Annotated in this window: 198 protein-coding genes, 1 tRNA gene, 1 other RNA gene, 2 pseudogenes and 1 riboswitch (2 of these 203 cut by a window edge); of the genes and pseudogenes, 117 read left to right on the forward strand and 85 right to left on the reverse strand. The window is 39.4% G+C overall.

The window, feature by feature from the left end:
• Positions 1 to 751 carry the 5' portion of an oxygen-dependent coproporphyrinogen oxidase gene (gene hemF / locus SanaruYs_RS00610; protein ID WP_127120575.1) on the reverse strand. 149 nt of this gene lie to the left of the window's left edge, so 751 of the gene's 900 nt are visible here — the first part of the coding sequence; its start codon is at positions 749 to 751; its stop codon lies beyond the left edge, outside the window.
• 118 nt (positions 752 to 869) lie between these two features.
• Between hemF and SanaruYs_RS00615 the strand changes: the two genes are divergently transcribed.
• From SanaruYs_RS00615 to SanaruYs_RS00630, 4 genes are all read left to right on the forward strand, one after another.
• The gene (locus SanaruYs_RS00615) at positions 870 to 2963 is read left to right on the forward strand and encodes an alpha-ketoacid dehydrogenase subunit alpha/beta (RefSeq protein ID WP_127120576.1); all 2094 of its coding nucleotides are present in this window, start codon (positions 870 to 872) and stop codon (positions 2961 to 2963) included.
• 330 nt (positions 2964 to 3293) lie between these two features.
• Positions 3294 to 4151: a UDP-2,3-diacylglucosamine diphosphatase gene (locus SanaruYs_RS00620; protein ID WP_127120577.1), complete on the forward strand. Its 858-nt coding sequence runs from the start codon at positions 3294 to 3296 to the stop codon at positions 4149 to 4151.
• Complete coding sequence (locus tag SanaruYs_RS00625; protein ID WP_127120578.1) at positions 4148 to 5140, forward strand: glycosyltransferase family protein; 993 nt, start codon at positions 4148 to 4150, stop codon at positions 5138 to 5140. Before SanaruYs_RS00620 ends, SanaruYs_RS00625 begins: the two co-directional genes overlap by 4 nt.
• 107 nt (positions 5141 to 5247) lie before the next feature.
• Positions 5248 to 5937 carry a response regulator transcription factor gene (locus tag SanaruYs_RS00630; RefSeq protein WP_127120579.1) on the forward strand — a complete coding sequence of 230 codons (690 nt, stop codon included), beginning with the start codon at positions 5248 to 5250 and terminating at the stop codon, positions 5935 to 5937.
• Between the two features lie 139 nt (positions 5938 to 6076).
• Here SanaruYs_RS00630 and SanaruYs_RS00635 read toward each other — a convergent pair whose 3' ends face one another.
• Genes SanaruYs_RS00635 through SanaruYs_RS00655 form a run of 5 tightly spaced genes read right to left on the reverse strand, consistent with a single transcriptional unit; the run spans position 6077 to position 10459 of the window.
• Positions 6077 to 7939, reverse strand: coding sequence for a M1 family metallopeptidase (locus SanaruYs_RS00635; RefSeq protein WP_127120580.1), 1863 nt, complete (start codon positions 7937 to 7939; stop codon positions 6077 to 6079).
• A 43-nt stretch (positions 7940 to 7982) separates the two neighbouring features.
• Positions 7983 to 8939 carry a hypothetical protein gene (locus tag SanaruYs_RS00640; protein WP_127120581.1) on the reverse strand — a complete coding sequence of 319 codons (957 nt, stop codon included), beginning with the start codon at positions 8937 to 8939 and terminating at the stop codon, positions 7983 to 7985.
• An 18-nt stretch (positions 8940 to 8957) separates the two neighbouring features.
• Entirely contained in the window at positions 8958 to 9455 is a 498-nt protein-coding gene (locus SanaruYs_RS00645; protein ID WP_127120582.1) for a hypothetical protein, read from the reverse strand.
• Between the two features lie 3 nt (positions 9456 to 9458).
• Complete coding sequence (locus tag SanaruYs_RS00650; protein WP_127120583.1) at positions 9459 to 9884, reverse strand: hypothetical protein; 426 nt, start codon at positions 9882 to 9884, stop codon at positions 9459 to 9461.
• Positions 9885 to 9922: 38 nt separating this feature from the next.
• Entirely contained in the window at positions 9923 to 10459 is a 537-nt protein-coding gene (locus SanaruYs_RS00655; protein WP_127120584.1) for an RNA polymerase sigma factor, read from the reverse strand.
• Positions 10460 to 10702: 243 nt separating this feature from the next.
• Between SanaruYs_RS00655 and SanaruYs_RS00660 the strand changes: the two genes are divergently transcribed.
• The 4 genes from SanaruYs_RS00660 to SanaruYs_RS20275 all read left to right on the forward strand — a co-directional run bounded on the left by SanaruYs_RS00660 (position 10703) and on the right by SanaruYs_RS20275 (position 15775).
• On the forward strand, positions 10703 to 11443 hold the full coding sequence (locus tag SanaruYs_RS00660) for a hypothetical protein (protein ID WP_127120585.1): 741 nt from the start codon (positions 10703 to 10705) through the stop codon (positions 11441 to 11443).
• 290 nt (positions 11444 to 11733) lie between these two features.
• Positions 11734 to 13596 (forward strand): T9SS type A sorting domain-containing protein, encoded by a 1863-nt coding sequence (locus SanaruYs_RS00665; protein WP_127120586.1) that lies wholly within the window; start codon positions 11734 to 11736, stop codon positions 13594 to 13596.
• Positions 13597 to 14073: 477 nt separating this feature from the next.
• Positions 14074 to 15210: a M50 family metallopeptidase gene (locus tag SanaruYs_RS00670; protein ID WP_127120587.1), complete on the forward strand. Its 1137-nt coding sequence runs from the start codon at positions 14074 to 14076 to the stop codon at positions 15208 to 15210.
• A 397-nt stretch (positions 15211 to 15607) separates the two neighbouring features.
• Complete coding sequence (locus SanaruYs_RS20275; RefSeq protein ID WP_246011803.1) at positions 15608 to 15775, forward strand: YdeI/OmpD-associated family protein; 168 nt, start codon at positions 15608 to 15610, stop codon at positions 15773 to 15775.
• Positions 15776 to 16187: 412 nt separating this feature from the next.
• Here the strand turns inward: SanaruYs_RS20275 and SanaruYs_RS00680 are convergent.
• The 6 genes from SanaruYs_RS00680 to SanaruYs_RS00705 form a co-directional block, all read right to left on the reverse strand.
• Positions 16188 to 16259 (reverse strand) — tRNA-Glu (locus SanaruYs_RS00680).
• A gap of 475 nt (positions 16260 to 16734) precedes the next feature.
• The gene (groL, locus tag SanaruYs_RS00685; RefSeq protein WP_127120588.1) at positions 16735 to 18372 is read right to left on the reverse strand and encodes a chaperonin GroEL; all 1638 of its coding nucleotides are present in this window, start codon (positions 18370 to 18372) and stop codon (positions 16735 to 16737) included.
• A 21-nt stretch (positions 18373 to 18393) separates the two neighbouring features.
• On the reverse strand, positions 18394 to 18672 hold the full coding sequence (locus tag SanaruYs_RS00690; RefSeq protein ID WP_127120589.1) for a co-chaperone GroES: 279 nt from the start codon (positions 18670 to 18672) through the stop codon (positions 18394 to 18396).
• A 191-nt stretch (positions 18673 to 18863) separates the two neighbouring features.
• Complete coding sequence (locus tag SanaruYs_RS00695; RefSeq protein WP_127120590.1) at positions 18864 to 20036, reverse strand: PepSY-associated TM helix domain-containing protein; 1173 nt, start codon at positions 20034 to 20036, stop codon at positions 18864 to 18866.
• A 172-nt stretch (positions 20037 to 20208) separates the two neighbouring features.
• On the reverse strand, positions 20209 to 22584 hold the full coding sequence (locus SanaruYs_RS00700) for a TonB-dependent receptor (RefSeq protein WP_127120591.1): 2376 nt from the start codon (positions 22582 to 22584) through the stop codon (positions 20209 to 20211).
• 119 nt (positions 22585 to 22703) lie between these two features.
• Positions 22704 to 23351: a response regulator transcription factor gene (locus SanaruYs_RS00705; RefSeq protein WP_127120592.1), complete on the reverse strand. Its 648-nt coding sequence runs from the start codon at positions 23349 to 23351 to the stop codon at positions 22704 to 22706.
• Positions 23352 to 23440: 89 nt separating this feature from the next.
• Between SanaruYs_RS00705 and SanaruYs_RS00710 the strand changes: the two genes are divergently transcribed.
• Positions 23441 to 24154, forward strand: coding sequence for a hypothetical protein (locus tag SanaruYs_RS00710; RefSeq protein ID WP_127120593.1), 714 nt, complete (start codon positions 23441 to 23443; stop codon positions 24152 to 24154).
• Positions 24155 to 24310: 156 nt separating this feature from the next.
• Here the strand turns inward: SanaruYs_RS00710 and SanaruYs_RS00715 are convergent, their stop codons facing one another.
• Positions 24311 to 25291 carry a pyruvate dehydrogenase complex E1 component subunit beta gene (locus SanaruYs_RS00715; protein WP_127120594.1) on the reverse strand — a complete coding sequence of 327 codons (981 nt, stop codon included), beginning with the start codon at positions 25289 to 25291 and terminating at the stop codon, positions 24311 to 24313.
• 126 nt (positions 25292 to 25417) lie between these two features.
• Complete coding sequence (locus tag SanaruYs_RS00720; protein ID WP_127120595.1) at positions 25418 to 27193, reverse strand: TPR end-of-group domain-containing protein; 1776 nt, start codon at positions 27191 to 27193, stop codon at positions 25418 to 25420.
• A 183-nt stretch (positions 27194 to 27376) separates the two neighbouring features.
• Between SanaruYs_RS00720 and SanaruYs_RS00725 the strand changes: the two genes are divergently transcribed.
• A complete protein-coding gene (locus SanaruYs_RS00725; protein ID WP_246011804.1) occupies positions 27377 to 27604 on the forward strand; it encodes a PspC domain-containing protein in 228 nt (75 codons plus the stop codon).
• Positions 27605 to 27783: 179 nt separating this feature from the next.
• Here SanaruYs_RS00725 and SanaruYs_RS00730 read toward each other — a convergent pair whose 3' ends face one another.
• From SanaruYs_RS00730 to hisS, 5 genes are all read right to left on the reverse strand, one after another.
• Positions 27784 to 28779, reverse strand: a complete 996-nt coding sequence (locus SanaruYs_RS00730) for a glycosyltransferase family 2 protein (RefSeq protein WP_127120596.1) — start codon at positions 28777 to 28779, stop codon at positions 27784 to 27786.
• A 55-nt stretch (positions 28780 to 28834) separates the two neighbouring features.
• Entirely contained in the window at positions 28835 to 29173 is a 339-nt protein-coding gene (locus SanaruYs_RS00735; protein ID WP_127120597.1) for a YbaB/EbfC family nucleoid-associated protein, read from the reverse strand.
• A gap of 191 nt (positions 29174 to 29364) precedes the next feature.
• Positions 29365 to 31290 carry a T9SS type B sorting domain-containing protein gene (locus tag SanaruYs_RS00740; protein ID WP_127120598.1) on the reverse strand — a complete coding sequence of 642 codons (1926 nt, stop codon included), beginning with the start codon at positions 31288 to 31290 and terminating at the stop codon, positions 29365 to 29367.
• Entirely contained in the window at positions 31287 to 32783 is a 1497-nt protein-coding gene (gene hutH, locus SanaruYs_RS00745) for a histidine ammonia-lyase (protein WP_127120599.1), read from the reverse strand. Before hutH ends, SanaruYs_RS00740 begins: the two co-directional genes overlap by 4 nt.
• 109 nt (positions 32784 to 32892) lie before the next feature.
• Positions 32893 to 34587: a histidine--tRNA ligase gene (gene hisS, locus SanaruYs_RS00750; protein WP_246011805.1), complete on the reverse strand. Its 1695-nt coding sequence runs from the start codon at positions 34585 to 34587 to the stop codon at positions 32893 to 32895.
• Positions 34588 to 34733: 146 nt separating this feature from the next.
• Here hisS and SanaruYs_RS20195 point away from each other — a divergent pair, with 146 nt between their 5' ends.
• The 4 genes from SanaruYs_RS20195 (at position 34734) to SanaruYs_RS00770 (ending at position 37930) form a co-directional block, all read left to right on the forward strand.
• Positions 34734 to 34883 (forward strand): hypothetical protein, encoded by a 150-nt coding sequence (locus SanaruYs_RS20195; protein WP_170177222.1) that lies wholly within the window; start codon positions 34734 to 34736, stop codon positions 34881 to 34883.
• 153 nt (positions 34884 to 35036) lie between these two features.
• Positions 35037 to 35615: a hypothetical protein gene (locus SanaruYs_RS00760; RefSeq protein ID WP_127120600.1), complete on the forward strand. Its 579-nt coding sequence runs from the start codon at positions 35037 to 35039 to the stop codon at positions 35613 to 35615.
• 6 nt (positions 35616 to 35621) lie between these two features.
• Positions 35622 to 37154, forward strand: a complete 1533-nt coding sequence (locus SanaruYs_RS00765; protein ID WP_127120601.1) for a flotillin family protein — start codon at positions 35622 to 35624, stop codon at positions 37152 to 37154.
• A gap of 2 nt (positions 37155 to 37156) precedes the next feature.
• Positions 37157 to 37930: an exodeoxyribonuclease III gene (locus SanaruYs_RS00770; protein WP_127120602.1), complete on the forward strand. Its 774-nt coding sequence runs from the start codon at positions 37157 to 37159 to the stop codon at positions 37928 to 37930.
• On the opposite strand, the gene SanaruYs_RS20280 is transcribed toward SanaruYs_RS00770, so the two are convergent.
• From SanaruYs_RS20280 to SanaruYs_RS00800, 6 genes are all read right to left on the reverse strand, one after another.
• Entirely contained in the window at positions 37897 to 38733 is an 837-nt protein-coding gene (locus SanaruYs_RS20280; protein WP_246011806.1) for a DUF2452 domain-containing protein, read from the reverse strand. The two genes, SanaruYs_RS00770 and SanaruYs_RS20280, sit on opposite strands and share 34 nt — an antisense overlap.
• A 51-nt stretch (positions 38734 to 38784) precedes the next feature.
• The gene (locus SanaruYs_RS00780; protein ID WP_127120603.1) at positions 38785 to 39852 is read right to left on the reverse strand and encodes an aminotransferase class V-fold PLP-dependent enzyme; all 1068 of its coding nucleotides are present in this window, start codon (positions 39850 to 39852) and stop codon (positions 38785 to 38787) included.
• On the reverse strand, positions 39849 to 40559 hold the full coding sequence (locus SanaruYs_RS00785; protein WP_127120604.1) for a cell division ATP-binding protein FtsE: 711 nt from the start codon (positions 40557 to 40559) through the stop codon (positions 39849 to 39851). Before SanaruYs_RS00785 ends, SanaruYs_RS00780 begins: the two co-directional genes overlap by 4 nt.
• Before the next feature lie 80 nt (positions 40560 to 40639).
• Positions 40640 to 41296 carry a fructose-6-phosphate aldolase gene (gene fsa / locus SanaruYs_RS00790; RefSeq protein ID WP_127120605.1) on the reverse strand — a complete coding sequence of 219 codons (657 nt, stop codon included), beginning with the start codon at positions 41294 to 41296 and terminating at the stop codon, positions 40640 to 40642.
• Positions 41297 to 41404: 108 nt separating this feature from the next.
• Positions 41405 to 41500, reverse strand: an RNA gene (gene ffs / locus SanaruYs_RS00795) — signal recognition particle sRNA small type.
• A gap of 118 nt (positions 41501 to 41618) precedes the next feature.
• Entirely contained in the window at positions 41619 to 41861 is a 243-nt protein-coding gene (locus tag SanaruYs_RS00800; RefSeq protein WP_127120606.1) for a hypothetical protein, read from the reverse strand.
• A gap of 13 nt (positions 41862 to 41874) precedes the next feature.
• Between SanaruYs_RS00800 and SanaruYs_RS00805 the strand changes: the two genes are divergently transcribed.
• Positions 41875 to 42423: a GNAT family N-acetyltransferase gene (locus SanaruYs_RS00805; protein WP_127120607.1), complete on the forward strand. Its 549-nt coding sequence runs from the start codon at positions 41875 to 41877 to the stop codon at positions 42421 to 42423.
• Here SanaruYs_RS00805 and SanaruYs_RS00810 read toward each other — a convergent pair.
• On the reverse strand, positions 42420 to 42887 hold the full coding sequence (locus SanaruYs_RS00810) for a hypothetical protein (RefSeq protein ID WP_127120608.1): 468 nt from the start codon (positions 42885 to 42887) through the stop codon (positions 42420 to 42422). The genes SanaruYs_RS00805 and SanaruYs_RS00810 overlap by 4 nt on opposite strands.
• Before the next feature lie 95 nt (positions 42888 to 42982).
• On the opposite strand from SanaruYs_RS00810, the gene SanaruYs_RS00815 reads away from it, so the two are divergent.
• The 11 genes from SanaruYs_RS00815 (at position 42983) to SanaruYs_RS00865 (ending at position 53232) form a co-directional block, all read left to right on the forward strand.
• Positions 42983 to 45040 (forward strand): M13 family metallopeptidase, encoded by a 2058-nt coding sequence (locus SanaruYs_RS00815; RefSeq protein WP_127120609.1) that lies wholly within the window; start codon positions 42983 to 42985, stop codon positions 45038 to 45040.
• A gap of 79 nt (positions 45041 to 45119) precedes the next feature.
• On the forward strand, positions 45120 to 45296 hold the full coding sequence (locus SanaruYs_RS00820; protein ID WP_127120610.1) for a 30S ribosomal protein THX: 177 nt from the start codon (positions 45120 to 45122) through the stop codon (positions 45294 to 45296).
• Positions 45297 to 45456: 160 nt separating this feature from the next.
• Complete coding sequence (locus SanaruYs_RS00825) at positions 45457 to 46866, forward strand: anthranilate synthase component I family protein (RefSeq protein WP_127120611.1); 1410 nt, start codon at positions 45457 to 45459, stop codon at positions 46864 to 46866.
• An 11-nt stretch (positions 46867 to 46877) separates the two neighbouring features.
• Complete coding sequence (locus tag SanaruYs_RS00830; protein WP_127120612.1) at positions 46878 to 47444, forward strand: anthranilate synthase component II; 567 nt, start codon at positions 46878 to 46880, stop codon at positions 47442 to 47444.
• 9 nt (positions 47445 to 47453) lie between these two features.
• A complete protein-coding gene (gene trpD, locus SanaruYs_RS00835) occupies positions 47454 to 48446 on the forward strand; it encodes an anthranilate phosphoribosyltransferase (RefSeq protein WP_127120613.1) in 993 nt (330 codons plus the stop codon).
• A 7-nt stretch (positions 48447 to 48453) separates the two neighbouring features.
• Complete coding sequence (trpC, locus tag SanaruYs_RS00840) at positions 48454 to 49236, forward strand: indole-3-glycerol phosphate synthase TrpC (RefSeq protein ID WP_127120614.1); 783 nt, start codon at positions 48454 to 48456, stop codon at positions 49234 to 49236.
• A gap of 1 nt (position 49237) precedes the next feature.
• Positions 49238 to 49858, forward strand: a complete 621-nt coding sequence (locus SanaruYs_RS00845) for a phosphoribosylanthranilate isomerase (protein WP_127120615.1) — start codon at positions 49238 to 49240, stop codon at positions 49856 to 49858.
• Positions 49859 to 49864: 6 nt separating this feature from the next.
• On the forward strand, positions 49865 to 51046 hold the full coding sequence (gene trpB / locus SanaruYs_RS00850; protein ID WP_127120616.1) for a tryptophan synthase subunit beta: 1182 nt from the start codon (positions 49865 to 49867) through the stop codon (positions 51044 to 51046).
• A 5-nt stretch (positions 51047 to 51051) separates the two neighbouring features.
• A complete protein-coding gene (gene trpA / locus SanaruYs_RS00855; RefSeq protein ID WP_127120617.1) occupies positions 51052 to 51834 on the forward strand; it encodes a tryptophan synthase subunit alpha in 783 nt (260 codons plus the stop codon).
• Between the two features lie 4 nt (positions 51835 to 51838).
• Complete coding sequence (locus SanaruYs_RS00860) at positions 51839 to 52849, forward strand: bifunctional 3-deoxy-7-phosphoheptulonate synthase/chorismate mutase (RefSeq protein WP_127120618.1); 1011 nt, start codon at positions 51839 to 51841, stop codon at positions 52847 to 52849.
• A gap of 26 nt (positions 52850 to 52875) precedes the next feature.
• Entirely contained in the window at positions 52876 to 53232 is a 357-nt protein-coding gene (locus SanaruYs_RS00865) for an ArsC family reductase (protein WP_127120619.1), read from the forward strand.
• 3 nt (positions 53233 to 53235) lie between these two features.
• Here SanaruYs_RS00865 and trpS read toward each other — a convergent pair whose 3' ends face one another.
• On the reverse strand, positions 53236 to 54207 hold the full coding sequence (gene trpS, locus SanaruYs_RS00870) for a tryptophan--tRNA ligase (RefSeq protein WP_127120620.1): 972 nt from the start codon (positions 54205 to 54207) through the stop codon (positions 53236 to 53238).
• A 102-nt stretch (positions 54208 to 54309) separates the two neighbouring features.
• Here trpS and SanaruYs_RS00875 point away from each other — a divergent pair, with 102 nt between their 5' ends.
• Positions 54310 to 55389, forward strand: a complete 1080-nt coding sequence (locus SanaruYs_RS00875; protein WP_127120621.1) for a DUF1573 domain-containing protein — start codon at positions 54310 to 54312, stop codon at positions 55387 to 55389.
• Between the two features lie 134 nt (positions 55390 to 55523).
• Here SanaruYs_RS00875 and SanaruYs_RS00880 read toward each other — a convergent pair whose 3' ends face one another.
• From SanaruYs_RS00880 to miaB, 7 genes are all read right to left on the reverse strand, one after another.
• On the reverse strand, positions 55524 to 56561 hold the full coding sequence (locus SanaruYs_RS00880; RefSeq protein ID WP_127120622.1) for a Rieske 2Fe-2S domain-containing protein: 1038 nt from the start codon (positions 56559 to 56561) through the stop codon (positions 55524 to 55526).
• A 66-nt stretch (positions 56562 to 56627) separates the two neighbouring features.
• The gene (locus SanaruYs_RS00885; RefSeq protein WP_127120623.1) at positions 56628 to 57653 is read right to left on the reverse strand and encodes an aldose epimerase family protein; all 1026 of its coding nucleotides are present in this window, start codon (positions 57651 to 57653) and stop codon (positions 56628 to 56630) included.
• Positions 57654 to 57669: 16 nt separating this feature from the next.
• The gene (gene secG / locus SanaruYs_RS00890) at positions 57670 to 58014 is read right to left on the reverse strand and encodes a preprotein translocase subunit SecG (protein ID WP_127120624.1); all 345 of its coding nucleotides are present in this window, start codon (positions 58012 to 58014) and stop codon (positions 57670 to 57672) included.
• Positions 58015 to 58016: 2 nt separating this feature from the next.
• A complete protein-coding gene (locus SanaruYs_RS00895) occupies positions 58017 to 59003 on the reverse strand; it encodes a DUF8458 domain-containing protein (protein ID WP_127120625.1) in 987 nt (328 codons plus the stop codon).
• A gap of 40 nt (positions 59004 to 59043) precedes the next feature.
• Positions 59044 to 59580: an LPS assembly lipoprotein LptE gene (gene lptE / locus SanaruYs_RS00900; RefSeq protein WP_127120626.1), complete on the reverse strand. Its 537-nt coding sequence runs from the start codon at positions 59578 to 59580 to the stop codon at positions 59044 to 59046.
• 16 nt (positions 59581 to 59596) lie between these two features.
• Positions 59597 to 60871, reverse strand: coding sequence for a sigma-54 interaction domain-containing protein (locus SanaruYs_RS00905; protein ID WP_127120627.1), 1275 nt, complete (start codon positions 60869 to 60871; stop codon positions 59597 to 59599).
• 14 nt (positions 60872 to 60885) lie between these two features.
• Positions 60886 to 62358 (reverse strand): tRNA (N6-isopentenyl adenosine(37)-C2)-methylthiotransferase MiaB, encoded by a 1473-nt coding sequence (gene miaB, locus SanaruYs_RS00910; protein ID WP_127120628.1) that lies wholly within the window; start codon positions 62356 to 62358, stop codon positions 60886 to 60888.
• A gap of 167 nt (positions 62359 to 62525) precedes the next feature.
• Here miaB and SanaruYs_RS00915 point away from each other — a divergent pair, with 167 nt between their 5' ends.
• Together SanaruYs_RS00915 and SanaruYs_RS00920 are read left to right on the forward strand one after the other, a co-directional pair.
• On the forward strand, positions 62526 to 63038 hold the full coding sequence (locus SanaruYs_RS00915; protein WP_127120629.1) for a gamma carbonic anhydrase family protein: 513 nt from the start codon (positions 62526 to 62528) through the stop codon (positions 63036 to 63038).
• A 79-nt stretch (positions 63039 to 63117) separates the two neighbouring features.
• A complete protein-coding gene (locus tag SanaruYs_RS00920) occupies positions 63118 to 63675 on the forward strand; it encodes a hypothetical protein (protein ID WP_127120630.1) in 558 nt (185 codons plus the stop codon).
• A gap of 217 nt (positions 63676 to 63892) precedes the next feature.
• On the opposite strand, the gene SanaruYs_RS00925 is transcribed toward SanaruYs_RS00920, so the two are convergent.
• The 4 genes from SanaruYs_RS00925 to SanaruYs_RS00940 form a co-directional block, all read right to left on the reverse strand.
• Positions 63893 to 64741, reverse strand: a complete 849-nt coding sequence (locus SanaruYs_RS00925) for a transketolase (RefSeq protein ID WP_127120631.1) — start codon at positions 64739 to 64741, stop codon at positions 63893 to 63895.
• A 121-nt stretch (positions 64742 to 64862) separates the two neighbouring features.
• Entirely contained in the window at positions 64863 to 65435 is a 573-nt protein-coding gene (gene bcp, locus SanaruYs_RS00930) for a thioredoxin-dependent thiol peroxidase (RefSeq protein WP_127120632.1), read from the reverse strand.
• Between the two features lie 2 nt (positions 65436 to 65437).
• Entirely contained in the window at positions 65438 to 67321 is a 1884-nt protein-coding gene (locus tag SanaruYs_RS00935) for a M23 family metallopeptidase (RefSeq protein WP_127120633.1), read from the reverse strand.
• A gap of 40 nt (positions 67322 to 67361) precedes the next feature.
• Positions 67362 to 67976 carry a fumarylacetoacetate hydrolase family protein gene (locus SanaruYs_RS00940; RefSeq protein WP_127120634.1) on the reverse strand — a complete coding sequence of 205 codons (615 nt, stop codon included), beginning with the start codon at positions 67974 to 67976 and terminating at the stop codon, positions 67362 to 67364.
• Positions 67977 to 68060: 84 nt separating this feature from the next.
• On the opposite strand from SanaruYs_RS00940, the gene SanaruYs_RS00945 reads away from it, so the two are divergent.
• Both SanaruYs_RS00945 and SanaruYs_RS00950 read left to right on the forward strand, forming a co-directional pair.
• The gene (locus tag SanaruYs_RS00945) at positions 68061 to 68861 is read left to right on the forward strand and encodes a M48 family metallopeptidase (protein ID WP_127120635.1); all 801 of its coding nucleotides are present in this window, start codon (positions 68061 to 68063) and stop codon (positions 68859 to 68861) included.
• A 111-nt stretch (positions 68862 to 68972) separates the two neighbouring features.
• On the forward strand, positions 68973 to 69317 hold the full coding sequence (locus tag SanaruYs_RS00950) for a hypothetical protein (RefSeq protein WP_127120636.1): 345 nt from the start codon (positions 68973 to 68975) through the stop codon (positions 69315 to 69317).
• A gap of 107 nt (positions 69318 to 69424) precedes the next feature.
• Here SanaruYs_RS00950 and SanaruYs_RS00955 read toward each other — a convergent pair whose 3' ends face one another.
• The 4 genes from SanaruYs_RS00955 to SanaruYs_RS00970 all read right to left on the reverse strand — a co-directional run bounded on the left by SanaruYs_RS00955 (position 69425) and on the right by SanaruYs_RS00970 (position 72677).
• The gene (locus tag SanaruYs_RS00955) at positions 69425 to 70141 is read right to left on the reverse strand and encodes a phosphoadenylyl-sulfate reductase (protein WP_127120637.1); all 717 of its coding nucleotides are present in this window, start codon (positions 70139 to 70141) and stop codon (positions 69425 to 69427) included.
• A gap of 2 nt (positions 70142 to 70143) precedes the next feature.
• On the reverse strand, positions 70144 to 70404 hold the full coding sequence (locus SanaruYs_RS00960) for a DUF2061 domain-containing protein (protein WP_127120638.1): 261 nt from the start codon (positions 70402 to 70404) through the stop codon (positions 70144 to 70146).
• Positions 70405 to 70489: 85 nt separating this feature from the next.
• Positions 70490 to 71293, reverse strand: coding sequence for a 3'-5' exonuclease (locus SanaruYs_RS00965; protein ID WP_127120639.1), 804 nt, complete (start codon positions 71291 to 71293; stop codon positions 70490 to 70492).
• Positions 71294 to 71309: 16 nt separating this feature from the next.
• Entirely contained in the window at positions 71310 to 72677 is a 1368-nt protein-coding gene (locus tag SanaruYs_RS00970) for a UDP-N-acetylmuramate--L-alanine ligase (protein WP_127120640.1), read from the reverse strand.
• Between the two features lie 332 nt (positions 72678 to 73009).
• Between SanaruYs_RS00970 and dnaB the strand changes: the two genes are divergently transcribed.
• Complete coding sequence (gene dnaB / locus SanaruYs_RS00975; RefSeq protein ID WP_127120641.1) at positions 73010 to 74527, forward strand: replicative DNA helicase; 1518 nt, start codon at positions 73010 to 73012, stop codon at positions 74525 to 74527.
• A 31-nt stretch (positions 74528 to 74558) separates the two neighbouring features.
• Here dnaB and SanaruYs_RS00980 read toward each other — a convergent pair whose 3' ends face one another.
• Positions 74559 to 74867 carry a tetratricopeptide repeat protein gene (locus tag SanaruYs_RS00980; RefSeq protein ID WP_127120642.1) on the reverse strand — a complete coding sequence of 103 codons (309 nt, stop codon included), beginning with the start codon at positions 74865 to 74867 and terminating at the stop codon, positions 74559 to 74561.
• Between the two features lie 94 nt (positions 74868 to 74961).
• Here SanaruYs_RS00980 and SanaruYs_RS00985 point away from each other — a divergent pair, with 94 nt between their 5' ends.
• The 12 genes from SanaruYs_RS00985 (at position 74962) to SanaruYs_RS01040 (ending at position 90466) form a co-directional block, all read left to right on the forward strand.
• Entirely contained in the window at positions 74962 to 75702 is a 741-nt protein-coding gene (locus SanaruYs_RS00985) for an electron transfer flavoprotein subunit beta/FixA family protein (protein ID WP_127120643.1), read from the forward strand.
• A gap of 40 nt (positions 75703 to 75742) precedes the next feature.
• On the forward strand, positions 75743 to 76696 hold the full coding sequence (locus tag SanaruYs_RS00990) for an electron transfer flavoprotein subunit alpha/FixB family protein (RefSeq protein ID WP_127120644.1): 954 nt from the start codon (positions 75743 to 75745) through the stop codon (positions 76694 to 76696).
• A 79-nt stretch (positions 76697 to 76775) separates the two neighbouring features.
• Positions 76776 to 77378 (forward strand): bifunctional nuclease family protein, encoded by a 603-nt coding sequence (locus tag SanaruYs_RS00995; RefSeq protein WP_127120645.1) that lies wholly within the window; start codon positions 76776 to 76778, stop codon positions 77376 to 77378.
• A 38-nt stretch (positions 77379 to 77416) separates the two neighbouring features.
• The gene (locus SanaruYs_RS01000; RefSeq protein WP_127120646.1) at positions 77417 to 78730 is read left to right on the forward strand and encodes a NupC/NupG family nucleoside CNT transporter; all 1314 of its coding nucleotides are present in this window, start codon (positions 77417 to 77419) and stop codon (positions 78728 to 78730) included.
• Between the two features lie 19 nt (positions 78731 to 78749).
• The gene (locus tag SanaruYs_RS01005; RefSeq protein ID WP_246011807.1) at positions 78750 to 79418 is read left to right on the forward strand and encodes a SanA/YdcF family protein; all 669 of its coding nucleotides are present in this window, start codon (positions 78750 to 78752) and stop codon (positions 79416 to 79418) included.
• A 32-nt stretch (positions 79419 to 79450) separates the two neighbouring features.
• Positions 79451 to 81982: a DUF5686 and carboxypeptidase-like regulatory domain-containing protein gene (locus SanaruYs_RS01010; RefSeq protein ID WP_160118555.1), complete on the forward strand. Its 2532-nt coding sequence runs from the start codon at positions 79451 to 79453 to the stop codon at positions 81980 to 81982.
• Positions 81983 to 82119: 137 nt separating this feature from the next.
• Positions 82120 to 84054, forward strand: coding sequence for a threonine--tRNA ligase (gene thrS, locus SanaruYs_RS01015; protein WP_127120648.1), 1935 nt, complete (start codon positions 82120 to 82122; stop codon positions 84052 to 84054).
• A 103-nt stretch (positions 84055 to 84157) separates the two neighbouring features.
• Complete coding sequence (infC, locus tag SanaruYs_RS01020; RefSeq protein ID WP_370684880.1) at positions 84158 to 84727, forward strand: translation initiation factor IF-3; 570 nt, start codon at positions 84158 to 84160, stop codon at positions 84725 to 84727.
• A gap of 23 nt (positions 84728 to 84750) precedes the next feature.
• Entirely contained in the window at positions 84751 to 84951 is a 201-nt protein-coding gene (rpmI, locus tag SanaruYs_RS01025) for a 50S ribosomal protein L35 (RefSeq protein ID WP_127120650.1), read from the forward strand.
• Between the two features lie 130 nt (positions 84952 to 85081).
• The gene (rplT, locus tag SanaruYs_RS01030) at positions 85082 to 85426 is read left to right on the forward strand and encodes a 50S ribosomal protein L20 (RefSeq protein ID WP_127120651.1); all 345 of its coding nucleotides are present in this window, start codon (positions 85082 to 85084) and stop codon (positions 85424 to 85426) included.
• Between the two features lie 121 nt (positions 85427 to 85547).
• Positions 85548 to 86984 (forward strand): hypothetical protein, encoded by a 1437-nt coding sequence (locus SanaruYs_RS01035; RefSeq protein WP_127120652.1) that lies wholly within the window; start codon positions 85548 to 85550, stop codon positions 86982 to 86984.
• Between the two features lie 215 nt (positions 86985 to 87199).
• A complete protein-coding gene (locus SanaruYs_RS01040; protein WP_127120653.1) occupies positions 87200 to 90466 on the forward strand; it encodes a caspase family protein in 3267 nt (1088 codons plus the stop codon).
• 35 nt (positions 90467 to 90501) lie between these two features.
• On the opposite strand, the gene SanaruYs_RS01045 is transcribed toward SanaruYs_RS01040, so the two are convergent.
• On the reverse strand, positions 90502 to 91401 hold the full coding sequence (locus SanaruYs_RS01045; protein WP_127120654.1) for a Ppx/GppA phosphatase family protein: 900 nt from the start codon (positions 91399 to 91401) through the stop codon (positions 90502 to 90504).
• A 61-nt stretch (positions 91402 to 91462) separates the two neighbouring features.
• Here SanaruYs_RS01045 and SanaruYs_RS01050 point away from each other — a divergent pair, with 61 nt between their 5' ends.
• From SanaruYs_RS01050 to metF, 6 genes and pseudogenes are all read left to right on the forward strand, one after another.
• Complete coding sequence (locus tag SanaruYs_RS01050; RefSeq protein ID WP_127120655.1) at positions 91463 to 92011, forward strand: hypothetical protein; 549 nt, start codon at positions 91463 to 91465, stop codon at positions 92009 to 92011.
• Complete coding sequence (locus tag SanaruYs_RS01055) at positions 91998 to 92744, forward strand: LVIVD repeat-containing protein (RefSeq protein WP_127120656.1); 747 nt, start codon at positions 91998 to 92000, stop codon at positions 92742 to 92744. Before SanaruYs_RS01050 ends, SanaruYs_RS01055 begins: the two co-directional genes overlap by 14 nt.
• A 3-nt stretch (positions 92745 to 92747) precedes the next feature.
• Positions 92748 to 93404 (forward strand): DUF3575 domain-containing protein, encoded by a 657-nt coding sequence (locus tag SanaruYs_RS01060; RefSeq protein ID WP_127120657.1) that lies wholly within the window; start codon positions 92748 to 92750, stop codon positions 93402 to 93404.
• Between the two features lie 36 nt (positions 93405 to 93440).
• Positions 93441 to 93557, forward strand: a riboswitch (SAM riboswitch).
• Positions 93558 to 93606: 49 nt separating this feature from the next.
• Positions 93607 to 97298: pseudogene (metH, locus tag SanaruYs_RS01070) on the forward strand (methionine synthase).
• A gap of 107 nt (positions 97299 to 97405) precedes the next feature.
• Positions 97406 to 97792: a four helix bundle protein gene (locus tag SanaruYs_RS01075; RefSeq protein ID WP_127120660.1), complete on the forward strand. Its 387-nt coding sequence runs from the start codon at positions 97406 to 97408 to the stop codon at positions 97790 to 97792.
• A 66-nt stretch (positions 97793 to 97858) separates the two neighbouring features.
• Positions 97859 to 98815, forward strand: coding sequence for a methylenetetrahydrofolate reductase [NAD(P)H] (gene metF, locus SanaruYs_RS01080; protein ID WP_127120661.1), 957 nt, complete (start codon positions 97859 to 97861; stop codon positions 98813 to 98815).
• Here metF and SanaruYs_RS01085 read toward each other — a convergent pair.
• Both SanaruYs_RS01085 and SanaruYs_RS01090 read right to left on the reverse strand, forming a co-directional pair.
• Positions 98812 to 99705, reverse strand: coding sequence for an ATP-binding protein (locus tag SanaruYs_RS01085; RefSeq protein WP_127120662.1), 894 nt, complete (start codon positions 99703 to 99705; stop codon positions 98812 to 98814). The genes metF and SanaruYs_RS01085 overlap by 4 nt on opposite strands.
• 65 nt (positions 99706 to 99770) lie before the next feature.
• Complete coding sequence (locus SanaruYs_RS01090; protein WP_127120663.1) at positions 99771 to 100661, reverse strand: 3-hydroxyacyl-CoA dehydrogenase family protein; 891 nt, start codon at positions 100659 to 100661, stop codon at positions 99771 to 99773.
• 47 nt (positions 100662 to 100708) lie between these two features.
• Here SanaruYs_RS01090 and SanaruYs_RS01095 point away from each other — a divergent pair, with 47 nt between their 5' ends.
• Positions 100709 to 101206, forward strand: coding sequence for a hypothetical protein (locus SanaruYs_RS01095; RefSeq protein ID WP_127120664.1), 498 nt, complete (start codon positions 100709 to 100711; stop codon positions 101204 to 101206).
• Here the strand turns inward: SanaruYs_RS01095 and SanaruYs_RS01100 are convergent.
• The 3 genes from SanaruYs_RS01100 to SanaruYs_RS01110 form a co-directional block, all read right to left on the reverse strand.
• Positions 101203 to 101613, reverse strand: coding sequence for an arsenate reductase family protein (locus tag SanaruYs_RS01100; protein WP_127120665.1), 411 nt, complete (start codon positions 101611 to 101613; stop codon positions 101203 to 101205). The two genes, SanaruYs_RS01095 and SanaruYs_RS01100, sit on opposite strands and share 4 nt — an antisense overlap.
• Before the next feature lie 69 nt (positions 101614 to 101682).
• The gene (locus tag SanaruYs_RS01105; RefSeq protein ID WP_127120666.1) at positions 101683 to 102045 is read right to left on the reverse strand and encodes a hypothetical protein; all 363 of its coding nucleotides are present in this window, start codon (positions 102043 to 102045) and stop codon (positions 101683 to 101685) included.
• The gene (locus SanaruYs_RS01110) at positions 102020 to 103252 is read right to left on the reverse strand and encodes a sterol desaturase family protein (protein WP_127120667.1); all 1233 of its coding nucleotides are present in this window, start codon (positions 103250 to 103252) and stop codon (positions 102020 to 102022) included. Before SanaruYs_RS01110 ends, SanaruYs_RS01105 begins: the two co-directional genes overlap by 26 nt.
• 76 nt (positions 103253 to 103328) lie before the next feature.
• Here SanaruYs_RS01110 and SanaruYs_RS01115 point away from each other — a divergent pair, with 76 nt between their 5' ends.
• The 6 genes from SanaruYs_RS01115 to glpK all read left to right on the forward strand — a co-directional run bounded on the left by SanaruYs_RS01115 (position 103329) and on the right by glpK (position 112851).
• The gene (locus tag SanaruYs_RS01115; RefSeq protein WP_127120668.1) at positions 103329 to 103763 is read left to right on the forward strand and encodes a hypothetical protein; all 435 of its coding nucleotides are present in this window, start codon (positions 103329 to 103331) and stop codon (positions 103761 to 103763) included.
• Between the two features lie 225 nt (positions 103764 to 103988).
• A complete protein-coding gene (locus SanaruYs_RS01120) occupies positions 103989 to 105878 on the forward strand; it encodes a DNA topoisomerase IV subunit B (protein ID WP_127120669.1) in 1890 nt (629 codons plus the stop codon).
• A 66-nt stretch (positions 105879 to 105944) separates the two neighbouring features.
• On the forward strand, positions 105945 to 108800 hold the full coding sequence (locus SanaruYs_RS01125) for a DNA gyrase/topoisomerase IV subunit A (RefSeq protein WP_127120670.1): 2856 nt from the start codon (positions 105945 to 105947) through the stop codon (positions 108798 to 108800).
• Positions 108801 to 108965: 165 nt separating this feature from the next.
• On the forward strand, positions 108966 to 109670 hold the full coding sequence (locus SanaruYs_RS01130; RefSeq protein ID WP_127120671.1) for an MIP/aquaporin family protein: 705 nt from the start codon (positions 108966 to 108968) through the stop codon (positions 109668 to 109670).
• 49 nt (positions 109671 to 109719) lie between these two features.
• A complete protein-coding gene (gene glpD, locus SanaruYs_RS01135; protein WP_127120672.1) occupies positions 109720 to 111363 on the forward strand; it encodes a glycerol-3-phosphate dehydrogenase in 1644 nt (547 codons plus the stop codon).
• A gap of 3 nt (positions 111364 to 111366) precedes the next feature.
• Entirely contained in the window at positions 111367 to 112851 is a 1485-nt protein-coding gene (gene glpK, locus SanaruYs_RS01140) for a glycerol kinase GlpK (RefSeq protein ID WP_127120673.1), read from the forward strand.
• Positions 112852 to 112894: 43 nt separating this feature from the next.
• Here the strand turns inward: glpK and SanaruYs_RS01145 are convergent, their stop codons facing one another.
• Both SanaruYs_RS01145 and SanaruYs_RS01150 read right to left on the reverse strand, forming a co-directional pair.
• Positions 112895 to 113368 carry a hypothetical protein gene (locus SanaruYs_RS01145; protein ID WP_127120674.1) on the reverse strand — a complete coding sequence of 158 codons (474 nt, stop codon included), beginning with the start codon at positions 113366 to 113368 and terminating at the stop codon, positions 112895 to 112897.
• A 96-nt stretch (positions 113369 to 113464) separates the two neighbouring features.
• A complete protein-coding gene (locus SanaruYs_RS01150) occupies positions 113465 to 114217 on the reverse strand; it encodes a M15 family metallopeptidase (RefSeq protein WP_127120675.1) in 753 nt (250 codons plus the stop codon).
• Positions 114218 to 114352: 135 nt separating this feature from the next.
• On the opposite strand from SanaruYs_RS01150, the gene SanaruYs_RS01155 reads away from it, so the two are divergent.
• The 4 genes from SanaruYs_RS01155 to SanaruYs_RS01170 all read left to right on the forward strand — a co-directional run bounded on the left by SanaruYs_RS01155 (position 114353) and on the right by SanaruYs_RS01170 (position 120933).
• Positions 114353 to 117121: a tetratricopeptide repeat protein gene (locus SanaruYs_RS01155; protein ID WP_127120676.1), complete on the forward strand. Its 2769-nt coding sequence runs from the start codon at positions 114353 to 114355 to the stop codon at positions 117119 to 117121.
• Between the two features lie 53 nt (positions 117122 to 117174).
• Positions 117175 to 119859, forward strand: coding sequence for an ATP-binding protein (locus SanaruYs_RS01160; RefSeq protein ID WP_127120677.1), 2685 nt, complete (start codon positions 117175 to 117177; stop codon positions 119857 to 119859).
• Between the two features lie 148 nt (positions 119860 to 120007).
• On the forward strand, positions 120008 to 120310 hold the full coding sequence (hpf, locus tag SanaruYs_RS01165) for a ribosome hibernation-promoting factor, HPF/YfiA family (RefSeq protein WP_127120678.1): 303 nt from the start codon (positions 120008 to 120010) through the stop codon (positions 120308 to 120310).
• Positions 120311 to 120315: 5 nt separating this feature from the next.
• Positions 120316 to 120933 (forward strand): hypothetical protein, encoded by a 618-nt coding sequence (locus SanaruYs_RS01170; RefSeq protein ID WP_127120679.1) that lies wholly within the window; start codon positions 120316 to 120318, stop codon positions 120931 to 120933.
• Positions 120934 to 120990: 57 nt separating this feature from the next.
• Here SanaruYs_RS01170 and SanaruYs_RS01175 read toward each other — a convergent pair whose 3' ends face one another.
• Positions 120991 to 122067 (reverse strand): AI-2E family transporter, encoded by a 1077-nt coding sequence (locus SanaruYs_RS01175; protein WP_127120680.1) that lies wholly within the window; start codon positions 122065 to 122067, stop codon positions 120991 to 120993.
• A 160-nt stretch (positions 122068 to 122227) separates the two neighbouring features.
• Here SanaruYs_RS01175 and SanaruYs_RS01180 point away from each other — a divergent pair, with 160 nt between their 5' ends.
• The 3 genes from SanaruYs_RS01180 to SanaruYs_RS01190 are packed head-to-tail and all read left to right on the forward strand — an operon-like array spanning position 122228 to position 124730.
• The gene (locus SanaruYs_RS01180; protein ID WP_127120681.1) at positions 122228 to 122992 is read left to right on the forward strand and encodes an MlaE family ABC transporter permease; all 765 of its coding nucleotides are present in this window, start codon (positions 122228 to 122230) and stop codon (positions 122990 to 122992) included.
• A gap of 5 nt (positions 122993 to 122997) precedes the next feature.
• Positions 122998 to 123738, forward strand: a complete 741-nt coding sequence (locus SanaruYs_RS01185) for an ABC transporter ATP-binding protein (RefSeq protein ID WP_127120682.1) — start codon at positions 122998 to 123000, stop codon at positions 123736 to 123738.
• A 17-nt stretch (positions 123739 to 123755) separates the two neighbouring features.
• Entirely contained in the window at positions 123756 to 124730 is a 975-nt protein-coding gene (locus SanaruYs_RS01190) for an MlaD family protein (protein ID WP_127120683.1), read from the forward strand.
• A 32-nt stretch (positions 124731 to 124762) separates the two neighbouring features.
• Here the strand turns inward: SanaruYs_RS01190 and SanaruYs_RS01195 are convergent, their stop codons facing one another.
• Together SanaruYs_RS01195 and SanaruYs_RS01200 are read right to left on the reverse strand one after the other, a co-directional pair.
• Positions 124763 to 126928, reverse strand: a complete 2166-nt coding sequence (locus SanaruYs_RS01195) for a glycoside hydrolase family 97 protein (RefSeq protein ID WP_127120684.1) — start codon at positions 126926 to 126928, stop codon at positions 124763 to 124765.
• A 100-nt stretch (positions 126929 to 127028) separates the two neighbouring features.
• Entirely contained in the window at positions 127029 to 128783 is a 1755-nt protein-coding gene (locus SanaruYs_RS01200; protein ID WP_127120685.1) for a discoidin domain-containing protein, read from the reverse strand.
• A 145-nt stretch (positions 128784 to 128928) separates the two neighbouring features.
• On the opposite strand from SanaruYs_RS01200, the gene SanaruYs_RS01205 reads away from it, so the two are divergent.
• The 7 genes from SanaruYs_RS01205 to bglX all read left to right on the forward strand — a co-directional run bounded on the left by SanaruYs_RS01205 (position 128929) and on the right by bglX (position 142089).
• The gene (locus tag SanaruYs_RS01205) at positions 128929 to 130302 is read left to right on the forward strand and encodes a glucoamylase family protein (protein ID WP_127120686.1); all 1374 of its coding nucleotides are present in this window, start codon (positions 128929 to 128931) and stop codon (positions 130300 to 130302) included.
• A gap of 51 nt (positions 130303 to 130353) precedes the next feature.
• Entirely contained in the window at positions 130354 to 132264 is a 1911-nt protein-coding gene (locus tag SanaruYs_RS01210; protein WP_127120687.1) for a 7TM diverse intracellular signaling domain-containing protein, read from the forward strand.
• A gap of 292 nt (positions 132265 to 132556) precedes the next feature.
• Positions 132557 to 135532 (forward strand): SusC/RagA family TonB-linked outer membrane protein, encoded by a 2976-nt coding sequence (locus SanaruYs_RS01215; RefSeq protein WP_246011808.1) that lies wholly within the window; start codon positions 132557 to 132559, stop codon positions 135530 to 135532.
• Positions 135533 to 135552: 20 nt separating this feature from the next.
• Positions 135553 to 137085 carry a RagB/SusD family nutrient uptake outer membrane protein gene (locus SanaruYs_RS01220; RefSeq protein ID WP_218022338.1) on the forward strand — a complete coding sequence of 511 codons (1533 nt, stop codon included), beginning with the start codon at positions 135553 to 135555 and terminating at the stop codon, positions 137083 to 137085.
• 97 nt (positions 137086 to 137182) lie between these two features.
• Positions 137183 to 138076: a LamG-like jellyroll fold domain-containing protein gene (locus SanaruYs_RS01225; protein ID WP_127120688.1), complete on the forward strand. Its 894-nt coding sequence runs from the start codon at positions 137183 to 137185 to the stop codon at positions 138074 to 138076.
• A gap of 55 nt (positions 138077 to 138131) precedes the next feature.
• Positions 138132 to 139772, forward strand: coding sequence for a glucoamylase family protein (locus SanaruYs_RS01230; protein ID WP_127120689.1), 1641 nt, complete (start codon positions 138132 to 138134; stop codon positions 139770 to 139772).
• Positions 139773 to 139782: 10 nt separating this feature from the next.
• Positions 139783 to 142089: a beta-glucosidase BglX gene (bglX, locus tag SanaruYs_RS01235; RefSeq protein ID WP_127120690.1), complete on the forward strand. Its 2307-nt coding sequence runs from the start codon at positions 139783 to 139785 to the stop codon at positions 142087 to 142089.
• On the opposite strand, the gene SanaruYs_RS01240 is transcribed toward bglX, so the two are convergent.
• The 8 genes from SanaruYs_RS01240 to SanaruYs_RS01275 form a co-directional block, all read right to left on the reverse strand.
• The gene (locus tag SanaruYs_RS01240; RefSeq protein WP_127120691.1) at positions 142086 to 143858 is read right to left on the reverse strand and encodes a hypothetical protein; all 1773 of its coding nucleotides are present in this window, start codon (positions 143856 to 143858) and stop codon (positions 142086 to 142088) included. The genes bglX and SanaruYs_RS01240 overlap by 4 nt on opposite strands.
• Positions 143851 to 146115 (reverse strand): hypothetical protein, encoded by a 2265-nt coding sequence (locus SanaruYs_RS01245; RefSeq protein ID WP_127120692.1) that lies wholly within the window; start codon positions 146113 to 146115, stop codon positions 143851 to 143853. Before SanaruYs_RS01245 ends, SanaruYs_RS01240 begins: the two co-directional genes overlap by 8 nt.
• Complete coding sequence (locus SanaruYs_RS01250) at positions 146112 to 147341, reverse strand: BatA domain-containing protein (protein ID WP_127120693.1); 1230 nt, start codon at positions 147339 to 147341, stop codon at positions 146112 to 146114. Before SanaruYs_RS01250 ends, SanaruYs_RS01245 begins: the two co-directional genes overlap by 4 nt.
• Positions 147338 to 148234 carry a DUF58 domain-containing protein gene (locus tag SanaruYs_RS01255; protein ID WP_127120694.1) on the reverse strand — a complete coding sequence of 299 codons (897 nt, stop codon included), beginning with the start codon at positions 148232 to 148234 and terminating at the stop codon, positions 147338 to 147340. The genes SanaruYs_RS01250 and SanaruYs_RS01255 overlap by 4 nt, the downstream gene beginning before the upstream one ends.
• 1 nt (position 148235) lies before the next feature.
• Entirely contained in the window at positions 148236 to 149240 is a 1005-nt protein-coding gene (locus SanaruYs_RS01260) for an AAA family ATPase (RefSeq protein ID WP_127120695.1), read from the reverse strand.
• A gap of 7 nt (positions 149241 to 149247) precedes the next feature.
• Complete coding sequence (locus SanaruYs_RS01265) at positions 149248 to 149871, reverse strand: DUF4159 domain-containing protein (protein ID WP_174842757.1); 624 nt, start codon at positions 149869 to 149871, stop codon at positions 149248 to 149250.
• Between the two features lie 150 nt (positions 149872 to 150021).
• Positions 150022 to 151341, reverse strand: a complete 1320-nt coding sequence (locus SanaruYs_RS01270; RefSeq protein ID WP_127120696.1) for a TldD/PmbA family protein — start codon at positions 151339 to 151341, stop codon at positions 150022 to 150024.
• 29 nt (positions 151342 to 151370) lie between these two features.
• Positions 151371 to 153020, reverse strand: a complete 1650-nt coding sequence (locus SanaruYs_RS01275) for a TldD/PmbA family protein (protein WP_127120697.1) — start codon at positions 153018 to 153020, stop codon at positions 151371 to 151373.
• 283 nt (positions 153021 to 153303) lie between these two features.
• Between SanaruYs_RS01275 and SanaruYs_RS01280 the strand changes: the two genes are divergently transcribed.
• The 3 genes from SanaruYs_RS01280 to SanaruYs_RS01290 all read left to right on the forward strand — a co-directional run bounded on the left by SanaruYs_RS01280 (position 153304) and on the right by SanaruYs_RS01290 (position 157244).
• Positions 153304 to 155739 (forward strand): ABC transporter permease, encoded by a 2436-nt coding sequence (locus SanaruYs_RS01280; RefSeq protein ID WP_127120698.1) that lies wholly within the window; start codon positions 153304 to 153306, stop codon positions 155737 to 155739.
• Positions 155740 to 155985: 246 nt separating this feature from the next.
• On the forward strand, positions 155986 to 156855 hold the full coding sequence (locus tag SanaruYs_RS01285; RefSeq protein ID WP_127120699.1) for an FKBP-type peptidyl-prolyl cis-trans isomerase: 870 nt from the start codon (positions 155986 to 155988) through the stop codon (positions 156853 to 156855).
• A gap of 8 nt (positions 156856 to 156863) precedes the next feature.
• Entirely contained in the window at positions 156864 to 157244 is a 381-nt protein-coding gene (locus SanaruYs_RS01290; protein ID WP_127120700.1) for an SRPBCC domain-containing protein, read from the forward strand.
• A gap of 381 nt (positions 157245 to 157625) precedes the next feature.
• On the opposite strand, the gene SanaruYs_RS01300 is transcribed toward SanaruYs_RS01290, so the two are convergent.
• Together SanaruYs_RS01300 and SanaruYs_RS01305 are read right to left on the reverse strand one after the other, a co-directional pair.
• Positions 157626 to 158072 carry a peptidylprolyl isomerase gene (locus SanaruYs_RS01300; protein ID WP_127120702.1) on the reverse strand — a complete coding sequence of 149 codons (447 nt, stop codon included), beginning with the start codon at positions 158070 to 158072 and terminating at the stop codon, positions 157626 to 157628.
• Between the two features lie 112 nt (positions 158073 to 158184).
• Complete coding sequence (locus SanaruYs_RS01305; protein WP_127120703.1) at positions 158185 to 159027, reverse strand: M57 family metalloprotease; 843 nt, start codon at positions 159025 to 159027, stop codon at positions 158185 to 158187.
• 244 nt (positions 159028 to 159271) lie between these two features.
• Here SanaruYs_RS01305 and SanaruYs_RS01310 point away from each other — a divergent pair, with 244 nt between their 5' ends.
• The 4 genes from SanaruYs_RS01310 (at position 159272) to SanaruYs_RS01325 (ending at position 163888) form a co-directional block, all read left to right on the forward strand.
• Positions 159272 to 162007: a S8 family peptidase gene (locus tag SanaruYs_RS01310; RefSeq protein WP_160118556.1), complete on the forward strand. Its 2736-nt coding sequence runs from the start codon at positions 159272 to 159274 to the stop codon at positions 162005 to 162007.
• A 276-nt stretch (positions 162008 to 162283) separates the two neighbouring features.
• The gene (locus SanaruYs_RS01315) at positions 162284 to 162862 is read left to right on the forward strand and encodes a Crp/Fnr family transcriptional regulator (protein ID WP_127120705.1); all 579 of its coding nucleotides are present in this window, start codon (positions 162284 to 162286) and stop codon (positions 162860 to 162862) included.
• 71 nt (positions 162863 to 162933) lie between these two features.
• A complete protein-coding gene (locus SanaruYs_RS01320; protein WP_127120706.1) occupies positions 162934 to 163350 on the forward strand; it encodes a DUF4345 domain-containing protein in 417 nt (138 codons plus the stop codon).
• Positions 163316 to 163888 (forward strand): DinB family protein, encoded by a 573-nt coding sequence (locus SanaruYs_RS01325; RefSeq protein ID WP_127120707.1) that lies wholly within the window; start codon positions 163316 to 163318, stop codon positions 163886 to 163888. The genes SanaruYs_RS01320 and SanaruYs_RS01325 overlap by 35 nt, the downstream gene beginning before the upstream one ends.
• Positions 163889 to 163895: 7 nt before the next feature.
• On the opposite strand, the gene SanaruYs_RS01330 is transcribed toward SanaruYs_RS01325, so the two are convergent.
• Positions 163896 to 164462: a hypothetical protein gene (locus tag SanaruYs_RS01330; RefSeq protein ID WP_127120708.1), complete on the reverse strand. Its 567-nt coding sequence runs from the start codon at positions 164460 to 164462 to the stop codon at positions 163896 to 163898.
• 151 nt (positions 164463 to 164613) lie between these two features.
• On the opposite strand from SanaruYs_RS01330, the gene SanaruYs_RS01335 reads away from it, so the two are divergent.
• Positions 164614 to 165051 (forward strand): Hsp20/alpha crystallin family protein, encoded by a 438-nt coding sequence (locus tag SanaruYs_RS01335; protein WP_127120709.1) that lies wholly within the window; start codon positions 164614 to 164616, stop codon positions 165049 to 165051.
• Positions 165052 to 165306: 255 nt separating this feature from the next.
• Here SanaruYs_RS01335 and SanaruYs_RS01340 read toward each other — a convergent pair whose 3' ends face one another.
• Together SanaruYs_RS01340 and SanaruYs_RS01345 are read right to left on the reverse strand one after the other, a co-directional pair.
• Positions 165307 to 166143 carry an oxidoreductase gene (locus SanaruYs_RS01340; protein WP_127120710.1) on the reverse strand — a complete coding sequence of 279 codons (837 nt, stop codon included), beginning with the start codon at positions 166141 to 166143 and terminating at the stop codon, positions 165307 to 165309.
• A 478-nt stretch (positions 166144 to 166621) separates the two neighbouring features.
• Complete coding sequence (locus SanaruYs_RS01345) at positions 166622 to 168262, reverse strand: ABC-F family ATP-binding cassette domain-containing protein (RefSeq protein ID WP_127120711.1); 1641 nt, start codon at positions 168260 to 168262, stop codon at positions 166622 to 166624.
• Positions 168263 to 168503: 241 nt separating this feature from the next.
• Between SanaruYs_RS01345 and SanaruYs_RS01350 the strand changes: the two genes are divergently transcribed.
• Genes SanaruYs_RS01350 through pgeF form a run of 3 tightly spaced genes read left to right on the forward strand, consistent with a single transcriptional unit; the run spans position 168504 to position 170916 of the window.
• Positions 168504 to 169571, forward strand: a complete 1068-nt coding sequence (locus tag SanaruYs_RS01350; protein WP_127120712.1) for a PAS domain-containing sensor histidine kinase — start codon at positions 168504 to 168506, stop codon at positions 169569 to 169571.
• 27 nt (positions 169572 to 169598) lie between these two features.
• Entirely contained in the window at positions 169599 to 170144 is a 546-nt protein-coding gene (locus tag SanaruYs_RS01355) for a hypothetical protein (RefSeq protein WP_127120713.1), read from the forward strand.
• Positions 170137 to 170916: a peptidoglycan editing factor PgeF gene (gene pgeF, locus SanaruYs_RS01360; RefSeq protein WP_127120714.1), complete on the forward strand. Its 780-nt coding sequence runs from the start codon at positions 170137 to 170139 to the stop codon at positions 170914 to 170916. Before SanaruYs_RS01355 ends, pgeF begins: the two co-directional genes overlap by 8 nt.
• Here the strand turns inward: pgeF and SanaruYs_RS01365 are convergent.
• Positions 170897 to 171961, reverse strand: coding sequence for an LLM class flavin-dependent oxidoreductase (locus tag SanaruYs_RS01365; protein WP_127120715.1), 1065 nt, complete (start codon positions 171959 to 171961; stop codon positions 170897 to 170899). The two genes, pgeF and SanaruYs_RS01365, sit on opposite strands and share 20 nt — an antisense overlap.
• A 177-nt stretch (positions 171962 to 172138) precedes the next feature.
• Here SanaruYs_RS01365 and SanaruYs_RS20530 point away from each other — a divergent pair.
• The 7 genes and pseudogenes from SanaruYs_RS20530 to SanaruYs_RS01400 form a co-directional block, all read left to right on the forward strand.
• A pseudogene (locus tag SanaruYs_RS20530) lies at positions 172139 to 172624 on the forward strand (ATP-binding cassette domain-containing protein); the annotation flags it as partial.
• A 620-nt stretch (positions 172625 to 173244) separates the two neighbouring features.
• Entirely contained in the window at positions 173245 to 174708 is a 1464-nt protein-coding gene (locus tag SanaruYs_RS01375) for a tagaturonate reductase (RefSeq protein WP_127120717.1), read from the forward strand.
• A 298-nt stretch (positions 174709 to 175006) separates the two neighbouring features.
• Positions 175007 to 176419 (forward strand): glucuronate isomerase, encoded by a 1413-nt coding sequence (gene uxaC / locus SanaruYs_RS01380; protein ID WP_127120718.1) that lies wholly within the window; start codon positions 175007 to 175009, stop codon positions 176417 to 176419.
• Positions 176419 to 177429: a sugar kinase gene (locus tag SanaruYs_RS01385; RefSeq protein ID WP_127120719.1), complete on the forward strand. Its 1011-nt coding sequence runs from the start codon at positions 176419 to 176421 to the stop codon at positions 177427 to 177429. The genes uxaC and SanaruYs_RS01385 overlap by 1 nt, the downstream gene beginning before the upstream one ends.
• A gap of 2 nt (positions 177430 to 177431) precedes the next feature.
• A complete protein-coding gene (locus SanaruYs_RS01390; RefSeq protein ID WP_127120720.1) occupies positions 177432 to 178097 on the forward strand; it encodes a beta/alpha barrel domain-containing protein in 666 nt (221 codons plus the stop codon).
• A 61-nt stretch (positions 178098 to 178158) separates the two neighbouring features.
• Positions 178159 to 179457, forward strand: coding sequence for an MFS transporter (locus SanaruYs_RS01395; RefSeq protein WP_127120721.1), 1299 nt, complete (start codon positions 178159 to 178161; stop codon positions 179455 to 179457).
• A gap of 17 nt (positions 179458 to 179474) precedes the next feature.
• The gene (locus SanaruYs_RS01400; protein ID WP_127120722.1) at positions 179475 to 181121 is read left to right on the forward strand and encodes a UxaA family hydrolase; all 1647 of its coding nucleotides are present in this window, start codon (positions 179475 to 179477) and stop codon (positions 181119 to 181121) included.
• Here the strand turns inward: SanaruYs_RS01400 and SanaruYs_RS01405 are convergent.
• The 3 genes from SanaruYs_RS01405 to kduI all read right to left on the reverse strand — a co-directional run bounded on the left by SanaruYs_RS01405 (position 181090) and on the right by kduI (position 183890).
• Positions 181090 to 182172: a LacI family DNA-binding transcriptional regulator gene (locus SanaruYs_RS01405; RefSeq protein ID WP_127120723.1), complete on the reverse strand. Its 1083-nt coding sequence runs from the start codon at positions 182170 to 182172 to the stop codon at positions 181090 to 181092. The genes SanaruYs_RS01400 and SanaruYs_RS01405 overlap by 32 nt on opposite strands.
• Before the next feature lie 102 nt (positions 182173 to 182274).
• A complete protein-coding gene (locus SanaruYs_RS01410; protein ID WP_127120724.1) occupies positions 182275 to 183060 on the reverse strand; it encodes a gluconate 5-dehydrogenase in 786 nt (261 codons plus the stop codon).
• Positions 183060 to 183890: a 5-dehydro-4-deoxy-D-glucuronate isomerase gene (gene kduI / locus SanaruYs_RS01415; RefSeq protein WP_127121297.1), complete on the reverse strand. Its 831-nt coding sequence runs from the start codon at positions 183888 to 183890 to the stop codon at positions 183060 to 183062. Before kduI ends, SanaruYs_RS01410 begins: the two co-directional genes overlap by 1 nt.
• A gap of 279 nt (positions 183891 to 184169) precedes the next feature.
• Here kduI and SanaruYs_RS01420 point away from each other — a divergent pair, with 279 nt between their 5' ends.
• The 12 genes from SanaruYs_RS01420 to SanaruYs_RS01475 all read left to right on the forward strand — a co-directional run bounded on the left by SanaruYs_RS01420 (position 184170) and on the right by SanaruYs_RS01475 (position 202615).
• Positions 184170 to 185819 carry a glycoside hydrolase family 28 protein gene (locus SanaruYs_RS01420; protein ID WP_246011809.1) on the forward strand — a complete coding sequence of 550 codons (1650 nt, stop codon included), beginning with the start codon at positions 184170 to 184172 and terminating at the stop codon, positions 185817 to 185819.
• Positions 185820 to 185823: 4 nt separating this feature from the next.
• Entirely contained in the window at positions 185824 to 187095 is a 1272-nt protein-coding gene (locus tag SanaruYs_RS01425; RefSeq protein WP_127120726.1) for a DUF4861 domain-containing protein, read from the forward strand.
• Position 187096: 1 nt separating this feature from the next.
• Entirely contained in the window at positions 187097 to 188674 is a 1578-nt protein-coding gene (locus SanaruYs_RS01430) for a glycoside hydrolase family 88/105 protein (protein ID WP_127120727.1), read from the forward strand.
• A 120-nt stretch (positions 188675 to 188794) separates the two neighbouring features.
• Positions 188795 to 192022, forward strand: coding sequence for a SusC/RagA family TonB-linked outer membrane protein (locus SanaruYs_RS01435; RefSeq protein WP_127120728.1), 3228 nt, complete (start codon positions 188795 to 188797; stop codon positions 192020 to 192022).
• A gap of 7 nt (positions 192023 to 192029) precedes the next feature.
• The gene (locus SanaruYs_RS01440; protein ID WP_246011810.1) at positions 192030 to 193814 is read left to right on the forward strand and encodes a RagB/SusD family nutrient uptake outer membrane protein; all 1785 of its coding nucleotides are present in this window, start codon (positions 192030 to 192032) and stop codon (positions 193812 to 193814) included.
• Positions 193815 to 193833: 19 nt separating this feature from the next.
• Positions 193834 to 195393, forward strand: coding sequence for a DUF5123 domain-containing protein (locus SanaruYs_RS01445; RefSeq protein ID WP_160118557.1), 1560 nt, complete (start codon positions 193834 to 193836; stop codon positions 195391 to 195393).
• 65 nt (positions 195394 to 195458) lie between these two features.
• Positions 195459 to 196919 carry a pectate lyase family protein gene (locus SanaruYs_RS01450; protein WP_127120730.1) on the forward strand — a complete coding sequence of 487 codons (1461 nt, stop codon included), beginning with the start codon at positions 195459 to 195461 and terminating at the stop codon, positions 196917 to 196919.
• 2 nt (positions 196920 to 196921) lie between these two features.
• Positions 196922 to 197686, forward strand: coding sequence for a rhamnogalacturonan acetylesterase (locus tag SanaruYs_RS01455; RefSeq protein ID WP_127120731.1), 765 nt, complete (start codon positions 196922 to 196924; stop codon positions 197684 to 197686).
• Positions 197683 to 198633: a pectinesterase family protein gene (locus tag SanaruYs_RS01460; protein ID WP_127120732.1), complete on the forward strand. Its 951-nt coding sequence runs from the start codon at positions 197683 to 197685 to the stop codon at positions 198631 to 198633. The genes SanaruYs_RS01455 and SanaruYs_RS01460 overlap by 4 nt, the downstream gene beginning before the upstream one ends.
• Before the next feature lie 60 nt (positions 198634 to 198693).
• On the forward strand, positions 198694 to 200298 hold the full coding sequence (locus SanaruYs_RS01465) for a glycoside hydrolase family 43 protein (protein ID WP_127120733.1): 1605 nt from the start codon (positions 198694 to 198696) through the stop codon (positions 200296 to 200298).
• 63 nt (positions 200299 to 200361) lie between these two features.
• Positions 200362 to 201663 carry a pectate lyase family protein gene (locus SanaruYs_RS01470; RefSeq protein ID WP_246011838.1) on the forward strand — a complete coding sequence of 434 codons (1302 nt, stop codon included), beginning with the start codon at positions 200362 to 200364 and terminating at the stop codon, positions 201661 to 201663.
• Position 201664: 1 nt separating this feature from the next.
• Positions 201665 to 202615, forward strand: a complete 951-nt coding sequence (locus tag SanaruYs_RS01475) for a pectinesterase family protein (protein ID WP_127120734.1) — start codon at positions 201665 to 201667, stop codon at positions 202613 to 202615.
• Positions 202616 to 202731: 116 nt separating this feature from the next.
• Here SanaruYs_RS01475 and SanaruYs_RS01480 read toward each other — a convergent pair whose 3' ends face one another.
• Positions 202732 to 204093, reverse strand: coding sequence for a M28 family peptidase (locus SanaruYs_RS01480; RefSeq protein WP_127120735.1), 1362 nt, complete (start codon positions 204091 to 204093; stop codon positions 202732 to 202734).
• Positions 204094 to 204476: 383 nt separating this feature from the next.
• Here SanaruYs_RS01480 and SanaruYs_RS01485 point away from each other — a divergent pair, with 383 nt between their 5' ends.
• Genes SanaruYs_RS01485 through SanaruYs_RS01495 form a run of 3 tightly spaced genes read left to right on the forward strand, consistent with a single transcriptional unit; the run spans position 204477 to position 207451 of the window.
• Complete coding sequence (locus tag SanaruYs_RS01485; protein ID WP_127120736.1) at positions 204477 to 204827, forward strand: hypothetical protein; 351 nt, start codon at positions 204477 to 204479, stop codon at positions 204825 to 204827.
• Positions 204828 to 204829: 2 nt separating this feature from the next.
• Positions 204830 to 205348 (forward strand): hypothetical protein, encoded by a 519-nt coding sequence (locus tag SanaruYs_RS01490; RefSeq protein ID WP_127120737.1) that lies wholly within the window; start codon positions 204830 to 204832, stop codon positions 205346 to 205348.
• A gap of 54 nt (positions 205349 to 205402) precedes the next feature.
• A complete protein-coding gene (locus tag SanaruYs_RS01495; protein ID WP_127120738.1) occupies positions 205403 to 207451 on the forward strand; it encodes a HelD family protein in 2049 nt (682 codons plus the stop codon).
• Here the strand turns inward: SanaruYs_RS01495 and SanaruYs_RS01500 are convergent.
• Together SanaruYs_RS01500 and SanaruYs_RS01505 are read right to left on the reverse strand one after the other, a co-directional pair.
• Positions 207448 to 208146, reverse strand: coding sequence for a LytR/AlgR family response regulator transcription factor (locus SanaruYs_RS01500; RefSeq protein ID WP_127120739.1), 699 nt, complete (start codon positions 208144 to 208146; stop codon positions 207448 to 207450). The genes SanaruYs_RS01495 and SanaruYs_RS01500 overlap by 4 nt on opposite strands.
• On the reverse strand, positions 208143 to 209198 hold the full coding sequence (locus tag SanaruYs_RS01505) for a sensor histidine kinase (RefSeq protein WP_127120740.1): 1056 nt from the start codon (positions 209196 to 209198) through the stop codon (positions 208143 to 208145). The genes SanaruYs_RS01500 and SanaruYs_RS01505 overlap by 4 nt, the downstream gene beginning before the upstream one ends.
• A 168-nt stretch (positions 209199 to 209366) precedes the next feature.
• On the opposite strand from SanaruYs_RS01505, the gene SanaruYs_RS01510 reads away from it, so the two are divergent.
• The 4 genes from SanaruYs_RS01510 (at position 209367) to SanaruYs_RS20490 (ending at position 211928) form a co-directional block, all read left to right on the forward strand.
• Positions 209367 to 209942: a hypothetical protein gene (locus SanaruYs_RS01510; RefSeq protein WP_127120741.1), complete on the forward strand. Its 576-nt coding sequence runs from the start codon at positions 209367 to 209369 to the stop codon at positions 209940 to 209942.
• Between the two features lie 7 nt (positions 209943 to 209949).
• Positions 209950 to 210639 (forward strand): SGNH/GDSL hydrolase family protein, encoded by a 690-nt coding sequence (locus tag SanaruYs_RS01515; protein WP_127120742.1) that lies wholly within the window; start codon positions 209950 to 209952, stop codon positions 210637 to 210639.
• A gap of 25 nt (positions 210640 to 210664) precedes the next feature.
• On the forward strand, positions 210665 to 211630 hold the full coding sequence (locus SanaruYs_RS01520; RefSeq protein ID WP_127120743.1) for a PD40 domain-containing protein: 966 nt from the start codon (positions 210665 to 210667) through the stop codon (positions 211628 to 211630).
• A gap of 121 nt (positions 211631 to 211751) precedes the next feature.
• Positions 211752 to 211928: a DUF1731 domain-containing protein gene (locus tag SanaruYs_RS20490; protein WP_370684878.1), complete on the forward strand. Its 177-nt coding sequence runs from the start codon at positions 211752 to 211754 to the stop codon at positions 211926 to 211928.
• An 80-nt stretch (positions 211929 to 212008) separates the two neighbouring features.
• Here the strand turns inward: SanaruYs_RS20490 and SanaruYs_RS01530 are convergent, their stop codons facing one another.
• Complete coding sequence (locus tag SanaruYs_RS01530) at positions 212009 to 213214, reverse strand: hypothetical protein (protein WP_127120744.1); 1206 nt, start codon at positions 213212 to 213214, stop codon at positions 212009 to 212011.
• A 349-nt stretch (positions 213215 to 213563) separates the two neighbouring features.
• Here SanaruYs_RS01530 and SanaruYs_RS01535 point away from each other — a divergent pair, with 349 nt between their 5' ends.
• Together SanaruYs_RS01535 and SanaruYs_RS01540 are read left to right on the forward strand one after the other, a co-directional pair.
• Complete coding sequence (locus tag SanaruYs_RS01535) at positions 213564 to 214379, forward strand: helix-turn-helix transcriptional regulator (protein WP_127120745.1); 816 nt, start codon at positions 213564 to 213566, stop codon at positions 214377 to 214379.
• A gap of 76 nt (positions 214380 to 214455) precedes the next feature.
• Positions 214456 to 214914: a DUF6265 family protein gene (locus tag SanaruYs_RS01540; protein WP_127120746.1), complete on the forward strand. Its 459-nt coding sequence runs from the start codon at positions 214456 to 214458 to the stop codon at positions 214912 to 214914.
• A gap of 66 nt (positions 214915 to 214980) precedes the next feature.
• Here SanaruYs_RS01540 and SanaruYs_RS01545 read toward each other — a convergent pair whose 3' ends face one another.
• On the reverse strand, positions 214981 to 217452 hold the full coding sequence (locus SanaruYs_RS01545; protein WP_127120747.1) for an ABC transporter permease: 2472 nt from the start codon (positions 217450 to 217452) through the stop codon (positions 214981 to 214983).
• A gap of 123 nt (positions 217453 to 217575) precedes the next feature.
• Positions 217576 to 218448, reverse strand: a complete 873-nt coding sequence (locus SanaruYs_RS01550; protein WP_127120748.1) for a hypothetical protein — start codon at positions 218446 to 218448, stop codon at positions 217576 to 217578.
• A 151-nt stretch (positions 218449 to 218599) separates the two neighbouring features.
• Here SanaruYs_RS01550 and SanaruYs_RS01555 point away from each other — a divergent pair, with 151 nt between their 5' ends.
• Positions 218600 to 218803, forward strand: coding sequence for a hypothetical protein (locus SanaruYs_RS01555; RefSeq protein WP_127120749.1), 204 nt, complete (start codon positions 218600 to 218602; stop codon positions 218801 to 218803).
• A 109-nt stretch (positions 218804 to 218912) separates the two neighbouring features.
• Positions 218913 to 219857, forward strand: coding sequence for a YeiH family protein (locus SanaruYs_RS01560; RefSeq protein ID WP_127120750.1), 945 nt, complete (start codon positions 218913 to 218915; stop codon positions 219855 to 219857).
• 98 nt (positions 219858 to 219955) lie between these two features.
• On the opposite strand, the gene SanaruYs_RS01565 is transcribed toward SanaruYs_RS01560, so the two are convergent.
• The 7 genes from SanaruYs_RS01565 to SanaruYs_RS01595 form a co-directional block, all read right to left on the reverse strand.
• Positions 219956 to 220999 carry a Gfo/Idh/MocA family oxidoreductase gene (locus SanaruYs_RS01565; protein WP_127120751.1) on the reverse strand — a complete coding sequence of 348 codons (1044 nt, stop codon included), beginning with the start codon at positions 220997 to 220999 and terminating at the stop codon, positions 219956 to 219958.
• A 180-nt stretch (positions 221000 to 221179) separates the two neighbouring features.
• On the reverse strand, positions 221180 to 221947 hold the full coding sequence (locus SanaruYs_RS01570) for an oxygenase MpaB family protein (RefSeq protein ID WP_127120752.1): 768 nt from the start codon (positions 221945 to 221947) through the stop codon (positions 221180 to 221182).
• Positions 221944 to 222324 (reverse strand): ribosomal maturation YjgA family protein, encoded by a 381-nt coding sequence (locus tag SanaruYs_RS01575; RefSeq protein WP_127120753.1) that lies wholly within the window; start codon positions 222322 to 222324, stop codon positions 221944 to 221946. The genes SanaruYs_RS01570 and SanaruYs_RS01575 overlap by 4 nt, the downstream gene beginning before the upstream one ends.
• An 18-nt stretch (positions 222325 to 222342) precedes the next feature.
• Positions 222343 to 223173: a DUF817 domain-containing protein gene (locus tag SanaruYs_RS01580; RefSeq protein WP_218022340.1), complete on the reverse strand. Its 831-nt coding sequence runs from the start codon at positions 223171 to 223173 to the stop codon at positions 222343 to 222345.
• Between the two features lie 64 nt (positions 223174 to 223237).
• Positions 223238 to 223570, reverse strand: a complete 333-nt coding sequence (locus SanaruYs_RS01585; RefSeq protein WP_127120754.1) for a potassium transporter KefB — start codon at positions 223568 to 223570, stop codon at positions 223238 to 223240.
• Between the two features lie 14 nt (positions 223571 to 223584).
• Positions 223585 to 224163, reverse strand: a complete 579-nt coding sequence (locus SanaruYs_RS01590; protein ID WP_127120755.1) for a hypothetical protein — start codon at positions 224161 to 224163, stop codon at positions 223585 to 223587.
• 52 nt (positions 224164 to 224215) lie between these two features.
• Positions 224216 to 224416: a hypothetical protein gene (locus SanaruYs_RS01595; RefSeq protein ID WP_127120756.1), complete on the reverse strand. Its 201-nt coding sequence runs from the start codon at positions 224414 to 224416 to the stop codon at positions 224216 to 224218.
• A 196-nt stretch (positions 224417 to 224612) separates the two neighbouring features.
• On the opposite strand from SanaruYs_RS01595, the gene SanaruYs_RS01600 reads away from it, so the two are divergent.
• From SanaruYs_RS01600 to SanaruYs_RS01610, 3 genes are all read left to right on the forward strand, one after another.
• Positions 224613 to 225407: a hypothetical protein gene (locus tag SanaruYs_RS01600; RefSeq protein ID WP_127120757.1), complete on the forward strand. Its 795-nt coding sequence runs from the start codon at positions 224613 to 224615 to the stop codon at positions 225405 to 225407.
• A 252-nt stretch (positions 225408 to 225659) separates the two neighbouring features.
• Positions 225660 to 226997, forward strand: a complete 1338-nt coding sequence (locus SanaruYs_RS01605; RefSeq protein ID WP_127121302.1) for an alpha-L-fucosidase — start codon at positions 225660 to 225662, stop codon at positions 226995 to 226997.
• Between the two features lie 114 nt (positions 226998 to 227111).
• Positions 227112 to 228899 carry a glycoside hydrolase family 35 protein gene (locus tag SanaruYs_RS01610; RefSeq protein WP_218022341.1) on the forward strand — a complete coding sequence of 596 codons (1788 nt, stop codon included), beginning with the start codon at positions 227112 to 227114 and terminating at the stop codon, positions 228897 to 228899.
• A gap of 248 nt (positions 228900 to 229147) precedes the next feature.
• On the opposite strand, the gene SanaruYs_RS01615 is transcribed toward SanaruYs_RS01610, so the two are convergent.
• Complete coding sequence (locus tag SanaruYs_RS01615; RefSeq protein ID WP_127120758.1) at positions 229148 to 229945, reverse strand: hypothetical protein; 798 nt, start codon at positions 229943 to 229945, stop codon at positions 229148 to 229150.
• A 344-nt stretch (positions 229946 to 230289) separates the two neighbouring features.
• Between SanaruYs_RS01615 and SanaruYs_RS20040 the strand changes: the two genes are divergently transcribed.
• Positions 230290 to 230442: a hypothetical protein gene (locus tag SanaruYs_RS20040; protein ID WP_160118559.1), complete on the forward strand. Its 153-nt coding sequence runs from the start codon at positions 230290 to 230292 to the stop codon at positions 230440 to 230442.
• 83 nt (positions 230443 to 230525) lie between these two features.
• Positions 230526 to 230686: the 5' end (the start) of a tetratricopeptide repeat-containing sensor histidine kinase gene (locus tag SanaruYs_RS01620; RefSeq protein ID WP_127120759.1), read on the forward strand. It continues 1720 nt past the right edge of the window; the window shows 161 of its 1881 coding nt (coding positions 1-161); the start codon lies at positions 230526 to 230528; the stop codon falls past the right edge of the window.

The raw sequence follows: 230686 nt of genomic DNA on the forward strand, positions 1-230686 counted from the left end.
TGGTACCCCTGTCCCATACTAAATTAAACTCAACATATCGTCCTCTTCTCAAATATTGCCACTGCTTCTCTTTCTCACCATAAGGCAACGCTTTATTCTTGGTCATAAAGTAAGTGTAAAGAGGGGCAAAGGCTGTTCCTACAGATTTTACAAAATCAAAACGATCTTGCTTTGTAAACTTCTCGTCCTCGGTTAGGTAATCAAAGAATATTCCGCCAACACCTCTCGTCTCTTGTCTGTGTTTAATGTAGAAGTAATCATCAGCCCACTTTTTAAAATCGGCATAGTACGATTCGTGATGTAGGTCGCAAGCCTGTTTTAATTGTGTATGAAAATAGCGTGCATCTTCCTCAACTACATAGTGAGGGGTTAGATCTATGCCACCACCGAACCAATATTGACCTGTACTCATTTCAAAATAGCGCACATTCATGTGAATGATGGGTACCAACGGGCTATGTGGATGAATAACAATTGAAACCCCCGTTGCAAAAAAGTCTGCCGAAGTCTCGTTTAGCTTAAGCATTTTTAACGTATGCTCAGGTGCTTTGCCCCATACGGCCGAAAAATTGACTCCACCTTTTTCAATAACAGCACCATTAGTAATGATGCGTGAAACGCCACCTCCACCACCTGGTCTATCCCATTTGTCACTAATAAATTTACCCTGACCATCTGCTTTTTCTAATTGGTCGCAAATAGATTGTTGTAAAGAAATGAACCAATCGTGTATCTCTTCTCTGCCTGGCATATTCTTAATTAAAACACTGCAAATTAGCACAACTTCCGTAACCTATTCCTGTAAAATTAAAAGGGTATTTTGATGTTTTACTTATCTTTAAGGTCTCAATAAAAGATAGGAAAGCGAGATGGAAATATCCCAGTCAAAAGCGAAAAGTCGAGTATTGAAATCCCCAATTGAGCGCAAAATTTTGCTCAAAGCTTATGAATTAATGCATACTGCTAAGCGTATGGCGGAGACCTACGATGAGAACCGTGAAGTTTGCAGTAAATATGTACACAGTACCTCTCGAGGTCATGAGGCCATACAATTAGCTGCAGGTCTGCAACTTAAGCCTTTCGATTATGCCTCGCTATACTACCGCGATGAATCTATGTTATTGGGCATGGGATTGCAGCCCTACGAGTTGATGTTACAACTCATGGCTAAGCGCGATGATCCTTTCTCAGGTGGCAGAACCTACTATGGGCATCCATCACTCAAACGAGAAGGGTTTCCACTAATTCCGCACCAAAGTTCAGCTACAGGCATGCAAGCCATTCCGGCTACGGGTATGGCGCATGGTATCGCCTACTTGGAATCACAAGATTTACTGAGAGCAGAAGAACCTCCAGTCACAATTTGTTCATTGGGTGATGGCTCAGTGACCGAGGGTGAGGTGGCAGAGGCTTTTCAGATGGCAGTACTAAAGAAGCTACCCATCATTTATCTTATTCAGGACAATGATTGGGGAATTTCAGCTACCGGTAAGGAAATGCGGGCCATGGATGCTTACGAATATGCAGAAGGATTTAAAGGCCTTGAAAGAATGGCTGTTGATGGCTCTGATTTCGAAGATTCGTACCTGGGTATAAAAAAAGCAATAGACTATGTACGTAAAAAACGTGCACCAATTCTAGTACATGCAAAATGCCCTTTGTTGGGGCATCATACTTCAGGGGTACGCAAAGAATGGTATCGTGAAGATTTGGAGCAACATCAAAAATTCGATCCGCTAGATAAGCTTCATGCTTACCTCCTCGAAAAGGGTGAGACTGAAGAACAACTTGATGAGATAAAACAAACTGCTGCCGATATAGTAGCCGGTGATTATTTAAAAGCAGTAGCCGCTGCAGATCCGGACGTTAATGATTTCGATTCGCATGAATTTGCAAACACACCTGTAACTGAAGAAAGTGGTAACCGAAGCCCGCAGGGAGGTGAGAAGGTGGTGATGGTGGATGCGGCATTGCATGCTGTTGATGAAATTTTAAAGAAGCATCCGGAGGCATTATTCTATGGTCAGGATGTAGGTAGAAGGCTAGGGGGAGTATTCAGAGAAGCCGCAACCCTGGCACAGAAGTACGGAGACGATCGTGTTTTCAACACACCCATTCAAGAGGCCTATATTGTTGGTTCAACAGCCGGTATGTCTGCCGTTGGTGCCAAGCCTATTGTAGAAATACAATTTGCCGATTATATATGGCCTGGTATAAACCAGTTGGTTGAGGAGCTCTCCAAAAGCTGTTACCTGTCGAAAGGTAAGTTCCCTATTCAATCAGTTATACGTGTACCTATTGGTGCTTATGGTGGCGGTGGTCCTTACCATAGCGGTAGCGTTGAAAGCACGTTGCTAACGATAAGAGGGATTAAAATAGTTTATCCTTCTAATGCAGCTGATATGAAAGGCTTGATGAAAGCATCTTTTTATGATCCTAATCCGGTAGTAATGCTGGAGCATAAAGGCTTGTATTGGTCTAAAGTACCAGGTACGCTCGAAGCAAAAACAATTGAACCTGACGCTGATTATATTATTCCGCTGGGTAAAGCAAGAGTAGTTGAGCATGCTAGTGAAGAGAAGATTGAAGCGGGTGAATCGTGTGTTGTGATTACATATGGTATGGGCGTGTATTGGGCGAAAGAAGCTGCGAAATCTTTTCCTGGACAGGTTGAAATTATTGACCTGAGAACATTAAACCCAATAGACTGGGAATGCATTGCTGATTCAGTAAAGAAACACAGTCGTGCTTTTGTACTTACAGAAGAACCACTGATGAATTCATTTGCTGAATCACTCGCAGGAAGAATCTCTAAGGAATTTTTTCAATATTTAGATGCACCTGTATGGACTTTGGGTGCAGTCAATTTACCAGCTATACCTTTAAATGTTGAGCTTGAAAAAATGATGCTGCCAAATGCAGATAAAGTAAAGGACGCTTTAGGACAATTATTGACTTACTAGGACTATCATTATTAGGTTGTATAATAGTTTACAACGAATATTGATAGGAGGATTACGAAAGTGGCGATAACAATGTGTTTGGTTTAAAACTGACCAACTTTGTAAAGTACCTTGCTACAGATTTAAGACTGCTCAATTAATTCGCTGAAATGTTTTTTTTAAAACCGCTGTATTGAAAAACTAAATGAAAGCCGTTCAGTTTATTGATAACAATTTCGTAATAAGTGGGCTATGCCCGGGTAATACTCGCACATTACTTTTGAGTATTACTTCTTCATAGGTTTAGGTTCCCCTGGGTTGAGAGGCCTTGGGGAATCCTTTTATAATGGCATGGCTAAAAGACAAAAAAAGCGCGAAGTAGAAATAGTGGTGTTATCTGATATACACCTAGGAACCTATGGCTGTCATGCAGAAGAGCTTCTTAAGTATCTTAAAACTATCAAACCTAAAAAACTTATTCTGAATGGTGACATAATTGATATGTGGCAGTTCAGTAAACGCTACTGGCCAAAATCCCACATGCAGGTGGTAAAACATATTACAGGTCTGTTAGCAAAGAATACCAAAATCATTTACCTAACTGGTAACCACGATGAAATGCTGCGCAAATTTGCGGGCTTTAAGCTTGGTTCTTTTGTAATAGATAACAAAGTAGTTTTAAAACTTAATCAGAAGCGCGCATGGGTTTTTCATGGTGATGTGTTTGACATTACCATGCAATACTCTAAGTGGCTGGCTAAACTCGGTGCAATAGGCTACGACACACTTATTGTTTTAAACACCTTTGTAAATTGGATATTAACCAGGGTTGGCAGGCAGAAAATTTCACTTTCTAAAAAAGTAAAAGACAGCGTGAAGAGTGCTGTTAAGTTTATCAATAATTTTGAAACTACTGCCGCAGATATAGCCATAGAGAATGGGTACGATTATGTGATTTGCGGTCACATTCATCAGCCTGAAATAAAGCATATACAAACAGAAAAGGGAGAAGTGCTCTACCTGAACTCGGGTGATTGGGTGGAGAACTTAACGGCACTTGAATTTGATGGTGTAGCGTGGCGCATTTACAGGTACTTTGAAGATGAACACGCCAAAACAATTAAGTTACCTAAAAGACTTCGGGATAAGTTGGATAATGATGAGATATTCCGCGATCTTGTTAATGAATTTTTAACGGTTCGAAAGTGAAAATACTCTACGCAATTCAGGGCACAGGCAATGGTCACCTGGCCAGGGCTGAAGACATTATTCCCGAACTGCAAAAGCATGGCAAACTTGATTTATTTGTTAGCGGGGCACAGGCAGATATTAAGTTAGATCATCCTGTAAAATATAAATCAAAAGGCTTAAGTTTTTATTTTGGTAAAGGTGGTGGAGTTGATTTGTTGAAGACATTTCGTAAGAATAGCTCCAAAGATGTTTACAGAGAAATTAAAGAATTTCCTGTAGAGAAGTATGATTTGGTAATCAATGATTTCGAGCCTATTTCTGCCTGGGCTTGCAGGCGAAAAAATATTCCTTGTGTCGCCTTAAGTCACCAGTCGGCCTTACTCTCTCCAAAAGTACCCTCGCCCAAACATTACGATCCAGTTGGTGACTGGATACTGAAAAACTATGCACCGGCACAAGCGCATGTCGGGTTTCATTTTGCACAGTTTGATAGTAATATTTACACACCCGTTATCCGGTCAGGTATAAGAAAAGCTATTAACACAATGCACGACCATTATACAGTGTATCTTCCTGCCTATGATGATCGTAAGTTGGTGCCACTCTTGGCAAAATTACCCTATGTGCGATGGCATATTTTTTCAAAGCATACAAAAAAGGCCTATCACATAGGGAAGCTTTCTGTTTACCCGGTTAATAAAGAAGAGTTTGAGGCGAGTATGACTTCGGCCAAAGGCGTATTGTGCGGAGCAGGGTTTGAAACACCCGCAGAAACATTATACCTGCACAAAAAACTAATGGTGGTACCGATGAAGAATCAATACGAGCAATACTATAATGCAGCAGCGCTTAAAGAATTGAATGTACCCGTTTTAAAGAACCTCAAGAAAAAAAGACTGGAGACCATTGCTGAATGGATTGAATCCGATATTATAGTAAATATTGATTATCCCGATATTACCGAACAGGCCGTAAATGATGCCGTTAGTATTGGCAAGTCCCTATAAGCAACATTATCGCACGTTTACGCACTTCATCATATCTTAATACCAGTATAAAGCATACATAATCAAGCGGTAAAGTTGATGCAGTATCTTTCTTAAAACTCTTTCTAATGGGTGATAAGCAAGCGTACAGGATATTAGTTGTGGATGATGATCAGGATATACTTGACTTGCTGGAGTACAATCTCGAGAAGGAAGGCTTTAAGGTAAAGACAGTATCCGACAGCGCTAAAGCAATTCGAGTAGCCAAGTCTTTTCAACCAGATTTAATTATTCTCGACATCATGATGCCTCATCCCAATGGCATTGAAATCTGCCGGTATTTACGAAACAGTAAAGGTTTTGAGGATACCTATATATTCTTTTTGACTGCCCGCTCGGAAAGTTATTTTGTGCAGGCAGCCTTGGATACAGGTGGTGATGACTTTATAGAAAAAATTGTTGGTTTAAGAGCCTTGACCTATAAAGTCAGCACGGTGTTGAAACAGCATTTTGTAATTCGCAAAAGTATTGTGAAGCTTACTGTTGGCTCACTTACCTTAAACCGCAAAAAGTTATCAGTTAAAATAGGCAAGCGTGAAATGATGTTGAGCAAACCGGAGTTTGAATTACTTTTCTTTTTTGCACAGAATCCGGGTAAACAAATTAGCATAGATAGTTTGCTGCAAACAATTTGGGGATCAGAAATTTATTTGGTTGAACAATCTATTGAGGCCTACATTAAAAACCTGAGAAAAAAGATCGGTCACCATATTCTTGAACAAACCATCGATAAGCATTTTTACCTTTCACTAACCTAAGGGATTGATTGGGAAGAATATTCTGGAAAACCATGGGTACTTAAAAACAAAAACCGCTTCAATTACGAAGCGGTTTTTGTTTGAAATTGACCGCTAACATCGAGTCTCTGACCTCGATCATCTATTTTCTAACCACGATCTATCTCGTAGGGTCTTCAAAAGACTTCAGCTTACTCACCTCAACTTTATTATTCTTTTTATCCACATCTGCCATTCTCATTGATGGATCAATCTCAATAGTATCAATCTCGCTTGCCTTTTTGCTAAGCTTGGCAGTATAAGTAGGGTAGACCCAAGGCCATGCTTCCAAATCCGTTCTGGCAATACCAGTGTTCTCATTTATCTTTTTACCCAATAATTCGTTCAATGGAATGTATAGCATTTCTTTGCTGCCATCTTTATAAGTAACCACTAAATCAATCGGCATAGGGAAATCACCCAATCTCTCTAAAGTGACCAAAGTGCTACCTTCTTTTTCAATTACACTTTTAATTCCATAGTCAATGCGTTTGGTTGTATTAACCCAGTAGTTCATGTACCAGCTTAAATGCAGACCACTTGTTTTTTCCATCACACGAATGAAATCATTTGGTTCAGGATGTTTAAACTTCCAGGTGTTGTAATATCTGCGCATAGCTTTATAGAAAACTTCTTCTCCCATTACATATTTTAATTGGTGAAGAAATACAGTGCCCATTGAATAAGCAGCTGTACCGTAGGCTCTATTGGTATTATAATGATCCGAATGTTGACTGATGGGTTCCTGTAAACCGCTGTTAACTAAAGCAAAATAACCCCTGTAACTACCATCATGCGCTTTGTTTTTATCTTGGTTAAACATAGCAGTCATTGATTCATTGGAAGAGAAGTCTGTGAAGCCTTCATCCATCCATGGGTATAATGCTTCATTAGAAGCCAACACACCCTGGTACCAACTGTGTGAAACTTCGTGCGCCATAACACCCACAAGACTACCAATACTTCTCTCACCAGTTATAAGTGTACACATAGGGTATTCCATACCACCATCGCCACCTTGAATAATGGAATACGTTTCGTAAGGGTACTTGCCAAACGTTTTATTCATGAACTCAAAGTGTTTAACACTATAGTTCTTTAGTTCCCTCCAATTGTTCGTTGTTTTTTCACCAGGCTGATAAAAGAAATGAAGCATTGGTCCGTTGGGTACTTGTGCAGTTTCGTGTACGTATTCAGGATCAGCAGCGAAGGCAAAGTCAATCACGTTTTTGGCAACAAAGTGCCAGGTTAAATCACCGGAAGGGCGACTTACTTTACTGCCAGCACTTTCATAACCATGTCCGATCTTATCAGCATTTTGTAATACACCAGTTCCACCAATTACAAATTTGGGGTCTATTGTAATCTTAACATCAAAATCTCCCCACACACCTTGAAATTCTCTGGCTACATATTGATAAGCGTGCCATCCTTTAAAATCATATTCAGCTAGTTTTGGGTACCACTGCGTCATAGAGTAAGCAATATCCTCTTTGCTGTTGCGCCCCGATCTTCTTATTTGAACCGGCACTTGTGCTTCAAACTTCATATCGAAAGTTGTTTTGCTGTTCGGCAACAAGGGTTTAGCGAGGGTTACTTCCATTACAGTACCTTCTATATTCCAGGTAATGTCCTTACCATCTTGCTTAAGCGATTCAATATGCTGATATCCAATCTCGCTTTCGCTTAGTTTGGATATTCTATCACCCACACGTGCATCCGGATCTGTAATATTTCTTGAGCGTACATCCATCATGCTACCCGGCTGAAAAGCATTGAAAAATAAATGATAATATACTTTTGTAAGGGTGTCTTTAGAATTATTGTTATACACTAGTTTTTGAGTGCCCTTCACTTTATGCGTAGATACATCGAGTTTTACATCCATGCTGTATTCAGCGCGTTGTTGCCATCGGTAGTCTTGGCCTTGTGCGGTAAATAGCACACCTAATAAGCAAAAGGTAATAATTGACTTGTAATACATGCTAATAACAGTTTATTAGCTGTAAGTATATTGAAAGAAAGGCTTATTGCCAAGGGCTTTTACGCGACTTAAACGCTGGCAACCAGCTAAAGGAGGCTGTAATGAAGCTGCTTTCTGAAAAAGTGAGTGTTTCGCTGGGTAAAGCTTTGGGTATGCTATAAACATACGTAAGCAGCAGATTGGTTTTTCCTATGGAGATGCTTACAGGAAGGGTAAAGGAGTAATTCATTAATCCGGACTCCCTGGTCTCTGTTACAATAGTGGGAAACACTTTACCATAAGTTCTAAAGTTGTATAAAGCCTCTTGTCTTGTTTGCGGAATTAATACTTCTGTGCTATAAAATATTTCATCCCCTAAAAGAAGATAGAAAGCAGGTAATATAGCAATGCGTTTGATCAGTGCTTTTTTCTTGATTTCGAATGTAGCGCCAATTGAGGGCATAATGCGTTGAACACTTTTATCACCAAAATAAAGTGAATACGTCAAACCGGTATTCAACCAACGATAATCAAAACTAGTGTTGAGTGAAGCCGCGTTTTTATAAGGTATGTATGCGTCTTCAGTGTTTGTATTGTAAAAATAGCGATCGTAAGTAGCCATCATACTAAACTTTTTGGAGATGATTGGTGAATAACCGACCGAAGCAATAGTGAGGTAGTAGGAGGGATCAAAGTCATTACTCCAGAAACCGGATACGTCTGCAAAAAGTCCGGATTTGTGATAGTAAGAAATGCCGGGTGTCAGTCCAAAATTCTGAATACCAAGTGTTCTTCCGGCTGCAATTACATTACTGTTATAACCTAATCTGAAAGCTAATTGTGAGTGAGGATTGGCATTCAAACTTAATAGGCTATCGATGAGCGAAAATACAGAAAGTGAATCACCGTTGATCAGAAAGTCAAGATCATCGCCAAGTAATAAAGAATCAACATCCTGTGCATTTACAGCAGAAGACGTTGATAATATGATGGTTAAAAGTAGAAGCCGAAGGCTTTTCATGCCATTGACAAAACGGTTTTAGTTATTGCGTTGTTGTTGCCTTTGCTGCATACGGTCACGTTGCAATTCTCTTCGCTGCTGCTGCATTTGTCGTTGTTGCACCTGGTGTAAAATAAGTTTACGAAAATCTTCCTCCGCCCTGCGCAGTCCCATAAGTTTTTCCGGAGAAATGGTTTGTCTTATCTTTCCTGAATATTCTTTTTCAAGATCAAGGTTTTGCTGTTTCAATTTGTATTCAAGATCAAGCAACTCATCGGCTGGTTTGCCTTCTTTTCTTGCCTGATTGAATTGGTGCTTGAGTGTGCGCTGCTTTTCAGTAAACTCCCTGTAAAGCGGCCAGAATTTCTCTGCTTCGGCTGGTGTTAGCGCCAACCTTTCTGTTATATAGGCAACACGGGCTGCATTAATTTTCTCCCTCGCGGCAGGATCTGGTGGTAATGCTTCCTCATCTTGCGCAAAGCTGCTGTAGCCTGCCAGAGAAAATAAAACAAAACTAAGAGCTAATATCTTTTTCATGCGTTACAAATTATTTATTTCAATTTCATCTAAAAGATCTTCCATCTCATCACCCGGAAATGATAAACCGTAAACTACATTTTCCAAACTGTCAGCTTCTGCAAGACTAGGGTTCATCTCATTTAAAAAATCTTCATAAGAGGTAGTTTCTGCATCGGCCAAAAATTCAATAAGAGCAGAAGTTTCTATGGTAGCGAATAAGTCATCCGTATTATTGGTATCGGCAGCGGGTTGCGAGAACCAGACCACACCTAAAACACAAAGAACTAGTACGGGTAAGGTATATTGTAGTGTATAACGGAAAACAGATCTTTCCATTAAAGCTGGTTTCTGCTCAATTCGGGCACTAATTCTACCCGGAAGTGTCTCAAAATAGCCCTCAGGAGCGCTAAAGTGATCTTTTTTGGGTATGTCTTCGAGTTTCTTCATCTTCAGGTGTTAGATAGGTTTGAGGAGTCAGGGTTTAATTAGATGATGATTAATTCTTCAATTTTTTTCACTGCATAGTGATAACTCGCTTTTAAAGCCCCTACACTTGTCTTTGTTATATCTGCAATTTGTTCATAAGTAAGGTCTTCGAAATATTTCATGTTAAAAACTAGCCGCTGTTTATCAGGCAATTGTAAGAGTGCTTTCTGTAGTTTAAGCTGAATTTCGTCACCGGAAAGTCCTGGGTTGGCATCCAGTTTGGCGCTCAGCTCGCCAGCCAGATCACCGATAGGTAGAAAGAAGCGTCTTTTTTTCTTTTGTAAAAAAGTCAGGCATTCGTTGGTTGCAATTCTGTAGATCCAGGTAAATAGTTGAGCATCTTCGCGAAAGCCATCAATATGCTTATGTATTTTAATGAAGATCTCTTGGGTAATGTCATCGGCATCATCATGGTCGATTACCATTTTACGCACGTGCGTATACACCCGCTGCTGGTAGGTGCGTACCAGCATATTAAAGCCATAGTTCCGGGTTTCGGGTTGCCGAATCTTAATGAGTAGTTCGCGGTCTTCCAAGACTTGTTTTGTTCTTTGGAATTTAGATAGATTTTTATTGTAAAGGTTTAAATCAGGTTGAAAAATATTTTTTTAAGTTTATAAGATAGTGCTTTTATAGGGGTTGAACTGTTTGGAACATATGTACAGAGTATATAGAACCTTCTCCTGGCCAAAGCCGCTAATTCTTTTCCACTATTTCTTTTGTATTGAATAGCAGGTAAAATGAAACATAAAGTAATAGCTATAATTCATTACCAAATAATGAAAAAAAACTTAATTAGATTGATACTTCCTGTTACACTCCTGATAGGAGCTTGTACTAATGAACCGACTTATTCTAAAAAAATAACAGCATGTCTTAATGAAGGCAGAGATAGATTTTTAAGCACTGGTAAGATTGCATTTTTTGAGAATCCTGTAAGCGATTGTCTGGATGAAAAATTGAAAAACGAATTTATTGGTGGTTTTACCTTTAAAGATAAAAATGGGAGCACCATTAATACTGATTCTATAACTAAGCCAATATACCTTCAAACATTTTCTAGAAAAATAGAACAATGTAAAAAAGAGTTGAAACACTTAAATGATTTAGTGGATCAATACAAAGATGACGTAGAGTTTATTCTAATTGTAAAGAACGATGACTTCAAAGATGTTAGTAAGCTGCTGCTTGATAAGGATCCCGAAACTTATGGCCCTTTAGAGATTAATCAAAACATAAGTGTGGTTTACTTTTCCGAAAAAGATATTGTTCCGCTAAAAGCGGGGTATGGAGAATTAATATTTGGTGTACGAAACACAGAATACCCAACAACTTACTACATCTCAAAAAACAAATCACTATTCAAATTGACGACTATTGAAGATATATTGATATCAACTAATATTATCTATACTGAGGATGAAAGTTTAAGCGATGAAATGTTAAGCGAAATGAGCTTCAAGCAGAGAGTTCCTGAAATTATGAAAGCATTTATTGAAGCAAACAAAAGTCTTAACTAAATGAAGAACTAGAGATTACACAGAAGAAGTACACCGCTGAGCCAGATCGATCCAGTGGCACACCATTAACACAAAACAACCTTTAATATGTTAAGCGGGTAATTTGTAAATTATGGATAGTCTTTTTAAGATTTTATTTGAACTTTTTAAAACGTTTTTTAGGGTCTACTCCTGATACTTTTATACAGAATTTCAGAGACAGTTTTTGCCCTCATAGTTCTGCAATTGCATCAAGAAGTCAATGCTGTTAACTTTTCAGGGCCTGTCAGATAAGCTGAATTCTGATAGTAATGATGTCAGTGATGTGCCCTTCTTCAACATGTAGCAGTCAACATTGCAACCTTTCCTTACTGATTGGTACGCTAATTTTTTCTTTTCTCAGTGCTTCTGCACAGCGGGGACCGGGTGGAGTCGGTAATAATGATGGAAGTTCAAATCTTATTTATTGGATAGATGCTAATCGGCAAACCGATGTGGTAGGAGTAAACCTTACACAGATTTCTGATCTGTCAGGAAATAATGTGCAACACGCTATACTGGGCAATCCAACAGTGGCTGAAAATTTTGTTAACCAGAGAACAGCCATAAGTTTTAATGGTATAGATCAACAAATACTAACGGACATCTTTATTAATGCCGCATCGTATCCTAACTTAACGGTATGTGCTGTGTATAGACCAAATATTGTATATGCTGGTAGTGTTTGGGGCGACTACCAATCAGGCTGGGAGGGTCGTTATATTACTGACAATGCTTTTAACCCGCCAAGAACTTCAAATTTTGTAGGGCCAGGGTTTGATCCTGTTGATGCAACACATCCTTCAACAGTAGTACCAGGTTTATTTTCAGTTGAGAATTGGGTAATAAGCTCAGTTGTATTTAGAGAAGATGTAATTAATGGTACGGAGGTGCGGGTAAACGGGCAACTTGAAAGAACCTTTACATCAAATCACAATCCGGGAGCATTTAATCTCTTTACTATTGGTGCAGGTGGTTCGCCTAATGCTGTATTTCCATTCTGGTTTAATGGATATATAGCTGAGATTATTGTATTCAATGAAGCACTTGATGAGTTAGACTTGCCCATCATTGAAAACTACCTTTCAGCTAAATATGATATAGCTTTAACAAGTAATGATTTGTATGCAGGAGACGTTAGTGGTTTTGACTACGATGTAGCGGGCATCGGCAGGATTGATGCATCTACAGTAAGATTAGTAACACAGGGCACAGGTATTGTAAGTATTGAAGCAACAAGTATTGATGTAAACGAATTTTTGTTTTGGGGGCATAATAACGATGGTTTAAGTGCAATGGAAACCAGTGATATTCCTGATGGTGTTGAAGCCAGATCTAGTCGAGTTTGGTTTACAAGCGAAGTTAATAGTGAAGGCGATGCCGTTGATATTGGAAACCTTAACATAGCTTTTCAGCTTTCAAATCTTGGTTCAATTACAGTCAGTGACTTAGTACTTTTAATTGACTCAGATCAGGATGGCTTATTTTCAGATGAGACACCTATTACAGGAGCTTACGATCTCAGCAATAACAATTATCAATTTCAAAACGTAACATCAATAAGTAATGGCAGCCATTTTACTTTCGGTTCCAGCAACATTAGTGAAACACCATTACCAGTATCACTATTGAATTTCAAGGTAAGTATAGTTAATGCTGACATATTGGAGTTTGCCTGGACTACTGCTAGCGAGTTAAATAACGATTACTTCGAAATCCTTGAATCAAAGGACGCGTTTAATTGGCAACCGATCATAGAAACAAGTGCTACAGGTACTTCAAATGAATTGAATACATATGTTGTACAATATGATGACAGACACCACAACGGACGAACCTATTATAAGTTAAGGCAAGTGGATTTTGATGATACTTCGACAGATCTTAAAATTGAGAAAGTGGACAGAGATAGATCAGATGAGGTTGCTTTGTTTCCCAATCCGGCCAGTAGTTTTATTACAATTCAAGGTGACGAATTTGATCATGTAGAAATTTATGATAGTCAGATGCGGTTGATTAAAACTACTACACAAGATATTGTGCAGGTTAATGATTTACTGGAGGGGATGTATCTGGTATATATTTATTTTGCTGACAAGATTTTGGTTAGAAAGATTTCAATTCAAAGTGATTGAACATGGACAAAAGTATATTTGAGTATAAACGTTAGTCGTATATCGAAAATGGTGAGTTATACTTTTGGATAACTATCATTAATGAGTGGAAAAGGAATCTCATTATTAAAGATTTTCGTAATGAGTTTGATTTTTTATTTAATAATATGTTGGTTCGTGAGGACACGAACCAAGGCGGAGGACAAGCATTAATAATATTGCAAAAAATTGCCTTGTGCTTTCGCACATCGCTCGTCAATAGTCTGGGGAGATTAGTTGGTAGTGATAGGGTTAAAATAATAACCATTATCCACAAGTCTTTTGATCAAGCATATCTTCCTTCAATAGAGATCAATTGAAAACATTTTGAAAAGATGTTGGTTTGTGTAGTTGTGAGCCAGAGGATGACATAAAACTGAAAAAGACTTGTATACAATTGCCTATCATATTTTGCATGCCATGTAATAACACGCTCCTTCTGTCGACTAAAGTAGTGTTATGAAATATAAAAAGTTTAAGCAAATTGCCTCAATTATCATCTTAGGATCTTTAGGTGGTTTGGCTGGTCTTTTTCTGGCACGGCTGGGCTTGAAGACTGCGCATAGCACACCTCTGCCTGTAGTGCTCGCCATGGCTATTCTCTTTGTCCCCGCCTTCTTTTTTGTGGTGGCTGTTCATGAGGCGGGTCATGCCTGGGCTGGTATTAAAATGAACTTTGACTTCCGCACTTATATTGTTGGTCCCCTCTTGTGGAACAAGGAACCTGATGGCTGGAAATTCAAGCGGAATAAAAACATAAATACTTCTGGAGGTCTGGTCATTTGTACGCCCAGGGGATCGCAAGAGCTAACCAAGCGCTTTTCTATATTCGCTGCCGGTGGCCCCATCGCAAGCCTGTTACTGGCGGTTGTAGCTTTTACTGCACATGCACTACTGAAAAGTGCAACTCCTCTGCCATTGGTACTTCACATTGTATCAAATCTATTATTGTTAATAGCCTATCTCTCTATCGCAATTTTTGTTATTACGGCCATTCCTTTGCATACCGGTGGCTTCTCTTCAGACGGAGCCCGTATACTTCGCCTGCAACGCGGTGGAGATACAGCACGCTTTGAAGTACTGCTTTTAAAAACCATCAGTGAAGGTATGGGAGGTACCCGCCCACTTCTTTTTAATGCAGATGAATTAGATGAAGCCAAACAACTTGCGGTAAAGCTGGAAGCACATATGGGACTTTATATTGATTATTTTCTTTACCAGCAGGCAGCAGATCAGGGTAATATTGAGAAAGCAGAAGCGCATTTGAAAGATTACCTAGCACAAGTAGACGCGATACCCGAAGGACTAAGGGCTAGCGTCTGGATTGATGCAGCGTTTTTCTATGCTTATTACAAAAAAGATTTAGCCAAGGCGGAATCGTATTTTCAGCAATACAAACCTTCTCCAATGACAGGGCTCATGTCCGTGCATGCAGTAAGTGCTGCCATGGCATTCCTGAAGGAAGACTGGGTGAACGTACGCACACATTTCAATCATGCACAGGACGAAATGCCTAAAATGATGGATCAGGGAATGGCGCTTGTACTCCAGGAGAAGCTTAACCAAATGTTTGCAGCAATTCCTTATAAAGAGTAATTAGCTGACCATTGAAATCAATTTTTTACTTTAACTTTTCTTCTTGTTCAGCTTAAACTACTAAGCAAAGTGGATGTTGAAGTAAAGAATAGATAAATTAATGCCTGCATTTAAAGCATCAATAGAAATAATAGGCATCAACCCATTTGTGTTTGTACCTGAAAAAAATCTGACATCAAATTTTTAAAGCTGCAGATAAAGACAAAGGGCATATTCCCATTTGTGGTATGATTAAAGGTAAGCTTTACAACCAGACTTTGGTGAAATATAGTGGTCATTGGCGATTGTACATAAACACCATCATGCTGAAAGATTCGCCCAAGCGCATTGATGAAATGATAAAAATAACCATTGAATTTAATAAAAGAATTGTACGATAAAGCCACATCCTAAACTGGTGCAAGCGCTGCGTTCAAATAAGCAGGGGAAGCAAGTATTTGACACACTATCCCCATCAAGGCAAAAAGAGATTGTACGTTATATCTCTTCCTTAAAATCTGAAGCAAGTGTTGAGCTTAATGTAGATCGCGCCATTGGGTTTTTATTAGGTAAGAACGGTTTGTAGGCAGTGATAAACCATAGCACTGGTATCCTTCTTCGTGATATGTATTAACATAAACCGCAGAGTTCGCTGAGATTCGCAAAGAAGAGTTCAGAGCTCTACGAACCTTTGTGATCTTCGCGGTTAGAAAGTTTTTTTCTTTTCAAGTATTGTCTCCCATTTCAGGGACGATGCGTACTGCAGTATCTTGATTAAACGGCAAAGCCGGCAGAGGTTAGCAAAGAAGAATGTATTGCTCTGCGACCTTCGCGCTCTTTGCGGTTAGGAAGAATTTTTCGTCTAATGCTGAAGTGTTTTAATCGCAGAGGTTGGAAAAGAAAAGTACAGAACCTTGCGAACCTTCGCGTCCTTTGTGGTTATAAAACAAAAAGCCCTTGCAATTCATTGAATTACAAGGGCTTCGCACTATGGCTTGTAGTCCGTACGGGAATCGAACCCGTGTTACCAGAATGAAAATCTGGTGTCCTAACCCCTAGACGAACGGACCGTGCTAAATGGGAGTGCAAAGATAGTTTTAGGCTTTTTATTTGCAAACGCCAATTCGAAATTCTCTCACTTTTTTGCAAAAAAGATTAAAAAATCAAGAAACTTCCTTCAAACATATGATCTATCCCCACAGTAGGTGTATCCAATATCATTTTAGACTTTAATATGAATCAAGTGTATTGCTCCCAGGCCGCATGGCCCCGCATACTCATTCAAGGCTGTATGCTATCCGCGCATGCCCCGCCAGCATAATGCCTTGCCTGAGCATGCTGGAAGAAAGCATAGGAACATCCTATTGGCGATGTAATCAACAAAACGTAAATCCAATGCTACCTGAGTAATTAGGTCAGTTATTGAATCAATGCCGTTAATTAAGCCCCCTTGTTCAAACTCTCTGCTCGAGAGGATTGAAGGTGAGGCAAAAAAAAAAAGACTTCCCCTTGCGGGGAAGCCTTTACTAGTTATAGGTCAACTGATTACATCATGCCGCCCATGCCACCGCCCTGAGGCATAGCTGGTGCAGGATTTTCTTCAGGAATTTCAGACACTACGGCTTCGGTTGTTAACAACAAGCCAGAGATAGAGGCTGCGTTTTCAAGCGCTAAGCGAGAAACCTTAGTAGGATCGATGATACCTGCTTCGAAGAAGTTTTCAAACTTGTTCTCACGAGCATTGTATCCGTAGTCTTTCTTACCTTCTTTTACTTTGTTCACAATCACTGAAGCTTCCTGACCAGCATTTTCAGCAATGGTTCTTAAAGGAGACTCAAGTGCAAGACGAACGATGTTTACACCTGTTGCTTGATCTTCGTTGTCAAGACCAAGTGTTGTAAGGTCTTTCAAAGATTCGATAGCACGGATGTAAGCTACACCACCACCAGCAACGATACCTTCTTGTACCGCAGCACGTGTTGCGTGCAATGCATCATCTACGCGATCTTTCTTCTCTTTCATTTCAACTTCAGTTGCAGCACCAATGTAAAGAATAGCCACACCACCAGAAAGTTTCGCTAAACGTTCTTGTAATTTTTCTTTATCGTAATCAGAGGTTGTAGTCTCGATTTGCGCTTTGATTTGACCTATACGACCTGTAATGTCTGCCTTTTTACCAGCACCATTTACGATGGTTGTATTGTCTTTATCAATATTTATTTTTTCAGCGCGACCAAGCATGTCAAGCGTTGTGTTGTCAAGTTTGAAACCACGCTCTTCGCTGATCACTTGTCCACCGGTTAAGATGGCGATGTCTTCTAACATAGCTTTTCTGCGATCGCCAAAGCCAGGAGCCTTAACGGCAGCTACACGGAGAGCACCACGGATTTTGTTTACCACTAAAGTAGCCAAAGCTTCACCTTCAACTTCTTCAGCAATGATAACAAGCGGCTTACCAGTCTGAGCAGTTTGCTCAAGTACAGGCAACAACTCCTTCATGCTGCTGATTTTTTTATCATAGATCAAAATGTAAGGACTTTCTAATTCAGCCTCCATTTTCTCAGCGTTGGTTACAAAGTAAGGAGATAGGTAACCGCGATCGAACTGCATACCTTCTACAGTTTTCACTTCAGTTTCTGTTCCTTTAGCTTCTTCAACAGTGATTACACCATCTTTACCAACTTTTTCCATTGCGTCAGCAATCATTTTACCGATTGTCTCATCGCTGTTAGCAGAGATAGTAGCTACTTGTTGTATTTCGCTTGAATCTTTAATCTTCTTGCTTTGCTTTCTTAAGTTGTCAACTACTGCATGAACAGCCTTGTCGATACCACGCTTAAGGTCCATTGGGTTAGCACCAGCAGCCACGTTCTTAATACCGTGAGCATAGATAGATTGTGCCAATACGGTTGCAGTTGTTGTTCCATCACCCGCTGCATCAGCAGTTTTAGAGGCAACTTCTTTAACCAATTGAGCACCCATATTTTCGATAGGGTCTTTCAATTCAATTTCCTTTGCTACAGACACACCATCTTTAGTAACCGTAGGAGCACCGAATTTTTTATCAAGGATAACGTTACGGCCTTTAGGACCTAATGTAACTTTAACTGCGTCTGCTAATTTGTCAACGCCTCTTTTTAGTCTGTCGCGAGCGGAAGTATCGAATGTAATTTCTTTAGCCATTGTAGTGATTGTTTGAGTGAATTAAATAGTACCGAAAATGTCAGAGTTACGCATGATCAGGTATTCTTTACCTTCAATGGTAATTTCTGTACCAGCATACTTCCCGTAAAGGATGTTGTCGCCAACTTTCACTGTTACTGGTTTGTCTTTTAAGCCATCGCCAACGGCTATAACTTTTCCTTTCTGGGGCTTCTCTTTAGCCGTGTCGGGAATGATAATGCCAGAAGAGGTTTTTTCTTCTGCAGGAGCTGCTTCTACAAGCACTCTGTCTTCGTTGGGTTTGAAGTTAATTTTTGACATATACGTACTGAATAATTAAGTTGAAATATTAATATTATGCTGGTGGCTTGTCAGATATTGTGCCACAGCCAGCATAAACAGGAAAAAAGGACAATTTTTCCATTTTAAGCCTTTTTTATCGCTTTTAAAGATAGAAACATGTCAGGCGACCTGCTGGCTAATGGCAAGATGGCAGTAATCTCTTTCTGAAATCAGGCCGGAATCACCTCTTTTTTGTCAGTAAACGACTTGAGATTAACTTCGGAAACTGCCTTTTCGACCTTTTTCTTGTTTCTGCGTCCCCACCAAATAAGCGTACCGGTAACGGGTAAAGAAGCCGCTATCAGGCTGGCAAAGAATGCCAACAGCTTACCTGCAAAACCCATAATAGCCCCAGTGTGAATATCGTAATTCATCCGAATCAGTTTGTCGGCACCACTGGCTTTAGCACGCTTGCCATAGATTTGATTAACTTCTATTTCTGCTAAAGTATACTGATTGAAGAAACGATAATCTGCTTTCCAATAGGTAAGCCGATCGGGATTGATGGTTGCTGCAATACTGCCTGTATCGCTTTCAGGAAAGTGTACTTCAAGAATTTCTGCTTTAGGGTTTTCCGCTTTAAGTTTTGCCCAGAGCACATCAACGGGTTGACTAACTGTAGGAGTAGTTTTGGCTGTTGATTGCTCTTCGTAGATCGCTGTTTTATCGCCACCCGCCAGTAGGTATACGCCAACGCCAAACCATTGAAAGCCCCAGACTAATCCGGTTATGGCAAGTATCAGGGTGATGAACAAAGAGTAAAAACCAAATACGTTGTGTAGGTCATAATTCTTTCTACGCCAGCGCGCGTTCCACTTAATAGTAAATCGTTGTTTGGCTTTGTTTTTTTTAGGCCACCACAGCACAATGCCGGTTATAAGCATAATCAAAAAAATTAGGCATGAAGTGGCCACCACAGGTTGTCCAATGGTCGGTGGTAACCATAAGTAATAATGGCCTTGCAGTACTTGGTAAAAAAAGTCATGCGACATATTTTTTACCTTCAGTACTTCGCCTGTATAAGGGTTAATGTACACGAGGTAGTAGTAAAAGGGATCCAACTCATAGAAGCTTACAAAAGCAGCTCTTGTTGTTCCTTCATACTGCACACCATGAATTTTCTTGCCTGGCAATTTTGCTTCAGCTATGTCTTTTAGCATAGAAGGGGGTAAGAATGCTGTATGTTGTTCAACTACATGCCTGTAATCTTGTGTGAGTTCCTGTAAGTCATATTGAAATGCATATATACATCCTGTAATAGAGACAATAAAAACCACTAGCCCGGACGTTAGTCCGAGCCAGAGGTGAAGTTTGCCAGCAATCTTTTTAAAACTAAACTGCATTATGTTTTATTAAATCAATTGTGTAAGTAAAATTTGGCACTTTAAGTAACCACCTGATTTTCTTGATTCTCCTATCTCTCTCTAAAGGAGAGAGATAGGAGTGAGGCCAATTAAAAATGCATCAAGAAAATCAAGTGGTTCATAATGGTTTTACTTTTTAGTCGAACACCATTTAAAACTTGTAGTTAAGACTTAGTGAAATGTTGCGCAGGTTTTGTGGTGTCACAGTTGACCAACCGGAGTAGTATTGCTTGTCAGTTAAATTATTTACTTTCAGAATGATGCCGTACTTATCGCCTGTATAGGAAAGTGCTGCATTAAGTACAGTATATTCGGGTAACACAAACGTTCCTGTATTCGCTCTGTTTAATGTCTTATGATCACTGGCATAATTACCACCCAATCCAAAGCCCAGACCTTTAACAGCAGTGTTGCTGAATGTATAATTCAACCAGAAGTTTGCCAATTGAGCAGGGCCAGCCTCTTCAGGGCGCAAGCCAATGTAACCGTCACCGGGATTGTCTTTAACTATCTCACTGTCGTTATTGCTAAAACCTGCAATTATGTTTAAACCTTCAATTGGATTGGCAATAAGACTTACTTCAAATCCTGTACTTTGTGCTTCACCACCTTGTATAGAATTGTTTTGGTTATTCGGATCAACCATTACTCTATTTTTCACAGCAATGTTGTAATACGAAGCAGTGGCAGATAGTTTCCCATTGAGTAGATTACTTTTTACACCAAATTCATATTGGTTGGCTTGTTCAGGATCAAAAGTGACCAGGCGTGGGTTGCTTCCGTCTATATCGGCAATTTGAGTAGGCCCTACGTTGGTAAATCCATTCAAGTAATTACCAAAAACTGATAATTTTTCAGGTAGTACCTGATAAACAATACCAAACTTCGGAGAGAAAGCACTTTGATCTTTCACATCATCCGTTGCATAGTACGATGTCTTGCCACCAAACTGATCAAAACGTATGCTGGCTAAAACTGACAGGGCAGGGGTGATGTTGATTACATCCGATACATAAGCACTTATTACTTCACTTTCGGCAGTAGATACACCTTCGCTTGAACCTGCCACCAGATTATCCACAGCTGCTTTGGTAAGAATACCGGTATCAACTCCATCGGCCAGGGTAACTGTACCTCCCAACAACCACCCGGTGCTAGCGTTGTGAATGGCTGAGCTGAAGTAGTCGAAGCCAATCAATACTTTGTTTTCAATATTGCCGATAGAAAAATTGCCAATGAAATTTTGCTGAATGTCAGTGGTATTGGTTTCACCGTTGCGTTTAGAAATGTAGCGACCAAAAGTATTGCCGTCACTGAAATCCCATAAGTAATGGTAATAACCATCTGTCTTGGCTGAGCTTCTGGATATTACGGTTTGAGATGTCCATGCATCAGAGAGTTTATACAACGCCTGTGCCTGCAGACCTACCGTTGGATTTTTGATGGACAAATCGTTGCTGGTGAAAGAACGTGAATAGTATTTTTCAAAGATGTCCAGCGAGGTGAAAGACAAGGCTGAATAGCGGCTTAGAAATAGCATAGCAGGGTTTGCTGCCTCTGCATTCATAAACTCTGTATTAATCAGGAAGGTTAGTTTTTCATTAGCCTTAAACTTGAAGGAAGGTGCTATGAAAATTGACTTTTTAAAACCGGCATCCTGAAAAGAGTTTTCGCTGTGGTATGCAGTGTTAATGCGTGCAAAAGCCTGTTCACTTAAAGGCAGATTGACATCCGCAGTGAAACGGTTTAGGGCATTGCTTCCACTGATGTAGGTGAGTTCTCCTCCCAGACTTTCATACGGTCTTTTTGTGGTAACGTTGATCAGACCACCATAGGAGATAAGGGGGCTTCCAAACAAAGTACCGGATGGACCTTTAATAACATCAATCGTTTCTATGTTTATTGGATCTAGTCCACCGTTGTTAACACTGGGCAAACCATTTACCATAGAAGGTTGTACAGCAAAGCCACGTAATGAAAAGAATTCGGCCCCATCACCACCACGTCCGGTAGATTCCCATAAGCGAGTAATACCTGTAGCATTTTTTAAGGCATCATTGAAGTTAGTTACTACCTGATCAGCCAATATCTCTTTTGAAATGGAATTGTACACCTGGGGGTTCTCCAAATCCTTTAAAGGTTGCTTGGCAACAATAGCATTGTCATTACGATAGTATTTGTTAATACGGGCATCGGTAACTGTTATTTCTGATAAAGCAGTTGCTGTTTCATCTAAAGTAAAATTCACAAGGCTTACTTCGTTGGCTTTTACTTCAATACTTTGCTCTTGCTTTGAGGCACCCACAAAAGAGGCAACCAATTGATAGGTGCCGGGTTTAAGGTTGCTGATTAGAAAATTACCTTCTTTATCAGTAACTGATCCCTTGGCACTTCCTTTTACAGATATATTTACAAACTCTGCAGGCTTGCTATCTGCCGTTTTGATATTTCCTTTAATACTGCCGTTTTGAGCCATAATGCCAGCTGAAAACAGTGAAAAAGCTATAAATAGTATATTTCTTAACATTTTGTTTAGATTAATTCTAAACAAAGGTAGGGTCTGCATAAGATCTCCGTCAATCGCTTGTTAGAGCTATTTTTCATCTACCCTCTAGAGGGTAGGTGTCTCAAGGTTGAATAATGTCATTAATTTTTGAGCAAGCCAAGATCCATGGCCCTTACTACGAACTCTGTGGGTGATTTAATACTCAGCTTTTTAATGATGCTTTTGCGGTGTGTGTGCACCGTATGTGGACTCAAGTAAAGTAATTCTGCAACGGCCTGGGTCTGTTTACCCTTAGCAAGTAGTGCCAGTACTTCCTTTTCCCTGGCCGTTAATAATCCGTTTTCGACAGGCTCAATTGGCTGAACAAAGTGTTTATCCATAATGAGGTTGAGCACACTTTGACAATAGAACTTCTCGCCCTTAAGGCTGGCTTCAATAGCACGATGAACCTCTTGTTCGCTACAATCTTTGGTCACGTAAACAGCAGCACCAGTTTGCAAAGCATGTAAAATGAGTGACTTATCCTTTTCTGAAGAAAGTAAGAAAATGGATGTTTCAGGTGAATCAGTTGACAATCTTGCCAAAGCCTTCAGGCAAGCCTCACCACCGATACTGTAGTCGATTAGAAGTATATCAGGTTTATGTTGGATAAGAGCCTGGTCAAGCGCCTCATAACGCGTTACAGTGCCAACTAGCATTGCATCAGCGTGCTGATTGAGCAGGGCAATTGTACCTGCAAGAGTCAGGGCCTGCTTATCGGCAATCAGTACACGTTTTTTGGTCAGCATGAGGCCGCAAATATAATTTATTTAGACTTATTATAAACAAGCTTATTCAATCGGCATTTTTATTATTTTAAGAGTCAAAATACAATCGTATGAACTTATCAAAAGACTGGATTACGCAGGGACTGATTGACTTTGAGTATAAGAAGTACATGTTGTTAGCTTACCTGCAAAACGTTCGACAATCTTTCAGTAGGGTAGAGTTGTATCCCTATTTAGGCGACTTGGTGTTTCACTTCAGAAATCTACAGGAGTTAAAACGAACGAAGATGGTTTTTAAAGATGCTTTTCCTAAAGAACTTTCTATAGAGGATTTACAAAAGCTTGAATTGAGTTATAAACAATTAGTGGAGGATGATGCAATAATGGAAGAGTTGGAAGCCATTATTGATTATGCCTTGCCTCAATTTAAAAATTCATTGGATGAAGGCTCGCTTATCTATGAACACGTAGAATCACAATGTGAATTGGCACCCATAGGAGTAACACCTTTATATGCCAATGAAGGTTATCTTTTTGTTAGTCAACCTCCAGAAAAAGAGACGGCCATTTATCGTTATCAGGTAAGCATTTTTGAAGATAGGCATGAACCCATGAGAAGCTTACAAACAATTTACCTCGAAACACAAATGAGGACGCTGGCAACAACATATGAGAATATGAAGTTGGATTTAGTTAAGCGCTTTAAAGACTTACCGAACCCTGCTACTTTTTTAGTAATTTCTAGGTCAAAGTTTCCCCAAAAAGAAACACTAATGCCCGTGGTGAAGCGCTTGTTTGTAAAGCACTTATCTAAAGTGGCGTAGTTGATGTGCTGATGAGTTGATTCGTTAATTCGTTGATGGGATAATTCGTTGATTGATTTGAAAATTTTGATTCTTTATAAAGCAGCACAAAAAAAAAGCCACTGATTTTGTCAGTGGCTTTTTTATAATTTCAAATTTCAAATTTCAAGTTTGAAATTAATCTCTATACATCACCGCTTTCACCGCCTTTACAGTCTTTTCTACATTGGGTAAAATAGCCTGAATTAAAGTAGGTGCATAGGGAAGTGGCACATCAAAACTGTTTACACGTTGAATAGGTGCATCCAGATAATCGAAGGCGTGCTTCTGTACGTGGTAGGTTATTTCTGTAGCAATGGAAGACAAAGGCCAAGCCTCTTCAACGATTACTAGTCGATTGGTTTTCTTAACAGACTCCACAATAGCCACGTAATCAATCGGACGAACTGAACGCAAATCGATAACTTCACAGGAGATACCATCTTTCTGCAATTCCTCTGCAGCAGCCAAAGCTACTTTCATGATTTTACCGAAGGAAACGATTGTTACATCAGTACCCTCACGCTTTGTATCAGCGACACCAATTGGTATCAGGTATTCTTCAGCGGGTACATGCATCTTTTCACCATACATCACCTCCGACTCCATAAAAATTACAGGGTCGTTGTCACGAATGGCAGTCTTCAACAAACCTTTTGCATCATATGGATTTGAAGGTACTACTACCTTTAATCCTGGCGTATTAGCATACCAGTTTTCAAAGTTCTGAGAGTGCTGTGCACCTAGTTGGCCTGCATTACCGGTAGGACCTCTGAACACGATAGGTACATTTATCTGGCCACCAGACATAGACAGCATTTTAGCAGCTGAGCTGATAATAGGGTCTATAGCAACCAAAGAGAAGTTAAAAGTCATGAACTCTATGATCGGACGCAGACCATTCATGGCAGCACCCACACCAATACCGGCAAAGCCGAGCTCAGCGATAGGAGTATCGATCACGCGGTCAGGACCAAACTCATCCAACATACCCTGGCTTACTTTGTAAGCACCATTATATTCTGCCACTTCTTCACCCATTAAAAATACGCTAGGGTCTCTGCGCATTTCTTCATTCATGGCTTCACGAAGGGCTTCTCTAAACTGAATTTCTCTCATAATTGTAAGAAAGTGCGTAAAAATAGTATGACCAGACCTAGTATAAAAGCCCGCCAGTCATTTTAAATAAATAAAAAACCCCTCTGCTTGCGCAGAAGGGTTTCTCATCCAATGATTGTGTTTTGCTTATTTCAAAGCATTGCGGAACGTTTCGGTAGCCGCAAACTTAGAGAATTCAAGATCAGATAGGGCAGCCTGCTTCAAAGAAGAATCGATGCGTACAGCAGCTGTTAAGCTTTCTACCACCTTATCAGCATTACCTAAACGAGCATGCGCTACAGCTGCACCGTAGTGAGCGATAGCCAGGTTGCTGTTTTTGCCAGTAGCTTCACCGAATGAAGTAACAGCATTTTGGTAATCCTTATTCAAGACCTGAGCAAGACCTTTGTTGAAAGCGTTGTCAGCATTGTCAGTAGCAGATGAAGTTGAACGAACAGCTTCAGCATATTGAGCCTTAACGATCTCAGTAGCGCCTTTAACGCCATTTACACCGCGGCTGTTATCAGAAGATAAGTTCTTGCCAAGGGCAGCAGTAGCATGGTTGTAAGCAGCGTAAGCATTGCCCATCATCATGTTTACAGAAGCCAGGTTAGCGTGAACTTCGCCTGTTGCATTAATCTTAGCAGCGATATCTAATTGAGCCTTAGCCTTGTTAGCAAGGTCAGTAGCATTTGCCGGGTTTTCGATAGCTTGAGCGATGTAAACAGCGCCTAAGTTATTGTGAGCATTCCAGTTGGTACCTTTTTTGGTAGCTGCTTCGTAGATAGCTGCTTTTTCTTCTAAAGAAGGAGTAAGCGTTGCAGCGTACATCATTTCTTCGAAAGAAAGTGCATCAGTAGAAACTGAACCACCAACTATTTGCTTAGCTAAAACAGAGATTTCAGCATCTGTCTTCTTATCTTTTACAGTTAAGATTTCAGTTTTAGCAGTACGTAAACCAGGATATACTTCTTTGAAAACTTTCTTGTAAGAAGCTAATTTCTTCAATTCCTTCTCTTGAGCTTCAAAATCAGAGCCATTGTTAACAATGTTCAAGAAAGCAGATTTCTCTTCAGAAGAGATGCCTTCGTAAGCAGACAAAGCCTTCTTAAACTCAGCCCAATCTTCAACTACAGGCTTAATGATAAACTTGATAGAATCAGCTTTGCCTTTGTAGTCATATTTTTTCATTTGAGCGCGATAGTATTTTTCAATAGCAGCCGCACGCTCTTCAGATAGTTTTTTGTTGATACGTTCAGCACCTTCAGGAGAGTGAGTACCTGTGATAGTTACTGTACGCGTTAAGTTTTTAGCTGCGATAAATGCATCTAGTTGCTTTCCTTTATCTGCTCTTGTTTCAGAAGTACGTAATACTGAACGGCCCTGTTCGAAAATAAAATCAGGGATAACAACAGGAACAATTTCTTCAGCGTTGTTGTAACCATGTGCTGCGAAAGCAGCGTGGTATACAGGCTTCACTAATTTAGAAGTAGTGATAAGTCCAGTAGCAACCTGCATGCGTGGAGTAGTCTTAGACTTACCTTTAGCTGAGGCTACACCTTCGATTTCCATAACACCAGTTTTCATGGCTGGTTGGTAAGGGAATGAGAAAGATTTAGTTGCTCTTGGCTGTTCTGTTCCTGAATTTGGATAGTCTTCAGCTTTAATTTCAATTGAGCTAATGGCTAATTCCTGGTCGTTATACTTGTAAAAAGGGTTAATCGTATAAGATGTTCCTTTCTTAAGCATTTTTACAGGGAGGTTGGCAGCCATATCGAAGGCTACGGTATCCTTGTGAACTTCTAGGGGGTTAGGAGTAACAGTCAATTGTTGCTCTTTTGCCTTCTTAATCATTTGGGGCAATGTACAGCCCGCCATGGTTAAGGTAGCCAAGATGAGTAGCGAGTAAACTAATTTTCTCATTGGAATACGTTTTTGGTTAGTTTTAGAGTTGTATAACTACTTTGATGTAATTTTTGTGCAATAATAGTCAAAAAAATGTGATTTGGCCGAAATTTGAGAATCTGACAATGCCTAACTTTGTTACCAAGTTCCTGTTTTTCCGATAAAGTGTAGATTTTGAAGTTAAAACCCGAGTTAATCTTTATGAAAAGTTTAGTGAATCAAATTCAATTTTTGTGGGAAAACTATGCTTTTGGTGTGTGTCACAGGTTAGGTGAAAAGCTTGGTGTGGCTACCTGGAGCATTCGCCTTTTCTTTATCTATGCTTCTTTTATTACCTATGGATCACCCATTTTCGTCTATTTGGCCTTAGCTTTCATCATGAATCTACGCAGATATCAACGGAAAAGAGCCCATATCTGGGATTTTTAATTCAATATTAAGATTCCCTGATCAACCTTGAAGCATATGTTTAACCACTTTATAACCGCAAAGAGCACAAAGATTCGCGGAGTTAGGGATCTTCTTCGCGAACCTTAGCGTCCTCTTCGGTTTTAATACAATTCTAAGCGCAAAGGTTTTTTTAATTATAGGTCACTAAATTTTAGTTATTATATTGATGGCTTTCTCTTCTCTATAAAGTGTTGCCATATCAGTAAGCCTGAATAAATCCCTGTCAATCTGGGGTTATGGCTTGACGTTCGCTTGCTCAGGGTTGATCCAAGCTTTACAAAAAAAACATCTCCATGTGCACAAACTATAGCCCAGGCATGTTTGCCTTGGCCTGTCAATAAGAAGCGCAGAGCCGCTACATAGTCTAGCATTACTCGAAAAGGAAGTTTCCAGAGGAGGGCCGAAAATGTTAGGTTCTTGATAAGTAACGAAAGTCCATTTCTAAAATTCAGGTAAGTCTTCTTCGGGTTTACTTTAGCTAATGTTCCACCACCCACATGATATACAGTGCTATCCCCAACATAATAAATGGAATGCCCTTGTCGCTTTAAGCGCCAGCATAGATCAATTTCTTCCATGTGCGCGAAGAAGTCTTCGTCCAGACCACCAAGTTGGTGATACAGTTTACTGCGCACGACCATACAAGCACCAGTAGCCCAGAATATTTCTTTAGTGTCATTGTACTGGCCAAGGTCTTTCTCTAATTCATCAAAAATTCTTCCTCGGCAAAAGGGATAGCCTAAGCTGTCAATGAAACCACCAGCTGCTCCGGCATATTCAAAGTATTCTTTGTTGTGAAAGGATTTTATTTTAGGCTGAACCGCTGCAACATTGAGATTATTATCCAAAAATTGTACAACCGGCTGAAGCCATAGCGCTGTTACTTCAACATCAGAATTGAGCAACACATAATAATCGGCATTAACTTCTTGTAAGGCTCGGTTATAGCCACCGCAGAATCCGAAATTGTTTTTCAGCTGTATGAGGCGTACAGTCGGAAACTCCTTTGTAAGTATAGTAATAGATTGATCAGTGGAGGCGTTGTCAGCTACTATGATTTCCGCCTCATTACTGTATTCAATAACAGCAGGAAGAAATTGGCGGAGAAAATGCTCTCCGTTATAGTTTAAAATAACAACTGCTACTGTACTCAATTGATAACGATTGATGATGAAAGGTCAGTTATATAAGAAATAATGAAGGCCTATTTTAACCACCCATTAAGCTACCCAAATCCATACCTGGAATATTTGGCAACAATCCCTCTGTGCTTTTCTTTAACGATTCTTTGGCGAGTATCTCCGCCTCATCACTCGCCTTATTCACAGCCGCAATAATCAGGTCTTGTAAAATGCCTTTGTCTTCTGATTTTATTAATGAAGGATCTATGGTAAGCGACATTAGCTGACGTTTTCCGTTGACTGTAGCCTGTACCATGCCACCGCCCGATTCACCATTGGCACTTATATTTACCAGATTATCTTGTGCTTCTTTGATGCGGGCCTGCACTTCTTTCATTTTGCCCATCATCTTCATCATATCAAACATAGCTATTGAGTTTAATTGTACATCGGGTGCGAAAATACAGGAAAGGATTAACTTAGTTAAGTCTTGGACTTTCTTTTGCCATAGATTTCAAAGATTCTCACGGATCATGGAAACGTATCTGTGGAAATTTATGAAACCTGTGCATCCGGCTGGCGGATCTGTGGTTTCTAAAAGTGAAAGCAATAGTTGAATTACTTTTTACGCATCAGTACAACGGCACCGGATTCAGTAAAAATTCTTCCGGTAAAGTCAGTGATATTTGATACGAAAGCATAAGTTCCATCGGGTTGATCAACACCGCGGAATGTGCCGTCCCACCCCTGATCAATGCTGTTGGAGGTAAAGACCAGTTCGCCCCAGCGGTTGAATATTTTCATTTCGAAAGAAGAAATGTACTGACCAAAAACCCTGAAGATTTCGTTTTCAACAGGCCCTTGATCATCTGGAGTAAATGCGCGTGGGTAAAATAAATTTGGTCTTCGAATTACCTCCAATCTGTTGGATGTAGCAGCTCCAAGCGCGCCATCATTAGGCAGCACAAAAATTCTGTAATAGGTTTGTTGATTAAAAAGATCAACTTCATTGTCCGTAAAAGTGTTGACATTACCCACATTGAATACGCGCAGTAATCCCCCAGACTGCGAATACTTCTCCAGGCGATAACCAACAATGCCATTGGTCCAACCCTGATAGTTAGTCCAGGAGAGATTAACAGCATTATCGGTGCTTAGGTTAGCGCTTAATACTACGGGGCAAGCTTCTGGGCTCAGGTTACTTTTATTCTCGCAGGCATCATCATATAAAATTTGATAACACGCATTAGTAGCAAGTTCAATTGCAGTATCGGTAAATGGTGATTGCGTGTCGGTTTCCAGAAATGCATACGTACCACCATTGGTATTCTTGTATATGTAATACACTGTGGCTTGAGGGGCATCTGTCCATACTAATTCAGCTTCTTCATTGTCGTTGATGCTTGCCGTAATATCTGTAAGGGCAGGTGGTTGTTGATTAGTAAAACTCTCTACACATTTTATCAACGAAGTAGATGTTGCACCATCAGCATAATTGGCAGTAAGCCGATAACAATGTTCTTCATTGCAAATACTTTCTGTATCGTTAATGGTGGTAAGGGCAGGAGAGACGCCCCCGAAATAACTCGCTTGATCATCTCTTCCCACACTGTAGGCCGTTACACCCGTATTGTTGCCAATCCAGTCAAGTCGATTAAAGCCGTCTTGCGCAGTGGCATTTAAACGCACGGAGCAAATAATAGGTGAAGTGTTAGCGGCAGTATTTGTGCAGGCATCAATGGAGCTGATTCTGTAACAATAATATGCACTGTTGTTACTTAAGTTACTCACCGTATCACGGTTGTCCTCAAAAGTAAATTTTAACTGCTGAAATGTTGAGGCATTGTTAAGCGCAATATCAATTCTGCTTAATGTGTTAACGGGTAAAATGTAGCGCAGATCAATTTCACTTTCGTTGATGGCAGTAAGCGAATTGAAATTACCAGGAGCCACAGCCGCCACGGCTGTTATATTCTTTTGTAAAGTAGCGCAGTTATCAGCAGCATTCAGGTTGCGTCCACGTACAGAAACAGTTTTGGCACCTGCTGTAGCTAAAGTATGGTTGTCCTTTGCCAGCGAACCTGAGGGAACGGTTGTACTCGTACCATCACTATAATTGATTATATATTGATTGTACACATTGTCATTGATTTTTACCTGAACACCATTGCCATTACAAGTATAGAGATCAAAATCAGGTTGAAGATTAGCGACCACTTCAATTTGTATGTCATCTACTTCATTGGCTGCACATTGATTACTGTAACATACTTTTAATAAATAAATACCAGGTGTTGTGTAAGTAAAAGAAGCAGGTGATGTGTTACGACTATCGGCAGGTTGTGTAAAGCCGTCACCCAGAAAATCAATTATACAAGGATTTGCACCGCAGCCTCCAGGCAAAAGGGTTTCAAAAGTAACGGTAAGTGGCGCACATCCTTTTCTCTCATCGACCCGAAAGCGACCAAGCCTGCTCGTATACGGTTGAGCGAAGGCCAGTGTTGTGCTCAGGAGTAAAAAGAAAAAAAAGGAAAAACGAATCATTTGTTCAATTCAATATTTTTTAAAAAATCTTCTGCTTTTTTCATGTCATTGTGCATCAAGCGATCTTCTTGTATAAACGAAACTTCCTTCCTGAAAGTATCTACAAAGTTTTCCAGGAAAGGGGAAGTATGCAAGGGTTTTCTGAATTCAATCGCCTGTGCAGCCGTCAATAGTTCTATGGCCAATATTGAATACAAATTATTCACCACTTTATACACCTTGGTGGCTGCATTGGCCCCCATGCTCACATGGTCTTCCTGTCCGTTAGAGGAAACAATAGAATCTACAGAGGCAGGCGTACACAATTGCTTATTTTGACTTACAATAGAAGCAGCAGTGTATTGGGGGATCATCATACCTGAGTTAATACCCGGATTGGCCACAAGGTAATTCGGTAAATCGCGCGAACCAGAGATGAGCTGAAAAGTTCTGCGTTCTGAAATATTGCCCAATTCTGCTACCGCGATGGCAAGAAAATCGAGTGCCAAGGCTAAGGGCTGACCGTGAAAATTACCACCAGATAAAATGGCATCCTCATCAGGGAAGACATTCGGATTATCAGTAACGCTATTAGCTTCTTTCAGCATTACCTGACTGACATACGCAATGGTATCAGCACTGGCGCCATGCACTTGCGGAATACAACGGAAGGAGTAGGGGTCTTGTACGTGTTTTTTCGGCTGACGAATAATTTCAGAGCCTTTGAGCAATTCGCGAATGGTTGCCGCAACATTTACTTGGCCTGCATGCGGACGAACTGCGTGTATTTTTTCATCGAAAGCTTCAATGCGGCCGTCAAAGGCATCCAGTGAAAGTGCTCCGATAATGTTGGCCAGTTTTAGAATACGATTGGCATGTAAAGTACACCACACCCCGTATGCCAGCATAAACTGTGTGCCATTAAGCAAAGCCAATCCTTCTTTAGATTGTAAATGCAAAGGATTCCATTGAAAAGTCTTGTTGAAAAGTATTGCCGGAGTTTTTACCTGCTTTACGTAAGCTTCACCTTCGTTTAGCATGGGTAAACATAAATGTGCTAAGGGAGCTAAATCACCTGAAGCACCGAGTGAACCCATTTCATAAACTACAGGATACACTTCATGATTAAAGAAATCCACTAAACGTTGCGCAGTACTTACTTGTACACCTGAGTTACCATAAGCCAATGATTGTACTTTCAGAAAAAGCATTAAGCGCACAATATCTGAGGGTACTTCGGCACCAATGCCACAAGCGTGCGACTTCACTAAATTCTCCTGTAACTTTTCGAGTTGATCGGAAGAAATGTTTTTGTTGTATAGTGAGCCAAAGCCTGTGTTAATGCCATAAATGGGAGCACTCGACTTTTTTAATTTATCATTCAAATAAAGTCTGCACTTTTCAATGCGCATTTTGGCTTCATCCGAAAGCGACAAAGTACCAGAAGAGAAGACAATTTTCTCGAGCGTCTCTAAGCTTATGGTTTCGGTAGATATGGCGTGCTTAAATGACATTTATAAAAGTTAGTTTAATGAATGTTTTGATTGGATATTTAACAACATGCTGTGATAATAAAATTGGTTAGGTTTTATTTCGGGATATGTCCCGATCACAGTTAGTTGGTTACTTACTCAATAATCCTATAATTTGTTCTATCGCTAATTTCTCCTGTGTTCCGGCTTCCATATTTTTAAAGGCCAGTAATCCGCTGTTGCGTTCTTCTTCACCAATCACCATCACATAGGGAATCATTTTCTTGTTCGCATAATCCAATTGTTTCTTGATTTTAGCCTCATCCGGATAGAGTTCTGCGGCAATACCCTTAGCCCTGAGTTGTGTAAGCAGTTTCAAACTATAACGCATACTTTCTTTATCAAAATGACAAATCAATACGGTAGAAGAACGTTGTGTTTCCTTAGGGAAAAGCTGCAATTCTTCCATCACATCATAAATGCGATCAACACCGAAAGAAATGCCAACACCGGAGAGATTTTCCTTGTCGCCAAAGCTCTGCGTCAGATTATCATAACGTCCACCGCCACTCACGCTGCCAATAGCCACATTGTTGATTTTCACTTCAAAGATGCAGCCGGTGTAATAACTGAGACCTCTGGCGAGGGCAATATCAAACTCCAGGTTGTTTTGATTACTGTCAGCCTCTTCTAAGAGATTAAATACTTCTTTTAAGTCATTTAAACCTTTTTGTCCGCTGTCGGAATTGAATAAGGCAGCCAGTGCCAAGCGCTTTTCTTCATTGCTGCCGCTGGTGCTTAAGAGTTTAAAAAGCAAGTCAATATTATCAGACGTAAATCCGGCCTCAGTTAATTCTTTGCTGACACCCTCCTGACCAATTTTATCTAATTTATCGATGGCCACATACAAGGCGGTTTCTTTGCCTTCCGCTTTAATGCTATCGGCTATGCCTTTTAATACACCTCTATGGTTTATCTTGATAGTAAAATCAGCAATGCCCAATCCCTGCATCACCTCACGAATCATCATCACAATCTCTGCTTCGCATAGGAGGGAAGTTGTGCCCACCACATCGGCATCACATTGGTAAAATTCGCGGTAGCGACCTTTTTGTGGACGATCCGCTCTCCACACAGGTTGCATTTGGTAGCGCTTAAATGGAAAAGCAATCTCGTGACGGTTCATCACAACGTAGCGAGCAAAAGGAACGGTGAGGTCGTAGCGGAGACCTTTTTCTGCAATGTCCTTTGTTAGTTGTTTTGACGTTGTTCTATGAATGAACCATTCATTAAGCATTTTTAAAACTAAAGCGCCATTAGAGGTAGTGTCATTTATCGCAGATAATGGTTTAGAAATATCAAAATCTTTGGAAAAAAGAAGTTTGTGCAAAATATCAAGAGACTTCTCATTGATAATGAGCTTGAAAATGAGTTGGTCATTTTCATCGTCATATGATTGGACGATATTTTCAAGAATTGTCTTATACTTTTCCAAAATTCGCTCAATCCTTAAATAATCTGATTCAATGACACTTACTCCAACAAGGGAAAGATTGAAAGCATAAACAAATTGATCCGCATACTTTTGGATTTGTTTTTGTTTAAAAGGATTTGATTTTACTTTCTCAAAATAATCTCCAGAGTCTAATACTTTAAAAAGGAGCTGATCCCCCTCATCCCCATACTTACCCGTCAACACCGACAAGTTCTCCATAGAAGGGGTTTCCAAAGGCTGGAAACCGTACTTTTGGTAAACCGTACGAATGGTATTGAAAATAAACTGGCGTTTGCCCATGGTGGCGGGGCCAAAATCACGTGTTCCTTTAGGTATGCTTGGTTTTTCCATAGTGCGCCTGGCTAATAGGAAAGCTTTGATGGAAGGATTAGCCAGAAAGGGAGCAATTTCCTCATATTTTTCCAATAATTATTCAGCAAATCTTGTAATCTTCTAAATCTTGGCTTACTTTTGCGCTCCTTTAAAACAAATTTGTCATGGCTGTAACACGACTGAAGAGAAAGAACCGCAAAGATAAATCAGTATCTGCTGTAAGACGTCAGTCTTTGAAGAACCAAGGCTTTAAGCCGGTTATCAAGAACGTTGATATTGAAGAGATCAAAGAAGGATTCAAGAAGAAAGCATAATCGCTCTCTTTTCATTCATAAGAAGGCCCTGTTTGCTACGCAAGCAGGGCTTTTTCTTTTCTTTTAAGCCCGCATTAAGTTTAAAGTAAGTCATCATCGTGCATTGGAATTAAAATTATTACTTCTATTTTGTGAGGATAATTCTCAACAACAATGGGCGATTTAAATGCTTGGTGGACTGGTCTTAGCTTCTCGCTGAAGTTCTACTGGATTCTGGCCATTCCCTTTACACTCTTCTTTTTATTACAACTCTTCTTATCCTTTTTTGGAGGAGGTGATGTACCGGATGATACACCGGATGCAGAGATTGATGCAGACACAGGAATTGGTTTTCAATTCTTCACCCTCAAAAACCTGATTGCTTTTTTCACCATTTTCTCCTGGACAGGTATTGCCTGCATTGATTCCGGTTTGTCTGAAACAACGGCTGGTATAGTGGCATTTGTTGCGGGGCTCATCATGATGTTGATCATGGCCTCACTCTTTTATTTTTTGGCAAAAGCCAGTGGCGATGGTACCATGAAATTCAAAAAGGCTATTGGTAAATCAGGACAAGTTTACCTGACGATTGCCAGTAAACGAAGTGGTGTGGGGCAGGTACAGATAAAAGTACAAGGTACTCTGCGTACTCTCGATGCAATGACGGACGAGACCGACAATATTCCAACAGGCACCATGGTGATGGTAAAGGAGATTGTCAATGAAAATGTATTATTAGTAACCTCTAAATAAACCTTTATGAGTTTTTATGCACTTCCGGTTTTAGCGCTGGCTGTATTCTTTGTCTTTATTGTATTGGTCACCTTTTTCAGAAGGTATAAGCGTTGTCCTTCCGACCGCATATTGGTAGTGTATGGTAAAGTAGGTGGAGGCGACTCTGCTAAATGTATACACGGTGGTGCAGCCTTTATCTGGCCTGTGTTTCAGGATTATGCCTTCATGGATTTAACCCCAATTTCTATTGAAGTTAACCTGACCAACTCCCTAAGTAAGCAAAACATTCGTGTGGATGTTCCTTCTAAATTCACGGTAGGTATTTCTACAGAAAAAGGTGTGATGGAAAATGCCGCTGAACGCCTATTGGGTTTGCAACGCAATGATGTTCATGCATTAGCACACGATATTATTGTTGGTCAGATGCGTTTGGTGGTTGCCATGATGGATATTGAAGAGATCAACACCAACCGCGATAAGTTTTTATTGAATGTTTCCCACAACGTTGAAGTAGAATTGAAGAAGATCGGTTTGAAACTGATCAACGTAAACATTACTGATATTAAAGATGAAAGTGGTTACATCGCAGCACTTGGTAAGGAAGCGGCCGCTAAGGCCATTAACGAAGCAAAGATTCGCGTAGCCGAGCAAGAACGTTTAGGAGATATTGGTAAAACCGAAGCAGAGAAAGAACGCGACATTAAAGTAGCAGAAATGCAGCGCGATCGCGATACCAATGTAGCGAATTCAGTTAAAGATAGAGAAGTATTGATTGCAGCCGCTAAACGCGATGAGCAAATTGGTAAAGTAGAAGCAGATAGGGATACACGTATTAAAACTGCTGATGCAAATGCGCTGGCAGTAACGGGAGAAAACCAATCGAAGATTGCCATTGCCAGTTCGGATGCAGAACGCAGAGAGCGTGAAGCGGAAGCTTTGAAGAAAGCGATGGCTGCGGAAAAAGTTCAAGCTGCGAAAGCCTTAGAAGAAGCCTATCTGGCAGAACAAAAAGCAGAAGAGGCGCGTGCAGATCGTGAACGTGCATCGCAAAATGCCAACATTGTGGTAGCTGCCGAAATTCAAAAGCAAAAAGCCATAATTGAAGCACAAGCAGAAGCGGAGCGCATACGTGAGAGAGCAAAAGGTGAAGCCGATGCAGTGTTGTTACAACGCCAGGCAGAAGCACAGGGTATTTACGAAATATTAACCAAACAGGCAGAAGGTCTTCGTCAGATTGTGGGTGCAGCAGGTAATAGTTCTAAGGATGCTGCGATGTTGATCATTGCTGATAAGTTACCGGAGTTGGTTAGGTTACAAACGGAAGCCATTAAGAATATTCAGATTGATAAAATTACAGTGTGGGAAGGCGGTAACAGTAAAGATGGAAAATCATCTACCGCTAACTTTATTTCAGGCATGTATCAGTCCGTACCACCTCTACAGGAAGTATTTAAAATGGCCGGACTTGATTTGCCAGCTTACCTTGGTACTGAAACAAAAGAAGCGCCTGTTAAACCACAGACACCACCCTCACCTGAAACACCTGCTAAAAAATAATCATGGCCTTACACTTAGTTAACTGGAATGTAAACGGAATCCGGTCCATTATTAAAAAGGATTTTGCAAAAGACATCGCGGCATTAAACCCGGATGTACTTTGCTTGCAAGAGCATAAAGCAACTGTAGCTGATGTTAAAAAAGTGCTGGAGGCTTTTCCTGAGTATAAGTCTTTCGTGAATGATTCAAAAGCACGTAAAGGATATTCGGGTACAGCCATCATCACTAAAGAAGAACCTTTATCTGTTACTTATGATATGGGCGTGGAGGAGCACGACCAGGAAGGTAGGGTTGTAACAGCTGAGTACGAGAATTTTATTTTGGTTACTGTTTACACGCCCAACTCTGGGGAAGGACTGAAACGTTTGGAGTACAGACAAACCTGGGATGATGCTTTTCGTGATTATGTAAGCTGGCTGAACAAACGTAAACCCGTTATTATTTGTGGCGATTTAAATGTAGCGCATCAGCCTATTGATTTGGCACGACCAAAACAGAATTACAATAAATCGGCTGGTTATACACAACAAGAAATTGACAGCTTTACTGCTTTATTGAATGCCGGTTTTGTAGATACATTCAGACACATGCATCCGGAAGAGATAAAGTACAGTTACTGGAATTATCTTTTCAATGCAAGGGCCAACAACACAGGCTGGCGCATCGATTACTTTTTGGTAAGCGAAAGACTAATGCCCAAAGTAAAAGAAGCGTTAATCTACAATGAACTGATGGGTTCAGATCATTGTCCGGTAGCTGTTAAACTGGAGCTGTAATCACCCTGGTGTTTGATTTCAACCCAGGTGTGGTCAGCCAGTAATTTTACCATACTCACAAAACTTTTATAAGGCATAGGTTTGCGTCCCCATTCATTGGGCGCGATCATGCTTAAGATGTGTGAGTTCTCTTTTGTTTCGTACAAGTAATAACTTTGGCCGATAACTGGTGCGAAGTTCAACTTCGATTCGTAAATGAGCATCGACAACTCTTTACGTGTTACAATTTCTTTTGCCTGCAGGGCAAGCAGTTCTATTTGCTTGCGAATTTGCTCCAATTGCATATTGGTCTGTTCTTCCATGGCCGTTAAGGCTTTATGGCGAATAAGACCTTCTTCATTTTGTTTGACCACCGCACCTGAAGCAGAGGATGCGTAAGGTAATACACTGAACTGTTTGTGATAGATTTCAGTGTTGGTCAGTATTTTTTCAGGATCAAGTAAATTGCTTTGCGTTATTTTCAATAAACTGCTTGGCATAATTTCATGCCGTATGCGTAAACTCTCTAGTTCATCTTGGGCAAAAATGACTTCGAACGTTAAAGAGTTGATTATTGAAAGTTTGATTTTGTTAGCCAACGGATTGTCCTCGAGTGTATGAAATAATCCGTCTCCAGGTACGCTGTATTCGGAGGTAAAGGCCTGGTCTTCTAAAGTAACCCAGTTAATGGCGATGGAAAGACTATTGCTTTCAGTTCTCCATTGCATTTTATAATTGCCTGATTTGGGTCTTCTACCAAATTCGTATGTGCCCTTTTCAGGAAAGAGTTGCCAAGAATAGAGAAAGTTATAGAGATCAACCATGAATAAACATAACGCAGATCAGCGCAATTTGTTAATTTCAAATTTGAAATTTCAAATTAAAGCAAGTGTGTCCACTAATAACTCGTATTGCTCTTTTGAATGAGCCGGGAAGTTGGCGAAGCGTAATTGTGTTTCTTTGGCTTTGCCATAACCATCACCAGGGTATAATCCTTTAGCCATAAGTGCTTCACTAATAGATTTGGTTTGACTGCCAGTATTAGCCACAATAACTGTTTTAGATTGCCAGTTCGCATCTTTTACAAAAACTTCTGCCTGACTATGATTCTGTAAGGCATTGTAAAGAAGAGCGGCTTTGTATTCAGTTTCTTTTCTTAAAGTAGTTATACCTCTTCTGAGGAAATCACCAGTTACTTTACTTAACAAATAGATTCCAAGTACGTTTGGTGTTTCTGGTGTTTGGTTTTTCTTAGCAAAAGAATGAAGTGTTGGCAGGTTATGGTAGGTGCCCGTTACAAAACCCTTGCTTTGTAATGCCTCTGCTTTTGCGAGACAAGCCTCATTAACGATCCATACGCCCAAGCCTGCAGGTAAACCAAATGCTTTTTGCACTGAGAAGAAAACGGAATCGACTTTATTAAAATCGAAAGCAGGGTAGGGAAGTGAAGAGACAGCATCTACTACTAATAGTGCTTTTGGGAATGCATCTTTTAATGCATGTATTTTATCGACTGACCAGCAAACGCCTGTGCTTGTTTCGTTGTGTGTTACGGCAATTAATTCTGTGTCTGTGGGTATTTTAGATAATTCAGTAAAGCCTTCACCTTCTTTTACTTCGTATGCTTTTGCCTGTTTCTTTAATTGCGTGGCAATTTCGTGGTAGCGTTTAGAGAAGGCACCGTTTACGAAGTGAAAACAGTTATCTGCTACAAGATTTTGTATGCTTCTTTCCCAGACTTCAGTAGCTGAAGAAGTAAATACGATACTATGTGTTTCCGGAATATTCAATAGTGCTCGTAAACCACTGGTTGCTTCAATGGAAATCTTCTCAAAATCCTTACTTCTGTGTGATAAGGAAAGTACCTGATCACGCAGCGCTTGCTTAAGATGATCAGCTACTGTAAAGTAAAGTTGAGAAGGCCCGGGAGTAAAATTGATCATATTGATTCGGTCGTCAACTCGAAGCTTTCTTTTGCTGAGTCCAGTACTTTTACGTGCTCACATTTTAAAACCCTGGTTGGAAATTTCTTGATAAGTCTGTAATCATGCGTGGCCATTAAAATAGCCGTGCCGCTTTTGTTGATTTCCTGAAACACTTTCAAAATACCATCCGATACTTCAGGATCAAGATTTCCTGTTGGTTCATCTGCGATCAACATAACAGGCTCATTCAGCAAAGCTCGTGCAATCACAACTCTTTGTTGTTCACCACCGGAAAGTTGATGAGGCATTTTCTTTTCAACGGAACCTAAACCTACCTGCATCAACACCTCAGATAAACGGTTCTTAATTTTAGAAGATTCCTTCCAGCCGGTGGCCTTCATCACAAAAGTAAGATTCTCACCAACTGTTCTGTCGTTAAACAATTGAAAGTCCTGAAAGATGATACCAAGCTTGCGTCTGAGTAAAGGAACTTGAGAAGGCTTGATGCCGCGAATATTGAAACCAGCAACATCAATATCCCCTAAACGCAAAGGAAGATCAGCATATAAAGTCTTGAGCAAAGATGATTTACCCGAACCTGTACGACCAACTAGAAAAACGAATTCTCCTTTTTCTATTTCAAGGTTGAGACCTCCAAGAACAGTGTTGTGTTCCTGAAAGATCGTTGCCTCTTTTATGCGTACGATAGGATCGGATGAAAACATAGTTAATTCAAGATTTCAAATTCAAAGTTCAAAATTGCTGATGCTAAATTTTGAACCTTGAATTTTGAATTTAAAATTGTTTAAGCATTGGCTTTCTTATGGTCAGCCAAAAACTTGGCCAAACCTGAATCTGTAAGCGGATGGTTTAATAAACCGGTAATAACGTTTAACGGACAAGTTACAACGTCAGCACCAATCTCAGCACACTTAATCAAGTGCATGGTGTGGCGTACTGATGCGGCAAGAATCTCCGTTCCGAAACCATAGTTATCGTAGATCACACGAACCTGCGCGATAAACTCAAGACCATCCTGAGAGATATCGTCAAGACGACCCACAAAAGGAGAGAGGTAGCTAGCTCCGGCCTTAGCCGCCAGAATAGCCTGACCCGGTGAAAAAACTAAAGTACAGTTTGTGCGGATACCTTCACTCGAGAAATACTTGATGGCTTTGATGCCCTCTTTAATCATGGGGATTTTCACCACGATTTTGTCATCGATTTTGGCAAGTTCCTTACCCTCTTTAATCATACCCTCAAAGTCGGTGGCAATAACCTCAGCGCTCACATTATTATCAACGATATCACAAATGGCTTTATAGTGAGCACGCACATTGGCATCACCCTTTATGCCTTCTTTGGCCATCAGCGATGGGTTAGTGGTTACTCCGTCTAGTACGCCAAGGTCAAAAGCTTCACGTATTTCATTAAGATTAGCAGTATCAATAAAGAATTTCATAAAAAGGTAGTGGTTACTTGAACTGTAAAGTTAAGGGAAACTGGCGAGTTGAAGTAAAGAAGATAGAGGAGATTTTGGAGGGTTCAAGGAAAATGAACCTGGAAGAAAAAAATACAAGCCAACATCGCACCGCTACAACCGCCTACCCTTGCTACCTTCCGGTCCTGGGGGAGTTCAGCAGGAGCTGGTCGTGCCGGCTTGCGCTGCAAAAGTACGAATCAAAAGGTAATTAACAATTCTATCGCAGATATTTAGCCAAGTAATTGACTGATCATTATAATGGACGTTATGTGCAGGATAAGCTAAGTTTATTGATGAAGGATCACTTCGCCAAACCACTCGCATACAGGTTAAACTCCAAAGCGGTGCATTCAGTAAAGCCATCAGCTTTTAGGTCGTCAAAGATCTCGGCATCAAATTCCAGATCACGAATTTCTACTTCTCCACTTTCAGGAACCATTATTTCAGTGCCTTTAAAATGAATAGGGTTTACCTTTACCAGCAACTTGAAACCTTCTAATTGCTTTTTAAAATACTGATGAACGATGTTGTTGGTTTTTGCCATTTATCTTTAAAGCATGGAACGAATGAACTTACCGGAGAGCCTGGAATCTGAACGACTCTTGTTTCAGCGGCTAAGGTACGAAGATGCTGAGGAAATTTTTTACGCTTATGCCAGCAAAGCTGAGGCAACTCGTTTTGTTTCCTTTGCAACCCATAAGGATATAAGAGACACGCGTACCTATCTTCGCTATGCTAAAAATGCCTGGGATATGGGCCTGGATTATACTTATTCTATCCGATTAAAGGAGAATAGTCAACTCATTGGTAGTTATGGTATTGTCAATGAAATGGGAAGGGTTCAGTTTGGGTACATTTTAAGTCCGATGCATTGGGGTAATGGCTATGCAACAGAGGCCTGTTTACGCATAACCAGTCTTTTAAAAACACAACCTGGTGTCTACAGAATTGGCTCCTTTGTGGATCAGGAACACACTGCCTCTTCAAGGGTTTTAGAAAAATCCGGATATAGCTGCGAAGGCATATTTAAAAACTGGATCAGGTTCCCTAATCAGGATAATCAGGATAATCAGGCTAAAGACTGTAAAGTTTACGTTCTGCTTTAAAGTATAGTGAAAACCTTTTTTTCAAAATCAGGAAGCTTGATCTTGTCAATCAAATCCTTCTCTATTTGATCTGCCCAGGTATTCAGATATAGAATTACATCTACCTTTTTGTTGTGTGTTAGGTTACGTTGCTCAAGTGGCAAGGCCCGCAGTACTTTACCGTCAGATAGTCGTTCGAGGTTTTTAAGATCCTCAGAATCAAAACCGAAGGCGATTAATTCACTAATCAGCTCATCAAAGGGCAGGCCGCTGGTAGGGCAGTAGTCATTCAACTGCTCACTCCAATCACCATAGCGCTGCATAGCCCTGGCGTGAATTTCCTCTTTCCTGAATTGTGTTACTTCCTGTGCCAGAAAGCCACAATTACAGGCGCCCATGTGCCCCCACTGGTAGTTGGTACTGTTTGACAGCTTATTGGCTGTTTTGCGAAGCGCTTCGATAAGTTCTACTGATGCCTTTGCCATAATTCCTGATTTTCTGTTTAAACAAAGAATTGGCTATGAAGTTATGGCTAAAGCGGCATATATTTAATCATCAATCATCTCCTAATATCGAAGAAATGAAGAAGATAGTCATTGTATTAAGCGGTATGCTGGCTTTAGCAGCCTGTACCTCAGAAAAAGAAACTAAACTGCCACAAGGTGTGGGTATCGATGTGAGTAACATGGACACCACAGTAAGACCGGGTGACGACTTTTTTAAATTCGTAAATGGCGGCTGGGAAGCCAAAAGCACTATACCTGGAGACCTCGGCTCATGGGGAAGCTTTACCGAATTACGTGAATCGAATCAACAAGTACTGCTCGATATTTTAAAGAAGGCCGCGGCCGATACCAAGTATCCAGAAGGCTCAGATCAGCGAAAAGCTGCTGATTTTTACGCAGTGGGTATGGATTCGTTGCTGGCAGAACAGGCTGGTGTAAATGTATTAAAACCCTATCTTTCAAAGATTGAAGCAATAAAGAATAAGTCCCAGATTCAGAGTTACTTAACCGATGATATGTTAACTGGTAGTAATGCCTTTTTCGGACTCTTTATTTTATCAGATTTACAGAACAGTGAAAAGATAGTGCCTTACTTGGGATCCGGTGGTCTAGGTTTACCTGAGCGTGATTACTACTTAAAAACAGATGCGAAGTCAAAAGAAATACGCGACCGTTATGTTAAACACATTGCCAATTTATTTGAGTTGGCCGGTGCTTCTGAAACGGAGGCAAAACGCAATAGTGAGCTGGTTTTAAAACTAGAAACACAGTTGGCCAAGTCAATGCTGACAAAAGAAGAGAGCCGTGATCCTTATAATTTGTATCATCCCAAATCTATAGAGGAGTTGTATAAGCTTACGCCTTCGGTGGATTGGAAGAGCTACTTTACAACCCTGGGTATGGTGGCAGCCGATACCATTATTGTTACCGAACCAGCGTATATGGTTGAGTATGAGAAGATCGTAAGCACCTTTAAAATAGAAGATGTTAAAACCTATTTGAAGGCCACCTTATTGAGAAAGGCCGCGCCTTTAATGAGCAATGCCTTTGTTGAAGAGTCCTTTGACTTTAACAGAAGATATCTGGCAGGCGTTGAGCAAATCCGTCCAAGATGGAAGCGTGTGCTTGACATGACTAACAATGTGTTAGGTGATGCGATCGGTCAACTTTATGTGGAGGAGACTTTCCCACCTGAAGCCAAACAAAAAGCGATGGCCATGGTAGAGAACATTAAGCTGGCTTTTGCTGACAGGATAAAGCAACTGGATTGGATGACAGACTCAACCAAAGAAATGGCGCTCAAGAAGTTAAGTACCTTCACCGTAAAAATAGGTTACCCTGAAAAATTCAAAGACTATGTTGGGCTTCCTGTAAGTAAAGATCCGGAAACAGCCTCTTACTTTCAGAACGTGATGAATGCCAATGCTTATGAAAGCAAGCGGGAGTTTGCCAAACTCGGCAAGCCGGTTGACAGATCAGAGTGGCAAATGACACCACAAACTATCAACGCTTATTACAACCCACTCTTTAATGAGATCGTATTCCCCGCAGGAATTCTCCAGCCACCTTTCTATGATTACCGAGCAGATGAGGCAGTCAACTATGGGGGTATTGGTGCAGTAATTGGCCACGAGATTTCCCACGGCTTTGATGATCAGGGGGCCAAGTTTGACTCATTTGGTAATTTGAAAAACTGGTTCAAGAAAGTTGATTATGACAATTTCGAGCAAAAGGGCAAAGCCCTGGCTACTCAATTTGATAAGTACGAACCCCTTCCCGGAGTTTTTGTTCAAGGTCAGTTCACCTTAGGCGAAAACATTGGTGACCTCGGAGGTGTAACGGTTGCTTATGATGGTCTACAGCGTTTCTTGCGCGAGAATCCAGATAAGAATCCTGGTAAGATTGATGGCTACACGCCTGAGCAACGCTTCTTCATTTCATGGGCCACAATATGGAGAGTGAAGTATCGCGATGAGACGTTGAGAACTCAGGTTTTAACCGATCCACACTCACCAGGTATGTACAGAGCTAATGGTCCTTTAACTAATATTCCTTATTTCTATGATGCCTTTGGCGTGAAAGAAGGGGATAAGATGTTTAAGCCTGAAGCAGAACGGGTTAAAATTTGGTAAAGTGACTCTGAAATTTTGAACCTGAAATTTGTAATTTGGATTTGCGGTTGTATTATTGCCCCGTATTTATAAAAACCCTATGGGAAGAGGAGATAAAAAAACAGCAAAAGGTAAAAGAACCATTGGTTCTTTTGGTAAAGCTAGAAATAGACAGACTATTAAGGCTAAATTGAAGCGTACAGCTTCTAAAAAGAGTGCAGATGCGCCTGCAACACCTGCCAAAGCAAAAAAAGCAGCTCGTAAGAAGGCTGAATAAATTTTAGATATGATTCAAGTAGTAAACATAGCATGGTGGTGGCATGGATCGAACTCCGATCGGTGCAAGGCTATGCTCTAATGTTTACAAATAAATAATTTGTAAAGGCCTGTTCCGATCAACGGAACAGGCCTTTTTGTTTTATCGCAATTGAAAAATAATGAAGAAGTTTAAACTGAAAACGCAGGAACGAAAACTATTGGCAGATACACTCACCCCCGTGAATATCTACCTGAAGCTACGTGATGTTTTTGCAGGAAGCATATTATTAGAGAGCTCCGATTATCATGGCAATGAGAATAGCTTGTCATTTATATGCAGTGATCCCATCGCTTCTTTCATAGTAGATCAGGAAAAGGTTAATATTCGATACCCAGATGGAAGCAGGGGGGTAAAAGAAAATACAGTGGATGTATTGAAAACCCTTGAAGATTTTACCCAAGCTTTTGAGGCCGATAAAAATCTTGTAAGCCGCTATAATCCCTCTGGTCTTTTCGGCTATACGACTTACGATGCCATACGTTTCTTTGAGTCAGTTACAATTGACAAGAAGGAGAGCCGAATACCTGACATCCTTTATAAACTCTACCGTTATGTCATTGTTGTTGACCACTTTTCAAATGAGCTAACTTTGTTTGCACACAGTGTAGAAGGAGAAGTCAATCCGATAGACCCACAAGCCCTCAACAAATTGCAACAGATCATTTACAGCAATAAAGTATCCACCTACTCTTTTATTAGAGAAAGCGAGGAGGTTTCGAATGTGACTGACGAGGAGTTTCTACAGATGGTTGAGCAGGGAAAGCAACATTGCTATAGAGGTGATGTTTTTCAAATTGTACTTTCCAGAAGGTTTACCTCACGCTTTCGTGGAGATGAGTTTAACGTATACCGGGCTTTGAGATCCATTAATCCATCACCTTATCTTTTTTATTTCGATTATGGCAATTTCCGGTTAATGGGTTCTTCGCCAGAAGCACAAATACAAATTGCCAATGGAAGGGCGCACATTTATCCCATAGCCGGCACCTTTCGCAGAACAGGTAATGATCAGGAAGACCTCGCTTTAGCTGAACAATTAACCAAAGATGAAAAAGAGAACGCTGAACATGTCATGTTGGTCGACCTGGCACGCAATGATATGAGTCGCCACGCAGAACAAGTAAGCGTAGAAGTATTTAAAGAAGTACAATTCTACTCACATGTTATTCACTTGGTATCTAAAGTAAGTGGTGTATTGAAAGAGGGAAGCTCTGCAATACAAATGGCGGTGGACACCTTTCCGGCCGGGACTTTATCAGGTGCACCCAAATACAAGGCCATGACCCTGATTAACCAGTATGAAAATGTAAACCGTTCTTTTTACGGAGGGGCTATTGGTTTTATAGGTTTCAACGGTAGTTTTAATCATGCCATTATGATCCGGACATTTTTAAGTAAACAAAACCAATTGATTTGTCAGGCAGGCGCGGGCATTGTTGCCAAGTCCGATGCAGCCAGCGAATTGCAGGAAGTAAACAATAAACTAAGTGCCTTGCGCAAGGCCCTGGATATGGCCACTACTATTTAAGAAATACGTTTATGAAAATATTAGTACTTGATAATTACGATTCCTTCACCTACAATCTGGTGCACATCCTTCGCGCCTTAGGCCATGCGCCTTCCATTTTTCGAAATGATGCCATTAAGGTGGAGGAGGTGAAAAACTACGACAAGATTTTACTTTCACCCGGTCCCGGTATTCCAAACGAAGCAGGCATTATGAAAGAAGTAATCAAGACCTATGCACCCACCAAAAGTATTTTAGGTGTTTGCCTGGGTCATCAAGGTATTGCAGAAGTGTTTGGTGCTTCCTTATTTAACATCCCTAAAGTGTTGCATGGTGTAACATCTGTTTCTACCATCACCGATAAAGACGATTATCTCTTTAAAGATTTTGATAATACTTTTCAGTCTACCCATTATCACTCATGGGCAGTAAAACCTGAAACCATTCCTTCAAGCATGAAAGTAAGTGCTGTAAATCCAGAGGGTTTAATTATGGCTTTGTATCACACACAATTTGATGTGCGTGGTGTACAATTTCATCCGGAGTCTATTATGACACCCGAAGGGCCACGCATGATTAAAAATTGGTTAGCCCACTAATTCCTAGCTATGAAAAAAGTAATCAATGAATTAATCGATCATCAGTCACTTGATAAAGCCAGCGCCAGACAGGTATTAATCGATATGGCATCAGGTCAATATAACCCAAGTCAGGTAGCCTCTTTCATTACGGTGTACATGATGCGCAGCATTACTGTGGCCGAACTGGAGGGTTTTCGCGATGCCATGCTTGAATTATGTATACCTGTTCATTTTGAGGAGCCGGTGATGGACGTGTGTGGAACAGGAGGAGATGGAAAGAATACCTTTAACATTTCCACTTTATCCAGTTTTATCGTAGCAGCGGCAGGTCAACCCGTTGCCAAGCATGGTAACTATGGTGTTTCATCGGTAAGTGGTTCATCTAATATTTTAGAGCACTTCGGGTTCAAATTCTCCAATGACATTAATCTATTGAAACGCAGTGTGGCAGAAGCCAATATCTGTTTTATGCATGCTCCGTTGTTTCATCCAGCATTAAAAAACGTAGCCCCAATACGCAAAGAGCTCGGTGTAAAAACTTTCTTCAACATGTTAGGGCCTATGATTAATCCAGCTTTTCCAAGTAAGCAATTAGTAGGAGTGTTTAATCTTGAGTTGGCAAGACAATATGCCTATATCTATCAGCAAACACAGAAGGACTTTCTAATTGTGCATGCGTTGGATGGCTACGATGAAGTTTCACTCACCGGAGGCTTTAAGTTTTATAGTAATGAAGGTGAGCATCAATTCGAGCCGGAAGATTTAGGACTTAGCCGCCTAATGCAAAGTGATATCGGAGGAGGGGCTTCAGTTGAAGCATCGGCACAGATCTTTACAAAGATTTTGTCTGGCGAGGGCACACAAGCACAAAACGAAGTGGTATTAGTCAATGCAGGCTTAGCTTTGTATGCAGCCAACCGTTCTAAAAGTCTGGAACAGTGTATAGGAGAAGCAAAAGAAGCATTGATGTCCGGACGCGCCATGAAAACATTTAAAAAATTAATCAGTTTACAGCCATAAGTTTGATATGAATATTTTAGATAAGATTGTAGTAGTGAAACAGAAAGAGGTAGAGGAAAGAAAATCACTTTATCCGGTTAAGTTATTAGAAAGTAGTTTATACTTTTCTTCGCCAACCGTTTCCCTCAAGAAATATTTATTACGACCAGATAAATCAGGGATCATTGCCGAGATTAAACGCAAGTCACCTTCTAAAGGCGACATCAATCCCTATGTGTCCATCGAACGAACTTCCATTGGGTACATGCAGGCGGGTGCCTCTGCTTTATCTATTCTAACCGACAAGGATTTTTTTGGTGGTAGTGCTGATGACCTGAAAGTAGCACGTAAGTTTAACTTTTGTCCTATACTCCGTAAAGATTTTATCATTGATGAATACCAGATCATAGAAGCTAAATCCATTGGGGCAGATGTGATTTTATTAATAGCCGCCATTCTTACACCGGAGCAGGTTAAGCAGCTGGCTGCATTTGCTATGTCACTTGGCATGGAAGTATTACTGGAAGTGCACGATGAAGCAGAACTTCACGCCAATATGGATGCAGGCATTGCATTAGTAGGCGTGAATAACCGTAACCTCAAAACATTTGAAGTGGATATCAATACTTCCAAGCGATTAAGTGAGCTCATGCCTAAAGAAGTGGTCGCTGTATCGGAGAGTGGCATTGATAACCCGGCCCTGATTAAAGAATTAAAAACTTTTGGTTACAAAGGCTTTTTAATTGGTGAAACATTTATGAAAAACAGTCGACCAGAGTTGGCGGCCAAAGAATTTATAGCACAACTCTGATATGTCGCTGTTAGTCAAGGTTTGTGGAATGCGTGAAGCACAGAACTGTCAGGCAGTGACAAGTTGCAAACCAGATCTGATGGGTTTTATCTTCTATGAAAAGTCACCTCGCTTTGTAGGGCATAACTTTACCATGCCTGAATTGTTAAGCAATGATGTGAAACGAGTAGGTGTTTTTGTGAATGAAAGTGTTGATGAAATGGTAAAGTTGGCAGACCAGCATCGATTGGATTTTGTTCAGTTGCATGGAGATGAAAATGCTGACTTTGCTAAAGCACTTTATGAAAAACATATTAAAGTGATAAAAGCATTCAGGGTTGACGAGCATTTTGATTTTAACACTACACAAAGCTATACACCTTATGTTGATTATTTTCTTTTCGATACGAAGGGTCAGCATTATGGCGGTAATGCCATGCGCTTTAATTGGGATTTACTTCAGCAATACAAAGGTAAAACTCCTTTTTTGTTAAGTGGTGGTATCAAGCAGGAACATATGAACGAAGTAAGCGCATTCAAACATTCGCAATTTGTGGGTATAGATATTAATAGTGGGGTAGAGCTTAGTCCAGGAGTAAAAAGCATTGAAAAAGTAAAAGAAATTATACAAGAACTAAACTGATTGGTGATGAAGTATGCAGTAACAGATGAAGGCTACTATGGTAATTTCGGAGGTGCTTACATTCCGGAAATGTTATATCCGAATGTTGAAGAATTACGGGAGCGTTATCTTGACATCATAGGTCAATCTTCTTTTCAAGAGGAGTTCAATAAACTACTTAAGGATTTTGTGGGCAGGCCAACTCCCTTGTTTTTGGCTAATCGTTTGTCAGAAAAATATAAGGCCAGCATTTACCTGAAACGTGAAGACCTTTGTCATACAGGAGCGCACAAGGTGAACAATACCATCGGGCAGATTCTAGTTGCAAAAGCATTGGGTAAGAGTAAAATTATTGCAGAGACTGGTGCAGGCCAGCATGGCGTAGCAACGGCAACCGTTTGTGCTCTGATGGGTATGGATTGTATCGTGTACATGGGTAAGCACGACATGGAACGACAAAAACCCAATGTAGAGCGTATGCGTATTTTGGGTGCCAAGGTAGTACCAGCATTGAGTGGTAGCATGACTTTAAAAGATGCCACTAACGAAGCCATGCGTCATTGGATCAATAATCCGACTGACACGCATTACATCATCGGCTCAGTCGTTGGTCCCCATCCATATCCTGATATGGTGGCAAGGTTTCAGTCAGTCATTAGCCAGGAGATTAAGGCACAACTCATACAAGAAATTGGTAATCCTTATCCAGACTATGTGATTGCCTGTGTTGGAGGAGGCAGTAATGCAGCAGGTGCTTTTTATCATTTCATTAATGAAGAACAGGTTACACTCATAGGAGCAGAGGCTGCCGGGAAGGGGGTCGACTCTGGTGAATCAGCAGCAACCACTGTATTAGGTAAGCCAGGTGTATTACATGGCAGTAAGACTTTATTGATGCAAACAGCAGATGGTCAGGTGATAGAACCTTACTCCATTTCTGCAGGTTTGGATTACCCGGGTATAGGCCCTATGCATGCACACTTATTTGAAACAGGCCGTGCGCAATTTATGAGCATCACCGATGAAGAAGCCATGCTAGCAGGCATTGAGTTAAGTCGATTGGAAGGAATTATTCCAGCTATAGAAACCGCGCATGCACTGGCTGTATTGGATAAAATGGAATTTGATAAAGATGATGTTGTCGTGATTAATTTATCAGGCAGAGGAGATAAAGATTTGGACACCTACATTAAATGGGGAAAATATTAACCAATATGGAAAACAGATTAAAAACACTTTTTAAGAAAAAAAGTAAAAACGTACTTTCCATTTTTTATACGGCCGGCTTTCCAACGCATAAGGATACAGTGGCTATAGCTCAATACCTGGAAGCAGCAGGAGCAGACCTTATTGAAATTGGTATTCCCTTTTCAGATCCGGTAGCGGATGGTCCAACCATTCAGGCCAGTAACAAAGTTGCTTTAGATGGAGGCATGACTTTACCAATTTTGCTGGCGCAAGTAAAAGAAATAAGAAAGCAAGTGAAATTACCAATTGTATTGATGGGTTATCTTAACCCGGTAATCCAATATGGTGTAGAACGTTTTATCAAAGAGGCAAAGGCGGCTGGTGCTGATGGCTTGATATTACCGGATCTACCTTTAGTAGAATTTCAAACGCATTACCAATCCCTGATGCAAGCGGAGGATTTATGTATGTCATTTTTGATTTCACCCACTACGTCTGAAGAACGTATTTATAAAATTGATGCAGCATCAACTGGATTTGTTTATGCCGTATCTGCTTCCAGTACTACCGGTGCAAAGGGCGATTTTCAACCTGAACAGCTAGCTTACTTTGAAAAACTTTCAAAACTGAATATGCAAAATCAACATTTGATTGGTTTTGGTATTCACGACCATCAGACATTTTCTAAGGCATGTGAATATGGTGCAGGCGCTATTGTAGGCAGTGCTTTCATATCAATGCTGGAGAAGTCAAATGATCTTGAAAAGGATATACACCTTTTCGTTACCCGTTTAAAAAAAGGAAATTAGTTTTATGATTATACAATTTACACCTTCCGTTACGGCTGAAGAAAAAAGTAATATCAACCAATCTGTCACTTCTTTGGGTTATAAATCAACGGAAGTAAAAACGCAATCAGGCCATTACCTTGTTGGTATTGGTAAAAAAGAATTTGACTTACGCACACTCGGCTATATGCCAGGTATCAAAGACATACACCGTGTGTCGGATGATTATAAACTCGTATCACGTAAATGGAAAGTAGGAAGGTCGCAGTTAAACCTGGGTGATGGCGTGGTGATTGGTGAAGGCAATCTTTCTATTATGGCAGGACCGTGCTCCATTGAGAGTGAAGAGCAGGTAGCGCTTACGTTACAACATTTAAAAGATAATGAGGTGCGCATCATGCGTGGTGGTGTGTTTAAACCAAGAAGTTCACCCTATGCTTTTCGCGGTATGGGTGTTGAAGGATTAAAACTATGGCATAAACAAGCTAAAGCAGCCGGTATAAAAATTATTACTGAAGTAATGCAGGTAAGCCAAATTGCTGAGATGTATGATTACGTGGATGTGTTTCAAGTTGGAGCAAGGAATACCCAAAACTTTAATTTGTTAGATGAGTTGGGTAGGGTAGATAAACCGGTTATGATTAAACGAGGGATATCCGGAACGATAGAAGAGCTTTTGTATTCAGCAGAGTATGTTTTCTCAGCAGGCAATGAAAAACTGATTTTATGTGAACGCGGTATACGCACGTACGAAAAGGCAAGCCGTAATACCATGGACATTAACGCTATCCCTATTCTAAAAGAGAAAAGTCATTTGCCCGTTGTGGCAGACCCTTCTCACGGTATTGGTATACGCGAATTTGTAGAACCTGTCGCTTTAGCTACTTTAATGGCGGGTGCTGATGGTATTATTTATGAGACACATCAGCAGCCTGAGAAGGCAGCCAGTGATGGACAACAAACACTTGATTTTGCAGAATCAACTGCACTTATTCAAAAGTTGAAGAAGACATATACTTTTTTGCATAGTTTATAAGAAGAGAATTTATTAATAGCGCTATAATGGAGTTGATCGTTTATGGTATCAAAAGTTGTGATACAATTAAGAAGACTTTAACCTGGTTAGAGAAGAAGAAAATACCGTATGTCTTTCACGATTATAAAAAGGAAGGCATTACAGAAACCAAGTTAAAAAACTGGACTAAGCAAATAGGGTGGGAGCCTTTGGTGAATAAGAAAGGGACTACCTGGAAAAACTTACCTGAAGCAACGCAGAAGAAAGTAACGAATGAGAAAGCAGCTATCGCTGTAATGAAAGATGCTACCAGTATGATTAGACGCCCAGTAATAGAAGCTGATGGAAAAGTGTTGACACTAGGTTTTGATGAAACAGTTTACAAGGACCTATTCGATAAATAAGGCTTAAGCAAACCCAAGCTTCTGTCGTACTCTCACTAAAACCTCCTGCGCAATTACGCGTGCTTTTGCTTCGCCTTGTTCTAATTTTTTATTTAGCTCAGGCAAATTGCTCATGTAAAAATTGAAGGCTTCTCTTTCTTTGGCAAAATTGTTCAAGAGCAACTCAAACAATTCCTGTTTGGCATGCCCGTAACCATAATTGCCAGCTAAATATTTGTTGCGCATAGTCGCTGTTTGCTCGGCTGTTGCAACTAAGCTATAAATGGCAAACACATTATCTATATCCGGATTCTTCGGTGCTTCCATGGGTGTGCTGTCGGTTACGATCGACATCACTTGTTTACGTAATTCTTTTTCTGGTAAGAAAATATCGATGATGTTCCCGTATGATTTGCTCATCTTCTGGCCATCAGTGCCGGGAATGGTCATTACGCTCTCTTCAATTTTTGCTTCGGGTACTACAAAAGTATCACCATACTGACTGTTAAAAGCAGATGCCAGATCGCGCGCCATCTCAAGGTGTTGTTTCTGGTCTTTACCAACAGGCACTACGTTGGCATTGTAAAGTATGATGTCGGCCGTCATTAACACAGGGTAAGTAAACAAGCCTGCATTTACATCTGATAGCTTCTCAGATTTATCTTTAAAGGAGTGTGCATTCGCCAGCATAGGGAAGGGCGTCATGCAGTTTAGGTACCAGGTAAGTTCACAGACTTCACCAATACGTGATTGTCTGTATAGTAAATTTTTCTCGGTATCAAAACCAAAAGCTAACCAGGCTGCAGCCACCGCATTTACGTTGTTAATGCGTGTCTGAGCATCTTTAATAGTGGTTAAGGAGTGTAAATCTGCAATGAAGAAGAAGGATTCATTACCAGCCTGCTGTGATAATTTAATGGCGGGAATAATTGCGCCAAGAAGATTACCCAAATGAGGACGACCACTGCTCTGTATGCCTGTTAAAATTCTTGCCATAAGTTGCAAATATAAAGGCTCTTATGCTGAAAATGAGTTACAATCGACTGTAATTTTTAAATTAAAACAGCGTTCTTTACAGTGGGATTTTTAAGCAACAGCATGGACAAAAAGGTTTTATTGGTTTCTGTATTTTTATTGATAAACCTGGCATTGACGGCCCAGCGAAAAGACCTTTTGACTTTTGAAGAAGCTGTTTTTGATTTTGGTCTTATAGAAGAAGCTAGGGGCCCTGTAACACATAATTTTCAGTTTCAAAATACGAGCGAGAGGCCTGTAAAAATATTGGCCGTGAAACCATCTTGTGGTTGCACTACACCAGACTGGACAAAAGAAGTAATAGCACCGGGAGGAAAAGGTTTTGTAGCGGCTAAGTACGATCCTAAATCTCGCCCGGGACATTTTAATAAGACACTAACCATAACAACTGACGGAGGTGGAGATGCGCATGTACTAACCGTTAAAGGAAATGTAGTATTAGAAAATTACTATAGTCCTTTTCGTGAAGCAAAGGGTAATTGGAAGCTGATCAGCACAGGCTTTAATATGGGTAAAGTTTTTCTTAAGGATGAGTATACATGGAAGGAATTCGAAGTGGTTAATGGGGGAGATGCTCCTATTGTTATTACCGGGGAGCCAATTGTTCCAACCCATACAAAAGCAGAACTGTCTTTTTCAACATTGAAACCTGGTGAGAAAGGCACGATACGTATTGGTTATAATGCAGGTAAAAGGAATGTATACGGATTTCAAAGCGATAATATTGAGTTTTTGACTGACGATAAGGATATGCCTCGCAAATCTTTCTCTGTATATGCAACAATAGAAGAGTATTTTCCTGAACTATCAAAAGAAGAATTAAGCAAAGCACCGCGATTGCTATTGCCTCAGGAGATACTTGACTTTGGTAGATTTAGATCGGGTACCATTGTAGAGAAGCAAGTTATCTTCAGTAATAACGGTAAAAAGGATCTCCTGATTCGATCTATTCAAAGCAATTGCCAATGTGTTGTAACTACGATGAATAAAATGAGCATCGCACCAGGTAAATCAGAGGTGATGACTATTAGATTTAACGGAGAACAACGCAAAGCAATACAACAGAAGTTTATAACTGTATACAGCAATGACCCTGCAAATCCAGTACAAAGGATTTCAATTACTGCTTACATAGAGAATTAGTAGATATGCAGATTTGTTGATTAAAATTTTAAATCGTTGATGGGTGAAGGTTATTAGTTGTTCGGGTATTGCAATAAACCTTCAACGCTAGAAACTGCATTGCATAAGCCTTGGTGTTTAGCCTACTTCACTTCTTAGGTTACCCAATGAAGCGTTTGTGCTTTAACAGGATTTACAAATTCTGTTTTATTCTGTTGCGATAAATCCCATTGTCTTTTTAATTCATGGTACCAACGTGCCTGCATATCAGGCTCTCCCAAGAGCATGAGTGTTGGTTTTGTTTCCAAGCCTCTTTTCAACTTATTGAATACACCTAAATCCTGATGGATGAACTGTTTACCCAAATAGCGTAAAGGCCACCAGATGTATTTTACAATAGGAATGGTGGTGAAGAAAATATGATTAAGTTCTGTTGCGTTTTCGTTGATAGGTGTGAGACAGGTAATGGAGACAATTTCGTGTTTACCAACTTTAATATGCTCAAAGCGATTACCGGGAAGTTGAAAGTCAATTTCAGTTGAGCTCTCACCCAAAACACTATAACCTTTCGAGTTGGAGGAGGGCTTGTGTCTGACCATTTTAAAGCCCTTTTCAGAAGGTGCAAAGTCTTTCGTCTTGAGCTTAAGTTTTTTAGCTGAACGCCAATACCACGATTGATGCACAAAAGTAACGTGTGCCGGATCTATCAGACCAATAACAGCATGGTCAATATCGGTTGGCATAGACACTTTTTCAACAAACATAAATTGCTTGTCATTAGGAATCAGTAAGTCAGGAACGCTCATTTCAGCGCCTTGTAATTGTAATTTGTTTTGCGGAATATAAATCCAGATAGTGCCGTTAATTTCTTTACATGGATATTCAAATACCTTGATCTTCTTAGTATCAAATTCTTTGTCTGCCAATGCCGGTATGTTTAAGCAATTACCAGAGCAATCAAACTCCCAACCGTGGTAACAGCATTGAATGCGATTGTCTTTATACCAACCTTCTGAAAGCGGTACACCGCGGTGCGGACAATTATCGCGCAACGCAAAAGCTTCACCCTTTTCATTTCTTCCAAAAGCGATACGTTCACCAGCTATTTCTTTAGCAGTTAACTTACCTGCTTTTAAGAAAGAACCATGCATGGCAAAGTACCAGAGATTTTTTAGGATAAGTGATTGTGTCATATTAGCAATTGTTCCAAAAATACGGATTTAGTGCTTAAGCTGATCAGGAATTCTAGCCAAAACAAATCAGACAACCCCAAAACGATAAATGATTTTCTGATCATATATATGACCTGGTTCTAAAATGACAGAGGGGAAAGCAGGTTGGTTTACGGCATCGGGAAAATGCTGAGGCTCAAGACAAAATGCAGTGCGTCTTTTATAGGTTCTACCACTTTGACCTGTTTCAGTACCATCCATAAAATTACCCGTATAGAATTGCATACAGGGTGCGTTGCTAAATACCTCAAGTGTCCTGCCACTTAATAGTTCTTCAACCTTTGCTGCTTTGCTTAGCGCCTCACCATTGTTGGTTATTACAAAGTTATGATCGTAACCTTGACCATATCGTATTTGCTCATGATTAGATTCTATATTTTCGCCAATGCGTTTGGCTTTTGTGAAATCAAATGGGCTGTTTGCCACGGATTTAATTTCTCCTTTAGGAATCTGGTATTGATCTAAAGGTGTGTAGTGATCGGCACTGATCATTAAGCTATGATCAAGGATATCGCCTTCACCTTCTCCAGCCAGGTTAAAGAAACAATGGTGCGTTAAATTAATGGGAGTCGGTTGGTCAGTAATTGCCTTTAGTTCAATGATGAAGTCATGATCTACTAATGTGTAGGTTACCTCGGTTTTTACGTTACCCGGATAGTTCTCTTCGCCATCTTTGCTTGTGTAGACGAGCACTGCCTGATCTGGTTTTATGGATTTGATTTCCCACTCCTGATTATGAAAGCCTTTAGGCCCGCCATGTAAGTGATTCGGGCTATTGTTAATATCAAGGTTATAAGATTTACCATTCAAAGTAAATTTACCCTCACAGATTCGGTTAGCCACTCTTCCAATAATGGCTCCATAATAAGGATTGCCTTGCATTAAATTCACGGGGCTCAATACTACATTTTCGTGCTTGCCGTTGCGGTCTGCACAAGTTATTGATGTGATCCGTCCTCCCAGTTTTACGAAGGATAATTTGATTTTATTTGATTGGATATTAAAGGTTTCCATATGACTATCAATAAAAAAGCCCCTTTCGGGGCTTTTCACTTTTTATATCTTTCAATTATTCAGCTGAATCAGCAGGAGTAGGTTCAACCGGCACCGCATTTGAGTTAGGAATAGGTTGTTGTGCAGGTGCTTGTTCACCAGCTGCATCAAGTATTTCATTAGAACTTCTTATGCTTGGAGTAGTAAGGTTGGTTGATAACGCTAAAACCATAATTAAGGCTATTAATACCCAAGTCGCTTTTTCCAAAAAATCGCCAGTTTTTTTAACACCAAACATGTTGCTGGCACCTGAACCACCAAATTGACTGGTAAGTCCACCACCTTTAGAATTTTGTGCTAAAACTACAACTACAAGTAAAAAAGCGAGGAAAATGATGAAACCGATAATAAGTGTGTACATGACTATTGCTTAAGTTCTTCAATTTGAGCCGCAAAGTAAGCCTTTTTTTGTGGAAACTTCCAAATTAGCTTTTTAAGGACTTCTATGGCTTTCTCTTTTTTTCCTTGTCTTTTAAGTATATCCACCAGGGTTTCTGAGATTATTTGGTCTCCAAACTCCCCTTGTTTTAGAGATACTAGATCTTCTGCCGGAGCCGAAGCTGCTCTGTCACGCATGCTACTGATGCTAGGCTGGGCTTTAATAAATTGATCTATGAGTTGAATTTGCTCTTTTTGCTTATTGTTTTCAGGTTTTAGCCTTCTTTTGCTAATTTCTATTTCATGAAGCAAGTCATCGTTTAGTGTTGCGCTTTTTAACACTATTTTTTTTTTTTCGAGGCTTGGTTTGGACTTTTTTTTAGCGCTAACCTTCCGTGAAGCCTTGGCTAACTTCTTGGGGCTGGCTTTAGTCTTCTTTACCGTTTTGGCTTTTTTAGGCTTAGTCTTTGAATTTGTTGACTTAGCCGCTTTTGTCTTAACCTTTTTAACAGCTTTGGCTGCAGCTCTTGTTTTACGTGCGATGGCGCTTACCTTTTTTGCTGAGGCTTTATCTGAAGCATCGTTGCGTTTAGTTTGCTCATCGTATAATAATTCAAAATTATGCTTCAATTCATGTAGTATCTCAAGGTCGTGTACGACTTCTTCTGCATAGTCGTGATATTCAAGACTTTTAGTTGACACCTTAACAGCAGGGGTAGAAGATTCGGTATTGCTACTGATTTCCCCCGACATGATTTGTTTTAACACGTGTCTGTCGGCACTATATACAGCCGCCATCTGTAATTCCTCTTTCTGTGTAGCCAAGTCATGATCTTTGCTTAGGCGTGCAGCGAGGGAACGTAAAAGCTGGCTATAGGGATATTCCTTCTCGAGTAAAAGAACCTGCTCAGCTTCCTTTTGAGTGCTTTTGGTGTAGCGATGAAGTAGTTCTTTAAATTCGGTTTTAGTCATTCCCTAGGTTTCGGATCAGAGGTCTAAAATAGGGCAATTTTTACCAATTGGCAACGGAAGCTGTAAAGATATCCAGAATTATCTGGTCAAGTATCTTATTAATAACGGCTTCGCTAATGGCATCAGGAGAGATGTCATTGTCTACGTTTTCGTAAAATGAAAATGTTTTGTCGCGAAATGACATGCTATCATCTGTATTATTAATGTAAGTAACTTTTACTGTGATACTTAGACGGCTAAGGGCGGCCGCGTCTCTTTCATTTGGATTAGCAGCTGCGGTTGGCGCCACGTCAACAATGCGAAAATCGGTAACAACACCTTCCATATGCAATTCTCCATTATCTGGCACAAAAGCCAGACTGGTGTTTTGCAACATGTAGTCTTTTAACTTGTTGGTAAAAGTCTGGCCTATATTGGCCGGCCCTAAATCGGTGTTATTATAAAATTCGCTTATAGAGATATTCTTAGCTGTAATTGTAACACCTGAAAAAGAGTAAACACCACATGAGGTAGTAATTATACTCAACAAGATTGTTAATACTATACTAAGTGGTTTTTTAAAAAAGGAATTGAACATGTGCCAAATGGTTGAATTACTCTTCAAGTTCGTATTGTTTAATTTTTCTATACAAAGTTCGTTCAGATATACCCAAATCGCGTGCCGCATATTTACGTCTGTTGTTGTTCTTGCGTAAAGCCCGCATAATCAACTCTTTTTCTTTCTTTTCAATAGAAAGATTGTCTTCTTCGGTTTCATGGGTGATGTCGTGAATTTCTTCATCAACATCATCTGTGGTATTTGTATTTACGTTTCCGTTAACCGGATAATTCAACACTAATGGCTCACTGCCTGAAGCCGCTGATGAAGTATTCTCCTCTATACCATCAAACAAATGTGAGTGCTCCTTAATAATTTGTCCGGCTTTTCCCTGGTTGTTGTACAGATCAAGCACTAATTTTTTCAGGTCAAGTACATCCTTCTTCATATCAAAGAGTACTTTATACAATATGTCACGCTCTGAGAAATTCTCTTTGTCGGCACTATCCCTGTAAATTGCTGGCAGGCTACTTTCTCTTGGAATGTATTGCAATAATTTTTCTGCATTAATATCCTTGTCATCTGTTGAGAGCACACTGATTTGTTCAACCAGGTTTTTCAACTGACGGATGTTACCAGGAAAACGATATTTTAATAAAACCTCTTTAGCATCGGCCGTTAAGGTGATAGGCTTCACTTTATACTTTTCAGCGAAGTCACCTGCAAATTTTCTGAATAACAATTCTGTATCGCTGCCGCGTTCGCGCAATGGTGGAACATAAATAGGCACAGTGCTTAAGCGGTAATAAAGGTCTTCTCTGAATTTACCTTCTTCCACTTTGCGCATGAGGTTTACGTTTGTCGCGGCAACTACACGCACATCTGTCTTCAATACTTTGGAAGATCCGACTTTAATAAATTCTCCATTTTCCAACACACGCAATAGACGTGCTTGCGTGCCCAAAGGCATTTCGCCAATCTCATCCAGGAAAATGCTTCCACCATTGGTTACTTCAAAATAACCTTTGCGTGCTTCGTGTGCACCAGTAAACGACCCCTTTTCATGGCCAAATAATTCTGAGTCAATGGTTCCTTCCGGAATTGAACCGCAGTTAATGGCAATGAATTGACCATGCTTGCGTGCACTCAGGTGATGAATGATTTTTGAAAACGATTCTTTTCCACTACCGCTTTCACCTGTAATCAATACAGACATATCGGTAGGCGCCACCTGCATGGCTACGCGTACAGCATTGTTAAGCAGTGTTGAATTACCAATAATGCTGAAACGTTGTTTTACACTTACTATTTCTGAATCTGTAATCGTCATTTTAAATTTATCTGTTAATTGTTAACAGCCTTATTTACGACCTCACCAATTAAGGTGCCGCCTGTACACTCTTTCACAAATACATCAACATACTCACCCTTTTCATGGTTTCCTTTGGGGAATACAATTACTTTATTGGTAGTAGTGCGGCCTTGTAAATCATTAGTTGAACGTTTTGAAAAACCTTCAATCAAAACAGTATAAACTTTCCCAACATCTTTCAAATTGCTTTGAAGTGCGTGTGCGCGTTGCTTTTTGATTACCTCATCCAGTCTTCTGGTTTTTGTGGGTAAGTCAATGTCATCTTTATACTTCTTCTCAGCCAGTGTGCCCGGACGTTCCGAATAGTAAAACATGTAAGCAAAATCAAACTGTACAATGTCCATCAGCGAAAGCGTTTCCTGATGCTCTTCTTCAGTCTCAGTACAGAAACCGATAATCATGTCTGATGAAATGCCACAATCATCACCCAATATTTCTTTGATGCGCTGAATCTTGCCCAAGTACCACTCGCGTGTATAGCCACGGTTCATCATCTCTAAAATTCTGCTGCTGCCACTTTGAATAGGGAGATGTACGTACTTACAAATATTTTCGTATTTGGCTATGGTATATAGCACATCATCTGTTATGTCTTTAGGATGCGAGGTTGAAAAACGTACGCGCAAAGACGGACTTATCTGAGCCACCATTTCCAGGAGCATGGCAAAAGTAACGGTGTTACTAATGCCTTTTTTCTCAAGCCACATCTTGTTGTTTTCTTCAGGGCTCCATTTGTAAGAGTCAACATTCTGCCCTAAAAGCGTTACCTCTTTAAAGCCTTTGTCGAATAAGTCTTGTGCTTCGGCTACAATGGATTGCGGATTTCTGCTGCGTTCTCTACCGCGCGTAAAGGGCACTACGCAGAAGGTACACATGTTGTCGCAACCACGCATGATCGATACAAAGGCTGTAACACCGTTAGAGTTTAACCTAACAGGGCTGATATCTGCATAAGTTTCATCACGGGATAAGAACGTATTTATGGCTTTTTGTCCTTCATCTACTTGTCCAATAAGTTTAGGCAGATCGCGGTAGGCATCTGGGCCAGCTACTAGGTCAACAATTTTCTCTTCTTCTAGAAACTTGGATTTCAGGCGCTCAGCCATACAGCCTAATACTCCGACCAATAATTCGGGCTTGTGTTTCTTTAAGCCATGAATGTGCATTAGACGATGCCTTACTGTTTGCTCTGCCTTCTCGCGAATAGAACAGGTATTGAGGAAGATCAAATCGGCCTTTTCAATTTCTGATGTTGTGTCGAAGCCTTCATTGTGTAAAATGGACGCAACTATCTCACTATCTGAGAAGTTCATCTGACAACCATAGCTTTCTATATACAACTTGCGCCCCTTTCCTGTATTTTGGTCAGGTGTTGTTTTTACGGTTTCGCAAGCCTCTTCGCTGTTTTTATCAAGAATATCAAGGTTTGTAACTAAATTCTCCATGTCTTAACCCTTTCTAAGACGCAAAAATAAGGCTTTTATTGCATTATTTATGACAGATTGGCAGAATCCAATCCAAAATTATAAATTTTAAATTCCAAATTTGAAATTGGTCACATCCCTTCTTATCCTTAATCTTGAATTTATTAACCTTGAATTTAGAATCCTTTATGGCCATAATTAAATCAGTAAGAGGCTTTACGCCCAAATTCGGTAAAAACTGCTTTTTTGCTGACGGGGCTGTTATTGTAGGAGAAGTTACCATGGGAGACAATTGTACGGTTTGGTTTAATGCTGTAGTGAGGGGAGATGTTCATTCGATTACCATTGGCGATAACACTAATATTCAGGATGGCGCAGTAATTCACTGTACGTTTCAGAAAGCAAAAACTGTGATTGGTAGCAATGTTTCTATCGCGCATAAAGCTATTGCACACGGCTGTACCATTGAAGACAATGTCTTGGTTGGTATGGGCGCCATTATCATGGATGATGCGGTGATTGGTGAAGGCTCGGTGATTGCAGCGGGCGCCATTGTGCTGCCTAAAACCATTGTGGAGCCCGGCAGTATTTATGCAGGGATACCCGCCAAGCGTATTAAAGATGTAGGAGAGGAGATGAAGGAAGTGATTGCCAGAACAGCACGTAATTACCCTATGTATGCGGAGTGGTTTAAGGAATAGTAAAAATTTAAAAAAATGATATTCAATTTGCTTTGATTTAATACTGGTTTGTATTACATTATTTTACTATTTAGAGGATATGTCACTAAAAGAAAATAAAGGGTATTCAACAGAGGAAATCAATCAATACAAAGCCGAGATGAAAGCTTTGGGCAAAACTTTTTTATACGATGATGATGATGATCGTACTGAAGAGTATGCTCATTTCTTTTTTATAGGGAAAAATGAGGACAAAGAGGTGATCTATGATGCTGTATTGTATACGTTACGCATGCAACATGAAGGTGAATTATTCGAGATAGCTGAACACCGTGCCGCTCAGCAATTTCCTCAGTATAAAAAGATTGACTATGAAGAAGATGAAAACGGCAACCTTGAACCGCTGGATGATTTGGAAGAGGAAATAGGACTGTTTATGGCGGAGGTGATCATGGAGTTGGAGGAAGATGGTGCTGTAAAAGTGAAAGAGCACGTTGACAAAGACTTAAACGTAGATTTTGGGATAGCCCTTGATATAGGTCTTCACGTAGAAGAAGTTACCGAAGAGACTATTGAAATATTTATAAAGGATTTTAATGAAGGAACTCTCAGACTTGACCCGACTATTTACACTTTTCAGATGAAGGAGTCGGTTTAGTGGTTGAGCGTTGGTCGTTGTTGGTTGTTCGTTTTTAGTCGCTCGTATTAGTTGTAGGTAAATTTCCTAAAATCAGGTAATCGAGATCATATCATGTTATTGACTATTCTACTGTAAAGTCAGATAGCCATATAATTGTCTACTTACAATTTTTTGTTAGTTGAGTTCGGTGGCCTTGAACCTTCGATCAACCAACAACTAATAACGAACAACGATTCTAGTAGTCACCCACAGTCTCCTCCAACTGAGCAAGTGCTTTCTTTAATTCCTCATCATTAGGCGCGACACCATGCCACTTGTGCGAGCCCATCATGTAGTCTACACCAAAACCCATTTCGGTACGCATCAAATTAAGTACAGGCTTGCCCTGTTTAGCTAATGACTGTGCCTTTTCTATTCCGGCTACAACGTCTTCCATTACATTGCCATTGAATTCATTAACAATCCATCCAAAAGCTTCCCACTTTGCTTTTAAATCAAGTAGGTTGAGTATATCCTTTACAGGACCATCAATCTGCTGACCGTTGTAATCTATGGTAGCAATAAGGTTATCTACTTTATTGTGAGCGGCATACATGGCAGCTTCCCATACTTGTCCTTCTTGTTGCTCGCCATCACCCATTAACACATAAACGAAACGATCGTCTTTATTAAGTCTTTTGGTTTGTGCAGCACCAATGGCTACTGAAAGACCTTGTCCCAGCGAACCTGACGCTACGCGAATACCTGGAAGATGTTCGTGTGTAGCAGGGTGACCTTGTAATCTTGTATTTAGAAAACGGAATGTTGATAATTCTTTAGGATCGAAGTACCCGGCTCTGGCAAGGGTTGAATACCAAACCGGAGAGATGTGGCCATTTGACAGAAAGAATAAGTCCTCCCCCTGAGCGTCCATTTTAAAGCTCTTGTCGTGCTTCATAAAATGGAAGTAAAGGGCAACAAAATACTCTACACATCCCAAAGAACCACCCGGATGTCCTGATTGACAGGCGTGTACCATGCGTACTATGTCGCGTCTGATCTGAGAAGAAAGCTTCTTAAGGGAGTTAATATCTGTAGTGGCCATGTCGATAAATTCTTGGCGCGAAGATGTAGGAAAAATGTTTTAAATCATATTAAAAATGCAGCCCAAAAGCAGGTTGAGCTGCATTTTTAACGATAAAGAACAAAAAAACGTTAAGGGGTGTCTATTTTTTACTTGCTGCTTTTTTACCAACTTTCTTGACTGTCTTTTTAGCTACTTTTTTAGCTGTTTTCTTGACAGGCTTTGGTTTTGTATTAGAAGTTTTTTTAGGTGGAGACTGTACTTCACCTAAAATCTGTGAAGCATGAATCTTTGATTCGACCTTTTCAATTACTTCCTGTATTATCCCCTTTTCATCAATTACAAAAGTTACCCTTGCTGTTCCCATATAGGATCTGCCATACATTGATTTTTCTATCCAGGTTCCATAAGCATCGTGCATCTTCCTTTCGGTATCCGCTAATAGGCTAAAGGGTAGTTTCTCTTTTGCAATAAATTTCTGGTGCGATTTAGCAGTATCAGTGCTTACGCCCAGCACTTCATACCCTGCTCGTTGCAATACCTTATAATTGTCTCTTAAATTGCAGGCCTCTGTAGTGCAAGTTGGGGTTGCATCCTTAGGGTAAAAATAGAGCACTACTTTTTTACCTTTAAAATCGGTGAGTTTTACGATGTTGCCATCTTGATCAGGGACACCAAAATCTGGTGCCTTGCTGCCAACTTTTAGAAATGCCATAGTTAAGGGATCAGTTGTTTATACGTTGCAATATTACCGGCACGATCGCTCACAACTATTACCAAGTCTCCTTTAAGAAGTTCCTCCTTATTGAGTCGCTCAGATTTTATTGTGCCGCTTTTGCCATCAAAGTGCATTAACAACCATTTTCCGTTTATGTTTGCTTCGTAACGTTCTATTCCAGAAAGATCATCCTTAATTTTGAAGCTCACGTTCGAACGATTTACAACTATGGGTTTAATGCTTGGGGGAATGGTATCTTGTGCTAATTGGTAAATTCCAAACTCACGCGTATTGAATTTTATTCTATCATTAACGACACTACCGCCAGCAAAACTAAGCTCGCTACCAGTTCTTCGATAGACACTCCAATTCTTTGTCCAGCTTTTGCTCATGTCATGTTTCCAGGCAATACTGATATAACGATGCAATGGAATAAGTGGGTCGCCTACCTCAATAAATTGTGTGCTGTCTTGTAATCTCCCTTCTCTAGCTTTTAAAAATAGCGTATCATAAATACTCCCTTTCGGGAAAAATATTTCTGCATAATCGCCATAATAAGTGTAGGCTGTTGTGGATGGTACCATCGCTTTAAAATGCGTGATTAGTTTTTCATTGCCAAGGTTAATAGAGTCAGGAAGTTTTTTAGTTAGATCAATAAGATAAGTGGAGGAAAATTTACCACCATAGGCCAATGAAATTGTGTCAACGATACCTTTACTGAACGTAACGGCTTTTACATCTTTCGCAAGTGCTTCATTTATAGATAAGCTAAGCGTATTGTCTTGTATTTCACTTTTAAAATTACCTTTTACGCTATTATCCAAAAGAATTAGTTGCTCAGGCTGACTTCCTTTTAGTTTAAAATTAAGTGTAGCTGAGTTTGAAAAAATATCTTTGTAGATAATCTTGATGGATTTTTCTTCTCCACTTTTTATTTTAATAACGCCTTTGTTGGCGGCTACTGGATAAAAGGGTAAGGTATTGCCGTCATCAACATACAATTTATAAAACTTATTGTTGTTGCCTCGCAATGTTCTAAAACTCAGTAAGGCATTGATAGTTCGGCCTTCGGTCAAGTCGAGTTTTTCAATTACTTGTTTGAAAATAAGTTTTTCATTTTCATAGACTTCTACAAAATTAACCCCGCCAAAGTATGGACTTCCTGTTGCGAGTTTATCCTTGGCCAATAGTTCTATTCCAATATCGCCATAAGCAAGAATAGGGTAGGGCAAAAAGAAATCATTTCCGTTTCGTTGAACATAAAATTCTGTTCTGCCGAAACGATCGTTAATTCTTGATTGTGTATTCAACGTTTTCAGCGCCAGTTTTTCTGTATAAGGAGCTGCATTATCGATAACCTCTGGAAAATTAAACGAGAGTGGATCCAATGCAAGATTGTTTTTGTCCCTGATATCAAAATGTAAGTGCGGCCCGCTTGAAGAACCTGTGTTACCTGAAAGTGCAATGGTATCTCCCTTCTTTACAGGAAACTGATTTTGTCTGAAGTATAAATCTATATCAAACGTTTTACGCCTGTATTGTTCTTGTAATACATACTGACCAACACCACCACTAAATGAGTCAAGATGCGCGTATACGGAAGTGTTGCCATCGGGATGACGCACATATAAAACATTACCATAACCACCAGCACTCATCGCTGCCCTTGAAATATAGCCGGATTGTGTAGCCAGTACAGCCAAGCCAACCTGATTATTTGTGCGGATGTCTATACCTGTATGAAAATGATTGGAGCGCAATTCACCCAGTGTGCCTGCTAGTGAAGCAGTTTGCCCCGGTTGTATAGGGAAAAGATAGCGGTCAGTTTGAGCGATCACGAATTGATGTGCACAAACCAGAAAAAGGAAAATTAAATATCTCATTAAGTCAAAAAAATTAGGTAGCCCTTATGCTACCGCACGATTACTTCACCTCAAAATCTAATAGCGTTTCACCTTCAATGGCTGCACTTAGCTTATTACCTACAATAACAGGACCAACGCCCTTAGGAGTTCCAGTGAATATAAGATCTCCTGTTCGCAGGGTAAAAAATTTGGACAAATAAGTAATGATATAGTCGAAATTGAACAGCATTAGGCTGGTGTTGCCTTGTTGTTTATTTACACCATCTATATCCAGACTAAAGTTGATGTCTTGAAGGTTCTTAAAATCACCGACTGGTATAAATTTATCAGAGATAGGTGCTGAGCCATTAAAGCCTTTGGCAATGTCCCAGGGTAACCCTTTTTCTTTGGCTTTTTGCTGTAAGTCCCTGGCTGTGAAGTCAACACCAATACCAATGGCATCAAAATATTTAGACGCAAATTTCTCTTGTACATTTTTACCCTCCTTACTGATACGCAGCACCAGTTCAACTTCATAATGAATATCTTTAGAAAAGTCAGGGTAGTAGAAAGGTGCATTGCTGCGCAGAATGGCAGTATCGGGTTTGGTGAAGATAACAGGCTCATCCGGCCTTTCGTTATTCAACTCTTTAATGTGCTCTGCATAATTGCGTCCAATGGCAAATATTCTCATAGCTTATCCGTTGCTAAAACTTAAAGTTCAAATCTATTAAACAAAAAATGAATAGAATTGTATTTTTACACAAATCACAAGCCTATGTTTAAAAAGGTAGTATTTCTTTTTGTGGCTGGCATTATATGCTATGCTTGCACTACAGTACCGGTAACAGGACGATCTCAGCTGAGCCTGGTCTCGAATAGCGAAATTATTCCTATGGCTGCCCAACAATACGATGAAGTGTTGAAGAAGGGGCCTATTTCAAATAACAAAGAACAAACGGACATGGTAAAACGTGTTGGTTTAAAAATCCAGACGGCAGTAGAGAAGTATATGGCTGAAAAGGGAGCGACTTCAGAATTGAAAGGCTTTGAATGGGAGTTTAATTTAATTGATGATCCACAAACGGTAAACGCATGGTGTATGCCTGGTGGTAAAGTGGCTTTTTACACAGCTATAATGCCAATTTGTAAAGATGAAGATGGTGTTGCCGTAGTTATGGGGCATGAAGTGGCGCACGCCATTGCCAACCACGGGAGAGAGCGTATGAGCACCGGATTAGTACAACAATTCGGACTAAGCACCTTAGGAGCAGCGATGGGCCAGAACCCAGGATTAACATCTCAAATATTTGCGCAAGCTGTAGGTTATGGGTCACAGTTGGGTATGCTTAGCTTCTCACGTAAACATGAGTCGGAAGCTGATAGAATAGGTTTAATTTTTATGGCCATGGCAGGATATGATCCACAAGAGGCACCTAAGTTTTGGGAGCGAATGTCTGCCATTGGAGGAGGTCAAAAGCCGCCCGAATGGTTATCAACTCACCCATCTGATAATACACGTATAAATGACTTAAATGCTGCCATGCCGGAAGCATTGAAGTACTATAAGAAAAACTAATTGAAGACTTTCTAAATGAGCATTAAGCCTGGTAATATTTTTCATTAAAGGAAATCCAGGCTGCGTTAATTATTTAGAAAGTTCTTTTTATTTAATCCCCCCTTAAATAGAATGGCTACAGAAATAGAACACTTCAGAAATCTTGTTTCGCTTTCTGCAGCGGATGGAAAAATTGAAGAAAGCGAGCGTATTGCCCTTTCAAAAATTGCCTACGAGAGAGGCATACCCATGGACAGAATGAATGTAATGCTGAACAGGGCCAGCGAATACATTTATTTAATTCCTCAAAATCAATTGGAAAAAGAAAAGCAATTGCAGGAAATGATTGACTTTGCTATGGTAGATGGAGAATTTGCTAAAGCAGAGTTGGATCTCATTAGCACAGTCGCTGAAAGGCTCGGCTTTAAGAAAGAAGAATTAGATACTTACTTAAAAAAATCAGGTCACCACGGCTAGGCATTAACAAAACCTACTGCTAAGGTTTGTTAATTGAGCAGCGGCTTCTCTGATAATATAAATAGCCTCGTCTTCTAGTTCTCTAGGAAATTCTTTCAAGTACTCTCTCATACAGTATTATTATGCAATACTTTTGTTTCATGTAAACCGCATTCTTTTGCAGTTCCTTCCCACCACCATCTGCCTGCACGTATAGGTTCTCCAGGTAAAAGTGCACGAGTACAGGGCGCACAACCAATGCTTAAAAAACCTTTTTTGTGTAATGGGTTTACAGGGATATTGTGCACTTCGATATAAGCACGCATCTCTTCATCAGTCCAGTCCAGCAAGGGATTGTATTTAATCACCTGCATGGCTGAATCGTATGACACCTTTTGCATGGCTTGTCTGTTTTCAGACTGAGCACTGCGCAATCCTGTAATCCACACCTTCGTATTTTGTAAGGCTCTTTTTAAAGGTTCAACTTTTCTAACGTTGCAGCAGGCTTTTCTTTTTTCAACACTATCATAAAAACCATTGACGCCAGATTCTTGCACATATTTTTCAACGGCAGATGCTTGGGGAAAGTAAACTTCGATATCAACCTGGTAATTCTTTTGTGTAAGATCCAGTAAGTCGTAGCTCTCAGTGAATAGGCGACCTGTATCTAACGTAAATATTCTGATCGGGAGTTTTTCTTTTGCGATCAGGTGTGTAATCACCTGATCTTCTTCGCCCAATGCTGTAGAAAACGCAATCTGATCCAGGTGTTGACTTAGCCAACGCAATCCGTCATGCGGTGATTTTTGTTCAAGTTCATGTGAAAGCTCTCCTGTTGTATACATGACTACACCGTTTTTTGCGAAACCCTGACCCTGACTTTTTCCCAAGCGCGCTCATGAAGGTAATAGAGCAATACTTTAGAGAACACTTCAACCGAAGCAATAGAAAAGGCCAACTGCCATTGGCCTGTTATCAAATAGGAGATTATCCAGGTATCAATCGTTCCTACTATGCGCCATGATACGGCCTTGGTGGCACTAATCCAGCGGGCAGCTTCGTTAGGATTGCCCTTTGTTCGTGTATTTATCCAATGATCCAATAACATGGATCAAAAGTATTAATTATTTATAATCTATAGGAGTAATAGACTAATAATAATTGTTAAAAAATGTCAACGCAATGGTTTTCAATTACTTATTAAAATTCCTGAGTTTGATTTCGGTCAGTTTACGTTTGGTGTCAAGTGCGAAATCACCATTCATCATCCAATCGTAATAGGAGGGCTCTTCTTTTAATATTGTGCTAACTGCTTTGCCTTTATGCTTGCCAAAGTTAAATACCTCTTCACCTTTTTGGTTGCGCACCATACGGCCGGCCAGGTCCACCATTTCGGCACCCGTTAGTTTATGGAGACTATCCATGTCATTTCTTATCTCACCAACCTTTTTACCAAGGCCATCGGTTACATCTTGCCCGTCATAGCGTTCGATCTGTGCCAACAACACTTTCATAGTAGCTTCTGTATCGGCTTCGGCAGAATGTGCGTCCACCATATTTTCTGCTACATAAAATTTATAAGCAGCAGACAAGGTTCTTTTTTCCATTAAGTGAAAAATACGTTGTGAGTCAACAATGCGTTTTCTGGCATAGTCAAAATCAACACCAACCCTGAGAAACTCTTCTACCAATAATGGAATATCAAATTTCAAGATATTAAAACCCGCCAAGTCGCATCCTTCAAAAAATTTAGCATAGTCTTTAGCAACCTCTTTAAAAGTAGGTTTATCTGCTACATCGCTATCATTAATACCATGGATGGCAGTGGATTCTGGTGAAATCGGTATGGTAGGGTTTAGTAAATTACTTTTGCGCAACACTTCTCCATTGGGCATCATCTTAATAACGGCAATCTCAATAATGCGATCATTTGTAATGTTGATACCAGTGGTTTCAAGATCAAAAAAACAAAGAGGACTTTTTAAATTCAATTTCATATTAATGGGGAAGTGGTCAGATCAACTCGGAGGCCAGTTGATTAATATCAAGGCCACCAAAATTTCCTGAACTCATCATAAGCAGGTTTTTGTTTTTGTATTGCTGCTGTTTTAGAAAATTACTTAAGTCCTGAGCAGTGGTAAAAATCTGTAAGGCGGGATTGGCAAAAGCCTTCTTCAATTCGTCAGTGCTAATTTCTGGAAAGCCCTTGGCTTTTACTTTCTCAGGGTTAAAATAAACTACTGCAGTGTTGGCATTTTTAAAACTGTCCTTGTACTGGGGTAAAAAATTCTTGTTCAGACTGCTGTAAGTATGTAATTCGAAACAAGCGATAAGTTCGCGGTCATTATATAAATCCTTAACCGCTTTAATAGTGGCTTTTACTTTAGAAGGTGCATGGGCGAAATCCTTGAAAATGGTTGTGCCATGTACTTCCTTAACCTTTTGTAATCTTCCTGATGCACCTTCAAAACTTGAAACAGCTTCAAAGAACATTTCAGCAGTTATACCAATTTTCTTCAACGCTTCTTTTGCAGCACTTATATTCTGTAAATTATGTGTACCGAAGATTTTGATGGGGTACCTCTCTTTGCCATTAGTTAAATAGCATTTATGGTTCTCTTCAGCATGAGGATGTGTTTTATAAGGAATGGTAAAGACATCATGTCTCTCTTTCTTGCCAATCATTAAGGACATTGAGTCCTGTTCACAATAAATAAGCATACCACCTTTCGGAGTCTGATCACCAAACAAATCAAATTGTTTTACATAATCTTCTTCAGTAGGGAATACGTTGGCGTGATCCCAGGCTATTCCGGTAATAACACCAATATGGTGTTGATAGCGTAAAAATTTAGGTGTCGGATCAAGCGCTGATGACAAATATTCATCACCCTCTATTATAATGACTGGTGCATCCGATAGTTTAACCGTGTGGGTCAATCCCTCAACGCGTGCACCGATTACATAATCAAATTTACGTTTATGATAATTAAGCACGTGTGTGATTAGTGCCGTTGTGGTTGTTTTACCATGGCTACCGGCCACAACTACACGCTGTTTATCTCTCGATTGTTCGAATATGTATTCAGGAAATGAAAAAATCTTTAAGCCAAGTTCTTGAGCCTTAAGTAATTCAGGGTTTTCCTTTTTGGCATGCATCCCTAGAATAACAACATCATATGATTTATCCAGGATAGCAGGATTCCAACCTTCATAAGGAGGTAATAATCCTTGCTGTTGTAAAAAGGATCTGGAGGGTTCGTAAATTTCATCATCAGATCCGGTAACTGTATGTCCGGATTCTTTTAATGCTATGGCCAGGTTGTGCATAACGCTACCACCAATGGCTATAAAATGTATCTTCTGCAGTTTCACTGCCATTACTCAATGTTTTTGTGGCTAAAGTAATGAAAATTTGTCCACAGTACACAGCGCAGTTTTAATCACAATTGCTTGCCAGTCAGATTCTACTGATAATTCAATGTCGTTTACTTAAGCTCCGCTGGTACTCTCCCAAGGAGAGGCTAGGGTGAGGCCAAAATAAAAATAAAGCTTAAATAAACGGCCTTCATTGACAATTACTGACATGATTTGGAGAGTTATGAACATTTCCACATGGATGCTTTGTGCAGAACTTGTCTACTGTGTATCTATACATCGTTGTACGTTTGTCTCCCCTAAAAAAAATTAAAGAGCGTACAACAACCACTTGTATGGAGCGATCAGCACTGAGGATAGGTAACAAGTCAAACAAGTTAGTACCGAGAGACATCTCGGAAAGCTTAGGCAAATTGCCGCCTCAGGCGCTTGATCTGGAAGAGGCAGTGCTAGGTGCACTCATGCTCGAGAAAAATGCACTGAATGCTGTAGTTGAATTTTTAAAGCCTGAGCATTTTTATGTTGAGTCGCATAAAGAAATTTATTCAGCTATTGTAGAGCTCTTTAAAAACACAGAACCTGTCGACATGCGTACGGTGGTGAACCAGTTGCGCAAGTCCGGCAAGATTGATGTTATTGGTGGCCCTTATAAAATTGCAGAACTAACCTCTAAAGTAAGTTCTGCTGCTAACATTGAATACCACGCCCGTGTAATCATAGAAATGGCAATCAAACGAACTTTGATTACTGTTGCTTCACAGATTCACTCGGATGCATACGAAGACACAACTGACGTATTTGAATTATTAGATAAAACCGAGCAGGCTGTTTTTGAAATTTCTGATTCAAACCTGCGCAAGAATTACGATAACATGAAGAACCTCATGTATCGCGCTATTCAGGAATTACAAAAACTAAAAGAACACAAAGACGGACTTACCGGAGTACCTAGTGGTTTCACAGCACTGGATCGTATGACCTCGGGCTGGCAACGTTCTGATTTAGTGATCATTGCAGCGCGACCTGGTATGGGTAAAACGGCATTCGTAGTTTCTGCCTTACGTAATGCTGCAGTTGATTTTAAAATGCCAGTAGCCATTTTCTCTTTAGAGATGGCATCCCTTCAGTTGGTTAATCGTATGATTTCTGCAGAAGCTGAATTGGAAGGTGAAAAAATTAAGAAAGGTCAACTCGCTGATTTTGAGTGGCAACAACTTGTACACAAGACCAATAAGCTTTCTTCAGCACCAATTTTTATTGATGATACTCCCGCCTTATCAGTACTAGAATTGCGAGCAAAGTGCAGACGTTTAAAGGCCGAGCACAATGTACAGCTCATTATTATAGATTACCTGCAGTTAATGAAAGGCGATCAGGGTGGTAACCGCGAACAAGAGATTGCGTCTATCTCGCGTGCCTTAAAGGGTATAGCCAAAGAATTGAATGTACCTGTATTGGCACTGTCACAATTAAGTCGTGGTGTGGAAACAAGGGGAGGAGACAAGCGACCTCAGCTTTCTGACTTGCGTGAATCTGGTTCTATTGAACAGGATGCAGATATTGTAATGTTCTTGTATCGTCCTGAATACTATAAGATTGAAGTAGATGAAGACAATATGCCAACACAAGGCATGGGTGAGGTAATCATTGCAAAGCACAGAAATGGTTCTACCGGAACCGTTAAACTTAAGTTCATCGGTAAGTACACGAAGTTTGCTGATTTTGATGCTCCCTCTAACGATAGCCCATTTGAAGGCTTCCGAAAATTTGAAAGTCGTTTGAATACCGGTGACACTGAAGCGCCAGCAAGACCAGCACCACCTTCATTAGATGATGAAGACGCTCCGTTTTAAAGCTCGTAGCTATTATTTATTTGGTAGGCTTTTAGATATTCTCAAGTAACGACTGCAGCTCATTCAGGGCTTTGCGGTCGTTCTGCTTTTGCGCCAATGCTATACCTTTTTCTAAAATAGCCTGACCTTCCTCAAGTTGTCCAAACTCTATACTTAATAAACCGGCCTGGTAATAACTGGGCAAGTAATCCGAATGCTTATCCATTACATCCCTTAATATAAACATGGCCTCCGCTCGCTGAGTGTGTAGGTATTCCAAAGCCAAGGCATAGGGGTAAAAAGGATCGTTCGGATCTTCTAAAACCAGTTTTTTGAGCATTTCAATCCTTTGCGTATTCATAAATTTTGTAGGCATGCATACTATTTTTCCAATTTTATGATTTATCTTGAGGCCTATAAGAAAAGAAGTTTTCAACTAATTGATAGTGAGCACGATGAAGATTTTAGTTTGCATTTCGCACGTTCCCGACACCACATCAAAAATCAATTTTACTGACAACAATACAAAATTTGATGGCAATGGTGTGCAATTCATTATTGGCCCTTATGACGATTACGCCTTGGCGCGTGCCATCGAAATTAAGGAAGCCAATGCTGGTACCACTGTTACCGTTTTAAATGTTGGCCCAGCTGATACTGAGCCAACTATCCGTAAGGCATTGGCCATTGGTGCAGATGATGCGGTGCGCGTAAATGCAGAACCAACTGACTCATTTTTTGTTGCTAAGCAAATCGCAGAGCATGCAAAATCAATAGGTTATGATTTAATATTGATGGGACGCGAGTCTATCGATTTTAATGGTGGGGTTGTACACGGTATTGTAGGTGAACTATTAGGCATGCCATCTTTATCACCAGTGATGAAACTGGAATTGGACGGAACAAAAGCTAAGCTTGCCCGCGAGATTGAAGGGGGTAAAGAGTTATTGGAAGTAAATCTACCTTTCGTAGCCGGATGTCAGGAACCAATTGCAGAGTGGAAAATTCCAAATATGCGCGGTATTATGTCTGCGCGTACTAAACCATTGCAAGTAGTAGAACCAGTGGTGGTGGATAGCGGAGTAAGTCTTCAGAAATTTGAATTACCTCCTGCAAAAGGAGCAGTGAAAATGGTTTCGGCAGACAATGTTGCTGAACTGGTAACTTTATTAAAGAACGAAGCAAAAGTTCTTTAATCTTTAAAATCTTTAATGAACACAATCAACGATTGACGATATGAATATCTTAGTATTTGTAGAAAGTGCAGAAGGTAAAATCAAGAAAACTTCATTAGAAGCAGTGGCTTACGCGAATGGCATGGGTGGTAATGTTACCGCTTTAGCTTTGGGTACAGTAGAAGCTGGTGAATTAGCTTCACTAGGAAAATATGGAGCAAAGAAAGTATTGCATGCTGGCGATGCTAAACTTAACGATGGTGTAATTCAGGCTTATACCAACACAATTGTTCAAGCGATGGAGGCAGAGAATGCCGATGTATTGGTTTTGGCCAACTCATCATTAGGTACGCCAGTTGCAGCCCGTGTTTCAACAAAACTAGGTGCCAGCATTGCAACCAACGTAACAGAGTTGCCAGAGACATCAGCAGGTTTTGTAGTAAAAAAGAGTATTTACACAGGAAAGGCTTTTTCTAAAGTTGAGTTGAAGAATGCCAAGAAAGTAATTGCGATAAAAAAGAATGCAGCTGAAATTAAAGAAGTGGGTAGCGATGTAGCACCAACTACTTTTGCACCACAGCTAACAGATGCTGATTTTGCCGCTAAAATTGTTTCAACAGAAAAAGCGACTGGAGAAATCCTCCTACCTGAAGCCAATATTGTAGTATCTGGTGGCCGTGGCATGAAGGGCCCTGAACATTGGGGACCGATTGAAGAACTTGCCAAACTTTTAGGTGCAGCTACCGGATGCAGTAAACCTGTATCAGACATTGGTTGGAGACCACACCACGAACACGTTGGACAAACAGGTGTTAAAGTTAGTCCACAACTATATATCGCTGTTGGTATTTCTGGCGCTATCCAACATTTGGCAGGTGTTAACTCGTCCAAATGTATTGTGGTAATCAATAAAGATTCTGAAGCTCCCTTTTTCAAAGCTGCTGACTACGGTATAGTTGGTGATGCTTTTGATGTGCTGCCCAAATTGATTGAGGCAGTAAAGGCAGGTAAATAGTTTTTTTTGATTTTTAGTGTTTTTTGCAGGTTCTTTGATCAACAATTAACTATTTGCAAAGAACTATTATCTTGCTGTTGTGAATAAACTTAAGTTAGAAATACTGGGGCTTTCCTCCAGCCAATCACAAACTGGCTCTTTTGCTCTGGTGTTGGGGGAAGTGGAGGGCAACCGCAGGCTGCCAATAATTATAGGAATGTTTGAGGCTCAGGCCATTGCGATTGAAATCGAGAAGATTTCGCCCAATCGTCCAATGACGCATGATCTCTTTAAAGCGTTCGCTACCAACTTCCATTTTACTATAGAAGAGATTATAATTTCCGATTTAAAAGAAGGTGTATTCTTTGCAAAAATTATCTGTACTGATGGTTTGAAGAAAATGGAGGTGGATGCCCGACCTTCAGATGCTATTGCCATTGGACTTAGATTTGACTCACCCATATTTACTTACGAGAATATTCTGGCTGAAGCAGGCATTGTTTTAACTGATGAAGCTGACGATGAGCCAGAAGTTAAGCCCGAGCCTAAAACCAGAACTAAAAAAGGAGAAGCTTCAAAAAGTCAAGACGATTATAAGAACCTCAGTGTAGACAAACTCAATGAATTCTTAAAAGATGCCATCGACAAAGAAGACTACGAGAAGGCCGCGAAGATCCGCGATGAACTAAGTAAACGTAATTAACTCAGTTAACTTCAATTACTGAGTAAAAGCCAGGAGATATGGATTATTTGCGCGGATTATTAGGCATAGCCTTTATTGTTGCAGTGGCTTGGTTGTTATCAGCCAGCAGAAAAAACATCGATTGGCGCTTAGTCATATCAGGTCTTCTACTACAGCTTGTAATAGCCGTTTTGGTATTGAAAGTAACAGTAGTGAGAGAGGGTTTTGAAACAGTAGGAGGTGGCTTCGTTAAATTTTTAAACTTTGGTTTAGAGGGAGCAGCATTTTTGTTTGGTGATTTAGCGCGTAACAGCGATGCTGTTGCTGGCGCAAGACATAATTTAGGATTCTTGTTTGCCTTTCAGGCACTACCAGTTTTAATATTCTTCTCGGCTGTTACATCGGGTTTATATTACCTGGGCATACTTCAAAAATTAGTACACGTTTTTGCATGGATTATGGCAAAGACCATGCGCTTGTCTGGTGCTGAAAGTCTTTCTGCGGCCGGTAATATCTTTATGGGCCAAACAGAAGCACCCTTATTGGTGAAGCCCTTTATTGGCAGAATGACAAACTCTGAATTGCATTGCCTGATGACAGGTGGTATGGCCACCATTGCAGGAAGTGTAATGGGTGCTTATATTACTTTTTTAGGTGGGGCAGACCCAGAGCAGGCTACAAAGTTTGCAACATACTTATTATGTGCTTCTATCATGAACGCGCCAGCCGCCATTGTGATGTCTAAAATATTTATGCCAGAAACTGAGCCTGAGAAAATTGACAGAACACTTAAGGTAAATAAAGAGAGCATCGGTTCTAATGTAGTGGATGCTTTAGCTACCGGTGCCAGTGATGGCTTGAAACTTGCCCTAAATGTTGGTGCCATGTTATTGGCTTTTATCGCTGTTATCTATGCTGTTAACTGGATGTTGGTAGATGGCATTGGAAGCTGGACTGGTCTTAATGCATGGGTTCTTTCAAGTACAAATGGTGCCTTTGATGGTTTTTCTTTGCAATACATTTTTGGACAATTATTCAGGGTCTTTGCCTTTTTCATGGGAGTTGACTGGGCTGAGTCCGTTCAGGTAGGAAGTTTACTTGGGCAAAAAATGGTTATAAATGAATTTGTTGCTTATCTGAGTCTATCCGATATGAAATCAGCAGGTTTGTTGAGTGAAAAATCCATCATCATTGCTACCTATGCACTGTGTGGTTTCGCTAACTTCAGTTCAATAGCCATACAAATTGGTGGAATAGGAGGTATGGCGCCATCACGACAAGGCGACTTGTCAAAGCTCGGGCCTCGTGCTTTATTGGCTGCTTCTTTGGCAACCATGTTGAGCGGAACAATTGCTGGTGCTTTATTTGCTTAATCTGTGTTAACTTTACGTTGTGTTAATAAAAAAGGGCTTTAGTTATTGGCTATTGATCAGGCGAATGGCTTTTTATGCTTTCCTCTCAGCGTCCTTGTTTCTTATAGTGAGCAACCTTTGGGTTGTTACATCAACGCAAAATCAAGTTTACGATTCTTCTAAAACAGCACCGCACCGTTCAGTAGCACTTGTTTTAGGCACAAGCAGAAAACTCTCTGATGGTCGCGCTAACCCTTACTTTGATAACAGAATTACCACTGCCTACAATTTATATACTGCCGGTAAGGCAGACTACATTATTGTGAGTGGCGATAATAGAAGTAAGTATTACAATGAACCTGCTGAGATGCGAAAAGCGCTAATCGCCAAAGGTGTTCCATCAAGCATTATTACCCTGGATTTTGCAGGTCTAAGAACTTTCGATTCTATCGTCCGCTGTAAAGAAATCTTTGGACAAGAAAGCATTACTATTATTACGCAACCTTTTCATAGTTACCGTTCTTTGTTCATTAGTAATTATTTTGAAATGGATGCAATCGTTGTAGTAGCAGAAGAACCAGAAGCCATGCAATCACTTAAAGTACTGACCAGAGAGTTGTTAGCCAGGCCCTTGGCCATACTTGACCTATATGTATTCAACACCGAACCACGCTTTTTGGGCGAAAAGGAAGAACTAAATCGGCCCTGACACGTAAGTAAGCAAGTGTAAATTTTATACTTTTGAGGAGTTTGACTGTTGTGAATACGCTTATCCGACCAATTTTTATATTCTTTTTCTGCGTTGTTGCATCAACAGCCTTTGGTCAAGAGACCATCATTAAAGGTAAAGTAACAGATGCTAATTCAGGAGATCCAATTCCTTTTGTAAACGTATTGTTTAAGGGTACCAATATTGGTACGACAACAGACTTCGATGGTAATTACTTACTAAAGACAAATAGTCCAAATGATACGTTGCTTGCTTCTTATATTGGGTATAAACCCAGAACGAAAGTCATTACTAAAGGTATTTCTCAAACGGTTAATTTTCAATTAGAAGAAGAGGTCACTAATTTGCAAGAAGTAGTTGTATTAGCTGGGGAGAACCCGGCATTTGAGGTACTACGAAAGGTTGTTCGTAATAAAAAGAATAACGATAAACGAAGACTCACTGCCTATGAGTATGATACTTACACGAAAATTGAAGTAGACGTTGATAATATGTCTGAGAAGTTTCGTGAGCGCAGACTGATTCAGAAAATAACGCAAGTGTTAGATAGTGTAGAGCGAATTGCCGGAGAAGATGGCAAACCGATTTTACCAATTTTCATTACAGAAAGCGTCTCGAAGCTATACTACAGAGATAATCCTAATTCCAAGTTTGAAAAAATTCTCCACTCGAAGATCAATGGTTTGGGCGTGGAGGACGGGACTACAGTAACCCAATTAGTAGGCTCTTCTTTTCAGGAATATAATTTCTATCAGAACTGGCTAAATATTGTAGAGAAAGAATTTGTATCACCCATAGCGGATGGTTGGCGTTTGTACTATGACTACGATTTAGTGGATAGTCTTTTTGTTGGTGAACATTATTGTTATCGTCTTGATTTTTTTCCGCGATCACCACAAGACCTTGCCTTTACAGGCAGCATGTGGATAACCAGAGATGGCTATGCGCTTAAGCAGATTGATGTAAACATTGGTAAGGGTGCCAACCTCAATTTCATAGAGAAAATCCGAATTCAACAGGAGTTGGAGCCAACAGCTGATGGCGCATGGTTACCCGTTAAAAATCGTGTATTGATTGACGTAAGTGAACTAACCAGCAACAGTGCAGGCATGCTCGCCAAATTTTACACTTCCAATAAAAACTTCGTGGTTAATAAGCCATACGATGTTGCATTTTATGAACGCCCAATTCAATTAGATGAACGCGCTCGTCTCAATCAAAATGACGAGACAGTATGGGATACTTTGCGTCATGAACCTTTATCGGAAACAGAGCGCAACGTATATAAAATGATTGATACACTTCGTAACATTCCGGTTATCAGAACTTATACGGACATAATTAAGATTGCCGTAGATGGTTATTTTGGTATTGGTAAAAAAATAGAAATCGGTCCCTATCCGGACTTGATTTCTTACAATAACATTGAAGGTGTTCGTGTTATGCCTGGCTTTCGCACTACCTATGCCTTTAGTAAAAAGTGGACTTTTGGCGGACAGGTAGGTTATGGTTTCATAGACGAAAAGTACAAATACTCCGTTTACGCCAAACAGGTATTGTCAACCAGACGTTGGACAACCTGGAGCATTCGCTCAAGAAGTGATTTAGGTCGATTAGGATTTGATGATGAGGCTGTAGGCGGTAATGCACTTCTGTTGGCATCACAGCGATGGGGTTTTTTCAGGCGCGGATTTTATTTTGATGAAACCAGAGTGGATTTCCAACGGGAATTGTTTAAAGGATTCAATCAGCGAATAGCTGTCCGCTATGCTAGCTTTGATCCGGCTTTTAACTTTGGTTATTATGAAAATCCTGAAGATATCGTCAACTCTCCAATTGGATCAATGTATACCACTTCAGAGGTGATACTGGAATCGCGATATGCAAGAGATGAAGTTTTTTTACAAGATGATAATCAACGTTTAAGCCTTGGAACTATAAGATGGCCGGTATTAACACTACGTTATACCCGAGGTATAAAGAATTTTGCCGGTAGTGATTTTGATTATAATAAACTACGGTTTTCTTTTGAGAAGGGTACACGCTTAGGAATTTTAGGTACTGGTAAGTTAAGAGCTACTGCAGAGTATGTTTTTGAGCCGCTGCCTTACACCTTGTTAGGACTTCACTTAGGTAATCAAACACCAATTTTTACACCCCTTACTTTTAACCTGATGGATTATGGTGAGTTTGTAAGTGATCGTTACGTGACAGCTCAGTATAACCATCACTTCGAAGGTTTGTTGTTGAATAGAATGCCATTGTTACGTAAACTGAAGTGGCGCTTTGTTGGTACTGCAAATATGGTTTACGGTAGCATGAGTCAGGAGAGCCAAAATCTGATTGTACAAAACACCGACCCAAGCAATGAAATTTTGCCTCCGGGTCAGCTATCCTTACGTAAACCCTATGTAGAATTAGGATATGGTATTGAAAACATCTTCAAATTTTTTAGAATAGATTTCATACATAGACTTTCTTATCTGGACGGACCAGAGGTGCGTAAGTTCGGTGTATTTGGAACAGTGCAGCTTACCTTGTAAGCTTTCGGGGAGCACAACCCCTCAGTTACACAAAGTTTTAATCATGTATTCTGCTTTCCGCAGTGTGCATAATCCTTGTGCTTAATGCATTCATTGATGAATTAGCCCTATATTTACAATTCATTTTTTCGACAAGTATGAGTGTTAAAATTACACTGCCAGATGGCAGCGTGCGTGAGTACCCGCAACAGGTGAAGGGCATCGAAATAGCCCAAAGTATCAGTGAAGGCTTAGCCAGGGTTTCGTTAGCCATTGAAGTGAATGGTGAAATCCGTGATTTGTCAAGACCTATAACGGAAGATTCGTCCATTAAAATTTTGACGTGGAATGATAGCAGCGGTAAGACTACTTTCTGGCACTCTTCTGCACACTTATTTGCAGAAGCTTTAGAGGCTTTGTACCCTGGTACAAAGTTTGGGATCGGCCCGGCTATTGAAAATGGATTTTACTATGACGTTGATTTAGGAGGCAAAACTTTTGCTGAAGATGATCTGGCTAAGATTGAAGCGAAAATGCTGGAGCTCGCAAAGAAATCTAACGTTTACGAACGTAGAGAGGTAAGCAAAGCAGAAGCGACAGAATACTTCACTAAAAAAGGTGATGAATATAAGCTTGAGTTAATAAACGATCTGGCAGATGGAACAATTACCTTTTACACGCAAGGTGATTTTACGGATTTATGCCGTGGTCCACATATTCCTCATACAGGTTTTGTTAAGGCAGCAAAGATTCTTAACGTGGCCGGTGCTTATTGGCGTGGCAACGAGAATAATAAAATGCTGACCCGTGTGTACGGAATCACATTCCCTAAGGCAAAAGAGCTCGAAGAGTTTTTGCATCTACAGGAAGAAGCCAAGAAACGCGATCACAGAAAGCTGGGTAAAGAGTTAGAGTTATTCACCTTCTCAGAAAAAGTAGGTATGGGCTTACCTTTGTGGTTACCCAAGGGTACTATTTTGCGCGAACGCCTTGAGCAATTCATGCGCAAAGCACAGGTACGTGCCGGATATGATCCTGTAGTAACCCCCCACATAGGCAGTAAGCAATTGTATGTTACTTCAGGTCACTACGAAAAGTATGGTAAAGATTCTTTCCAACCTATCCATACACCGGATGAAGGAGAGGAGTTCTTGCTAAAACCAATGAACTGTCCACACCATTGCGAAATCTATAAACACAAACCACGTTCATACAGAGATCTTCCTGTACGCCTTGCTGAGTTCGGTACTGTATATCGTTACGAACAAAGTGGGGAGTTGCATGGCTTGACACGTGTACGCGGTTTTACTCAGGACGATGCTCATATTTTTTGTCGCCCCGATCAGGTGAAAGAAGAATTTGTGAAAGTAATAGACTTAGTGCTTCATGTATTCAACTCCTTAGGTTTTGAAAACTACACTGCACAAGTTTCACTGCGCGATCCGGCTAACAAAGCTAAATACATAGGTGAAGATCATTTATGGGATAAGGCGGAACGCGAGATTCAGGAAGCTGCTGATGAGCGTAAGCTGACTACAGTAGCCGTACAAGGCGAAGCTGCTTTTTACGGTCCGAAGTTAGACTTCATGGTAAAAGATGCTTTAGGCAGAAGCTGGCAATTGGGTACTATACAAGTTGATTATAATTTACCTGAGCGTTTCGAGTTGGAATATGTAGGTGCTGATAATCAAAAGCATCGTCCTGTTATGATACACCGCGCGCCTTTTGGTTCGCTCGAGCGCTTTGTGGCGGTATTGATTGAGCACTGTGCCGGTAACTTCCCGTTATGGCTAGCGCCAGATCAGATCGCAGTATTGCCAATTTCTGAGAAGTTTAACGATTATGCCCAATCAGTTTATGAGCGTTTGAAAGCTGCTGATATTCGCGGTGTTTTTGACGATCGTGATGAGAAAATTGGTCGTAAAATCCGTGATGCTGAGGTTAAGAAAATACCATTTATGCTGATTGTAGGGGAGAAAGAGGTTAATGAGCAAAAGGTAGCGATCCGCAAGCATGGTCAGGGCGACCAGGGCAGTGTGGGTATTGATGAATTTGTGGAGAATTTCCGCAAAGAATGCGCAGCACCTTTTTAGGCATTTTTGAAGTAAAGTTTGCTTTTAAACAGTAATTCCCGATATTTGCACCCTGTTTGCCTAAAGCAAGCATGTGTTTTTGTAGAACTTAAACAAAACGAGTATAAACCCGAATTTTAAGCCTAATCCAAGGCCATTTCAGAGAAGAGGCCCGCATCGTCCGGAAGAACCTTTCAAGATTAACGAGCGCATTACGGCACAACGTGTCCGTGTCGTTGGTGAAAATGTTGCGGTAGACGTATATCCCATTCAGCAGGCCATTAAACTGGCTCAAGACCTGGGATTAGATTTAGTGGAGATTTCGCCAAATGCAGACCCACCGGTTTGCAGAATTACGGATTACTCGAAGTTTAAGTACGAGCACAAGAAGAAGCAAAAGGAAATCAAAGCGAAGACCCAGAAGGTCGTGATGAAAGAAATTCGTTTTGGACCTAACACAGATGATCACGATTTTAACTTTAAAGTAAAACACGCCATTAACTTCTTAGGTGAAGGTGCCAAAGTAAAGGCAAGTGTGTTTTTCAGAGGTCGTTCCATTGTGTATAAGGAAAGAGGAGAAATCCTTTTATTGAAATTTGCACAGGCGTTGGAGGAACACGGAAAGGTGGAACAATTGCCGAAGCTGGAAGGAAAGAACATGAGTATTCTTGTTCAACCTAAAGCTAAAAAGTAGTTTTTATTTAACTGTTTAATAAAATGCCGAAGGTAAAAACCAAGTCGGGCGCCAAAAAGCGATTTAAAGTAACCGGAACCGGTAAAATAAAGCGCAAGCAAGCGTTCAAAAACCACATCCTTACAAAGAAGGAGACAAAACAAAAGAGAAACCTTACTGGAACAGTGGTTGTAAGTAAGGCAGATGCGAAGAACGTAGCGATTATGCTACCGTACCTCGTATAACATTCTGATTTTAAATCAGGATTGGTTCGTCCACTGAAGCCTAACCGCAGGTGGATATATGTTTAACCCGATGCCTGGCACCTAAGACCTCTGTAAGAAGAGACGCCAGTTGTCAAAAATGTAAAAGGAAATGCCTAGATCAGTCAATGCTGTAGCATCCCGCGCCAAGAGAAAGCGCGTGCTAAAGCTCGCCAAAGGTTACTTTGGTCGTAAGAAAAACGTTTGGACGGTAGCGAAAAATGCCGTTGAAAAAGGTCTTGTGTACGCTTACCACGATCGCAAGCAAAAGAAAAGAGAATACCGCGCTATCTGGATTCAGCGTATCAACGCAGCAGTACGCGAACACGGTATGAGCTATTCAGCTTTTATTGGTAAAGTGAAGAAGTCAGGTATCAATTTAGACCGTAAGGTTCTTGCCGACTTAGCCATGAACCACCCTGAAGCGTTCAACGCAGTGTTGAACAAAGTGAAATAGTCAATACTAATATTGATAAGAGAGAGGGCCGTAAGGCCCTTTTTTCTTTAAAATGGATGCTGGAAGATATGCGTTGTTCCCGAATAAACTTTTCAGAGTGAAAAAATGAATTTTAATTAATATGAAGGGTGTACTTCTCTATTTTTTGGCACTGTGCCACCTAACTGCAGCTGCTCAAGAATTGGTTTTTAGCCGTGAGATAGAATTTAAAAAACTTGACTATATCGAAGGAGTAGTCTCCGGAGATTACATAATTTCAAAAGCGCAAGCTGATGAAGAGATTCTTTTCTATGCTATTCATGCCGAGAATAATACAATGGTACAGCATAAGATTAAGCGACAGTACAGCTCTCTAATAGGAGTCATGTCAACCGCTGACGAGATCTTTATTTATTTTACTTCTTATGTTTATGGCATCGATAAATTAGAATGCCTTACTTTTTCCAAGACTAAAGGTAAGTTTACAAAGCTGAAGGAGTTAACAGACATTTCTGAAAAGCAGCATGTATGCTTCATTAATGATAATAATGCTTTTTACTCTATGTCGTATCAAAAGAGGGAGCGAAAGCTACTTCTCCATAAATATGACCAAGGTTTGGTGAAAGATACTCTGTCTTTCGATTTTTCTGATGAGCTCATATCCAAGACGATGGCGCGAAAAGGGTCAATCATGAACTTAGTAAGTAATTTTACTTTTATTAAGAAAGGTGTGGATATATCTTTTGATAAGGCAAAGGATCTTAAAAAAGTTTATTTCAAGGGGAATAAGTTACTCATGATTAGCGATGAACATGATGGAATTGAGTCAGGTGAAATATTGGTTTTAGAACTTGACCTTTTAACCGAAAGCGTAGTTTCCCGTAAAGTGACTTTACCCTATACAAATAAAACAGGCCATAATAGCTTTTTTATAGACGATAAACTATTTGTGGTTGGTATTGACAAATCCATGCTGGATCTCACTGTTTTTGATATCCATAAATTTGAAGAACTTGGGTCTCATCGATATCTAAAAGGTGAACTGATCCAGCTTAAATCTTCTAAGTTGGAAAAAAATGGTGTTGATGTAGAGAAAGTATCTGATCGTACGTGGACCAAAGAGGATGCCACTAAATTGCTTTTGAAAAGTTTAAATGAAGGATCCCCGGTGATAAGTGTCACCAAAAGGGAAACGGATTATAGATTATTGATAGGAAGTTATCATGTTCCTCAAAGCGGCCCAGCTCCTATGGCGGGAACTTCAGCTGGTAGCACAATACAAACCCCGCGAGGAACCGTAACTACACCTGGCGCTACACAAATGACTTGGTCCAGGACCAACTCTTCTGAAAGGCAAAACTATTTTTATGGCTATTTAGGAATGTCAGACTTAAAGGTTTCAAAGGATTATAATCCTTCTGATAATGGAGTTTTGTACAGAGCTAAACAGAGGATTAAAGAATTGGATAGTGAGATAAAATTAGGTGGAGTAGGGAAGATTTCTTGCGTTAAGGAAGCCTACTTACTTTATATGGATAAGCAAAAGAGAAGCTTATTTATAGAAAGACTTATTGAGTAAAAAGGATAAAATACTTAGCTGAGACTTTCACTGCTGTCATGAATAAGGTGAAATAACCTGATTAGATACTTCTAAAATAAAAAGGGCAGCAAGACTCTTTTTTATTGTCTATAGCTCAATACCTCATAATCTCAGTATCGTGGTTTTACTTATGCTTGAATTGTAATAAGTTTATTCATGAAGTGAGTTGAGGACAATCCACCTCGCATGAAGTTATGAATAGAATCTGCTTATACTATAATCAAATCATCGCGGCACATTTATGCTTTTGTGCACTGTCATTAATCTGTGTTATACATGCTTCCGCACAAAATCTGGAAACCGTTATCCAAAAAGGCCATGAGCTTGCAGTCCTAACTGTTGCTGTGAGTCCAGATAGTAATTATGTAGCAACCGGTAGTCGCGATAAAACAATAAAGCTTTGGGAGTTAAGCACAGGCCGTGAGGTACGCAGCTTTTTGGGTCATAGCGCTTCTGTTAATCAATTGGATTTTAGCAGTGATGGTAAATACTTAATCAGTGCCAATGGCGATGCCACAGCCAAAATTTGGGAAGTATCAACAGGTAAAGAACTATTCTCCGTTAAACCGGATGAAGAGCGAATAACCGATGTAGCCTTTGATCCTAAAGGCAGATTTTTTGTTACTGTCGGCTTTGGGCAAAAAGTGCGCGTGTGGGATGTCATCTCCAAGAAAAAAATTACTGAAATGGATGCCAATGGCTATGCCGGTTCAGGTGGACTTATTCACGTGGCCATAAGTCCGGACGGTGAATGGCTTGCAGTAGGCGAGGATGGCTTTACGGCTAATGTATATCGTTGCAGCGATTGGAAGAAAGTTTACACCTTCAATACTTCACAGCTTCATTCCTCTTGTGGAGGTTGTTATACAGATGTTCAATTCACAACTGACAGTAAGTATCTGATTAAAGCATCTAATAACGATGCTGTATTAAAGTACGATCTCAGCAACGGAAAATTAGTGACCACATACAGCCGAGACGTTAATGACATGAAGTCTGTTACAGTAAGCGCCAGTGGTAAGCTAATGGTTTTATGTACAGAAAATTTTGTGTCTCTATATCATGTTGATCAAGGCGATTCTATCAAAACAATCAGGCCAGATACAGAGGCAGTGTTAAATCAAGCAAGCTTTACAGCGGATAGCAAACGCTTATTGATTGCCAGTGATAATAATACAGTGATGATCTATGACATCGCTTCTGGTAAGCAAGTAGATGAACTCACTGGCTTTCTGAATGCAAGAGATAAGGGTGGACTAACTTACAATCCTAATTCCTACTGGGATGCCAGCATTGCCAAGTATTTAAGATTCAAAGGAAATGTTGTACTAAGCGGAGATAACAAAACTTTGCTAAGGGGTAAGTTTGGTGCAAAAGCAAAACGTTGGGATATCGCCACCGGTAAAGCAGAGATGGAGTATGTGGGGCATGAAATGGCAGTTCTTTGTTATAAATATAATAGTGATGGAACTTTACTATTAACAGGTGGTGCAGATGGAATGCTCATACTCTGGGATGCTAAGAAAGGAGATACACTGCGCACTATTAAGTCTTACAACCAACCTGTGTTTGATGTAAACTTTAGTCATGACGAAACCAAAATTGTAAGTAGTAGCTGGGACGGATCATTGAAAATTCACGAGGTGGCTACCGGCAAACGACTTATCTACTTTGATCTTGACAATGCCTCTGCTTATCTCGCGCAGTTTACCCCGAATGATTTATATGTGCTTACGGCCAACTTACCAGCAGGTTTAGCCTTACGGGAAATAGACACCAGGAAAGTCATTCGTGAATTTGTGGGTCACACTGAAACGGTTTCTGCTATGCAGCTTACTAAGGATGGTTCCAAACTGCTTAGTGCCAGTTGGGATGGCTCTATTCGATTATGGCATGTTGGTACTGGACTGATGGAAAGTAAGTACACAGGACATCAGGGGGCAGTTTATGCCAGTATCATGACTGCATCAGAAAAAAACTTTTTTAGTGCTGGCGCTGATCGTATTATACGGTACTGGGATATGAACAGCGGAAAAGTAGTTAAGACATTTAACGGCCATCAAAGTGAGGTGATGAGTTTAGCACTTACCACCGATGAAAAGATGTTAATCAGCCATAGCGTAGACGGTGTTACTAAATTCTGGGACCTTGCTTCAGGCAATGAGTTTTTCGAACATATCCATATTGGAGAAAAGGACTGGATGGCGAAGAGTCCTGAAGGTTATTTTAATGCAACAGAACAGGCCAGGCGTTACATCCATTTTGTAGAGGGCATGAAAACGTATTCAGCTGATCAGTTCTTTGAAGATTTTTACAGACCCGATTTGTTGCCAAAGATTTTTCAAAACAGGGGAGGTGATGATGGTTATAAAAGTATTCAAGGTAAATTACTCAAATCACCACCACCTAATGTTAAGGTGGCTATACTTCCATCATCAGACAAAGGAAAGGCAGAGCTATATGTGCGTGTACAGGACAATGGAGCAGGCGTAGAGAACTTCAAACTATTTCATAATGGGAAGTCTGTCTTGATTGAGAAAAACTTTGTCTTACCAAAAGGAAAAGGTCAGGTTACTACATTTAAGCAAGAGATTTCACTTGTAGGTGGTAACAACGTTTTCTCTGCTGCAGCTTCTAATAAAGACAAAATTGAATCAGATATACATTCAGTTGAAATATTTTCGGAGATAGCCACTAAAAACAGCACTTGTTACTTGTTGGCTGTCGGCATCAATCAATATAAAAATCCTAAACTGGCACTTAACTATGCCAAGCCAGACGCAGAATCCTTCGGCAAGGTAATCAACGATCTAGGTGTATCGCTTCACAAGAAGTTAGAGATACATACCTTATACGATGGTGAAGCTACACGTTCAGGCATTTTAAATAAATTGGAAGAGCTCTCAGGTAAAATACAACAAGAAGATGTTTTCATCTTTTATTATGCAGGACATGGCAGCATGGTAGATGATCAGTTCTTCTTTATTCCCACCGAGAGTTTACGTTTATACGATTTAAACTCACTTCAAAAAGAAGCTATTGAAGGTAGCGTATTGCAAGAAAAGTTTAAGAAGATACAAGCATTAAAACAATTGATTATTATGGATGCTTGTCAGTCGGGAGGTTCAGTTGAGTTAATGGCCGCCAGAGGCGCGACAGAAGAAAAAGCCATTGCACAGCTTTCCAGAAGTGCAGGTATTCACGTAATGGCCTCAGCAGGCAGTGAGCAATTTGCTGCAGAGTTTGCTGAGCTCGGTCATGGTATCTTCACCTACCTGTTGATTAAAGGATTGACTGGAGAAGCAGATGGTTCACCCAAAGATGGTAAGGTTACTATTTACGAATTGAAATCATACCTGGATGATCAGGTGCCCGAACTGACGCGTAAACTGAAAGGCAAACCACAATATCCGCATACCTTTTCAAGAGGGCAGGATTTTCCCTTGGTTGTTGAAGAATAAAATTAAAAGAGGAAAAGTTAATTCAGTAGAGTTATCTACTTAACAAATTGAATTTTGTGCTGCTGTATATTTCTATCGTAGAGATGTAAGAGCATACCATCTTTTAAGCCCACATCGGGAACAAAAATATATTTGGCATGAGCCCACTCCATTACTTTCATATAAATGCGACTTGCGGGTATAATTACATCAGCACGATCGGGATTCATTTGAAGTTTATAGATTCGATCTTCAATGCTATGGCTTTCAATCATATCTCTTACTTCAATCATCTTTTTGAAAGACATTGATCGGTGAGGTTTTAATTGCGCAAGTTCATACATTTTACTGATGTTACCCCCTGTACCTACAGCCGTAACTTTCCCAAATTCTTTTTTCACATTATCTCTCACCCATTTCTCCATATCTTCCCACATTACAGGTGAGTCATGGTTTTCCAATACACGAACAGAGCCAATCTTAAAAGAGCGTGTTTTTATTTTTTTGCCTCCAGTATATAAATTAAGCTCTGTGCTTCCGCCCCCTACATCTATGTGTAGATAGGTATTATCTGAAAGATAGGATTGTATAGCTCGGTTAATAAATTCGGCTTCTCTGTTACCATCAATAATTTCTATGCTAATGCCCAATTCCTTTTCAATTGCTTCGGCCAGTGCATAACCATTTTCAGATTCGCGCATTGCTGAAGTCGCACAAAACATATAGTCAGTAGCTTCATAGAGCTCAATCAGCAGTTTGTAGGCCGTCATCAGCTTCTTGAATTTTTCTATACTTTTGGCACTGATTTTACCAGTAGCGAATACATCATGCCCCAAACGGAGCGGAAAACGTACATATTCAAGTTTTTTGAAGATTACTTTAGGGCCATTTTCTAAAACAGAAGAAATCTGAAAGCGAATAGCGTTAGAACCAATGTCGATAGCTGCGAGTTTCAAGGGCTTATATTAATTTAATGTTACTTACAACTATTAATCAGGTTTAATTGTCTAAGAAATTATGATGCACAAAACTATAAAACTTTTGTTTGTGGTGGCACTCTTTGTAGCGACTCTTTCAGCCTGTGTGATAGAACCTTTTCAAGCTGAGTTTCCTGTAGGTAAAGTTAGTGGTTACAGACCCCTTTACGGAAATCAGGCAACTACGGAGGTTTCACTACTTCCGGCACAAGAATTGGAAAATCCTGGAAAAATCTATGTTTACAATCAGTATTTGCTGATAAATGAACGTGGAAAAGGGATTCACATATATAATAATTCAAACCCGGTAAACCCTCAATCTGTAGCCTTTATTAATCTATTAGGCAATACTGATATGGCCATAAAAGATGACATACTATATGCTGATCATAATGGAGATTTAAAATCAATAAGACTAAATGGGTTCAATTCTTTGTCAGTGCTTGATTCAATTCCACTGGCAAGCTGGAATTTAGGTGTTCCACCACCAGCGGGCTTCTACTTTGAATGTGTAGATATATCAAAAGGTATTGTGATTGGCTGGCAATCTGTTGAACTTAATAATCCCGACTGTTATGCGACTAACTAAGCTTATTTGGAATTTACTATGTCTTTGTCTAGTCATTGCCTGTGCTGATGACGGAGCCAACAACCTACAGGTAGGTGGCGGCCAGGGCCAGGGTGGATCATTAACTCGTTTTGCTATTAATGGCAGCTATCTTTACATAGCATCACAAACTACGCTGAGTGTTTATGATATTAGCAGCAATGAAGATTTTGAAATGTTGAAAACAGTTAATGTTGGCTTTGGTCTGGAAACGATCTCCGCCAGAGGCACTTATTTATATCTGGGTGCACAAGATGCCATGTATATCTATTCTATAAGCAATCCGGAAGATCCACAATTTATTTTTCGCTATTCGCATATTGTTTCTTGTGATCCTGTTGTAGTAGAAGGTAATAGGGCTTATGTAACATTAAGCAGTGGGAATTTCTGCAACAGAGGTACAAATGCATTAGAGATTATTGATATTTCTAACCCAAATAACCCTGTGCTTATTGCAAATTACCCAATGAATACACCACTAGGCATTGGTATTAAAGATAATATTTTGTTTGTATGTGAACAGACTTTTGGTTTTACAGTTTTTGATGTAACCAATGCAAATGATATTCAAATGTTGCATCACGTCAATGACATACATGCATTCGATGTTATTCTGCACAATGGTGTTGCTACCATAACAGGAGATGATGGGATCTACCAATATGGTTATATTAATTCTTTGGAGCTGCTAAGCATTATACCAGTTACAAAATAGTCAATGCGCCTTCTATTCACCTCGATCTTATTACTGACAAGTGTTGCGCTAAGTGCCCAAGACTCATTACAAATTAAACATAGGCCTGACCATGCAATCAAATGGAGTCCCCTGCATCTATGGGGGTTTTATCCAAGTCTGCAATTTGCTTATGAAAAAAGTCTTGGTAAAAAATTGGCAGTACAAGCGGATGTTGGTTACGTGGTAAACTATGGAGGTGGTAGTAATACTGAGTACATGAATAAAAGAGGGGTTAAGCTCAAGGCAGAATTAAGATATTACTTTGAAAGCTTGAGTAGTCGGGATGGTTTTTATATGAGTATTGAACCCTATATAACAAGTATAAATTTTGACAGATCTGTAACGCTAACTGAATGCTTTGATCCGGATTGTCAAAATAGCTTTTTGAGAAACTATGCTTATAAGGTTGAGTATCGGGAAATGGGGATAAGTGGTAAGGGAGGCTATATGATTTATTTTGATCGTAGAATTTTCTTGGATGTATCCCTGGGTTGGTCGTGGCGATCAGTAGATTATGACCAACCTAGTACTGTTCCTGTATCAACAACTGGAGGGTTCAACTTCTTTGGACCTAATGAAGAAGATCGTATTGTGCTTTCACCCCTCTTTGGTGCCAGATTAGGCTACCGATTCAGGTAGATTTTGTTATTTGGCCTCTCTTTGCTTTCTTTGCATCACTTATCCAGAAAGACTGAGGGTTGGGCCCTATGACGTCTTAGCATCCTATTCTGATTCATTTCAGTATGTTGTGCTAAATCCCTTTTCAAGCTTTGCATTGAAAGAAGATAAGTAACCCACCTTAACAGGGCTCTCTGGATAATAGATTATATACTCAGAAGGTATGAGCCAAAAAATTCAAGACATTTTAAAAGAACGTATTTTGATACTGGACGGTGCCATGGGTACTATGATTCAGCGTCATAAGCTGGAAGAAGCTGATTTCAGAGGGGAGATCTTAAGGGATCATCCACATCCTTTAAAAGGTAATAATGACTTACTTAGCCTCACACAACCTGACATAATTAAAGACATCCATCGTCAGTATTTTGAAGCTGGGGCTGATATTGTCGAGACCAACACCTTTGGCAGCACAAGCGTAGCACAAGCCGATTATCACCTGGAGCATCTTGTTTATCAGATCAACTACGAGTCAGCTAAAATAGCCAAAGAAGTAGCAAATGAATTCACTCAAAAAGAGCCAAACAAACCACGCTTTGTTGCAGGGTCAATGGGGCCAACTACAAAGTTAGCTTCTATGTCTCCTGATGTAAACAACCCTGGCTATCGTGCCATAACTTTTGATCAGCTTGTAGTAGCATTTAAAGAACAAGCCAAGGCTTTAATAGATGGTGGTGTGGATATGCTTCTGTTAGAAACGGTAACAGATACACTCAATGTAAAAGCAGGGTTGTTTGCTATTCAGGAATTATTTGAAGAAACAGGTAAGGAAGTTCCTGTAATGGTTTCTGGAACCATTACTGATGCCAGTGGAAGAATCTTGTCCGGACAAACAGCTGAAGCTTTTCTGATTTCAGTTTCGCACGTCCCTTTACTCAGTGTCGGATTAAACTGTGCGCTAGGGGCATCTGCCTTAAGACCTTACCTAAAAGTACTTAGCGATAGGGCACCATTTTTTATCAGCGCACACCCTAATGCCGGCTTGCCTAATGAGTTTGGTCAATATGATCAAACTGCCGTACAAATGGGAAAAGAGGTAGAAGATTATTTAAAAGAAGGTTTAATCAATATACTAGGTGGTTGCTGTGGTTCAACACCTGAGCATATAAAGCGTATTGCAGATATTGCTAAGAACTATAAACCAAGAACAATCGATACTATTGAAGCCGCTACAACAGCATGAAGCATACATTAAAACTGAGTGGATTAGAAGCAGTAGAAGTAACACCTAATTCCAACTTCGTCAATATAGGTGAGCGCACCAACGTAACTGGTTCTGCCAAGTTTCTCAAGCTGATTAAGGAAGATAAGTTCGATGAAGCGCTCGAAGTAGCACTCGATCAGGTGCGTGGTGGAGCCCAGGTTATTGATGTGAACATGGATGAGGGTATGTTAGATTCCCAGTTAGCCATGGTTAAGTATTTAAACCTGATGGCCTCTGAGCCTGAGATTGCAGCCATACCGGTTATGGTCGACTCGTCCAAGTGGGAAGTGATCGAAGCCGGTCTGAAATGTTTACAAGGCAAGGGTATTGTAAACTCCATCAGTATGAAGGGTGGGGTGGAGGAATTTATTCGTCAGGCAAAGTTGGTAAAACGCTATGGCGCTGCAGCTGTGGTGATGGCTTTTGATGAACAAGGTCAGGCAGATACTTATCAGCGCAGAATCGACATTTGTAAACGTGCCTACGATATCCTTGTGAATGAAGTTAATTTTCCGCCACAGGATATTATTTTCGATCCCAATATTTTTCCAGTAGCTACGGGTATAGATGAGCATAGAAATTATGCTTTGGATTTCTTTAAAGCTACCAAGTGGATCAGAGAGAATCTTCCACATGCGCATGTAAGTGGTGGTGTTAGTAATGTTTCTTTTAGTTTTCGTGGTAATCAAAAGGTGCGGGAAGCCATGCACTCCGCTTTTTTATATCATGCTATACAACATGGTATGGACATGGGCATTGTTAACCCAACCATGCTGGAGGTATATGATGAAATACCAAAGGATTTGTTGGAACGGGTTGAAGATGTACTGCTCAACAGGAGGGAAGATTCTACGGAAAGGCTATTGGATTTTGCAGAATCGGTAAAAGGTTCTGCCAAGAAGAAGGAAGTAGATGATGAGTGGCGAAAGGGAACCGTAGAGGAAAGAATAACACATTCACTTGTAAAAGGTATTATTGATTTTATTGATCAGGATACCGAAGAAGCGCGCCAGAAGTACGACAAACCGCTGCATGTAATTGAAGGTCCGCTTATGTCGGGTATGAACGTAGTGGGTGATTTATTTGGGGCAGGTAAAATGTTTTTGCCACAAGTGGTAAAGAGTGCACGTGTAATGAAAAAATCAGTGGCCTACCTCACACCCTTTTTGGAAGAAGAGAAAAGACTTAGTGGTAATGTTGGTAAACCGGCAGCCCGTATTTTAATGGCTACGGTTAAAGGCGATGTACACGACATCGGAAAAAATATTGTTGGTGTAGTGCTTGCCTGTAACAACTATGATGTAGTTGACCTGGGGGTAATGGTGCCGCCTGAAAAAATTATTGAAGCAGCCAAACGCGAGAAAGTTGATGTAATAGGTCTTAGCGGATTAATAACCCCCTCCCTGGATGAGATGGTATATGTAGCCAAGGAAATGCAGCGCGAAAAAATGACTTTGCCATTGCTAATTGGTGGCGCCACAACTTCACGTATACATACTGCAGTAAAGATTGATCCGGTTTACGATGGTGCTGTTGTACACGTACTGGATGCTTCACGATCAGTGCCTGTAGCCAGTGAGTTAATCAGCACGGAAACGAGGGATGCCTTTAAATCCAAGATCAAACTGGAGTATGAAGTAATGCGGAAAGACCACGCAAGTCGTCAGCAGGCGAAAAATTATATTCCCTTAAATGAAGCCCGTGCTAATCGCGTTAAAATTGACTGGAAAGCAACACAGCTGACTAAGCCAGTTATACTTGGCAGACGAGAGTTTGTGAATTATCCGTTGGAGGAAATCAGAAAGTATATTGACTGGACTCCGTTTTTCCAGACCTGGATGCTGGCAGGTCGTTATCCAGGCATTTTAAAAGATGCCGTTGTTGGTGTTGAAGCGCAAAAGCTTTTTAACGATGCCAATACAATGTTAGATGAGATTGTGCGCGATAAAAGCCTGCAGGCAAGCGGGGTGGTAGCTTTTTATCCGGCTGCAAATAAGGGTGATGATGTTGAATTATATAAAACTGATTCGACTAAGGAGAATTTTGCTACTTTTCATTTTTTACGTCAACAAAATAAAAAGGCACAAAACCTGCCTAATTTCTGTTTGGCTGATTTTGTTTCACCAGAACAAGGAAATGATTACTTGGGTATATTCGCTGTAACTGCAGGCTTAGGTTTGGAAAAATTAACAGCTAAACACCAGGCTAATCAGGATGACTATTCTGATATTATGGCAAAAGCATTAGCAGATCGTTTGGCGGAAGCTTTTGCAGAATGCCTGCATGAAAAAGTACGCAAAGAGTTGTGGGGCTATGCCCAGGATGAGAAGCTAACAGATCAACAATTGATCGATGAAGAATATAACGGTATTCGTCCGGCACCGGGTTATCCGGCCTGCCCTGATCACACTGAAAAGAAATTGTTATTTGAATTATTAGAAGCAGAAAAGGTTGGTATACAATTAACTGAATCGTATGCAATGTTCCCCGGAGCTGCTGTAAGTGGTTTTTATTTTTCACATCCGGATTCGAAATACTTTGGTTTGGGTAAAATAGAAAAAGACCAGGTATTAGATTATGCTAAGCGCAAGGGAATGAGTGTGGAGGAAATAGAGCGATGGTTGGCGCCTAATTTAGCGTACGATATTTAAAGTGTTGAAGTGTTGAAGTGTTAGGGTGTTAAAGTGTTGAGGTGCTCAAGTGTGGAGGTTTAAAGTGCATAGGTTTGAAGATGATAAATTGTTAACGGATCAGGGTTATGGCTAAAATTGAAAGATTTGAAGACCTAAATTGCTGGAAAGATGCCAGAATACTCGTTCGTGAAATTTATTTTGTTTGTGAAGAAGGTAAACATGCCAAAGATTTCGATACCAAAAGTCAATTAAAGCGTGCGGCACTTTCGGTAATGAACAACATAGCAGAGGGTTTTGGAAGATTTAGTAGTAAAGACTTTATTCGCTTTCTTAATATTGCTCAGTCCTCGGCCTTGGAGGTAAGAAGTATTTTTTATGTAGCATTAGACATTGGTTACTTGACAACAGAAAAGGTAGCTGAGTTGCAAAAGCTAACAGACGATTCACGAAATCAGATATTAGGTTTAATACGTTATCTAAACACTAAAACAAAAAATGAATCACAAGGATAAATGCAAGCTTTGATACTCTATTACTTTAATACTTTAACACCTTAAAACTTTAGCACTTTACCTCCCATGAAAGTAATTGATCACATAAAGAACGCAAAAGATAAAACCTTATTCTCGTTAGAAGTATTACCGCCATTGAAAGGAGAGAATATCCGTACGTTGTTTGATCACATGGATCCTTTAATGGAATTCAAACCACCTTTTGTTGATGTTACCTACCATAGAGAAGAATTTGTCTATAAGAAACGTGAAAATGGTTTGTTAGAGAAGAAATCTACACGTAAAAGACCTGGTACTGTTGCCTTGTGTGCTGCTATTCAAAATCATTATAAGGTTGATACTGTTCCGCATATTATTTGTGGAGGCTTTACAAAAGATGAAACTGAGAATGCTTTGATTGATTTGCATTTTCTTGGTATAGAAAACGCTTTAGTACTACAAGGTGATGGTATAAAGAATGAGGGACGATTTGTAGCAGATCCTGATGGTCATCGCTATGCTTCTGAATTGTTACAACAAGTTGTTAACCTTAATCAGGGCAAATACTTAGATGAAGACTTGCTTAATTCTACACCAACCAATTTCTGTATCGGTGTAGCGGGTTATCCTGAGAAACATTTTGCTGCTCCCAATTTAAAAACAGATTTGAAGTATCTGAAGAATAAAGTTGATTTAGGAGCCGAGTTTATTGTAACACAAATGTTTTTCGATAACAGCAAATATTTTGAGTTCGTGAAGCAATGCCGTGAAATAGGTATTACAGTCCCCATTATTCCAGGTATTAAACCAATAACCACTAAAGCACAGACGAGTATCCTACCAACTATCTTCTACATAGATCTACCTGAAGAGCTATCAGATGCTGTTGATAAATGTAAAGACAATGCAGCTGTTAAACAAGTGGGTATTGAGTGGACAGTCAAACAAAGTAAGGAGTTAATGAAAGCGGGTGTACCTTCATTGCACTTCTATTCCATGGGTAAGTCAGATCCTATTTATAAAATTGCAAAGGAGTTGTTTTAAGAAGATTTGCTTGTTTCGCCCGAATGACTTACAGCGTTGAGTGACTTACTTACTTCATCCAGTATATCATTTAACTGGTCTGCATTGGCTTTAAGTAAGGGTAGAAATTCTTTGATGTGCTTCTCCTTATCTTCTTCCAGATGAATTAAATTAAGCAGTCCAAGAATACGTGCTAATGGACTTCTTACTTTGTGTGCGTTGATGTTAGCGTATTCTGTAAACAACTTTTCGTGTTCTAACACTTTTTTAGTTCTTTGTACAATAAGCTTTTCAAGGTTGTTGTTGATGCTCTCTATTTCTTCTTTTTGAAGCTTAACTTCTTCATTTTGTTTTCGCAAGGAGTCCTGCGATTTCTGATAACTTCTTTTAAAAATGTACAGGATAAACAATAACCCGAATCCGGTTACAAATGTATTCCAGTATAATGGGAAGTCTGAGTCAATAACAATAAGCGGTTGCACCCTTAACAATTGATACTGTACCCATAAATAGCTTCCCATACTGATAATAAAAAGCGATATGTAATGTTTCTTAGATTCAAAAAACATCATGGGTAGAACACAAATCAAAAATAAGAGATAATCGAAGCCGCCAGATTTTCCATGGATAATACTTGCCATGACTTGCAAGCCCGTGGTTAATAAAAAGAAGATATAACGGGCTGTCTTAAAATGTCCCTTTAGATGAAGAAATATAAGTGAGATGAATACGAAAAACTCAACAAGGCATATAAATAAAGGCCAGCGTGGTTCGATTGTACTGAGTGTTCCAGCAATGACAATCAGGTCGAGTAATGCTAAGATCAGAAGTATGTTAAAACCCTTATAGACGTTGTTCTCGTCTTCGTTTAAGCCCTCGAATCGTGAAAATCCAGACCAGTTTAACTTCATTCACACAAAGGTATATATTTCGTGTAAGGAAGCGATTCTAAAAAGATGGAATCAGTCGTTAAAACTTACTTTGTAAACTGTTTGGCAACTATTAAATCCTTGCTTCCTGCAGTGTATTGATAGAAACCACTTCCTGATTTTACGCCTTTATGCCCAGCCTGTACCATATTTACCAATAGGGGGCAGGGTGCATATTTTGGGTTACCAAAGCCATCATGTAGAACCCTTAGTATAGATAAGCAAACATCTAGTCCTATAAAATCGGCCAATTGTAAAGGCCCCATGGGGTGGGCCATACCCAATTTCATTACGGTATCAATCTCTTCAACACCTGCTACACCTTCGTAAAGCGAATAAATCGCTTCGTTAATCATAGGCATTAAAATGCGATTAGCAACAAACCCAGGGTAGTCATTCACTTCAACAGGTACTTTTTGAAGTTTCTTTGACATGTCCATGATGGTGTTGGTCACCTCATCTGTTGTATTATAACCTCTGATTACTTCAACCAACTTCATAACAGGAACAGGATTCATAAAATGCATACCTATTACCTTATCTGGTCGCTTGGTTACTGAGGCTATTTTAGTGATGGAAATTGAAGAAGTATTGGTACTGAGGATGGCGTCAGGCTTTGCATAGCTGTCCATTTCTTTAAAAATGTTAAGCTTTAATTCTACATTTTCGGTAGCAGCCTCAACAACTAAATCTGCATTAGCTACACCATCTTTCAGCTGCGTAAAAGTTTTTATGTTTTGCAGGGTTTGTTTTTTACCCTCCTCTGTCAGCGTTTGTTTAGCGACTTGTCTGTCAAGGTTCTTTTCAATAGTTGTAAGCGCTTTTTTAAGGGCATCTTCCGAAATATCAATTAAGGCAACAGAAAAACCATGCTGTGCAAAAACATGAGCAATGCCATTACCCATCGTACCTGATCCTATTACTGCAATATTCTTCATAAATTTGAGCTTACATCGTTTGCGAGCGCAAATATAAACGATAAGCCGTGTCAGAAAAATCAAGAATCAGAAACTTATCAACGCGTTACTTAGAATTTTACAGGTACGGTTTTGTTGTAATTCTTACAGCTTTTGTAGGTCTTATGTTGTATCAAACAATTGACGACTTTAGGAGTAAGGGAATTTTCTCATCGCTCTATTTCCCGGTGGTTTGGGGATTTATGATCTACACCTGGTTTAAAGCACATATCAAGGTATTTAAAGTTGAGTTTGATGATGACTACTTATATGTGTTAAAGAGAACAGGTGACGTCTTAATACCCCTCGAAAACATTAAAGACATTGAAATGAAAACGTTGGGTGGAATGTGGCGAGTAGAATTGTACTACGAAGATATTGTTGGGAATCATTTTTACTTTAAACCTTCATTGCTTTATCCGCTCAATTATAAGACCAAAGACAAATTGGTCAATTTACTCTGGGAGAAAATTGAATCAGCTAAGCGCAACCGACCACGTATTCAGTCTAATGCTTTACACAGCTAAGCGTTTCCACGCAAATGTGGTAAGATCTTTTCGCCTGCTTTTGCAGTTACGGCCAACTTCATTATATCAGTAGGTGTTTCGCAAAAGATAGCACGCTTATTATAAATAGCGATAGGCGCCTTTAATAATTGAGGATTTCTGGCCAACACCTCTAGCCATCCTTCCATGGTATAAGAGTTTTCACCAACTTTTGATGCATAGTCAGGATGCGATTTATCCAGGAGCTCAGCAGGACTAATACCAAGCATGGTGACGACCTCTTTCCAGTAGGTAGGAATTAGTTTTTCATGTAGCGCATCGATTTCATTGATGTTGCTACAAATGTCCTTAGCCATGGCTTTTGTTTGCTTGCCACTGTTGCTTTGCGGATTGTAGAGGAGAAAAAGCTCATTTGGATGGAATTGCATATACTTCTCTGGTTTAACTATTCGGAAGTTAACCAAAAAATGCCTGCAATACAATGATTAAAAATGCGCTTATTTGATGTAGATCTCCTTGGAATAACCCAGTGCATTAAATCTGATTTCAAGTTGAACTGATATAGAATCAGCGTTTTCGCAAGCAGGGGCGGGTGTTATGTAGTAATAATAGAACTTCTGATTGCGTTCATACAGTTCATTATTGTCGGGTCTGCCTAATAAAGTAATTATCTGCGTTTCTTTTAATGCGAGCAATTTCTCCTGTTGTCCTTCTAATGATGCGAGCATTTCTTTACGCTTGCCAGTGCAGGCATTGCGATCAATTTTCCAAAGTTCTGTATCAATGTTTTCTAACTGGGGAGTTGACTTACTGCAGGCCATCAACAAAAGCAAACTAAGCAGTACGTAGAACTTTTTCATTTTTAAAAATTGTTTTAAACCAAAGCACTGATATAATCATATAGGCTGCCGCGATAAGATAAAGCCAATATGGAGCGGTTGATTGATAGGTGAGCACAATGAGTAGCAAAGGGTAAGAGATGATACGGAACCATTCAACATAATATGCCCATGGTTTTTTCTCAAATAATACACCGCAATTTACTACGGTAATGGTAATCAAGGTTGAGATAAAGATTTTCTCAGGCATGCTAAATGTAGTCTGCTGAAACAGGAATAGTGCTGTTCCACCCAAGCATAAAACATATTGAAATAAAACATACACATTTAAAACCATAGGGGCTGGTGTGTCATATTTCTTATACGTTTTTTCATCAACTTCAGGTACAGCACGTTGTCCGCCTAAGTAACTTGGCAGCCAACCTGGTTTGCTAAAAATGTATCGTATCTTGTCAGACCACTTCGGAATCATTTTAAGGTCACGACTCATGTCTACATAATGACTGAAATTAGCAAACACGGGATTCCAGCTATTAATAGGTTTGGTAATACCATAGGTAGGATGCTCTTCTTCTTCCTGAAAAGTGCCAAACATTCTATCCCAGATAATTAACGAACCTGCATGGTTCTTATCAATGTACTTCGGATTTCTACCATGGTGTACCCGGTGATGTGAAGGTGTATTAAAGATGAATTCTATCCATCTAGGCAACTTCTTAATGGCTTCAGTGTGAATCCAGAATTGATACAGCGTGTTTAAAGCTGAGATAAGCACAAAGTCAGTTGTATTGAAACCTATAAAAGCAATGGGTAAACTAAAAGCAAAAGTCCAGACAACCTGCAAAGAACTTTGACGCAACGCCACAGATAAATTATAGTCTTCACTTTGGTGATGTACCACATGACCACCCCAGAACAAATTCACTTCATGACTCATCCGATGCGCCCAATAGTAGGCGAGGTCAACCAGCAAGACAAGTGCTAACCAATATATCCAGGTGCGTTCTAGTGTAAAAAAAGCAAAGTTTTCAAAAAGGATTTGGTAAACACCAACAGCTAATATTTTTAGAAAAAGCCCCGATAGTTGCGAAGTGATACCGCAACTTAAATTGGCAATGGCATCCGGCAGTCTATAAAAGTCTTTATTGGTGATTCTTTCTACCACCAACTCTATGCCTATCAGTACAAAAAAGATAGGAATGGACAGTACTATTGGGTTGATATCCATGACTTAAAAACCATTTTCTAATTGAGTTGTTAAAATACAGTATTTATTTTCATTTTTGCGCCTCAATAACCCGCACATGGCAGTAAAAATATTTCGTTCTGTTTGGTTCTTATCAGTTCTGGTTGTGCTTTTCGTCCTATTATACCAATATGCAGCCTGGCCTGAAACTGTGGTTATCGGTCAGGGGGAAGTAAATTTTATCAGCCTTTCGAGAGATAACTTTTTCTATGTCACTATGGCCTTGTTGGCTTTTGTAAATGTAACGGTATACATCGTTAGAAATTTTGCCAAGAAATCGGATGAATTTCAGGCCTGGTTTTACGGCTTTATTGCTGTAATTAACTTCTTTTTAGTCATTGCGCTGAGCTTTATCAGCCTTTTTAACAGTAACGAGGACTTCCGTTTTGGACAAATCGGCTTCATAATTTACGGATCTTTAATTTTAGTCTTTTCGTGGATTGTGGGTGGGCTTTTGTATTGGTTTGTCCGTAAGCGCTTACAAGCTGCTTAGCTGAAAACTCCTATTAATCAGTTGTTTACCTAAAATTTACCCCGCTGTTAGTTCAGAATTTTAGACTGTTTATTGTTATCATAATAAAGGTTCAGGTCTTTATTCATGGTTAATTATTGACACTAATTGACAAAGACTTTTTTTTCAATACTTTCTCAGTGCGATAAATACTATAAATTCGCGCTTTGCTAGCAGTAGCATATTTTTTTAACCTTATTCTTTTCTATGGCTAAAACTCCGGATGTATTTGAATACAACGAGTCGAGCATAAAATCGCTTGACTGGCGTGAACACATTCGCCTAAGACCCGGTATGTATATCGGTAAATTGGGCGATGGTTCTGCCAAAGACGATGGTATTTATGTGTTGGTAAAAGAGGTTGTCGACAACTGTATCGATGAACACATGATGGGATACGGTAAAAACATCGATATAACCATTACAGACTCTAAAGTAACTGTTAGAGATTATGGACGAGGCATACCGCTGGGTAAAGTAGTGGATGTAGTTTCCAAAATTAATACTGGTGCAAAGTACGATTCAGGTGCTTTTCAGAAATCTGTTGGTTTAAATGGTGTGGGTACAAAAGCTGTTAATGCTTTATCCAACTACTTTAAGGTACAGGCTTTTCGCGATGGACAAACCAAGCTGGCAGAATTTAAGAAAGGTGTATTAACAGCCGATCCAAAACCAGGTAAGTCTGATGAAAAGAACGGAACATTGGTGGTTTTCGAACCTGACAATGCTATGTTTAAAAACTATCACTTTATTCCTGAGTACCTGGATGATTTGATGTGGAACTACGCTTTCCTAAATGCAGGTTTGGTTATCAACTACAACGGCAATAAGTTCTTTTCGAAGGAAGGCTTGCTTGATTTATTAAGACAAAAGACAGAACCTGAAGAATTACGTTACCCCATCATTCATTTTAAAGGTAACGACATTGAAGTGGCCTTGACCCATGGTAACCAATATGGTGAAGAATACTATTCATTTGTTAACGGTCAAAATACAACACAGGGTGGTACACACTTAGCAGCATTCCGCGAAGGTGTAGTAAAAGCTGTTCGTGATTATTATAAGAAAGATTTTGATGCGGCAGATATTCGTGCCTCTATCATTGGCGCTATTGCGATACGAGTACAGGAACCCGTTTTTGAATCACAGACAAAAACTAAGTTAGGTTCAATCAGTACTTCACCTGAGGGTGGCGTTACGATTAAGAATTTTGTAGGGGAATTTGTTTCCAAAGAACTGGAAATCTACCTGCATAAAAACCCGATAATTGCAGAAGCGCTACTCAAGCGTATCATGCAATCAGAACGTGAGCGTAAAGAAATTGCAGGTATTAAGAAGTTGGCGAACGAAAGAGCGAAAAAAGCCAATTTGCACAACAGAAAGTTAAGAGACTGCCGTTTCCATTTGGATGAAAAGCACGAGAAAGGACAAGACTCGATGATTTTCATTACTGAGGGTGACTCAGCCAGTGGTTCTATTACCAAGTCACGCAATGTAGAAATCCAGGCTGTATTTAGTTTGCGTGGTAAGCCATTGAATTGCTACGGGCTCACTAAAAAAGTAGTATATGAGAATGAAGAATTCAATCTCTTACAACATGCTTTGAATATAGAAGATGGCATGGATGGTTTACGTTACGACAAAGTGATTATTGCTACCGATGCCGATGTGGATGGTATGCACATTCGCTTGTTGCTGATGACTTTCTTCCTTCAGTTCTTCCCTGATTTAGTAAAGGCTGGTCACGTTTTCATTCTTGAAACACCACTTTTCCGGGTACGAAATAAAAAAGAAACCATTTACTGTTACAGTGAAGAAGAAAAGCAAGCAGCCGTGAAGAAACTGGGTAGTAAGCCTGAGATCACACGCTTCAAGGGTTTGGGAGAAATTTCACCTGATGAGTTTGGTAAATTCATTGGTGAGAATATACGATTACAACCCGTTCTACTTCATAAAGACAGTCACTTACAGAAAGTACTTGAGTTTTACATGGGTAAGAATACACCTAACCGCCAGGAATTCATTATTGGAAACCTGCGCATAGAGCTCGATAAAGTAGAAAATACCAAAGAAGAGGAAATTGTAGAAGAATCTTAGTTGTTGGTTGTTAGTTGTTAGTCACTAAACTAATAACAGACAACGATCAACTCACAACGATCTGTTATGAGCAAGAAAAAGGAAATTAAGAATATCACACCAGTTGTTAACTCCGCAGCGGACCAAGCTGATGGTATTAATCTTTCTATTGGGGTGGACGGTCTGTATCAAAACTGGTTTTTGGATTATGCCTCGTACGTAATTCTTGAACGTGCTGTGCCCCGCATTGAAGATGGCCTTAAGCCAGTGCAGCGAAGAATTATGCACTCGCTTAAAGAGATGGATGACGGACGCTTTAATAAAGTGGCGAACGTTATTGGTAACACCATGCAATATCACCCACATGGTGATGCCGCAATAGGAGAGGCCATTGTTAATATTGGTCAGAAAGATATACTGATAGAAACCCAGGGTAACTGGGGAGATGTGCGAACCGGTGATGGCGCAGCGGCACCACGTTATATTGAAGCCAGACTTTCAAAATTTGCTTTGGACGTAGTTTACAACGCACAGACTACTGCATGGCAATTGTCTTACGATGGTCGTAAAAGAGAGCCTGTAACCCTTCCGGTTAAGTTTCCGCTTTTATTGGCACAAGGTGTTGAAGGTATTGCCGTAGGTCTTTCAACTAAAATTCTTCCGCACAATTTTGTAGAGTTGATCAAGGCCTCTATTGATATTTTAAAAGAGAAGAAACCCAAAATTTACCCTGATTTTCCAACGGGTGGTATTGCCGATTTTTCGGAATATAATCAAGGCTTGCGCGGAGGTAAAATTAAGGTTCGTGCCAAGATTGAAATCCTGGATAAGAAAACGCTGGTGATCAAAGAAATTCCTTTCGCTACGACCACAACCTCCATCATGGAGTCAATTGTCAAGGCAAGTGAAAAAGGTCAGATTAAGGTTAAACAAGTAGTTGATAATACAGCACAAGATGTAGAGATACAAATTCACTTACAGGCGGGTCAATCACCTGAGGTGTCTATTGATGCCTTATATGCTTTCACCGATTGCGAGATTTCAATTTCACCTAATGCTTGTGTGATCATTGAGGATAAGCCGACTTTCTTGCCGGTTAATGAAATCCTCAAGTATAATACGCATCAAACTGTTCAATTGCTGAAACAGGAATTGCAGATCAGACGTGATGAGTTGATGGAGAAAATCCTCTTCTCTTCATTGGAGAAAATTTTCATTGAAAAACGCATCTATCGCAACATTGAAGAGTGCGAAACTTTTGAAGAAGTAATCACAACAATTGATAAAGGTTTAAAACCTTACAAAAAACAATTCTATCGCGAAATTACCAGAGACGATATCCTTCGTTTAACAGAGATTAAGATTAAGCGTATTTCTAAATTCGACTCCTTCAAGGCAGATGATTTATTAAAGGATCTGGAAAAGGAGTTGAAGCAAACACTGAATCATTTAAAGCATTTAACGGATTATGCCATTGCCTACTACCAAAACTTATTAGATAAGTATGGTAAAGGCCGTGAACGCAAAACCGAGATAAAGAGCTTCCAGTCAGTAACAGCAGTTGAAGTAATTGCCAATAACCAGAAGTTGTATGTAAATAGAGATGACGGATTTATCGGCTGGGGCTTAAAGAAAGACGAATATATATGCGATTGCTCTGAGTTGGACGACATTATAGTCGTGCGTAAAGATGGTAAAGCAAAAGTTTCCCGAATCCAGGAAAAAGTCTTCATGGGTAAAGACATCCTCTATGTAGGTATTTGGAAAAAGGGAGACGACAGGATGGTTTACAACGTAATCTATACTGATGGTAAAACAGGAGTAAGTTTCGCGAAACGTTTTTCCATACCAGGTGTAACACGCGATAAGGAGTATCCTATTGCAACAGATGAGAAAAACTCTAAGATTCACTATGTAAGTGGTAATCCAAATGGTGAAGCTGAAACAGTTGAAGTGAAGTTATCTCAGGCGAGCACAGCACGTAAAAAAATATTTGAATATGATTTTTCAGATTTGGAAGTGAAGGGGCGTGCTGTTAAAGGTAATACCATCACCAAGTATCCGATCAGAAGAGTTGACTTCTTAAAAGCTGGCGGATCTACGTTGAGTAAACTAAACCTGTGGTACGATGAAGCATCAGGTCGTATCAATAAAGATGAGCGTGGTAAGTATATAGGTAAGTTTGATGGTGATGATCAAATCATTGCCTTCATGCGCAATGGTTCTTACAAGATTACTAACTACGATCTGACCAACCGATACGAACCGGAGAAGACATTGCACCTGGAGAAATTCAATCCTAAGAAAGTTATCTCAGCAGTTTATGTAGATGGTGAGAGCAAGCAATACATGGCGAAACGATTTGTGATTGAAACCAGCACTGCAGATAAAGAGTTTGGATTTATCTCTGAAGGCATTGGCTCTCGCCTGGTATTGATTTCTACTTCTGAAACACCAGAAATTGAAGTAGAAGAGATTAAAAATAAGGATAAAGGGAAGGTGAGCCATGTGGTGAATCTGGAAGATATCGTTGACGTTAAGGGCTGGAAAGCAATTGGCAACAAGTTATCGCAGTACAAAGTAACTAAGGTTTCTCTGTTAGAAGAACCCGAGGAAGTTGCTCCGCAAGAGGATGATGAGACTACTGAAGAAGATCAGTCGTCAAAAAAAAAACAGAACCTGAAGCAAGCACCATCATCGAAGAAGACGGGCAAGTCAGCCTCTTCGGTGGCGCGCCCAAGCAAGAAAGTGGCGAAGGCCGCGAGCAAGCGCCAAGCCACCAGCAAAAAGGTGAGCCCATCAAAAAAATCAAAGTCGAGCAAAAAGACCTATTCGGTGAAAGCAACAAAAGCAAAACCAAAGAAAGTCCAGAAGAAGAGTTCGAAGAAAATCGTGAAAGCCAAAGTGAAAACAAAGGCCAAACCGAAACCGAAGAAACGCTAGACAATCGCACTTCTCAGTCTGATGAGAAGGACGATAATGACGATAAAGCATTTGGTGTAGGGGAGTCTACAGAGTGGAAGTTTTAAAATCCTACTATAAAAGACAAGCAAGTTACTTGCTTGTCTTTTGCTTTACATGCATATTTAGTATCCTAAACTGAATAGCATGAACCCATACCAGGCAGAGTTTTTTGGCACACTATTACTGATTTTATTAGGTGATGGTGTAGTGGCCGCTGTTATTCTTAAACACACAAAGTCTGAAAATGCAGGATGGCTTACCATTGTTATTGGTTGGGGCTTAGCTGTTACTTTAGCTATTTATGCTGTTGGTCCGCATAGTGGTGCACATCTTAATCCAGCAGTGAGTATTGCTTTAGCTTTTCAGGGAAGTTTCCCGTGGCAAGAAGTGCCTGCCTATTGCCTAGCTCAATTACTGGGAGCCTTTAGCGGTGCTGTGTTGGTTTGGCTTTTTTACTTTCCATTCTGGCAAAAAACCAATAGTGCTGAAGTTAAACTGGCTGTGTTTTGTACCGCGCCTGCTATTCGTTCCCCACTTAGCAATTTGTTTAATGAAGTATTAGCCACAGCGGTTTTGGTATTGGCATTATTGTTTATAGGCGCTAATGCTTTTACAGAAGGACTCAATCCACTGGTTGTGGGTTTATTAATTATTTCAATTGGCTTAAGCCTTGGAGGAACTACAGGCTTTGCCATTAACCCCGCACGCGACCTTGGGCCACGCATAGCTCATTTCATTCTACCCATTTATGGAAAAGGCTCATCCGATTGGTCGTATGCCTGGATACCGGTTGTAGGGCCTATAATTGGAGGTCTATTGGGTGCAGGTGTCTATCAAATGCTTTTCTAAACCTTATCTGTGATGATTGTTGATGAATATCTATTAACTTATCATCATAATGTCATTCTCCCTACATCAACGTAATTCAATATTAAAGCAGGCACAAAGTGAAAATTTTGACTTGTTAATTATTGGTGGTGGCATAACAGGTGTTGGAATAGCTTTAGACGCGGCTTCACGCGGTTTAAAAACGGTGCTGGTAGAGAAAAATGACTTTGCTTACGGTACCAGCAGTCGCTCTACCAAACTGATTCATGGAGGTTTGCGGTATTTGAAACAATTTGAATTCGCGCTGGTAAAAGAAGTAGGGAGTGAACGCGCAGTTGTTCACAGACTTGCTCCACATCTTGTGCTGCCTGAAAAAATGTTGCTTCCCTTGCGCGAAGGCAGAGGCTTTGGCAGTTTGTTAACTTCTTTTGGCTTATGGTTATACGATTGGCTGGCAGGTGTGAAACAAGCAGACAGAAGAAGAATGCTGACACGTAAACAAACGCTAAGGGCAGAGCCATTGTTGAAAAAAGACGGTGTAAAAGGAGGGGGCTTATATGCAGAATACAGAACTGATGATGCACGACTCACGATTGAAATAGCCAAAACTGCCCATCAGCATGGTGCTATATTGTTAACATATGCACAGGTTGAAAATTTTATCTATACAGATGGTAGGGTTGAGGGTGTTCAGGTTAATGATTTGCATACCAACGCTACGCTAAGTATTAAGGCCAAGGTAGTTGTAAATGCTACGGGCCCCTGGGTAGATACATTACGGACGCTCGATGGATCAAAACAGGGTAAGACGTTGCACCTCACAAAAGGAGTTCACATTGTTGTAGCCTATCAACGCTTTCCGATAAAGCAGGCTGTATACTTTGATGTTGCTGATGGAAGAATGATTTTTGCCATCCCTCGTGGCAGAACAACTTATATTGGTACAACAGATACAGACTATAATGCAGACATAGATGCTGTTGGCGTTACCAAAGCAGATGTGGATTATTTGCTGAATGCGGTAAATGAAAGTTTCCCCAATGTAATGTTGAGCGAGCGCGATGTGGAATCAAGTTGGGCAGGGTTAAGGCCGCTTATTCATGAAGAAGGTAAATCTGCTTCAGAATTATCTCGGAAAGATGAAATATTTGAGGCAGCTTCTGGATTATTATCCATAGCGGGAGGAAAGCTTACGGGTTATCGTAAAATGGCTGAACGTGTTGTTGATCTATTGCAGAAGAAATATTTTGCTGATCGTAAATTAAAGCCTTGTCAAACAGAGCAACTTAAACTGACAGGAGCAGATTTCAAAAGCATGAGAAAGTTGAGATTGTATCTGAGAACAATGCGCAAAGATTTTCAACAAATTAATTTATCGCCTTATTATGCTGACTACTGTGTGCACCTTTATGGGAAACAAAGTGATGAGATTTTAAAAAATACCAAACACATAATTAATCAGGGTAAAAACAGTGAACAAAGTTTATTACAGGCAGAACTCGATTTTACGATACAACATGAACTGGTAATCAGTGCCAGCGATTTTTTTGTAAGAAGAACAGGTATGTTATTTTTTGATATGGACAGGGTACTTCAATACAAAGACTGGGTACTTACTTATTTGAAAGATCAATTTAACTGGAATACCGAAGAATTTGAGCAAGAGACAGCATCCCTCAATAAACTGATCGCAGACGCAAACCACTTTCACTAGACTATGGCCGCAAAATATATTATCGCCCTTGATCAGGGTACAACAAGTTCACGTGCAGTTTTATTTGATGAGCAGGGAGAAATAAAAGGAATTGCGCAGAAAGAATTTGCACAAATATTTCCCCAATCAGGTTGGGTTGAACATGACCCTCAGGAGATACTTAAAACACAACTGAGCGTACTGAGTCAATTGATCAATGAGCAGGGTATTTCAGAGAAAGAAATTGTAGCCCTTGGTATTACCAATCAACGCGAGACAGCTGTTGTGTGGGATCGGAATACAGGTATACCTGTCTATAATGCTATAGTATGGCAAGACAAGCGTACAGCTTATATATGTGAAGAGTTAAAGCAACAGGGGCTTGAAGATTATGTTCGCCAGAACACCGGACTTGTAATTGACTCTTATTTTTCAGCTACTAAAGTAAGGTGGATTTTAGATCATGTAGCTGGTGCGAAGGAGAAGGCGAGTAGGGGTGAGTTGATATTTGGTACCATTGATACCTGGTTACTTTGGAATATGACAGCTGGTAAGGTACATGCAACAGATATTACCAATGCTTCGCGAACAATGCTCTATAATATTAAAACCCTGCAATGGGATGAGAAGCTTTTGAAGGCTTTAGATATCCCCAGCACAATGTTACCTGAGGTAAAACCCTCTGCCCATACATATGGTAGTACCAACGTGAATGGCGTAAGTATTAATATTTGTGGGATAGCGGGAGATCAGCAGGCAGCACTATTTGGTCAGGCTTGTTTTGAGCCTGGCATGGCCAAAAACACCTATGGAACCGGTTGCTTTATGCTGATGAATACAGGATCAACTTTGCAGCTTTCCAAACACGGTTTACTTACCACTATTGCCTGGTCCTTGGATGGAGAAGTTGAATATGCTTTAGAAGGAAGTGTATTTATTGCCGGTGCTGCAGTGCAGTGGCTACGTGATGGTTTACACTTAATCGATCAATCAAAAGATTCCGAATACTTTGCCTCAAAAGCATTAGGGCCTAACGAAGTGTATGTGGTACCTGCTTTCGCTGGGCTTGGTGCGCCTTATTGGGATATGTATGCACGTGGAGCCATCTTTGGTCTTACCCGAGATACTGGTAAAGATCATATAGTAAAAGCCACACTTGAGTCACTGGCATACCAAACTAAAGATGTGCTTACTGCTATGGAAGAAGATTCTGGGATTCCTTTAAAGGCATTGCGCGTAGATGGAGGTGCTTCAGCCAATAATATGTTGATGCAATTTCAGGCCGATATATTGAATACCCCAGTGGAAAGACCAATCGTGATTGAATCTACTGCTACCGGAGCAGCTTATTTAGCTGGTATAGAAGCAGGACTGTGGAAGAAAAGTCAGATTACAAACAATAGAAAAATCGAAAGAAGCTTTACACCGGCAATGCCAGAGGAAGAGAGAGCTAAGCTATATAACGGTTGGAAAAAAGCCGTTCAGCGAACGATGAAGTGGATTGATTAACGCTACACAGCATGTATGCAATGCTGTGTAGCGTTGTATAAAATTATTCAACAGTTCTTACATTATCTTTTTTAAGCTCTTCCATTAAGCTATCATATTTACCTTTAAGTTCAGCATCCGCAGCAAGCGCTTTTTTTACTTTATTGAAAGTAGCCGCGCCTACATAGTCTTTAGCCAGACTTTGAAATGCAGCGTTTATCTCACTTGTACCTTTTGATTTGTAATCGGCTACACTTTTAACAAAAGCAATTTCTTCTGGTGTAGCTTTAGCCTCGGCTAATTTATTCTCGTCATTAACGATTTTAGATAAATCATTGTATCGTGCCGCATTTACAACGGTAGTATTCTTCACCATTAACGTAATGCTATCCATTAGTTCAAGAGTAAGCTCATTTACCGAATCCATAGCAGTTGCATATTTGCCTAATTCTTCATCGGTTACAGCAACATCAGTTTGTGCTTGCGTGTTAATTGTTAAAAGAAAAAACAAGCATGAAAATAGTAGTGAAGTCCTCATAATTTTAAGGTTTAGTTGAAAAAAACAATTCGCAGTTTAAGACTGCACGCATGCTGGCACAACAAAGCATTTATGAACGGTAGAAAACCTAGTATTTCAGGGATTTAGCGAACTTGTTAAGCTTTTAATTTTACTTAAACGGCTAGTGGTAGCTTGTTCATTTTCCCATGCTTCCCAGAATTTTCTTAGTATTCTAATATCTTCATCAATGCAGGGATAGATTTGTACTTTAGGTTTGGGGAAATAACCTGCAGCAAGTTGCACAGTGGTTAAGCCACCTGTCCATTCAAAATGGGCAGGGTCATACGGATTTCTCCATCGTCCACCCCATCTTAAACCAAGTTTCTCACCCTCAACTCCAACTTTTCTCCAAAGTACTTTATCCTCCCATTGTGCACTTCCATTTACGACAGGCACCAAATCGCATGCCAGACCATATTGATGTTTAGATTTTCCTCCAGCTGATCGGGTGTATTTTTTTCCCATACCAAAATATTCAGCCTGCTTAGCTCGGGTTCGGTAACTCTCCACTACTGACACTTCAATCCCTTTCTTTTTACAGTTTTCAATAAGCTGAATGACCTTATCACGAAAGTAGGGGTGCAAAGCCTGAAGATCCGTAATCATTTGCAGATCACCTCTGTTCTTACCAAAATTATAGTTCTCTGCTATTTGCCATTCCTGCCAGGCATGTAGGGTATCAAATGCCAATAGGTTAGCTACATTAACCCAATAGGTAGTGTCGAAGCGAAGTGATCTGTCTTCAAGAATATTGAGATAGGGGTGCTGTGCCACCCCGTAGGTGTTAAAAATGAAGAGGAAAAAGAGGCCTAGAAATGTTGATCTCAAAGCTTAAACTAGTATTCGACCTCAAAAATAACAAAATGATGTGAATTCATAGATATTTAATTATCAGTCTATTAAATGGCATTAATTTGTTTTTTACTTGAATTTTTTTGACTTAATTAAAGCCACCATTTCCTCTTGAAAACGAAAGTCTATAGCGCGCTATTGTCTGTTTTACTGTTGGTGGCTTTTGCTCTAACCGACTTTACTCATGCTTTTGCGCAAAGTATCTCTAAGGATAGTCTGAAGTCAGCCCTCGATACTAAACTCAGTGACAAACAAAGAGTTGATATTCTCAATGCCCTGGCGTATAAATACTATGATTTTAATGACAGCATTGCTCTAAAGTACGCAGAAGAAGCATTACAACTTTCGTTGAATATTGAGCACCCCTCAGGGCTTCAATATGCCTATACACTTTGTGGAGTAGGCTATTTTACTTTTGGTGAATACCAAAGAGCACTTGACGCTTTTAGTAAATCAGACAGTTTAAGCAAGAAAGGTCTAAGAGAATATACTCTCTACAACCTGATGTTGATGGGCAGGATATTGGCTGATATTGGTGAACTGTATGCAGCTGACAGTATATTTCAACGAGGCTTTGCAATGCTCGAAGAATCGAAAGGTGGTAGTTACGCAGCGGGTATCTATAAGGGCTATGCACATCTTAAGATGTACCAATGGCAAAATGAAGAAGCGCTTAGAAGCATTCAAAAAGCAGAGAAACTCAGAAGTAATGAATCAGAGGGTGAAAAAATCGATTTGTACTTAATTTATGCCAAGGTTTATGTCAATCTGGGAGACATTGAACAAGCAACTATTAATGTAAACAAGCTTTGTGAACTTATAAATAACCAGGAAGACCAATTTCACACAGGTATGTGTTACTACCTGAATGCGCTTATTCATTTTAAGCAAAATAAATTTCAATTGGCTTTAAGTGAAAGTTTTAAAGTACTCGAACTCACCAAAGTTTATGATTATCACCTTTTACGGGTGCAGGTTTATACACTGATTGGCGAGATTTATGGGCAGTTATCAGATTACAAGCTAGCCTCCGATTTTATTTACAAGGCACTAAGCATTACAGAGAAAGATGGTTTAAAACCAATGACTGCTGCCTTATATAATGACCTTGCCTGGATTTATAAAGATCAATCTAATTTCCAGTTAGCCCTTGAGTATACAGATAGAGCTCAGTTAATACACGAGGCTATGAGCGATCAACGTGGTGTAGCTTCATGTCACAATGTTCGGGGGTTAATCTTTCTTCTTCAAAATAAAATCAAAGAGTCAATTGAGGAACATAGCAAAGCGCTTGTTATACGTCAAAGAATAAATCACCCAACAGGTATCGCTGCCTCCTTGTATAATATGGGATTGTCTTACGAAACCCTAGGCATGCTGGACAAAGCCCTCGAATTACAATTAGAAGCGCTTGCTATTGACAAAACTATAGGCGATAAATTGAGTCTGGGAATTTCTTATAATGGGCTTGCAGCACTTTATTTAAAACTGGGCAAGTTGGCTGATGCTGAAAAAGCTTTAGCACAGGTTAATATACTTGCCAACGAAACAGGCTCAAGATTATTACTAAAGAACTTCTACACTAATTATGCAGATTATTCAGATGCGAAGGGTGATCATAAAACAGCTTCAATATTTAGAAAGAAACAGCAAGTCTTGAGTGACAGCTTATATTCAGAGAGTAACAGTATGAAACTTGCAGAAATGCAGGCTTTATACCAGGTGGAACGCAAAGAGCAGGAAATAGAACTGCTCTCCAAAGAAAGAGCTTTGCAAGTTAATGCATTGGCTTTGCAAGAAGCCCGGTTGCGTAATCAGACTTTTATTATTTCTGTGGGTGTCGTAGCAATTTTATTTGCAGCAGGTTTCATCTTCTTTATAGTTCGTACCAATAAAAAACTCATCAAGGCAAAAGTTGATTTAGCAGAGTTAAATGAAGAACTCATGGCGCAATCAGAAGAGTTACGCGAATCAAACGAATCATTGGTAGAACTTAATAACAAACTACTTGAGCAACGGGAAGAAATACAAGCTCAGTCAGAAGAGCTAAGGGAATCTAATGATGCTTTGCTCAAACTTAATGAGGCCCTCCATGAAAAACAGGAGGAGGTGCTTACCCAGGCAGAAGAATTGCGTGAGGCCAACGAAACAATATCAAACATAAATGTAACACTGGAGCAAAAAGTGGAAGAGCGCACACATCAGCTAAAGCAGGCATATGTGGAGCTGGATACTTTTTTCTATAGATCATCACATGATTTCAGAAGGCCTATTACCACCTTTATGGGCTTGGCAGAAGTAGCGGGCATTACAGTAAAGGACACAAAGGCAATTGAGTTATTTGATAAAGTCAGGGAAACTGCTGAGAGTCTGGATAAGATGATTCGAAAACTTCAATCGATAAGTGATGTGGGAGCACAAGAACTTGTCTTAAAGGAGGTGTTGTTGAAGGAAATGATTGACAATATTCTTATAGGATTTCAAGAGGAATTGGCAAGAAAAAACATCAAAGTACATAAACAGTTTAGCAATATCCGATCCTTTGATTCTTATCCGGCACTTATAAATGTGATTTTAGGTAACATTGTTGAAAATGCAATTCACTTTGCATCACCTGTTAATCCTTTTGTTAAGATATTAGTAGAGGATTATACCGACAAACTGGTAATCTCTATACAGGATAACGGGCAAGGGATACCTGAAGACTACCATGGCCGTATTTTTGATATGTATTTTAGGGCTAGTGTATCCTCTAAAGGAAATGGTCTGGGTTTATATATTGTAAAGAAGGCGGTAGAAAAATTGAATGCCAATATTAGTTTTATTACCCGCAATAATGATGGGACAACGTTCTCTGTAGAATTACCGATTTTGCATTAAGGCTTCATAATCTCATTGGTTTTATTTAGCTTAAGTTTTTTCTGAAGAGACTTGTGATTACACGCTATTTTTTATTTTTATTACTTACAGGATGGAGCATAAGTCTTTCTGGCCAGCCCACTATAGAAAATCTTAAACGTAAGCTTGAGGCAAGTTCGAGTGATAAAGAAAGAGCCGACATATTAAACCAATTGACTGCTCAATCGTGGGATTATAATTTTGAAGAAGCACTCAATTATGCAAGAGAGGCGTACGCAATCGCCAGCAGATTACAAGATTCGGAACTACTTGTTAAAAGTCTTACAGATATTGGTATGTACCATTACTTTAATGGTGACTACAAAATAGCAAAGCAATATTACAAAGATGCAATAGCAGCTGCTAAAGAAAATAATTTCGGGGATTACCCTGCCTATACGCTTACCCGAATTGGAAATTTGTACAGAGTACAAGGGGGGTACGATTCAGCTAATTTCTTTTATAAAAAATCGTTGGAATTACTGAAAGGAAAAGATGCGGCTATTGCGCTTTCATCTGTCTACCATAACCTGGGATGGCTCAACTATGAGCTCAGTAACTATAACGAGGCTATGCATTATCTGCGCCAATCACTTTCCCTTCGTTTACAGATAGACGATTCGTTACTAATTGCAGAATCCTGGAAGTTTATGGGTACGACACATAGCTCTTTGTTAAACTTTGATTCTGCTCATTTTTATCTTAAAAAAGTAAATTCTCTTGCCTCACGCTATAATGATACTGAGCTTAAGATTTTTTATTGGGTAAGTATGGGTGAGCTTCATAACACCCAGGGAAAAATTCTGGATGCTATTGGTATGTATGAACAAGCGCTGGAGAGCTTAAATAAACACAAGTTTAAACGCTATGAAGCAATAACCCTCAAACGCATTGGAACAATCTATGATCAACTAGGCAACTATGAAAAAGCCAACAAACATTTTTTCCAAACCCTGGAAATAGAGGAACGTCTTGAAAGTAAGCATGAAATGGCCAGGACATATGGATTAATAAGCTGGTGTTTCTACCATCAAGGGAACTATGCGCAAAGTGAAAATTACGCAGAGAAGTCACTTAGGCTTATGAAACAGGTAGGGGATAAGGCTGGCGTTGCATATGCCCAAAATGTATTTGGTTCCCTTAAAACATCTCTTAAGGATTTTCCTTCAGCTTTATCTTTTTATGATTCTGCATTACAAATCAGAAAAGAACTTGGACTTACAGTTTATGAGGCTTCAACATTAGAAAACATGGCGTATATATATGAAGCGAAAGGCGATTTGCAAAGAGCGCTTACTATACATAAGCAGGTATTAACAATTTTTAAAGATACAGAATCAAGAAGCAGACTGACCACGTCCCTTAACAATATAGCAGAATTGAAGTATAAATTGGGGGACATGAATGATGCACTTACCTATGTGCAAACATCCATTAGAAATAGTCAATCGCTTAGTCTTCCGCTGGAACTTAAGCGTGCTTATTTACTTGCAGGCAAGATATATAAGATAGAAGGTAATTTTTTGAAGTCAAGCGAGTACTTGAACAAATACATTCAAATTAATGACAGCTTGTTTACTATCGAATCTATTTCGAAGGCTGCTCAGATTCACGCACTTTATGATTTGGAGAAAAAAGAACAGCAGATCGAATTGTTAAACCGCGAGAACCAGATTAAAGCAAATGAAATTGAGTTGCAAGAATCTAAACTAAAAAATCAGACATGGGCACTTATCTTTTCTGCCGTTGCCGGTTTATTGCTACTAGCAGTTACGATTATCTTGTTTAAATATTACATAAACAAAAAGAAAGCAAACGATAAGCTTCAAGCATTAAATGCGCAAATCAGCGAAAAGCAGGAAGAGATTCAGCGACAGGCAGAAGAACTCATTGAATCCAATTCTAGACTCATTGACGTTAATCATGATTTGCAAGAAAAACAGGACGAAATCGAGGCACAGTCCGAAGAGTTAAGAGAAGCAAATGAAGCCATCTTTTTGGCCAACAGTAATTTAGAGAAAAAAGTAGCTGACAGAACAGCAGAGTTACGTCAAGCCTATTTGGAGCTGGATACTTTTTTCTACAGATCATCACACGACTTCAGAAGGCCTTTAACCACCTTTATGGGATTGGCTGAAGTGGCAAAAATAACCCTTAAAGATCCCAATGCTATTCACCTTTTTGAAAAGGTAAAGGAGACTGCCGTTAACCTGGATAAAATGCTGATGAAACTTCAATCCATCAGTGATGTAGGCGTACAGCAATTGGCCTATAAAGAAGTATTTTTTAAAGAATTTATTGATTCAATAATTACCAGCTACCAACAAGATATTAATAAGAAAGCTATTCAGGTTAATGTTAATATTCAGAGAAACGAATTATTTTCATATCCATCGCTGTTGAAGATAATTATTGAAAACCTTTTAGAGAATGCCATCAACTTTTGTGCGCATGATAACGCGGTTATTTCTATTAGTGCAAGACAGGAAGCAGACCGTTTTATCTTTCAGGTCGAGGACAATGGACAAGGGATAGATCCAGCATATAAAGAAAGAATTTTTGATATGTACTATCGGGCAAGTCTGGATTCTAAAGGTAATGGTCTTGGGCTTTATATTGTTAAAAAAGCTGTAGATAAGCTTGGTGGAAACATTCGTGTTGAAAGTGAATTGTCAAAGGGTACAGGTTTTCAGATAGATATCCCCAATCAAAAGCAATGAAAAAAATGCTACTGATTAAAATCATTCTTCAAAAAGACTGAACTCATGTCCATTGAACTTTACTTAATCTATCTTAGTTACACACAAAAGGATAAGTAACTGCTAAAAAAAACAGATAAATACTTTTTTTAACCTTAATATTATTTTTATGAAGTTGATTATTGAGTCTCCAAAATTAGATCTAAGAGCATCTACAGAAGAAGTCGTTGAACAGAAGTTTAGGAAATTAGAGAGATTATTTGATAGAATTGATAAATGTGAAATTGTAATTAAAAAAGAACCTAAGGGGTTGATTGATAAGTTCTTTGTTGAGGCAAAACTTTATGTTCCTGGTAATGTACTCTTCGCCAAGGAAACTGCCGATAGTTTTGAAGCAGCTGCGAATGAGGTGGCATTGGATTTAGAAAGTCAATTAAGAAAACACAAAGATAAGTTGTATGAAAAACGTTAAATGAGATGAAAACAACCGGACCTTCACCGGAAAAGAGGTTTTTAGTTTCAGTTGCTGAAAACCTTCTAGCTGCACAACAAGAGATTGATGATCTAATTCTTCAATTGGCTTTAGGTAAAGCCGAAGCAAAAGATAAGTTTGAAGAGTTGAAGAAGGATTTTAAAGCTTCTATGGCTTCTCTTAAGTTACAGGTGATTTCTTTTACTGGTAGTGGTGTAAATAAAAAGACTCAAGATGCCATTGAGCAATTAGAAAATGTACTTGAAAAGCCTGAAGCTAATGGCTTAATTGAATTTGAGGCACAACGAACGAAATTGTTAGCACTGGTTGAGACCATACAAAATGAAGTTGAAGAATGGTTGAGCAACAAACAGTTGTCGCATGAGTTTATAAACGAATTTGAAAAGTTTAAATTAAAGCTTGAGATTTTGAATTTAAAGTTTGCTTTAAAAAGGTTTGAGGTTAAGGATAGCGTTCAAGATTTTTTTAAGGATTCAGCAAAGGCTTTACACAGAATCGTTGATAGTGCTGAGGATTCTATTGCAGAAGGTGAAGATGTTTGGATTAAGGCTAAGAAGACGATACACGATACGTATAAGTCGTTGAAAAAGGCTCTACATTAATAAAAATTAAAGTATAATCCCTGAAAGCGGATATTTGCCAATAGCAAAATTCTGTTTTCAGGGATTTATCGTTTCATTACTGGCCAATAAAGAGAGCAAACGCATAGAAGGGTGTCTATCTGCAATCAATTTAAGAATAGCTAAAAAGGGTACAAAAAGTATCATTCCAGAAACTCCCCAAAATATACCACCTAGTGTAATCGCTAATATAGTAGCTAGTGGATTTATACTTAAACGATTACTTACCGCAAGTGGAAAAATAACATTTGCTTCAAGGTATTGAACTATAACAAAGACAAGAACTACACCTAATGGATACCAAATGGAATTAAATGTAATCCATGCCATACCTATGGGTAGGAGCGAACCAATGATGATCCCCACATATGGAATAAAGGTTAGAATTGATGTAATGAATCCAAAAAAGAAGGCGTGTGGCACCCCCAGCATAAGCAGACCTAAGCTATTAAGGAGCCCCACAATCAGGTAAACAATTGCCATTCCCTTAATGAAATTGTAGTAAGCATCAACTGATAAATAAAGTATTCGCTTTGTTTCTTCTTTTCGCTCACCTGGAAAAATATATGCAATGGCTTGTATCAGAAGATTTCTGTAATAGAGAAATAACGCGGCATAAACAGGTATTAGTATAAATACTATGCTGGAACGAACCGATGCCGAAAGTGTATTCTTTAAAAATGTAAAAATGTAGCCAATTGATCCGTTGCTAATTTCGTGAATCCAAATGTCCTGCTGCTCTTTTGTTATAGCATATTTTTGAACAGTAAAAATACTAAGTTCTGTAATTAAGGCTTGCAGCTTAACTTGAATGGCCGGCCATTCTTTTATAAAAAGCGATAACTGATAAGCCATTAATAGAGCAATACTAACGATAAGTAATAACAGTAAAAGTAATCCTATGAAAATGGCCATACCTTTGCTGAGTCCTTTTCGCTCTAACCAGCGACAAAATGGGAAAAGTATAAAACTAATCAGGACTGCGTAACTGACAGGAATGAACAAGTCCCTTCCAAAATAAAGAACAAGTGATCCATACACTACAAATTGTAAAATAAATAGTTGCTTATTATGTGTTTTGATTCCGTCATTGACTCTTTTGAAATAGTGACTCATCTATAAATGGATTAGTTGATTCCAATTTAACAATATTCTAAAACCAAGCTAATCATGATAAACAGGTTTATGGCTGATAATTATCATGTTTTAAACTAAGTGCCATCAGTACTTTAATGATGTCTTCCATGCAACTTTAGTTAAATGAAACGAAAGTGTCATGAGTGATTTTGGCAAAAGTATTTTGGAGCAAACAGGAGAATTAACCCGGTTCGCGATGCGTTTCTTTTCGCAAGGATTAAAACCACGATATGAATGGAAGGAGTTTTTGCGACAATGTTATTGGATAGGGTATAAGTCACTTACTTTGGTTGCTATAACTGCCTTTATTATGGGGTTGGTATTAACTATTCAATCAAGACCAACACTGGTAGAATTTGGGGCAGAGGCCATGTTGCCTTCAATGGTGTCTGTTTCTTTAATACGAGAAATATCACCAGTAATTACTGCATTAATCTGTGCTGGTAAAATTGGTTCCGGTATGGGCGCAGAGCTCGGTTCAATGCGGGTTACCGAACAAATTGATGCCATGGAAGTATCAGGCACAAATCCATTTAAATATTTGGTGGTAACAAGAATTGCTGCAGCTACTTTAATGCTGCCCATATTGGTTAATCTTTCCAATGCGATTTCTTTATATGGCAGCTTTCTGGGCGTAAACATAAGAGGTAACGTTAGCTGGAGTTTATATTGGATTCAGGTGTATGATGTACTGAGCTTTGGCGATTTAGTGCCATCATTGATTAAAACATTTTTCTTTGGCTTTGCCATTGGCCTTGTCGGTTGCTTTAAGGGCTACTACTCTAAAAAAGGTACCGAAGGCGTGGGGCGTTCTGCCAATGAAGCTGTAGTGGTAGCCTCCCTACTGGTTTTTATTATTGATTTGCTCGCAGTACAGATTACAGATTTGTTAGGACTTACCTGATAGATATGGAAAAGCAAATAGTTATAGATGTATCTCATATTTATAAATCATTTGGCAATAACCATGTGTTAAAGGATTTTACTATGCAAGTAAAGCGAGGTGAAAACATTGCTGTTTTAGGTAAATCTGGTTCAGGAAAATCGGTATTAATAAAATGCATCATTCGCTTAAACGAACCTGATAAAGGTAATATTAAGTTGCTGAATACAGATGTACTTACACTTGACCATGAGGGTCTTGATGAACTAAGATCAAGGGTTGGTTTTCTGTTTCAGAGCAATGCATTATATGATTCAATGACGGTTAGAGAAAACCTGGAGTTTCCATTGCGCAGGCACAGAATTAAAGACGAAATGACGCATGAGTTTGTTGAAGGAAGGGTTATGGAGGCATTATCTAATGTGGGGTTGGCACATACCATTGACATGATGCCAGCGGAATTATCAGGGGGGATGCGCAAACGAATTGCCTTAGCAAGAACTCTTATACTAAAACCTGATATCATTTTGTACGATGAACCTACTACCGGCCTTGATCCTATAACCTCACGTGAAATAAGTGAACTGATCAATAGCATACAACAAAAGTATCAGACAACCTCCATTATTATTTCACACGATATGAGTTGTATAAAAACAACAGCCGATCGTATTATTATGCTGATTGATGGACGCTGTTATGCTGAAGATAGTTTTGAAGAATTACAAAACAGCATGGATGAAAAGATTCGATTATTTTTTGATTAAAAATAAATGTTATAAAAATGGCATCTAATTCAATTAACAATGCAAAGCTCGGTTTATTTGTTTTCGCAGGTTTGCTATTCATGGTTTTTTCACTTTACATGATTGGCAGCAATAGAAATCTGTTTGGTTCTTCTTTTACCATTAAAGCAAGTTTTTATAACGTAGATGGGCTGACTGTTGGCAACAATGTGAGGTTTTCGGGTATTGATGTAGGAACAGTTAAGGCGATAGAAATTGAATCAGATTCAACAATCGCAGTAACCATGTTGCTGGATAAGAGCGTAAGGAAATACTTACGACAAAATGTAATTGCCTCAATAGGCACTGACGGATTAATGGGCAATAAGTTGATTAATATTAATTCTCAGTCGGGAGCAGCGCCATTATTGGAACCAGGCACAGTCATACAATCACTAAAACCAATAGAGACAGATGCAATGCTTAGAACGCTAAACACCACTAATGATAATATTGAGGTAATTACACAAAATCTTAAGAGTATAACAGAGAAGCTGAATAGTAATAATAGCCTTTGGACTTTACTAGCCGATACTATTATTGCAAGAGATTTAACGCTTGCTGTGCGCGAGATACGAGAAGCCAGTAAGAATACTGTTGCTTTTACTGAAGAGGCTAACTATCTGATTAAAGAAGTTAAAAGGGGAGAAGGACTCGCAGGCAGTATTCTTACGGATACTATTGTATTTACCCAATTAAAAAGTGCTGTAAATGATATTGTAAAGACGAGTGGCAGCGCACAACAACTCGCTAGTGATTTAGAAGAGTTAGTGCAATATGCAAAACAAGGAGAGGGCACAGCAGCAACTTTACTATACGATACAACCCTTGTAAACAGATTGAAACGCAGCATGCTAAGTGTAGAAGAGGGGACAGCTCGTTTTAACGAAAATATGGAGGCACTAAAGCATAACTTTTTAACGCGCGCCTATTTTAGGAAACAGGAGAAAAAAAATAAAGCCAACCAGAAATAGTCTGATTGGCTTTATACTATATTTTGAAATACTTATTTGTAACGCTTAAACTTTTTTAAGTCAGCAGCATTAGCCTCTTTTAAGCTAATGGCTGCGCCACCACCCGGGGCTATTGGTAATTTTAGAGTACTTGTGCTGTCCACAATAAAAGATTTAATCTCATAAGCCATTGGATTATCTTTCCAATGTGCTGTTGGAGCATCCATGTAAAGTGTGGCTACATATTTCTTTTTGCTATCAAGGAAGTTTAATGAAGCAGAAGAAGTTCGTTTATTTTCATCGCTTATACTTCCAATAAACCATTCATTTTTGTTTTTGGCTTTTCGGGCGATCGTAATGTAGTCACCAGGCTCGGCTTCAAGAATTTGAGTATCATCCCAGTCTACCGCTACATCTTTAATGAATTGGAAAGCATCCATTCGTTTTTCATATGCCTCAGGTAAGTCAGCGGCCATTTGCAACGGACTGTACATGGTAACATAGAGAGCAAGTTGTTTGGCTAATGTAGTGTGTACCTGATTGCCATTAGGAGACTGATTATTGAATGGACGCTGTGCAACATAGTAATCCATCTTAATTTCAAAAATACCAGGCGTGTAATCCATTGGACCACCCATTAAGCGTGTGAAAGGCAGAATGGTTTCATGCTCAGGCGGGTTGCCTACACTCCACGCATTAAATTCATTTCCTCGGGCAGCTTCAGAAGCTAGCCAGTTAGGGTAGGTGCGGTGTAAACCAGTGGGGCGTACAGGCTCGTGGGCATCAAGCATGATTTTATACTGTGCTGTTCTTGCAGCAACACGATTAAAGTGGTTAACCATCCACTGACCGTCATGAAACTCCCCACGCGGAATGATGCGTCCTACGTAACCTGTTTTTACTGCATCATAGCCATTCTCTTTCATAAAAGTAAAGGCAGCATCCATTCTTCGTTCGTAGTTGGTTACAGAACCGGAAGTTTCGTGGTGCATAATCAACTTCACATTTTTCGAAGCCGCATATTGGTGTAATGCTTTTACATCAAAGTCGGGATATGGTGTAGTAAAATCAAATACTTCTTCTTTCCATTGACCAAACCAATCTTCCCAACCAACATTCCAACCTTCAACCAGTACTCCATCAAAACCATGTTGTGCTGCAAAATCGATATAACGTTTTGTGTTGGTAGTATTCGCTGCGTGCCTTCCATTGGGTTTTAATTTAGACCAATCAGTTCCATCAAGTTTAAGATTAGATTCATCTGAATAATTCCAGCTTCCTGTACCCACATGCATTTCCCACCAGATACCCACATACTTTGTTGGTTTAATCCAATCGGTGGTTTCGATCTTAGAAGGTTCGTTTAAGTTGAGAATTGTTTTCGAAGTAAGAATGTCCGCGGCTTTATCACTAACAAGAATGGTTCGCCATGGTGTGGAGAAGGGTGTTTGTAGGTAAGCTTTGTTACCCCTTGCATCAGGTACCAGGTGAGAAGTTAAGGTCAGGTTTTGTTTGTTAAGCACAAGGTGCATAGCAGAGTAGTTTACTAAAGCAGCTTCATGTATGTTGATGTAAAGGCCATCAGCCGTTTTCATCATCAATGGTGTTTGTACACCATCAGGTATTACAGCTCTTGTACTGATTTCATCAGCAGATGCACTACGAATCGTAGGTGATATTTCGCTCAATTTTGAGGTTGAGTAAACATATTCATTCGTTTCATAGTCACCGGGTATCCAGAATGTTTTATGATCTCCTGCTAGAGCAAATTCAGTTACTTCCTCTTTTACCACCATGTGCTGAAGATTGGCTTGTTTGGGGAATTCATATCTGAAGCCCAAACCATCATTGAAAAGTCTGAAACGAATAAGGATACTTCTGTTAGTTGATTTCTGATAAAGCGTAACAGTAAGCTCGTTGTAATTGTTTCTGATACTTTTTACTTCTCCCCAAACTGGTTCCCAGGTTGAATCGTGTTTTGAAGAATCTATTTTTGAAATAGTGAAATTAGCATTGAGTGGGTCTGCATCATTGAGTAACAAACCCAACTTTCCTGGTTTAATAATTGTTTTTGTTTTATAGCTTAATTGATAGAGTGGCTCGCCAGCAGTAGAGAGCGAGAAACTCATACTCAATTGTTGATTCGGAGATTGTAATGTTTGTGCGCAAACGAATTGGCTTACAAACATTATCAAAATAAAAAACGTTATAGGTTTCATGTACGCTTATTTAGTTTTGGTTTAATCAGTATTATGCTCGGTAATTTTACAAACAATTCAAATTTTGAATTTTCAATTTGAAATTTAAAATCTAAAAATTTTATATAGGCCCCATTACTTTACTTAAAGTCGAAACTCCTTCTTCATTAAAACTTTCGATGGCAAAATAATACTTTTGACCGAGTGTCAGCGCCCTTATTTCAAGAGATGTTGGTTGATCTGCCCAAACCTGATACGTTTGATACAGTTTATCTGCGCCAATGCCCCAGCGAATATTATAACCTGTTACACCTTTTACAGGCTCCCAACTTGTTGTGGCATTTCGTTGATCAGCCATCCGTGTAGCTTTAAACTTGCCTGGAGTTTTGGGAAATGCATCACCACTATTACCAAAAACGCGAATGTCGCTTATGGCTAAGTTCGGTGTAGGCACATAAATGTTTTCAAATTTTAAATACCGAGCATCAACAGCCTTTTCAAGTTCTATATAGGCATTGGGTCTGTCTTCTTTCTTGTTGGCATTACTAAAAATTTCATTCCAGTTTTTACCATCAGCCGAAGCATACATTTTGAATTGTAGGTAAACACTTTCATCATTATCATAGAGATCAGATTTGTAGTCAGTGTAATTAACCTGAAAAGCTTTTATATTTTTTGCAGCACCTAAATCCATTTGCAGCCATTCACCGGCTTTGTTGCTTTCGGCCACCCAAAAAGTTCGCGGGTTTTCATCATTGACTAAGTCTGCATGTTTATCTTCTTTGATTGAAGAAGCAATACATTTCTTTTTGTAGGAGAGTAGCATCCAACCTGTGAAGAGAGATTCATCATGTTTTACAGATTGCTTAGGCATATAATGGGGAAAATCTCCAAAGCGTGTGTTGAAATGCATTTCATCATCCTCATTAAATCCACCGGGGAACATAGCCATTCTCCTTTCGAAGTTCCAGTTTACGGCCACCCAGGGTGTACCGGTGTTCCACCAGTTGCCATAATTATCTTGAAAAGTGTTGCCATGCCCGGCTCCGGTTACAAAACCACCTGGCTTATACGAAATAGGATTATAGTTAGCATAGGTAAAAGGCCCGAGCGGATCGTTACCAATATAGGCACCGTTAGCATACACATTGTATTCAGTACCGGGTGCGCCATACTGCAAATAATATTTATTTTTATACTTAGTCATCCACGCACCCTCCATGTAAGGTTTAATCGTGTCTCTATGATCCTGACCGAATCTTTCCCAACCGTGTAAGTTAGGGTGTAGTTTGAGCATGGCTTTGTAGTCAGACTTATATACAAGGTTTTTACTTTTATCTAACTCTGCCCCATACAAAGGATATGTATTTGATGATCCCCAATACATGTACCACTTGTCCAAGTCTTCATCATAAAACAATGCAGGATCCCACGGGCCTACATCTTTGGGTAAAGCGGGTAGCCATCTATTAAAAAATGAGAGTTTTCCGGTTTCCGGTGTTGTAGTATAAAAAATAGGTCTTTGTTCGAAGGTAGATTGAAAGAGATAAAGTGTGTCGCGCACTGATATTGCAGCAGGAGCACACATGTCTTCCATCGGCCAGCGCGATGGTACAATGTATTTCCAGTTAATTAAATCTGGCGAATGCCAATAACCACCTGATATAGTTACAAATAAAAAGTATTCATTTTTATGAGTGATGATGACCGGGTCTGCTCCCGAACGATATGAAATTTTCTTGTTGATTTGCTCCCAATTATAGCGATAACCAATGTCCATGGGATTACAATAAGTCTTCTGGTCGAGGCGTTGAGCAAATAGCACTGAAGAATGTATTGTTATGGTCAACAGTAGAATAATGAGAATCTTTTTCATAGAAGAACTTTGAACAGCTAAGGTCGCTGCTTATCAACGTATTTCCAATGTTTTTCGACTAAACCACGCTGCTTCCACCGTTGAAAAAAATTATCATTACTTAATTGAAAATGTACCGATATTGTCGCTTTAAAAATTTCTTCCTATGCGTTTACTTGTTCATTCAGTTGTCACCATTTTTGTTCTCCTTGTTGTTGCTTGTCAGCCAAAACAGCAAAGTCTAAGTGGTGATTCGACTGTTTTTCTGGATTCACTTTCTAAACACACCTTTAATTTCTTTTGGGAAACAGCAGACAGTAATACTGCACAAATTCCAGATCGCTGGCCAACCCCTAGTTTTTCTAGCATTGCTGCTACCGGGTTTGGTATTACCAGTTATTTAATTGGTGCTGAAAGAGGTTACATAACCAGAGAGCAAGCTGCAGAAAGAGTGTTGAAAACAATTACATTCCTGCATCAGCTACCTAAAGGTGATTCAACTAGTGGGGTAGTAGGTTATAAGGGTTTCTTCTATCATTTTATTGATATGAAAACCGGCCATCGTTTTAGAGATGTTGAATTGTCTACCATTGATACTGGTTTGTTAATGGCAGGGATTTTATCAGCACAAAGTTATTTCGATGGTGATGATGAGAAGGAACAACAAATCAGAGCAATTGCTGATTCACTTTATCTCGCTATCGAATGGGACTGGGCTATGAACAATGAGCAGACCATGACAATGGGTTGGCATCCTGAAAAGGGTTTTATCGAAAGCAGATGGAAGGGTTATAATGAAGCGATGATCCTCTACGTATTAGCACTCGGATCACCAACACATACAATACCGGCAGAAAGCTGGACAGCCTGGACGAGCACTTATCAATGGGCAAACTACTATGGACAGGAGCATGTCAACTTCGGCCCGCTGTTTGGGCATCAGTACTCACAAATGTATATTGATTTCAGAGGCATTTATGATCCTTACATGAAAGATAAAGGCATTGATTATTTTGAAAATAGTAAACGTGCTACTTATGCTAATCGTGCATATTGTATGGCAAATCCAGGTCATTACACCGGCTACTCGCCTAATATATGGGGGCTAACCGCATGTGATGGTCCTGGTAATTCCAACAAGATAAACCCCAACATTTCCTTCATGGGCTACCATGCAAGGGGTGCTGCACAGTATTATAATGATGATGACGGAACGATTACACCAACTGCCGCTGGAGGTTCAATTGCTTTTGCACCGGAGATTTGTATACCTGCATTGCAGGCCATGTATGAACAGTATGGAGATAAAATTTATACACGTTACGGTTTTGTAGATGCATTCAATCTGTCTATTGAGAATAAAGATGGAAGCACAGGCTGGGTAGATACAGATCATTTGGGAATTGACCAGGGGCCCATTTTGATTCAGGCCGAAAACTATAGAAGTGAGCTTGTCTGGAATCTAATGAAGAAGAATCCATACATCATCAATGGCTTGAAAAAGGCAGGCTTTTCAGGAGGATGGCTAGATAAGCCATAGTCGTATTACCAATGACTGCGTAGCAAGGCAATAATTTTGTAGTTTAGTGTTATGAGGGGAAGGATTTTTATATTGATTTGCTTACTCAGCATAGGAGGAAACCTATGGGCACAATCAGTTGTGCAGGTATCGGATCAAGTGGACGAAAAAATTTACATACTAAACGACCTTGAGTACTATATCGATTCAACCAACACACTTACACTTGAAGATGTAAGCAAGACAGCGTTTCAATCCAGGTTTAAAAGACACAGCGATTATCAGAATACAGATTTTAATATCAATACTGCCTATTGGGTTAAGTTTCCGATAAAACTAAATGCTGAGAGTAAGAAGAAGTGGTTAATTGAGTTCTACGATCAATCTATTGACTATTTAGAGATACACGTTCCCTCCAAAAATGGTGAATACTCCAGTGTTTATACCGGAGACAAACATCCATTCGCGGAGCGTGTGTTATTGCACAAGAATTTCGAAGCCACGGTTGATATGTTTTCAAATGAAACGGTTGTCTGCTACTTCAAAGTTACATCGCATGAATTTGCCGATATACGTATTGTTTTTCGATCAGTAAACCGTTTTGTTTATTATGCACTCAATGAGTATTTGCTTTATGGAATGTTCTATGGAATGATCATTATCATTAGCTTATATAACTTCCTGGTGTATCTCGCCATTAGGGAAATAAAAAACATCTATTACATTTTTTATATACTGAGTGTGGCACTGTATGCTGCAAGCTTAGATGGTATAGGGTTTCAGTTTTTATGGCCTGAATTACCAGCGCTCAATAGTTATGCGACAGGATTTGCCTTGTATTCGTTAATTATTTGGGCACTTTTATTTACACGAAAATTTTTAAGCACACGCGCCAATTCCCCTGAACTTGACAGGGCCATACTTGGAATGATTATCGCCAGAACGGTTCTCTTCCTTATAGCCTTATTCTTTTTTCCTTCCTTTCTCACCTATAGAAATCTTGAGATCATTCCACTGTCACTGATTTTTTATAGTGGTATAAAAGTTTGGATGGGTAATTATAAACCTGCCCGTTTCTTTGTAATTGCCTATGGTATACTCTTCATGGGTTTCTTCCTTCGTACATTAGTACACTTTAATATCTTGCCATTCACCATCTTATTGCATTACAGTCTGCATATTTCGTTTGGTGTAGAAATGCTCTTCCTTACTTTTGCTTTGGGTGATCGTATCCGGATTTTAAAAGATAATAGAGACAGAGCGTTGCGCAGAATTATTCAACAGCATGAGTTTAACATGCAGTTAAAGGATACCGTTAATCGTGAGTTAGAAAATAAAGTACAGGAACGAACTACTGAATTGAACCACAAAAATCAGGAGTTAGAGTTGATCAATACACGGCTTGAAAAACAATCGACAGAGATCAATCAGATTAACTCCATGCTGGATCTGGACAACTGGAAATTAAAAAACAGTATTAAAGAAGTGTTGAACGATCGTATTATGGAGAGAGCCATGGATTATGATCAGTTTCAGACCTTGTATCCAGACGATCTTTCCTGCTACCGCTTTTTAGAAAGCCTGAAATGGGAGCGAGGTTATGCGTGTAAGAAGTGTGCTAACGATAAGCATTTTGATGGTGCGCAGAAATTTGCCAGACGGTGCACACGTTGTGGATATAATGAATCTATTACAGCCTACACCATATTTCACAGCATTAAATTCCCGATAGATAAAGCTTTTTACATCGCCTACCTTACCGTTTCTGGCCGTAAAGACCTAACCCTCGATACCCTTTCTCACGTATTAGCATTACGCCTAAACACCATTTGGGCCTTCAAAAACAAGGTGTCAGAAAGGTTACAGGAGCTCGAAAGCAAAGGTGTCAGGCCATCTTCAGGTCGTTGGCAGGAGGTCATATTGATATCAAAAAGAGGATCGGAGACTATCAAAAAATCAGAAAAAGTCAGGAATCTTGCCTGAGGCAACTCATTTCGAAGTTCATGTTTTTTTAGCGACATATCGCAAACGTTTGTACTACATTTTGTCTTATTTGGCCTATTTTTTAATGTTTTTAAAGCGATAATTATCCTAACGAATAAATACCGAATTCGATTGCATAAATCATCATTTGAGCTGAAAAATGTTTAAAAAAGCTTGACTCTGTCCTAACTTCATTTCGCTTTAAGACATTAAACCTTATTTCTCAATGCGAATGAAGCCTTTTTACCGAATATTCTCCTTCGCTTTCTGCCTTTTGAGCCTCAATTCGGCCTTGGCACAAAATAGACAGGTTACCGGAACGGTCATTTCCGCTGAAGACAAACAGCCTGTTCCTGGAGTTAACGTCCTTGTTCAGGGTACCAGTCGCGGTACAGTTACTGATTTGGACGGAAAATATAGCCTGGATCTATCAGGCACGGAAGAAACATTGGTTTTCTCCTTCATAGGATTTACCAGTAAAACGGTGCCGGTTCAGGGAAGAACAGTGGTAGATGTAGAACTTGAGTTGGACACTAAGACGTTAGAGGAAATAGTGGTGGTCGGTTATGGAGTTCAAAAAAAGAGCGATATAACTGGATCTACTGCCAATATAAAAGGCGATGAATTATTAAAGCAACCTGTTCTTACAGCTACCCAAGCTATGCAGGGTAAAGTTGCTGGTGTCCAGATTATCAGTAGCGGCCAACCAGGGAGCTCTCCACAAATACGTGTTAGAGGTGTAGGCACAGCATTGGGTGGTACAACTTCTTTGTATGTAGTAGACGGTGTATTGACCGATGATATTTCTAACATCAATACTGCAGACATCGTTGATATGAATATTCTGAAGGATGCTTCATCAGCGGCAATTTACGGATCAAGAGGTGCCAACGGGGTGATTATTATCACCACAAAGAAGGGAGTATCAGGTGATTTAAAAATTAGTTATAACAATAACATTGGTTTCAGGCAAGCGGCTAACCTTGTCGAGATGGCCAATGCTTCTGAATACAGCAATTATATACAAGCAGCAACAGGTAATCCAGCGCCCGCTTCACCTTATGATACCGATTGGTATGGTACTATTTTAAGAAATGCTTTTCAACAGAGCCATAATATTTCAGTTTCAGGCGGTACAGATAAAGCTACTTACCTTTTCAATGCAGGTTATCTATCTGATCAGGGGATTATACTCAACAATGACTTTGAAAGATTTACCTTACGCTTTAACAATGATTATAAATTAAGTGATAAAATTCAATTTGGTTTTCAATCCTCCTTTGGAAATAGCATTAATGAAAATGCTTTTGGTAACATTAATATAGATGCTTTTGGAAACGTGGGTTCGGTTTATAATAACGCTTACCGAGCCTCACCTATAATAACCAGTATCCAAGATGGTCGTTATGGTAATTCTTCAGCTTATCAAAATGTAGGTAATCCATTGTTGGATTTGAATAATAACAGCATTAGGGTTAATGAAAATCGATTACAAGGATCAACTTTTCTCTCATACAAACCGGTTGAATGGTTGACTTTTCGTTCGTCATTAGGTGCTGACTGGAGAAATTCATTGAACAGAGGTTATTACTACCAGTTTAATGCTGATGAAAACACATTCCTAGTTGCAGGGGGTAATCAATTGCGTGCACAAAGTTCTCTTATTGTGCAAAACTCACAGGCTTTCCGTTGGGTTTGGGATAATACAGCAACTATTACCAAACAACTAGGCAAACATGATGTGACATTATTGGCTGGTGTAACTGCAGAAAAATTAAACTTCACTTTTTTGTCAGCCAATAGAAATGATATCCCAGCTGATCCGGATTTGTGGTACATAGGTGTAGGCGATGCGAACACCTCTCAAAACAACGGTGGTGGAGATGCTTGGGCACGCAATTCATATTTGTCAAGGGTAAATTATTCCTACAACGAAAAATACTTGTTTACTGCCACTGTTAGGATAGATGGCAGTTCTCGACTGCCAGAAATTAACCGCTGGCAGACATTTCCATCATTTGGTGTAGGGTGGCAGATCCATAGGGAAGGTTTCATGGAAAACCAGAATATATTTGACGTTTTAAAATTGCGCGGTTCATACGGCAAGGTGGGTAATGATCAGATTCCAACTAATGCTTATACTGTATCAGTAGAACAGAACAAGCCTTATCCGTTTGGTGGTGTTTTAGTTCCGGCTATTCCTGGTGTACAGATCAATCAAAACATAGACCCTAATATTACATGGGAAATTACAGAGGAATACGATCTGGCTATAGAATTTGGGTTGTTCCAATCCAAGTTAACGGGTGAGGTAAATTATTATGATAAGAAAGTAGCAAACGCGTTGATTAGTGTTCCACTCCCCAGAACCGGAGCAGATGCAGATGGCATCATTTTCACTAACGCGGCAACCATTCAAAACAGAGGCGTTGAAGTACTACTCAACTGGAAGAAACTTGTTAATGAGAATCTATCCTACTCGGTAGGAGGTAACGTAACCTTTAACGAAAATAAGGTTGTTGGCTTGAATGGTGGACGTGCTATTCGTGGAGGCTCTATTGGCGCTGCACAGGGTTTTACAACAATTACTGACAATGGTTTGCCTGTTGGGAGTTTCTTTGTATTAAATCAAATAGGTGTATTTAATACCACAGGTGAAGTTAATAGTTATATAAACAATGATGGAGATCCTCTTCAACCCACTGCAAAGCCTGGTGATTTTAAATATGAGGATGTAAATGGTGATGGAAGAATTGATGATGAGGATCGTGTCTTTGCAGGATCGTATCAACCAGTAGCTTACTTTGGTCTAAATGGTTCAGTAAACTTTAAGAGCTGGGATTTTAGTATCGACTTTTATGGAAACGTAGGCAATGAAGTTTATAATGGAAAGAAAGCGGTTAGAGTTGAAGGTCGTGATAATGTAGAAAAATCAGTAGTATACGATCGATGGACCGCTGCGAACAGATCGCAAACAGAACCTGGAGCGAATACTGGTAATCAATTAGCATCAAAGTATTTTGTTGAATCAGGTTCATTTGTCAGAATCAACAACCTGACCATTGGATATACTTTCCCAAAATCAATGTTGGAAAAAGTAAGGATAAGTACTTGTCGTGCTTTTGTTACTTCTCAAAATCTTTTTACGCTGAAAAAATATAGCGGTTTTACACCTGAGCTACCAGGTGACCCTATTAGCTCTGGAATTGAATTAAGTGCTTACCCGACAACACGCACGGTAGCACTGGGTATAAATGTTGGTTTTTAATGATTAAGCATATATCATATATGAAGAAGATGACTAATCAATACTCTTATAAAATGAAAGCAGTTATAGTTGTTGTTATTGGCCTGTTGATTCTCGGTTGTAGTGACAACTTTCTAGATATTAAAGTTCAGGGAGGAGTAACAACGGAAACTGATCCTAAGCTAGGTGAAAGACTGGTTACTGGCGCTTACCACAGCTTATTGCAAGGTGATGCATTTGGAAATGGTGATGTACATGGATGGGGCTTTATTTCTGTAACCAGCATTATATCGGATGACGCGGACAAAGGAAGTACAGCTGGTGATCAGGCAGTACCCATTGGCGATATAGACAACTTTACTTTAACCCCCACAAACCGATTTGTTGAATCATTATGGAGTGGACATTACAATAGCATTGGCGCAACAAACCAAGCCTTAAAGGCTTTGAAAGTTGCAGCTATAGATGATACAGAGCGTAAGAAGTTAATGGCAGAGGTGCGCTTTATCAGGGGCTATATTTACTTCAACTTAGTGAGAATGTTTGGTGACGTTCCATTGGTATTGCGTGTTCCGGTGGACGCTAATGATGCCAATACCGATCCTGCTTTTCAGACGAGAGCCAACGTAGCAATAGTATATGACAGCATCAAACGCGATTTGCAATATGCTGTTGATAATTTATTGATCAAGAGCCAAAGCGAAATGGGCCATGCCAACAAAGGGGCAGCACAGGCTTTGCTAGCTAAAGTACACATGTACAGAGGCGAGTGGCCTCAGGTATATGCTTTAACTAATGATGTAATACAATCAGGTCAGTATGATCTGGTTGAAGATTACGCTACCATTTGGAGACAAGTGGGGGATAACAACATTGAATCAATTTTTGAAATCCAGACAGGACAATTTAATAATGAAAACCTGGCAATAGATAATTATATCGTTAGTCAGGGGCCACGTGTAGGTGGCTCAGGAGGTTGGGATGATTTGGGTTTCGGCTTTAATAATCCTTCAGCTAGTTTGTTAAGTGCTTATGAACCAGGTGATCTTCGCAAAGACGCCACTGTGATTGCCATTGATAATTCAGGAACACACGTAGGTACCACGTTGTGGGATGGCTTTAGAATACCAAGTTCTGATTCAGTTCAGAATTTATTCTACAATTATAAAGCGTATACCAGCAGAACGATGGAGACATTTGCCCGTCCTGAACCAAAAAACAGACCTAAGAATATAAGGATTCTAAGGTATGCAGATGTTCTACTGATGCATGCTGAAGCTATTGTAAATGGTGGAGGGTCAGGTGATGCCGATGCACTAGTAAACGAAATACGTGAAAGGGCAGGTTTAGCACCTAAAAGTGGTGTGACTATTGACGACATTTGGCAAGAGCGACACATTGAATTTGCTATGGAACACGATCGCTTCTGGGATATAGTAAGGCAAGGCAGGGCAGCACAGGTAATGATGGCAGCTGGTAAAACAAACTTTGTTGCAGGTAAACATGAGTTACTACCTATACCAAATTCTCAAATTATTTTAAGTGGTGGTTTATTAACTCAAAATAATTATTAAAAATTATGGTCCAAAAATGCAGGGCATCACCTTATTCCAAATGACTTTTATCAATTAAACTAAACGAGAACAACAATTAAATTTAAACAAACTAAAAATGAAGAAGATTAATTATTTTTTACTTTCAGCACTTGCACTGGGAAGTGCTGTTGTGTTTTCTTGCGATGATGAGGAAGCACTTCCGCCAATTGATGGTTACAATAATTCGAATGAAGTTGCAACTGAAAATTTAAAGGCTCATTGGACTTTTGATGATACAAAGGTTGAACGTTTGTCAAACACTGCACCTTCGAACGAATATGGTGGAGCAGGTGCCGTTAGCTTTGCAGATGGACAAGTTGGCAAGGCACTTAAGTTAACTAGTGGTGCTGTCTTATATCCTAGTATTGCTAATATCGGTGCTGCTAATTCACTTAGTAACTTTACTGTTAGTATGTGGGTTAATGTTCAAGGAAATAAGCGCACTGCTAAACAGGGTTTCACTTCTTTCTTTGCGATCAATCACCAGGATGATACTGACATCTGGGGTAACATAACAATGGCTGCCGAAACAGGTAATTATTTACCAACATCTGATACATTAATGCTTAAGCCTTTACTTAAGACGTTATTAGATGGAGGAGCTACCAGCTTACAGGATAACATCACAACAGTTAATGGTGATGTTGGTCAGCATTTTCTTGGCGCTAAAAGATGGGCACATTATGTAGCACGCTGGAATGGCACTACCCATAAGTTTGAAATTTTTGGTGATGGTGCTAATATAGGTGCATATAGTGACCGCGGAACAACACCTCCATTGGTTATGAGAACCCCTGCAAGAGCAATCTTTGGTAGCTTAACGCATAACGATGTTGGTTTTGCAAGTGCCCCTGATAGAAGCTTCAATGTATTGGCAAACGCATTAATTGATGACGTACGTGTATATAACACTGCTTTATCTGATGCAGAAATAACTGCATTATTTAACCTTGGTACTGCCGGTAGATAATTTTTTTTAATTCAGAGCAGAGAGCGAAGCTCTCTGCTCTTTTTATTTATTTTTAATGCAAAAAAAAAGTCTCTTAGTTTTCAGTTTAATAGTTCTTCTATTATCATGTGATGAAAAGGAGAATCAAAATCCAGGTGCCTCCAATTTTACACTTACGAGTATATCTATAGATGGAATTGAGTCAACATCAGCTATTAACGCTGTTTCACTGACACCGGTAATACAGTTAAGTTTTTCTGAACCAATAGACATCGTTTCAGTACAAAATGCAGTTGTACTAAAAGAAAAACTAAATACAATTCAATGCGAATTTTCTTTAATTAACGGAGACAGCACATTACAAATAGTACCAAATAGCATTTTAAAATCATTATCAAAACATGATATTTATATTGATGCTACACTAAAAGCTAAATCAAAAAGAGAATACACCGTTTATTCTCAATACAGCTTCACAACTGAGATTGATGAAACTGATAAATTTCCACGTATCTCCGATGAAGAACTTCTCACTTTAGTTCAAGAACAAACATTCAAATACTTCTACGACTTTGCACATCCAACCAGTGGTATGGCGCGTGAACGGAACACTTCGGGTGATATTGTTACCAGTGGCGGTTCTGGTTTTGGTATTATGGCATTAATTGTTGGCGCAGAAAGGAATTTTATAAGCAAGCAACAAGCTGTAGAGAGGATGAATAAAATTGTTTCATTCCTGGAAGATGCAGATCGCTTTCATGGTGCCTGGTCGCATTGGATCAATGGTAACACGGGTACCGTAGTACCTTTCAGCACTAAAGATAATGGTGGTGATTTAGTAGAGACTTCTTTCCTTGTACAAGGCCTTATTACATTTCGTCAATATTTACAACCTACCGATACAGTCGGCAACAACCTGATTAATCGAATCACTGATTTATATTATGAAGTAGAGTGGGACTGGTATCGTAAGAACAATGAAGAAATTTTGTACTGGCATTGGTCTCCCAACTTTAATTGGGATATGAATTTTCAATTGTCAGGTTACTTCGAACAGCAGGTTACATATTTTCTAGCTGCTGCCTCACCAACGCATGGCATTCCTAAAAGCGTATACACAAATGGTTTTGCCAGAAATGGCAACATCGTTCGCAACGATACTTTTTATAATATACCCTTAAAGCTCGGAGGTTTATTTCCTTTATTTTGGGTTCACTATTCTTATTTAGGCCTTGATCCTCATTTTTCAGACGGTTATGCTGACTACTGGGAACAAAATGTAAATGCTAGTTTAATTAATCAGGCACATTGCATTGCTAACCCAAGAAATTATGTTGGGTATAGTGATGAGTGCTGGGGATTAACCAGTAGTGATAATCAAAATGGCTATAATGCCCATTCACCTGGTAACGATCTTGGTGTAATTACTCCAACTGCTGCCTTGTCCTCTTTTCCGTATACACCAACGGAGTCTATGAAAGCATTAAAGTTTTTCTACTATACCTTAGGCGATCGCACATGGGGTGAGTATGGATTTTATGATTCTTTTAATTTGACACAAGCCTGGTTTGCTAACTCATACTTAGCAATCGACCAGGGACCAATCATTGTTATGATTGAAAATCACAGAACAGGTTTGTTGTGGGATTTATTTATGTCAGCCCCTGAAGTACAGGAAGGCTTTACTAAACTTGAATTTACGGATACGTCCAATTAAATATTGACTAATGATTAAGTACAGTCCCCTTCGCTCAATTGTATGGATAAGTTTTATCGCTTGTCTTTTTGTTACCATCATAACTTCTTGTACACAATCCGAAAAACCTAGCTCAGGTATTGATGCTAAGGTTGATTCGCTAATGGCACTGATGACCCTCGAGGAAAAAATTGGTCAGTTGAATCTACCTTCAGCTGGTGATTTTGTAACTGGTCAGGCGAGTAATTCTGACATTGCCAAGAAAATTGAAGAAGGTTTGGTGGGCGGGCTTTTTAACATCAAATCAGTATCGCGCATTAAAGAGATACAAAAAATAGCGGTAGAAAAAAGCAGATTAAAGATTCCATTGATTTTTGGTATGGATGTCATTCATGGTTATCAAACAGAATTTCCTATTCCATTGGCAATCAGTAGCACATGGGACATGAATTTGATCGAACACACCGCAAGAATTGCTGCAATAGAAGCAAGTGCAGACGGCATTAACTGGACTTTCTCACCAATGGTGGATATTTCAAGAGATCCTCGTTGGGGACGCGTTGCTGAAGGCAGTGGTGAAGATCCGTTTTTAGGTTATCATGTCGCCAAAGCCATGGTGCGGGGTTACCAGGGAGATGACTTAACTGCAAACAACACCATTATGGCTTGTGTAAAGCACTTTGCTTTATACGGAGCGGCAGAAGCGGGCAGAGATTACAATACAACAGACATGAGCGAAATGCGCATGTTCAATGATTATATGTTGCCTTACAAAGGCGCTGTAGAGGCAGGAGCGGGAAGTGTAATGACTTCCTTCAACGATATTAATGGTGTACCAGCCTCTGCCAATAAATGGCTTACAACGGATGTGCTACGCAACCAATGGGGCTTTAATGGCTTTGTAGTAACGGACTATACTTCTATTAATGAAATGGTGGCCCATGGCATTGGCGACTTACAGCAAGTAACTGCTCAATCGTTAAATGCCGGAGTTGATATGGACATGGTGGGTGAGGGCATGCTTACAACATTGAAAGAGTCCTTAGAGGAAGGAAAAGTAACACAGGCACAAATTGATGAAGCCTGCAGGAGAATACTGACAGCTAAATTCAAACTTGGCTTATTTGATGATCCATATAAATATTGCGATGAAAGCAGGGCGAACGAAATTTTTACACCGGAAAACAGGGCCTTCGCCAGAGAGGCTGCCGCGAAGAGCATTGTCTTATTGAAGAATGAGAAGAATATTTTACCCTTAACCAAAAACAAATCCATAGCCCTGATTGGTCCCTTGGCAGATGCCAAAGAAAACATGGTAGGCACTTGGGCAGTAGCGACTGATTTTATGAAAGCTGTTTCGTTGCGTGAAGGTTTGCAAAATGCTTTGGGTGATAAAACTACTTTGCATTACGCAAAAGGTTCTAATCTTTCCAAGGATGATAGCTTTGAACAAAGAGCCACCATGTTTGGTAAGACGCTTCATCGCGATAGTCGAACAGAGCAAGAGTTATTGCAAGAAGCCTTGCGTGTTGCTGCCAAAGCAGACGTGATTGTGGCAGCGCTTGGTGAGTCAGCAGAAATGAGTGGTGAATCTTCGAGCAGAACCAATTTAGAAATTCCAGATACACAACAAGAATTGTTGAAAGCATTATTAAAGACAGGTAAACCAGTTGTATTAGTATTGTTTAATGGAAGGCCTTTATCGATTACCTGGGAGAATGCCAACGTACCCGCTATTGTTAATGCTTGGTTTGGCGGTACAGAAGCAGGTAATGCAATTGCCGATGTACTTTTTGGAGATGTTAACCCATCAGGTAAACTTACGGCTACCTTCCCGCAAAACGTAGGACAGGTACCGCTTTACTATGCCCACAGAACAACAGGAAGACCACTAGCAGAAGGAAAGTGGTTTGAAAAGTTTAAGTCGAACTACCTGGATGTATCTAACGAGCCCCTATACGCATTTGGATACGGTTTAAGCTATACAACATTTAGTTATGAAGAAGTTAAGCTCTCAAGCACAAGCATCGCTCAAGATGAAAGTATAACGGTTACGTGCACGGTTAGCAATACAGGCTCCCGAGATGGAGAAGAGATCGTACAGCTCTATGTGCAGGATGTAGTGGGTAGCGTAACCAGACCAGTTCGTGAACTTAAAGGCTTTGAAAAAATTATGTTGAAAGTAGGGGAGTCGAAAGAGGTGAGTTTTACCATTGGTAAACAAGAACTATCTTTTTACAACCAACAATTAAAATTTGCAGCCGAACCTGGTGAGTTTAAAGTTTATGTTGGTGGTGATTCCAACACAAAGAACGGAGCCAGTTTTGAATTGCGTTAAAGCTTAGGCGCCAGCCACAAGAAAGTCATGGAGAGTAAGAAGGTTAAATAAAAAAGATAACTGGGGATATCGTTATACCTGCTTACTTTTTCATGGTTTGAATAGTTGAGTCCAACAGTTTCAGCTTGATGTAAGTTCAGCTGTTGCTGCTGCTTTAAAGCTGACCACTCTTCCTTACTGGAAACATAGAAATCATATTGTGTACTATCATTTAGTTGTACCGAATTCCACCCTGTTTTTTGAGGGTGGATTATAGCACTCCAAAGGTTATCGATGAGAACATCTTCCATGAGAGGAGCGATTTTTCCTTCGTAATAAAGTATAGGTTTTTCTTCATTGGTTATTACACTAAACTGTATGGACTCTTTGAGATTGTAAGGAAATTCATCAGTTAGAGTAATATCTGTATTATTTATTTTTTGTCTGCTAGTCAGCGTAATCAAGTCACTCCAGATATTAGCGTAAGCTGTTGAGTCTCCAGCGAGTCTTAATTGGTAAGTCTCGTTTAACAGCTGGATGGCTACTTTGCCAAAGCGTTGGTAACGATAGGCAGAAAGTATTTCATTTGCATTAACCAAGACTGGAATGATATGCTGTTTTGGTTCAATCGTTTGCTTCAGTTTTTTAATTATTTGCTTTTTCGTTGTTCCGTAAAACCAAAGATGAACAGTATCCCGATCATCCTTCATCATACTAAAATCCATCAGACTTTTAGCATACTTGTTTTTATTGTCTTGCTGATTCATTAGCAGGAGCACACCCAATCCTGCATTTGTCGCCTTAGTAATGGCCTCGGATTCAATTCGTGAAAGTTGCTCTAGTGTTGCGTTTTCAAGAATCAGCAGATCGTAATCTTTTAAAACGTCATTAGTTATTGTTGAAATCTGTTTTTTGTCTGTATTGACTTTTTCATAACTGAAATTACTTTTAGACAGTTGACTTCTAATCTGAATGCCATGACCCTGAGCGGCAAGAAAATTTTTAAGTTGACGTATTTCAAAAGAAGGCGCCAGTTGAAGCATGAGTATTTCAAGTTTTTCCCGTTCACTAACTTTCAGTGGGATGCTAAATTTTTCTTCAGTTGAACTTGTTATTGTTTGTAAAGTATACAACACATTTCCAGCTTGTTTAAGGAGCAAAAGAAAGGTGAAATCTTGTTCGCCAGTTTGATTAAAATTTATGGAATCAATCTTTCCGGCAGGATCTATTAGTTGAAGCGTTGTGGGTTCCTGAATGTTAATTCTTCCTTTTATACTAGACCATTGTCCGGGAAAGGTGTTTATAGGAAGTGTAATTTCGATAATTCCAATGGGTTTTGTTGCTGGTAAAAAGCCGAATGTTTTATGCTGAAGCAAATTGAAGTATGACTTACTTAATCCTTCACCTGCAATAAAGGCAATTTTGCCATCCAAATCTTTAAGTTGTTGTCGTGTTTGAATTTGCGGAGTTGACTGCCGCTTACTGCTATCGCCATAGCTAGCCACCATTAATTCCGGATGTAATTGTAAGAGACTATCAACAACATGAGTTGGATAGTTAGGGGTTAAGACGAGGTACTGATCAGATTTATCTTTAGTAAGATATGATGGTCTAAACAGAAGCATGGCCAAAGAAATCATAGCAATGCTAATGGCTAATAGTCTATATATTATAAACCGTTTGGCTTTGATCCATTCTAATACTATTAATAATACAGTTACTAATAATAGTATTGGTAATAGCCAACTGATATTAAATAAAGGATTAAAATTTAAAAATTCGTCAGTCATTTTCCTGATACTCTAAGGCTTTTATAAAATCACTATCCAACGAATGTTGAGTTAACTGCTTTTGGGAGCTCTTTTGAATGCTGTTAGGTAAGGCCTCCCATAATGCTTTTTCTGTTGCACTGACTATCGCTATAAATTCATCTTTTGTATAATTACCATTTACCAGTTTCGATAAACCTTTCAATCCTTCCAGGAATTGTATTGGATCGTCTTTGGAAAGGGCAGCCATTTGATTTCCTGCCACTTGTAAAAGTTGAATTTCTTTTGTGGTAAAGGTTTTAGTAGCAATACTTTTACTTGCCTGAAGCAAGGTGATGGCTTGCTGGATGGCTTTGTACTTATCTTGCTCTAGGGAATTACTCTGTTTTGTAGGATTGATCACTTCACTCAGATCAGCGATATACCGTTTATCTTCTTTAATTGGTGGCGGATCGAACCCCGTACGATGAACATAAATTCTGGAATCATTACTAATCTCTTTCAAGAGCTTCAGAATCTTATATTGATAGGGTAGGGACTTCGCTGGCTCAAAAAGTCTGAGTTGCAATTCAGCATCCCACATAAGCGTAAGTGCCGCCCTCAACTTAGCTTTAACTGATTGTATATAAAAAGTGGCTTCTTCCGCATCATCATGCGCATGAACAAATTCTTCTAAGGGACTAAGCTTTTTATCTGGATCATTAGTTTCTTCATGCTTGTGATTGTGCTCTTCTTCATGTTTATGCTCAACAAGATTATGTTCGTTTTCACTATCGTGCACATGACCAAATTCTTTGGTAACATCTTGATCTTCTATTGCTCCAATATCTTCCTGACTAACCTGCGGACCTATACCTGAGACAAATTCTTCACCCATAAATTCACTATATCTTAGACGAAGCACTTTTTGGTCGTAGCCAAGTTCGTTGCTGGTGGTCTTAAAATCCGCAACGGACAAACCTTTTTTATTTCTGATTAACTTTTTAGTATCAATAATTATTTGTCGTTGGCTTCTAAAGTACTCGGGCATCAGGTCTACACCCAATCCTTCTTCAGTACTTGTAATCATTTCGCTGGTATCTTGTACAGCAATAAAATAGGTATCTGTCCGGCTTCGATTAGGAGTTGTTTTGTTGTCGAATGCTTCAATATAAAAGTAAAGTTCATCCCCCGGTTCGAGACCTAACTTTTTAAGGTTCAGTAGCGTTTCTGCAGCTATGTTTTTACCGTGGATGGATGTAGGTGAAGTAAAATTAATTTTCTCTTCCCTGAATTTCACCGACTCACCACTGCCTTTACTAACAGTGGCAATAATCTGTGCTTTGCTTATGCTATAATCGTCTTGCAGGTTAGCGCGTAGCATAACTTGAGGAGAATCTTCCCAGGTTAGCTCAGTAAATTGTTGAAGATTAGTGATGTTTAAAACTGGGCTATTGTCTTTAACTACGCGTATGGGGTAGAGATCACTCTGTTGCCAGCTTTTACTTTTCCAGGCCAGTTGAAAGTACGCATCCTGTTTCATGGTGAAGCTTATTTCAAAAACCTGATTTTCGATCGACTTTAAATGAAGGCTATCTTTTCCGGAAAAAATGAGGCTTGCTGATTCTATAGATTGATTAAAACGCAGCCAGAAATTAATAATACTTCCTTCAGGGACAGAAACATTATTTAAAGGAGAGGAGTAAGGCTTGATTTGCGTGTAGGCGGGTGGTGTTATATTTATTTTAATCGTTTCTATTGTTGGTATGGTAAAGGAAGCATTGACTTGGTCTGCATTATTTTCCTCCAGACGAGTTATAAAATCATTTCCATGACTGTTTTGATTCCGCATTAATAAAAATGCACTGAGCAGACAAAGGAAAAAGAGTCCTGCTGATTTCAATAAGTCATTCGGAAGCTTAAGTGAATCTCTATGCGTAGCAATGAGTTCAATAACCCTGAATTGCTGAATCTGTTGCAGTGTTGACAAATTCTGCGTTTCGCAGAGTATTAGGTCTGTGCTGTTTTGCAATTGCGGGTACAATTGATTTAAGGAACGACTAACAAAGTTGTTGTTGATCACCCATATTTTTGATAATAAAAGGGATACAACTACGAACATTATTGTAAAGACAATAGTTAGAACAAGACTGAGGGTAAAAGAAACAGCGGATGCTTGTGTCAAGGCAAAAAATAAAACACCAAAGCCCGTTCCTTTCATTAAAGATTGCAGCAACAACACCAGTTTTTGTCTAGCGCTGAGTTGATTTAACCAATATCGTACATTTTCCAGCGTCATTGTTTTCGGATATAGGATAGCAATCTTTCAATTACGAATAAACTGAAGAACAGGATGAAGAGTATATTATTTAAAGATTGATACACGATTGGGGAAAAGGCAGCCACTTTTTCATTTGCTGGAAATGCAAAAGCCAGTGAGTCAGATAAAAATCGAGCATCAAAAGCAAGAGCCCTTTTTCGTAAGGCTTCTGTGCTTATAAACAGAGAAGCTAAATCTAGGGTGAGGTGTTCTTGTGTTGCCACTTTCTGATTCAACCTTTGCGTTAGCGCCCACTGGTAAGCGCTGACTTTCTTAATAAGTCCAGTATAGGCCTGCTCCTTCAAGTAGATAATATTGCAATCACAAGTTGGCGCAGTTTCATTGGAAAGCCATATGAGCCAACCATTATTCTTATAGTCTGATTTATCTATAATATTTTGCTTGGTGATGGGTATTCTAAACGATTTTTGAATGACCTTTAAGGCAGCTTCAATAATCTTTTTATCGTATTGAAAGTTGGTTTCAGCGTAGATACTGATTTTCAGTGTATCTGGATTAGTAATGGCTAAACTATCCTTATAATCATTTTTATGAATTAGTTTATTATTGAAGTAGGTTAGGTCTGCATCACTATAACCGTATCGTAACATCAAGCTGTCGCTATTTATTGATCTGCTGCTTACTAAGTAACTTGTCGGATCAGGAGCAATGCTTAACCACTGAATATTTGCTGGTAAACTCACCGCATCTCCATCGAAGAATGAAGCTGTGTTACTACTGATAATAATGCCTTTGCTGATATTTTGATTCTCAAGTGCTTCAAGTAAGCTATAATAATCAGCTGGAATAATTTTATCGTTTGTTTCTAATAATGGAAAATCTTTTGCTAAAAAACGGATTTCATAATCATCAGCTGAAAAACTATCAATCAGGTTTTTTACAACAGTTTTTTTAAGTAGTGCTTTTTCAACAATTAACCATTTTTTGGTATTACTACTTTCTGGCGTATAGCGGGCACCAGCCAGAAAAAATGAAAGCAGAATAATCAGGAGCGATCGTAGCATCAGCAACCAGTATTCATTGAGTTTTATGCCTTTGAATTGTTGAGAAGGGCTCTCTTCCAGGTGGCGTACACTGCCAATCATAATTACCTTACCTTCCTTTCTGCTCAATAAATGTATAGCAAGCGGAATGGATAAACAGAGTAGTGACCAAAGCATAAGTGGGTTACTAAATCCAATCATCTTTGTAACCTTTTACGGTTGGTTAAAAAGTTTCGCAGAATAGTATCAGCTGAATCTAATAAGTCTACTGGATAATAAGAGACTTGTTTTTCAAGCATCCAGATTCTGGATTGTTCCAGCCATTCAGCAAATTTCTTTTTATAGTTATCTCTTTGTGTGTTAGTATTTACTTTAGTTCGCACTTGTGTCTCCATATCTTGAAAAGTAAATGAACCTTCAAAACTTAGGTCCTTTTCTTTTTTACCAATAAGATGAAAAACAACAACTTCGTTTCTGGGTGTCTTGAGTCGGCCAATAAAGTTTAGCAGATCTCCATTATCATCATACAGATCGGTTAGAAAAATGATTAACTCCTTACCGTGATGATCGAATAGTTGTTCAAGCTGGTTTGAACGATTCCAGGTGCCAGAGGTTTTTATATTGATGAGTTCATACAGGAAGCGTACAAATTGTTGCTGTTCAAACCGTGGTTGCAATATTTTAATCTGACTTTCATTAACAATAGAAAGCCCAATAGAATCACCTTGCTTTCTGGCCAGGTAAGCCAGTGCGGCAGTAAGCACTTTTGCATATTGAAGCTTGCTGATATTTTCTTCAACATAGGCCATCGATTGACTGGCATCTACTATAAATTTTACAGTAATGTTAGTCTCAATCTCGGCTTGCTTGATGTAGTACCTTTCTGTTCTGGCAAACGATTTCCAATCCAATTGCCTTAGGTCGTCACCAGCCTGATAATTTTTGTACTGACTAAATTCCTGCCCTGCACCCACCGCCTGACTTTTATTGCTGCCACTCATAAAGCCCTCTACAATAACGCGCGCTACCAACTCTAGACCGTTGACAGTATTGAGGATTTCTGGTTTTAATAGTTCTTTAATGCGCGCGTCCACGTTAGGTCAGCTTTATCTGGCTGTTTTGTAAAAGATATTTGCATACGGAATCTGAACTTACATTTTCAGCTTCAGCTTTAAAGTTCATTAAGATTCTATGTCGCAGAACAGGGTAGGCAACATGTTTAATATCTTCAGGACTAACGGCTAATCTTCCTTGTAGAATAGCACGTGCCTTGGCAGTTAAGATCATAGCTTGTCCGGCACGTGGCCCGGCACCCCAGCGTACCCATTCTTTTACATAAGCATCCTGTGTTTCATTAGGTCGGGTAGCACGTACAAGTTTACCAACCGCTTCAATTAACTCCTGACTGATGTGAATCTCTCGCACAAATTTCTGAAGCATGATAATCTCCTGCGCTGTAATTACTTTTTCTACACTTCCTTTTTTACTTCCTGTTGTTTGTGATAAAATATTCAGTTCTTCTTCTAACGTTGGGTAGCTTACCTTAATGTAGAGTAGAAAACGATCTAACTGAGCTTCAGGTAGAGGGAAGGTACCTGCCTGTTCAATCGGGTTTTGTGTAGCCAGAATAAAGAAGGGTTTATCCAGGGGATAAGTAACACCGGCATAGGTTACTTCAAACTCCTGCATGGCTTCTAGTAAAGCCGCTTGTGTTTTGGGAGATGTTCTATTGATTTCATCTGCCAAAATAATATTAGCGAAGATGGGACCCTTGTTAAATTTGAAAAAGCGCTTACCGGTTGCGTGGTCTTCTTCTAACACTTCAGTTCCGATAATATCAGAAGGCATTAAATCAGGTGTAAATTGTATTCGCCTGAAATGAAGATCAATGGCTTCTGATAAGGTGCGAATCATTAACGTTTTGGCCAGGCCAGGAACACCCTCTAACAAACCGTGTCCACCCGCTAGAAAAGTTATCAGCAACTGATCAATAATTTCATCCTGACCTACTATTACTTTCTTAATCTCTTTTTTAAGCGCCTGAAGTTTGCTTGTGAGCAAGGCTACGTTTTTCTCGGTTTCAATTAAATCATTCGTCATAAAAAGATCAGGCGGTTAACGCATACATAATAATATTGATACTGAATCGTGTGTTGTCAATTCTATAAAATCTTTTGTTTCTAAAATCGTAGTCCCATTCGCAACCATAATCTTTGTTGCTATAGAGCACACCGATTTTGTTTTTCACTTCAATGGCTTTTAAATAATCATGCACAATGTCATCACCCCAACCATTAAGTTCCTGTGAGGTAGTAGGAGGGCCATCAAATTTAAAAAAGGATGAATAGAGCGCATGATTGTTTGGTATTTTCTTCAATGAAGCAGTTCCGAATATTTTTTCCATCTGTGCTTCGAAAGATTTAGCAAATAGCCCGTCTATGTCATGGTTGCAATCATCTACAAAAACAAACCCGCCATTGAGCACATACTTCTCAAAATTCTCTTTTTCCTGTGGTGTAAATTCTACCAGTTTGTGGCCGCTTAGATAGCAGAAAGGGCAACGAAAAATTTCATTGCTGCTAAGCGATATAATGTTTTCCTGCGTATCGATATTTAATGAAGTATACTCTACGAGCGAGTTTAACACATTGGATGGCATGCGTTGATCTACATCCCAGTCACCGGATTCGTATTGCAAACGTGTGAAAAAGAATTTATTAACCAGACTCATTGACCGAAACCTACCTTACAACTTAACCTAAATAAAGAGACTGTCTCATGTGGTAGCAATTTCAGCGTTTTCAGCTGATTTACTTTGCCTGAGTATTTGTAACAGGCAACACCATTAATGAGACAGTCTCTGATTGAAAATTGTTATTGCCTACACAGCATCAGATAAACTGGTGAAGGTAAAGTCACGGATTTTCATGTAAGGTATTAAATTGCCACCTACACGCACCTGTTTACCAAGTGTCTCGAGATTGTTCAACATGATTACGGGGCTTTCGTTAAAGCGGAAGTTCTTCACCGGATGTTTAATCTTTCCATTTTCAATAAAGAAAGTACTATCACGTGTAAGCCCAGTGTATAGTTGTGTTTGTGGATCTACTGAACGGATGTACCAGAAGCGTGTAACCAAAATTCCCTTCTTAGTATCCTTAATCATATCTTCAACAGAAGCATTGCCACCTTCGAAAATTACATTACCCGGGAATGGCACCGGGGCAACATTTTTCTGTGATGCCCAATAGCGATCATAAAATAAGTTGCTGACAACACCATTTTTAATAATGTCCAGACGCTGACGCGCCTGACCATCACCCGTCCATGGTGTAGCAGGGACTTCTGTATTAAATGGATCTGAATAGATGTTAACACGTTCATCAAGCATTTTTTCGCCTAGCTTGGTTCCACCTCCTTTTTTAGAGAGAAAGCTTCGGCCTTCATCCGCCTGGCGTGCGCCCATAGAGAAAAACATGTTGCCTAGTAATTCAGCAGAGGCGGCTGGTTCAAGAATAACAGTATACTTACCAGGTTCAATCGCTTTTGCATCTCGTGATCCTAGTGCTTTTTGAATAGCAATGTTAGAAGCTTCTGCGGTATCTAGTTTACTTACATCATTAAAGTCGCGAGTTACCCAACCAGAACCGGTGCCATCGTTGCTACGCATGGTAACAGTAAAATCAACATTAGTTGATTGGTTATAAAGAAACATTCCTTTGGTATTCATCATTGCTGAGAAACCATGGTTGTGTTCCAGAAACCCGGCAGCTGTTACATCCTTTGCAGCAGCAGGGTTAATGCTATTTGCAGCTGCTTGTGCCCGATACTCAGGTGTGATTTTAGCAGTGGCTTCCGAGTAAGTTTTAGATTCACCACCATATTGTTGTGGTGGGAGAGGTTCCATAAACTCAGGATTTTCAGGAGCCAGCTTAGCAAGTTCTTCTGCTCTTCTTACTGTTTTTTCGAGCGATGCTACGTCAAATTCATTAATGGTGGCAACACCTGATTTTTTGCCATAGTATGCCTGTACGCCTAATGTTACATCACTGTTTTCACCTGCGGTGGATACAGTATTACGGGCGTAGCGGATATTGCCGCTGTTGTTTCCGTTCAGGTTGGCAATGAGGCCATCTGCTTTTGAATAGCTGATAACCTTTTCCAGTATTTGTTTTGCTTCTTCTTTAGATAATATAGCCATGATGCTTTTACAAATTAATGTGATACTAATTAGATGGTTCTTCCGGTATTGATAACGTTAATACCATTAAAGCGTGTAGTCGAACTTCCGTGCGATACAGCACTAACCTGAGATGGCTGACCTTTGCCATCGAAGAATGATCCGAACATGCGATAATCTGAAGCATCACATATTTTTGTACAGCTATTCCAAAACTCCTGTGTATTAGATTGGTAAGCTACATCGTTCAGCATACCGGTAATTTGTCCGTTCTTGATTTCGTAGTACACAGTGCCACCAAATTGGAAATTGTAACGTTGTTGATCAATAGAATATGAACCACGTCCTGCTATGTAAATTCCTTTTTCTACATCCTTAATCATTTGTTGCACAGAGTAAGGATCCTTACCTGGTGCCAATGATACGTTAGGCATGCGTTGGAACTGAACATCATTCCAGCTTTGCGAATAACAACAGCCGTGCGATTCTTTCTGATCGATAATATGTACCTGATCGCGTATAGCCTGATAGTTAACCAACACACCATCTTTAATCAGATCCCATTGTTTGCACTTAACACCCTCATCATCATAACCAACTGCACCTAATGAACCTGGTTGTGTTTTATCAGCGAAGATGTTTACCAACTTACTGCCATAATTAAAGTTACCAGCTTTTAGTTTGTCCAAGGTTGCAAAGCTTGTGCCTGCATAGTTGGCTTCGTAACCTAACACACGATCAAGTTCTAAAGGGTGACCAACAGATTCGTGAATCGTTAAGCCTAAGTGATTAGGTTCTAATACTAAATCATATTTGCCAGGATCAACGGACTTTGCTGAAAGCATTTCTTTAGCCTGGCGAGCTGCAAGTCCTGCATCTTCAATTATATCATAGCTGTTTTTGTATAAGTACATGCCAGGAACAACACCGCTCAACTTATCTTCTTGCTTAGGGTTCATGTATTCATAACCCATACCCATAGGGGCACTCATGGCCTGGCGGGTTTTGAATTTACCAGCTGCCTTATCAATGGCCGTTACGTTAAATGTTGGCCAGATTCTATGAATATCCTGATCAATGTATGACCCTTCAGATGAAGCAAAGTATTTTTGCTCATTTACCTGGAAGAGATTGGAGTTTACAAAGCTCGCTCCATTCTTCTGCGCCTCAGCATTGGCCGCAAGTAGCAATTCTACTTTTTCAGCCACAGGTATTTCAAAAGCATTTTTCTGAATAGGTGTTTTCCAGGAAACTTCCCCATGAGAAGCGTTTGGAGCTAGTTTCACCGGATCTGTTTGAAACTTAGAGTTTGCTTTTGCAATGGCAACTGCTTGCATGGTGGCTTTCTTAACTCCCTCTGGACTAACATCGTTGGTAGAAGCAAAACCCCATGTACCGTTAGCAATCACGCGAATACCTACACCATACGATTCACCGTTAACAATGTTCTGTACTTTGTTTTCACGAGTAGAGATAAACTGATTTAAATAACGACCAATGCGAACATCAGTATAAGTGGCTCCATTACTTTTGGCTGTATTTAATGCTGCATCCGCTATCTGCTTCTTCTGAAGAACATTCAGAGGAGATTCAAGCAATGCCTCAATGGATACAGGGTTACTATTACCAAGCAAGCCCAAAGGTAGCATCATGCCACCAAGGCCAAGGCCCGCAATCTGTACAAAGTCTCTTCTTTTCAAGGTTGTAATATTTAAGGTGAATAATTTGGTTCAAGCCAAAAGTTAGAAATAAATGACAGGCTTATAAAAAGCCGTAAAACAAATTATATGAGCGGCATTTTAGGCATATCCGTCAATGATTTACGAACATGAAATACAAACTAAGCAGAGAAACTTAAAAAGTTACACGATTTTTATTCTACCCTAAAGGGCGTTAGTAAAAAAACAGTCTGCAAATTCATTGAAACTCTTTTTTAGGTGAACACGTACTTAGGTTTTTATTATCCTTACCAATTGCTCCCAAATGCTGAGAAATTTTCTTAAAACTGCCAGCCGTATTATTGTAAAACAAAGAGCATATGCAGTAATAAATCTGATAGGCCTTACTTCAGGTATTGCGTTGGCATTATTGATTATGGCTTACGTCAGGTCAGAAACCAATTATGACACTTTTCATGAAAAGATAGACCGTTTATATAGAATAAATTATAAAGCACCTAATGGTTTGGACTTAGCCAGCTCACCGCCCCCCATTGCACCAGCTATGAAAGATTTCTTTCCGGAAGTTGAGCATGCGGCCAGGTTATATGGTCGTAACATAAGCATAAAGCTTCCAGATCAGGATATCGCTTTTGAGGAGACGGGTGTTTTCTTTGTTGACTCTGCACTTATGGACATGTTCTCACTGGAGTTTGTTCAAGGAAATCCATCGAGAGCGCTTGTTGATAAATTTACGGTTATTATAAATGAGGAGATGGCTAAAAAATATTTTGGTGAAGCTAATCCCATTGGTGAATCATTAATCTTTTCTGGTCTGCATAGTTTTAAGGTTACTGGAGTTGTAAAAAATTTTCCGGAGAACTCTCATCTACGCTTTAATATGTTAGTTCCATACGAAAACATGTTCGATTTGGAAACTGAGCAAACAGCACAAGTCCTGCGAAATAATTTGGCTGTAAACTTTGTAATCAGTCACGGTTATACTTATGTATTATTAAAAGAAGGAGCTGACCCTAGTCAGGTTGATGCTAACATGGAAGCTTTCCTGAAAAAACATGCACTTCCACAAATGCTGGTAGGGCAGGTGTTCACCCTTTTTCCGGTAAAAGACATTCACTTGAAGTCAACAGCTTTAGCGGAACCGTCAACACCAAACTCGATGTCGACTATTTACATTTTTATAGCAATTGGGTTGCTTACACTAGTCATTGCCAGTATAAACTATATTAACCTATCTACAGCGCAGTCACTAACACGTATCAAAGAGATTGGCGTTCGTGTAATCATGGGATCGGGCAAGCAGCAGATTGTTATGCAGTTTTTTGTAGAAAGTTTTCTGTTTGTGTCAATATCAATGGTGTTAGCCTTTGGTGTGTATTACGTTACGCTTCCTTTATTAAATCTGTTTACCAACAAGAACCTGCTGTTTATAGATAGTATAGATATGCCCCTGGCATTTATCTGTGTAGCTTTATTGATTGGCATTACATTACTGGCCGGCTCTTATCCTGCTTACTTCGTAACTAAATTCAATTCGGTTGGTTCGCTTAAAGGCGAAGGCGTTACAGGCTTAGGTAGTCAATGGTTGAGGAAAAGTCTTGTGGTGTTTCAATTAAGCATTGCATTTCTGCTTTTAACATGCTCCATGTTAATAGTAAAGCAACTCCGCTATTTGCACGACAGACCTTTGGGTTTTGAAAGTCAACATGTGGTTACTATTCCCTTATTCAGTCAGAACCTTAATGGTATCTTCGGTCAGCGTGATTCTTTATTTACTACACGCTTAAAAAGTTTCCGTGATGCGCTAGAAAGTGAGACGGGGATTTTAAAAACAACCTTGTCATCGAATCCTCCCGGTTTAGGTGCCACCTATCGTGGTACCATCCCGGAAGGATTTACGCAGGAAGATCGGATCTTTGTTGCCAACTTCTCTGTTGATTATAATTTTAATGAAGCATACGGACTTGAAGTAATAACAGGAAGGTGGTTTGATGAGGATTATGGAACAGATCGAACAGAAGCTTTTGTTATAAATGAAACTGCGGTTAAAGAATTCAACTGGTTAAGTGCAGATGAAGCACTTGGCAAAACGATAAATCGGGAAGGCAAGTTTGGTAAGGTGATAGGGGTGATCAAAGATTATAATTTTAACTCATTGACAACCCCCGTTTCTGCTTTAGTGATTGAACACAATAATAACCAGTTCAATATACTATCGGTACGGTTTGAGAATGATCAGGTTACAACCTTAATGGACAAGTTAGAAGCTCAATGGAATAGGAATTTTCCGGAGAAAAGTTTTGAGTACACGTTTCTTGATGAACAACTGGACTCACAATATGCCAATTATCAAAGCTTTGGTGATATTATCCGAGCCTTTACCTTCATTGCCATACTCATTTCCTGTTTGGGGGTTTATGGACTCGTGCTCTTTATTGTTCAGCGAAAAGTAAAGGAAATTGGTGTTCGCAAGGTTCTGGGGTCTACTATTAGTGGTATTTTATTAATAATTTTTAAGGACTTTTTCTGGTTGCTTTTATTCGGGTTTGTAGTTGCTATACCAGTTTCTTACTATTTTTTAAATGATTGGCTACAAAACTTCACTTATCATACCAGTTTAGATGTGGCAACTTTTGTTTTAAGCTTCCTGATTTTATTAGGGATAACTTTATTAACAGTGAGTTTTCAGGCAATTAAGGCTTCGTTAGCCAATCCTATCAATGCATTAAGAAGTGAGTAAAACGATCATGTTGAGGACTACTTTTATTATACGGCAGCACACACCTTAAATTTAAGGCATTATTTGCTTTACCTAAGTTCGAAAATTGACCCAAGCATATTGCAGTTCAATTAATCTAAAAATTGAAACCCGATCTTTACGCCTTTTAATTTAGGATGAATGCTGACTTGTATATATTTGTATTTAATTATAATCCTTAAACAATAAATTCCCGACTATGCGTTTGGAATTTTAAACCAATATTTTGTGCTGAAGAAAATTATTGCTCCCCTAGTACTATTCGTTGTTCTCATTTCAATCTCCTGTCAGGATCCTGAAGTATCTGATGATCAGCTTCTTCGTGAGGTTAAAGCTATTGATGCTTATCTGGATGCCAATGAGACTGACTATATCGCGTACGATCAATCAGGTATAAGATTGGTTATTCATCAGTTTGGAACAATGCCCCCTGTGCGTAAGGGGCAAAAATTAAGGGCTTCTGTAAAAGGCAAATTGTTAAGTAATGGCAATTATTTTACAGATGTTTCCTTCAACTCATTACTTGATAGCATTGGAGGTTCAGGTCTTCAATTCGCTATTTCCGCGCTTATGGTAGGAGGCGAAGCTAGTCTGTATATACCATCTAAATATGCTTTCGGAGGCATTTCCATTAATGATATACCGGCTAACTCTACACTTGTTTACGAGGTTAAGCTTTTTGCAGTTACCAAAACTGAAGCCGAACAAATAAGATTTTCAAGCGACACAATAGCAATTAAGCAATACATCCAGGATAACAACCTTGTAGGATTCACATCGCATCCAAGCGGGGTTTGGTATAAGGTTACTGATCAGGGAAATGGTATATATCCAAAAGTATATGATGGGGTAAGTTTAATCTATTCAGGATCATTTTTAAGCACAGGAAATGTATTTGATGATGGTACATTATCAAATATATCTCCATTTGGTTTGATTGACGGGTTGAAAGTTGGTATTCCGATATTGGACGAAGAGGGAAGTGCAATATTTCTGATTCCTTCAGGTTTAGCCTATGGACCTCAGGGATCAGGATCTTCAATTCCTGCAAATGCTAACTTAAAGTTTGAAGTAGAGTTAACAAAAGTTTTTAAGTAATTCCTGATATGAAGGATTACAAGAAATATTATCCGATTGCCGCAACGCCAGATCAGGTTTATCTCGCGCTCACAACTGAAACTACTATACAGCTATGGACTGGCGATCAGGCAGAGATGAAACCTGAACCCGGTACAGAGTTTTCTATGTGGAGTGGTGCCATTGTTGGGCTTAACCTGGAGTTTGAAAAGGATAAGAAGATAATGCAACAATGGTATTTTGGTACTGAAAACGAACCTTCGATTGTTACTATTAAGCTTCACCCAGATGGTGACAATGCTACTTCTGTAGAGCTTAGGCATACCAATATTCCTGATGATGATTACGATGATATTGTACAGGGATGGAATGAAGTCTACTTTGAATCACTACAAGATTTCTATAAGTAGTTTGTACGATTCTGTACAATGCATTGTTCAAATTTGATTGTCAAACGCTGAGATATCACTCTTAGAAGCATTAATCAATGTTTCTTAAGATGGCGTGATTGTTGATTTAAGTTTTTAAATCTTGATCAACATGAATGTATTCCTTTCCTTGGTATTGTGGTGCCTGCTATTTGTATTATGCTGGCCTTTGGCCCTGCTATTACTACTGCTCTTCCCGATCATCTGGTTAATAGCCTTACCTTTTCGAATTGTAGGATTTACGTTAGAATGGCTTTTCAAATTGATAGGAGCCATACTGTTATTTCCTTTTTCTTTTCTTGGTTCTTATAAACAATAAAAGCGGGTTTCCCCGCTTTTCTATTGTGTAACTATTTGGGATAGCTAAATACTTTCTACTTCTTTGATAACAACTTTCTCCATAACATCACCTTGACGAATCTGATCAATTACCTCAAGCCCTTCATATACTTTGCCAAAAACGGTATGATTGCGATCAAGGTGAGCGGTGTTTTCTCTGCTATGGCAAATGAAAAACTGTGATCCTCCGGTATTGCGTCCTGCATGTGCCATAGATAATACACCACGGTCGTGGTATTGGTTATTTCCATCTAACTCACATTTAATGGTATGACCTGGTCCGCCATTACCGATCCCATTTGGGCAGCCTCCCTGAACGACAAAGTTTGGAATAACTCTGTGGAATGTCAGGCCATCATAAAAATTATGTTCGGCAAGGTCAATAAAGTTTTTTACAGTTCCAGGGGCATCTTCTGCAAAGAATTGAATCTTCATAACACCCTTTTTTGTATGGATTTCGGCTACCTTCATATTCGCTAATTTTCTGCAAATTAAGCCGCTTGACTTGTTCATAAAAGTATTTGCATAAAAAAAGCCTGACAATTGCTTGTCAGGCCTCTAGCATTAGCTGGGGACTAGTTAGCTAGTATAAATATTCTAAAGCTACTACATCGAATGAACCAAACTCACCATCTTCACTTGAGCCGAAGCATGAAAGCATGATTGAGTTGGCATCGAATCCTGAAGGAGTACCAGGTATAAGTATTGCACCTACACCGCCACTACCTTCACTGCCACCAGATCCACAAGAAAGTGAACGGTTAAAGTAGTCAGTGTGTCTTAAGCCAAGGCAATGACCGATTTCATGTGTCATAACATGCTCAACCACATCAGTACTATAAGAACTTGTTCCTGACAAGATTTGAACCCACTTATAAGGAAGTCCACCACTTGGGAAACCAGCTGAGCCACCAGCTCCACCACTCACACGGTAAACTACTATTTCTGCAGCATTAGTATTTGTCCCGAAAGTAAGCGTAAAGGTAAGGCCGATGTTCAATGCGTTGTAGTTGGCCACAGCATTTTGCAATGCAGTACGCATCTTTGTATCCAATGCATTGCTGCCACTTGTGTATCCAAGTACACGTATGGTTCTAGGTGAGCTAACCAGGTTAGTGGTTCTGTATTGTTCACCAACAGCTCCAATATGCTGAACTTTACTGTTGCTCATTTCCTGTATGTCTTCATTAGATAGGAACATATCTTTTTCAAGAATGTAACCTTGCATTAATTCCCCAGTTATTGGGTTTCTTGAAGATACTTTTTGCACATCACTCACATCAAAACCAAGATTTGTTAATTGAAGTTTCACGTTTTCTGAAATTTCAACTGTTTCAGTTTTGATTGAAGTTTCCGTACAGGAAATAACAAAGGCACTGAGAAGGACTACCGCAAGTGCCGAAGCGGCTTTTCGAATGTTTAACATAATTATTAGGTTTAGGTTTATATTTCGAAATTACTTCATGTGTACCTGCATAATGTTCAAGCGTAATGAAATGTGCTTTCGTGTATTCTCACACTTAAGAGGTTTTGCTTCAACGAAACCCGTTGACTCTTTTGATATAATGAGGCTGTTATTTTTCATAATAGCCTTGATCTTTTCAAATACAACGATTTTACAAGCGCAGAAAACCAGTAGGGGTATAGTTACCTCTTCAATCAAGACAGATATGATTTCTTCAAAATCATTATTATCTGATAGTGCCTACTATGTTGTTGAGTTTGAAAATGAGGAGGAAGCCAAACAGTATTTGGCAAAAAAAACCTTAATTGTCAGGCACCTTAATTCTAGTACTTTTATTGTTAGGGGAGAAGATGTAAAGAATTTACCAATACCCCATTCGTTGTTCAAGGCCAACGACTTATGGAAATTATCAGATAATTTGGTGGGTTTGTCTGAAGGAAAGAATAAAAGAAATGTTTATACCTTAAAGTTAAGGTATCCATTGCATCAGGAGGTATTAACATCACTTTTGCCTGAAATAAAAATTCGTGATGTAAGAAATAATGCAGTATTGATAGAATGTAGCTATGATCAGCTTCGCAACACTGTACTTCCACTGTCAAATGTGGTATATGTGGGTTTAGAATCGCAGCAAGCACGTACTGAGAGTAGAGTTTTAGATTTAAACCTGGCGCCAAACACTATTTCTTACCTACATCATCAGCTACCAGACTTGCTTGGTAATGGCATAACTGTATCGGTAAAAGAAGAGACATACAACAGAAACGACATCGATCTTGAAGGGCGGTATATAGAATCCGGACTTCAATCTGCAACGCAGGATCTACATGCTACAGAAATGGCTACGATTATTGGCGGGGAGGGCAATTCATTTATTACCGGTAAGGGTGTAGCTCGGGAAGTTCGCTTTACTTCATCAAGTTTTGCGGTGCTAAGTCCAGATCCTCTGTCCACATATAATGCATTGGATATAACCGTGCAAAATCATTCTTACGGAACACAAGTAGAAAATATATATGGGGCTTTGGCGGAAGCCTTCGATCAAAATGTAAAACAGATACCATACCTGCTTCATGTATTCTCTTCAGGTAATGATGGTGCTTTGGCATCTACAACGGGAGCCTATTCGGGAATTGCTGGATTTGCCAACCTGACGGGTAATTTTAAGATGTCGAAAAACACCCTCACAGTCGGATCTGTCGATACTTTAGGAAGAGCCATATCGTTTTCCTCTAAAGGTCCCGCTTATGATGGGCGTATCAAGCCAGAGCTGGTAAGCTATAGTATGGTAGGTTCTTCAAATTCAGCGGCCTTGGTATCGGGGGTGGCGGGTTTGCTACAGCAAGCTTATAAAGAAAAAGTTGGTGGTTTACCTTCGGTAGCTTTACAAAAGGCGTTATTAATAAATGGGGCGCAAGACGTAGGTAATGTCGGGCCTGATTTCAAAACAGGATATGGTAATCTAGATGCTTGGTATAGCATGCAAATGTTACAAAAAGATCAGTTTATTGAGCAAACTGTTAATGAATTTGAAACTAGTATTCATCAGTTAACTATTCCTGACAATGTACGCAATCTTAAAATAACCTTGGTTTGGGATGATGTGCCGGGTCAGGTAAATTCAAGTGTGGCTTTGGTTAATGACTTAGATTTGACAATTGAAACACCATCAACTCAGTTTGTTTATCCCTGGATATTGGATAGTTCACCATCACTAAGCGCACTTGAAAAAAACGCTACCCGGGGAGAAGATCATTTGAATAATATTGAGCAAGTACTCGTTGAGCAACCTGAGGCAGGTATTTATAAAATTATTGTAAAAGCAAACATGCTTGCAACAAACGCTCAAGCATATTCTATAGCCTATAGCTGGGACGAGGAAGAAAATTTCAACTGGTTTTATCCTACTGCAAGCGATAACATGCCTTACAATGGTGAAGCAGGAACGTATTTTCAGTGGAAAAGTACCTTGGTTCAAGGAAGTGGAAAACTGGAATTGAGTATGGATGGAGGCAATACATGGCAATTGATTAAGGATAATGTTGATTTGTCTACCGGCCTGCTCAGATGGAAGACACCTGACGTAAACACGCTAGCGCAGGCGCGAATGGTAGTCGGAACTGAAGCATATGAAACTGACGTATTTACCATCTCTCAACCAATCATTCCTAAGGTTGGATTTAATTGTCAGGATTCTGTTTTGTTGAAATGGGATAAGGTGAATGGTGCCAATAGCTACCGGGTTAAGTATTATAATAATTCGCGGATGGAGGATTATTTACTCACTAGCGATACAAGTTTCATTTTTAATGAGACTCAATCAATTAAAACCTATTTTGCCATTCAACCCGTATTTGAAAATGGAGAAGTTGGAATTCAGGGTTATGCTTTCGACTACGACTTGCAAGAAATCGCTTGTTATCTAAGATCATTCTATGCTCAACTTGAACCTAATGAAGGCATTAATTTATTTGCTGAAGTAGGGACAAGTTACGGAATATCACGCGTAGTCTTTCAGCGACAGGAAGGGGATGAATTTATAGATATTGAAATCAATACTTCCCTAGAATCAAACAACTTCAGTTTTTTGGATACTTCACCACGTCAGGGGCTAAACAACTATAGACTAGTCTTGTATTTTATTAATGGTGAACAATTGGTAAGTGAAGTTGTGGGTGATTATTTTCTGACAACAATCCCATTTTTAGTATTCCCCAACCCTATAAGTGCCGGTGCTGATCTGCAGATTATTGCCAAACAATTTAAAACTTCACCACAAGTCTTTACACTTTACAATGGCAATGGTATGAAACTATTTACGTATGATTTACTTTCGGATAGGGAGAGTCTGCAGATACCATTTTTGCCTCCGGGTATTTATTTATTCAGTATACAAACAGAGGAAGGATTTAATCGAGGTAAAATTTTGATAACACAGTAATGATGTGATGAGTTGATGTGATAATTCGTTAATCGATTTAAAAATCTGATGATTTGAAAATGATCAGTACGTCTTTGAGTGAAATGAAGCATTGTTGGTGAGCGTGGCTAACGAAGCAATTTTGCTGGATTAATTCTCCTCTTTCCAATCATCATCTCTGAAGGGAGGATGATATAAAATGCGCTATTCTTATTAGGAAATAAGAATTGAAAGGAGAGTATTTAGTTTATAATTTCAAATGTTTAATATGCAATAGCTATTTAATTCTTCAGTTGAATGAACTCCCTTGACTTACTAAAATCAGCCACCACTCAAATTCAACCTTTATCTGATTCGGCCTGGAAAGATTTCTCTTCTTGCTGGAAGAACTTTTCAGTGAAACGCAAGGAAACTATTACAAAAGCAGGAGAGAAGGAACCTTATCTGTATTTTGTAACGGAAGGGGTGCAACGTATTTATTACCTTGATGATACAAGAGAATCTACCGTAGTATTAACCTATGCTCCTTCCTTTGGTGGTGTGATGGATTCTTTCTTATTGCAGAAGCCTTCGCATTTTTATTACGAGGCCTTAACACCATCTGTTTTTCTGCGTGCCGATTACGAAAGCATAAACGTATTAATGGATAAACATCCTGCTATCCTCAAACTTGTGCACATAGGTCTTACACAAGCTTTCTCAGGCTTGTTAGAAAGAATGGTGGAGTTGCAGTGTTTTAGTTCTGAAGAAAAATTTAAGAAGTTGTTACAGAGAAGTCCTCATATACTTACCCTTGTCTCCCACAAGTATCTGGCTAACTACCTTGGCAATGATGCCACTAATTTTAGTAAGCTGATTAATTCTGTCAGGGTTTAAAATGTTGGTAATTACCAACAATCATTAAGATCATAGAGCCTTGTTTTGTGCTATCATTAAAACAATACAAAATGAAAGCACAAACAATCTACACTGTATTAGCAAAAGGCTTTATGTTTTTGTCAGCGCTAAGCCTTGCTTATGTGGCCTTACTTGCTATTAAAAGTCCTCAGGCTGTAATGGATTTGGTTAATGTAAAACTGGGTAATAATGATGCCCTCAGTTCAATAAGAGGTGTGTACGGAGGCGTGGGGGTTACACTGGTTATTGTCATCTTGTACTTAACTTTCTATCAACTTAACAAAGGCCTTGCTTTTATTTCAATCTTTTGGGGATCTTATGCACTGTCAAGGGTAATCACACTACTGGTGGATGGGAATTTGGGAGAATTTGGAAACACTTGGCTTGCAATAGAAACTATTTTTTGTTTGATAGGCTTAAGCTTACTCATCTTTGGCCGTAAATTTACATCAGTTAGGAATGCTTAGTCAGGAAGAATATCTTATAAAACTTGAGGCAATACTTGAAAAACAGTTGCAAGAAGTCATTGCTGTTTTTCAGAATTTACCATCATCAACTTTGCTCCAGCCGCCTGCACAAGGTGGCTGGAGTATTGCTGAGTGTTTTGAACATCTGAACACCTATGCTGAATATTATCATCCTAAAATTCAGCAAGGCTTCAACCGCCCATCGCATGCCACTGAACTTCCGCTTTTCAGAAATACATGGCTTGGCTTGTATTTTATTAAAACGATGAATAGCGACAGTAGACAGAAAAAATATAAAGCGATTAAGCAGCATCAACCAAAGCCTATTGAAAATCCCTCAGCTGCAATCAGTAGATTTATTCAGCATCTGGAAGATTTATTAAAATTGTTGCATGCAGCAGGTACCAGGGATTTGAAAAGCATTAAGCTAAAAACTTCCTTAGCTCCACTTATTAAAATAAATGCGGGAGATGCTATAGAATTTCTTTTGGTACATAATCAAAGACACATACAGCAGGCAAGAAGAATTCTTAAGTAAATCGCTACTATTGACTGCCCCAAGGTGCTGCTGGGGTATCTACTGCTTTGCTCAAATCGAAAGTAACTGTTATGATTCTCTCACTATTTAACCTGCGCAGGTTATAAGTAAATACTTTATCTGTTAATGATATCCACCATACATTTGAAGCTGCATTAGGGAGTAGGATAGCAGTTTGAACATCAGCAGGAAAAATTTGTAATGATGCTGATCCACTATTGGTAGCTAGACCACCATATTGCGTTACCGCATCTTCGCTTCCATCTTCATGCCTGTGGTCATGTTTAAGTTGAATCAAATCATTTTTTAAAGTAAGCACCCACGTTCGGGATCGGTTTTCACCTACCATAAAAGGAATGCGAATAACGGAGTCGCCACATGAACGAACATGCATGACAAGTTTTTGATCTTTAAAAGTACCGCTGCCCTCGGGATTTTCAGTCAATTTTCCTTCATATGCTTTTCCACAATGTTTTTGCAATTCAGTCCAAAATTGTTGTGCGCCACTTTTAGTTTGTGCAAAACTAACGAGTTGTATACAATTGAGGAGGAAGACAAACACTAGATATTTCATACAAAAGATTTATATAATTACGCGTTTAAGATATAGGCTTTTTTCAATATTTCAATGTATGATAAAGATCATTTGAAAGTCTGAGGTGCGTCATACTAATTGGCTTAATGAGAAACTATATTAGTATCAACATTAAAACAAGGAGGTATTTATGTCACTTATTAAAAAAACTGACTGGCCATCCTTAATGAATGGCTCACTGTTATCGGATTTTTTCGATAACGATCGCTTTTTTGACGCTGATTGGCTACGTAAGCAATCAGTTCCTGCTGTCAACGTAAAAGAGACTGAAAAGACCTTTGAAATTGAAATGGCTGCGCCTGGGTTAACTAAAAAAGATTTTCACATTTCTGTAGACAATGGTTTACTCACCATATCATCAGAGAAACAAGAGGAAAAAGAAGAGAAAGATAAAAACTACACGCGCAAAGAATTCAGTTATAGTTCTTTTAGTCGTTCGTTCACACTGCCTGAAAACATTAACGAAGAAGATGTGAAGGCCTATTACGAAGACGGTATTTTAAAACTTCATGTTGCCAAAAAGATGATTGGCACAACCAAACCCAAAAAGGCTATCGAAGTTCGCTGACTGGGGAGAGCGAACAAGATAGTGAAGGCCTCCGGTTTTACCGGAGGCTTTTTTATTAGAAGCCAGCCTAAAAATAATTCGAAACAAAATAATCGCGTCATTGCGATGAACGAAGCGTTGAATGTGTGTTAGGGTGAGGAAGCAATCTATTTATGAGATTTAAATCAACTAGCTAGATTGCTTCACGCTCTTCAGCGCAAACCCAATCCACGAGGTTGGCAATGACGAGCCCTCTTTTTTTAAGATGTGCTCTAATTAATTTTTTGGATTATCTGCCCAAATGGTCGTTTCCTCCCAAGTATCAAAATCTTTTTTGAGTAGATCAAGCTTCGCACGGGCACTACGCAATGCACCTTGTCCTAATAACAAGCGATATGGCGGATTCTCAGACTCAACTACTTTAATCATTGCTTGGGCAGCACGGAGCGGATCGCCAGGTTGACTACCGCTATACCCACGGATGCTGTCTTTATTAGCCCCAGCGGTGGCAGCATAATCCTCAATTACTACCTTACTTGTGTTAGCGGAGCGACCAGCCCAATCGGTACGAAAACCACTCGGAGAAATAACAGTTACCTTAATGCCTAAGGGCGCTGTTTCTTTTGACAGTGATTCTGAAAAACCATCAACAGCAAATTTAGTAGCGTTGTAATAACCAACTGCGGGGTAACCAACCAGACCGGCAATAGAGGCAATGTTTAAGATATGTCCACTACGTTGCTTACGCATAATGGGTAATACAGTTTTGGTCATGTTGGCTAAACCAAAGAAGTTGATTTCAAACATTTTTCGGATTTCTTCATCCTCACTTTCTTCAATGGCACCGAAGTAACCAATACCCGCGTTATTGACTAATACATCAATGCGACCGAAATGCTTGAAGGCATTGGTAACGGCTGTTTCAATGTCAGTTGGCTTGGTAACGTCCAGACTAAGTGCTAATGCATTTTCTTTGTACTTCTCAGCAATATCCTGAATGTCAGTTAGTTTTCTGGCGGTAACTACTACTTTGTAGCCCTGTGCCAATAATAAGTTTGAAAGCTCTCTTCCAAATCCGGTGGAGCACCCGGTAATAAACCATACTTTATCCATAGTAATATTAATTCAATATCTATCAGACAAGTTATTTGTCAGATTTGTTCAAAGTATACGGAGATAAATAAATGTATTTCAATAAAATTAGCCATCGATGAAAGCTATTTTGAAAACAAGAAAGTATTCGTATTACCTAATTTGAAGTTCTTATGCTTTCTTACAGCATGCTCAGGCAAGGCATTATGCTATCTTTGGTCTGGGCAGGGTATGTGCGGATAGCATACAGCCTTGAATGAGTATGCGAGACCCAGCGGCCTGAGAGCGAGAACTCAATTATTGCTATTTACTCAAATGATTTGTAGAATTCGTCATTGCGTGCCTTGTAGCTGGGGTGTGCTAAGGTGGGCTAAGTAATCTAAAACTTTTTGTTGAGAATGCCGTCAATAGAATACTTCTTCACACCAGCACACACGGAATGCTTCGTTCATCGCAATGATGAGATTATCTGTGTAAATCTGTGTTATTTGTCGCCTCTTTACTTACTTGTTCTTTCGATTTCGCGTAAGTTCTCCATCTTCTTATTACGCAGGAATCCACCAATATCTTCAAAGTGTTCTTTAACCCGTTTGTTACCGAACTCAAAAACTTTATTGGCTAAACCATCAAGGAAATCACGATCGTGAGACACAAGAATAAGCGTACCATCGAAAGCTTTCAACGCATCTTTTAAGATGTCTTTGGTTTTAATATCCAAATGGTTTGTGGGTTCATCCAGAATTAAAAGATTGACTGGCTGGAGCAATAATTTAATCATGGCTAAACGCGTACGCTCACCACCAGAGAGCATTTTTACTTTCTTATCAATAGCATCACCTCCAAACATAAAAGCGCCTAAAATATCTTTCATTTTAGTGCGTATTTCTCCTACTGCAATCTGATCGATTGTATCAAATACAGTAAGTTCACCATCCAATAAAGCGGCTTGGTTTTGTGCAAAGTAACCAATCATACTTCCATGCCCAAGCTGACATTTTCCATCGAAGGGAATTTCACTCATGATAGCTTTGATCAGTGTTGATTTACCTTCACCATTCTTACCTAAAAAGGCAATTTTTTCACCACGCGAAATAGTCAGAGATACATCTTGTAATACAGTGTGGTCTCCGTATTTTTTAGTAAAGTCAGAAATAATAACAGGATAGTTGCCAGAACGTGGAGCAGGAGGGAACTTCAGGTTTAGTGCGGAAGTGTCAACCTCATCAACTTCAATAGGAACTATTTTCTCCAACATTTTTACACGCGATTGAACCTGTAATGTTTTGGAATATGTTCCTTTAAAGCGTTCTATAAATCCAGTGATATCAGCAATCTCTTTTTGCTGATCATCAAATTGTTTTTGCTGTTGCTCACGTCTTTCTTTACGCAGTTGTAAGTAGTGAGTATAATTTGTTTTGTAATCGTAAATCCTGCCCATAGTTACCTCAATGGTTCGGTTGGTCAGGTTATCTACAAAGGCTTTATCGTGACTGATTACAATTACAGCTTTCGCGTTATTTTTCAGAAAATCTTCTAGCCACTGTACCGATTCAATATCCAGGTGGTTGGTAGGTTCATCCAATAAAATAAGATCAGGTTTTTGTAATAGGATTTTGGCAAGTTCAATGCGCATACGCCATCCACCGCTAAACTCTTTTGTTGGTCTGTCGAAATCGCTTCGTAAAAAGCCAAGACCCATTAAAGTCTTCTCTACTTCTGCATCGTAATTGATTTCTTCTATTGAATAGTATTTTTCACTTAGTTCAGAAACGTCTTCAATGATTTTAGCATACTCGTCCGATTCATAATCAGTTCTTGTTTCCAGCTGATGGTTAAGTTCATCCATCAACTTCTTCATGTTGTGGATTTTTGCAAAAGCCTTACCAGCCTCTTCAAATACAGTATCATTATCTTCTGTTAAAAGATGCTGAGGCAGATAGGCAATAATAGCTTCTCTGGGAGCCGAAACTTTACCTCTGGTAGGTTTATTTACACCTGCTATTATTTTAAGCAGAGTAGATTTACCAGCACCGTTCTTACCCATAAGAGCAATTCGGTCGTTTTCATTAATGTTAAAGGTAATATCGCTAAAAAGAACTGTGCCACTAAATTCTACACCTACTGCGTCTACTGAGATCATGTTTACTAAAATAAGGGCGCAAAGATAACAGTTTCATCAGAATTATCAGGCTGAAACGCTGAGATTACAAATGGTAATTTGTGTTTTTGAGCTTGTAGAGGTAATTTATAGTTTCCTTTGCTTTTATTATTTACAATAAGCCATATTAGGTTTGCAAATGCCAGTAAAGATTGATGTTGGCTAGGTAAAATTGCGGAAATTGGACATTTTGCATGGATTAATTTGTGTCGGATTTTAGCCTATGGCTTCAAAGGATTTTAAATATGAACGCTTTTTCGATTTAACACCTGATTTACTCTGCATTGCCGGATTTGACGGCTACTTTAAACGGGTAAATCCTGCTGTGCCGCAACTCCTTGGCTACAGTTTAGAAGAGTTGTATTCGCGACCTGTCAATACCTTTATCTACGAAGAGGACAGGGATATTACCAGTAGAGTAAGACTAGAGTTAACAAAGGCTAAACCTGTGCATAACTTTGAAAATCGTTATGTTACCAAGAGTGGGGAAATTGTTTGGCTGTATTGGACATCTTTGCCTGTGGAGAGCGATAAACTCGTTTTTGCCATAGCTAAGAACATTACACATAAAAAAAACTTAGAAGCAGAAAGAAATGCCTTGTTGGCAAGTCTTACCGAAACTAATAAAGATTTAAAGCGCCTAACTTTTACAGTTTCACACGATTTACGTTCTCCGGTTAATAATTTGGTTTCGCTTTTTAGTCTGATTGATAATTCGAAGATAAGTGACCAGGAAACACTTGAACTGATTGAAGTGGTTAAACTAACAGGCGATAAGTTAAAGCAAACCATGAACAAGTATATAGATGTCTTAAGCGACAGACATATTGTGCATAACAATTTTGCGGAAGTTTCTTTTCAGGATAGTCTCGACTATGTTCATCAATCCATTAGCGCACTTATTAAGGTTTCAAAAGCTGTCATACAATCTGATTTCTCTGACTTAGCATTTGTCAAGTTTAACAAGGCTTACATGGATAGTATTTTTTTGAATTTGATAACCAATTCAATTAAGTATGCCAGACCAGATGAAGTACCTATGATTTCAATTATTTCAAAACAAAACAGCGGTAGTAAAAAATTAATATTTACTGACAATGGTCGTGGTTTTGATATGGAAAAAGTAAATGATAAAATATTTGGCTTACATCAAACCTTTCACGACTATACAGATAGTAAGGGAATTGGTCTTTACCTTGTTCACAACCATGTTAGTAGCCTTGGCGGAAAAATACACGTAGATAGCGTAATTGATAAGGGAGCGACTTTCACCATTACTTTTAGAGACTGAGTTTCACACCTAAACAATATCATATTAATGTTCGGCTTATTCAAAAGTAAAGAGAAATATATTTCTGTAAATGACCAGGTATGGTTAACAACAGAAGCTAAATTTCGAGCATGCCAAAAAATGTTAAAAGCCAACCCTGATACTATTTTTGTGGTTTGGTTTGAAGCTACTGCTCAGGAATTAAAGAAAAATCTCTCTCTAGATGAGGAATCAATTAATGTGTTGATGGCAGAGCATCTGAATCGTGAAAAAGTACCTGGTAAACTTCTGATTTTTGTTGAACATTATCCATTGATTAAAAAAGAACAAAACCTTTTTGTCCACATGGGACTAAATAATGTTCCAGTACTCTCTGCATTGGATGAACCCTTCTTTAGTATTTTTGGTGGAGATCGAATGCGTGAGTTGATGTATAAAATGGGTACGCAGGAAGATGAAGTAATTGCTCACAACATGATCAGTAAATCGATAGTAAGGGCACAAGAGCAAATAGCGAAGAAAGTGACTGTAGAGAAAGTATCAAAATCTGCCAAGCAATGGTTTGAGTTAAATGGATTAGTTAAAAATGATTGAACTGAAGAATATTGGAGACTTAAAACTCTGGCAGTTTTCGAAATTATATGAAGAGAAAAATATTACACATTTTGTAACCGACCGTAAATCGTTTAATGAGATTGATTTTAACCTGAGCTACAGCACTTCACCAGATCCATTGCTTGTAGAAGTAAATAGGAAGCAGTTGACGAAAACAATCGGATTAGACTTCGAACAATTATACATTCCCAGGCAAGTTCACAAAGATCACATCTTAAAAGTTGATGTGAGCACAAATAAAGATTCCCTTGAAGAAACTGATGCCCTTATTACTAACGATACTAATGTTTGTATTGCAGTAATGTCTGCTGATTGTGTGCCTATTCTTTTGTATGATAAGAAAAATCAGGCAGTAGGTGCTGTGCATTCCGGATGGAAGGGAACGGTAGCCCATATTTTAACTAAAACACTGCAAGCCATGCAACGTGAATTTGGTACTCATGGTGTGGATGTTGTGGCTGCAATCGGTCCATCTGTTTGCCAGGCTTCTTACGAAGTTGGCCACGAAGTAGCGGATGCTGTGCGCAAGTCGTTTAACAATGCAGATGTTCTTTTGCAGTTGCAGGAGAATGGTAAAGCGAAACTTGATCTTTGGCAAGCAAACTATATACAGCTAACCTCTTTTGGTGTAAAGCCTGAAAACATAGCGGTTGCAAATGCCTGTACGGTTATTCACAATCAACATTTCTTCTCTGCTCGCAAAGGTGACATTGGACGCTTTGCAGCAGGTATTAGGTTGTTACCGCGCTAGGGTCAGTTACTTTTTGGGGAACACCCAAAGCCTTCCGTACTGCCGGTGCCACTTCCGTTCCAAAGAGTTCGATAGATCGGAGCATCTGTTTATGCGGCATAGGTCCCATCATTTGGGCTAAGAATCGTGTATGACCAAACAATTCATGTTCAAATAAAATCTTATCAATCACCTGTTGTGGACTGCCTACTAATAAAGAACCTTTCGGACTACGCATATTTTCATATTGTTCTCTTTCCATAGGAGGCCAACCCCGTTCTCCACCAATACGCGACATTACAGCGGCATAAGCAGGATAGAATTCATCAGCTGCTTTTTGTGAGGTGTCGGCAATGAAAGTATGTGAATTTATGCTAACCTGAACAGGACTTGTGTGCCCCAATTGTTGCTTAGTATCTCTGTAGTATTTGATGTGAGGAACAAATTGTGCAGGACTGCCACCAATGATAGCAAGTGCTAACGGCAAGTCAAGTGTGGCTGCTCTGGCAATCGATTCAGGCGTGCCACCAATGGCTATCCAAAGCGGAATTTTTTGCTGATGTGGTCTTGGGTATACTCCGAGGTTATTAACCTCAGCTCTGTGTTTTCCTTTCCACGTAATACGCTCTTGCTCATTCAGTTTAATCAGCATCTCCAACTTCTCTGTAAAAAGCGTATCGTAATCTTTTAAGTCGAAACCAAAAAGTGGGAAGGACTCAACAAATGATCCTCGCCCTGCCATCATCTCAGCACGACCTCCAGACAATAGGTCTACCGTTGCAAATTGCTGGAATACTCGAACAGGATCTTCTGAGCTAAGTACCGTTACGGCACTGGAAAGTTTAATCTGCTTGGTGAGAACGGCAGCGGCAGCCAAAGCAACAGGAGGTGAGGATATTAAGTAATCCGCACGATGATGTTCGCCCAAAGCAAAAACATCCAGGCCAACCTGATCAGCTAGCGTAATTTCTTCCATCAGATTTTGCATGCGCTCAGCTCCACTAATGGTTTTACCGGTAGCTGGGTCTTTACCCATTTCAACAAAGCTGTATAATCCTAATTCCATAAATCTTTAGAATGATCAATTATTATCTCCAAATAGTTTTGAGTCGTCAGACCGCTGATTGCCAAAGTAAATAGCCGTCAGACGCCTTCTCTTTTTAATTTGATGTGTACAAAACACAAGCTATAAAATAAAGTTCCTTATTCATCTGTTTTAATCTTGTTTCAATACCTTTGGTATATGAGTGGACTCAAGCTTTCTAAAATTTCAAAAAAATCAGGACAGCAACACATTCTTCGTAGTATTTCGTTTGACCAACAACATTACAAACGAATGGTCATTGCAGGCGAGACTGGCTCCGGTAAAAGCACATTGCTAAAAGTGATTGCCGGACTTGCTCAGGCTGATAGCGGGGTGGTTGTATTTAATAATGAAGTGATAAAAGGACCATTGGAAACCCTTGTTCCTGGTCATGCAAAGATTGCTTACTTGTCGCAGTTATTTGAACTCCCAAAGTTTTTGCGTGTAGAGCAAGTATTAGAATATGCTAATCTTCAGAGCGAGAAAGAAGCCAATAGACTTTTTAAACTTTGCGAAATACAACATTTGCTTAGTCGCAAAACTGATGAACTCTCCGGTGGTGAAAGACAACGTATTGCCTTGGCGAGACAATTGTTAAGTAATCCGGAACTATTGTTATTAGACGAACCCTATTCAAACCTGGATATCATTCACAAGAATAGCTTACGGAAAGTAATTGATAAAGTGCTTGAGTCGACAGGTATAGCCTGTATTTTAGTATCACATGATCCATTAGACATTTTGCCGTGGGCCGAGCATGTTATGATTATGCGAAAAGGAAAAATTGTGCAGGAAGGAGCAGTCCAGCACATTTACCATGAACCTGCTGATGAATACGTGGCTGCCTTAATGGGAAAATACAATGTTGTACCTAAAACTTTTTTAAAACAACTGGGAAAGCAAAAGTTAAAAACAAATGAATTGTTAAGACCAGGATCATTCAAGGTAAGCCGAAGATCATCAGCCAATGCAGTTGAGGCATACATTGAAAGTGTGAGTTTTTGCGGCAGCTATTTTGAGGTAAGTGTAGCTGTGAAAAAGGATTCTCTTACCATTTATACGAGCGTGCAGGATCTGAGAAGTGGAGAAAGAGTTTTTGTCTCTTTGAATTAAAGAAGTTGCATTTGACAAATAAGTAAAACATCAACTACAAAACCTAAAGCTTACACGCGTTAGATTAAAAAAATTGTGGGTGGATTCAAAAAATTTTGTCAATCCTTCTAATTATTGTCTAATTGCAATTGCAAATTCAAGCAAGCAAGACAATGTCAAAAAATATAAATCAAGAACTACCGGCTATTTCTACACTTGAGCGCAAGCGTTATCCGGTAAAAGTGTTACAATTTGGTAGTGGTAACTTTTTACGTGCATTCATTGACTGGATGGTACAAGAAGCCAATGACAAAATTGATTTCAATGCAGGAGTAAGTATTATACAATCCGTTTCAAGAGATAAAAAACTTGAAGAACAACAGGGTTTATATACTGTGTTAGTAAAGGGATTGCACAAAGGCAAATACCTGCAGCAGCATTATCGCATTGATTGTGTGCAACGGATTGTGCAACCACAGGACAACTTTAGTGCATTTTTGCAAGAGGCTATTAATACTGATCTTCAATTCATTGTATCCAATACTACAGAATCGGGTATTGTTTTTAGTGATAAAGACAAAGATGGGGATACTTTAGCAACTACATTTCCGGGAAAGCTTACACAACTCTTGTACCACAGGTTTAAGTCCAAATTGACTGGACGTATTGTGGTGTTGCCATGTGAATTAATAGAGAAAAACGGAGAGGTGTTGAAACGTTGTGTTGAAACTTATGCAAGGCATTGGGACTTACCAGCTGCGTTTTCAGAATGGATTAATACAGAAATTACTTTTTGTAATACACTGGTTGACCGAATTGTTCCGGGTGCACCTAAAACTGAACACGAAGCAATATGGAAAGAATTGCACTATAAAGACGAGTTGATGGTAACAGCTGAGTGGTTTCACTTACTGGTTATAGAAGCACCGGATTGGTTAAAAGAAGTATTGCCTTGGGATAAAGCAGGAATCAATGTCATTTTTACTAAAAACCTTGAGCTTTATAGAAATAGAAAAGTAAAGATTTTGAATGGTGCGCACTCCGCCATGGCCTGTGTTGGTTTTCTCGCAGGCATTCCAACTGTGCGAGAAGCCATGGAGCATAAAGAAGTGAGTGAATACATTCGCAAAATGGTTTATAAGGAAATAATACCAGTGTTAGAGGGAGATAAGACCGAGCTTGAGGGATATGCGGAAGAGGTTTTTGCCCGTTTCATGAACCCGGCCATAGAACATGCCTTGTTAAGTATTACCCTAAATAGCTTTGGTAAATTTAAAGTACGCTTATTACCTACGTTGTTAGCCCATACTAGCGGCAGAGGTTATGTTCCCGCCAGACTAGCGTATGCTTTTGCAGCGTTGTTCTTTTTTTATAGAGGTCTAAAGTCTGGCAAAGAGATTCGGCTTAATGATGATCCTGCTACTATTGAAGCTGTTAAAGATGCCTGGAAAAAAGCATCCTATAATCCTGAAGGTATAAAAGCTTTGTGTACAACTTTACTTGCTCGAGCTGACTGGTGGGGGAGTGACTTATCGACCGTTCCTAATCTGGTAGAGCAAGCAGGTAAACATCTTTACACCATCGATCAACATGGAATAGTAGAGAGTTTGCGTGAGCTGAACAGGCAGGAGGTGTAGTCACCCAATCATGACATTTACTCTGGTTTAGAGGTGAGGCGGAAGCTAATATCTGGCACTTTTTATTGTGAGAAAACCGATTATTTTAAAATTTAAAGCACTAATAATCAATAATTTGACCTTAGTAGTGTTTCACAGTAACGATTTCTTTTGTCATATTTAGGCAATCGATTGCACAAAATTCCTTTATATTTAGGCAGCGATGAAAAAGCTACATAAAACCGAATGGTTTTATTATGCACAAGACGATTAATAGATATCATGTGCATAGTGGCTTGCGCTTAACTTTTTTAGAAAGATGACATTGACGAGTAAACAATTTTTAGGTGATGATTTTTTACTACACTCTCCAGTAGCAGAAGAGTTGTATCACAAAACAGCCTCATCACTTCCTATCCTTGATTATCATAACCACTTATCACCAAAAGATATTGCTGAGAACCGACAGTTCAATACCATTACAGAAGTATGGTTAGAAGGTGACCATTATAAATGGCGTGCTATGCGCACTAATGCTGTGCCTGAAAAATTCTGCACAGGTAATGAGCCGCCTGATCAAAAGTTTTTACAATGGGCTAAAACTGTACCCTATACTTTGCGCAATCCCTTGTATCACTGGACACACTTGGAGTTGAAGAACTACTTTGGCATAAAAGAGTTACTTAGCGAAAAGACAGCAACTTCTATTTATAAGCAATGTAATGATTTATTGAAGCAAGACGATTATCATGTTCAAGGCTTACTCAAAAAAATGAAGGTTGAAGTGGTCTGCACAACAGATGACCCTGCAGATTCTTTAGAATTCCACAGTGCATTTGCAAAGCAAGATGCGAGTTTCCGGATGTACCCGACATTTCGTCCTGATAAATCTTATGCCTTTCACGATTTAACTGCTTATAATACCTACATGACTGTTCTGGGGAAGGCAGCTAATCAACAAATTGACACACTACAGGATTTATTGGATGTACTGGAGAAAAAAATACTTTTCTTCGAAGCACATGGTTGTCGTGTTTCTGATCACGGTCTGGAGATGATGCCATCCATCAGGTTGACAGAATCAAATGCCAATAGCTTGTTTAAACAAGTAAGAGCAGGCAACCAGATTACTGAGGTTGAAGCTGATGCCTTGCGCGGTTTTATTTTGTTGCATTTAAGCAAATTGTATCACCGGCAAAATTGGGTACAGCAATTCCACCTTGGTGCCTTGCGCAATAACAGTACGCGCATGATGAAACAATTAGGAGCAGACACGGGCTTCGATTCAATTGGCGATTTCCCACAGGCGAAAGCAATGGCTGCTTTTTTTAATGAATTAGATAGCAATAATCAATTAGCAAAGACCATTATCTATAATCTCAATCCTGCAGACAACGAGTTGTTCGCTACCATGATTGGTAATTTTAATGACGGATCAAGCGCAGGTAAGATACAGTGGGGGAGTGGCTGGTGGTTTTTAGACCAGAAAGATGGCATGGAGAAACAGCTCAATGCTTTATCGAATATGGGATTGCTTTCACACTTTGTTGGAATGGTTGCTGATTCACGCAGCTTCCTTTCATTTCCCCGTCATGAGTATTTCAGACGTATTGTCTGCAACCTTATTGGCAATGATGTGGTGCGTGGTGAATTACCGCATGATATTGAATTACTGCATAGCCTTGTAAAAGGGATAGGATATACAAATGCAAAACGTTACTTTAACTTTTGATGAGTAAGAAAATTATAACCTTTGGAGAAGTTTTGCTTCGCCTTTCAGGGCAGCATCACGAAAGACTACAGCAAGCTTCTGTTTTTGATGTTGTTTATGGTGGTTCGGAAGCCAATGTAAGTGTTGCGCTGTCACAGTGGTCTAACACTACTTCACATATAAGTGTTTTACCCGACAATGATTTAGGTTATGCGGCCATACATGCACTCAGGAAATTTGGTGTGGGTGTGGAAAGTATACAGCTACAACCAGGACGTATTGGTATTTACCTATTGGAGAATGGTGCTTCGGTGCGTGCATCTAAAGTAATCTATGACCGTTATGATTCTGCTTTTGCTAAGCTGGATTCGAGCAATATAAACTGGGAGGAAATTTTAAATGGAGCTGACTGGTTTCATTGGTCAGGCATTACACCTGCTATCTCAGCCAGCGCAGCAAAAGCTTGCTTAGCCGCAGTTAATGCTGCAAGAAAACTGAATATAAAAATTTCTGGTGATATCAATTATCGAAGAGTGCTTTGGCAATATGGTAAAAGTCCACAAGAGGTTATGCCAGAGTTAATCAGCTATTGTGATGTAGTGATTGGCGGTAAAACTGATTTTGAAAATTGTTTGGGTATTGTACCGCAGGGAGAGGAAGATCCCTTTGTATCTGTTTGTAAACAGGTCACAAAACAATTTCCAGCTGCCAAAATGTTTGCCAACACTGTTCGTGATACTATTGATGCCTCTGAAAATAGTTTGTATGGGATATTTTATGCTGGCAATAAGCTCTACACCTCGCAGGTGTATAACCTGCACGATATAGTCGATCGCATTGGTTCTGGTGACGCATTTATGGCAGGACTTATTCATAAACTTTTACACAGTAACTCCCTGCAGGAAACTATAGATTTTGCAACGGCAGCAGCAGCATTCAAGCATACCATTCCAGGCGATGCACTCATCGCCACACAGGAAGAAATAAATCAATTAGTACAAGGAATTAACGTGGGTAAACTACTTCGCTAAACATGACAAGTCAATTAATAGAAGCAACTGTCCAATCTATTGAGCAATCCGCTATTGTTCCGGTATTTTACCATGACGATGCAGACATCTGCTTATCTGTTTTAAAAGTTTGTCATCAGGCGGGTGTAAAAGTTTTTGAATTCACCAATCGGGGTGCTGCAGCATTAAAGAACTTTGAAGTATTGCAAAACTATGCTGCGCAACATCCTGATTTACTTTTGGGCATCGGTACTATTCTAAGCACAGAAGAATCAAAAACTTTTTTATCCAAAGGGGCAAGATTTGTGGTTTCTCCAGCGCTAATTCCATCGATGTGTGCGATTCAAGCAAATTCTTATACACCCTGGATTCCCGGTTGTGGAACTGTAACAGAAGTTGTTAAAGCCAAAGAACTTGGTGCACGTTTAATCAAAGTTTTTCCTGGCAATGTACTTGGCCCTGCATTCGTATCTGCGGTACGCGCCATTCTACCTGAGGTGAAACTTATGCCTACGGGTGGAGTAGAACCAACAATCAACAATCTTACTGCCTGGTTCGATGCAGGTGTAGTAGCAGTGGGAATGGGGTCTCAATTGTTCACCAAAGAGCTTATAAGCAAACAAGACTGGTCAGGCATGGAGAAGCGTGTAAAGGATACGTTGTCTATGATTAATCAGATTAAGAATTAAGAATTTCAAATTGACTACTCACAAATTCAAAACGTATTAATATTCTTCTAAACCTAAGAGCATGACACAAGGAATCAATCCCAAGACTATTGAGAATTATCGTTGGCGCATTTGTGCCTTGTTGTTTTTCGCGACTACTATCAATTATATAGACAGACAGGTGATTGGTTTATTAAAGCCAGTGTTGGAGCAAGACTTAGGTTGGTCTGAAACAGATTATAGTAGAATTGTAATGGCTTTTTCTGCAGCTTACGCGATTGGCCTTTTAGGTTTTGGAAGAATTATTGATAAGATCGGTACTAAATTGGGTTATGCTATTTCAATTGTGGTGTGGAGTATTGCTGCAATGGCACATGCATTAGCAAAAACGACTTTTGGTTTTGGTGTAGTAAGGGCAGTATTGGGTTTGGGTGAATCAGGTAATTTTCCTGCAGCGATTAAGGCAGTGGCTGAGTGGTTCCCTAAAAAGGAAAGGGCATTGGCAACAGGTATTTTTAATAGCGGTGCCAATATAGGTGCCGTTGCAGCGCCAATAGTTGTACCCTGGATATTGGGCGCTTATGGTTGGGAAGAAGCTTTTATTCTGACAGGTGCCATTGGTTTTGTATGGTTAATTTTTTGGTGGATATATTATGAAATACCAGCCAGACAAAAGCGATTGGGAAAAGCGGAATATGATTACATACACAGTGATGTAGAAGAACAGCAGGATAACAGCAAGAAAATTCCATGGTTGAAATTATTATCATTTAAACAAACATGGGCTTTCATCATTGGTAAACTATTAACTGATCCTATATGGTGGTTTTTCCTTTTCTGGTTGCCATCTTATTTCACTGCAGCTTTCCAAATAGATTTTAAAAAACCAAGTCTTCATTTGGCGATTGTCTATACAGCAACTACTATAGGAAGTATTGGTGGTGGCTATTTATCAAGTTGGTTAATTCGCAGAGGTTGGCCTGTGTTTAAGGCAAGACGAGTGTCGATGTTGATTTTTGCTTTGTGTGTAATACCAATTGTATTTGCACAATATACCACAAACGTATGGGTGGCAGTAGGTTTGATCAGTTTAGCCGCTGCAGCGCATCAGGCATGGAGTGCCAATATCTTTACCACAGTGAGTGACATTTTCCCAAAACATGCCGTGAGCAGCGTAGTGGGTATAGGAGGGATGGCAGGTTCTGTCGGTGGGCTTTTATTTCCAATAGTGGTGGGATATTTATTAGATCACTATAAGTTATTGGGTAACCTTACAGCAGGCTATAACATATTATTTTTATTATGTGGTTTTGCCTATGTATTGGCCTTAGTGTTAATGCATTTCCTTACCCCCAAGAGCATTGCCATTAAAGTAGATTAATTTCAGGTAGAGGCGTTATGAGCAGAGTGTTAAAAATACATCCGAATGATAATCTGATTGTAGCACTGGAAAATATTCCGGCTGGGGAGCGCATCGTCTGGATGAACGAAGAGATTGTAGTTCAGCAACCTGTGCAGGCCAAACATAAATTTGCAGCAAACAATTTTGAAGTGGGCGATCCGCTTTATATGTATGGTGTGCTGATTGGGAAAGCGTATCAACCGATTAAGAAAGGTGAAGTCATTACCACTTTTAATGTTAAGCACGCAGCATCAGAAGTGATTGTGCGCCCCGCTGACTTTAGATGGAAAGCCCCGGACGTTTCACCTTTTACAACCAAAACTTTCGATGGTTACATCAGGAGCGATGGAAAAGTAGGTGTAGCCAACTATTGGCTGGTAATACCCCTTGTGTTTTGTGAGAATAGAAATATTGAAGCAGTACAGGAAGCACTGGAATCTGAATTGGGTTATGGTAAGAAATCTACAGCCTGGGATGTACAGAAACTGATCAAGCAATACCAGTCTGGTGCAGATGTGCAGCGTATTATTGAAACAGATATTCAGGTGGTTGAAAAAGAACAGCCACATAACAAGCTTTTCCCCAACGTGGATGGTGTAAAATTTTTAACACACAACGGTGGGTGTGGGGGTACCAGGCAAGATAGTGAGGCACTGTGCAATTTATTAGCAGGTTATGTACATAATGCTAACGTGGCAGGAGCAACCATTTTAAGTTTAGGTTGTCAAAATGCACAAGTAAAAATTTTTGAAGAAGCCATTAAAAGGGTTAATCCTTCTTTTGATAAACCACTTTACATACTCGGTCAGCAGGAAAGTAAATCAGAAAAGCACTTTGTTGAAGACTCCATCAAGAAGACTTTTGCCGGATTGATGCAGGCAAATACTTGTGAACGCCAACCCGCACCATTGGGCAAGTTATTGGTAGGACTTGAGTGTGGCGGATCAGATGGCTTTTCAGGAATATCTGCCAACCCATTACTCGGTTATTTTTCCGATATGCTTACAGCCTTGGGTGGTTCACCTGTACTGGCAGAATTTCCCGAACTGAATGGTGTAGAGCAAAATATTGTAGACCGTTGCACAAGTATAGAATTGGCCGAACGTTTTGTTTCTTTGATGAATGTTTATCACAAGCGAGCCAAAGAAGCAGGTTCAGGTTTTGATATGAATCCTTCTCCAGGAAACATTAAAGATGGTTTAATAACCGATGCTATGAAATCTGCAGGAGCCGCGAAGAAAGGAGGCACATCTCCGGTTACCGATATTTTGGATTATACTGAGCAGATAACAAAGCCGGGACTAAATCTATTATGTACACCGGGAAATGATGTAGAGTCAACAACGGCACTTGCAGGATCAGGCTGTACTTTGATGTTGTTTACCACCGGCCTGGGCACACCTACCGGCAATCCGATTACGCCAGTTATAAAAGTATCCAGCAATAATCAATTGACTGAACGCATGAGTGATATCATTGATGTGAATGCAGGAACGATCATTACAGGCGAAGACAGTATTGAAAGCAAAGCGCATGCCTTAATGGAATATGTTATTGATGTGGCAAGTGGCAGAAAAGAAACACATGCCACACGTCTTGGTCAGGATGATTTTATTCCGTGGAAACGTGGGGTTTCTTTATAGATTTTATTGGACTCATTGGGTTTACCGAAACGCCTGACACTGAAGATTCTCTTACAATAAGCTCTGGTTTGAGTACAACGGTTTGTGGAATAAACTTTTTATCACCTGACTTTACTTCTTCCAGAAAGATTTCAGCAGCAGCATTACCAATCCGCAAACTGTGTTGCTCAACGGTAGACAGGGTAGGTTCTGTTAAATGTGTAAAGGCTTCATTACTAAAACCGACAATCTTAATTTCATTGGGTACATCAATACCTTTTTCTTTTAGATACTGTAAAGCACCCATAGCACTATAATCACTGGCTGAAAAAATAGCATCCGGCTTTTTCTTTGCCTTAAATAATTTTTCCATGCTGGTTTTACCATCAGCCAGTTGCAAATTACTTTCCACAACCATACTTTCATCGAAAACCATACCATTGGCCTGCAAAGCTTCCTTATATCCGCGTAAGCGCTCTTTGTAGATACTTATTTTTCTGGTATTGGTAAAGTGTGCAATGTGCTTACAGCCTTGATTAATTAAATGCTCTGTAGCTTTATAGGCCCCCAGGTAGTCATCAATTAAAACATGACTTACTTCCAACGCACTGTTAGAACGGTCGAATAGAATAACGGGAATACCTTTTTCTTTGGCTTTTAAGAAATGTGTGAAATCGGTAGTCTCCTTAGCGTACGATGCTATAATGCCATCTACCCGGGCACTCAAAAGTGCTTCAACAGTAGCCACTTCTTTTTCGTAATTATCATTGCTTTGGCAGATCATTACATTGTAGCGTGAATTATTCGCAATCTCTTCAATGCCGCGCACAACAGAAGAGAAAAAACCCCTGTCGATGGTGGGCACAATAATGCCGAGTATATTGCTTCTGCCATTGCGTAAGGCAGCGGCAATGTGGTTAGGCTGATAGTTTAGTTTTCTGGCTGCTTGCTGTACCGCTTTTTTAGTAGCCTCACTGATGCGGGGATTATCGTTCAACGCGCGCGATACAGTTGAAGCCGTAATGTTAAGCTTGCGTGCGATGTCATGAATCGTAGATTTTCCTTTTTTCATGTGTTCCTTTTTATAAACGTAATGCGCACATGTTCATTAATTAGGTTTTATGAAACACAACAAGGAAGATCAAAGTATTCAAGTCTTCGATGTCAGGTCTCTTTATTCATTAGACGGTTTCCCGATGGTTGCTAATATACCACCATCTACGTAAATTATTTGTCCATTGACAAAATCACTTGCTTTAGAGGATAGAAAAACTGCTGTTCCTGCAAGGTCATCCGGATCACCCCAACGACCAGCCGGAGTTCTGTTAACAATAAATTCATTAAAAGGATGGCCATCAACACGAATGGGAGCGGTTTGTTCCGTAGCAAAATAACCTGGACCAATCCCGTTTACCTGAATGTTGTGTGGAGCCCATTCAGTAGCAAGATTTTTCGTCAGCATTTTTAAACCACCTTTGGCTGCTGCATAAGCTGACACGGTGTTACGTCCCAACTCACTCATCATGGAGCAGATGTTGATGATTTTACCAGCTCGCCTTTTAATCATATGTCTGGCTACTTCTTTAGAGACAATAAAGGGGGCAACCAGATCTACATCAATCACCGATCTGAAATCTTGAGCATCCATATCAATAGCGGGAATACGTTTGATAATACCAGCATTATTAATGAGAATATCTATAGCGCCTCTCTCTTGTTCAATTTTTGAAATGCTTTCGCGTACCACCTCTTGTTGCGTTACATCAAACAGATAACCACTCGCTTTATAGCCAGCTTGCTTATAGTGATCAAGGGCTACTTCCATTTTATCGGGGGAGTGTCCGTTGATGATTAATTCAGCACCTGCATTTGCCAATCCTTTGGCCATAGCCATGCCTAGTCCGTGAGTGCCTCCTGTAATGAGTACACGTTTTCCTGAAAGATTAAATAGCTCTTGCATTAGCGTAGGTTTTCAGGCTTAACAGCATCCATATCAGCATAGTCGAGGTTTTCACCAGCCATTCCCCAGATGAAAGCATAGTTGCTGGTACCTGCACCTGAGTGGATTGACCAGGGTGGAGATAATACAGCTTGATTATTCTTCACCCAAATATGTCTGGTCTCATCGGGTTGGCCTAAAAAGTGACAGACCATTTCGGCCGGTTTAACATCAAAATAGAAGTAAGCTTCCATCCGTCTGTCGTGTGTATGAGGTGGCATCGTGTTCCATACGCTACCGGCTTTTAATTCAGTTAAACCCATTTGCAATTGACAAGTAGGTAGTACGCTGTTGACCAGTAATTTTCTTATTGTTCTGTGGTTAGAGCTTTCTAAAGAACCGAGTTCAACCGTTTCAGCTTCCGCTAAAGTTACTTTGCGAGTAGGGTAGTGCTTATGTGCAGGTGCACTGTTAAAGTAGAAAAGTGCATTTCCTTTTGTGGCGGTATGAAAGACAACTTCCTTTGCACCCTGACCAATATAGAGTGCTTCTTTCTTCTCGAGTGAAAAAGTTTGGCCATCGACTGTTACAGCGGCAGCATCACCTACATTGATGATTCCCATTTCTCTGCGTTCCAGATAGTATGCCGACTTGAGAGCATCGTAGGAGAGGAGCGAAAGATTTTTAGTTACGGGATTCACACCACCAACAATAAGTCTGTCATAATGCGTGTAAACATTAGTAATGTTATCGGTAAGGAACAGGTTCTCTAATAAGAAGAGTTCACGCAAACGTGTTGTAGTATACTGTTTAAAATCGTCAGGATGTACTGCGTAAATAGAAGCATTCATATATGAAAAGGCCAGATGTGTAATCGTTTGCGCAATATATACTAAAAAAATGATAGAAACCGTTTGCAATCGCATGACCTTTTTTAAGATCAGGTTCAATAATTCTTACCAGTATCCAGTATTAAGCTTGGTAAAAGCTTATTATTTGATCTAAAATAAGTGTTTATGGTAAATTTTTGAAATTTTGTTTGGTCAGTCAAATAAACTTTCCTAAAATGCAATCGATTGCGCATAAAAGCCTTAGAAAACGATCAAACACTGACCACTTAAATGATAAAAATGTTAGTTAAAAGGCCCCATTCTTTAGTGTTGTTCACTTTCGCACTGTTATTAATTGCCTCCTTAACATGTGAAGGGCAGCAGTTACCGGAGATTCAACAAGTGTCTGTTAATAAGGCTAACACATTTAACATTAAAGATTTTGGTGCTAAAGCAGATGGCCATACCGTAAATACTAAAGCCATTCAGGATGCGATAGCTGCCTGCACCAAAGCAGGAGGTGGTACTGTGTTGGTGCCGAAGGGTTTCTGGATCACAGGACCAATCAAATTAAACAGCAATATCAATTTACATATTAGCGAAGGTGCTGTCCTTCAATTCAGCAGCAACACTGATCATTACCCATTGGTTAAAACAAACTGGGAAGGTCTTGATGCTATTCGTGCGCATTCTCCTATTTATGCCGTAGATGCTGAAAATATTTCTATCACTGGTAAAGGCATTTTAGATGGCGCAGGTCAGGCCTGGCGTCCGGTAAAGAAAAATAAAGTAACACCACCTGAGTGGAGTCAGCTGATTAAATCGGGCGGAGTTACTAATGAACAAAAAGACACTTGGTACCCGACTGAACGAGCGCTTAAAGGATCGACCATGAAACGCCCCGGTGTAATTGCCGAGGGTTTTGATTTTGAAAAAGCTGAAAGTATAAAAGAATTTTTAAGACCAAATATGGTCAGCATCATCAATTGTAAACGTGTATTGCTGGAAGGTGTTACTTTTCAGAATTCACCTGCCTGGTGTTTACACCCACTCTTAACACAACATTTAACTATTCGCAACGTAACAGTGCGCAATCCATGGAATGCACAGAATGGTGACGGAGTAGATGTAGAATCATGCCGTTATGTGTTGATTGAAAACAGCATGTTTGATGTGGGTGATGATGGTATCTGTATCAAATCCGGTAGAGATGAAGAAGGCAGAAAGCGTGGAGTACCTACTGAAGATGTTATCGTTCGCAATTGTACTGTGTTTCATGGTCATGGTGGTTTCGTAGTAGGTAGTGAAATGAGTGGTGGTGCCAGAAATATTTTTGTTTCGGATTGTAATTTCCTGGGTACCGACATCGGTATTCGTTTTAAAACAACCAGAGGTCGTGGTGGTATTGTTGAGAAAATCTATATCAACAACATCAATATGAATAACATAGGAGGCGCTGCCATCTTGTTCGATATGTATTACATGGCTAAGGATCCATTGGCAGTCTTCTCTGGTGAAGATAAACCTTCCATCGCTTTTGAACCTGTAAGTGAAGCAACACCACAGTTTAAAGATGTGTTTATTAAAGATGTTGTTTGCAATGGTGCAGAGACTGGCATTTTTGTGCGTGGCTTACCTGAGATGAATATTAAGAATATTCAAATGGAAAACATTTTCATCCAAAGTCAGAAAGGGTTTGAGTGCATTGAAGGCAGCGACATTTCTTTGAAAAATGCCATACTGTATTGCGATGATAAAACGGTTGTGAATGTACAGGACAGCAAAGGTGTAGTACTAGATAACATTCAATACAAACCATCAGATGTTTTGTTGAAAGTTACAGGTTCACGCTCAGCCAACATTCGTTTACTGAATACTGATGCAAAGCAAGCTACTAAAGAAGTAGTGCTAGGCACCAATGTACAAGCCAATGCGGTTAGCAAGAAATAGAGTCATGAAGTATAGTTTTACATATAGACCTCTTACTATAGCAATATTCATATTGCTTTCTAGCTCTGTATCCTTTTCACAAAGCATTAAGAAGCAGTTCAGTGAAAGTGTATCTGTGCAGGTGAGTAATCCATTGCAGACTGAACGCAAGGATGTCTTAGTCAGTATTAAAGCAAACCAGCTGACAGACACAGGTTTCAATGCAGATGCTTTTGTAGTGATGGATGGTGATAAAGAATTGGCTAGTCAGTATAATAAAACGGATGAGGATGAAAAGGGTATTGTTTTCATGATTGATGCCTTGAAAGCTAATGAGAAAAAAACTATCACAATCTACTATAACAAAACAGGAAAAATAGCGCGCAATTATACCAAACGTACGCAAGCAGAACTTTCTCATAAAGTTGGTGGACGTTTCGAAAACAGAGAGTACATAGGAGGTGAGTTCAAGAATGTAGATTATTTACGGGTGCCCCCCGAACATAAAGATCACTCATGGTTTATACGCTATGAAGGGCCAGGTTGGGAGTCTGACAAAGTAGGCTATCGATTCTATTTAGATCAGCGCAATGCCACAGATGTGTTTGGAAAAGTAAAACCGGAAATGGCACTTCAAAAAACAGGTTTAGATGGTTTTGATTCTTATCATAACATGCAAGACTGGGGTATGGATGTGATGAAAGTGGGTAAATCTGTTGGAGTAGGATCGATTGCCACACTTTACAATAAATCCGCTTTGCGTGTTGAAAAAACTGATAGTGTTGACTGTCGTATTACAGAGAATGGTGCAATATACTCTTCAATACTCACACACTATTTTGGCTGGCAGGTAGGAGAGAAGAAGCATGATGTAAGCTCACGCTTATCTATACATGCGGGCAGCAGATTAAGTAGGGAATTACTTACCGTGAGTAATGACATTAACAATATCACAACAGGTATTACAAAGGACAAAGTATCAAAAACTATAACCGATAAGGGCAATAAAGAACAATGGGCTTATGTGGCCACTTATGGCAAGCAAAGTTTGAATAGTGATAATTTGGGATTGGCTGTATTCTTTAATCCTGAATTCATCAATGAATTTACTGAAGATGAATTTAGTCACCTGGTTAGTTTAAAGCCTGAGAATGGAAAGGTGGTATATCATTTTTTAGCCGCATGGGAGAAAGAACCAAATGGTATTACCAATGAGGAAGCTTTTCGTACTTACATCACCCAGGTGGCGACAGCATTAGCAAATCCTGTTCAGGTTAAACTGTTAAAGAAGAAGTAATATGCTGAGTAAGACCAGATACAGACGCCATCTTATTTTTCTCAGCATCATACTGTTGGGTGGTTTACTGATTTATTGTCAGCAAACGGATAAAGCGACTTCTCAAGAGTTTATCGTGCAACGTTTATATAATTCTCGTTCTGCAAAAGACACTGTGCAGATTGTAATCAACTGGACGGATATTTCATCACGTTTTTCCGGAGCTGAGAAAACACGATTTACTGTTAAGGATTTGAATTTTGGAAAAACATTTGAAGCAAAAGTCGTTGATACAGATGCAGACAAGGTACCGGAGCAATTGGTGTTTGACTATGTATTCGCTTCCAATGAGCCCATCTTCGCATTTACACTTTCTTCCGGTGGGGGCAATGCCTTGTATTTGTCTGAGACAGCCTCAACGAATGAGCGATTAAAAATTACCTGGTTAAAGTCTTACACTGACTATATCAAAGACAATCCGGTTGACTCCTGGTCAGATAAAATTATAGAGTCTACTTTACAACTGTATCCTGACCCTGTTGATTTCCCGATTTACGCACCTGATCGCTGGAACTACGAATATGGATTTTTCCTTAATGCGACTTTTGTTCGTTATCAGGAAACTAAAAATGAGAGATACCTTGACTATATCAAACAGTGGGTAAATCGTTTCATCGATGAAAATGGAAAATTGGATTCTATACAATACCGCCCTGATGAATATAAGTTAGACGATATTTTACCGGGCAGGATACTACTTTCTTTATATGAATTAACCAAAGAGGAAAAATACAAGAATGCTGCTAATCAGTTAAAAGCACAATTGCTTACACAACCAAAAACAAACGAAGGCGGCTATTGGCATAAGCTGGTCTATCCATCACAAATGTGGTTAGATGGCATTTACATGGCGGATGTTTTTTCACTTCAATATGCTCAAACATTTAATGAACCGGCTTTAGTTGAAGAAGCCATTCATCAGATAAAACTGATTTCAAAGTATACAACAGATTCCACTACTGGTTTGATGTATCACGGTTGGGATGAATCAAAAAACAAAGTCTGGGCAGATTCAGTTAAGGGAACTTCGCCTGAGTTTTGGGGACGTGCAGTGGGTTGGTACATGATGGCACTGGTGGAAAGTATAGAATACATTCCTGTTGATCATCCAGATAGAAAAGCACTGATCAAATTATTTCAGGATTTATCAGCGAGCGTTAAAAAGTATCAGGATACCAGTAATCGACTATGGTATCAGGTTTTAGATAAAGGCAATCGTGAAGGTAACTGGATAGAAACATCGTGTTCTGCCATGTTCACTTACGCTTTTGCTAAAGGCAATCGACTTGGTTTGTTAGACGCTGCTTATCTGAAAGCAGCGCAAGAAGCCTATCAATCTTTAATAAAAGATTATGTAGTATTTGACGATGAGGGGATATTATATCTGAACCGTACCGTAAAAATCGGAACACTTAATCCTAAAGGTTCCAAAGGAGATTTTGATTACTACATCTCAACAGAATGTCGCATCAACGATTACAAAGGCTTAGCCGCACTTCTTTATGCAAGCCTCGAATTGGATAAAGTAAAAACTAATTAGCCCAACAAATATGAAACAACGATCGATACTAAGGAAAAATGGCAATCTACGGCAACGAACGTTCGTGAATTTTAGCATCAATAAACTAACAAACCACTATCAACTCAAAAACTGTCTACTATGAAGGAAAATTTACCAATTAGAAAATGGATGCAGATTGCATTCATGACTTTCTCCCTACTGGGAGTAGGTACCCTTGAGGTACTGTCGCAAAGCAAACCTATAAAAGGTGTTGTAAAAGGTGACGATGGCGTAGCACTTCCAGGTGTTACTGTTGTGGAGAAAAGTACGCCTTCTAATGGAACAGTTACCGATGCCGATGGAAATTTTAGCATTTCTGTCAGAGAAGGTGCAACACTAGTGATTTCGTTCATTGGTTTGAAAACACAGGAAGTAGCAGTTGGTAGTCAGACTTCAATTGAAGTAACAATGGAGACTGATATAACACAATTGAGTGAAGTGGTCGTAATCGGTTATGGTACCATGAAGAAATCTGATCTGACAGGATCAGTTGTTTCTATTGGTGGCGATGATCTAAAAAAAGTACCAGTTGCTTCAGTGGCAGAATCACTTACCGGCCGTTTGGCAGGGGTTCAAGTAACAGGCACAGAAGGTTCACCAGATGCGGAAGTAAATATACGTGTCCGTGGTGGAGGATCCATTACGCAAAGCAATCAGCCTTTATACATTGTTGATGGTTTTCCTGTTAACAGTATAAATGATATTACGCCATCTGATATTGAATCTATTAATGTTTTAAAGGATGCATCTTCTACAGCCATATATGGATCGCGTGGAGCAAATGGGGTAATTATCATCACTACCAAAAGTGGTAAGGCCGGGAAGTTCTCGGTTAGCTATAATGCGTTTTATGGTTTCAAGAAAATAGCGAACACATTGGATGTATTAAATCCACAAGACTTTGTGAAATGGCAACGAGAGTACTCTCAATTGAGATTTGATTCAGACGATCAGGGTTATTATGAAAATTACTTTGGCACCTGGCAGGACCGTGACTTATTTGACGGATTAAGTGGTAATGACTGGCAGAAGCAGATTTATGGAAGAACAGGTGTTGTCAATAGCCAGGATATTAGTTTGCGGGGTGGTAGTGATAAGTTCTCTTATTCAATGAACTATGCACTTTATGATGAGAAAGCCATCATGATTGGTTCTGACTTCAGGCGTAATAACTTCACTCTTAAATTGAATAATAAGGCTTCGGATAAAATAGATATTGGGTTTTCATTACGTTACTCTGATACAGAAATACGAGGAGGGGGAGCTAATGAACAAAATGAAGTTTCCTCAGCAGATTCTCGTTTGAAGAACAGTGTTCTTTATTCACCAATCCAACTCCCAGGTATAACCAATAATGATACCGATGATCAACTGGCGGGTACCTTAATTAATCCAATCATTGCCGTTATAGATAATGACAGACTGCAACAACGTAGAAATTTTAACGTTGCCGGTAGTATCGGTTGGAATATCCTAGAAGAATTAAATTTTAAGTCTGAGTTAGGTTTTGATGTTTTCAACAATATTGATAATCGTTTCTATGGTCGTTCAACTTACTATGTGCAGAATGTTCCTTCAAGCGAAAATCAAGGTAATCCTGCCGCAATTATTCGAGATGCAAAGGAGACAAGGATTAGAAGTACCAATACTTTTAATTATGATTTTAAGAATTTGCTAAGCAGTGACCATAACCTGAAGCTCTTGTTGGGTCATGAGGTTATCCATACACAATCAAACCAGTTAAGTACGGTGCTTCATGGTTATCCAAAATTATTTCTGGCAGATCAGGCATTTAAATTAACTACACAGGGTGTACCTCAGGCGGTCGACAACAATTTCAGCCCTGATGACAATCTATTGTCATTCTTTACACGCGCCACTTACGAGTATAATGGAAAATATCTACTGTCAGCAACCTACAGAGCGGATGCATCCAGCAGATTCGCAGGTAATAATAGATGGGGGTATTTTCCATCAGCTGCTGTGGGCTGGAAAATTTCTGAAGAGAACTTTATGCAGGGAACTTCTAATTGGTTGGACAATTTGAAGATTCGCTTCAGTTATGGTGTTGCAGGTAATAATGGAATAGACAGAGGTCAGACTTCACAGGCATTTTTATCACGTACAACTACCTGGATAAACGGTGTGACTGATTTTTGGGCTGCTTCGAATCTACTTGCCAATCCTGATCTGAAGTGGGAGACAACCACAACGCGGAACGCTGGTCTTGATTTTGGTATTATTAAAAGTAAGCTGGTAGGTTCCTTTGAAGCATATTTGAATAACACTTCTGATTTATTAATTCAATTCCCTACGCCAGGTTCTGGCTATACTGATCAGTTCCGAAACATCGGTGAGACTGAAAACAAAGGTCTAGAGGCTTCACTTACTTATGTTGCCTTGGAGAAGGAAAAGTATGGCCTTACCATCAGTGCAAATATTGGAATAAATAGAAACAAGGTTGTTTCACTGGGTGAGTTGAATGACTTCTTCCGCGATTCTGGTTGGGCGTCTACCGATATACAAGGTGATTTTAAAGTAGCAGTTGGTCGTCCGCTGGGTGATATGATTGGCTACCGTAGTGATGGCCGCTATGAAGTTTCTGATTTTGAGGGCTACGATGCAGGCTCCGGTAACTGGATTCTCAGATCGGATGTAGTAGACGGCTCTGTAGTGTTGGGTACGCTCAGACCGGGTATGATGAAGCTAAGAGATCTGGATGGAGACGGAGATGTAACCGTTGCTGACAAAGAAAGAATAGGTAACGGATTGCCTAAGCATACCGGAGGTTTTACCCTGAATGGTTATGCTTATGGTTTTGATCTTACTGCTGCCTTTAATTATAGCTACGGTAACCAAGTATATAATGCAAATAAAATTGAGTACACAACTGCTACTCCAAGGACTAACTACCGCAATCTTATTGATATTATGGCAGATGGTAATCGCTGGACTAATTTGGATCCAGCTACAGGTACTATCGTGAATGATCCTGCAACGTTGGCTGCTATGAATGCCAACACTTCTATGTGGTCACCGTACATGGCGCGCTCAATATTCAGTGATTGGGCTGTTGAAGATGCATCCTTCTTGCGTCTAAATACTTTATCTCTTGGTTATACGCTTCCATCTTCGCTAACATCAAAAGCGCGCATACAAAACCTTCGTTTTTATGCAACCGCTTATAATGTATTTGTGCTAACACCACATTCAGGCTTTGACCCTGAGGTTTCAACACGCAGAAGAACTGGTCTTACACCTAGTGTTGATTACTCTGCTTATCCAAGAAGCCGTCAACTTGTTTTTGGTTTAAATCTTAATTTCTAATAAAGCGATGAAATCTACTATGAAACGACTAACCTACCTGCTAGCAGTAGTAATCGCGAGTGTGCTTACTGCCTGTAACGATTTTCTGGAGACCCCGGTAAAATCTACATTAGATGAATCTGTTATTTTCTCTACACCAGACTTAGCGCGTGGTGCAGTTGATGGTATAAAAGTACCATTTGGTGAAACAAACTCTTATCGCGGACGCTTCCTGCCATGGTATGGTATGAATACAGATGTAGAGTGGTATAATGCCTCTCAAACAGCTGGTGATAATGCAGACCTGGCTGTATATAATGCCCAGCCTAATAATGCCAACATGAATACAGAAAACAATACCTGGGCTCAAATGTATTCTGGTATTGAGCGTGCTAATTTATGCATAAGAGGTTTAAGACGATATGGAAATCCATCACCTGATAACGAGTTGGGAAATTTATTGGGCGAGGCTTTAACGTTGCGCGCAGTTTATTATGCCGATTTATTAAAGGCATGGGGAGATGTACCAGCTCGTTTTGAGCCGATCTCTTCAGAGACTATTTATTTGCCAAAAACAAGTCGTGATGTGATCTATAAACAATTAATTGCTGATTTAGGTGAAGCCGCAACACTTGTTCCCTGGCCTAATGAAACGGCATCAACCAGTAGTGTTGAGCGAGTGAACAAAGCTTTTGTGAAAGGTTTGCGCGCCCGTTTATGCCTGGCTGCAAGTGGGTACTCTCAGTATCCGGTTGTAGGAATAAAGAGAAGTGATGATCCTGAATTATCAGTTGCCAATATGTATGCCATAGCTTATCAGGAATGTTTGGATGTTATCAACAGTGGTACTGCAAGGCTGGAACCTTTGTTTGAAACAGTATTTAAGAAAAACAATCAAGATGATGTAACTGCCGGAGGGGAAACACTTTGGGAGATTCCATTCTCCGATGGACGTGGCCGTATGCTCTTTACTTTTGCAGTACGCCATGCTACCAATGATCAGTACCATGCCAATGGTGCAAATCGCGGTGGTCAGGCGGGCCCTCTGCCCATAATTTTTTATGACTTTGATGAGAAAGACACAAGAAGGGATGTTACCTGTGTGCCTTATCGATATGGTACTGCAGACCAGAATGGCTTTGCAAGACAAGAATTAGTCGGTTTAAATACATGGTACTTTGGTAAATATCGCTACGAATGGATGGATCGTTTTGTAACATCAACAAATGATGATGGTGTAAACAAATTGTACATGCGCTATGCTGAAATCCTGTTAATGGCTGCTGAAACTGCCAATGAACTACAAGGTCCTGGTGCAGCATTACCTTACCTCAGAGAAATTCGTCAGCGCGCATTCAATTCAGCAGACTGGACTGAAAAGGTTGATAACTACTTAAGCACGCTGGGTACAAAAGAAGCGATGTTTACTGCTATTGTAGATGAGCATAAGTTTGAATTTACAGGTGAAATGGAACGCAAGCAAGCTTTGATTCGCTGGAATTTATTAGGTACCAAAATAGATGAAGCTAAAGTCAAAATGTATGCTTTGATTGATCGCACTGGTGAATATGCCAATGTTCCTTCCATTCTGCACTACCGATATGCGGCAGATAATGAAACGCTTGAAATTTATGGCTTGAACAGAGGAGAGAATGATCCTGCTCCTGTTGGATATGAATCAACCTTTAACTGGGACAATCTCAATAGCGAAAAGGTAGAGTCTATTTACATTCAAAATCCCGACACAAAACAATTCTGGCCTATATGGCAGGTGTTTTTGAATTCAAGCAACGGTCAATTAGTGAATGAATAAAAGTATTAAAGATATTGTTATGAAAAGTATAAGCAGACTTAGTAAAAATATTTTCATTGGACTTTTATCACTCATAGTGATTAGTGCCTGTGAAGATAATATAGATCCAGTTGAAGAATTGAATCTTTCAAGGGTTCTAACTCCGGTAGAACTGGTAGCGAGAATAAGGAATTTGACTACTATTGAACTTACATGGGACTTACGTGATGAAGCTGTTGAGTATGTTGTTGAATTCAGCGAAGACAGTCTTGAATTTACTAGTATCATCAGAACAGTAACGGTATCGCCAGATGATTTACCACTGCAGGAAGTATTTGATGGGGAAACCAGATATTCTGCAAGGGTAAAAGGCATTGGTGCCAATGGCTTCGGAGAATCCAATTGGGCCACTGTAACAATTATGACTGCTCAAGAAAATATATTCTTGCCTGTTATAGACGGAGATATAGCAGCCACTACAGCAACGTTAAGATGGCCGGCTGGAAGTAATGTAACCAGCTTCCTCATTAATCCGGGTGCTATAAGCAGAGCAATTACCGAGGATGAGAAAGCAGCAGGTATCGCTACTATTACTGGTTTAACTGGTGAAACTAACTATACTGTAACACTACTCAGAGAAAACAAAGTAAGGGGTAATGTAAGCTTCGAAACGTTGATTGACATTGGAGATGCCACAGCTGTTTATCCTGAAGATGATTTGAATGCAGTGATTACTGCAGCGGCTCCCGGAGATGCCCTTGTGTTATTCCCTGGCGATTACACGGTGTATACAGGAATAATTATACTGGATAAATCAATAACCATCAGTGGTCTCTATCCATTTGATAAGCCAAAGGTGCATGTTCAGTTTAGCATCGAAGGCGGTGCAACAGATGTGACAATTAATAACCTTGATATAGATGGAGATGAGGCACTTAATGATGTATTCCGTTTTAATACTGCCGGATTCGACTATGCTTCATTATCTATTAATGGAAGTAATATTCACGACTTTACTCGTTCGTTCATTGCAGGTAATGTTGCTTCCACAGTTGCTTCAGTATCAGTTGATAATTGTGTTTTAACCAATGTTCTTACAAGTGGTGGAGATTTTATCGACTTTAGAAACACACATGTCACTGATGTAAGCATTACTAATAGTACCTTTAATAACTGTGCACCTGGTCGTGATTTCGTAAGAATTGATGCAGCCGGTGGCTACACCGGTACTGGGTTAAATACTAATGTGCTCATAGATCATTGTACACTTTTCGGAGTTTCTAATACAACAGATAGAATATTATATGTCCGTTTCAATACAAACTCGCTTACAGTGCAAAACACATTGTTTGCAGAGAGCAACGCGATCTATACTAATCAAACGAGTACATCAGCACCAACTTTTGAAAACAATAACTATTTTAATACTACTGGTTTGCATATTTTTCCTGATGTTCCAGGAAATATTAAAATTGATCAATCTGGAGATTTTACAATTTTAGATCCAGGCTTTACAAATGCAGCAGAAGGTAACTTTACTATTACCAACCAAACACTACTTGATAATGCAGTAGGTGACCCTCGCTGGAGACAACAATAAATAGGTTTAGTTTATGGGTGTGGTGACTTAAGTCATCACACCTTTTTTTATTTAATCACACCCTGATGAAACATAGGACATTTTTTTTTCTTCCCTATTGGTTATTAGGTTGTTTACTGCTTGTATTCTCTTGTAACAAAGAGGCTGAGCCAATACCACCTGATGACGAAGACTTGCCCGTTCGTATCGATGAAGAAGCTTATGCCTTTAAGGGTGCAGAAGGGTTTGGTCGCATCACAACAGGCGGTCGCGGTGGTCAGGTTATCTATGTAACTAACCTTAATGATAGTGGTGTTGGCAGTTTACGCTCAGCAATTACTATCAGTGGAGCACGTTATATACTTTTTAAAGTTTCAGGAAATATTTCACTTAGTTCCCCCTTAGTCATTAGCAATGGTAACGTAACCATTGCCGGGCAAACAGCTCCTGGCGATGGTATAACTATTCAGAACCATCCAGTTACTATAAATGCAGACAATGTCATCATTCGTTACCTGAGGTTTCGTATGGGAGATGGTGGTGCCGCTGAAGCGGATGCTTTAGGTGGACGCTATAAAAAAAATATAATCATCGACCATTGTTCAATGAGTTGGTCTACCGATGAATGTTCATCATTCTATGGCAATGAAAACTTTACCATGCAGTGGTGTATTATTTCAGAAAGTCTGAGAAATTCAATTCATGAAAAAGGCTTGCATGGTTATGGAGGTATTTGGGGTGGCAAGAATGCTTCCTTCCATCATAATTTACTCGCGCATCATGATAATAGAAATCCCAGGTTTGATCATCCGGGAGTTTACAGTAGCCTGACCTCTTCACAGGCGCTTAGAGGGGTAGTAGATTTTAGAAATAATGTTATATACAATTGGAAAACAGATGCCATTTATGGAGGTGAAGCTGGTACTTTTAATGTAGTCGCCAACTATTTTAAACCTGGTCCGGCCACAGCAAATCCTAGAAGGTTTTTGCATGCTTATACCCAATCAGCGACAGGCGCACCTATTTATGGTTATGGCAGCTTTTTTGTTGCAGACAATGTTATTGACGGTCAGTTGGATATTACCAACGATAATCGCATTGGCATTGTAGCTAAGAATGGAAACGCCACTGATAAGAATAATATGTTATTGACTTCACAGCTTACACTATTACCTTTCTCAAATGCGCATACCGCTTACCAGGCCTATGAAAAAATTTTACTTTATGCAGGTGCCAGTTTTAAAAGGGATGCTGTTGACAGCAGGATTGTAAGTGATGTGACGAATAAGACTTTCTTTGCCAATGGCTCAAACGGAAGTTTGTTAGGAATGATAGACAGTCAACAAGATGTTGGTGGCTGGTCTGCACTGGCAAGCACAGAAGCACCATTGGATAGTGATAGTGATGGTATGCCAGATAGTTGGGAAATTGAAATGAAACTTGATCCGAATATTTCGAACGCAAGTCTTAAACAATTAAGTACAGGTTATGATAACCTGGAGGTTTATTTAAATTCAATTGTCAAATCTATTACCGATAACCAATAAGCATGTTACAAAAAACACATAGCCATTTAGTTATATTCCTAACCATTTTCACCCTGACTTCTTTTGCAGTTCAGGAATCAAAAACAATCATTTATTTGATTGGCGATTCCACAATTGCCACTAAAGAAGTAAAAGCTTATCCGGAGACAGGCTGGGGCATGCCTTTTCAATATTTTTTTGATTCAACAGTAGTAATAGAGAATCATGCTAAAAATGGACGTAGTACACGGACTTTCATATCAGAGAACCGCTGGAGTCCGATAGAAACCAAATTAAAGAAAGGTGATTATGTTTTTATGCAATTTGGTCATAATGATGAGTCGAAAGAAAAGACTGACCGGTACACTACTCCTGAAGAGTATAAAAGAAACTTGACTAAGTTTATTTCAGAAGCAAGAGGGAAAGGCGCTACACCAGTTTTATTAACACCAGTTAGTCGTAGAAAATTTGTTGAAGGGAAGCAGCAAGAGACGCATGCTTTATATTCTACTTTAGTTAAAGAGGTAGCACTTTCAGAGAAAGTAGCCTTTATTGATTTAGATGCATTAAGTCGTGAGTATTACCAGAACATGGGTGAAGAAAATTCCAAATTACTTTTTCTTCAGTTAGAAGCTGGCGAACATCCTAATTATCCTGAGGGGAAAATTGATAACACCCACTTCAGCGAGATGGGGGCACGAAAAATAGCGCAGATCGTATTGACTGAAATAAAGCGACTGGATTTGCCACTTGCAAAGTATATTTATAAACCAGTGCCAAAGAAATGAGAGAAGCAAAAATTATCGTGATGCTTATCTGGATTAGTTTTGTTGCAATTGCACAAAACAAGAGAATTACAGTATCACAAGATGGATCTGGTGATTTTACAAGTATCCAGTCAGCTTTTGACGCTGTGTCAGTAGGCAATACAAAACCCATCACCATTTTTGTTAAAAAAGGTGTGTACAAAGAACGCTTGGTTTTAGATACGCGTAAAGATTTTGTTACACTGGTTGGTGAGGATAAGATGAACACCATTTTAACTTACAATAACCATGCGGGTATGCGCTTGCCCAATGGCGACACCATCAATACATGGACATCCGCAAGTTTTTTCATTTACGCCAATGATTTTTCAGTAGAGAATATCAGTTTTGAAAACAATGCCGGTTTCACGGCCGGGCAAGCTGTGGCTGTATTCGCCAATGGCGACAGGTTGAAATTCAACAATTGCCGCTTTACAGGATTTCAGGACGTGCTTTTTTGCAGCGGCCCAGGAAGCAGACAATATTATAAAGATTGCTATATAGAAGGCACTACTGATTTTATCTTCGGTCCAGCCACTGCTGTTTTTCAAAATTGTCATATTCACAGTAAAAAAAACTCGCATGTAACCGCAGCTTCTACGCCTCGGGAAATGAAATACGGCTTTGTTTTTTTCAATTGTAAACTTACGGCAGATGAAAAAACGAATAAAGTTTCTTTAGGCAGACCCTGGACGCCTTATGCCAGTGTTACTTATATCCGTTGTGAGATGGGATCGCACATTATTCCCGAAGGCTGGAACAACTGGCGCAATGTTGCCAATGAAGCAACGGTGCGTTATGCGGAGTTTGGCAGCACAGGAGCCGGTGCGCCTATGGAAAAACGCGTTAGTTGGATAAAACAATTAAGTAAGCAAGAGGCTGAAGCGATTACTTTGCAAAAGATTTTTGGTGATTGGAGGGTTGAGTAAAGTGTTGAAGTGTTAGAGTGTTAAGGTGTTAGAGTGTTAAAGTGTTAGAGTGTTAAGGTGATGAAGATTGTAATTTACATTTTTTTTATTCTTATAACGCAGGTATCATTCGCTCAGGTGTGGGTAGCAGACCAAGGTAATGGAACTTATAAAAATCCGATTATCCATGCAGACTATTCTGATCCTGATGTGTGTCGTGTGGGAGAGGATTACTACATGGTTTCTTCCAGCTTTGATGCCGTACCGGGTATTCCGATTCTACATTCGAAAGATTTAGTTAATTGGACAATTATAGGCCATGCCTTAACAAGACAAATTCCTATCGAACATTTTGAAAAAACGCAACAGGGTAATGGTGTATGGGCTCCATCCATTCGCTACCACAACAATGAATTTTATATTTATTATCCCGATCCTGATTTTGGTATTTATCTGATCAAAGCAAAAAATCCAGCAGGTCCGTGGTCAGCACCCGTATTGGTAGAAGACGGTAAAGGATTAATCGATCCTTGTCCGCTCTGGGATGATGATGGGAAAGTTTATCTCGTACATGCTTATGCCGGAAGTCGGGCGGGTATAAAAAGTGTAATCGTTGTTAAAGAATTAAATCCAACAGGTACTGCTGTGATCAATACAGGAAAACTTGTGTATGATGGCCATGAACTTGATCCGACCATCGAAGGCCCCAAGTTTTATAAGCGAAATAATTATTACTACATCTTTGCTCCGGCCGGAGGTGTTGCCACTGGCTGGCAAACGGTATTAAGAGCAAAGCAGGTCTATGGCCCGTACGAAAGAAAGATTGTGATGGATCAGGGTAGTACCCCCATCAACGGACCCCATCAAGGTGCATGGGTAAGCACAACAAGCAATGAAGACTGGTTTATTCATTTTCAGGACAAGGAAGCTTATGGCAGGGTAATTCACTTACAGCCCATGCGTTGGTTAAACGATTGGCCTGTAATTGGCTTAGATAAAGATGGTGATGGTAAAGGCGAACCAGTACTGCAATACAAGAAGCCATTAACGCCATTGAAATATCCCATAGCCACTCCAGTACAAGGAGATGAATTTAATGATAATAAAATCAATCTGGCCTGGCAATGGCATGCTAATCCACAAGCCACCTGGGCTTTTGCGAATACAGCGACAGGTATGCTCCGTTTATATGCATCAAGGCAAAAGGAGGAGATTAAAAATCTATGGGATGTACCAAACATACTTTTTCAAAAAGTACCCGCTGAAGAATTTCAAGCAGTTGTAAAACTGAAATTTACCCCTAACGAAAAAAACAAAGGCGAAAAAACTGGTTTTGTTTTAATGGGTAGCGATTATGCGTCCTTAAATTTAGAGCAAAGTGAGAATGGTATAGTACTTGTTTATACATCTTGCCAAATGGCGGATAAGGGTAATAAAGGCGAAGAGACAGTGATTGCAACAATTGTAACTGGTGAAATATACCTTTGTATAAAAATGCGCAAAGGTGCTATAGCTGATTTCAGTTATAGTTTAGATGGTAAATCATTTGAAGAAGTGAGTAAGGATTTTGAAGCAAAACCAGGACGATGGGTTGGCGCTAAACTAGGCTTGTTCTGCATGAGAAAAAATGACACAAATGATGCAGGCTTTGTTGATATTGATTGGCTTCGTATAAACCGAATTTAAAATTTGAAATTTAGAATTGAAGATATGAAGTGGAGCTTTAGTATAATATTAATTTCTGGTTTGATGTTGATGACCAGTTGTGCCAACACACAAAACTTGTCAATTGAAGAAAAGGGTATTGCTTTTCCTGGAGCGGAAGGTTTTGGAAAATTTACAACTGGAGGAAGAGGTGGGAAAGTATATATTGTCACTAACCTCAACGATAGTGGTTCGGGTAGTTTAAGAGAGGCAATACGGAAAAAAGAAACAAGAACTATCACGTTTGCAGTTTCCGGTACAATTGCTTTAGAATCCCCACTTGATATTAACTACGGAGATTTAACTATTGCTGGGCAATCAGCACCCGGAGATGGAATTTGTTTACGCAACTATCCCATGAAAATAAAAGCGGGTAACGTAATTGTCCGTTATATGCGTTTTCGTTTGGGAGATGAGAAGACACAGCAGGATGATGCAATATCTGCTACAAGACAAGAAAATATTATTATCGACCATTGTTCTATGAGTTGGGCAACAGATGAGTGTGCATCATTTTATGGAAATAAAAATTTTACGTTACAATGGTGTATTATAGCAGAGAGTTTAAATGAATCGGTTCATGCCAAAGGAGATCATGGCTATGGTGGTATTTGGGGTGGACAGAAAGCAACTTTCCATCATAATCTTTTAGCACATCACAATAGCCGCTTGCCTCGCTTTAGTGGTTCTAAAACAACACCTAATTCACCTGACGAACTGGTCGATTTTAGTAATAATGTAGTTTATAACTGGATGAACAACAATAGTTACGGTGGAGAGAAAGGCCGTTATAATATGATAAATAATTATTACAAGCCGGGGCCGGCTACTGCTAAATCAAAACGCGACAGAATCGTTAATCCATCACAACCTTACGGCACTTTCTTTCTGCAGGGAAATTATTTACATGGAAATACTGAAGTATCCGCTAACAACAAATTAGGCATTGTCGCGGATCATGTTGACTCGAGCTATACAACTAAAGCATTTAACGTAATGCCTATACGCCTGCAAGCGGCTGATAAGGCTTTTGATTTGGTGTTACAGCAAGTGGGAGCATCCCACAAGCGCGATCAGGCAGATGCACGTCTTATTCAGGAGGTAAAAGATGGTTTATCAGTTAACGGCAAAAACAAGAACGGTATAATCGACTCACAACAAGATGTTGGCGGTTGGCCTGTGTTACAATCTCAATCCGCTGAAACAGACAGTGATCAGGATGGTATGCCTGATACATGGGAGACACAAAATAAACTCAACCCAAAAGATGCAACTGACAATACTTTGTTTAGTTTAAATAAACAGTATACGAATATAGAAATGTATTTAAATAGCCTGGTTAAGTAGTATGCGTTTTGCATTAGTTACAATACTTTATCTTATCAGCACAACAGTCTGCATGGCACAATATGATTTTGTTGTGGCCGCTGATGGCTCCGGTGATTTCACAACGGTGCAGGCTGCTTTCAATGCTGTGCCAGACTTCAGACAAAATCAGACAACAATATTTGTTAAGAAAGGAATATATAAAGAAAAACTAACCCTGGTCACCTCTAAAACAAAAGTGCGCATTGTAGGGGAGGATGTTGGGCAAACCGTTCTTACCTACGATGATTTTGCTGCTAAGAAAAATGCTTTTGGTGAAGCCATTGGTACAACAGGTTCATCCAGCTTTTTCATTTTTGCAGATGATTTTATTGCCGAGAATATCACCTTCGAAAATTCAGCAGGGCCTGTTGGGCAGGCCGTTGCTGTGCGCATATCGGGTGATAAGGTGCAATTTATTAATTGTCGCTTTTTGGGTTTTCAGGATACGCTTTATGCACATGGTGAAAAGAGCAGGCAGTATTATAAAGATTGCTACATCGAAGGTACAGTCGATTACATCTTTGGCTGGTCAACTGCTTTTTTTGAAAACTGTACCATCTTCACCAAAAAAGGTGGGATGTATATCACAGCAGCTTCTACACTTGAGGACACAGCACACGGTTTTGTTTTTTTAAATTGTAAGATTACAGGGGATGTTCCAGACCACTCTATTTACTTAGGTAGACCATGGAGACCATTTGCTAAAACAGTATTTATCAATTGTCAACTTGATAGACTGATTAAACCTGAAGGCTGGCACAATTGGAATAAACCGGATGCAGAGAAAACTTCTTTCTATGCAGAATTTAATTCAAAAGGTGAAGGTGCAAATAATAAAGAGCGTGTTTTATGGGCTCATCAATTGAAAGAAGAAGATCTTATAGATTATACATTGAACAAAGTACTGGGTGAAAAGTGGTGGATTGATTGAGCCACTATATATAAACCTACGAAATCCAATTCAAGTTATCCTTCCTTTTTCATAAAAACAGAACTGCCATTGTCAGACTAATCTGGCAATGGCAGTTAAGATTTTGGAGGCGGCATTTACCGGATCAATTTTTCTGGGAATACAATTACAGACTCATTACCACTTTTATCAACGGCAGAAACACCAAAGAAATAATTATCAATGACTATTCCTTCAAGCGTAAAAGCATTTACATTTCCAACATAACGCGAGTTGTCCCAGGTAGGTGAGGTGGTGTCGCGCCAGTATATTTTATAACCCGCAACTTTATCTGACGGTAGAGCATCCCAACTCAATTTGGTCGATGGTTGCACTGCTCCACCAATGCTTACGTTGGTTGGCGCTGGCGGTGCCCAGGCAATGCCAGCCATGGTAATGGCATTAACGGCAGTTAGTTTTTTGCAATATTCAAAATTCACACCTTCAATAACATCACCATACTTGATACCATTTTCTACGCGAATATCCTGGTGTTGTCGGTTGTAGTTTTCGTTGGTTTCCATGATGCGAATACCAGGGAAACCAACATCATTAAAAGGGCGATGGTGGCCACCACGACCAAAGCGATCCAGGCGGTAAATCATCATTGGATTCATTTCGGGCATATAGGTTTTAGTCTGTGTGTGCACATAGCGGGCCAGTTGTCTTGAGATACCGTCTACTTCACCACCATAGAACCTGCGTTGGTTTCTGCGTTGTTCCGTTTCAGTTGGAGGTACTGGTTCTGAGAAGATACGGAATGAGCGATTATCGATTACACCATTTACGCCTTCAATGTTTCCGATCATGTCGTTGTTTAAGACACCCAAAATATTCCAGCCCTTTTCTTTGGCATAGCGCGCTAAGCCCGCACCTCCGAATAAACCCTGCTCTTCACCTGATAAGCCAACGTAAATAATGCTGTGTCTGAATTTGTACTTAGTTAAAACCCTTGCTGCCTCAATGGCACCAGCCATACCAGTAGCATTGTCGTTGGCACCAGGAGCATCCGTTTCAAAATCCATGGTATTGCTTGCCCTGGAGTCAATGTCGCCAGACATGATAATAAAGTTATTTGGGAATTCTGTGCCACGTTGTATAGCCACTACGTTAACTACCCAGGCATCTTTTGGCACACGCGGATTACCTTCTTTGGTCACTAAATCTTTCTGATAAAAGACCTCAAGGCATTTATTACAATCTTTAGAAATCTTATCGAATTCACTTTTTATCCACCTGCGGGCAGCGCCAATACCCCTTGAGTTGGAGACAGTATCAGAAAAAGTGTTCCGTGTGCCAAACCCTGCCAGTATCCGTATATCTTTTTCAAGCCTTTCAGCGGATACTGCGGCAACGATGTCATACAGTCTTGAATCTGTTTGCGGAGGACTAGATTGTGCAAATGAAAGATTAACTGAGGTTAAAAATAGTACAACAAAGTACGTTAAAAGCCTTTTCATAACTTTAGGTTTGAGTTTGTGCGAAGTAATGCAATCCTTATTGCTATAGAATAAAAAGAAGTATGAGCGGTCGAAATTTGCCCTTCAGCCCTAATAAAATCTTTAGAGATTGTATCGAATTCAATTAAACAAACCATCAAGATACAATGAAAATGGGAGCCAATTTTTTATCTAAAATCCGTCTGACCGCTGTATGCTTCCGTGTTCAGCGGTTTGACGGATTGTCTTTGCTTAATGAATATTGGCAATTCCTAACTCATGACACTTATCCAGATCATAGAAAACTAAATTTGAATTGAGTCAATTATTATCAACCTCAGTTCTAAACCTAATACTTTTCTTTAGCCGATTAGAAAAGAATCTGACATTGCTTAATTTGGTACATGCAAAAAGGAAAATACCTGATTTGGCTTGCCATAGGCCCCTTGCTTGTGGCTGTAGTCTATTGTTTTGTAATTGTTAAAACTGATTACGAAAATAAAATAGCGAGACATATTCAAATAGCAGATTCTCTTAAGCAACAAACTATTCGTTTAGACAAAAAATTATACCAACATGATAGTGTGCTCCGACAATACATGAAATCCCTTGATCAGGCAATATTGGTGTTGCACGAAAAATCTGCCAGAAACCGTGTGAACATCGCCAGTAATTTGTCTAAGTTGGATTCTATTCAATTGGCATATTGTAATGAAATGCATAAAATCGGAGTTACTACATTAGATTGTAATTAGTCATGAAGTTTAAACCATTTATATTACTATTTACACTTTCTCCCTTGTTCAGTATAGCGCAAGGTTTAGCTGTTTCGAGTGACACAGCTGCAATCACTTTTCCAAACAAGGTTGAGATCAGTATTAATAAGCAAAACAAAACCGGTAAAACATACTATCAATTAAGCCAGCAATCATTTAAGGCACTGATATTAACTACTAATTATTACGTGCAACGCGAAGCCTTGCTCACTACAACTCAGTTAACCTTGTTAAAAAACCAACAGGTAGCCGACTCTACATACACGCTGCTCCATCAGAAATTTGAAACAGAACAAGAGAGAAGCAAACTCTTTCAGCAATCCTATGAAGAACTGAAAACTGTTTCTGTCACTTATGATGAGCAGTTAAGACTTTGTGCCAATGATTTGGAAAAAATGAATGGTAAATTGAAACGATCGCAACGTATAGGCATTGTAAAAGGTGTTTCGATCAGTCTTGGTTTCGTTGGCCTCGTCTGGCTGGCATCTTCGGCTTTTTAAATTGAAATTTCCTCACTTTTAATAATTTGACGATCTTTGCAGTTTTAAGCAGGCATGATCAACAAAACGGAGCAAGAAGAGCGGGAATACCTCGAAATTATCAAAGAAAAATTGCTGCTAGCCATACGCAGTGTCGACCAAAGCGTCAAACAGTTTTCTAATGAACTTCGGATTAACAAAGAATACATCTATGAAAATCAATCGGGAATGGATGAGGCTGATATGGTTGCGGCTGGCCAGTCTATTAACCGCATGGCTTTTACAGGAGAATCGGCAGTGGCCAAAAAGCGCAAACTGATGAAGCTCGGTGCTTCTCCATATTTTGGCCGCATAGACTTTATCAATCAAAAGGAGGAGCGCAACCCCATCTATATTGGCATTTATACTTTTACAGATGAATCGCAAGGACAAAATCTTATTTACGATTGGCGCGCACCTGTATCTTCCATGTTCTACGATTTTGAGTTAGGTGAAGCATCATATGCAACCCCATCTGGTCAGGTAAAGGGCAACATAGCACTTAAACGTCAGTACAAAATTCGTGAAGGTATCATGGAGTTTACCATCGAGAATGCAGTAAACATTCACGATGATGTGCTTCAGAAGGAACTGAGCAAATCAGCTGACGATAAAATGAAAAATATCGTAGCTACTATTCAACGCGATCAAAATGCCGTAATCCGAAACGAGACGGCCAGCGTAATGGTAATTCAGGGGGTAGCAGGTTCAGGTAAAACGTCTATTGCCTTGCACCGCATTGCTTTTTTATTGTATCGCTTTCGCGATAGCATATCCGCCAAAGACATTCTGATCGTTTCACCGAACAAAGTATTTTCAGACTATATCTCTAACGTATTACCAGAACTAGGAGAGGAGCATATACCTGAAATGGGTATGGAAGAGCTGGCAACTGAAGTGCTCGAAAATAAATTCCCTTTTCAACCCTTTCATCAGCAGGTAGCACAAATACTGGAAAGACCGGATCAGGCTTTTATTGATAGAATAAAATTCAAATCATCATTTGAGTTTTTGAGTCAACTGAACCGTTACCTCATTCATGTTGAGAATAACTACTTTAAAGCAACTGAGATTAGGGTATCGGGCATGGTGGTTCCAGGGCCTTATATTCAGGAACGCTTCAGGGCATGGCAACGTATGCCTATGCTAAAACGGTTTCATGAAGTGGTAAAAGAAGTACAACAATATGTGCGCAATGAAACACAGCGAAAGCTAAATGGCAACGATAAGACTAAAATATGGGAAGCCATTCCGCGCATGTTCACCATGAGCAGTGTAATCGATCTTTATAAAAACTTTTATACTTGGGTTGGCAAACCTGAAATGTTTAAAATGTCACCTAATGGTCAGTTGGAATATGCAGATGTATTTCCGCTTATTTATTGCAAGATTAGGCTGGAAGGCGCGCAAACGTACGATCATGTTAAACATTTGCTTGTAGATGAAATGCAGGATTACACACCTGTTCAATATTCTGTATTGTCACGCTTATTCATATGCAAAAAAACTATTCTGGGTGACGTAAAGCAAGCAGTTAATCCCTACAGCGCTTCTACAATGGAAACTATAGAGCAGGTATTTCCGCAGGCGGATATCGTTAAACTTTTAAGAAGTTATCGCTCTACTTATGAAATTACTCACTTTGCGCTAAGTATTTTACCTAATGCTGATTTAATTGCCATGGAGCGACATGGTGAAGCCCCAACTGTAAAAGGATTCAATTCAAACACAGAGGAAACTGCTTTTATAAGAGAATACATTTCATCATTTAAAAGCACAGGACATCGTTCCTTAGGTATTATTTGTAAAACCTTATCACAAGCCAAGTTTGTGGCTAATCATTTGGTGCAGGGTAGTTTCCATTTGCTCACACCCGATAGCACATCATTTAAGGAAGGGGTTGTTGTTACTACTGTGCATTTGGCTAAAGGACTTGAGTTTGATCAGGTAATAGTACCTTTTGTATCAGAACGCAATTACCAGTCGATGGTAGACAGGAGTATGCTATATATTGCTTGCACCAGGGCAATGCATAAACTAATGTTAACCCACAGTGAAGCGCCATCAAAACTATTGACGGTTTAGTGCTGTGTGGTACCAAAGAGTTGCTTCAACTTCTCAAGTATCTCTTCTCTGTAATTACCACCTATTGGAATGCTTTTATCCTTAATGGTAATCTCTTGCGCGTTGTACGATTGAATTTTAGAGATAGCGATAAGGAAAGACCGATGTATACGCCAAAACTTACGTGGATCAAGTTCTTCTTCTATTTTACTTAAAGCGTACTTTGATGTGTAGCAACCTGATAGGGTATTAACATTAATATATTCCTTTTGACTTTCTATATATGTTATGTCATCAAGTGCAATGATACAGTTTTTTTTATCTGCATAAATAGTAATAACTCCTTTGTCCAAATGATCAGTTTTGGAAATACTTACCTTATTAATGGCTTCAACAAAACGAGTGAATTCTATGGGCTTAAGCAGGTAATCCTTTACACTGAACTCATATCCTTGTAAAGCATATTCATGGTAGGCCGTTGTAAGAATTACAGCTGGCGGATTTTTTAATGTTTTAAGAAAGTCCAGTCCCTTTAATCCTGGCAGGTGAATATCCAGTAAGAGTAAATCAATACGCTGAGAGTTCAGGTATTCCATTGCCTGAAAAGCATCTGAACAAACAGCCACTAATTTCAAATGAGTAATTTTGGCAATATAATCTTTCAAGATATCTGCTGCCAGTGGTTCATCTTCAACAATTAGACATCGTATTGTCATTTGCTCAGAGGTAAACTAAGTTCTACGCTAAATATAGTAGCTTCATCCTTAATGATCAATTTATGCGTTGGATAGATTAATTGTAATTGACGTTTTATATTTTCAAGCCCGATGGAACTTGTGCTTTCATCTTTAGTAATTTTATCTGCCTTACTGTTGGCTATGCTAGCCTCGAGTAAACCATTTTTAAGTGTAACATCAATTTTTATAAAAGCATCACTACGAGACTCACTAAGACCGTGTTTAAAGGCATTTTCAACAAAGTGAATAAGCAGTAGTGGTGCAATGCGCTGTGCAGGGTCATCAACTACATTATGAAATGTAATGCTAACGCGATCAGTATAACGAAGTCTTTCAAGACTGATGTAATCTTCAATCATCCTGATCTCTTCGGTTAGCAATATGTCACTTTTACTGGCCTCATAAAGCATAAAACGCATGAGTTTTGATAGCTTAAGAATAGCCTCAGGTGTATGAGCAGATTGCTTTCGGGCAAGTGAATAAATGTTGTTTAGGGTATTAAAAAGGAAGTGCGGATTAAGTTGTGCTTTCAAATATTTCAGTTCTGTATTAACCCTTTCTTTTTCAAGCGATAGTTCGTGTAATCGCTTACGTGACTGAATACGAATTAATTTAATAGCCAGAGCAATTCCAGTAATAAAAGCAAGACTAAATGCATGGTATAATAAACTGCCTGGATTAAATACTGAACCTAACTCTCCCTTGTATTGAAGAATAATAGGTAAAATAAGATTATGGTTAATCACTGACATTAATACAACAGCGAGAAAAAAGCTGAATACAAATGAAAGCAAGGACTTAATAAACCATGTATTGTCTTCAAGGTATCTATTCAACAAATAAAAGCTTGAATAGATGAAAGGTATTTTTATGCTGAGAAAAGCCACTTGAACGAGGAGTAATTGACCAAAGCGTATCCAGACCTCCTTTGTATCGAAAACAAAATCTATGCTATCAGAAGAAATATTCAGGTAAGCCTTAAAAACTATATATGCCAGCCAGAAGAGTAGATGATTCGATATCTTTTTCATTATACAGGAGGCAAAAGTAAGGCAATCACACAGAATTTTAACAGCATCGGAAATTCTTTTAGTTGACAGAAAAATACTTTCTGTTGACAAATATGCGTATTCGGTTTAAGCATTTGGCTTAGTTCTATACAAAAAGATAGTTTAGTATCAGATTAAAAGCTCAATCCTATGCCAAATTTATTGGTGACACTGAAACCTATTCTTGATTTACTTATTGTGATTACTGGTGTTTCGGTTGCCTTTTTATTAAATGGATGGAGTGAAAACAATAAGGAATCCGCTGAGAGAGAAAAAGTGATGAGAAGTCTGCAGCAAGAAATTAGTGAAATCGTGTATTACTTTCCTTCAATGGCAAAGTATCAGGAAAATAATAGCAAGAAATGGGATAGTCTGTTGAATTTGAATATTGTCGGAGAGTTTAATCAATATTATTATTTGCAGCCACAGTATAATTATTCTGTCATAGAATATGCCATAGCTACCAGAAATAGTGATATAGTCGATTTTCGGTTACACGAACAACTGTTAAAACTCTATAAGCGAATTAAGATGTTAGAACAAGCTGAAGTACACATGACAAATATTGCCTTACAATATCTTGCAGCTGAGCCAAAGGAGAGTCAAGGAAAACAGAACCTATTCTTGTTTGAGCGCTTTATTGGTTTTTCAAAGAACAGAGCCAGTATTATGAAGGACATCAATGAATTGGCTGATGAAACTCAAAAAATGATTAGTCTAAAATGAAGTATTTATGAAACGAAAGAATTTTTTTTTCCTATGGTCAATTATCATGCTAATGCAGATAGCCTGTGCCAAAGAAGCGGCAGTACCGGAACAAAAGGAGAGCAGCTCACGTGTTTCTGAGTCTGGTCATTTTGGTAACGACAGCACATATGCAGAGCCTATTGTACGTATATTATTTGTAGGTAATAGTCTCACCTACACGAATAACCTTCCTGCTATGGTACAGGCCATCGGAGTTAACAACGACATAAAAATTGAAACAGAAATGCTGGCGTACCCCAACTATGCCCTGGAAGATCATTGGCGTGATGAGAAATTTCAGAAACTAATGAATGAAAAATACTTTAATTACGTAATTATTCAGCAAGGGCCTTCATCTCAGCAAGAAGGAAGAGATATGCTGTTTGATTATGGAGACAGGTTTAAAATAGTTTGTGATGAAAAAGGAGCAAGACTTGTTTTCTTCATGGTGTGGCCTTCTCGTGCCAACTATCAGACCTTTGCTGGAGTAATACAAAACTACCGCGATGCGTCTGTACAAACCGAGTCTATGCTGTGCCCTGTGGGTGAGGCGTGGAAGTCTTACATTGACTCCACACAGGATTTTAGTTACTATGGAGCGGATGGATTTCACCCATCCATCAATGGTAGTCAAATTGCAGCTCAGATGATTTATAATACAATATTTAGTAATTGATAGGTTATCGATCAATCAAATTTTTATGAAGCAACTCACTGTTATATTATTTCTTTGTTCATACTCAATACAAGCACAGGTTATCAATTTTTCATCTCCTCCAACCGAGCTTAAACTTTTTGGAGAGGGTTTTATTTCAACGGCCATTAACGAACGCGACTTTGCAATTTCGCCAGACGGAATGGAAATCTACTATACCGTTTCCACACCTAAATCCACTTTCCAGACGATTGTTTTTAGTAAGAAAATTAAAGGAGAATGGACAAAACCTACTGTGGCTTCTTTTGCAGGCCGGTATAGCGACCTTGAGCCTGCCTTCAGTGCAGATGGCAAAACACTTTACTTCGCTTCCAACCGTCCACTTAATGGTACAGAGATCAAAGATTTTGATATTTGGAAAGTAATGAGACAGGGTGAAAATTGGTCTGAGCCAATAAACCTTGGCAATGTAGTCAATACAACAACTGACGAGTTTTATCCATCCGTGGCCAAGAATGGAAATTTATACTTCACCGCTTCATACAAGGATGGACCTGGAAGGGAAGATATTTACCAAGCAATTTTTAAAGACAATACTTATCAAAAACCGGTGCCCTTAGATACAGCAGTTAATACAAAGTTCTATGAGTTCAATGCTTTCGTTGATCCTGCAGAGCAATACATTATTTTTACTTCTTATGGTAGAAAAGACGATACAGGCGGGGGCGATTTATACATAAGTCGTAAAAATGACAAAGGTCAGTGGATGACAGCTGTTAACTTGAAAAGCATTAACTCTAAGCAATTAGACTATTGTCCTTATGTTTCTCCCGATGGGAAGTCATTATTTATAACAAGCGACAGACATAGCCTACCCATAGATTTTAGTCAACAACCTGCTTCTTATCAGGACATTGTTAATTCATGCACACAAGTACAAAATGGCACAGGCAACATCTACTGGATTGATTTTTCCAGTTTATTAAAGCTTTTAGTTAAAAAAGAAAGGTAGCGCAGAAGGCATAGGTTTGGTTTAGGTAAATAATCTTGCTTGAGGCGATAATACCTTTAGCCACCTCGTTAGTTCGGGGTGGCTTTTTAGTTTTATAAAATCTTCAGTTTTACTCCGATTTTTGATCGTTGGTCCATCAACCCGTGTTATATATTCTAGGATAGCGTCACTAGTCATCAATACCGAAACGGAGTTAATTATGAAAAGCAGGAGAGTAGTTCCAACACGCTTATTAAATGAAGGATTTGCTTTTAAGTTTCCGCAAATGAAGCAACTGTTAAGAGATTTGGATCAGTAGAGAGATAAAAAATAACTTATTTTAATTAGGAAGTTCTTAAAAGAAAAAAGAGACAGATTTTATCTGTCTCTTTCGTTTTATTAGTTTTTCTTCTTACTACTCGATCCACTGTCTGATCTTTTAAAAGTAGGTTTTGATGATGCACCGCCTGTATTTGTTTTTATCTGGCGGGGTGCACTACTTTTACTTACGTTACTCGATCCTGAGCGTTGGTAAGAGCTGCTATTCTTTTGTTGTGGACTAATACTGCGTGGTGCACTCTGCTGTTTACTTTTTTCGCTAGTGCTTCTGTTAAAAGTTGGAGAACTCGACTTACCAACTTCTCTTCTTTCAAAGCTTTGTTTCTTCTTACTCTTGGTACCCACAGCTGGTCTGTACTGTTGTTTTTCATCCCTGGTTTTGTACTCGTTATTGTTTGTAGTACTAAGGCTCCTCGAATTAGTCCTCTGCTTATCGTTCGTATTTAGTGTGCGTGTTCCACTGTTGGCATAACCACTTTTATCTGAACGACTGTTATTGCTATAGTTACGCTCGTTAGCCTGTCTCGAACTTCTATACTGTACAACCCGGTCGTGATGCCTGTTGTGTACCACTACAGAGGTTGTTCTATGTGGGCGATACAAATCACGCGCATAAGCAACACGATGTGTATGACAATGTGAATAATAGTTTCTGTAAGGATGCCAGTAGCTATAGTAATCGTAGTAGGATACAGGTCCCCAACTGCTCCACCAAACAGGTCTTATACGCCAGTGCCACGGTGAAATCCACACTGTATAATAAGGACTGTAAACATATTGTACCGATGGCCATGCCCAAACGTTAACTACTGTACGTGTTGACATTGTGCCTGCATTTATTCTTACTTCTTCAGTTGGTTCTATAATGGTTTCAATACCATATATATCTTCGTCACCCGTAATTTGGAGTACTGCTTTTCCATTGGCAAGTTTTTCCAATTCAATTACGGCTATATCCTGACCTTCGTTTTCAGAAATAACGGCTTGCAAAATGAACGCATGTACGTTACCACGATTTTTATCTATTACTCGGATATAATCAATTTGTCCATCACCATTTAAATCCAAATTATTTACTCTGGCGTCAGCCGAATTAAGCAAGCGTTCAAATTCTTCCGGTGAGCTGGATTTTTTAAAAAGTTCGAGCGCACCTTCAAGACTGAAATCATCACCGGGAACTTCCGATTGATAACTTTGACCGATAACTGCGAGCCCTCCACTCATGAGGAAAAACAACGACAGCATTTTTAACTTAAGCGTTTTCATAGCATTTGTTGTTTAATGTATTGTGATTATTACAAAGAACGAGCCAAAGAAATATAAGTTTGAATTTGCGGGGTTTAAAGGGATTAAAATGAGATTAGAATTGCGTTAAGGGCCTACTGGTGTGTCTGGGGGCATTTTTCGTTGTTGGTTATTGGTTGTTCGTTTTTCGTAGTTGGTTGTTAGTTTATGGTAGTTAGATTAGCATCTCATTTTAAGGGATATAAGAAGCTATTTCCTATTTCTAATTTCCTATTTCTAACTTCTTGCTTCTAACCTTTAACATCGAACCTCCAACCTCAAAGAGTATTGATTATCCCAATCCGAAATAGTAGTTTCGGTAAAATAAATTATGGATTATCAGACTTATCTTCCATCCGAATCATTATCTGATTTTGTTAAATGTTATTGGATCCTTGATGCTCCGCAAGAAGATAATCCAGATCATCAACGCATTGTTGCTGATGGCTGTATGGAAATGATCATTCATTATGGCGATCAATACAAACAATTTTCAGATAATGGCAGTAGTTTTCTTCAACCCCGAAGCTTTGTTTTCGGACAATTAACAAGGCAGTTAGAGATAGCAGCGACTGGTGTTACCGGTATTTTTGCAGTGCGTTTTTGTCCTGATGGTTTTATTCCATTTAGTACTATACCAATATCTGCAATGGAGAATCGTGCGGTGGCTTTAACTGAATTGTATGGACAAGAGGGGGAAGCACTTGAGAAAGCAGTAGTCAGCGCTCCAACATATCAAGAAAGAATTACAATACTCGAGAGCTTTCTGTTGAATCGGTTGAAAAATAAAAATACTATTGATGTAATCACTGCATCCAGTGTTGAAACACTATTATCCTTGAAAGGCCAGTTGACTATAGATCAATTGGCAATACAGCAAAGTACTTCCCGAAGACAGTTAGAACGCAGGTTCGCCAATACTGTAGGACTTAGTCCCAAGCAGTTAGCTAAAATTATTCGCTTACAACACACTTTGAAAAACCTTGAGCAAAAGCAGTTTAATAATCTAGCCTCATTGGCTGTTGAAAATGGCTACTTCGATCAGGCACATTTTATTAAAGACTTTAAAGAGTTTACCGGAATGACGCCCAAGCAGTTTTATGCCGATAGTCTTAAAATGTCTTCTTTGTTTATTCAGGGAGCATAGAGGTCGCATTTTTACAATTTTGTTTTGATGTGATTAGCTAGTTTTAAGCTTATCAATATTATAACCTCATCAAACAATGAAGAAGATTATTTTAAGCTTAACCATTTTTTTGTTTGCTATGCAGACGCATGCACAAACAACAGAGGCCTTTAAGTGGCTTACTGGTACCTGGAAAATTAATACAGGTCAAGGGTATGTAGTTGAGCAATGGGATTTGTTAAATGATAGTACTTATTGTGGGCGCAGTTTCTTCGTAAAACCAAGTAATGATACCTTGCCTCAAGAGGCAATCCTACTCGTACTTAGAAAGGGGAGCTGGTACTATATTCCAACAGTAATAGGGCAGAATAATAGCAAACCAGTCACCTTTAAAGTACAGTTTGTAGGTAGGTCTGAGTTTATCTGCACAAACCCTGACCATGATTTTCCACAACGTATTGCCTACAGGCGCATTAAAAATCGGCTCTTTGCCAGCATTGAAGGTTTAAACAAAGGCAAATATGCCAAGCAAAATTTCGACTTTTCGCTTGAATGATTTACCCGTGTCAGTTAAGATTTTATGAACACTTTTATTTAGATCTTAGCTTTTACACTCCACACACTATTCGTCCTTTAATACTTCAATCGGATTTTGTCTTGCAGCTTTGATGGCGTGATACGAGGTAATGATAGTAGCCACAGCAAAAGTACCGACACCGGCACCTGCAAAAATCCATGCTGAAGGTTGAATCTTGTAGGCGAAGCTCTCAAGCCATTTATCCATTAAAAAATATGAGATGGGAGCGCCAAACACAAAAGCAATGCTGATGAGGGTTGTATAAGATCTCGAAATTAAACTCAGGATATCGAAAACAGAAGCTCCGGAAACCTTTCGAATACCAATCTCTTTAGTTCTTTGCTCTAATGCATAAATGATCATGCCTAGTAAACCAAGACTGGCAATTAAGATGGCAAGAGAGGCCATAACAATAAGTACTTTCCCAAATTGCTGTTGCGAACGAAAGGTTTCTGCAAATGCCTGATCAATAAAGAAGTACTGAAAAGGTGTATCTCCTGCACGCGTTTTCCAAAGACTTTGCATTTCAGCTATACTTTGTTCCCAGGCTTTGGCATCTTGTGCGTTAATACGCAGCGCAAGTCGTTGACGTTTTTCTGGATATATTTGTTTGGTTTTAATATGGAAGATGGCCATGGGTTCAATGGGGTTGGCCAGCGACCAGTAATTATAATCTGCCACAATACCGACTATTTCAAAAGTCTCATTGCCGTAGTAAATACGTTTACCAATCACAGATTCATTTAAGGGCCAACCTATTTTTTTAATAGCTGATTCATTAAGGATAATACGGTTTACATCAGCAGGAACATCCTTTGAGAAGTTTCTGCCAAATTTTAATTTAATACCGAGTGTGGTCAGGTAATGCTCATCAGCCGCGGTAAAGTTGATAGGAATTCTTAACTCACTATTTCCCTCTACACCAAAGGTATCTCCACCCCAAATACCTGGCGGCACCGAATTGCACCAGGTAGCATCGGCTACACCGCTAATGTTCATGCTTGCCTGGGTAAAACTTTCAGCATCGCTTAAGGCTTCTATGTGTTCAATAACCAACACATTTTCTCTATTGAAACCCAGATTTTTATCGGCAACAAAGTTGAGTTGCTGAAATACAATGGCTGTACAGATAATGAGAATAATGGAAACACTGAACTGAAAAATAACCAGGCTATTTCGGAAAAATTTTCCTTCACGCCCCACCTTTAACTTTCCTTTCATGGCTACTACCGGGTTAAAGGAACTTAAGAATAGGGCAGGATAGCTGCCTGAAATTAAGGTCATGAGTACAACAAGACCTACCATGCCCGACACCAGCGATAAATTATTCAACAAATCAAGTTCAAGTCGTTTATCAGTGATGATATTAAATAAGGGGAGTAGTAATTGCGTTAGTGCGAGGGCAATAACTAATGCAACTATGCAAAAAATAAATGCTTCTGCAAAGTATTGAAGACTTAGATGGCCTTTACCCAACCCAAGTATTTTTCGTATGCTTGCTTCTTTCACCCTACGTGTAAATTGTGCAGTAGACAGGTTCATGAAATTGACACAAGACAAAAGAACTATAAAGATGGCAGCTCCGGTGAATGTATAAATGACAGTGCGATTTCCAGAATCATTCAAGCGGTTAATTACCGTTTGTTCCGGCAAATGAATGCTGGTCATGGGTTGAAGAAATAGTTCCCACTTTTTACCTGACTTGATATATTCATCATAAGTCATGTTAAAAGCTATGCTCATGGTTTGCCCAAGATGTTTACGAGGTATGTCGAGTAATTTTTTCTTTACGTTTTCAACATCAACTTGAGGCTCTAAGCGCACGTAGGTTTCTAGTTGTGTCCATACCCAGCTCCAGTAAAAGCGTTCAACTGCAGGAAAGCTTTTCATGGATAATATCACATCAAATTCTATGTAAGAATTATCAGGTGTGTCCGCAACAACCCCCGTGATCTCATATGTTTTTTGCTCCTCACCATTAATGCCTCCAACACGAACGAGTTTTCCTATTGGGTCTGCTTCTCCAAAGTATTTTTTAGCACAAGAAGCGGTCATCACCATGGTATTGGCCTGATCAAATACTGTGGACGCATCTCCTGTCAATAAGGAAAAATTAAACATGGAGAAAAAGTTTGAGTCAGCAGCTAAAACCCTGTCTTCTTCAAAAGCAAGTACTTCTCCTGCAGGGTTTGAGTAAGACATGATAAAATTACCAGGTGTATGAATACTGGTGATAAGTTCTATTTCTGGAAGTTCTTGTTTGAGTGCATATGCCACACCAGGTCCGGTAGATGCAAATTGATCCTTATTGTTTTCACCCCAGATAAAAGTCTGGTTTACGCGGTAGATGCGTTCTACATCATGGTGAAAGCGATCGTGGCTGAGCTCATGTTGTACATAAAGATAAATTAGCACTGTACTGACCATGCTTACGGTAAGGCCTAGTAAGTTGATTGTAGAGAAGAGTCTTTGCCTTTTGAGGTTGCGAATAAACAAGAGTATGAAGTTGCCTGACATGATTTGGTTTTTGCTTTAATAGGCGAAATTTGTACCAAACCAAAATACGGCCAGGAATGAAATTTTGGCTACTTTAGTTGTTCGTTGTTGGTGTGAGATGTCCGTTAATGGGATATGACAGTGTTAAAAATTACCGTAATCTTCGTGTAAAATGTACTTTTTTCCATCCCACTTGAACAATTGATTGCCACCTTTAAAATCCAGGTCTTTATAGTATACTTCTGGATACATTTCCGGAGATGAAAAAAGAATGCTTTTTAAAAGTCCCTCAGACTTTTGTAAAGTAATTATAGTTTCAATGTTTATTTCATAAAAAGATTCAACTTCATCACTGGAAAATTGATAGTGACTGACAGGATAAGACAGTATTTCTGTTAGTTCATGATTGCTACTAATAAAAAGCTTGGCAGTGTGATATTTGTGACCTGAATCACCAGCACCTTCCTCAGAGTCGATTTCGTGCATAACCACTGCATCTCTATCATTTGCAATCCGGATAGTCGAGCAGAATACTTCATTGTAATAAAGTCCTTGACCACCACTTTCAGACAATTCCATATGATCAACTAATTTATAGGTATTATTTTCAAATTTAAGGAGTGCAAGGGTTGAATAGATCGTTTCAAATGGTAACGCATCGTTTTTTATACCCCCATAACTTCCTGTGCCCGTCTGAAGCAACACTACAAGCAAACTATCTTGGTCAGTCCCAACACTTACAATACCATCTGTAACAATAAGCATCTTTGCAAAAGCACCTTTTTGCTTTGATTTTTCGGTAATAAGTTGGTAGAAAATCGAATCAGCCCCAAAGAGATCGACTTCCATTACAACTGTATCCTTATCAGCAACTATTTCAGAATAATTAATAGAAGTTCCTATAGTAGTGTCTGAAGTTATAGTCGTGTTATCTTCATTTTTTTTATCTTTTACTGCACATGAATAACTTAAGAATAGCGTGATAAATAACGCAGTGTGTTTCAATAGCCTTATCATAGAAGTAATTTATTATATTTATTCCAACATGTGCAGAATTGATCCTTTTCTTATAAAAACAGAACCAATGATTATATTTTATTGGTAATGGGTTGAATTAGGGAGAGGCTAAAAGTTTACTTTTAAGACCTTATCTATAACCTTTCTTGTTATGCAGATAAAAAATATAATTGAACGTTTTTCCATTTTGTTCGTCTATCAAGACGAGACAAATGGGATAAGAATCAGAAAAAATCAAGATGTCGTTCAAAATGCCGAGCATTCAGGATATGAATTAGAAGATAAAGTCATCAACAAAAATTCTTCGGGGAAGGAGTTGATTGAAATGCTTCAGAAACTAAATGATACAAATTGACTTTGTATCATTTGGTGCCTAATGAAAGGTTAACACATTTTAACAACTTTTGGACGTCAAGGATTAAAATCCTACCAACCATTAGGAAGTCTGTACGTTAGCTGCTGTCATGGGCAAGTATTACCTCAAAATAAGCTTCTTTATCATTCTAATTATTTTAGTGATCAGCATGGCTTCACCCATTTGGGGACTGGCAACAGGTTTACTTTTTAGCTTTTTGTTAAACTCTCCTTTTAGTCGGGAAAGTCTGGCAAAGTTTCATGGCCCACTCTTAAAAATTGCTGTGGTAGGACTTGGCTTTGGATTGAACGTTAACAACGTATTGGCTACCGGACAGGAGGGAGCAGTAGTTACCCTGATGATGTTAGGTGTTATACTGATAGCAGGCTTCCTGCTGGCTAAAGTCTTTAAAATTAACACGCGTACAGCACTGTTAATCACCTCAGGTACTGCTATATGTGGTGGTAGCGCAATCGCAGCGATGTCACCAATTGTTAAAGCAAAAAATATTGAACTAAGCACCGCCATGGGTGTAGTCTTTATTTTGAATGCCATTGCTTTGCTAATTTTTCCGATGGTGGCTAAATGGTTGGATATGTCGGGCTCGCAATTTGCCTGGTGGGCAGCCATGGCCATACATGACACCAGTTCTGTTGTTGGTGCAGCTTCACAATTTGGAGATCAAAGCCTGGCCTTGGCGACAACGGTTAAACTTACCCGTGTGTTGTGGATTATTCCGGTTTCCTCAGTAGCAGCTATTGCTATGCAAAGCGATAAGAAAAAATTTACTATACCGTATTTCATAGGCTTTTTCCTCTTGGCTGTACTCTTGTCTTCTTACATTCCCTTCTTTCAAACAACGGCCTCCATATTTACGCAAGTATCAAAAGTATTATTCACTATTGTACTTTTCTTGATTGGCTTAGGTTTGAATAAAGCCATGTTTACCGAGATGGGAGTGAGGCCTTTATTATTTGGTACTGTGCTTTGGATTGTCAGTGCTATTGGTTCTCTACTACTGGTTTATACTTGCTGTAGTTTTAATAGTTTTTAATCTTATCAAGATATTCTTGAGATATACAATTGCTAAATTTGGATAGAGAAAAAGTTTTAACTTATACCAATGGTTGTAGTTGATATAATTTGTGAAATCTATAAATCAATTATTGTTTTATCTTCACTGCTCCTTAAAGCAGCCTCAATAATTTTCATCACGTTAAGGCCGTCCTGTGCTGTTACTGGCGTGGCCTCATTTTGTACAATTGACCTGTGGATGCCTTCGTAAAAGGACAGGTAATTGCCAGCAAGAGTAGGAATTTTCTCTCGCACCGTTTCTCCTGCTTTCAAATAATTTAAGATGCCTTGTTCTGTTTCAGGCTCCACACCCCAGTCAGCCAGTGTCGGTTTTTCTCCAGCCAATAAGCGCGATTCTTGTCTATCGCTACGCGATTTTATAAATGAACCATTGCGTGCATGAACGATATAAGCCGGTCCGTTCTCTTTTACAAAGTAACCTGCCTTAAGCCTGACACGATGTTGGGGATAGTAAAGCAGTATTTCAAAATAATCATCAACACGTGAATGTTTACGCGTTATCGCAATGTCAGCAAAAACTGCTTCAGGCATACCAAATAAAACTAATGCCTGGTCGATCAGGTGTGGCCCTAAGTCGTTAACAACACCTGCACCGGGGCCGGGTGTTTCTTTATGTTGTTTCGGACTAAGCAAAGGATTAAAACGATCAAAGGAAAAAGTTACTTCAACCAGTTCCCCCAGCTTACCATCATTAATTACTTGTTGCACAGTTTTAAAATCACTATCCCACCTTCTGTTTTGAAAAACCGCCAACTTCTTATTTTGCTTCTCAGAAATACTTTTCAATTCTTCCGCTTCCGCAACGGTGGTGGTAAAAGCTTTTTCTACTACAACATGCTTACCCGCCAACAACGAATGTTTAGCATAATCGTAATGAGTATAAGTTGGTGTGTTTACAATAATGAGTTCAATACTTGGATCATTTAAAATAGCCTCCAGCGATGTATAACGTTTCGCATCTGGATATTGCTTGGCTATTTCCTCTTTACTGCGCTCCCATGCTCCCCCTATGGTAAAGCCACTATGTGCTTCCAGAAAGGGCGCATGAAATACTTTGCCTGACATGCCAAAGGAGAGTAGGGCGGTTTTAATTTTCTGCATAAGCAAAGATGCATACTTTATAAGCTTTTATAAAAATTAATCTGCTAATCTGTTTAGATACCACTGGTTTGAAAAACTGCTGGAATTTTAATTGATAATCCGTCAGACCGCTGAAAACGGAAGCAAACAGCAGCCAGACGGATTTTAGGTAAAGAAGCATATTAGCAATAAAATTAAGACTTAAACTTTTTCTTCGATAGCGCTGATTTGCTTTTTGTACTGTGATGGTAATAACAAGGCTTTCATGATCCAGTCAAGTTTAACAAGCTTGCTTAGGTTATACAGGTATAATAGCGGCTGTACAAAAGAAAACTTTTGAAAGTGAAACAAGGCACTTACCTGTTTGGGTGCCAAATAGCTTTGTACGCCTAATAAAATAGCATAGCGTATTACCCCAAGGTGTTTTTTATATTGTTCAAATAAGTCGGCCGTATGGTGACTATAAGCTAGGTTTTCTTGTAAATGCTCTTCACGCTGTACATACCATGATGCTAAAGTGTCAGGCAAATTTTTAATTCCCATGCCAATACCTAACCTTTTAAAAACATCAAAGATTTCTTCCTTCTCCTCGTTGTTTAATTCACGCTCCAGCGCTTCGAAAGACCGGATAGAATAATCAACCAACATGTAGAGCACATCCCGGTAGGCCCAGTCCGGAATAGAAGCACCACGCTTTTCTTCTACTTGTGCATGTATGGCATTTACGGCAGTTATGGCTTGAAGAGCTTTGCTTTTTTCTGAGAAGATAATGGCACGGGCATAAGCAACTGTACTGAAGAGTCTCTTAATGGGATCTGCAGGAAGTCGACCGGTAAAGTAAAGCCAATCCACTGCTTTATTTAGCGCAAACTCAGCGGCAGCACCTGCAAAGATGAAGAGAACGGTATCGCTCTTCCCCCAAATTTTTCGCACAATGGAATTTTCGCTGACAAAGTACTCTTGCTTCATATAAAAATATTGCTTGCCCTTCGTTTCTCTATCACCAATACGATAATAATGCCAACAATATAGGCGAGTATATCAAGCCAGGCAAAAGAATTACCAATAATGGTATTCGCCAATGTGGAATGTTTTAATCCAATTTTTTCAACAAAGTTGATGGATTGCAGCCATTCAATAAAAAACGAGAAGAGCAATACACCCATAGCCGTTAGTTGATAAGGCCATGAGAGAAAAGATTTAATAAAACAGTAAATGAGTATTACCACCAAGACATCGCCCAGGTATGGCCTTATAATTCGATCTCGGATGAAAAGCGCAATCAATACTTCAACAACAAAAATGAGTAAAGCAATGATAAAATAAGTTTTACTGAAACGTATCATGCGGTAGGTGAGTGGATATTATTGTTTTTTGTTGTAAGCCCTAAAAAACTTGAGTTGAATAACAATCACGATACTGAGTACTATCAATAAAAACCAGGAAGATATTTTTCCAAGACTAACCATTTTCCATCCCTCATGCTGCGTAGCATATTTCCATGCACCCAAATAGGTAGCCATATTTTCTGCAACCCAGATAAAGAAACCAATGAGTAGAAATGACAGAACCAGCGGCATTTTTCTTTTAATGTTGTTCGTAGTAAAAATCACTTTTGTTTTCCAGAATATAATGATCAGTAAAAGAGTAAGTACCCAACGGAAGTCGTAAGCATAATGGTGGGTGAAAAAGTTAACGTAGATACCAATGGAGACAAGTGTAGCTGGAATAAATTCAGGCCAATTTATTATTTTCAAACTGCACCAGCGCCATGCCTGACAAACATAGCTTCCAACACTAGCATACATAAAACCACTATATAAAGGCACACCATATATTTTAGTATAGGCAAATTCTGGATACGACCATGAATGCATAGACACCTTGTAGATTTCCATAATTAAACCCAATACATGAAACATAGTAATGACGAGCAATTCCATACCAGATTCAAGTTTTGAGAAGTACATGATGGCTTGCATAACAACACAAGCAATCAACAGAAAATCATAGCGTGGTAAAAAGGGAATAGTAGTAAGGTTTGAAACAACGAGCATGCAAAAGATAAAGGCAGGAAAAATACAGGATAAGGCTTGTTTAAAACCGAAAGCAATAAACTCACTCCAATATTTTTCTAAATTACCCGAATCACTTTTAGGTATTACCAGGTAAAGTACACGAACAAGTTGTTTCAACTATCTGAGAATTATATATGATTTTGTATTTGAGTGTGTTAATTTAATAGGAGAGAGGCTAAACTCAATTCAACACCGTACCATACAATCCAAAAGCAAACCCTACAAACAAGCCAAGTATAGAAACAATAACGCTTAGTAGAATGGCCGCAGATTTGGTAAAGCCCATCTGACTTCTAAAGTTGATAATGACATAGTTACAGAAACCACCTATTGCACCTGCCATGGTCATGGCGAGCAAAGGTCTAATCATCCAATACTTTCCCCATGCCGGCTCAGGTTCTTTAACTGTTAAAAGAAACAAGGTAATCAGTACTAAGGCTATTTCTGCGCCAATCAACATGCGTTTACTTAACGGCATACGAATATGAATTGTGCTATTTATGATAGATGCCATACTATTGATTATTGTTATGAGTTGCTTTTCTTAAGTTGTTTATCTTCTTCTGTACCCACGAATCGAAATAGCATACCTGCAATTACATAGAGTATTGTGAAGAGCGCATTAACGCCAATTATTTCTTTTACTGAGCTGCCTGGATAGTCCTGCATATTAGCGACTAAAGCAATAATGGCAATAAGTACAAAGGTTAGAGCCATGGCAAACATAGTACGCTCCATACCGCGTGAGCTGAACCGAGAATGATAAGTGCCCACCAGACCAACAAGTAAAACAGCGGCATACATTAAGTTGCCAGCATTTGCGCCACCACCAATTAGGCCTACAGCAAGATTCGACCAAATCATTAGAAAAGTAGCACCTATGGCAAAAACCATGGCTACCTTGTGAATAGCATTATATGAGTATGCTGTGAGTATTACAAAGGCTGCCCCCGTACCGAAAAGTAAAATACCCATAACAATGAAATCACCAACGCCCCAGTTTACTTCTGTGGTATACTGCATGACAATGAGGGGAACCAGCAGAATAATACCAGTTACCAGCGCAACAATCATTAAAGGTTTAGAAAGGTTAACATGTGTGTTCATAGTGGATAACGTTTTAATTTTTATATGACTTGCTGTAAGGTTGAATGAAGCATTATTGTGTATGACCTTGCGATTTCAATCTGTAACGATTATTAAGGTACCAGCTACAGCCAATTAACAGCAGCAGGAGAGGAAGCGCACCAGGTTCACTATCCGCATAAATTTTAAAAGCCAACAGCAATACTGCAAAAACAATGAGTTGTATAGAGAGCAGTTTTTGCATGCGCAAACGGGAGTTTTTTTCTGCAGTCATCTAAATATGATGTTTAAATCTGATGCAAGGTATACAAAAGTACTTTTAAATTGAAAGTGCTTTTATCAAAATATTTTAAACCTTGATTTTAGCTTAAAAAGTGCGTTGTTTAATTGTAGAATAGCCAGGTTAGCGAAAAGATCTATGTATTTACGGTACATTGTATAACGCCAGACTAAGCGCAGTAGCAACTATTATGAACCAATTCCGAAAAGCATTATCTCTTTTGTTGTTGATGGTAGCTGTCTGTTATGTACAGGAAGCTTGGACACAAGAAAATCTTAATCTTAATTTGGAAAGTAGGGCAGGTGTGCTTGTGCCCGATTTTAGTAAACTACCCGATTTACCAAGACAACAATTTGTGTACGTGCCAACTGGCGGCCTACCCTTATTTGATGCACAACAAAAGCAAGTAGCAACCTTGTCAAAATTTTGCCCGGTGGGTAAGTATACCGATGGCCACATGCGCATGTTCATTCTACCACTCAGCAACCCCAACAATTGTGTAAACGTACCTTTAGAAAAGCTGCATCATTACTCAGACGATACCTACGTGATTCCATTTTATGAAAATGATACTAAGGTTTTGCGTTTGTTTGATGGTAATAGTCTCGGTAATACCTGGGCTAAAGTAAGCGATATAATTGACCGCGATTTTGTCGTGATGAGCTGGAAAGATTACTTCATCTCAAGAAGAAATTCACCAATATTGGCTAAGGGTAAGGGCTTGAATCTTCGCGAATCACCCTATGATGATGCTGAACTCATTCTCACAGTAAAAGGTGAACGCATGCACATGTTTATCACCGGTTATGATGATGGTTTCTGTGAAGGCCCCTGGTGCAAAGTAAAAGTTAAGGTCTACAAAGAAAATCCCTGCACTACCCAACGCGCAGAAGAAGCCAATGTTGAAAAAGAGTACGGAGGGTGGGTAAAATTGATTAATGATGCAGGGCTTCCTAATGTGTATATGAATACAAAGGGGTGTTGATTTGTTATACAAGGCTTTCTTTACTAATAATTGCGTTCTCTAGACTAATGCTGAAATAAAAGTATTTAGATTATACCCTCACTATGCTTACTTTTATTTTTTAACTTTAGTTACCTGCTCGTGCTACTTTTTAAAAAACAAATACGATTTAGGCGTGTGTTCATTGGCGTCAACCTTCTGTTAAGTATAGCGTGCTCACCACATCGCGCCACAACCCCTATACCATTAGAGCCTTTGCCGAGTGCTGCACAAATGGCTTGGCATGAAATGGAGCTGAATGCCTTTATCCATTTCACAACAAATACTTTTACAGACAAGGAGTGGGGCTATGGTGACGAAAGCCCTGCTGTATTCAATCCAAGTGCACTCAACACCGATCAGTGGGTAAGTACGTTGCATGAAGCAGGTTTTAAAGGTCTAATTCTTACTTGTAAGCATCACGATGGTTTTTGTCTATGGCCTTCGCAATACACTGATCATTCAATAAAAAATAGTCCACTGCAAAACGGAGAGGCTGATATAGTGAAAAGCGTTTCAGCATCCTGTAAAAAATATGGCATGAAGTTCGGCATTTATGTGTCGCCCTGGGATAGAAACAGAGCCGATTATGGTGAGGCTTCTTATGTTAGTTATTATCGCAATCAGCTAACAGAACTGTTCACTAACTACGGTCCTGTTTTTGAAATGTGGTTTGATGGTGCCAATGGAGGCGATGGTTATTATGGTGGTGCTCGAGAGAAGCGGGAGATTAATCGCGCTACTTATTACGATTGGCCTGCTACATTAGACAGTGTTCGTAAAATGGAAAAGAGCGTAATCTTTTTCAGCGATGCAGGACCAGGTGTGCGCTGGAGTGGTAATGAGGCTGGAGTAGGTGGTGAAACCAATTGGAATACGCTTACTCCTGATACGCTGTATGCTGGCAAAGCCGGTATAGAAAAACTTTTGAATACAGGTTCGGAGCATGGCACACACTGGATACCCGCTGAAGTTAACACTTCTATCCGGCCGGGCTGGTTCTATCATGCAGCAGAAGATTCGCTGGTGAAATCACCGGAACAATTATTCGATATTTATTTAACATCAGTAGGCAGAGGCTCTACACTTTTGCTTAATGTTCCACCAGACAGACGAGGACTCCTGCATGAAAACGATGTGAATACCTTGCTGGAATGGCGCAATTTACTGAAGCAAACCTTTGCAAGCGACCTCACACTTGATGCTCAGGTAAGTGCCAATACTTACCGCGGTCATGATAAACAATACAATGCAGAGAAGGTTATTGATAATGATCCTGAAAGTTATTGGGCAACAGACGATGAAATAGTAACAGGAGCAGTAACCATACAATTTCCAGAAAATAAGACAGTCCAGTATGTTGTATTGCAAGAATACATTAAGCTGGGACAACGCGTAAAAGCATTTACCATAGAAGTATGGAAAGATGAAAACTGGCAACAAGTCGCTAACGGTACAACTATTGGTTATAAAAGAATTATTAGAATTGACCCTAATCTCACTACACAAGTGCGCATCACAATTAAAGATGCAAAAGCCTGTCCTTTGCTTTCAACGGTATCTGTATTTTGAGAAATTATAATTTGTATCATTTATATGACAATAAAAATGGAAACATGCGTGCGCATTACTAGTGAAAAGATATCTCTCTTACTGCTGTTATTTCTTTGTGTAACACCATATGTAATGGCACAATCGAGCCAAAGCTTTGTGGTGCAGGATGGTAAGTTTTTACACAATGGCAAATCGATTCAGATCCACTCCGGTGAAATGCATTATGCGCGCATACCAAAAGCATATTGGCGTCATCGTTTTAAAATGCTAAAGGCTATGGGGCTTAATACGGTGGCTACTTACGTATTCTGGAACTACCATACACCTTCACCCGGGGTGTGGGATTTTACTACAGGTAACAAAGACCTGGCTGAATATATTCGCACGGCACAACAGGAGGGACTTTATGTAATACTCAGGCCAGGCCCTTATGCCTGCGCAGAGTGGGAATTTGGTGGCTATCCATGGTGGTTGCAGCAGAACAAGGATTTAGTAATACGAACCAATAACAAAGCCTTTCTTGATTCGTGCCGCGTTTACTTAAATCAATTGGCTGCACAAGTTAAGTCATTGCAGATTACGCAGGGTGGTCCGATTATTTTGGTGCAGGCAGAAAATGAATTTGGTTCTTATGTCACACAACGAAAAGATATTCCGATTGAAGAGCATCAGCAATACAATACAGCCATCAAACAACTATTAATTGATGCAGGCTTTGAAGTGCCTTTCTTTACCTCCGATGGCACCTGGTTGTTCAATGGTGGGGCCTTGAAGGATATTTTACCTACTGCCAATGGTGAAGGTAACATCGACAATTTGAAGAAAGCGATTGACACCTATTATCCACACAATGGCCCCTATATGGTAGCCGAGTTTTATCCAGGCTGGTTAGACCACTGGGCAGAGCCCTTTGTGCGTATTGATGGCAATGAGATAGCGAAACAAACAGAAAAGTATTTGCAAGGTAAGGTACACTTCAATTTTTATATGGCACATGGAGGAACCAATTTTGGATTTACTTCTGGTGCTAATTATAATGATGAACACGGCATACAACCAGACCTGACCAGTTATGATTATGATGCACCCATCAGTGAAGCAGGTTGGGTTACGCCAAAGTATATGGCTATCCGAGAGGTTATGAAAAAGTATGTTGATTATCCCATACCTGAAATTCCGGTGAAGCTTCCTGTGAAGGCACTACTAGATATTGCACTGAGTAAGTCAGTTAACTTTTTCGATTGGAAGAACAGCATTAAACCGGTAAGCAACGATAGCCCTATGAGTTTTGAAGACTTGAATCAGGGACATGGTTATGTTTTGTACAGTAAACACTTTACACAAGCCATAGACGGGAAACTAAAAATTACCGGTCTTCGCGATTATGCATTGGTATATTTAAATGGTAAAAAGGTAGGTTTTCTAAACAGACAGGAAAATAAGTACGAGATGGATATCAGTATTCCTTTTAATGGCAGACTTGACATACTTGTAGAAAATATGGGGCGCATTAACTATGGAGCTGAGATTGTAAACAATAAGAAAGGCATTATCTCTCCTGTGTTCATTGGTGATATTGAGATTACCGGTAGCTGGAAAATGTATTCTTTTCCTTTCGATCAGATGACCACCCTTAGCAACTCTTCAACAGCTAAATTACAACAGCCTGTATTGTATTCGGGCATATTTGAGGTAACAGAAAAAGCAGATTTCTTTTTAGATATGCGTGGCTGGGGGAAAGGCATTGCCTTTGTTAACGGACATGCATTAGGACGTTACTGGCATGTAGGCCCACAACAAACCTTATACGTACCCGGTTGCTGGCTATCATCAGGCAAAAACGAAATCGTAATCTTTGAGCAGGAGCATAATGTAATACAGACTATGTTAAAGACAAAGGATATTCCGATATTGGATTAGGATATGAATCAAGAAACATTTCTTTTACATTAAATATTTAGAAATACATTGTCTGCAAAATGTTCTTGTTTGACCTCTTATAGTGCAATTGTGAATAAAAAACCATTTAACTTATTTGATCTGTTCCGAATCGGAGATATGATATTCTTTGCTTATCAGCGAAACAGAATCTGATCCTTCAACGTCCGTTGATCTGACTTTAGACTGTCAATCTACAAATTTGTTGTTAGCTATAACCTACTAGCCTATTACATACACTTCCCCAAATCATCAATACCAAAGGTCATGGATTTGAGCAGGCTCAGGTTGTTGTCAGTATAATTGGAAAAGTATTCGGCAATGCGCCTTTCGGTTAAGTGCTTTGAATTTTTAAGCATGGTAATTTCAGTACCTTGATTTTGAATTATTTCATATTCCATGTCTGTACGGATTAGAATTACCCTTCCACCAATAGGCTCGGATGATGTAGATACACCCGAAAATATTCCTTGTAATACCTTAGGCTCAAGTTTCTGCCCGATTCGATATACATGATGAAACTCTTTGCCATTTTGGGCCTGCATAAGAATGAATAAGCAATTGTTTTTTAAGACAACATTCCCAGAATATGTTTGATCAGGTCCCCTCAGTTCAAACACAACTTGTTTCTCTGCTGTCTCAAATATTCGAACTGGGGAAGACAAAATTACCGCCTGTTCTGTATTTCTTCTCAAATAGCAATAATAAACACCAAGACTACTTTTCAAAATTGGATTGAGAGGCTTCTCTATGGCATCAATGAATTCCAGAAAGCTATCATGATTTAGAAATTCAGCAAGTTGATTAAGTCTATGTATCTGAAACTTCAATTCCTGAACTCCCTTCTTTTTTGCGCCTTCAATTTTCTGGTGCAATGATTCATTTAAATAGCGGCTATCGATATTTTGATTAGTCTTTTTATGAATCACATCACTCATATTTTTAAATCCTGAACTGTCTAGGGATTGCCTTGTTTTTTTTGCCAAAGCAAGTAGAAGCTGTTCGATATGCGCAACTTTTATATTCATTTACGAATGTAGAAAAAACGGAGAATATCCGTAAACATCCGATGACAATCCGGGAATAGCGTATAACAATCGTAACGCTAAAAATCTCTCCATCCATCACCTTTGTCATGTTCAAGAACAATTGATCGATCAACGTCTGGCTAAGCGCATTTCAGGTAATGGCTTTCATGGGTAGCACAACCCTGAACTGCACCTGGTCAGATTCCCACCCATGATCAAAATGCTGTTGGTATTTGTGTAAGCCAAGGCTTATGAATTCCCGAATACTGAATTCGCTTCAGCAGGAAATGCTTTGCCCTTGCACTAATGGCCTCAGCCATGTTCAATCTAAATCTTTTAAAACAATGAAAAATTTCAAATATGTAATGGTTTTTGTGTTTGGTTTACTCTTAATGAGTTGTACGGAAGAAGTGATTACCACATCGGGTGAAGAGGATGATCCTATTGTTATTCCACCACCACCACTTCCGCCACAAAATCCCCCTGGAGGTGGTTAATAAATAGATATTCAATAATTTACAACGGTGAAGCTACTAGACTTCACCGTTTTTTATTACCTTCATGTCAGTCCCCCTTGTCTATGAAAGGCCTCGTACCTTTTCTGCTACTTTTTTCAATATGCATACCTCTATCAGGTCAAGTAAAAATTGATAGCCTTAAAGATCTTCTAAATGATCCGAAACAACGTGACAATTTTAAAAGAACAGCTCATATATTGTCAATAATCGGATGGGAGTTTGG

Origin of the sequence: Chryseotalea sanaruensis (genome assembly GCF_003990915.1) — a bacterium.
In the GTDB taxonomy this organism is placed as follows: Bacteria; Bacteroidota; Bacteroidia; order Cytophagales; family Cyclobacteriaceae; genus Chryseotalea; species Chryseotalea sanaruensis.

Bases quoted from the DNA above. Each gene is read 5' to 3' on its own strand.
- SanaruYs_RS00615 (WP_127120576.1), top strand. From the start codon at position 870: ATGGAAATATCCCAGTCAAAAGCGAAAAGTCGAGTATTGAAATCCCCA.
- SanaruYs_RS00620 (WP_127120577.1), top strand. From the start codon at position 3,294: ATGGCTAAAAGACAAAAAAAGCGCGAAGTAGAAATAGTGGTGTTATCT.
- SanaruYs_RS00630 (WP_127120579.1), top strand. From the start codon at position 5,248: ATGGGTGATAAGCAAGCGTACAGGATATTAGTTGTGGATGATGATCAG.
- SanaruYs_RS00635 (WP_127120580.1), bottom strand. From the start codon at position 7,939: ATGTATTACAAGTCAATTATTACCTTTTGCTTATTAGGTGTGCTATTT.
- SanaruYs_RS00640 (WP_127120581.1), bottom strand. From the start codon at position 8,939: ATGAAAAGCCTTCGGCTTCTACTTTTAACCATCATATTATCAACGTCT.
- SanaruYs_RS00645 (WP_127120582.1), bottom strand. From the start codon at position 9,455: ATGAAAAAGATATTAGCTCTTAGTTTTGTTTTATTTTCTCTGGCAGGC.
- SanaruYs_RS00650 (WP_127120583.1), bottom strand. From the start codon at position 9,884: ATGAAGAAACTCGAAGACATACCCAAAAAAGATCACTTTAGCGCTCCT.
- SanaruYs_RS00660 (WP_127120585.1), top strand. From the start codon at position 10,703: ATGAAAAAAAACTTAATTAGATTGATACTTCCTGTTACACTCCTGATA.
- SanaruYs_RS00665 (WP_127120586.1), top strand. From the start codon at position 11,734: ATGATGTCAGTGATGTGCCCTTCTTCAACATGTAGCAGTCAACATTGC.
- SanaruYs_RS00670 (WP_127120587.1), top strand. From the start codon at position 14,074: ATGAAATATAAAAAGTTTAAGCAAATTGCCTCAATTATCATCTTAGGA.
- groL (WP_127120588.1), bottom strand. From the start codon at position 18,372: ATGGCTAAAGAAATTACATTCGATACTTCCGCTCGCGACAGACTAAAA.
- SanaruYs_RS00690 (WP_127120589.1), bottom strand. From the start codon at position 18,672: ATGTCAAAAATTAACTTCAAACCCAACGAAGACAGAGTGCTTGTAGAA.
- SanaruYs_RS00695 (WP_127120590.1), bottom strand. From the start codon at position 20,036: ATGCAGTTTAGTTTTAAAAAGATTGCTGGCAAACTTCACCTCTGGCTC.
- SanaruYs_RS00700 (WP_127120591.1), bottom strand. From the start codon at position 22,584: ATGTTAAGAAATATACTATTTATAGCTTTTTCACTGTTTTCAGCTGGC.
- SanaruYs_RS00705 (WP_127120592.1), bottom strand. From the start codon at position 23,351: ATGCTGACCAAAAAACGTGTACTGATTGCCGATAAGCAGGCCCTGACT.
- SanaruYs_RS00710 (WP_127120593.1), top strand. From the start codon at position 23,441: ATGAACTTATCAAAAGACTGGATTACGCAGGGACTGATTGACTTTGAG.
- SanaruYs_RS00715 (WP_127120594.1), bottom strand. From the start codon at position 25,291: ATGAGAGAAATTCAGTTTAGAGAAGCCCTTCGTGAAGCCATGAATGAA.
- SanaruYs_RS00720 (WP_127120595.1), bottom strand. From the start codon at position 27,193: ATGAGAAAATTAGTTTACTCGCTACTCATCTTGGCTACCTTAACCATG.
- SanaruYs_RS00725 (WP_246011804.1), top strand. From the start codon at position 27,377: ATGAAAAGTTTAGTGAATCAAATTCAATTTTTGTGGGAAAACTATGCT.
- SanaruYs_RS00735 (WP_127120597.1), bottom strand. From the start codon at position 29,173: ATGTTTGATATGATGAAGATGATGGGCAAAATGAAAGAAGTGCAGGCC.
- SanaruYs_RS00740 (WP_127120598.1), bottom strand. From the start codon at position 31,290: ATGATTCGTTTTTCCTTTTTTTTCTTTTTACTCCTGAGCACAACACTG.
- hutH (WP_127120599.1), bottom strand. From the start codon at position 32,783: ATGTCATTTAAGCACGCCATATCTACCGAAACCATAAGCTTAGAGACG.
- hisS (WP_246011805.1), bottom strand. From the start codon at position 34,587: ATGGAAAAACCAAGCATACCTAAAGGAACACGTGATTTTGGCCCCGCC.
- SanaruYs_RS20195 (WP_170177222.1), top strand. From the start codon at position 34,734: ATGGCTGTAACACGACTGAAGAGAAAGAACCGCAAAGATAAATCAGTA.
- SanaruYs_RS00760 (WP_127120600.1), top strand. From the start codon at position 35,037: ATGGGCGATTTAAATGCTTGGTGGACTGGTCTTAGCTTCTCGCTGAAG.
- SanaruYs_RS00765 (WP_127120601.1), top strand. From the start codon at position 35,622: ATGAGTTTTTATGCACTTCCGGTTTTAGCGCTGGCTGTATTCTTTGTC.
- SanaruYs_RS00770 (WP_127120602.1), top strand. From the start codon at position 37,157: ATGGCCTTACACTTAGTTAACTGGAATGTAAACGGAATCCGGTCCATT.
- SanaruYs_RS20280 (WP_246011806.1), bottom strand. From the start codon at position 38,733: ATGGTTGATCTCTATAACTTTCTCTATTCTTGGCAACTCTTTCCTGAA.
- SanaruYs_RS00780 (WP_127120603.1), bottom strand. From the start codon at position 39,852: ATGATCAATTTTACTCCCGGGCCTTCTCAACTTTACTTTACAGTAGCT.
- SanaruYs_RS00785 (WP_127120604.1), bottom strand. From the start codon at position 40,559: ATGTTTTCATCCGATCCTATCGTACGCATAAAAGAGGCAACGATCTTT.
- fsa (WP_127120605.1), bottom strand. From the start codon at position 41,296: ATGAAATTCTTTATTGATACTGCTAATCTTAATGAAATACGTGAAGCT.
- SanaruYs_RS00800 (WP_127120606.1), bottom strand. From the start codon at position 41,861: ATGGCAAAAACCAACAACATCGTTCATCAGTATTTTAAAAAGCAATTA.
- SanaruYs_RS00805 (WP_127120607.1), top strand. From the start codon at position 41,875: ATGGAACGAATGAACTTACCGGAGAGCCTGGAATCTGAACGACTCTTG.
- SanaruYs_RS00810 (WP_127120608.1), bottom strand. From the start codon at position 42,887: ATGGCAAAGGCATCAGTAGAACTTATCGAAGCGCTTCGCAAAACAGCC.
- SanaruYs_RS00815 (WP_127120609.1), top strand. From the start codon at position 42,983: ATGAAGAAGATAGTCATTGTATTAAGCGGTATGCTGGCTTTAGCAGCC.
- SanaruYs_RS00820 (WP_127120610.1), top strand. From the start codon at position 45,120: ATGGGAAGAGGAGATAAAAAAACAGCAAAAGGTAAAAGAACCATTGGT.
- SanaruYs_RS00825 (WP_127120611.1), top strand. From the start codon at position 45,457: ATGAAGAAGTTTAAACTGAAAACGCAGGAACGAAAACTATTGGCAGAT.
- SanaruYs_RS00830 (WP_127120612.1), top strand. From the start codon at position 46,878: ATGAAAATATTAGTACTTGATAATTACGATTCCTTCACCTACAATCTG.
- trpD (WP_127120613.1), top strand. From the start codon at position 47,454: ATGAAAAAAGTAATCAATGAATTAATCGATCATCAGTCACTTGATAAA.
- trpC (WP_127120614.1), top strand. From the start codon at position 48,454: ATGAATATTTTAGATAAGATTGTAGTAGTGAAACAGAAAGAGGTAGAG.
- SanaruYs_RS00845 (WP_127120615.1), top strand. From the start codon at position 49,238: ATGTCGCTGTTAGTCAAGGTTTGTGGAATGCGTGAAGCACAGAACTGT.
- trpB (WP_127120616.1), top strand. From the start codon at position 49,865: ATGAAGTATGCAGTAACAGATGAAGGCTACTATGGTAATTTCGGAGGT.
- trpA (WP_127120617.1), top strand. From the start codon at position 51,052: ATGGAAAACAGATTAAAAACACTTTTTAAGAAAAAAAGTAAAAACGTA.
- SanaruYs_RS00860 (WP_127120618.1), top strand. From the start codon at position 51,839: ATGATTATACAATTTACACCTTCCGTTACGGCTGAAGAAAAAAGTAAT.
- SanaruYs_RS00865 (WP_127120619.1), top strand. From the start codon at position 52,876: ATGGAGTTGATCGTTTATGGTATCAAAAGTTGTGATACAATTAAGAAG.
- trpS (WP_127120620.1), bottom strand. From the start codon at position 54,207: ATGGCAAGAATTTTAACAGGCATACAGAGCAGTGGTCGTCCTCATTTG.
- SanaruYs_RS00875 (WP_127120621.1), top strand. From the start codon at position 54,310: ATGGACAAAAAGGTTTTATTGGTTTCTGTATTTTTATTGATAAACCTG.
- SanaruYs_RS00880 (WP_127120622.1), bottom strand. From the start codon at position 56,561: ATGACACAATCACTTATCCTAAAAAATCTCTGGTACTTTGCCATGCAT.
- secG (WP_127120624.1), bottom strand. From the start codon at position 58,014: ATGTACACACTTATTATCGGTTTCATCATTTTCCTCGCTTTTTTACTT.
- SanaruYs_RS00895 (WP_127120625.1), bottom strand. From the start codon at position 59,003: ATGACTAAAACCGAATTTAAAGAACTACTTCATCGCTACACCAAAAGC.
- lptE (WP_127120626.1), bottom strand. From the start codon at position 59,580: ATGTTCAATTCCTTTTTTAAAAAACCACTTAGTATAGTATTAACAATC.
- SanaruYs_RS00905 (WP_127120627.1), bottom strand. From the start codon at position 60,871: ATGACGATTACAGATTCAGAAATAGTAAGTGTAAAACAACGTTTCAGC.
- miaB (WP_127120628.1), bottom strand. From the start codon at position 62,358: ATGGAGAATTTAGTTACAAACCTTGATATTCTTGATAAAAACAGCGAA.
- SanaruYs_RS00915 (WP_127120629.1), top strand. From the start codon at position 62,526: ATGGCCATAATTAAATCAGTAAGAGGCTTTACGCCCAAATTCGGTAAA.
- SanaruYs_RS00920 (WP_127120630.1), top strand. From the start codon at position 63,118: ATGTCACTAAAAGAAAATAAAGGGTATTCAACAGAGGAAATCAATCAA.
- SanaruYs_RS00925 (WP_127120631.1), bottom strand. From the start codon at position 64,741: ATGGCCACTACAGATATTAACTCCCTTAAGAAGCTTTCTTCTCAGATC.
- bcp (WP_127120632.1), bottom strand. From the start codon at position 65,435: ATGGCATTTCTAAAAGTTGGCAGCAAGGCACCAGATTTTGGTGTCCCT.
- SanaruYs_RS00935 (WP_127120633.1), bottom strand. From the start codon at position 67,321: ATGAGATATTTAATTTTCCTTTTTCTGGTTTGTGCACATCAATTCGTG.
- SanaruYs_RS00940 (WP_127120634.1), bottom strand. From the start codon at position 67,976: ATGAGAATATTTGCCATTGGACGCAATTATGCAGAGCACATTAAAGAG.
- SanaruYs_RS00945 (WP_127120635.1), top strand. From the start codon at position 68,061: ATGTTTAAAAAGGTAGTATTTCTTTTTGTGGCTGGCATTATATGCTAT.
- SanaruYs_RS00950 (WP_127120636.1), top strand. From the start codon at position 68,973: ATGGCTACAGAAATAGAACACTTCAGAAATCTTGTTTCGCTTTCTGCA.
- SanaruYs_RS00955 (WP_127120637.1), bottom strand. From the start codon at position 70,141: ATGTATACAACAGGAGAGCTTTCACATGAACTTGAACAAAAATCACCG.
- SanaruYs_RS00960 (WP_127120638.1), bottom strand. From the start codon at position 70,404: ATGTTATTGGATCATTGGATAAATACACGAACAAAGGGCAATCCTAAC.
- SanaruYs_RS00965 (WP_127120639.1), bottom strand. From the start codon at position 71,293: ATGAAATTGAATTTAAAAAGTCCTCTTTGTTTTTTTGATCTTGAAACC.
- SanaruYs_RS00970 (WP_127120640.1), bottom strand. From the start codon at position 72,677: ATGGCAGTGAAACTGCAGAAGATACATTTTATAGCCATTGGTGGTAGC.
- dnaB (WP_127120641.1), top strand. From the start codon at position 73,010: ATGGAGCGATCAGCACTGAGGATAGGTAACAAGTCAAACAAGTTAGTA.
- SanaruYs_RS00980 (WP_127120642.1), bottom strand. From the start codon at position 74,867: ATGAATACGCAAAGGATTGAAATGCTCAAAAAACTGGTTTTAGAAGAT.
- SanaruYs_RS00985 (WP_127120643.1), top strand. From the start codon at position 74,962: ATGAAGATTTTAGTTTGCATTTCGCACGTTCCCGACACCACATCAAAA.
- SanaruYs_RS00990 (WP_127120644.1), top strand. From the start codon at position 75,743: ATGAATATCTTAGTATTTGTAGAAAGTGCAGAAGGTAAAATCAAGAAA.
- SanaruYs_RS01000 (WP_127120646.1), top strand. From the start codon at position 77,417: ATGGATTATTTGCGCGGATTATTAGGCATAGCCTTTATTGTTGCAGTG.
- thrS (WP_127120648.1), top strand. From the start codon at position 82,120: ATGAGTGTTAAAATTACACTGCCAGATGGCAGCGTGCGTGAGTACCCG.
- rpmI (WP_127120650.1), top strand. From the start codon at position 84,751: ATGCCGAAGGTAAAAACCAAGTCGGGCGCCAAAAAGCGATTTAAAGTA.
- rplT (WP_127120651.1), top strand. From the start codon at position 85,082: ATGCCTAGATCAGTCAATGCTGTAGCATCCCGCGCCAAGAGAAAGCGC.
- SanaruYs_RS01035 (WP_127120652.1), top strand. From the start codon at position 85,548: ATGAAGGGTGTACTTCTCTATTTTTTGGCACTGTGCCACCTAACTGCA.
- SanaruYs_RS01040 (WP_127120653.1), top strand. From the start codon at position 87,200: ATGAATAGAATCTGCTTATACTATAATCAAATCATCGCGGCACATTTA.
- SanaruYs_RS01050 (WP_127120655.1), top strand. From the start codon at position 91,463: ATGATGCACAAAACTATAAAACTTTTGTTTGTGGTGGCACTCTTTGTA.
- SanaruYs_RS01055 (WP_127120656.1), top strand. From the start codon at position 91,998: ATGCGACTAACTAAGCTTATTTGGAATTTACTATGTCTTTGTCTAGTC.
- SanaruYs_RS01060 (WP_127120657.1), top strand. From the start codon at position 92,748: ATGCGCCTTCTATTCACCTCGATCTTATTACTGACAAGTGTTGCGCTA.
- SanaruYs_RS01075 (WP_127120660.1), top strand. From the start codon at position 97,406: ATGGCTAAAATTGAAAGATTTGAAGACCTAAATTGCTGGAAAGATGCC.
- metF (WP_127120661.1), top strand. From the start codon at position 97,859: ATGAAAGTAATTGATCACATAAAGAACGCAAAAGATAAAACCTTATTC.
- SanaruYs_RS01085 (WP_127120662.1), bottom strand. From the start codon at position 99,705: ATGAAGTTAAACTGGTCTGGATTTTCACGATTCGAGGGCTTAAACGAA.
- SanaruYs_RS01090 (WP_127120663.1), bottom strand. From the start codon at position 100,661: ATGAAGAATATTGCAGTAATAGGATCAGGTACGATGGGTAATGGCATT.
- SanaruYs_RS01100 (WP_127120665.1), bottom strand. From the start codon at position 101,613: ATGCAATTCCATCCAAATGAGCTTTTTCTCCTCTACAATCCGCAAAGC.
- SanaruYs_RS01105 (WP_127120666.1), bottom strand. From the start codon at position 102,045: ATGAAAAAGTTCTACGTACTGCTTAGTTTGCTTTTGTTGATGGCCTGC.
- SanaruYs_RS01110 (WP_127120667.1), bottom strand. From the start codon at position 103,252: ATGGATATCAACCCAATAGTACTGTCCATTCCTATCTTTTTTGTACTG.
- SanaruYs_RS01115 (WP_127120668.1), top strand. From the start codon at position 103,329: ATGGCAGTAAAAATATTTCGTTCTGTTTGGTTCTTATCAGTTCTGGTT.
- SanaruYs_RS01120 (WP_127120669.1), top strand. From the start codon at position 103,989: ATGGCTAAAACTCCGGATGTATTTGAATACAACGAGTCGAGCATAAAA.
- SanaruYs_RS01125 (WP_127120670.1), top strand. From the start codon at position 105,945: ATGAGCAAGAAAAAGGAAATTAAGAATATCACACCAGTTGTTAACTCC.
- SanaruYs_RS01130 (WP_127120671.1), top strand. From the start codon at position 108,966: ATGAACCCATACCAGGCAGAGTTTTTTGGCACACTATTACTGATTTTA.
- glpD (WP_127120672.1), top strand. From the start codon at position 109,720: ATGTCATTCTCCCTACATCAACGTAATTCAATATTAAAGCAGGCACAA.
- glpK (WP_127120673.1), top strand. From the start codon at position 111,367: ATGGCCGCAAAATATATTATCGCCCTTGATCAGGGTACAACAAGTTCA.
- SanaruYs_RS01145 (WP_127120674.1), bottom strand. From the start codon at position 113,368: ATGAGGACTTCACTACTATTTTCATGCTTGTTTTTTCTTTTAACAATT.
- hpf (WP_127120678.1), top strand. From the start codon at position 120,008: ATGAAGTTGATTATTGAGTCTCCAAAATTAGATCTAAGAGCATCTACA.
- SanaruYs_RS01170 (WP_127120679.1), top strand. From the start codon at position 120,316: ATGAAAACAACCGGACCTTCACCGGAAAAGAGGTTTTTAGTTTCAGTT.
- SanaruYs_RS01175 (WP_127120680.1), bottom strand. From the start codon at position 122,067: ATGAGTCACTATTTCAAAAGAGTCAATGACGGAATCAAAACACATAAT.
- SanaruYs_RS01180 (WP_127120681.1), top strand. From the start codon at position 122,228: ATGAGTGATTTTGGCAAAAGTATTTTGGAGCAAACAGGAGAATTAACC.
- SanaruYs_RS01185 (WP_127120682.1), top strand. From the start codon at position 122,998: ATGGAAAAGCAAATAGTTATAGATGTATCTCATATTTATAAATCATTT.
- SanaruYs_RS01190 (WP_127120683.1), top strand. From the start codon at position 123,756: ATGGCATCTAATTCAATTAACAATGCAAAGCTCGGTTTATTTGTTTTC.
- SanaruYs_RS01195 (WP_127120684.1), bottom strand. From the start codon at position 126,928: ATGAAACCTATAACGTTTTTTATTTTGATAATGTTTGTAAGCCAATTC.
- SanaruYs_RS01200 (WP_127120685.1), bottom strand. From the start codon at position 128,783: ATGAAAAAGATTCTCATTATTCTACTGTTGACCATAACAATACATTCT.
- SanaruYs_RS01205 (WP_127120686.1), top strand. From the start codon at position 128,929: ATGCGTTTACTTGTTCATTCAGTTGTCACCATTTTTGTTCTCCTTGTT.
- SanaruYs_RS01210 (WP_127120687.1), top strand. From the start codon at position 130,354: ATGAGGGGAAGGATTTTTATATTGATTTGCTTACTCAGCATAGGAGGA.
- SanaruYs_RS01220 (WP_218022338.1), top strand. From the start codon at position 135,553: ATGAAGAAGATGACTAATCAATACTCTTATAAAATGAAAGCAGTTATA.
- SanaruYs_RS01225 (WP_127120688.1), top strand. From the start codon at position 137,183: ATGAAGAAGATTAATTATTTTTTACTTTCAGCACTTGCACTGGGAAGT.
- SanaruYs_RS01230 (WP_127120689.1), top strand. From the start codon at position 138,132: ATGCAAAAAAAAAGTCTCTTAGTTTTCAGTTTAATAGTTCTTCTATTA.
- bglX (WP_127120690.1), top strand. From the start codon at position 139,783: ATGATTAAGTACAGTCCCCTTCGCTCAATTGTATGGATAAGTTTTATC.
- SanaruYs_RS01240 (WP_127120691.1), bottom strand. From the start codon at position 143,858: ATGACTGACGAATTTTTAAATTTTAATCCTTTATTTAATATCAGTTGG.
- SanaruYs_RS01245 (WP_127120692.1), bottom strand. From the start codon at position 146,115: ATGACGCTGGAAAATGTACGATATTGGTTAAATCAACTCAGCGCTAGA.
- SanaruYs_RS01250 (WP_127120693.1), bottom strand. From the start codon at position 147,341: ATGATTGGATTTAGTAACCCACTTATGCTTTGGTCACTACTCTGTTTA.
- SanaruYs_RS01260 (WP_127120695.1), bottom strand. From the start codon at position 149,240: ATGACGAATGATTTAATTGAAACCGAGAAAAACGTAGCCTTGCTCACA.
- SanaruYs_RS01265 (WP_174842757.1), bottom strand. From the start codon at position 149,871: ATGAGTCTGGTTAATAAATTCTTTTTCACACGTTTGCAATACGAATCC.
- SanaruYs_RS01270 (WP_127120696.1), bottom strand. From the start codon at position 151,341: ATGGCTATATTATCTAAAGAAGAAGCAAAACAAATACTGGAAAAGGTT.
- SanaruYs_RS01280 (WP_127120698.1), top strand. From the start codon at position 153,304: ATGCTGAGAAATTTTCTTAAAACTGCCAGCCGTATTATTGTAAAACAA.
- SanaruYs_RS01290 (WP_127120700.1), top strand. From the start codon at position 156,864: ATGAAGGATTACAAGAAATATTATCCGATTGCCGCAACGCCAGATCAG.
- SanaruYs_RS01300 (WP_127120702.1), bottom strand. From the start codon at position 158,072: ATGAAGGTAGCCGAAATCCATACAAAAAAGGGTGTTATGAAGATTCAA.
- SanaruYs_RS01305 (WP_127120703.1), bottom strand. From the start codon at position 159,027: ATGTTAAACATTCGAAAAGCCGCTTCGGCACTTGCGGTAGTCCTTCTC.
- SanaruYs_RS01310 (WP_160118556.1), top strand. From the start codon at position 159,272: ATGATTTCTTCAAAATCATTATTATCTGATAGTGCCTACTATGTTGTT.
- SanaruYs_RS01315 (WP_127120705.1), top strand. From the start codon at position 162,284: ATGAACTCCCTTGACTTACTAAAATCAGCCACCACTCAAATTCAACCT.
- SanaruYs_RS01320 (WP_127120706.1), top strand. From the start codon at position 162,934: ATGAAAGCACAAACAATCTACACTGTATTAGCAAAAGGCTTTATGTTT.
- SanaruYs_RS01330 (WP_127120708.1), bottom strand. From the start codon at position 164,462: ATGAAATATCTAGTGTTTGTCTTCCTCCTCAATTGTATACAACTCGTT.
- SanaruYs_RS01335 (WP_127120709.1), top strand. From the start codon at position 164,614: ATGTCACTTATTAAAAAAACTGACTGGCCATCCTTAATGAATGGCTCA.
- SanaruYs_RS01340 (WP_127120710.1), bottom strand. From the start codon at position 166,143: ATGGATAAAGTATGGTTTATTACCGGGTGCTCCACCGGATTTGGAAGA.
- SanaruYs_RS01345 (WP_127120711.1), bottom strand. From the start codon at position 168,262: ATGATCTCAGTAGACGCAGTAGGTGTAGAATTTAGTGGCACAGTTCTT.
- SanaruYs_RS01350 (WP_127120712.1), top strand. From the start codon at position 168,504: ATGGCTTCAAAGGATTTTAAATATGAACGCTTTTTCGATTTAACACCT.
- SanaruYs_RS01355 (WP_127120713.1), top strand. From the start codon at position 169,599: ATGTTCGGCTTATTCAAAAGTAAAGAGAAATATATTTCTGTAAATGAC.
- pgeF (WP_127120714.1), top strand. From the start codon at position 170,137: ATGATTGAACTGAAGAATATTGGAGACTTAAAACTCTGGCAGTTTTCG.
- SanaruYs_RS01365 (WP_127120715.1), bottom strand. From the start codon at position 171,961: ATGGAATTAGGATTATACAGCTTTGTTGAAATGGGTAAAGACCCAGCT.
- SanaruYs_RS01375 (WP_127120717.1), top strand. From the start codon at position 173,245: ATGTCAAAAAATATAAATCAAGAACTACCGGCTATTTCTACACTTGAG.
- uxaC (WP_127120718.1), top strand. From the start codon at position 175,007: ATGACATTGACGAGTAAACAATTTTTAGGTGATGATTTTTTACTACAC.
- SanaruYs_RS01385 (WP_127120719.1), top strand. From the start codon at position 176,419: ATGAGTAAGAAAATTATAACCTTTGGAGAAGTTTTGCTTCGCCTTTCA.
- SanaruYs_RS01390 (WP_127120720.1), top strand. From the start codon at position 177,432: ATGACAAGTCAATTAATAGAAGCAACTGTCCAATCTATTGAGCAATCC.
- SanaruYs_RS01395 (WP_127120721.1), top strand. From the start codon at position 178,159: ATGACACAAGGAATCAATCCCAAGACTATTGAGAATTATCGTTGGCGC.
- SanaruYs_RS01400 (WP_127120722.1), top strand. From the start codon at position 179,475: ATGAGCAGAGTGTTAAAAATACATCCGAATGATAATCTGATTGTAGCA.
- SanaruYs_RS01405 (WP_127120723.1), bottom strand. From the start codon at position 182,172: ATGAAAAAAGGAAAATCTACGATTCATGACATCGCACGCAAGCTTAAC.
- SanaruYs_RS01410 (WP_127120724.1), bottom strand. From the start codon at position 183,060: ATGCAAGAGCTATTTAATCTTTCAGGAAAACGTGTACTCATTACAGGA.
- kduI (WP_127121297.1), bottom strand. From the start codon at position 183,890: ATGAATGCTTCTATTTACGCAGTACATCCTGACGATTTTAAACAGTAT.
- SanaruYs_RS01420 (WP_246011809.1), top strand. From the start codon at position 184,170: ATGTTAGTTAAAAGGCCCCATTCTTTAGTGTTGTTCACTTTCGCACTG.
- SanaruYs_RS01425 (WP_127120726.1), top strand. From the start codon at position 185,824: ATGAAGTATAGTTTTACATATAGACCTCTTACTATAGCAATATTCATA.
- SanaruYs_RS01430 (WP_127120727.1), top strand. From the start codon at position 187,097: ATGCTGAGTAAGACCAGATACAGACGCCATCTTATTTTTCTCAGCATC.
- SanaruYs_RS01435 (WP_127120728.1), top strand. From the start codon at position 188,795: ATGAAGGAAAATTTACCAATTAGAAAATGGATGCAGATTGCATTCATG.
- SanaruYs_RS01440 (WP_246011810.1), top strand. From the start codon at position 192,030: ATGAAATCTACTATGAAACGACTAACCTACCTGCTAGCAGTAGTAATC.
- SanaruYs_RS01445 (WP_160118557.1), top strand. From the start codon at position 193,834: ATGAAAAGTATAAGCAGACTTAGTAAAAATATTTTCATTGGACTTTTA.
- SanaruYs_RS01450 (WP_127120730.1), top strand. From the start codon at position 195,459: ATGAAACATAGGACATTTTTTTTTCTTCCCTATTGGTTATTAGGTTGT.
- SanaruYs_RS01455 (WP_127120731.1), top strand. From the start codon at position 196,922: ATGTTACAAAAAACACATAGCCATTTAGTTATATTCCTAACCATTTTC.
- SanaruYs_RS01460 (WP_127120732.1), top strand. From the start codon at position 197,683: ATGAGAGAAGCAAAAATTATCGTGATGCTTATCTGGATTAGTTTTGTT.
- SanaruYs_RS01465 (WP_127120733.1), top strand. From the start codon at position 198,694: ATGAAGATTGTAATTTACATTTTTTTTATTCTTATAACGCAGGTATCA.
- SanaruYs_RS01470 (WP_246011838.1), top strand. From the start codon at position 200,362: ATGTTGATGACCAGTTGTGCCAACACACAAAACTTGTCAATTGAAGAA.
- SanaruYs_RS01475 (WP_127120734.1), top strand. From the start codon at position 201,665: ATGCGTTTTGCATTAGTTACAATACTTTATCTTATCAGCACAACAGTC.
- SanaruYs_RS01480 (WP_127120735.1), bottom strand. From the start codon at position 204,093: ATGAAAAGGCTTTTAACGTACTTTGTTGTACTATTTTTAACCTCAGTT.
- SanaruYs_RS01485 (WP_127120736.1), top strand. From the start codon at position 204,477: ATGCAAAAAGGAAAATACCTGATTTGGCTTGCCATAGGCCCCTTGCTT.
- SanaruYs_RS01490 (WP_127120737.1), top strand. From the start codon at position 204,830: ATGAAGTTTAAACCATTTATATTACTATTTACACTTTCTCCCTTGTTC.
- SanaruYs_RS01495 (WP_127120738.1), top strand. From the start codon at position 205,403: ATGATCAACAAAACGGAGCAAGAAGAGCGGGAATACCTCGAAATTATC.
- SanaruYs_RS01500 (WP_127120739.1), bottom strand. From the start codon at position 208,146: ATGACAATACGATGTCTAATTGTTGAAGATGAACCACTGGCAGCAGAT.
- SanaruYs_RS01505 (WP_127120740.1), bottom strand. From the start codon at position 209,198: ATGAAAAAGATATCGAATCATCTACTCTTCTGGCTGGCATATATAGTT.
- SanaruYs_RS01510 (WP_127120741.1), top strand. From the start codon at position 209,367: ATGCCAAATTTATTGGTGACACTGAAACCTATTCTTGATTTACTTATT.
- SanaruYs_RS01515 (WP_127120742.1), top strand. From the start codon at position 209,950: ATGAAACGAAAGAATTTTTTTTTCCTATGGTCAATTATCATGCTAATG.
- SanaruYs_RS01520 (WP_127120743.1), top strand. From the start codon at position 210,665: ATGAAGCAACTCACTGTTATATTATTTCTTTGTTCATACTCAATACAA.
- SanaruYs_RS01530 (WP_127120744.1), bottom strand. From the start codon at position 213,214: ATGAAAACGCTTAAGTTAAAAATGCTGTCGTTGTTTTTCCTCATGAGT.
- SanaruYs_RS01535 (WP_127120745.1), top strand. From the start codon at position 213,564: ATGGATTATCAGACTTATCTTCCATCCGAATCATTATCTGATTTTGTT.
- SanaruYs_RS01540 (WP_127120746.1), top strand. From the start codon at position 214,456: ATGAAGAAGATTATTTTAAGCTTAACCATTTTTTTGTTTGCTATGCAG.
- SanaruYs_RS01545 (WP_127120747.1), bottom strand. From the start codon at position 217,452: ATGTCAGGCAACTTCATACTCTTGTTTATTCGCAACCTCAAAAGGCAA.
- SanaruYs_RS01550 (WP_127120748.1), bottom strand. From the start codon at position 218,448: ATGATAAGGCTATTGAAACACACTGCGTTATTTATCACGCTATTCTTA.
- SanaruYs_RS01555 (WP_127120749.1), top strand. From the start codon at position 218,600: ATGCAGATAAAAAATATAATTGAACGTTTTTCCATTTTGTTCGTCTAT.
- SanaruYs_RS01560 (WP_127120750.1), top strand. From the start codon at position 218,913: ATGGGCAAGTATTACCTCAAAATAAGCTTCTTTATCATTCTAATTATT.
- SanaruYs_RS01565 (WP_127120751.1), bottom strand. From the start codon at position 220,999: ATGCAGAAAATTAAAACCGCCCTACTCTCCTTTGGCATGTCAGGCAAA.
- SanaruYs_RS01570 (WP_127120752.1), bottom strand. From the start codon at position 221,947: ATGAAGCAAGAGTACTTTGTCAGCGAAAATTCCATTGTGCGAAAAATT.
- SanaruYs_RS01575 (WP_127120753.1), bottom strand. From the start codon at position 222,324: ATGATACGTTTCAGTAAAACTTATTTTATCATTGCTTTACTCATTTTT.
- SanaruYs_RS01585 (WP_127120754.1), bottom strand. From the start codon at position 223,570: ATGGCATCTATCATAAATAGCACAATTCATATTCGTATGCCGTTAAGT.
- SanaruYs_RS01590 (WP_127120755.1), bottom strand. From the start codon at position 224,163: ATGAACACACATGTTAACCTTTCTAAACCTTTAATGATTGTTGCGCTG.
- SanaruYs_RS01595 (WP_127120756.1), bottom strand. From the start codon at position 224,416: ATGACTGCAGAAAAAAACTCCCGTTTGCGCATGCAAAAACTGCTCTCT.
- SanaruYs_RS01600 (WP_127120757.1), top strand. From the start codon at position 224,613: ATGAACCAATTCCGAAAAGCATTATCTCTTTTGTTGTTGATGGTAGCT.
- SanaruYs_RS01605 (WP_127121302.1), top strand. From the start codon at position 225,660: ATGGCTTGGCATGAAATGGAGCTGAATGCCTTTATCCATTTCACAACA.
- SanaruYs_RS01610 (WP_218022341.1), top strand. From the start codon at position 227,112: ATGGCACAATCGAGCCAAAGCTTTGTGGTGCAGGATGGTAAGTTTTTA.
- SanaruYs_RS01615 (WP_127120758.1), bottom strand. From the start codon at position 229,945: ATGAATATAAAAGTTGCGCATATCGAACAGCTTCTACTTGCTTTGGCA.
- SanaruYs_RS20040 (WP_160118559.1), top strand. From the start codon at position 230,290: ATGAAAAATTTCAAATATGTAATGGTTTTTGTGTTTGGTTTACTCTTA.